The 229,805-nt window shown below is 70.7% G+C and carries 203 protein-coding genes, 14 pseudogenes and 2 riboswitches (2 of these 219 cut by a window edge); of the genes and pseudogenes, 119 read left to right on the top strand and 98 right to left on the bottom strand.

The window, feature by feature from the left end; translation table 11 throughout:
* Together NLX86_RS05020 and NLX86_RS05015 are read left to right on the top strand one after the other, a co-directional pair.
* Positions 1-1,463: the 3' portion of an APC family permease gene (locus NLX86_RS05020; protein ID WP_254370343.1), read on the top strand. It extends 37 nt beyond the left edge of the window; 1,463 of the gene's 1,500 nt are visible here — the last part of the coding sequence; its start codon lies beyond the left edge, outside the window; the stop codon is at positions 1,461-1,463.
* Positions 1,439-3,016: an amidohydrolase gene (locus tag NLX86_RS05015; RefSeq protein WP_254370342.1), complete on the top strand. Its 1,578-nt coding sequence runs from the start codon at positions 1,439-1,441 to the stop codon at positions 3,014-3,016. The genes NLX86_RS05020 and NLX86_RS05015 overlap by 25 nt, the downstream gene beginning before the upstream one ends.
* 18 nt (positions 3,017-3,034) lie before the next feature.
* Here NLX86_RS05015 and NLX86_RS05010 read toward each other — a convergent pair whose 3' ends face one another.
* From NLX86_RS05010 to NLX86_RS05000, 3 genes are all read right to left on the bottom strand, one after another.
* A complete protein-coding gene (locus NLX86_RS05010) occupies positions 3,035-3,928 on the bottom strand; it encodes a phosphatase PAP2 family protein (protein WP_254370341.1) in 894 nt (297 codons plus the stop codon).
* Between the two features lie 95 nt (positions 3,929-4,023).
* Entirely contained in the window at positions 4,024-5,049 is a 1,026-nt protein-coding gene (locus tag NLX86_RS05005) for a LacI family DNA-binding transcriptional regulator (RefSeq protein WP_254370340.1), read from the bottom strand.
* Between the two features lie 25 nt (positions 5,050-5,074).
* Entirely contained in the window at positions 5,075-6,736 is a 1,662-nt protein-coding gene (locus NLX86_RS05000) for a glycoside hydrolase family 13 protein (protein ID WP_254370413.1), read from the bottom strand.
* Between the two features lie 419 nt (positions 6,737-7,155).
* On the opposite strand from NLX86_RS05000, the gene NLX86_RS04995 reads away from it, so the two are divergent.
* From NLX86_RS04995 to NLX86_RS04975, 5 genes are all read left to right on the top strand, one after another.
* Positions 7,156-8,427, top strand: a complete 1,272-nt coding sequence (locus NLX86_RS04995) for an extracellular solute-binding protein (protein ID WP_254370339.1) — start codon at positions 7,156-7,158, stop codon at positions 8,425-8,427.
* Positions 8,428-8,533: 106 nt separating this feature from the next.
* Complete coding sequence (locus tag NLX86_RS04990) at positions 8,534-9,544, top strand: carbohydrate ABC transporter permease (protein WP_254370412.1); 1,011 nt, start codon at positions 8,534-8,536, stop codon at positions 9,542-9,544.
* A 186-nt stretch (positions 9,545-9,730) separates the two neighbouring features.
* Positions 9,731-10,639 carry a sugar ABC transporter permease gene (locus NLX86_RS04985; RefSeq protein WP_254370338.1) on the top strand — a complete coding sequence of 303 codons (909 nt, stop codon included), beginning with the start codon at positions 9,731-9,733 and terminating at the stop codon, positions 10,637-10,639.
* Positions 10,640-10,694: 55 nt separating this feature from the next.
* Positions 10,695-12,377, top strand: a complete 1,683-nt coding sequence (locus tag NLX86_RS04980) for a glycoside hydrolase family 13 protein (RefSeq protein WP_254370337.1) — start codon at positions 10,695-10,697, stop codon at positions 12,375-12,377.
* Positions 12,362-13,435: a LacI family DNA-binding transcriptional regulator gene (locus NLX86_RS04975; protein WP_374213833.1), complete on the top strand. Its 1,074-nt coding sequence runs from the start codon at positions 12,362-12,364 to the stop codon at positions 13,433-13,435. The genes NLX86_RS04980 and NLX86_RS04975 overlap by 16 nt, the downstream gene beginning before the upstream one ends.
* A gap of 289 nt (positions 13,436-13,724) precedes the next feature.
* Here the strand turns inward: NLX86_RS04975 and eis are convergent, their stop codons facing one another.
* The 7 genes from eis to NLX86_RS04940 all read right to left on the bottom strand — a co-directional run bounded on the left by eis (position 13,725) and on the right by NLX86_RS04940 (position 19,475).
* Entirely contained in the window at positions 13,725-14,897 is a 1,173-nt protein-coding gene (eis, locus tag NLX86_RS04970) for an enhanced intracellular survival protein Eis (RefSeq protein WP_254370336.1), read from the bottom strand.
* Positions 14,898-14,907: 10 nt separating this feature from the next.
* Entirely contained in the window at positions 14,908-15,438 is a 531-nt protein-coding gene (locus NLX86_RS04965) for a MaoC/PaaZ C-terminal domain-containing protein (RefSeq protein ID WP_254370335.1), read from the bottom strand.
* A 35-nt stretch (positions 15,439-15,473) separates the two neighbouring features.
* Positions 15,474-16,316, bottom strand: coding sequence for a CoA ester lyase (locus NLX86_RS04960; protein WP_254370334.1), 843 nt, complete (start codon positions 16,314-16,316; stop codon positions 15,474-15,476).
* 7 nt (positions 16,317-16,323) lie between these two features.
* Entirely contained in the window at positions 16,324-16,554 is a 231-nt protein-coding gene (locus tag NLX86_RS04955; RefSeq protein ID WP_254370333.1) for an acyl carrier protein, read from the bottom strand.
* Positions 16,555-16,617: 63 nt separating this feature from the next.
* Entirely contained in the window at positions 16,618-17,640 is a 1,023-nt protein-coding gene (dmpG, locus tag NLX86_RS04950; RefSeq protein ID WP_254370332.1) for a 4-hydroxy-2-oxovalerate aldolase, read from the bottom strand.
* A gap of 8 nt (positions 17,641-17,648) precedes the next feature.
* Positions 17,649-18,515, bottom strand: coding sequence for an acetylating acetaldehyde dehydrogenase (locus tag NLX86_RS04945; protein ID WP_254370331.1), 867 nt, complete (start codon positions 18,513-18,515; stop codon positions 17,649-17,651).
* A gap of 99 nt (positions 18,516-18,614) precedes the next feature.
* A complete protein-coding gene (locus tag NLX86_RS04940; RefSeq protein ID WP_254370330.1) occupies positions 18,615-19,475 on the bottom strand; it encodes a 2-keto-4-pentenoate hydratase in 861 nt (286 codons plus the stop codon).
* Between the two features lie 224 nt (positions 19,476-19,699).
* Between NLX86_RS04940 and NLX86_RS04935 the strand changes: the two genes are divergently transcribed.
* Positions 19,700-21,073 (top strand): hypothetical protein, encoded by a 1,374-nt coding sequence (locus tag NLX86_RS04935; protein ID WP_254370329.1) that lies wholly within the window; start codon positions 19,700-19,702, stop codon positions 21,071-21,073.
* 41 nt (positions 21,074-21,114) lie between these two features.
* Here NLX86_RS04935 and NLX86_RS04930 read toward each other — a convergent pair whose 3' ends face one another.
* Together NLX86_RS04930 and NLX86_RS34970 are read right to left on the bottom strand one after the other, a co-directional pair.
* Positions 21,115-21,771: an NUDIX domain-containing protein gene (locus tag NLX86_RS04930; protein ID WP_308409542.1), complete on the bottom strand. Its 657-nt coding sequence runs from the start codon at positions 21,769-21,771 to the stop codon at positions 21,115-21,117.
* 251 nt (positions 21,772-22,022) lie between these two features.
* The gene (locus NLX86_RS34970) at positions 22,023-22,277 is read right to left on the bottom strand and encodes a Tn3 family transposase (RefSeq protein ID WP_374213832.1); all 255 of its coding nucleotides are present in this window, start codon (positions 22,275-22,277) and stop codon (positions 22,023-22,025) included.
* 334 nt (positions 22,278-22,611) lie between these two features.
* On the opposite strand from NLX86_RS34970, the gene NLX86_RS04920 reads away from it, so the two are divergent.
* Positions 22,612-24,300, top strand: coding sequence for a carbohydrate-binding module family 20 domain-containing protein (locus NLX86_RS04920; protein WP_254370328.1), 1,689 nt, complete (start codon positions 22,612-22,614; stop codon positions 24,298-24,300).
* 225 nt (positions 24,301-24,525) lie between these two features.
* On the top strand, positions 24,526-29,856 hold the full coding sequence (gene pulA / locus NLX86_RS04915; protein ID WP_254370327.1) for a pullulanase-type alpha-1,6-glucosidase: 5,331 nt from the start codon (positions 24,526-24,528) through the stop codon (positions 29,854-29,856).
* A gap of 97 nt (positions 29,857-29,953) precedes the next feature.
* Here the strand turns inward: pulA and NLX86_RS04910 are convergent, their stop codons facing one another.
* From NLX86_RS04910 to NLX86_RS04900, 4 genes and pseudogenes are all read right to left on the bottom strand, one after another.
* Positions 29,954-30,172: a hypothetical protein gene (locus tag NLX86_RS04910; RefSeq protein WP_254370326.1), complete on the bottom strand. Its 219-nt coding sequence runs from the start codon at positions 30,170-30,172 to the stop codon at positions 29,954-29,956.
* Positions 30,173-30,194: 22 nt separating this feature from the next.
* Positions 30,195-31,079 (bottom strand): annotated as a pseudogene (locus NLX86_RS34965) (DegT/DnrJ/EryC1/StrS family aminotransferase); the annotation flags it as partial.
* Positions 31,076-31,303, bottom strand: a complete 228-nt coding sequence (locus NLX86_RS04905) for a hypothetical protein (RefSeq protein ID WP_254370325.1) — start codon at positions 31,301-31,303, stop codon at positions 31,076-31,078. The gene NLX86_RS04905 and the pseudogene NLX86_RS34965, both read right to left, overlap by 4 nt.
* Positions 31,273-32,079, bottom strand: coding sequence for a Gfo/Idh/MocA family protein (locus NLX86_RS04900; protein ID WP_254370324.1), 807 nt, complete (start codon positions 32,077-32,079; stop codon positions 31,273-31,275). Before NLX86_RS04900 ends, NLX86_RS04905 begins: the two co-directional genes overlap by 31 nt.
* 230 nt (positions 32,080-32,309) lie before the next feature.
* Here NLX86_RS04900 and NLX86_RS34960 point away from each other — a divergent pair.
* Both NLX86_RS34960 and NLX86_RS04895 read left to right on the top strand, forming a co-directional pair.
* Positions 32,310-32,456, top strand: a pseudogene (locus NLX86_RS34960) (helix-turn-helix domain-containing protein); the annotation flags it as partial.
* Positions 32,457-32,619: 163 nt separating this feature from the next.
* Positions 32,620-33,090 (top strand): hypothetical protein, encoded by a 471-nt coding sequence (locus NLX86_RS04895; protein ID WP_254370323.1) that lies wholly within the window; start codon positions 32,620-32,622, stop codon positions 33,088-33,090.
* Between the two features lie 36 nt (positions 33,091-33,126).
* Here NLX86_RS04895 and NLX86_RS04890 read toward each other — a convergent pair whose 3' ends face one another.
* On the bottom strand, positions 33,127-33,654 hold the full coding sequence (locus NLX86_RS04890; RefSeq protein ID WP_254370322.1) for a GNAT family N-acetyltransferase: 528 nt from the start codon (positions 33,652-33,654) through the stop codon (positions 33,127-33,129).
* Positions 33,655-33,776: 122 nt separating this feature from the next.
* On the opposite strand from NLX86_RS04890, the gene NLX86_RS04885 reads away from it, so the two are divergent.
* Positions 33,777-34,487 carry a DUF4230 domain-containing protein gene (locus tag NLX86_RS04885; protein WP_254370321.1) on the top strand — a complete coding sequence of 237 codons (711 nt, stop codon included), beginning with the start codon at positions 33,777-33,779 and terminating at the stop codon, positions 34,485-34,487.
* A 7-nt stretch (positions 34,488-34,494) separates the two neighbouring features.
* Here NLX86_RS04885 and NLX86_RS04880 read toward each other — a convergent pair whose 3' ends face one another.
* Positions 34,495-35,217 (bottom strand): TetR/AcrR family transcriptional regulator, encoded by a 723-nt coding sequence (locus NLX86_RS04880; RefSeq protein ID WP_254370320.1) that lies wholly within the window; start codon positions 35,215-35,217, stop codon positions 34,495-34,497.
* Between the two features lie 100 nt (positions 35,218-35,317).
* Here NLX86_RS04880 and NLX86_RS04875 point away from each other — a divergent pair, with 100 nt between their 5' ends.
* A complete protein-coding gene (locus NLX86_RS04875; RefSeq protein WP_254370319.1) occupies positions 35,318-36,094 on the top strand; it encodes a hypothetical protein in 777 nt (258 codons plus the stop codon).
* A 153-nt stretch (positions 36,095-36,247) separates the two neighbouring features.
* On the opposite strand, the gene NLX86_RS04870 is transcribed toward NLX86_RS04875, so the two are convergent.
* The 3 genes from NLX86_RS04870 to NLX86_RS04860 form a co-directional block, all read right to left on the bottom strand.
* Complete coding sequence (locus tag NLX86_RS04870) at positions 36,248-37,321, bottom strand: PDR/VanB family oxidoreductase (RefSeq protein ID WP_254370318.1); 1,074 nt, start codon at positions 37,319-37,321, stop codon at positions 36,248-36,250.
* A gap of 1 nt (position 37,322) precedes the next feature.
* A complete protein-coding gene (locus NLX86_RS04865) occupies positions 37,323-38,207 on the bottom strand; it encodes a metal-dependent hydrolase (protein ID WP_254370317.1) in 885 nt (294 codons plus the stop codon).
* 79 nt (positions 38,208-38,286) lie between these two features.
* Positions 38,287-40,260: a hypothetical protein gene (locus tag NLX86_RS04860; protein ID WP_374213831.1), complete on the bottom strand. Its 1,974-nt coding sequence runs from the start codon at positions 40,258-40,260 to the stop codon at positions 38,287-38,289.
* Between the two features lie 104 nt (positions 40,261-40,364).
* Between NLX86_RS04860 and NLX86_RS04855 the strand changes: the two genes are divergently transcribed.
* Positions 40,365-40,835 carry a hypothetical protein gene (locus NLX86_RS04855; RefSeq protein WP_254370315.1) on the top strand — a complete coding sequence of 157 codons (471 nt, stop codon included), beginning with the start codon at positions 40,365-40,367 and terminating at the stop codon, positions 40,833-40,835.
* Positions 40,836-40,892: 57 nt separating this feature from the next.
* On the opposite strand, the gene NLX86_RS04850 is transcribed toward NLX86_RS04855, so the two are convergent.
* Both NLX86_RS04850 and NLX86_RS04845 read right to left on the bottom strand, forming a co-directional pair.
* Complete coding sequence (locus NLX86_RS04850) at positions 40,893-42,392, bottom strand: DUF1996 domain-containing protein (protein ID WP_254370314.1); 1,500 nt, start codon at positions 42,390-42,392, stop codon at positions 40,893-40,895.
* 161 nt (positions 42,393-42,553) lie between these two features.
* Positions 42,554-42,694: pseudogene (locus NLX86_RS04845) on the bottom strand (DNA-binding response regulator); the annotation flags it as partial.
* Positions 42,695-42,977: 283 nt separating this feature from the next.
* Between NLX86_RS04845 and NLX86_RS04840 the strand changes: the two are divergent.
* The 3 genes from NLX86_RS04840 (at position 42,978) to NLX86_RS04830 (ending at position 45,704) form a co-directional block, all read left to right on the top strand.
* Positions 42,978-43,616: a hypothetical protein gene (locus NLX86_RS04840; RefSeq protein ID WP_254370409.1), complete on the top strand. Its 639-nt coding sequence runs from the start codon at positions 42,978-42,980 to the stop codon at positions 43,614-43,616.
* 59 nt (positions 43,617-43,675) lie between these two features.
* On the top strand, positions 43,676-45,118 hold the full coding sequence (locus tag NLX86_RS04835; RefSeq protein WP_254370313.1) for a PepSY domain-containing protein: 1,443 nt from the start codon (positions 43,676-43,678) through the stop codon (positions 45,116-45,118).
* Positions 45,119-45,281: 163 nt separating this feature from the next.
* Entirely contained in the window at positions 45,282-45,704 is a 423-nt protein-coding gene (locus tag NLX86_RS04830; RefSeq protein WP_254370312.1) for a hypothetical protein, read from the top strand.
* 12 nt (positions 45,705-45,716) lie between these two features.
* On the opposite strand, the gene NLX86_RS04825 is transcribed toward NLX86_RS04830, so the two are convergent.
* Both NLX86_RS04825 and glnII read right to left on the bottom strand, forming a co-directional pair.
* Positions 45,717-46,295: a winged helix-turn-helix domain-containing protein gene (locus NLX86_RS04825; RefSeq protein ID WP_254370311.1), complete on the bottom strand. Its 579-nt coding sequence runs from the start codon at positions 46,293-46,295 to the stop codon at positions 45,717-45,719.
* Between the two features lie 342 nt (positions 46,296-46,637).
* Positions 46,638-47,687 carry a glutamine synthetase gene (glnII, locus tag NLX86_RS04815; RefSeq protein WP_254370309.1) on the bottom strand — a complete coding sequence of 350 codons (1,050 nt, stop codon included), beginning with the start codon at positions 47,685-47,687 and terminating at the stop codon, positions 46,638-46,640.
* A 163-nt stretch (positions 47,688-47,850) separates the two neighbouring features.
* Between glnII and NLX86_RS04810 the strand changes: the two genes are divergently transcribed.
* Positions 47,851-48,756, top strand: coding sequence for a Gfo/Idh/MocA family protein (locus NLX86_RS04810; protein WP_254370308.1), 906 nt, complete (start codon positions 47,851-47,853; stop codon positions 48,754-48,756).
* Between the two features lie 121 nt (positions 48,757-48,877).
* Positions 48,878-49,780, top strand: coding sequence for a DUF1963 domain-containing protein (locus tag NLX86_RS04805; protein ID WP_254370307.1), 903 nt, complete (start codon positions 48,878-48,880; stop codon positions 49,778-49,780).
* A gap of 11 nt (positions 49,781-49,791) precedes the next feature.
* Here the strand turns inward: NLX86_RS04805 and NLX86_RS04800 are convergent, their stop codons facing one another.
* Together NLX86_RS04800 and NLX86_RS04795 are read right to left on the bottom strand one after the other, a co-directional pair.
* Positions 49,792-50,484, bottom strand: a complete 693-nt coding sequence (locus NLX86_RS04800) for a septal ring lytic transglycosylase RlpA family protein (RefSeq protein WP_254370306.1) — start codon at positions 50,482-50,484, stop codon at positions 49,792-49,794.
* 142 nt (positions 50,485-50,626) lie between these two features.
* Positions 50,627-50,983 (bottom strand): annotated as a pseudogene (locus NLX86_RS04795) (arsenate reductase family protein); the annotation flags it as partial.
* 132 nt (positions 50,984-51,115) lie between these two features.
* Between NLX86_RS04795 and NLX86_RS04790 the strand changes: the two are divergent.
* Together NLX86_RS04790 and pstS are read left to right on the top strand one after the other, a co-directional pair.
* A complete protein-coding gene (locus NLX86_RS04790; RefSeq protein ID WP_254370305.1) occupies positions 51,116-51,409 on the top strand; it encodes a hypothetical protein in 294 nt (97 codons plus the stop codon).
* A gap of 236 nt (positions 51,410-51,645) precedes the next feature.
* Complete coding sequence (pstS, locus tag NLX86_RS04785) at positions 51,646-52,761, top strand: phosphate ABC transporter substrate-binding protein PstS (RefSeq protein WP_254370304.1); 1,116 nt, start codon at positions 51,646-51,648, stop codon at positions 52,759-52,761.
* A gap of 9 nt (positions 52,762-52,770) precedes the next feature.
* On the opposite strand, the gene NLX86_RS04780 is transcribed toward pstS, so the two are convergent.
* Positions 52,771-54,141, bottom strand: coding sequence for an NAD(P)-binding domain-containing protein (locus tag NLX86_RS04780; RefSeq protein WP_254370303.1), 1,371 nt, complete (start codon positions 54,139-54,141; stop codon positions 52,771-52,773).
* A 113-nt stretch (positions 54,142-54,254) separates the two neighbouring features.
* Between NLX86_RS04780 and NLX86_RS04775 the strand changes: the two genes are divergently transcribed.
* Entirely contained in the window at positions 54,255-54,623 is a 369-nt protein-coding gene (locus tag NLX86_RS04775; protein WP_254370302.1) for a helix-turn-helix transcriptional regulator, read from the top strand.
* On the opposite strand, the gene arsB is transcribed toward NLX86_RS04775, so the two are convergent.
* Both arsB and NLX86_RS04765 read right to left on the bottom strand, forming a co-directional pair.
* Positions 54,624-55,703, bottom strand: a complete 1,080-nt coding sequence (gene arsB / locus NLX86_RS04770; protein WP_254370301.1) for an ACR3 family arsenite efflux transporter — start codon at positions 55,701-55,703, stop codon at positions 54,624-54,626. It abuts the gene before it with no gap.
* Positions 55,703-56,014, bottom strand: a complete 312-nt coding sequence (locus tag NLX86_RS04765; protein ID WP_254370300.1) for a helix-turn-helix transcriptional regulator — start codon at positions 56,012-56,014, stop codon at positions 55,703-55,705. Before NLX86_RS04765 ends, arsB begins: the two co-directional genes overlap by 1 nt.
* Before the next feature lie 138 nt (positions 56,015-56,152).
* On the opposite strand from NLX86_RS04765, the gene NLX86_RS04760 reads away from it, so the two are divergent.
* A complete protein-coding gene (locus NLX86_RS04760; protein ID WP_254370299.1) occupies positions 56,153-56,566 on the top strand; it encodes an arsenate reductase ArsC in 414 nt (137 codons plus the stop codon).
* Positions 56,563-57,510, top strand: coding sequence for a thioredoxin-disulfide reductase (gene trxB / locus NLX86_RS04755; RefSeq protein ID WP_254370298.1), 948 nt, complete (start codon positions 56,563-56,565; stop codon positions 57,508-57,510). Before NLX86_RS04760 ends, trxB begins: the two co-directional genes overlap by 4 nt.
* Before the next feature lie 68 nt (positions 57,511-57,578).
* Here the strand turns inward: trxB and glnA are convergent, their stop codons facing one another.
* On the bottom strand, positions 57,579-58,988 hold the full coding sequence (gene glnA / locus NLX86_RS04750) for a type I glutamate--ammonia ligase (RefSeq protein ID WP_254370297.1): 1,410 nt from the start codon (positions 58,986-58,988) through the stop codon (positions 57,579-57,581).
* Positions 58,989-59,198: 210 nt separating this feature from the next.
* Between glnA and NLX86_RS04745 the strand changes: the two genes are divergently transcribed.
* Entirely contained in the window at positions 59,199-59,666 is a 468-nt protein-coding gene (locus NLX86_RS04745) for an RDD family protein (RefSeq protein ID WP_254370296.1), read from the top strand.
* Between the two features lie 92 nt (positions 59,667-59,758).
* On the opposite strand, the gene NLX86_RS04740 is transcribed toward NLX86_RS04745, so the two are convergent.
* The 4 genes from NLX86_RS04740 to lipB form a co-directional block, all read right to left on the bottom strand.
* Positions 59,759-60,454: a DUF4191 domain-containing protein gene (locus tag NLX86_RS04740; protein WP_254370295.1), complete on the bottom strand. Its 696-nt coding sequence runs from the start codon at positions 60,452-60,454 to the stop codon at positions 59,759-59,761.
* A 19-nt stretch (positions 60,455-60,473) separates the two neighbouring features.
* The gene (locus tag NLX86_RS04735; RefSeq protein WP_254370294.1) at positions 60,474-60,674 is read right to left on the bottom strand and encodes a hypothetical protein; all 201 of its coding nucleotides are present in this window, start codon (positions 60,672-60,674) and stop codon (positions 60,474-60,476) included.
* Positions 60,675-60,935: 261 nt separating this feature from the next.
* A complete protein-coding gene (gene lipA, locus NLX86_RS04730; RefSeq protein WP_254370293.1) occupies positions 60,936-61,901 on the bottom strand; it encodes a lipoyl synthase in 966 nt (321 codons plus the stop codon).
* A gap of 115 nt (positions 61,902-62,016) precedes the next feature.
* Positions 62,017-62,835 (bottom strand): lipoyl(octanoyl) transferase LipB, encoded by an 819-nt coding sequence (gene lipB / locus NLX86_RS04725; RefSeq protein WP_254370292.1) that lies wholly within the window; start codon positions 62,833-62,835, stop codon positions 62,017-62,019.
* Between the two features lie 206 nt (positions 62,836-63,041).
* Between lipB and NLX86_RS04720 the strand changes: the two genes are divergently transcribed.
* On the top strand, positions 63,042-64,508 hold the full coding sequence (locus NLX86_RS04720; RefSeq protein WP_254370291.1) for a regulator: 1,467 nt from the start codon (positions 63,042-63,044) through the stop codon (positions 64,506-64,508).
* A gap of 274 nt (positions 64,509-64,782) precedes the next feature.
* Here NLX86_RS04720 and NLX86_RS04715 read toward each other — a convergent pair whose 3' ends face one another.
* Both NLX86_RS04715 and NLX86_RS04710 read right to left on the bottom strand, forming a co-directional pair.
* Complete coding sequence (locus NLX86_RS04715) at positions 64,783-66,093, bottom strand: NAD(P)/FAD-dependent oxidoreductase (RefSeq protein WP_254370290.1); 1,311 nt, start codon at positions 66,091-66,093, stop codon at positions 64,783-64,785.
* A gap of 314 nt (positions 66,094-66,407) precedes the next feature.
* Positions 66,408-67,307, bottom strand: a complete 900-nt coding sequence (locus tag NLX86_RS04710; protein ID WP_254370289.1) for a TIGR01777 family oxidoreductase — start codon at positions 67,305-67,307, stop codon at positions 66,408-66,410.
* A 38-nt stretch (positions 67,308-67,345) separates the two neighbouring features.
* Between NLX86_RS04710 and NLX86_RS04705 the strand changes: the two are divergent.
* Positions 67,346-67,841: pseudogene (locus NLX86_RS04705) on the top strand (N-acetyltransferase family protein).
* A 56-nt stretch (positions 67,842-67,897) separates the two neighbouring features.
* Here the strand turns inward: NLX86_RS04705 and NLX86_RS04700 are convergent.
* Entirely contained in the window at positions 67,898-68,569 is a 672-nt protein-coding gene (locus tag NLX86_RS04700; protein WP_254370408.1) for a VIT family protein, read from the bottom strand.
* Between the two features lie 233 nt (positions 68,570-68,802).
* Here NLX86_RS04700 and NLX86_RS04695 point away from each other — a divergent pair, with 233 nt between their 5' ends.
* Positions 68,803-69,930 (top strand): PP2C family protein-serine/threonine phosphatase, encoded by a 1,128-nt coding sequence (locus NLX86_RS04695; RefSeq protein ID WP_254370288.1) that lies wholly within the window; start codon positions 68,803-68,805, stop codon positions 69,928-69,930.
* A gap of 33 nt (positions 69,931-69,963) precedes the next feature.
* Positions 69,964-70,506 (top strand): annotated as a pseudogene (locus NLX86_RS04690) (SDR family NAD(P)-dependent oxidoreductase); the annotation flags it as partial.
* Positions 70,507-70,527: 21 nt separating this feature from the next.
* Here NLX86_RS04690 and NLX86_RS04685 read toward each other — a convergent pair.
* Positions 70,528-71,049 (bottom strand): DUF4240 domain-containing protein, encoded by a 522-nt coding sequence (locus NLX86_RS04685; RefSeq protein ID WP_254370407.1) that lies wholly within the window; start codon positions 71,047-71,049, stop codon positions 70,528-70,530.
* A gap of 134 nt (positions 71,050-71,183) precedes the next feature.
* On the opposite strand from NLX86_RS04685, the gene NLX86_RS04680 reads away from it, so the two are divergent.
* A complete protein-coding gene (locus NLX86_RS04680) occupies positions 71,184-72,101 on the top strand; it encodes an SDR family oxidoreductase (protein WP_254370287.1) in 918 nt (305 codons plus the stop codon).
* A 185-nt stretch (positions 72,102-72,286) separates the two neighbouring features.
* Here the strand turns inward: NLX86_RS04680 and aceE are convergent, their stop codons facing one another.
* The 5 genes from aceE to NLX86_RS04655 form a co-directional block, all read right to left on the bottom strand.
* Complete coding sequence (gene aceE / locus NLX86_RS04675) at positions 72,287-74,956, bottom strand: pyruvate dehydrogenase (acetyl-transferring), homodimeric type (RefSeq protein ID WP_254370286.1); 2,670 nt, start codon at positions 74,954-74,956, stop codon at positions 72,287-72,289.
* Positions 74,957-75,206: 250 nt separating this feature from the next.
* Positions 75,207-75,830, bottom strand: a complete 624-nt coding sequence (locus NLX86_RS04670; RefSeq protein ID WP_254370285.1) for a GntR family transcriptional regulator — start codon at positions 75,828-75,830, stop codon at positions 75,207-75,209.
* Positions 75,831-75,954: 124 nt separating this feature from the next.
* A complete protein-coding gene (gene sucB, locus NLX86_RS04665) occupies positions 75,955-77,712 on the bottom strand; it encodes a 2-oxoglutarate dehydrogenase, E2 component, dihydrolipoamide succinyltransferase (protein ID WP_254370284.1) in 1,758 nt (585 codons plus the stop codon).
* A 53-nt stretch (positions 77,713-77,765) separates the two neighbouring features.
* Positions 77,766-79,154, bottom strand: a complete 1,389-nt coding sequence (gene lpdA / locus NLX86_RS04660; protein WP_254370283.1) for a dihydrolipoyl dehydrogenase — start codon at positions 79,152-79,154, stop codon at positions 77,766-77,768.
* Between the two features lie 313 nt (positions 79,155-79,467).
* Positions 79,468-81,015 (bottom strand): leucyl aminopeptidase, encoded by a 1,548-nt coding sequence (locus NLX86_RS04655; RefSeq protein ID WP_254370282.1) that lies wholly within the window; start codon positions 81,013-81,015, stop codon positions 79,468-79,470.
* Between the two features lie 358 nt (positions 81,016-81,373).
* Here NLX86_RS04655 and NLX86_RS04650 point away from each other — a divergent pair, with 358 nt between their 5' ends.
* The 5 genes from NLX86_RS04650 (at position 81,374) to NLX86_RS04630 (ending at position 88,605) form a co-directional block, all read left to right on the top strand.
* On the top strand, positions 81,374-83,389 hold the full coding sequence (locus tag NLX86_RS04650; protein ID WP_254370281.1) for a hypothetical protein: 2,016 nt from the start codon (positions 81,374-81,376) through the stop codon (positions 83,387-83,389).
* Between the two features lie 86 nt (positions 83,390-83,475).
* On the top strand, positions 83,476-85,032 hold the full coding sequence (gene pelF, locus NLX86_RS04645; protein WP_254370280.1) for a GT4 family glycosyltransferase PelF: 1,557 nt from the start codon (positions 83,476-83,478) through the stop codon (positions 85,030-85,032).
* Complete coding sequence (locus NLX86_RS04640; RefSeq protein ID WP_254370279.1) at positions 85,029-87,149, top strand: hypothetical protein; 2,121 nt, start codon at positions 85,029-85,031, stop codon at positions 87,147-87,149. The genes pelF and NLX86_RS04640 overlap by 4 nt, the downstream gene beginning before the upstream one ends.
* 11 nt (positions 87,150-87,160) lie before the next feature.
* Entirely contained in the window at positions 87,161-87,808 is a 648-nt protein-coding gene (locus tag NLX86_RS04635) for a spherulation-specific family 4 protein (protein WP_254370278.1), read from the top strand.
* Positions 87,805-88,605, top strand: a complete 801-nt coding sequence (locus NLX86_RS04630; protein WP_254370277.1) for an endo alpha-1,4 polygalactosaminidase — start codon at positions 87,805-87,807, stop codon at positions 88,603-88,605. The genes NLX86_RS04635 and NLX86_RS04630 overlap by 4 nt, the downstream gene beginning before the upstream one ends.
* Before the next feature lie 41 nt (positions 88,606-88,646).
* On the opposite strand, the gene NLX86_RS04625 is transcribed toward NLX86_RS04630, so the two are convergent.
* Positions 88,647-89,195: a GNAT family N-acetyltransferase gene (locus tag NLX86_RS04625; protein WP_254370276.1), complete on the bottom strand. Its 549-nt coding sequence runs from the start codon at positions 89,193-89,195 to the stop codon at positions 88,647-88,649.
* A gap of 160 nt (positions 89,196-89,355) precedes the next feature.
* On the opposite strand from NLX86_RS04625, the gene NLX86_RS04620 reads away from it, so the two are divergent.
* Positions 89,356-90,456 carry a transposase gene (locus tag NLX86_RS04620; RefSeq protein ID WP_308409541.1) on the top strand — a complete coding sequence of 367 codons (1,101 nt, stop codon included), beginning with the start codon at positions 89,356-89,358 and terminating at the stop codon, positions 90,454-90,456.
* A gap of 107 nt (positions 90,457-90,563) precedes the next feature.
* Here NLX86_RS04620 and NLX86_RS04615 read toward each other — a convergent pair whose 3' ends face one another.
* Complete coding sequence (locus NLX86_RS04615) at positions 90,564-91,370, bottom strand: adenosylcobinamide-GDP ribazoletransferase (protein ID WP_254370275.1); 807 nt, start codon at positions 91,368-91,370, stop codon at positions 90,564-90,566.
* An 89-nt stretch (positions 91,371-91,459) separates the two neighbouring features.
* On the opposite strand from NLX86_RS04615, the gene NLX86_RS04610 reads away from it, so the two are divergent.
* Positions 91,460-92,224, top strand: a complete 765-nt coding sequence (locus NLX86_RS04610; protein WP_254370274.1) for a hypothetical protein — start codon at positions 91,460-91,462, stop codon at positions 92,222-92,224.
* Here the strand turns inward: NLX86_RS04610 and NLX86_RS04605 are convergent.
* The 4 genes from NLX86_RS04605 to NLX86_RS04590 all read right to left on the bottom strand — a co-directional run bounded on the left by NLX86_RS04605 (position 92,164) and on the right by NLX86_RS04590 (position 97,096).
* Positions 92,164-92,883, bottom strand: a complete 720-nt coding sequence (locus NLX86_RS04605) for a hypothetical protein (protein ID WP_254370273.1) — start codon at positions 92,881-92,883, stop codon at positions 92,164-92,166. The two genes, NLX86_RS04610 and NLX86_RS04605, sit on opposite strands and share 61 nt — an antisense overlap.
* A complete protein-coding gene (locus NLX86_RS04600) occupies positions 92,880-94,646 on the bottom strand; it encodes a phosphatidylglycerol lysyltransferase domain-containing protein (RefSeq protein ID WP_254370272.1) in 1,767 nt (588 codons plus the stop codon). The genes NLX86_RS04605 and NLX86_RS04600 overlap by 4 nt, the downstream gene beginning before the upstream one ends.
* Positions 94,647-94,745: 99 nt before the next feature.
* The gene (cobT, locus tag NLX86_RS04595) at positions 94,746-95,822 is read right to left on the bottom strand and encodes a nicotinate-nucleotide--dimethylbenzimidazole phosphoribosyltransferase (protein WP_254370406.1); all 1,077 of its coding nucleotides are present in this window, start codon (positions 95,820-95,822) and stop codon (positions 94,746-94,748) included.
* Between the two features lie 68 nt (positions 95,823-95,890).
* Positions 95,891-97,096, bottom strand: coding sequence for a bifunctional adenosylcobinamide kinase/adenosylcobinamide-phosphate guanylyltransferase (locus NLX86_RS04590; protein WP_254370271.1), 1,206 nt, complete (start codon positions 97,094-97,096; stop codon positions 95,891-95,893).
* Between the two features lie 92 nt (positions 97,097-97,188).
* On the opposite strand from NLX86_RS04590, the gene NLX86_RS04585 reads away from it, so the two are divergent.
* Complete coding sequence (locus tag NLX86_RS04585) at positions 97,189-97,398, top strand: hypothetical protein (RefSeq protein WP_254370270.1); 210 nt, start codon at positions 97,189-97,191, stop codon at positions 97,396-97,398.
* 108 nt (positions 97,399-97,506) lie between these two features.
* Here the strand turns inward: NLX86_RS04585 and NLX86_RS04580 are convergent.
* The 3 genes and pseudogenes from NLX86_RS04580 to NLX86_RS04570 form a co-directional block, all read right to left on the bottom strand.
* Positions 97,507-97,854 (bottom strand): annotated as a pseudogene (locus NLX86_RS04580) (ATP-binding cassette domain-containing protein); the annotation flags it as partial.
* Between the two features lie 48 nt (positions 97,855-97,902).
* Entirely contained in the window at positions 97,903-98,646 is a 744-nt protein-coding gene (locus tag NLX86_RS04575; RefSeq protein WP_254370269.1) for a methyltransferase domain-containing protein, read from the bottom strand.
* 59 nt (positions 98,647-98,705) lie between these two features.
* Complete coding sequence (locus NLX86_RS04570; protein WP_254370268.1) at positions 98,706-99,305, bottom strand: DUF3043 domain-containing protein; 600 nt, start codon at positions 99,303-99,305, stop codon at positions 98,706-98,708.
* A 271-nt stretch (positions 99,306-99,576) separates the two neighbouring features.
* Between NLX86_RS04570 and NLX86_RS04565 the strand changes: the two genes are divergently transcribed.
* The 6 genes and pseudogenes from NLX86_RS04565 to NLX86_RS04540 form a co-directional block, all read left to right on the top strand.
* Entirely contained in the window at positions 99,577-100,371 is a 795-nt protein-coding gene (locus tag NLX86_RS04565; protein ID WP_254370267.1) for a PspA/IM30 family protein, read from the top strand.
* Between the two features lie 27 nt (positions 100,372-100,398).
* Positions 100,399-100,677, top strand: a complete 279-nt coding sequence (locus NLX86_RS04560; protein ID WP_254370266.1) for a hypothetical protein — start codon at positions 100,399-100,401, stop codon at positions 100,675-100,677.
* Positions 100,678-100,830: 153 nt separating this feature from the next.
* Entirely contained in the window at positions 100,831-102,102 is a 1,272-nt protein-coding gene (locus NLX86_RS04555) for a sensor histidine kinase (protein WP_254370265.1), read from the top strand.
* Positions 102,099-102,806 carry a response regulator transcription factor gene (locus NLX86_RS04550; RefSeq protein WP_254370264.1) on the top strand — a complete coding sequence of 236 codons (708 nt, stop codon included), beginning with the start codon at positions 102,099-102,101 and terminating at the stop codon, positions 102,804-102,806. Before NLX86_RS04555 ends, NLX86_RS04550 begins: the two co-directional genes overlap by 4 nt.
* 150 nt (positions 102,807-102,956) lie before the next feature.
* Positions 102,957-103,169 (top strand): hypothetical protein, encoded by a 213-nt coding sequence (locus NLX86_RS04545; RefSeq protein ID WP_254370263.1) that lies wholly within the window; start codon positions 102,957-102,959, stop codon positions 103,167-103,169.
* A gap of 64 nt (positions 103,170-103,233) precedes the next feature.
* Positions 103,234-103,697 (top strand): annotated as a pseudogene (locus NLX86_RS04540) (efflux RND transporter permease subunit); the annotation flags it as partial.
* 16 nt (positions 103,698-103,713) lie between these two features.
* Here the strand turns inward: NLX86_RS04540 and nadA are convergent.
* Positions 103,714-104,904 (bottom strand): quinolinate synthase NadA, encoded by a 1,191-nt coding sequence (gene nadA, locus NLX86_RS04535; RefSeq protein ID WP_254370262.1) that lies wholly within the window; start codon positions 104,902-104,904, stop codon positions 103,714-103,716.
* A gap of 226 nt (positions 104,905-105,130) precedes the next feature.
* Here nadA and NLX86_RS04530 point away from each other — a divergent pair, with 226 nt between their 5' ends.
* Positions 105,131-105,487 carry an iron-sulfur cluster assembly accessory protein gene (locus NLX86_RS04530; protein ID WP_254370261.1) on the top strand — a complete coding sequence of 119 codons (357 nt, stop codon included), beginning with the start codon at positions 105,131-105,133 and terminating at the stop codon, positions 105,485-105,487.
* A gap of 109 nt (positions 105,488-105,596) precedes the next feature.
* Here the strand turns inward: NLX86_RS04530 and NLX86_RS04525 are convergent, their stop codons facing one another.
* Positions 105,597-107,081, bottom strand: coding sequence for a hypothetical protein (locus NLX86_RS04525; RefSeq protein WP_254370260.1), 1,485 nt, complete (start codon positions 107,079-107,081; stop codon positions 105,597-105,599).
* A 108-nt stretch (positions 107,082-107,189) separates the two neighbouring features.
* Positions 107,190-107,390, bottom strand: coding sequence for a hypothetical protein (locus NLX86_RS04520; protein ID WP_254370259.1), 201 nt, complete (start codon positions 107,388-107,390; stop codon positions 107,190-107,192).
* Between the two features lie 176 nt (positions 107,391-107,566).
* Between NLX86_RS04520 and NLX86_RS04515 the strand changes: the two genes are divergently transcribed.
* Positions 107,567-108,541 carry a carbohydrate kinase family protein gene (locus NLX86_RS04515; protein WP_254370258.1) on the top strand — a complete coding sequence of 325 codons (975 nt, stop codon included), beginning with the start codon at positions 107,567-107,569 and terminating at the stop codon, positions 108,539-108,541.
* 22 nt (positions 108,542-108,563) lie between these two features.
* Here the strand turns inward: NLX86_RS04515 and NLX86_RS04510 are convergent, their stop codons facing one another.
* Positions 108,564-109,946: a cysteine desulfurase/sulfurtransferase TusA family protein gene (locus NLX86_RS04510; RefSeq protein WP_254370257.1), complete on the bottom strand. Its 1,383-nt coding sequence runs from the start codon at positions 109,944-109,946 to the stop codon at positions 108,564-108,566.
* Between the two features lie 283 nt (positions 109,947-110,229).
* Here NLX86_RS04510 and coxB point away from each other — a divergent pair, with 283 nt between their 5' ends.
* From coxB to NLX86_RS04490, 4 genes are all read left to right on the top strand, one after another.
* Entirely contained in the window at positions 110,230-111,189 is a 960-nt protein-coding gene (gene coxB / locus NLX86_RS04505; protein WP_254370256.1) for a cytochrome c oxidase subunit II, read from the top strand.
* Positions 111,186-112,922, top strand: coding sequence for a cytochrome c oxidase subunit I (gene ctaD / locus NLX86_RS04500; RefSeq protein WP_254370255.1), 1,737 nt, complete (start codon positions 111,186-111,188; stop codon positions 112,920-112,922). Before coxB ends, ctaD begins: the two co-directional genes overlap by 4 nt.
* The gene (locus tag NLX86_RS04495) at positions 112,919-113,317 is read left to right on the top strand and encodes a cytochrome c oxidase subunit 4 (RefSeq protein ID WP_254370254.1); all 399 of its coding nucleotides are present in this window, start codon (positions 112,919-112,921) and stop codon (positions 113,315-113,317) included. Before ctaD ends, NLX86_RS04495 begins: the two co-directional genes overlap by 4 nt.
* 140 nt (positions 113,318-113,457) lie before the next feature.
* Positions 113,458-114,708, top strand: a complete 1,251-nt coding sequence (locus NLX86_RS04490) for an Ig-like domain-containing protein (protein ID WP_254370253.1) — start codon at positions 113,458-113,460, stop codon at positions 114,706-114,708.
* Positions 114,709-114,730: 22 nt separating this feature from the next.
* On the opposite strand, the gene NLX86_RS04485 is transcribed toward NLX86_RS04490, so the two are convergent.
* Positions 114,731-115,132: a hypothetical protein gene (locus tag NLX86_RS04485; protein WP_254370252.1), complete on the bottom strand. Its 402-nt coding sequence runs from the start codon at positions 115,130-115,132 to the stop codon at positions 114,731-114,733.
* A 195-nt stretch (positions 115,133-115,327) separates the two neighbouring features.
* On the opposite strand from NLX86_RS04485, the gene NLX86_RS04480 reads away from it, so the two are divergent.
* The 6 genes from NLX86_RS04480 (at position 115,328) to NLX86_RS04455 (ending at position 122,595) form a co-directional block, all read left to right on the top strand.
* On the top strand, positions 115,328-115,948 hold the full coding sequence (locus NLX86_RS04480; RefSeq protein WP_254370251.1) for a heme-copper oxidase subunit III: 621 nt from the start codon (positions 115,328-115,330) through the stop codon (positions 115,946-115,948).
* Positions 115,949-116,014: 66 nt separating this feature from the next.
* Positions 116,015-116,824, top strand: coding sequence for a c-type cytochrome (locus tag NLX86_RS04475; protein ID WP_254370250.1), 810 nt, complete (start codon positions 116,015-116,017; stop codon positions 116,822-116,824).
* Entirely contained in the window at positions 116,821-117,873 is a 1,053-nt protein-coding gene (locus NLX86_RS04470; RefSeq protein WP_254370249.1) for a ubiquinol-cytochrome c reductase iron-sulfur subunit, read from the top strand. The genes NLX86_RS04475 and NLX86_RS04470 overlap by 4 nt, the downstream gene beginning before the upstream one ends.
* Positions 117,870-119,495 (top strand): cytochrome bc complex cytochrome b subunit, encoded by a 1,626-nt coding sequence (locus NLX86_RS04465; RefSeq protein WP_254370248.1) that lies wholly within the window; start codon positions 117,870-117,872, stop codon positions 119,493-119,495. Before NLX86_RS04470 ends, NLX86_RS04465 begins: the two co-directional genes overlap by 4 nt.
* A gap of 130 nt (positions 119,496-119,625) precedes the next feature.
* A complete protein-coding gene (gene trpD, locus NLX86_RS04460) occupies positions 119,626-120,690 on the top strand; it encodes an anthranilate phosphoribosyltransferase (protein ID WP_254370247.1) in 1,065 nt (354 codons plus the stop codon).
* Positions 120,691-120,770: 80 nt separating this feature from the next.
* A riboswitch (SAM riboswitch) is annotated at positions 120,771-120,887 on the top strand.
* Between the two features lie 202 nt (positions 120,888-121,089).
* Positions 121,090-122,595 (top strand): aminotransferase class V-fold PLP-dependent enzyme, encoded by a 1,506-nt coding sequence (locus tag NLX86_RS04455; RefSeq protein WP_254370246.1) that lies wholly within the window; start codon positions 121,090-121,092, stop codon positions 122,593-122,595.
* A 64-nt stretch (positions 122,596-122,659) separates the two neighbouring features.
* Here NLX86_RS04455 and NLX86_RS04450 read toward each other — a convergent pair whose 3' ends face one another.
* Complete coding sequence (locus tag NLX86_RS04450; protein WP_254370245.1) at positions 122,660-122,941, bottom strand: Lrp/AsnC ligand binding domain-containing protein; 282 nt, start codon at positions 122,939-122,941, stop codon at positions 122,660-122,662.
* Entirely contained in the window at positions 122,938-123,648 is a 711-nt protein-coding gene (locus NLX86_RS04445) for a rhomboid family intramembrane serine protease (RefSeq protein ID WP_254370244.1), read from the bottom strand. The genes NLX86_RS04450 and NLX86_RS04445 overlap by 4 nt, the downstream gene beginning before the upstream one ends.
* Positions 123,649-123,792: 144 nt before the next feature.
* On the opposite strand from NLX86_RS04445, the gene NLX86_RS04440 reads away from it, so the two are divergent.
* The 5 genes from NLX86_RS04440 (at position 123,793) to NLX86_RS04420 (ending at position 129,285) form a co-directional block, all read left to right on the top strand.
* On the top strand, positions 123,793-124,032 hold the full coding sequence (locus tag NLX86_RS04440) for a hypothetical protein (RefSeq protein ID WP_254370243.1): 240 nt from the start codon (positions 123,793-123,795) through the stop codon (positions 124,030-124,032).
* 35 nt (positions 124,033-124,067) lie between these two features.
* Complete coding sequence (locus tag NLX86_RS04435) at positions 124,068-125,429, top strand: NYN domain-containing protein (protein ID WP_254370405.1); 1,362 nt, start codon at positions 124,068-124,070, stop codon at positions 125,427-125,429.
* A 247-nt stretch (positions 125,430-125,676) separates the two neighbouring features.
* Positions 125,677-126,699, top strand: coding sequence for a C40 family peptidase (locus NLX86_RS04430; RefSeq protein WP_254370242.1), 1,023 nt, complete (start codon positions 125,677-125,679; stop codon positions 126,697-126,699).
* 268 nt (positions 126,700-126,967) lie between these two features.
* Positions 126,968-127,999 (top strand): C40 family peptidase, encoded by a 1,032-nt coding sequence (locus NLX86_RS04425; RefSeq protein ID WP_254370241.1) that lies wholly within the window; start codon positions 126,968-126,970, stop codon positions 127,997-127,999.
* A 56-nt stretch (positions 128,000-128,055) separates the two neighbouring features.
* Positions 128,056-129,285: a hypothetical protein gene (locus NLX86_RS04420; RefSeq protein ID WP_254370240.1), complete on the top strand. Its 1,230-nt coding sequence runs from the start codon at positions 128,056-128,058 to the stop codon at positions 129,283-129,285.
* 113 nt (positions 129,286-129,398) lie between these two features.
* Here NLX86_RS04420 and NLX86_RS04415 read toward each other — a convergent pair whose 3' ends face one another.
* Positions 129,399-130,646 carry a glycosyltransferase family 87 protein gene (locus NLX86_RS04415; protein ID WP_254370239.1) on the bottom strand — a complete coding sequence of 416 codons (1,248 nt, stop codon included), beginning with the start codon at positions 130,644-130,646 and terminating at the stop codon, positions 129,399-129,401.
* A gap of 108 nt (positions 130,647-130,754) precedes the next feature.
* Between NLX86_RS04415 and NLX86_RS04410 the strand changes: the two genes are divergently transcribed.
* Together NLX86_RS04410 and NLX86_RS04405 are read left to right on the top strand one after the other, a co-directional pair.
* Positions 130,755-131,909, top strand: coding sequence for a glycosyltransferase family 4 protein (locus NLX86_RS04410; RefSeq protein ID WP_254370238.1), 1,155 nt, complete (start codon positions 130,755-130,757; stop codon positions 131,907-131,909).
* 55 nt (positions 131,910-131,964) lie between these two features.
* Complete coding sequence (locus NLX86_RS04405) at positions 131,965-133,650, top strand: GMC oxidoreductase (RefSeq protein ID WP_254370237.1); 1,686 nt, start codon at positions 131,965-131,967, stop codon at positions 133,648-133,650.
* Here NLX86_RS04405 and NLX86_RS04400 read toward each other — a convergent pair.
* Entirely contained in the window at positions 133,638-135,434 is a 1,797-nt protein-coding gene (locus NLX86_RS04400) for a long-chain fatty acid--CoA ligase (protein ID WP_254370236.1), read from the bottom strand. The two genes, NLX86_RS04405 and NLX86_RS04400, sit on opposite strands and share 13 nt — an antisense overlap.
* 238 nt (positions 135,435-135,672) lie before the next feature.
* Between NLX86_RS04400 and NLX86_RS04395 the strand changes: the two genes are divergently transcribed.
* The 7 genes and pseudogenes from NLX86_RS04395 to NLX86_RS04365 all read left to right on the top strand — a co-directional run bounded on the left by NLX86_RS04395 (position 135,673) and on the right by NLX86_RS04365 (position 141,027).
* Entirely contained in the window at positions 135,673-136,422 is a 750-nt protein-coding gene (locus NLX86_RS04395) for a metallophosphoesterase (protein WP_254370404.1), read from the top strand.
* A 114-nt stretch (positions 136,423-136,536) separates the two neighbouring features.
* Positions 136,537-136,986, top strand: coding sequence for an SRPBCC family protein (locus NLX86_RS04390; protein WP_254370235.1), 450 nt, complete (start codon positions 136,537-136,539; stop codon positions 136,984-136,986).
* Positions 136,986-137,324: pseudogene (locus tag NLX86_RS04385) on the top strand (ArsA-related P-loop ATPase); the annotation flags it as partial. The gene NLX86_RS04390 and the pseudogene NLX86_RS04385, both read left to right, overlap by 1 nt.
* 516 nt (positions 137,325-137,840) lie before the next feature.
* Positions 137,841-138,641: pseudogene (locus NLX86_RS04380) on the top strand (ArsA family ATPase); the annotation flags it as partial.
* Positions 138,642-138,704: 63 nt separating this feature from the next.
* Positions 138,705-139,121: a DUF5304 domain-containing protein gene (locus tag NLX86_RS04375; RefSeq protein ID WP_254370234.1), complete on the top strand. Its 417-nt coding sequence runs from the start codon at positions 138,705-138,707 to the stop codon at positions 139,119-139,121.
* A 61-nt stretch (positions 139,122-139,182) separates the two neighbouring features.
* On the top strand, positions 139,183-140,124 hold the full coding sequence (locus tag NLX86_RS04370; protein ID WP_254370233.1) for an ROK family glucokinase: 942 nt from the start codon (positions 139,183-139,185) through the stop codon (positions 140,122-140,124).
* Between the two features lie 150 nt (positions 140,125-140,274).
* On the top strand, positions 140,275-141,027 hold the full coding sequence (locus NLX86_RS04365; protein ID WP_254370232.1) for an endonuclease/exonuclease/phosphatase family protein: 753 nt from the start codon (positions 140,275-140,277) through the stop codon (positions 141,025-141,027).
* 8 nt (positions 141,028-141,035) lie between these two features.
* On the opposite strand, the gene NLX86_RS04360 is transcribed toward NLX86_RS04365, so the two are convergent.
* Together NLX86_RS04360 and NLX86_RS04355 are read right to left on the bottom strand one after the other, a co-directional pair.
* Positions 141,036-141,668 (bottom strand): hypothetical protein, encoded by a 633-nt coding sequence (locus NLX86_RS04360; RefSeq protein WP_254370231.1) that lies wholly within the window; start codon positions 141,666-141,668, stop codon positions 141,036-141,038.
* Positions 141,661-142,467 carry an alpha/beta fold hydrolase gene (locus tag NLX86_RS04355; protein ID WP_254370230.1) on the bottom strand — a complete coding sequence of 269 codons (807 nt, stop codon included), beginning with the start codon at positions 142,465-142,467 and terminating at the stop codon, positions 141,661-141,663. The genes NLX86_RS04360 and NLX86_RS04355 overlap by 8 nt, the downstream gene beginning before the upstream one ends.
* A gap of 209 nt (positions 142,468-142,676) precedes the next feature.
* On the opposite strand from NLX86_RS04355, the gene NLX86_RS04350 reads away from it, so the two are divergent.
* The 4 genes from NLX86_RS04350 (at position 142,677) to NLX86_RS04335 (ending at position 146,502) form a co-directional block, all read left to right on the top strand.
* Entirely contained in the window at positions 142,677-143,417 is a 741-nt protein-coding gene (locus NLX86_RS04350) for a 1-acyl-sn-glycerol-3-phosphate acyltransferase (protein ID WP_254370229.1), read from the top strand.
* A gap of 34 nt (positions 143,418-143,451) precedes the next feature.
* Positions 143,452-144,660, top strand: coding sequence for a MacS family sensor histidine kinase (gene macS / locus NLX86_RS04345; protein ID WP_254370228.1), 1,209 nt, complete (start codon positions 143,452-143,454; stop codon positions 144,658-144,660).
* A complete protein-coding gene (locus tag NLX86_RS04340; protein WP_254370227.1) occupies positions 144,657-145,340 on the top strand; it encodes a response regulator transcription factor in 684 nt (227 codons plus the stop codon). The genes macS and NLX86_RS04340 overlap by 4 nt, the downstream gene beginning before the upstream one ends.
* A 133-nt stretch (positions 145,341-145,473) precedes the next feature.
* Positions 145,474-146,502: a 6-phosphofructokinase gene (locus tag NLX86_RS04335; RefSeq protein WP_254370226.1), complete on the top strand. Its 1,029-nt coding sequence runs from the start codon at positions 145,474-145,476 to the stop codon at positions 146,500-146,502.
* Positions 146,503-147,958: 1,456 nt separating this feature from the next.
* On the opposite strand, the pseudogene NLX86_RS04330 reads toward NLX86_RS04335, so the two are convergent.
* From NLX86_RS04330 to NLX86_RS04305, 7 genes and pseudogenes are all read right to left on the bottom strand, one after another.
* Positions 147,959-148,894 (bottom strand): annotated as a pseudogene (locus NLX86_RS04330) (anthranilate synthase family protein); the annotation flags it as partial.
* Positions 148,895-149,674: 780 nt separating this feature from the next.
* Positions 149,675-150,265 (bottom strand): hypothetical protein, encoded by a 591-nt coding sequence (locus NLX86_RS04325; protein ID WP_254370225.1) that lies wholly within the window; start codon positions 150,263-150,265, stop codon positions 149,675-149,677.
* Positions 150,266-150,584: 319 nt separating this feature from the next.
* A pseudogene (locus NLX86_RS04320) lies at positions 150,585-151,580 on the bottom strand (chorismate-binding protein); the annotation flags it as partial.
* 97 nt (positions 151,581-151,677) lie between these two features.
* Positions 151,678-151,734, bottom strand: a complete 57-nt coding sequence (locus NLX86_RS34955; RefSeq protein ID WP_078513512.1) for a trp operon leader peptide — start codon at positions 151,732-151,734, stop codon at positions 151,678-151,680.
* A 75-nt stretch (positions 151,735-151,809) separates the two neighbouring features.
* A complete protein-coding gene (locus NLX86_RS04315) occupies positions 151,810-152,154 on the bottom strand; it encodes a hypothetical protein (protein ID WP_254370224.1) in 345 nt (114 codons plus the stop codon).
* A gap of 123 nt (positions 152,155-152,277) precedes the next feature.
* A complete protein-coding gene (locus NLX86_RS04310; RefSeq protein WP_254370223.1) occupies positions 152,278-152,481 on the bottom strand; it encodes a DUF397 domain-containing protein in 204 nt (67 codons plus the stop codon).
* On the bottom strand, positions 152,441-153,292 hold the full coding sequence (locus NLX86_RS04305) for a helix-turn-helix transcriptional regulator (RefSeq protein ID WP_254370222.1): 852 nt from the start codon (positions 153,290-153,292) through the stop codon (positions 152,441-152,443). Before NLX86_RS04305 ends, NLX86_RS04310 begins: the two co-directional genes overlap by 41 nt.
* Before the next feature lie 89 nt (positions 153,293-153,381).
* Between NLX86_RS04305 and NLX86_RS04300 the strand changes: the two genes are divergently transcribed.
* From NLX86_RS04300 to NLX86_RS04290, 3 genes are all read left to right on the top strand, one after another.
* On the top strand, positions 153,382-153,792 hold the full coding sequence (locus tag NLX86_RS04300) for an ATP-binding protein (protein ID WP_254370221.1): 411 nt from the start codon (positions 153,382-153,384) through the stop codon (positions 153,790-153,792).
* Positions 153,793-153,867: 75 nt separating this feature from the next.
* Positions 153,868-155,220, top strand: a complete 1,353-nt coding sequence (locus NLX86_RS04295; RefSeq protein ID WP_254370220.1) for a class II 3-deoxy-7-phosphoheptulonate synthase — start codon at positions 153,868-153,870, stop codon at positions 155,218-155,220.
* Positions 155,221-155,368: 148 nt separating this feature from the next.
* Positions 155,369-155,635 (top strand): (2Fe-2S)-binding protein, encoded by a 267-nt coding sequence (locus NLX86_RS04290; RefSeq protein ID WP_254370219.1) that lies wholly within the window; start codon positions 155,369-155,371, stop codon positions 155,633-155,635.
* An 83-nt stretch (positions 155,636-155,718) separates the two neighbouring features.
* On the opposite strand, the gene bfr is transcribed toward NLX86_RS04290, so the two are convergent.
* Positions 155,719-156,198 carry a bacterioferritin gene (gene bfr / locus NLX86_RS04285; protein WP_254370218.1) on the bottom strand — a complete coding sequence of 160 codons (480 nt, stop codon included), beginning with the start codon at positions 156,196-156,198 and terminating at the stop codon, positions 155,719-155,721.
* A gap of 155 nt (positions 156,199-156,353) precedes the next feature.
* Here bfr and NLX86_RS04280 point away from each other — a divergent pair, with 155 nt between their 5' ends.
* Positions 156,354-156,977 carry a sulfite oxidase-like oxidoreductase gene (locus tag NLX86_RS04280; RefSeq protein WP_254370217.1) on the top strand — a complete coding sequence of 208 codons (624 nt, stop codon included), beginning with the start codon at positions 156,354-156,356 and terminating at the stop codon, positions 156,975-156,977.
* 30 nt (positions 156,978-157,007) lie between these two features.
* Here NLX86_RS04280 and NLX86_RS04275 read toward each other — a convergent pair whose 3' ends face one another.
* The 6 genes from NLX86_RS04275 to thiO all read right to left on the bottom strand — a co-directional run bounded on the left by NLX86_RS04275 (position 157,008) and on the right by thiO (position 162,799).
* On the bottom strand, positions 157,008-157,544 hold the full coding sequence (locus tag NLX86_RS04275) for a DUF4396 domain-containing protein (RefSeq protein WP_254370216.1): 537 nt from the start codon (positions 157,542-157,544) through the stop codon (positions 157,008-157,010).
* A gap of 90 nt (positions 157,545-157,634) precedes the next feature.
* Positions 157,635-158,504: a deoxyribonuclease IV gene (locus NLX86_RS04270; protein ID WP_254370215.1), complete on the bottom strand. Its 870-nt coding sequence runs from the start codon at positions 158,502-158,504 to the stop codon at positions 157,635-157,637.
* A gap of 5 nt (positions 158,505-158,509) precedes the next feature.
* A complete protein-coding gene (gene pknB, locus NLX86_RS04265; protein WP_254370214.1) occupies positions 158,510-160,438 on the bottom strand; it encodes a Stk1 family PASTA domain-containing Ser/Thr kinase in 1,929 nt (642 codons plus the stop codon).
* A gap of 103 nt (positions 160,439-160,541) precedes the next feature.
* The gene (locus NLX86_RS04260) at positions 160,542-161,336 is read right to left on the bottom strand and encodes a thiazole synthase (protein ID WP_254370213.1); all 795 of its coding nucleotides are present in this window, start codon (positions 161,334-161,336) and stop codon (positions 160,542-160,544) included.
* 6 nt (positions 161,337-161,342) lie between these two features.
* Positions 161,343-161,591 carry a sulfur carrier protein ThiS gene (gene thiS / locus NLX86_RS04255; RefSeq protein ID WP_254370212.1) on the bottom strand — a complete coding sequence of 83 codons (249 nt, stop codon included), beginning with the start codon at positions 161,589-161,591 and terminating at the stop codon, positions 161,343-161,345.
* Positions 161,588-162,799 carry a glycine oxidase ThiO gene (thiO, locus tag NLX86_RS04250; RefSeq protein WP_254370211.1) on the bottom strand — a complete coding sequence of 404 codons (1,212 nt, stop codon included), beginning with the start codon at positions 162,797-162,799 and terminating at the stop codon, positions 161,588-161,590. The genes thiS and thiO overlap by 4 nt, the downstream gene beginning before the upstream one ends.
* A riboswitch (TPP riboswitch) is annotated at positions 162,797-162,910 on the bottom strand. (Overlaps the previous gene by 3 nt.)
* A 164-nt stretch (positions 162,911-163,074) precedes the next feature.
* On the opposite strand from thiO, the gene NLX86_RS04245 reads away from it, so the two are divergent.
* The 5 genes from NLX86_RS04245 (at position 163,075) to NLX86_RS04225 (ending at position 167,417) form a co-directional block, all read left to right on the top strand.
* Positions 163,075-164,256, top strand: coding sequence for an FAD-dependent oxidoreductase (locus NLX86_RS04245; RefSeq protein WP_302060953.1), 1,182 nt, complete (start codon positions 163,075-163,077; stop codon positions 164,254-164,256).
* Between the two features lie 118 nt (positions 164,257-164,374).
* Positions 164,375-164,740 carry an Rv2175c family DNA-binding protein gene (locus tag NLX86_RS04240; protein WP_254370209.1) on the top strand — a complete coding sequence of 122 codons (366 nt, stop codon included), beginning with the start codon at positions 164,375-164,377 and terminating at the stop codon, positions 164,738-164,740.
* 76 nt (positions 164,741-164,816) lie between these two features.
* Positions 164,817-165,491, top strand: coding sequence for a thiamine phosphate synthase (gene thiE / locus NLX86_RS04235; RefSeq protein ID WP_254370208.1), 675 nt, complete (start codon positions 164,817-164,819; stop codon positions 165,489-165,491).
* Between the two features lie 100 nt (positions 165,492-165,591).
* Positions 165,592-166,509 carry a methylenetetrahydrofolate reductase [NAD(P)H] gene (metF, locus tag NLX86_RS04230; RefSeq protein ID WP_254370207.1) on the top strand — a complete coding sequence of 306 codons (918 nt, stop codon included), beginning with the start codon at positions 165,592-165,594 and terminating at the stop codon, positions 166,507-166,509.
* A gap of 44 nt (positions 166,510-166,553) precedes the next feature.
* Complete coding sequence (locus tag NLX86_RS04225; protein WP_254370206.1) at positions 166,554-167,417, top strand: hypothetical protein; 864 nt, start codon at positions 166,554-166,556, stop codon at positions 167,415-167,417.
* 35 nt (positions 167,418-167,452) lie between these two features.
* Here NLX86_RS04225 and NLX86_RS04220 read toward each other — a convergent pair whose 3' ends face one another.
* The 5 genes from NLX86_RS04220 to NLX86_RS04200 form a co-directional block, all read right to left on the bottom strand.
* Positions 167,453-168,946, bottom strand: a complete 1,494-nt coding sequence (locus NLX86_RS04220; protein WP_254370205.1) for an NAD(P)/FAD-dependent oxidoreductase — start codon at positions 168,944-168,946, stop codon at positions 167,453-167,455.
* Between the two features lie 31 nt (positions 168,947-168,977).
* Entirely contained in the window at positions 168,978-169,592 is a 615-nt protein-coding gene (locus tag NLX86_RS04215) for a DUF4126 domain-containing protein (protein WP_254370204.1), read from the bottom strand.
* Between the two features lie 359 nt (positions 169,593-169,951).
* Positions 169,952-170,563, bottom strand: coding sequence for a TetR/AcrR family transcriptional regulator (locus NLX86_RS04210; protein WP_254370203.1), 612 nt, complete (start codon positions 170,561-170,563; stop codon positions 169,952-169,954).
* 11 nt (positions 170,564-170,574) lie between these two features.
* Entirely contained in the window at positions 170,575-172,659 is a 2,085-nt protein-coding gene (locus tag NLX86_RS04205) for a YhgE/Pip family protein (RefSeq protein WP_254370202.1), read from the bottom strand.
* On the bottom strand, positions 172,631-173,440 hold the full coding sequence (locus tag NLX86_RS04200; RefSeq protein WP_254370201.1) for an ATP-binding cassette domain-containing protein: 810 nt from the start codon (positions 173,438-173,440) through the stop codon (positions 172,631-172,633). The genes NLX86_RS04205 and NLX86_RS04200 overlap by 29 nt, the downstream gene beginning before the upstream one ends.
* Before the next feature lie 158 nt (positions 173,441-173,598).
* On the opposite strand from NLX86_RS04200, the gene NLX86_RS04195 reads away from it, so the two are divergent.
* From NLX86_RS04195 to NLX86_RS04185, 3 genes are all read left to right on the top strand, one after another.
* On the top strand, positions 173,599-174,126 hold the full coding sequence (locus NLX86_RS04195; RefSeq protein ID WP_254370200.1) for an SAV_6107 family HEPN domain-containing protein: 528 nt from the start codon (positions 173,599-173,601) through the stop codon (positions 174,124-174,126).
* A gap of 94 nt (positions 174,127-174,220) precedes the next feature.
* A complete protein-coding gene (locus NLX86_RS04190; protein ID WP_254370199.1) occupies positions 174,221-174,979 on the top strand; it encodes a methyltransferase in 759 nt (252 codons plus the stop codon).
* A gap of 250 nt (positions 174,980-175,229) precedes the next feature.
* Positions 175,230-175,637: a DUF3040 domain-containing protein gene (locus NLX86_RS04185; RefSeq protein WP_254370198.1), complete on the top strand. Its 408-nt coding sequence runs from the start codon at positions 175,230-175,232 to the stop codon at positions 175,635-175,637.
* A 65-nt stretch (positions 175,638-175,702) separates the two neighbouring features.
* Here NLX86_RS04185 and NLX86_RS04180 read toward each other — a convergent pair.
* The 4 genes and pseudogenes from NLX86_RS04180 to NLX86_RS04165 form a co-directional block, all read right to left on the bottom strand.
* A pseudogene (locus tag NLX86_RS04180) lies at positions 175,703-178,136 on the bottom strand (transglutaminaseTgpA domain-containing protein).
* Positions 178,133-179,497 carry a DUF58 domain-containing protein gene (locus NLX86_RS04175; RefSeq protein ID WP_254370197.1) on the bottom strand — a complete coding sequence of 455 codons (1,365 nt, stop codon included), beginning with the start codon at positions 179,495-179,497 and terminating at the stop codon, positions 178,133-178,135. The pseudogene NLX86_RS04180 and the gene NLX86_RS04175 overlap by 4 nt, the downstream one beginning before the upstream one ends.
* Entirely contained in the window at positions 179,497-180,552 is a 1,056-nt protein-coding gene (locus tag NLX86_RS04170; RefSeq protein ID WP_254370196.1) for a MoxR family ATPase, read from the bottom strand. The genes NLX86_RS04175 and NLX86_RS04170 overlap by 1 nt, the downstream gene beginning before the upstream one ends.
* 222 nt (positions 180,553-180,774) lie before the next feature.
* The gene (locus NLX86_RS04165) at positions 180,775-181,335 is read right to left on the bottom strand and encodes a carbonic anhydrase (protein WP_254370195.1); all 561 of its coding nucleotides are present in this window, start codon (positions 181,333-181,335) and stop codon (positions 180,775-180,777) included.
* 442 nt (positions 181,336-181,777) lie between these two features.
* Here NLX86_RS04165 and rsmH point away from each other — a divergent pair, with 442 nt between their 5' ends.
* The 16 genes from rsmH (at position 181,778) to NLX86_RS04085 (ending at position 199,628) form a co-directional block, all read left to right on the top strand.
* Positions 181,778-182,737, top strand: coding sequence for a 16S rRNA (cytosine(1402)-N(4))-methyltransferase RsmH (gene rsmH, locus NLX86_RS04160; RefSeq protein WP_254370194.1), 960 nt, complete (start codon positions 181,778-181,780; stop codon positions 182,735-182,737).
* A gap of 31 nt (positions 182,738-182,768) precedes the next feature.
* A complete protein-coding gene (locus NLX86_RS04155) occupies positions 182,769-183,383 on the top strand; it encodes a septum formation initiator (RefSeq protein WP_254370193.1) in 615 nt (204 codons plus the stop codon).
* Between the two features lie 4 nt (positions 183,384-183,387).
* The gene (locus NLX86_RS04150; RefSeq protein ID WP_254370192.1) at positions 183,388-185,322 is read left to right on the top strand and encodes a penicillin-binding protein 2; all 1,935 of its coding nucleotides are present in this window, start codon (positions 183,388-183,390) and stop codon (positions 185,320-185,322) included.
* Positions 185,323-185,348: 26 nt separating this feature from the next.
* Entirely contained in the window at positions 185,349-187,019 is a 1,671-nt protein-coding gene (locus NLX86_RS04145) for a UDP-N-acetylmuramoyl-L-alanyl-D-glutamate--2,6-diaminopimelate ligase (protein WP_254370191.1), read from the top strand.
* 4 nt (positions 187,020-187,023) lie between these two features.
* On the top strand, positions 187,024-188,445 hold the full coding sequence (gene murF / locus NLX86_RS04140) for a UDP-N-acetylmuramoyl-tripeptide--D-alanyl-D-alanine ligase (protein WP_254370190.1): 1,422 nt from the start codon (positions 187,024-187,026) through the stop codon (positions 188,443-188,445).
* Entirely contained in the window at positions 188,442-189,512 is a 1,071-nt protein-coding gene (gene mraY, locus NLX86_RS04135; RefSeq protein ID WP_254370189.1) for a phospho-N-acetylmuramoyl-pentapeptide-transferase, read from the top strand. Before murF ends, mraY begins: the two co-directional genes overlap by 4 nt.
* Before the next feature lie 20 nt (positions 189,513-189,532).
* Entirely contained in the window at positions 189,533-190,927 is a 1,395-nt protein-coding gene (murD, locus tag NLX86_RS04130; protein WP_302060948.1) for a UDP-N-acetylmuramoyl-L-alanine--D-glutamate ligase, read from the top strand.
* A gap of 83 nt (positions 190,928-191,010) precedes the next feature.
* On the top strand, positions 191,011-192,411 hold the full coding sequence (gene ftsW, locus NLX86_RS04125; protein WP_254370187.1) for a putative lipid II flippase FtsW: 1,401 nt from the start codon (positions 191,011-191,013) through the stop codon (positions 192,409-192,411).
* A 6-nt stretch (positions 192,412-192,417) separates the two neighbouring features.
* Positions 192,418-193,512 carry an undecaprenyldiphospho-muramoylpentapeptide beta-N-acetylglucosaminyltransferase gene (murG, locus tag NLX86_RS04120; RefSeq protein ID WP_254370186.1) on the top strand — a complete coding sequence of 365 codons (1,095 nt, stop codon included), beginning with the start codon at positions 192,418-192,420 and terminating at the stop codon, positions 193,510-193,512.
* A 41-nt stretch (positions 193,513-193,553) separates the two neighbouring features.
* Positions 193,554-194,351, top strand: a complete 798-nt coding sequence (locus NLX86_RS04115) for an FtsQ-type POTRA domain-containing protein (RefSeq protein WP_254370185.1) — start codon at positions 193,554-193,556, stop codon at positions 194,349-194,351.
* A gap of 284 nt (positions 194,352-194,635) precedes the next feature.
* Positions 194,636-195,844 (top strand): cell division protein FtsZ, encoded by a 1,209-nt coding sequence (gene ftsZ / locus NLX86_RS04110; RefSeq protein ID WP_254370184.1) that lies wholly within the window; start codon positions 194,636-194,638, stop codon positions 195,842-195,844.
* 2 nt (positions 195,845-195,846) lie between these two features.
* Positions 195,847-196,581, top strand: a complete 735-nt coding sequence (gene pgeF, locus NLX86_RS04105) for a peptidoglycan editing factor PgeF (protein WP_374213835.1) — start codon at positions 195,847-195,849, stop codon at positions 196,579-196,581.
* Positions 196,581-197,300 (top strand): YggS family pyridoxal phosphate-dependent enzyme, encoded by a 720-nt coding sequence (locus tag NLX86_RS04100; RefSeq protein WP_254370182.1) that lies wholly within the window; start codon positions 196,581-196,583, stop codon positions 197,298-197,300. The genes pgeF and NLX86_RS04100 overlap by 1 nt, the downstream gene beginning before the upstream one ends.
* A gap of 124 nt (positions 197,301-197,424) precedes the next feature.
* On the top strand, positions 197,425-198,030 hold the full coding sequence (locus NLX86_RS04095) for a cell division protein SepF (RefSeq protein WP_254370181.1): 606 nt from the start codon (positions 197,425-197,427) through the stop codon (positions 198,028-198,030).
* Between the two features lie 70 nt (positions 198,031-198,100).
* On the top strand, positions 198,101-198,391 hold the full coding sequence (locus NLX86_RS04090; protein ID WP_254370180.1) for a YggT family protein: 291 nt from the start codon (positions 198,101-198,103) through the stop codon (positions 198,389-198,391).
* A 55-nt stretch (positions 198,392-198,446) separates the two neighbouring features.
* A complete protein-coding gene (locus NLX86_RS04085; RefSeq protein WP_254370179.1) occupies positions 198,447-199,628 on the top strand; it encodes a DivIVA domain-containing protein in 1,182 nt (393 codons plus the stop codon).
* A 414-nt stretch (positions 199,629-200,042) separates the two neighbouring features.
* Here NLX86_RS04085 and ileS read toward each other — a convergent pair whose 3' ends face one another.
* Positions 200,043-203,186 carry an isoleucine--tRNA ligase gene (ileS, locus tag NLX86_RS04080; RefSeq protein ID WP_254370178.1) on the bottom strand — a complete coding sequence of 1,048 codons (3,144 nt, stop codon included), beginning with the start codon at positions 203,184-203,186 and terminating at the stop codon, positions 200,043-200,045.
* Positions 203,187-203,779: 593 nt separating this feature from the next.
* Between ileS and NLX86_RS04075 the strand changes: the two genes are divergently transcribed.
* The 5 genes and pseudogenes from NLX86_RS04075 to NLX86_RS04055 all read left to right on the top strand — a co-directional run.
* Positions 203,780-204,961 carry a TraR/DksA family transcriptional regulator gene (locus tag NLX86_RS04075; protein WP_254370177.1) on the top strand — a complete coding sequence of 394 codons (1,182 nt, stop codon included), beginning with the start codon at positions 203,780-203,782 and terminating at the stop codon, positions 204,959-204,961.
* Positions 204,962-205,053: 92 nt separating this feature from the next.
* A complete protein-coding gene (gene lspA / locus NLX86_RS04070) occupies positions 205,054-205,614 on the top strand; it encodes a signal peptidase II (protein WP_254370176.1) in 561 nt (186 codons plus the stop codon).
* Between the two features lie 17 nt (positions 205,615-205,631).
* Complete coding sequence (locus NLX86_RS04065; RefSeq protein ID WP_254370175.1) at positions 205,632-206,573, top strand: RluA family pseudouridine synthase; 942 nt, start codon at positions 205,632-205,634, stop codon at positions 206,571-206,573.
* The gene (locus tag NLX86_RS04060) at positions 206,570-207,052 is read left to right on the top strand and encodes a GNAT family N-acetyltransferase (protein WP_254370174.1); all 483 of its coding nucleotides are present in this window, start codon (positions 206,570-206,572) and stop codon (positions 207,050-207,052) included. The genes NLX86_RS04065 and NLX86_RS04060 overlap by 4 nt, the downstream gene beginning before the upstream one ends.
* A 317-nt stretch (positions 207,053-207,369) precedes the next feature.
* Positions 207,370-207,705, top strand: a pseudogene (locus tag NLX86_RS04055) (dienelactone hydrolase family protein); the annotation flags it as partial.
* A 1-nt stretch (position 207,706) separates the two neighbouring features.
* Here the strand turns inward: NLX86_RS04055 and NLX86_RS04050 are convergent.
* The 5 genes from NLX86_RS04050 to NLX86_RS04030 form a co-directional block, all read right to left on the bottom strand.
* A complete protein-coding gene (locus tag NLX86_RS04050; protein WP_254370403.1) occupies positions 207,707-208,633 on the bottom strand; it encodes a zinc metalloprotease in 927 nt (308 codons plus the stop codon).
* 344 nt (positions 208,634-208,977) lie between these two features.
* Positions 208,978-210,621, bottom strand: a complete 1,644-nt coding sequence (locus tag NLX86_RS04045) for an alkaline phosphatase D family protein (RefSeq protein ID WP_254370173.1) — start codon at positions 210,619-210,621, stop codon at positions 208,978-208,980.
* A gap of 149 nt (positions 210,622-210,770) precedes the next feature.
* Positions 210,771-211,565, bottom strand: a complete 795-nt coding sequence (locus NLX86_RS04040; protein ID WP_254370172.1) for a DsbA family protein — start codon at positions 211,563-211,565, stop codon at positions 210,771-210,773.
* 51 nt (positions 211,566-211,616) lie between these two features.
* Positions 211,617-212,306 (bottom strand): hypothetical protein, encoded by a 690-nt coding sequence (locus NLX86_RS04035; RefSeq protein ID WP_254370171.1) that lies wholly within the window; start codon positions 212,304-212,306, stop codon positions 211,617-211,619.
* Between the two features lie 58 nt (positions 212,307-212,364).
* Positions 212,365-213,696, bottom strand: a complete 1,332-nt coding sequence (locus tag NLX86_RS04030) for a DUF2252 domain-containing protein (RefSeq protein WP_254370170.1) — start codon at positions 213,694-213,696, stop codon at positions 212,365-212,367.
* A 159-nt stretch (positions 213,697-213,855) separates the two neighbouring features.
* Between NLX86_RS04030 and dnaE the strand changes: the two genes are divergently transcribed.
* Complete coding sequence (gene dnaE / locus NLX86_RS04025) at positions 213,856-217,407, top strand: DNA polymerase III subunit alpha (RefSeq protein ID WP_254370169.1); 3,552 nt, start codon at positions 213,856-213,858, stop codon at positions 217,405-217,407.
* 92 nt (positions 217,408-217,499) lie between these two features.
* On the opposite strand, the gene NLX86_RS04020 is transcribed toward dnaE, so the two are convergent.
* A complete protein-coding gene (locus NLX86_RS04020) occupies positions 217,500-217,673 on the bottom strand; it encodes a hypothetical protein (protein WP_254370168.1) in 174 nt (57 codons plus the stop codon).
* 226 nt (positions 217,674-217,899) lie between these two features.
* Between NLX86_RS04020 and NLX86_RS04015 the strand changes: the two genes are divergently transcribed.
* The 5 genes from NLX86_RS04015 (at position 217,900) to NLX86_RS03995 (ending at position 222,013) form a co-directional block, all read left to right on the top strand.
* Positions 217,900-219,129: an NYN domain-containing protein gene (locus NLX86_RS04015; protein WP_254370402.1), complete on the top strand. Its 1,230-nt coding sequence runs from the start codon at positions 217,900-217,902 to the stop codon at positions 219,127-219,129.
* 65 nt (positions 219,130-219,194) lie between these two features.
* Positions 219,195-220,229: an ABC transporter ATP-binding protein gene (locus tag NLX86_RS04010; protein WP_374213829.1), complete on the top strand. Its 1,035-nt coding sequence runs from the start codon at positions 219,195-219,197 to the stop codon at positions 220,227-220,229.
* Positions 220,226-220,474: a hypothetical protein gene (locus NLX86_RS04005; protein WP_254370167.1), complete on the top strand. Its 249-nt coding sequence runs from the start codon at positions 220,226-220,228 to the stop codon at positions 220,472-220,474. The genes NLX86_RS04010 and NLX86_RS04005 overlap by 4 nt, the downstream gene beginning before the upstream one ends.
* Entirely contained in the window at positions 220,471-221,298 is an 828-nt protein-coding gene (locus tag NLX86_RS04000) for an ABC transporter permease (RefSeq protein WP_374213828.1), read from the top strand. The genes NLX86_RS04005 and NLX86_RS04000 overlap by 4 nt, the downstream gene beginning before the upstream one ends.
* A 55-nt stretch (positions 221,299-221,353) precedes the next feature.
* Positions 221,354-222,013, top strand: a complete 660-nt coding sequence (locus NLX86_RS03995) for an AAA family ATPase (protein ID WP_254370165.1) — start codon at positions 221,354-221,356, stop codon at positions 222,011-222,013.
* Between the two features lie 204 nt (positions 222,014-222,217).
* Here the strand turns inward: NLX86_RS03995 and ybaK are convergent, their stop codons facing one another.
* The 4 genes from ybaK to NLX86_RS03975 all read right to left on the bottom strand — a co-directional run bounded on the left by ybaK (position 222,218) and on the right by NLX86_RS03975 (position 226,196).
* A complete protein-coding gene (gene ybaK, locus NLX86_RS03990) occupies positions 222,218-222,724 on the bottom strand; it encodes a Cys-tRNA(Pro) deacylase (RefSeq protein WP_254370164.1) in 507 nt (168 codons plus the stop codon).
* Positions 222,725-222,741: 17 nt separating this feature from the next.
* Positions 222,742-223,482, bottom strand: a complete 741-nt coding sequence (locus tag NLX86_RS03985) for an LON peptidase substrate-binding domain-containing protein (protein ID WP_254370163.1) — start codon at positions 223,480-223,482, stop codon at positions 222,742-222,744.
* A 5-nt stretch (positions 223,483-223,487) separates the two neighbouring features.
* On the bottom strand, positions 223,488-224,471 hold the full coding sequence (locus NLX86_RS03980) for a hypothetical protein (RefSeq protein WP_254370162.1): 984 nt from the start codon (positions 224,469-224,471) through the stop codon (positions 223,488-223,490).
* A 135-nt stretch (positions 224,472-224,606) separates the two neighbouring features.
* On the bottom strand, positions 224,607-226,196 hold the full coding sequence (locus NLX86_RS03975; RefSeq protein WP_254370161.1) for an oxidoreductase: 1,590 nt from the start codon (positions 226,194-226,196) through the stop codon (positions 224,607-224,609).
* Between the two features lie 219 nt (positions 226,197-226,415).
* Between NLX86_RS03975 and hisD the strand changes: the two genes are divergently transcribed.
* The 5 genes in view from hisD to hisH are tightly spaced (each overlapping or abutting the next) and all read left to right on the top strand, a layout consistent with a single transcriptional unit that may run on beyond the window.
* Positions 226,416-227,747, top strand: coding sequence for a histidinol dehydrogenase (gene hisD / locus NLX86_RS03970; protein WP_254370160.1), 1,332 nt, complete (start codon positions 226,416-226,418; stop codon positions 227,745-227,747).
* On the top strand, positions 227,744-228,862 hold the full coding sequence (locus NLX86_RS03965) for a histidinol-phosphate transaminase (protein WP_254370159.1): 1,119 nt from the start codon (positions 227,744-227,746) through the stop codon (positions 228,860-228,862). Before hisD ends, NLX86_RS03965 begins: the two co-directional genes overlap by 4 nt.
* A complete protein-coding gene (gene hisB / locus NLX86_RS03960; RefSeq protein ID WP_254370158.1) occupies positions 228,859-229,452 on the top strand; it encodes an imidazoleglycerol-phosphate dehydratase HisB in 594 nt (197 codons plus the stop codon). The genes NLX86_RS03965 and hisB overlap by 4 nt, the downstream gene beginning before the upstream one ends.
* On the top strand, positions 229,449-229,616 hold the full coding sequence (locus NLX86_RS03955; protein ID WP_254370157.1) for a hypothetical protein: 168 nt from the start codon (positions 229,449-229,451) through the stop codon (positions 229,614-229,616). The genes hisB and NLX86_RS03955 overlap by 4 nt, the downstream gene beginning before the upstream one ends.
* A protein-coding gene (hisH, locus tag NLX86_RS03950; RefSeq protein WP_254370156.1) for an imidazole glycerol phosphate synthase subunit HisH crosses the window boundary here: on the top strand, positions 229,613-229,805 show its 5' end (the start). Its footprint extends 449 nt past the window's final position; the window shows 193 of its 642 coding nt (coding positions 1-193); the start codon lies at positions 229,613-229,615; the stop codon falls past the right edge of the window. The genes NLX86_RS03955 and hisH overlap by 4 nt, the downstream gene beginning before the upstream one ends.

Below are 229,805 nucleotides of genomic sequence, written 5' to 3'. Positions count from 1 at the left end.
GCCGCGCCACCCTCTCCACCGCCGACATCTCGTTCTTCGTGGTCTCGGCAGCCGCCCCGCTCACCGTGATGGCCGGCGTCGCCCCGATCGCCATCGTGCTCGGCGGCATCGGCGCGCCCGCCGGCTATCTGCTCGCCGGAATCACCCTGGCGATCTTCGCCGTCGGGTTCACCACCATGAGCCGCCACGTCCGCAGCGGCGGCGCCTTCTACGCGTACATCACCCAGGGCCTGGGCAAGCCAGTCGGAATCGCCGCAGCCCTGCTGGCCATGCTCGGCTACAACGGCATGGAGATCGGTGTGTACGGCCTGCTGGGCACCGCCACCGTCGACACCGCCCACGCCCTGTGGGGCATCGACATCCCCTGGCTGCCGGTGTCCCTCGCCGGACTTCTGCTCATCTGGTACGGCGGCTTCCGCTCCATCGACTTCGGCGCCAAGCTCCTCGGCATCCTGCTGCTCGCCGAGACCGGCATTCTCGTCCTGCTCGCGGGCGGAGTGCTGTTCAAGGGCGGCGCGGACGGCCTCTCCCTCGCCTCCTTCACCCCCGGCAATGTCCTGGTCCCGGGCACCGCCGCCGTCCTCGCCTTCGCGTTCACCGCCTTCACCGGCTTCGAGTCCACCGTCATCTACCGGCGGGAGGCCCGCGATCCCGGCCGCACCATTCCCCGCGCCACCTATATCGCCGTCTGCTTCCTCGGCCTCTTCTACGCCTTCGTCGTCTGGACCGTGATCCAGGCGTTCGGGAACGACGCCGTCGTCAAGGCCGCGGCCGACGACCCCGGCGGCCTCTTCTTCGCCGCGATCACCACCTTCGTCGGCGGCTGGGCCGCGGACCTGATGCACATCTTCATCGTCACCAGCGTCCTCGCCTCCCTCCTCGCCTTCCACAACGCCATCAACCGCTACGGACTCGCCCTCGCCGAGGAAGGCGTACTGCCGCCCGTACTCGGCAAGGTCCATGCGCGCCACCGCTCGCCGTACGTCGCGGGCATCGCCCAGACCGTCCTCGGCCTCGCGGTCGTACTCGGCTTCGCGGCGGCCGGCGCCGACCCGTACACGCAGCTGCTGCTCTGGGTGAACACCCCCGGCGGAATCGGCCTGATGGCGCTCCAGCTGCTCGCCGCGATCGCCATACCGATCTACTTCCGCCGGATCAGCCACCAGGAGGGCGTCCTGCGCACCGTGGTCGCCCCGGTCGTCGCGGCCGTGCTGCTGGCTGCCGCGATCGTCCTGGTCGTCTCGAAGGTCGACCTGTTCACGGGTGCCTCCAGCACCGTCAACACCGTCCTCGTCGCACTCGTCCCCGCCGTCTTCCTGCTCGGCATCGCCCTCGCCTTCCGGCTGCGCCGCCGCAGGCCCGAGGTGTACGCGAACTTCGCCGCCGAGCCCCCGCCCCCGACCCACACAGCCGACCCGAACCTGCAAGGAGAGCCGCCGTGCCCGCTGCCGACACCGTCCTGACCGGAGCCCGCGTCCACACCCTCGATCCGGCCCGCCCCAGAGCCGGCGCGGTAGCCGTCCGGGCGGGCGAGATCGTCGCGGTCGGCGACGACGCCGACGTACGCGACTGGCGCGGACCCGGCACCGAGGTCGTCGACCTGGCCGGGGCGACCCTCACCCCCGGCCTGACCGACGGCCACAGCCACCCCGTATGGGGCATCGAGATGGCCACCGGCCTCGACCTGTCCGGCGTCGGCGACCCGGACCAGCTCCGGGCCGCCCTCCGTACGGCTCCCCGCAACGACGGCTGGGTCGTCGGCTGGGGGCTCGACCACAACGCCTTCGGCGGCCGGCCCGTCGACCGGGCGCTCGTCGAGGACGTACTCGCCGGCGCCCCCGCGTTCATCCGCCTCTACGACGGGCACTCCGCCCTGGTCAGCGGCGCCGCCCTGGCCGCCGCCGGAGTCACCGGCCCGCGGGCGTTCGCCCAGCGCGCCACCGTGGTCTGCGACTCCGGCGGCCGCCCGACCGGCCACCTGATCGAGCACGCCGCCATGGACCTGGTCTCCGTCCTGGTACCCAAGCCGGCGCCGGCCGAGCGCCGGGCCCGGCTGCTCGGGCTGCTGGACGGCATGGCGGCAACCGGACTGACCGGCGCCCATGTGATGGACCTCGGCGACGGGGACGTGCCGGAGCTGCTCGCCTCGCTGGAGGCGCAGACCCACCTCCCGGTACGGCTGCGCCTCGCGCCCTGGTGCATGCCCGGCGCGGGCGAGGACGACCTGGAGGAGCTGGTCGACCTCCAGCTGCGCGGCGGCCGGCACTGGGGGGTCGGCGGGGTGAAGTTCTTCATGGACGGCACGGTCGAGGGCGGCACCGCATGGCTGGAGGACGCCGACTGCCACGGCCAGGGCACCGACGCGTTCTGGCCCGACCCGGCCGCGTACACCAAGGCCGTACGCCGGCTCCACGAGGCGGGCGTACGGACTGCCACGCACGCAATCGGCGACGCCGCCGTCCGCCACGTCCTGGACACCGTGGAGTCACTGGGGGCGAGCGGCCGGCTCCGGCACCGGATCGAGCACATCGAGACCGTGCCCGACCAGGAGATCGCACGGTTCGCCGCGCTGGGTGTCATCGCCTCCATGCAGCCGCCGCACACCGCGTACACCCGCGCCGACCGCACCGACGAATGGTCCAAGCGGCTCGGTGACGAGCGGGCCGGCCGCGCCTGGCGCTGCCGGGATCTGCGCGACGCGGGCGCGGTGCTGGCGCTCGGCTCGGACTGGCCGATCGCCCATTACGACGTACGCCAGGTGCTGGCCACGGCGCTGGCGCCGAGGGGCGCCGCCGCGCCCGGCCGTGCGCTGACCGGGCTGATGGCCCTGGAGGGCTGCACCTCGCACGCGGCGCTCGCGGCGGGGGAGCAGGACGTGGCCGGCCGTGTCGCTCCGGGCTACCGGGCCGACCTGACGGCGCTGGGCCTGGACCCGGTCGAGGCCCCCGCGGACGAACTGGCCGAGGCGCCGGTACGGCTGACCATGACCGGCGGGCGCGTCACGTACCGGGGCTGAACGCGGCACATGGCAGGGCTAAACGCGGACGCGCTCCGGCAGCAGGCCGTCTTCGCTCTGCTGCTGCCGGGGCTGGTCCTCGACCAGCTTCGGCAGCAGCTGCGGGAGCGCGCCGTACCAGCCGTACGACAGCAGGTAACCGAACGCCAGGCACAGCAGGCCGCCCACCGCGTCCAGCCAGAAGTGGTTGGCGGTGGCCACGATGACGACCAGGGTCAGCGTCGGGTAGAGGAGGCCCAGGATCTTCGCCCAGGGTGCAGATGCCAGCGCGAAGATGGTGATCCCGCACCACAGCGACCAGCCGATGTGCATGGACGGCATCGCGGCGTACTGGTTCGACATGTTCTTGAAGTTGCCCGAGGCCATCGAACCCCACGTGTGGTGCACCAGCACCGTGTCGATGAAGTTCTGCCCGTTCATCAGCCGTGGCGGCGCGAGCGGATACAGGTAGTAACCGACCAGAGCGACACCCGTGGTCGAGAAGAGCACGGTCCTGGTGGCGGCGTACCGGCCGGGATGCCAGCGGTAGAGCCAGACCAGTACGCCGATGGTCACGATGAAGTGCAGTGTCGCGTAGTAGTAGTTCATGGTGACGATCAGCCATGTCACCGAGTTCACCGCGTGGTTGACCGTCTGCTCGAAGGCGAGACCGAGCGTGTGCTCGGCGCTCCAGATCCAGTCGGCGTTGCGCAGGGCGGCGGCCTTCTGCTCCGGTACCGCATTGCGGATGAGCGAGTACGTCCAGTAACTGACCGCGATCAGCAGGATTTCGAACCAGAGTCGCGGACGACGCGGCGACCGGACCCGGCCGAGGAGGGCGCGTGCACGCTTCGAGGCCGGGCGGTCCTCGTCCACGATGGGTGGCGTGGTGGCCGTCCGGCCTTCCAGTGTCTTCACGGTCGCTTCACCCATGGGGAGAGAGTCTGCCAGATGGGCGTGCCACCATCGATCATCCCCCGGACTGGTCTTCGGTGCATTCCCTCCACCCTGAGAACGAGCCCTCCCTGTCAGGGCCGCTGTACGGGCCCCGAGGCGGTTGAGCCCCGTACCACCAGCTCCGGCATGAACACGAACTCGCTGTGCGGAGCAGGGGTTCCGCTGATCTCTTCGAGCAGCGTGCGGACCGCGGCCTGCCCCATGGCCTGGACCGGCTGCCGGATGGTGGTCAGCGGTGGGTCCGTGAACGCTATGAGCGGGGAGTCGTCGAAGCCCACCACGGAGACGTCGCGCGGCACGCCGAGGCCGCGTCCGCGCGCGGCCCGGATCGCGCCCAGCGCCATCATGTCGCTGGCGCACACGATGGCGGTGCAGCCCAGCTCGATCAGCGAGGACGCGGCGGCCTGGCCGCCCTCGAGGGTATAGAGGGAGTGCTGGATGAGCTGGTCGGACTCCTCGGGCGCGAGGCCGAGTTGTTCCTGCAACGCCTGCTGGAAGCCCTCGATCTTCCGCAGGACGGGGACGAAGCGCTTCGGGCCGACCGCAAGGCCGATCCGGGTGTGGCCGAGCGAGACCAGATGGGTCACCGCCAGCTGCATGGCGGCCCGGTCGTCGGGGGAGACGAACGGCGCTTTGACCTTGGGTGAGAAGCCGCCGAGCAGGACGTATGGGACGCCCTGGCCGCGCAGTTGGTCGTAGCGCTGCATGTCGGCGGTGGTGTCGGCGTGCAGGCCCGAGACGAAGATGATCCCGGAGACCCCGCGATCCACCAGCATCTCGGTGAGCTCGTCCTCGGTGGAACCGCCGGGCGTCTGGGTGGCGAGAACCGGCGTGTAGCCCTGCCGGGTCAGGGCCTGGCCGATGACCTGGGCGAGCGCGGGGAAGATCGGGTTGTCGAGTTCCGGCGTTATCAGGCCGACCAGGCCGGCGCTGCGCTGCCGGAGCCGCACCGGGCGTTCGTAGCCGAGCACGTCGAGAGCGGCGAGGACGGATTCGCGGGTGCCCGCGGCCACGCCGGGCTTGCCGTTGAGCACGCGGCTGACTGTGGCTTCGCTGACCCCCGCCTGGGTTGCGATGTCGGCAAGCCGTGCGGTCACAGTATTGGACTGTACCGGTCGCATCTCAGATTGCCCACCACGCAGCGGAATCGGCCGGGATACGGGCTGTGCCGGCCGCCGTCTCCACGGTGCCGGAGGAGAGCAGCAGCCTTCCGGGCAGCGGAATTTCGACCGCGTGGCCAACGGTGTTGAGGGTGCAGAGCAGGCCCGGGCGGGACAGGGCGAGCAGGCCGTCGGGCGCCGCCAGCCACCGCATTCCGGTGCTCCCGAAAGCTGCCGCGCCCGCGCCGCCCGCGCCGCCCGCGCCGCCTTCGCCGCGTACGCCCGCGGCGTCTCCGAGCCCGGGCAGCCGGCGCCGCAGGGCCAGCGCCGAGCGGTAGAGCTCGAGCGTCGAGCCCGGATCGCCCGTCTGGGCCTCGACGGAGAGTTCCCGCCAGTCGTCGGGCTGCGGCAGCCAGCCGGCTCCGGGCCCGAAGCCGTACGACGGCCCCTCGGTGGTCCACGGGATGGGCACCCGGCAGCCGTCGCGGAAACCGTCCTGGCCTGCCGCGCGGAAGAAGGCGGGGTCCTGGCGCACCTCGTCCGGCAGGTCGACGACCTCGGGCAGGCCCAGCTCCTCGCCCTGGTAGATGTACGCGGAACCGGGCAGCGCCAGCATCAGCAGCGCGACCGCGCGGGCCCGGCGCCGGCCCTGCTCTCCGCCGCCGTAGCGGGTGACGTGGCGGACGACGTCGTGGTTGGACAGGACCCAGGTGGTCGGCGCCCCGACGGAGGCGGTGGCCATCAGCGACTCGTCGATCACGGCCCGCATCGCTTCCGCGTCCCAGGGGCACTTCAGGAACCTGAAATTGAACGCCTGGTGCAGTTCGTCGGGGCGTACGTACAGCGCGAGCCGGTCCGGGCCGGGCGCCCACGCCTCCGCGACGCCGATCCGGTCGCCGGGACAGGAGTCGAGCAGCCTGCGCCAGGAGCGGTGGATCTCGTGCACCCCGTCCTGGTCGAAGAAGGGCAACGTCTGCGCGCCGATCAGCTTGGCCTGTTCCTTGTGGCCGATGTCCGGCAGGCCGGGCGCCTTGACCATGCCGTGCGCGACGTCGATACGGAATCCGTCGACGCCGAGGTCCAGCCAGAAGCGCAGGACGGCATCGAACTCCTCGTGCACCTCCTGGTTCTCCCAGTTGAGGTCGGGCTGCTCGGGTGCGAAGAGATGGAGGTACCACTCCCCGTCCGGCGTGCGGGTCCAGGCGGGACCGCCGAAGACGGACTCCCAGTCGTTGGGCGGCAGCTCGCCCGCCACGCCCTTGCCGGGGTGGAAGTGGTAGCGGCCCCGGGCCGGCCCCTCGGGCTCGCCGGCCAGCGCCTCGGCAAACCAGCGGTGGCGGTCCGAGGTGTGGTTGGGAACGATGTCGACGATCACCCTCAGCCCCAGCTCGTGGGCGGTGCGTACCAGGTCGTCGATGTCGCCGAGGTCCCCGAAGAGCGGGTCGACAGCCCGGTAGTCGGCGACGTCGTAGCCGCCGTCGGCCTGCGGCGAGGCGTAGAAGGGGGTGAGCCAGACGGCGTCGACGCCCAGCTGTGCGAGATGGGGCAGGCGCTCCGTGGCCCCGCGCAGATCGCCGATGCCGTCACCGTCGCTGTCGGCAAAGGAGCGTACGTACACCTGGTAGATGACGGCATCGCGCCACCAGCCGCCACCCTCGTTGGAAGAGCTTGCAGAGTGCTGCATCTCGGCGGCCGGGGCGGGAACGTCGACGGCGGGAGCGAGGTCGTGGGTCACAGGGGGTTCCCTCTCGTACGGTCCTGGGTCGGGGAGTCGTACAACCAACGAGGTCAACGCGGGTTCGGGGCCGATGGTGACGGTGCTCTGACGAGGAAAGTAAACAGCCTTGCAAGGTCTTGCGAAAGGCGCCATGGCTTCTGGCGAGCTGGGTCGGCCGAGTGAAAGTGCCTCTGTCAAGCGATGCAACGGCAACTCTCAGGACACGCGGACGTAACGATCCACTGCTCTTGCAGAAAGTTGCCGCAAGGTCTTTCGGCGGTCTTGCATCCTTGTTACGTTCCTGCCCGAACCCGGCGCCGCGAGGGAGCGGTCGGCAGGGGGCCCTGGCCGCCCCCGCCATCTCGGGCATCTCTGAAGGAGTTCACATGCGGCGTGGCATAGCGGCCACCGCGCTGGTAGCGGCCCTCGCACTGGCGGCGACGGCGTGCGGTGGCGACAGCGACAAGGGCGACAAGGCCGGCGGCCCGGTCACCCTGACCTGGTGGGACACCTCGAACGCGACGAACGAGGCGCCGACCTACAACGCGAGGATCGCGGAGTTCGAGAAGGCGAACCCCACGATCAAGGTCAACTACGTCAACGTGCCGTTCGACCAGGCGCAGAACAAGTTCCAGACCGCGGCCGGCAGCAAGGGTGCTCCCGATGTCATCCGCGCCGACGTCGGCTGGACCGGCTCCTGGGCGAAGTCGCAGTTCCTCAGCCCCCTGGACGGCACCGACGCGCTGAAGAACTCCGAGGACATCACCCCGGCCCTGCTCAAGCAGGCCCAGTACGAGGGCAAGACGTACGGCGCGCCGATCGTCACCGACACCCTCGCGCTGATGTGGAACAAGGACCTCCTGAAGAAGGCCGGCTTCGACAAGGCCCCCACCACCTGGGAAGAGCTGAAGGCCGTCTCCAAGGCCGTCGCGGCGAAGACCGACGCCGAGGGCTTCTTCCTCAACAAGGCCGGCTACTACCAGATGCCGTTCCTCTACGGCGAGGGCGTCGACCTGATCGACTCCGAGGGCAAGAAGATCACCGTCGACTCGGACAAGGCCGCCAAGGCCATCGAGGCCAGCAAGGACCTGCTGGCCTCCGACGGTGTCGCCAAGCTCGACGTCTCCGCCGACTCCTACGCCCACATGCAGGACGCGTTCACCAGCGGCAAGGTCGCGATGATCGTCCAGGGCCCGTGGGAGCTCACCAACATCTACAAGGGCGCCGCCTTCACGGACAAGGCCAACCTGGGCATCTCCACCGTCCCGGCCGGCTCCGCCGACAAGGGGGCCCCGATCGGCGGCCACAACCTCTCCGTGTACGCCGGTGCCGACGCCGCCCACCAGGCTGCCGCCCAGAAGTTCGTCGGCTTCATGACCTCGGGCGAGACCCAGGCCAAGATCGCGCTGAAGAACAGCACCCTGCCGACCCGCACCTCCGCCTACACCGCCGAGGTCAAGGCGCTGCCCGGCTTCGCCGACATGCAGAAGGTGCTTGCAGAGGGCGGCAAGCCGCGTGGCTCCGACCCGAGCTACAGCTCCCTCTACACCGACTTCGAGACCAACGTCACCAAGATCCTCCAGGGCAAGGTGAAGGTGCAGCAGGGTCTGGACGACACCGCCAAGGCCTACAAGAAGCTGCTCCCGGACTACTCCTGAGTCCCACGGCCGGCCCGCCCCTCCTGACGGGGGCGGGCCGGCCGTGCAGCCGCATTTCCGCATGCCCGACCGACCCCCGCAGAGATCTGCCGAGAAGGTGCCGAAGATGACCGTCGCCGTCGAGGGCGCTGCCCCCAAGGCCCCCAAGGGCGGGCGTGGTGACGCCCCGCGCCCCGGGCTCTTCGCCCGTACGAAGCTGTCCTACGAGAAGCACTGGTACGCCTGGGCCATGGTGGCCCCGGTCGTCGTCGTCCTCGGCGCCCTCGTGCTCTACCCGCTCGCCCGCGGCATCTACCTGTCGCTGACCGACGCCAACAGCCAGAACATCGGCCGGACCATCGGCGTCAACGAGATCCCGGACTCCTTCTCCTGGGTGGGCCTGGAGAACTACACGGAGATCCTGTCCGGCGCCGACGGCTCGTTCTGGCCGCACTTCCTCTGGACGATCGTCTGGACGGCCGTCTGCGTCGCCTTCCACTACGGCATCGGACTCGGCCTCGCCCTGCTGCTCAACCGCAAGCTGCGCGGCCGCACCTTCTACCGGCTGGTGCTGATCCTGCCGTGGGCCGTGCCCACCTTCGTCACCGTCTTCTCCTGGCGGCTGATCCTCGCCGACGAGGGCGGCATCCTGAACACCGCGCTGGGCTGGCTGCAATTGCCCCAGCCGGCCTGGCTCAGCGAGGTGCTCTGGCAGCGCACCGCCGCGATCATGGTCAATGTGTGGGTCGGCGTGCCGTTCATGATGGTCTCGCTGCTCGGCGGACTGCAGTCGATCAACGGAGACCTGTACGAGGCGGCCGAGATGGACGGGACGACCCCCTGGCAGCGGTTCCGCCATGTCACCCTGCCGGGCCTGCGCTCGGTCAGCTCCACCGTGATCCTGCTCGGCGTCATCTGGACCTTCAACCAGTTCGTCGTCATCTTCCTGCTGTTCGGCCGCACCGGGGCCCCCGAGGCGCAGATCCTCGTCACCTGGGCGTACCGCCTCGGCTTCGGCCAGGACCCGCGCGACTACGCGGGATCGGCCGCGTACGGCGTGATCATCCTGTCGATGCTCATCGTCTTCGCCTCCTTCTACCGGCGCTGGCTCGCTCGCAACGAGCAGTCCGCCGCCTAGGGGGTGTCCGGTCGATCATGCCGGGCTCCCGACGCCTGGCACGCACATCTGCTGCGTTGGCCGAATCCACCCATAGCTCCGCTATGGCCGAATCCGGCCGCCTTGCAACTGCACGCACCAGCCGCCGCTCGCTGATCCGGCCTGACCGACCGGAGACCCCCTGACGCACGAAAGGACGCCACCGACATGAGCACCACCCTCGAACGCGCAGCGGCCACCGACGCTGCCCGGTCCGCCGACTCAGGCAAGCGCGCCGGTAGCCGCCGCGGCGAGCGCAGCCGCGGCGCCTCGCTCGCCATCCACGCCACGCTGCTCGTGGCGAGCTTCATCGCCTTCTTCCCGGTCGCCTGGATCGCCTGGATCTCGCTCGGCCCGGACAAGACGGACTTCCTCCACCCGGAGAACATCGCCGGGAAGATCAGCTTCGAGAACTACTCGGCGGTCCTGGGCGACACCCAGTTCCTGCAGTGGTTCGCCAACTCGCTGATCGTGGCCCTCGGCACCTGTGTGCTCGGTGTGTTCATCGCCGCCAGCTCCGGCTACGCGGTCTCCCGTATGCGCTTCCCCGGCCACCGCCAGCTGATGTGGACCTTCCTGGTCACCCAGATGTTCCCGGTCGCCATCCTGATGGTGCCGCTCTACAACATCGTGGCGAACTTCGGTCTGCTGGACACCTACGGGGCGCTCATCCTGGTGTACTGCACCACTGCCATCCCGTACTGCGCCTGGCTGTTGAAGGGGTACTTCGACACCATCCCGCAGGAGATCGACGAGGCGGGCCGGGTCGACGGCCTCACCCCGTTCGGCACCTTCTACCGGCTGATCCTGCCGCTCGCGCGGCCCGGCCTCGCCGTCGCCGCCTTCTACACCTTCCTCACCGCCTGGGCCGAGGTCGCCTACGCCTCGGTGTTCATGCTGAGCGAGGACAAGTACACCCTGGCTATCGGCCTGACCACCTTCGTCAGCCAGTACGACACCCAGTGGGACCTGATGGCCGCCACCTCCGTGCTCATCGCTCTGCCCGCCGCGCTCGTCTTCTACCTCGTGCAGCGGCACCTGGTCACCGGCCTCACCGCCGGCGCCTCGAAGTCCTGACGTACGCACCGCCCGAACGCCGCAACCAGCTCCCGAGCATCCAAAGGGACCGAGAATGACCCAGTACCTGGCTGACGCCCACCGCACCGCCGACCGGTCCGCGCCCCGCGCGGACTGGTGGAGAAGCGCCGTCATCTACCAGGTGTACCCGCGCAGCTTCGCCGACGGGAACGGCGACGGCATGGGCGACCTCCCGGGTATCCGCAGCCGGCTGCCGTACCTCCGGGAACTCGGCGTCGATGCCGTGTGGCTCTCCCCCTTCTACGCCTCCCCGCAGGCCGACGCGGGCTACGACGTCGCCGACTACCGCGCCATCGACCCGATGTTCGGCACGCTGCTCGACGCCGACGCGCTGATCCGGGACGCGCACGACCTCGGGCTGCGCATCATCGTCGACCTGGTGCCCAACCACTCCTCCGACGCCCACGAATGGTTCAGGCGCGCCCTCGCCGAGGGGCCTGCGAGCGCGCTGCGGGACCGGTACCACTTCCGCCCCGGCAAGGGCGTGAAGGGTGAACTCCCGCCCAACGACTGGGAGTCCATCTTCGGCGGCCCGGCCTGGACCCGTACGCAGAACCCCGACGGCACCCCCGGCGACTGGTACCTGCACCTCTTCGCGCCGGAGCAGCCCGACTTCAACTGGGACCACCCGGCCGTCGCCGACGAGTTCCGGTCGATCCTTCGCTTCTGGCTCGACATGGGCGTCGACGGCTTCCGTATCGATGTCGCCCATGGGCTGGTCAAGGCCGAGGGCCTGCCCGACCTCGGCGCCGGTGAACAGCTGAAGCTGCTCGGCAATGACGTCATGCCCTTCTTCGACCAGGACGGCGTCCACGAGATCTACCGCGCCTGGCGCAAGATCCTCGACGAGTACCCCGGCGACCGCATCGCCGTGGCCGAGGCATGGACTCCGACCGTCGAGCGCACGGCCAACTACGTACGCCCCGACGAGCTGCACCAGGCATTCAACTTCCAGTACCTGGGCACACATTGGGACGCCGTCGAGCTGCGCGAGGTCATCGACGCCTCACTGGACGCCATGCGGCCCGTCGGCGCCCCGGCCACCTGGGTGCTCTCCAACCACGATGTGACGCGGCACGCCACCCGCTTCGCGGGCCCGCCGGCCGGCACCCAGATCCGTGCCGCCGGCGACCGCGAACTGGGCCTGCGCCGGGCCCGCGCCGCCACGCTGCTGATGCTGGCGCTGCCCGGCTCCGCGTACCTCTACCAGGGCGAGGAACTCGGCCTCCCCGATGTCACCGACCTGCCCGACGAGGTCCGTCAGGACCCGGCCTTCGGCCGCACCGAGGGTCAGGACGGCTTCCGCGACGGCTGCCGGGTGCCGATCCCGTGGACCACCGACGGCTCCTCGTACGGCTTCGGCACCGGCGGCAGCTGGCTGCCGCAGCCCGACAGCTGGGCCGGGCTCAGCGTCCAGGCGCAGACCGGTGACCCCGACTCCACCCTGGAGCTGTACCGCAGCGCCCTCGCGGTGCGCACCGAGCACCCCGGACTCGGCGCGGGCGACGCCGTCCAGTGGCTCGACGCCCCCGAGGGCGTGCTCGCCTTCGGCCGGGCCGGCGGGTTCGTCTGTACGGTCAACACGACGGGCGCGCCGGTACGGATCCCGGCCCCCGGCCGCGTCCTGCTGGCCAGCTCCGCCGTGGACCCGGCCGGGTACGTGGCCAGGGGCGAGGCCGAACTGCCCGCCGACACCGCTGTGTGGTGGACGGTGTGACGATTCCCCCGTCGCGGGACGCCGCCGTCCAGACCGGCGGCGGCGCCCCGCGGCTCGCGGACATCGCCGCACAGGCCTCCGTGAGCGAGGCGACCGCCAGCCGCGTCATGAACGGCAAACCGGGGGTCGCCAGCAGTACCCGTCAGCGGGTGCTGGCGGCCCTCGACGTGCTCGGTTACGAGCGGCCCGTACGGCTGCGGCAGCGCAGCGAGGGCCTCATCGGCCTGCTCACCCCCGAGCTCACCAACCCGATCTTCCCGGCCTTCGCCCAGGCGGTCGAGCAGGTCCTGGCCGGTCACGGCTATACGCCGGTGCTGTGTACCCAGCTGCCGGGCGGAGCGACCGAGGACGAGCTGGTGGAGCAGCTCCAGGAACGCGGCGTCAACGGCATCGTCTTCCTGTCCGGACTGCACGCCGACACCGCCGCCGATCACACGCGGTACGCCCAACTCGTGGACCGCGGAGTCCCGTTCGTACTCATCAACGGGCCCAGCGAGCACATCAGCGCGCCGTGCGTGTCCGCCGACGACCGGGCCGCGATGCGGATGGCCGTGAACCATCTGGCCGAGCTGGGCCACGAGCGGATCGGCCTGGCCATCGGCCCCATCCGCTATGTGCCGGCCCGGCGCAAGAACGAGGGGTTCACGGACGCTCTGGCCAGCATCCTCGGCTACACCCCCGCCGCGGCCGAACAGCTCGTCCAGCGCACCCTGTTCAGCGTCGAGGGCGGCCATGCGGCCGCCGGAACGCTGCTGGACAAGGGATGCACCGGCATCGTCTGCGGCAGCGACATGATGGCCCTCGGCGTCATCCGGGCAGCCCGGGAACGCGGTCTCGACGTGCCGCACGACCTCTCGGTGGTCGGCTTCGACGACTCGCGGCTGGTGGCGTTCACCGATCCGCCGCTGACCACGGTCCGGCAGCCGGTGACCGCGATGGCGACCGCCGCGGTCGGTGCACTGCTGGAAGAACTCCAGGGGAGTCCCGTGGAGAGCACGGAGTACGTGCTCCAGCCGGAGCTGGTGGTCCGCGGCTCCACCGCGCAGGCGCGCCGGTAGCTATCGCGCACCGGTGCCACCCGGACCAGCCCTGCACTCCCGAAGCTGCCGCGAAGTGACAATGCCACGCCTTCGTCTGCTCCCTGGAGCGGCACGCACGTCCCGGCGTGTACGCGGTCGCCAGACGTCGCCGAACGCGCCCCGGTCGCCCCGTCGCAGGGGCTGACCACTTGGGAGGGCCCCGACGCCGGGCGCGGAGTCGGGGCCGTGACGACGCGTGTTCCGCCGTGGGGGCCGGAACACGGGCACGTGTCGCCCAGTTCAGGGAGGGGGATGCCGATGGTGGTCGCTAGAAATGGTCGGGCAGCCATGGTTCGAGTTCTGCCGTACTGCGGATGAGGGTCGCGAGCGCCTGTTCCGATGCGGCGCGGACTCCCGCCATGCGCGCCGACGTGGCGGTCCTGTAGCCGCCGGCGTACCAGACAGCGAGCTGCCTTCTGGTGAAAATCACCTGGCCCTCGATGTGCGTCGGGCTGATCTCGGCCGATCCGGCGGTGATCTGGAGCATGTAGCGGTCCCAGGCGTCGCCGTTCTCGTTCTCGATCTCGATCGGCACGGTGCTGTCGAGGTCGGCGGGCCATCCGCGGAGCCGCACGGCTCCGGGGATGTCGAGGATGCGCAGCATCCACGGGTGCCACGCCTTTGCGGTGGGCCGGTAGCGGTGCAGGTTGTGCAGCAGCGTGGGGTACGGAGGCAGTGCGCCGCGACGGAATTCGATGGTTTCGGCTCGGGTGTTGTGGCAGCCGAGGAAGGCGAGCATGGCGCGGGCCGTGCTCTCGCCGGCTGCCCAGAAGTCGTGGACGACGAGATTCATGCCGTGGCGCTCTCGCCGTTGCATGGCGAGGGACAGCAGACCGGCCGTCGGGTGCCCCGGCCTGTTGAAGCGGTAGGTCGTCAGGGCGCTCTTGTTCTCCTTCCACGACGACCACCAGTCGGGCCGGAGTACGGGCCCGTTCCATTGCCGGGCGAGTTCCCTTTGCAGGTCCTGGGCGTCCGGGGTGAGCCCGTGCTCGATCTCGAAGTCCTCGCCAGTGAAGGACCGCTTCAGGTCGTCCGTGGCGACGGTCCAGGCGAACACGGGTACGGGGGCCTCCCAACCCAGCCTGCGGGCGTAGCCGTTCGACGACGTCGAGATCGCGGAGACCACCGCGCCCTTCTCTCGCAGGGGGCGCAGCCGCTCGGCGGCCATGCGTGTCGCCAGGTGCTCTCCGCGTTCTTCTGGGGCGACGCAGCCGGCGCCGAGGCACGCGCTGGGGACCGGGGAGCCGCCGAAGAGCTGAGGGATCAGTAGGCCGAGGCCCCCAGCGACAACCCTGCCTTTTCGGGTCGCCACCTGGAGGCCGGCGTACTCGCGCAGGTGCGTGATATCGCCGACGGGGTGGCCGTAGCTGCGGGTAGCGAGTTCGTCGTACTGCTGCCACAGGCCGTCATCGGCCGCGACGAAGGAAAGCTGCTCGCTCATGGATGGCCTTCTAGTAGTTGGTCGCAGCCCGGACGGTCTCGGGTTCGGTCGGGACGAGGAAGGTCCGCGTGAACTTCACCGCGCGCTTGCCGTCCTCGTTGAAGCCGGACGTTTGGCACGTCACGATCCCGTGCTCAGGGCGGCTCTTCGAGAGCCTGCGGTCGACGATCTCCGTCTCCGCATACAGGGTGTTGCCCACGAAGACGGGGTTCTCGAATCGGACCTCGTCGAGCCCGAGGTTGGCGATGGTCAGGCCGCTGGTGCTCCGTACGGTCATGCCTGCGACGATGTTCAGCGTGACGCCGCTGCACACCAAGGTCTGACGCCACTCGGTCGTGCTGCTGTAGTGGGCGTCCGTGTGGATCGGCGCGACGTTGCCGGTCAGCGCCGTTCCCAGGAGGTTGTCCGTCTCGGTCACCGTCCGCCCCGGACGGTGCTCAATGATCATGCCGATCGTGAAGTCGCCGTATCCGAGGCCGACGTTCTCACGGATTCGGCCCTCGGCGACTCGGCGGTAGCCCTGCGGGAGATCGCTGCTCACAATGTGACTCCGGTTTGTCTGGCGAGTCGGCTGGATCAGCCGTCTACATCACGGATGAGGGCTTCCGCCGCGGCGAAGAAGGGTGTGCCGACCATCTGCCCTCCGACGGACGTGATGCCCCTTCCGCTCGCCCGGCCGGCAGCGACGATGGCACGCGCCCGGGCGATCTCCCCCTCGGAGGGTGTGAAGACGTCGTTGATGACGGCCGCGTGACGGGGGTGCACGGCTCCCTTGCCGTAGAACCCGAGCTCCCTTCCCCGCTCGGCGTCGCGCCGCAGCGCGTCGACGTCGTTCAGGTCGTAAACCGGCGCGTCGATGGCGGGGATTCCGACGGCGGTCGCGCTGTTTACCAGGGCGGAGCGGGCGTAGAGCAGTGACTCCCATCCCAGCCCGCAGCCGACGGCGGCCGCGTAGTCCGCCGACCCGAAGACGACGCCGCCGAGCCGAGGCGCGGCCAGGATCGAGGGGAGCCGGTCGAAGGCGCGCGGGGTCTCGATCAGGGCCCAGATGTCCGGGGTGTAGCCGTCGGTGTCGAGGACGCCGGCCACGAGCTCGACGTCCCGGGGCGATTCGGTCTTCGGGACGAGGACGAGGTCGGGCTTGCACGCGTACGCGCAGAGGGCGACGAGGTCCCTGGCGCCCTCAAGGGTCGCGGGCGAGTTCATGCGGACTCCCAGGGTGCAGGGCGCGCTCGGCCGGTCGAAGAACTGCTGCGCTGCCACCCGGGCGGCCTGCTTGTCCTGGGGGGCTACGGAGTCTTCGAGGTCCACGAGGGCGACACCGGCGCCGGAGGTCTGAGCCGCCTCGAACCGGTCCGCCCTCAGGGCCGGTGTGATGATCCACGCCCGTCCGTGGCACTTGTTCTTCTTCGGGTCCATGGCCGATTCACCCTTCCTCGCGCTTCTGCTCGATGAGGAGGTCGAGCTGCCCCAGGGTCGCGGCGCCCTCGATCTCGGCTTCGCGGATGCTGATGCCGAGCCGGTCACTCAGCAGTACGGAGAGCTCGACGACCGCGAGGGAGTCGAGACCGGCGTCGTCCAGGCCGGCGTCCGGGCTCATCCGGTCCGCTGGCAGCTTGAGGTCGTCGAGCAGGAAGCTTTCGAGATCACCGTTCACGGCGACTCCTTCGTGTTCTCGGTGTGGTGGTGCGCGTACGCACTCGTCCGTCGTGGGTCTGCATTACGTGCTCTTCAGCTGCCGGGCGACATCACCGATCAGGTCCTCCTGGCCCGCGACGACCTGGCGCTTGCCGAGGGCGAAGAGGAGATCAACGGGGTCGATGCCCTCGCGGCGGGCGGCTTCCAGGACGGGCGTCTTGAAGCCGGAGAAGACGCCGGCCAGGCCGCTGACGAGGCTGACCGAGTCGATCGTCGGCGGGGTATCCATCAGCCGGTCCTGGGCGGTGTCCGCGGCATGGAGGAGCTTGCGGAGGTCGATCCCGGTGGAATACCCCAGGCGCTTCAGTACGGCCACGAGGACTTCCAGCTGGGTGTTCCCCGCTCCGGCGCCGAAGCCGCGCGCGGTCGCGTCGATGATCGAGGCCCCGGCCTCGATGGCGGCGACGGAGTTGGCGACGGCCAGACCGAGGTTGTTGTGGCCGTGGAAGATCACGGGGATGTCGACCGCCGATCTGATGGCAGCGATCCGGTCGATCACGTCGTTCGGGACGTAGTGACCGGCGGAGTCGAAGATCCCCACGGCCTGGGCGCCGAACCCCGCGAGGAGGGCGCACTGCCCGGCCAGCTGCTCCGGGTGGGCCATGTGGCTCATGAGGAGCACACCGTGGGCTTCGGCACCGAGGTCACGGACGACGCCAAGGTGTCGTTCGGTCACGTCGGCCTCGGTGCAGTGCGCCGCGATCCGGACCACGTCCGCACCGCGTGCGACCGCGCCCCGCAGGTCCGCGGAAGTGCCCCAGCCCGGGGCCATGAAGACGCCCATGCGGCTGTGGGCGAGGGCTTCGCGTACCACCGAGAGCATTTCGTCGTCGCTGAGCCTGGCTCGGCCGATCTGGAGGGACGAGGCGCCCAGCCCGTTTCCGTGGCCGATCTCGACCACGGGAACCCGGGCGGCGTCGGCGGCCGCCGCGTAGGCGCGCAGCTGGTTGCGGTCGAGCTGGTGGCGCGCCGCGTGGTGGCCGTCCCTCAGCGTCGGGTCGTGGATCAGCACCCGGGGCGCCTCATCCTGAACGGATTGGTCCATGAGTGTCCTCACTTCGCCCGGGCGGTCGCGTGCTGCTCGGCCACCAGCACGGCGGCCGCGTTGATGATGTCGAGATTTCCCGCGTACCTCGGAATGCGGCCGCCCTCAGCGGTCACCTCCACGGCGACGGAGATCCGGCCCTCGCTCACCGAGGCCGAGGCCACGCGGTATCCGGGAGCGAACGCCCGCACTCCCTCGGCGGCGGCCGCGGCGATCGCGCGGACCGGTAGGGGCCGCAGGCCGGGCGCCAGCACCGTCATGGCCACCCGGAACGGCGGCGCCAGCAGGGCAGGGCTGAGGTTGACCATCACCTTTACGTCCCGCGTGCCAGTGAAGGCCCGAATGGCCTCCTGCGTCGTGGTGATGTACTCGTCGAGGTTGAGCCGTGTTGCCCGGCCCGCGCTGGCGCTCGCCCCGGTGGAGACCACCTCGATGTACTGGGGCGAGCAGTGCTGGGCGAGGGCGTGCAGGACAGGGATCGCCGCCTGGCCGCCGCAGCTGACGAGGTTGATGTGGCGGTGCGCCGCCGCGTCCGCCCCGTTGACGGTGGGCACGACCATCGTGCCGAGCCGTGCGGGCGTGAGGTCGATCAGCGTCGCGCCCGTCGCCTTCAGGCAGGACGAGTGCTCGGCGTGGGCGTCGGCGTTCGAGGCGTCGAAGACGACATCGAAGGGCCCAGAATCGAGCAGGGACACGATTCCGCCGGCTGCGGTCGTGAACCCCAGCTCGGCCGCCCTGCGCAGGCCCAGGGTCCGTGGGCCCCGGCCCACGACGAGGCGGCAGTCCAGGGCCGCGGATCGCTGGATCTTCCCGATCAGGTCGATCCCGATGAGACCGGCTCCGAGAACCGCGACGCTCGTCCGTTCCCTGGTCATGGGCCGCTCCTTGGTCGTGATGAGTGGTTGGTCACGGGCAGCGGGACCACAGGCCGCGCTGGCGGATGCGGCCCTTCGTGCCCTGGGCCGGGCGGTGGGTCAGCCCACCCGGAGGTGCACGGCGGGCAGCGTCGCCGAGGTGACCCGCACCTCGGTCCCCGCTTCGAGGGGGAGGCTCGCGTGTACCGACCCGGCCAGGACCAGATCCCCGGCCTTCAGGCCGGCACCCAGGCCGCTCAGCCGACGGGCCAGCCAGATCAGCGCCTTGACCGGATCGCCCAGGACGGCCCGGCCCTCCCCCGCGGCGACGGCTGTGCCGTCGACGCTCACCACCAGCTCCTCGGCGCCGAGATCCCAGCCGGGATCGAGCGGGAGCATCGCGCCGGTGACGACCCGCGCGCAGGACGCGTTGTCCGCCACGCTGTCCTCCAGAGCGATCCGCCAGTTCGCCGTGAACCGGGTGTCGATCACCTCGAGCGCGAGGAACACGTCGGACACCGCGCGCCTCGCGGCGTCCACGTCGACGTCCGGGCCCTGTAGATCACGGCCGAGCCGGAATGCGATCTCCGCCTCAACCCGCGGATTCATGAGGTCGCCCATCAGCAGCTCACTCCCGCTGGGCAGGATCATGTCGTCGAGGAGGACGCCGGAGTCCGGCTCGTCGACCCCCATCTGCTGCTGCATGGCCTCGGAGGTCACGCCGACCTTGTGCCCCACGACACGAGCCCCGTCGGCAATCTGGCACGCCACGGCGGTGGCCTGGACGCGGTAGGCATCTTCAAGGCTCAGGCCGGGGCGTCGCTCGGTGAGGGGAGCCACCGGGACCCTGGCACGCTCTGCGGCGAGCAGGCCGGCCGCCTCGTCGGCGGTCCACCGACTGTCCCGGTGGCCCTCCGTTCCGCCCTCGCCCCGCGCGTCCGGGGCCGCCGGGGGCTGTTCCACGGGAGCTTCGGTGTTCATGATCCCCTCCGTCTGGTTCAGGAGATGCGGCGCCGGGTCGGAGTCGGGAGGTTCGCGGTCGCGCGCCCAGCACGGCGCCGCGCAGACCGCCGTCAGGCCAAGCCCCAGGCCAGGGATGGTTTCGGGCCCCGGCTTGGCCTGATGAACAGTCAACCTGCGACGGGCAGTTGGCGGTACGGTGACGGGCAGGCCAAGCGGTATATCGGGTATACGGGCAGGTGCTCATGACCACGCGCACGCCAAACCACAAGCTCCGCGACCTCGTCGCCGAATCGGGGCTCACCTACGAGGCCCTGGCCAAGACGGTCCGCTCGGTGGCCGCCGAGTGTGGCGTCGTCTTACGGACCAACAAGTCCGCCGTCGAGCACTGGATCGCCGGCACCACACCCCAAGGCGATACCGGCCGCTACCTAGCCGTGGCCCTCTCCAGACGCCTCCGCCGTCTCCTCACCCCGGCCGAACTCGGCCTGCCAGTCGGTAGCGAGGAGCAGAATGACACCATCGGTCTTGCCCTCGGGGCGGACCCGCTGGACGCCCTGCTGCCGATGTGGAGGTTCGAGTTGGACCGGCGCCGCTTCCTGACGACCTCCGCCTACTCCGTGGCGGCCGCCGCGCTGCCGCTCTCCCACGTACAGGAGATCGCCGCCCGCAGCGCCGCCGCCCGCGCCGGCCACACCGCAGGCATGGCCGAGGTCGCCGCCGTGCGCGACATGATCCGCGCCTTCTCCGACATGGACGAGCGCCACGGCGGACAGCACGGCCGCAGCGCCTTGGTCACCTATCTGCGCGACGACGTCGCCCTGCTGTGCCGGAGCCGCTTCCGCACCGAGGAGGTCCGCCAGCAGATGCTTTCCGCTGCCAGCCGCGGCGTTCATCTCCTGGGCTGGAAGAGCTACGACGCCGGTCAGCAGGGGCTCGCCCAGCGGTACTACCTGCAGTCCTACGCTCTGGCCGCCGAGTCCGGAATCACCGGGCACGACGGGTTCGTGATGCGCACGATGGCCATGCAGGGCCTCAAGCTCCACCGCCCCGAGCACTGTCAGGGTCTTGCCGAGACGGGCCTGAACCGGGCGAAGGGCCGGGTGGACAGCCAGACCGAGGCCCTGTTCCGGGTGGTGCACGCCCACACCCTGGCCAAGGCCGGGCAACGGCAGGCCGCCCTCGCCGAGGCGGAGCAGGCCCGGGTACTGCTGGCCGGCGACCGCGGGGACGAAGTGCCGTTCTGGGCTCTGGCCTGGGGACCCCCGGCGGCATCGGTGTACTCGCGCACCGCGAAGGTCTACGAGACCCTGGGCGACCACCGGGCCGCCGCCGAACAGTACGCCCACGCCGCCGCGACTCGTCCCGCCGGAACCTATGCCCGGATCGTCGCCCTCGACTTGGTCGCCGGCGCCGAGATGCACCTCAAACGCGGCGGCATCGAGCGGGCCTGCGCCACCTGGAACCGGGCCATCGACCACATGGACGGCGTACGGTCCGTCCGCACCCGCAAGGCCGTCACCAGAATGCGCGGCGACCTCGCCCGCTTCCGGACCCGTGGCCTGCGGTGCGCGGCCGAACTCGACGAACGAGCCAGAGACTTCCTCGCCAGCACCTGAGATCCGGTTCGGCAGCTACACGATCGAGTGGCTGACGAAGCTCAGGCATCCCGGTGGAGAAGCGCCTCCGTGTACCGGCGGACGACCGGCTCCAAGTAGTCAACGTGCGGGCCGACCAGGGCCGCAAGCTCGTCCGGGGAGCGCACCAGAGCGATCCGGTCGAGCTCAGGTTCACACCCAAGGGCCCGCTCGCCGGCCATCAAGGCCGCGAAGCGCTGACGCAGCACCGACGTCGGCTGACGCGGGGCAAGGAAGGTGAGACCGATGCTCCGGTGTTCGCCGCGCGTGACGGCCCACAGGGTCAGGTCCTCGGGCGCCGTGTCGAGCCCGGTCTCCTCGGCCAGCTCGCGCGCGGCATGGCGACGCAGCACAGCCTCGTCGAGCACGTCGTGGTCCGTCGGCGGTTCGACTGACCCGCCCGGCAGCTGCCAGCGTCCCGGAGCAGCCGTTGACGCCGACATCCGTGCCGCCAGGAGACACCCGTCGTCCGTCGGCTGCACGACGTTCACGAACAGTGACGGTAACGAGGTGGCTCCCGGTACCAGGCGCAGGGCGTAGTGCTTGTACGTCACCCGCGCCCAGGAGAGGACGAGAGTGTGCGGGCCCTCCCACTCCATCCCCGCACATGCGACGGCCGGTCCGTCGAAGAGGCTCGAGTTGGCCTGGACCGCCTTGTCCCACACGCGGTCCCTGGCCAACTGGTCCTCGGACGATACCGGTGGCGCGTCAACCTCCGCCAGGCGGAGCCGGTGAACATCGAAGAGGTCAACACCCAAAGGGGGCAGTGTCTCGGTCACCGGCTCATATTAGGACCGCACCAGCTTACAACGGGGCTCAACCAGCTGGACGATGTGCGCCTGCTACCGCCCTCAGAGATCCCCGATCACCCGGCTGCTGCCTGCACTGCGGACCGCCGCCCGCAGGGCCCTCCCTCACCGCGGTCCAGTCGTCAGCGGGGACGATGTCGCGCCATGCGGCCCGGGCGTTCCAACGCTCGCCTCCGTGCTCCGCGACTCAGGCGCTGTGCTCGGAGACCTCCCTGGCTCTCGTTGTCGGAGCCGGTCAGGTCGCCGTCCTTGCCGTGGAACAGATCGTGGTTGGCGGAATTCCAGTTCTCCACGACCTGGAGTCCGTCGTTGATCTCGCGGCGCAGGTCGGCGTCGGCGAGGTAGTTACGCAGACGAACGCCGTGCGCACCGCTCAACTTCGCGGCAGCTTCGGGAGTACAGGGCCGGACCGGCCGGCCGGGCGCGTGGGTCCGGGCCTGCCGGACCCTCGGCCGGCCGGCCCGGGTGTGGGTGAACGTAACACCACTGCAAGACTTGCGAAAGGTCTTGCAGCCATGAAACGGCAAGATTTCTGGCATGCAACGCGAGTGTGTCCTAGGGGTTGACCGTGACATCGGTGGCTCGTACGGTCTCGATCGCAAGAACTTTCTGCTCTCTTGCAGCAAGAACTCCCGAAGGCCTGACGGGCACGGCGCGTTGCCGGACAAGGCCGCACCGTCACCCGCACCTCCCCCCATGCCAGGAGGAACCATGGCCGGCAGATCCCTCGCCGCCGCTCTCGCCCTTGTGGTGGGCGCGGCGGTCGCTGTGGTCGCACCGGCGGGCGCCGCGCAGGCGGCCCCGCCCGGAGACAAGGACGTCACGGCCGTCCTTTTCGAGTGGAAGTTCGCCTCGGTCGCCAAGGCGTGCACCGACTCCCTGGGCCCGGCCGGCTACGGCTACGTCCAGGTCTCCCCGCCCCAGGAGCACATCCAGGGCGGCCAGTGGTGGACCTCGTACCAGCCCGTCAGCTACAAGATCGCCGGCCGCCTCGGCGACCGGACCGCATTCAAGAACATGGTCGACACCTGCCACGCCGCCGGGGTCAAGGTGGTCGCCGACTCGGTGATCAACCACATGGCCTCGGCGAACGGCACCGGCACCGGCGGCTCCTCGTACACGAAGTACGACTACCCGGGCATCTACTCCGGCGCCGATATGGACGACTGCCGGTCGAACATCACCAACTACGGCGACCGCGGCAACGTACAGAACTGCGAGCTCGTCTGGCTCGCCGACCTCGACACGGGCGAGGACTACGTCCGCGGCCGGATCGCCGCGTACCTCAATGACCTGCTGTCGCTCGGCGTCGACGGCTTCCGGATCGACGCCGCCAAGCACATGCCCGCGGCCGACCTCGCCAACATCAAGTCGCGGCTGTCGAACCCCGGCGTGTACTGGAAGCAGGAGGCGATCCACGGGGCCGGTGAGGCCGTGTCCCCGAGTGAGTACCTCGGCAACGGCGATGTCCAGGAGTTCCGCTACGCCCGCGGCCTCAAGCAGGTCTTCACCAACGAGAACCTCGCCTACCTGAAGAACTACGGCGAGGGCTGGGGCTTCATGGAGACCGGCAAGTCCGCCGTCTTCGTGGACAACCACGACACCGAGCGCGGCGGCGACACCCTCAGCTACAAGGACGGTGCCACCTACACGCTCGCCAACGTCTTCATGTTGGCCTGGCCGTACGGCGCGCCCGATGTGCACTCCGGGTACGAGTGGACCGACAAGGACGCCGGACCGCCGAACGGCGGTACGGTGAACGCCTGTTACAGCGACGGGTGGAAGTGCCAGCACACCTGGCGCGAGATCGAGTCCATGGTGGCCTTCCGGAACGCGGCGCGCGGTCAGGGCGTCACCAACTGGTGGGACAACGGCGGCGACCAGATCGCCTTCGGGCGGGGCGGCAAGGCGTACGTGGCCATCAACCACGAGGGGTCCGCGCTGACCCGCACGTTCCAGACCTCGCTGCCCGCCGGGGACTACTGCGACGTACAGAGCGGTACGGGCGTCACGGTGAACGGTTCCGGCCAGTTCACGAAGACGCTCGGCGCGCACACTGCTGTCGCGCTGCATGTGAACGCCCGTACCTGCGGCGGGGGTTCCACGGCGGCCGGCGCGTCGTTCGGCGTCAACGCCACCACCGTGCCCGGCGAGAACATCTACGTCACCGGCAACCAGGCCGCCCTCGGCAACTGGAACACCGGAAGCGCGCGGGGGCTCGACCCGGCGAGCTACCCGGTGTGGAAGCTGGATGTCTCGCTGCCCGCCGGAACGGCGTTCGAGTACAAGTACATCCGCAAGGACGCCGGCGGCAACGTCACCTGGGAGAGCGGCGCCAACCGCACCGCCACCGTGCCGGCGACCGGCAAGGTCACGCTGACCGACACCTGGCGCAACTGACGCTGCGCCGGCTCGCCCCTGCGCCTCGCGCCTCGGCGCGGAGCGCCCCCATCCCGGCCCCCGCCCCTGCGCTCCGGCGCGCGGGGGCACCCCGCTGGTCGGCCGCCCTGCGAACCCTCCCCGCGCCGCGGGGGCGGCGACTGCCGCCTCCAGGACCGCCCGCCGCGTTCCCGCGCGTGTCCGGCGGCCCCTGCTCATCAGCCATCTATGAAGGAGATCCAACCGGTGACCGGTTCCTCCCCGCGCCGCAGAGCGTCGGCGTCCGTCGCGGCCGCGCTCTGCGCGGCACTGATACCTGCCGTACCGGCAGCGGCGGCGAAGCCGCCCACGCCCCCGGCGCCGCCCTCGGACGCGAAGCTCGCCGCCGAACCGGCCCGGCACGATCTGACGCGCGAGCAGTTCTACTTCGTCCTGCCGGACCGTTTCGCCAACGGCTCCACCGCCAACGACCGGGGCGGACTGACCGGTTCGCGGCTGGAGACCGGTCACGACCCCGCCGACAAGGGCTTCTACCAGGGCGGTGACCTGGGGGGGCTGACCCAGAAGCTCGACTACATCAAGGGCCTCGGCACCACCGCCATCTGGATGGCCCCGATCTTCAAGAACAAGCCCGTCCAGGGCACCGGCAAAGATGCCTCGGCCGGCTACCACGGCTACTGGATCACCGACTTCACCCAGGTCGACCCGCACTTCGGCACCAATGCCGAGCTCGAGAAGCTGATCGACAAGGCCCACGCCAAGGGCATGAAGGTCTTCTTCGACGTCATCACCAACCACACCGCCGACACCGTGGACTACGCGGAGAAGAAGTACGGCTACCGCCCCAAGGGCGCCTACCCGTACCTCGACCAGGACGGCCGCCCCTTCGACGACCGGCCCTCCGTCACCGCACAGGTGGACGCGGACTCCTTCCCGTACACCCCGCAGCCGCGTGCCGGTGAGACCAAGGTCCCGGCGTGGCTCAACGACCCCACCATGTACCACAACCGCGGTGACTCGACCTTCGCGGGCGAGAGCAGTGAGTACGGCGACTTCTTCGGCCTCGACGACCTGTGGACCGAGCGCCCCGAGGTCGTCAAGGGCATGCAGCGGATCTACGAGAAGTGGGTCCGCGACTTCGATATCGACGGTTTCCGCATCGACACCGTCAAGCACGTCGACCTGGACTTCTGGACCCAGTGGGCGACGGCCCTCGACGCGTACGCCGCCAAGCGCGGCCGCGACGACTTCTTCATGTTCGGCGAGGTCTATTCGGCGGACACCGCCATCACCTCGCCGTACGTGACGCGCGGCCGTCTCGACTCGACCCTCGACTTCCCCTTCCAGGACGCGGCCCGGGCGTACGCCTCCCAGGGCGCGTCGGCGGACCGGCTCGCCAGGGTCTTCGCCGACGACTACCGCTACGCCACCGTCCGGGCCAACGCCTATGAGCAGGTCACCTTCCTCGGCAACCACGACATGGGCCGCATCGGCACCTTCCTGCGGCAGGACAACCCGGAGGCCGACGACGCCGAGCTGGTGCAGCGGGCCCGGCTCGCGAACGAGCTGATGTTCCTCAGTCGGGGCAACCCGGTCGTCTACTACGGCGACGAGCAGGGCTTCACCGGCGCAGGCGGCGACAAGGACGCCCGCCAGACGCTCTTCGCGTCGAAGACGGCCGACTACCTGGACGACGACCAGCTCGGCACGGACCGGACGCACGCTGCGGACGCGTACGACCCGGCCCACCCGCTGTACCGCTCGATCGCCGCGCTGTCGAAGCTCACCAAGGACCACCCGGCGCTGCGCGACGGCGTCCAGACCCCGCGGTACGCGAACGATTCCGTGTACGCGTTCTCGCGGACGGACGCCAAGCGGCAGACCGAGTACCTGGTCGCCGTGAACAACGCGGCCATGCCGAAGACGATGGAGCTGGCCACCGGCTCCCCGAGGACCGACTTCCGTACGCTGTACGGCGGTTCGGGCACCGCGCGCAGCGGCGCCGACGGCAAGCTGGCCGTCACCGTGCCCGCGCTCTCCTCCGTCGTACTCCAGGCGGCGAAGCCCCTCGCCCCGCCCGCCACCAAGCCCTCCCTCACCCTGAAGGCCCCGGCCCCCGGTGCCACCGGCACCGTCGAGATCGCGGCGGACGTGGACGGCGGACAGCTGAACCGGGTCGTCTTCGCGGCCCAGACCGGCAACGGCAAGTGGAAGACCCTCGGCTCGGCCGACCACGCCCCATACAAGATCACGCAGTACGTCGACAGCACGGTGGCCGCCGGAATCACCGTGCGGTACAAGGCGGTTGTGGTGGACAGCGCGGGCCGCACCGCGAGCGCCCCCGCCTCGACGACCACCGGACAGGCGCCGTCGCCCGAGAAGCCGACGGCCGTCGAGCGCGAGTACGCGATCGTGCACTACCGGCGCGCCGACGGCGACTACGACGGCCGGCAGATCCGGTCCGGTGAGCTGACCGGGAGTTTCACCGGCCGCGACGCGTACGGCGCGTTCGCCTGGATCAAGGTCCCCGACGGCGCCTCGACCGTCTCGTACACCGTAGAGAAGGGCGGGAGCGCGGACGGCCCCGAGCGCACGATCGCCCTCGGCCGGACCGGTGAGGTCTGGGTCGAGCAGGGCAAGGACGGGCAGTCGGAGAAGGCCCCCGACGGCACGTATCCGCCGCAGGACAAGACCAAGGCGGTACTCCACTACCAGCGGGCCGGCGGCGACTACGACGGCTGGGGTCTGCACACCTGGACCGGCGCCGCGAACCCGACCGACTGGTCCAAGCCGCTGCTGCCGGTGAAGAAGGACGCCTACGGCGTGACCTTCGAGGTGCCGCTCGCCGCGGGAGCCACCTCCCTCAGCTACATCCTCCACAAGGGGGACGAGAAGGACCTCCCCAGCGACCAGTCACTCGATCTCGCCACCTTCGGGCAGGAGGTGTGGCTGCTGGCCGGCAAGCCGAAGTACCTGCTGCCGACCGTCGGCGGCGCGCCCGCCCTCGACCTCACCAAGGCCGAGGCCCAGTGGATCGACCGCACCACCGTCGCCTGGAAGGTGAAGGCCACCGACGCGACCAGCCAGCAGCTGGTGTACGCGCCGGGCGGCGGCATCACGGTCAAGGACGGCGCCCTCTCCGACGAGGGGCAGTGGCTCCGGCTCACCCCGGCCGCCCTGACCGACGCGCAGAAGGCCAAGTACCCGCACCTGAAGGACTATCCGGCGTTCACCGTCGACCCGCGCGACCGGGACCGGGTGCGTGACGCCCTCAAGGGGCAGCTGATCGCGACCCAGCGGGCGGCCAATGGTGCTCTGCTCGCCGCCACCGGCGTCCAGACGCCCGGCATCCTCGACGACCTGTACTCCGGCGCCGCGAGCAAGGCGTCCCTGGGCCCGGTGTTCGCCAAGGGCCGGCCCACCCTGTCCGTCTGGGCGCCGACGGCCCAGCGGGTCGCCCTGGAACTCGACGGGAAGACCGTCCCGATGAAGCGGGACGCCGGCAGCGGTGTCTGGTCCGTCACCGGCCCCAAGAGCTGGACCGGAAAGCAGTACCGGTACGCCGTCACGGTCTGGGCGCCCAGCGTCCAGAAGGTCGTCACGAACCAGGTCACCGACCCGTACTCGACCGCCCTGACCACCGACTCGAAGCACAGCCTGGTCGTCGACCTGGCCGACCCGAAGCTCGCACCCAAGGGGTGGGCGGGGCTGAAGAAGCCGGCGGCCGCCGAGCTGCGCGACGCGCAGATCCAGGAGCTGCACATCCGCGACTTCTCCGTCGCCGACCGCACCTCCAAGCACCCCGGCCAGTACCTGGCCTTCACCGACCAGGACTCGGACGGCGTCAAGCACCTCGAGAAGCTCGCCGCGGCCGGGACCTCGTACGTACACCTCCTGCCGGCCTTCGACATCGGCACCATCCCCGAGAGGAAGTCCGACCGGGCCGAGCCCGGCTGCGACCTCGCCTCCTACGCCCCCGACTCCGACCAGCAGCAGGAGTGCGTCGCGAAGACGGCGGCGAAGGACGCCTACAACTGGGGCTACGACCCGCTGCACTACACCGTCCCGGAGGGCTCGTACGCGAGTGACCCCGAGGGCACCATGCGCACGGTCGAGTTCCGGCGGATGGTCCAGGGGCTGAACGCAAGCGGTCTGCGGACCGTCATGGACGTCGTCTACAACCACACGGTCGCGAGCGGCCAGGCCGACAAGTCCGTACTCGACAAGATCGTGCCCGGCTACTACCAGCGGCTGCTGGCCGACGGTACGGTCGCGACCTCCACCTGCTGCGCCAACACCGCGCCCGAGAACGCCATGATGGGCAAGCTCGTCGTCGACTCCGTCGTCACCTGGGCGCGGGAGTACAAGGTCGACGGCTTCCGCTTCGACCTCATGGGCCACCACCCGAAGGCCAACATCCTGGCGGTGCGGAAGGCTCTCGACTCCCTGACACCGGCCAAGGACGGTGTGGACGGGAAGAAGACCATCCTCTACGGCGAGGGCTGGAACTTCGGCGAGATCGCCGACGACGCCCGCTTCGTCCAGGCCACCCAGAAGAACATGGCCGGTACCGGTATCGCGACCTTCTCCGACCGGGCACGGGACGCGGTCCGCGGCGGCGGCCCCTTCGACGAGGACCCCGGCGTCCAGGGCTTCGCCTCCGGCCTCTTCACCGAGCCCAACTCCTCCTCCGCCAACGGCACTCCGGCCGCCCAGAAGGCCCGGCTCCTGCACTACCAGGACCTGATCAAGGTCGGCCTGAGCGGCAACCTGGCCGCGTACACCTTCACCGACACCGCCGGCCGTACGGTAAAGGGCTCCGAGGTGGACTACAACGGCTCCCCGGCCGGCTACGCGGCCGCCCCCGGCGACGCCCTCGCGTACGCGGACGCCCACGACAACGAGAGCCTGTACGACGCGCTCGCCTTCAAGCTGCCGCACTCGGTGAAGGCCGCCGACCGGGCCCGTATGCAGGTCCTGGCGATGGCGACCGCCGCGCTCTCGCAGGGCCCGGCGCTCTTCCAGGCCGGGACGGACCTACTGCGCTCCAAGTCCCTGGACCGCAACTCGTACGACAGCGGGGACTGGTTCAACGCGATCCACTGGGACTGCCGCGACGGCAACGGCTTCGGCCGGGGCCTGCCGCCCGCCGCCGACAACAAGTCCAAGTGGCCCTTCGCCAAGCCCCTGCTGACCGCTCCCTCGGTCTCCGCCGGCTGCCCGGAGATCACCGGCGCCTCGGCCGCGTACCGGGACCTGCTGAAGATCCGCACCACCGAGCCCGTCTTCAGCCTGTCTTCCGCGTCCGACGTGCAGTCCGCGCTGTCCTTCCCGCTCTCCGGCAAGGACGAGACGCCCGGCGTGATCACCATGGCCCTCGGCGACCTGGTCGTCGTCTTCAACGCGACGCCGGACACGCAGACCCAGCGGGCCGACTCGCCGGCGGGCCGGTCGTACGCGCTGCACCCGGTGCAGGCGGCGGGCGCGGACGCGACCGTCAAGAAGGCCGTGTACGAAGGGAGTTCCGCCACCTTCACGGTCCCCGGCCGCACGGTCGCCGTCTTCAAGCGGGGCTGAGCCCCGGCCGCCCCCGTGGCGCAGCAGTCGGCCCCGGCGCTGCCCACGGGGGCGCGGCAGCGCCGGGGCCGCTGTCTGTGCGGGCCTGCCCGGAGGATCAGGCGGCTCGCTCGCTCCAGATGGCCAGTACGGTCCGCACCGCGCTGCTGGCGATCTCCTGCCCGGTGTGGTCGGCCCACAGATGCGCGTCGTGCTCGCTGAGCCTGATCGTCCCACCGGTGGCCGTAGCGGCGCAGCGCGTCCAGAAACCGCCGGACGGGAAGCCCGCCGAGTTCAGTCGGTTCGTACCGCAGCGGCAACGCGTACCAGGAGGCACGGGCCCGGCCGTTGACCTGTGGCACATGGATGCCGGCCACCCCCTCCAGGGCCGTGCACATCCGTGCTGCGACGTCCGTCCGCCCGGCCAGGTGGCCCGCCAGTCGGGGCAGCTGAGCGCGGGCGAGGGCGGCGGCGAGCGGGTGGATACGCAACTTGAGGCCCATGCCGGTGACCGCGTACGGGGCGAGGGCGTGGTCGGCGGGGATCTCGCGACGGCACCGTTTGTTGTACTGGCCGTGCAGGAGCACCCGGTAGTACAACTCGGAGTCGTCAGTGGCAACGAAGCCACCCTCCCCGGCAGACAACGGTTTGGGCCCGTTCAGGCTGAACGCTGCGGCGCGGCCGAAGGAGCCGACCGGCTGCCCGTTCCAGGCGGCGCCGTGTGCGTGCGAGCCGTCTTCCAGCAGCATCAGGCCACGGCTGATCGCGAAGGCGGCCAGAGCGTCCATGTCCTCCGGGATGCCCCAGAGGTGGACGGCGACCATCGCCTTTGTCCTCGGCGTGATCCGGCGCTCGGCGTCATGAAGGTCGAGCTGCCCCGACTCGTCAACGTCGGCGATGACGGGACGGGCTCCGAGGTGGAACAGCGGTGTCGCCGTGGCATGGAAGGTGAGCGCCGGGACGATCACCTCATCGCCCGGTCCAATCCCGGCCGCGACGTACATCGAGTGCAGTGCCGCCGTGCCGGTGCAGGTGGTGACCACGTGACGTACGCCGAGCCAGGACGCCAGCGCGTCCTCCAGGTTTGCGACGATCCCGGAACGGTCCGGGATGGACACAGCCTCGATCAGCTGACCGGTCACCGCCGAGGTGTCCGTCTCGGTGATCGGCGGCCAGGTGAAGTGCGGGCCGGGCGTGGAGATCAGCGGCGGCCCGCCCAGCAGCGCGAGTGGGGAGTCGGTCATGCCAGGAACTCCTTCGGATGGCAGGTGCGGGCCGCGGCCTGAGAGCCGTACGCGGCGGCCAGGAAAGCGGTGTGCGGCAGATGCGCAGCGGGGCCGGACGGGTTGGGGCGCTGTCCGTCCAGGACGCGGCAGAAGCAGTCGATCTGGCTGGCTGCCGCGCACGGCCAGGCCGGCTCACGGGTCAGGGACTCGATCAGATGCCCGGCCGGGTCCAGGCGGCGCACACTGCCCCGCTCGACCACGACCGCCCCCCACGCGGCCCGGTCACCGTCAGCTGTTCAGTCTTGGGACCCGCTGAACGGGAGACGAGCAGCGAGCCGTACAGGCCGCTGTCGTAAGCGAGATGGACCAGGGCAGTGTCTTCGGCGTCGTAGTCGGAGCCCGGTGCCGCGGCGGCGGAGATGTCGGCCAGCACCCGGTCGGGCAGGCCGAGATACCAGATCACCAGGTCGATCAGGTGGTAGCCCATGTCCGCCAGGGCCCCGCCGCCCGCGAGTTGTGCCTGGCCTCGCCAGCCGGCGGCCGGGTCGGGGCAGTGAAAGGTGTATCGGCCCTCCACCAGGTAGGGCTGGCCGATCTGCTCCAGGAGCTGGAATGCGGCGGTGTAGATCGGGTGGAAACGCCGCTGCACGGTGACCATCAGCTCGATGCCCGCGTTGGCGCACAGCGCGGCCAGCTCAGCCGCTTCAGCAGGGTTGATGGCGAACGGCTTCTCCTTCATGACATGCACCCCGGCCGCGGCGCAGGTCGCGATGACCTCCCGGCCGGCGTGGTGCGGCACCGCGGCGATGACGAAGTCCGGCTTCACCTGGTCAAGTAGCGCCGTCAGGTCGGTGTAGCCGGGCACGGCATGGATCTCGGCCTGGGCGGCGACTTGGTCCGGGTCGGTGTCGCAGACCGCCGCGAGCTCGGCGAACTGGCAGTCGGCCAGCCCCGGCAGGTGGTCGTTCTGGGCCTGGGCTCCGAGCCCGACCACACCGGCCCTCTTGAGTACGTTCATCTGCTCACCCCTCGTCTACGGGGCGGGCAGCCCACTGTCCGGGCTGCCCCGCTCCTGAAGGGCACCGCATTCCTCCCCGTGGCGGCAGGGGTGGCCTCGCAGGACGCACACGGTTTGCACACAGCGTAAACAACGTGCAACTACTCGTGATCACAGGCGGGTTGACGGGACAATCGGCCCGACAGGAGGTGAGGCCCGTGCACGCACACCCGATCTGGCGCTCGGCCCCTATGCAAGAGGCCATCGCCCACAGCGACGCGGGAGCGATCGTCCGGCTGAGCCGCCGCGCGGCCAACCTCACTCAGACCGAGCTCGGCGGGGCCGTCGGCTACACCGCCGCCTCCATTTCCCGCATGGAGCGCGGCAAACAGCCGATGCGCGACGTCGTCCTCCTTGGGCGGCTGGCCACCGCACTGGACATCCCACCTCACCTGCTCGGACTCGCCTCCCAACACGACCGGGCAATACCGCGTCCGAACGCTCCTCACCGACTGCCCGGCGCTACTAGGGTGGGCACAGAGCCGCCGTTGGGTGAAGAGGGTGAGGACCCGTTGCGACGCCGCAAACTCCTGGCGCGGTCTGACCGGTGCCACCACCGGCGCGATCCTCGGCCCCGCCCCAGCTGCCTCCGCGCGGCCCAGTCTGTCCGGTCTCGAAGACCTCCTGCTGTACCGACAGCAGGCCGGTACCGCCCTCGGACCGGACCCCACCGTGGCCACGGTGACCGCTGCAGTGGACGCCGCCCGCCGGGACTTCGGCGCCTGCCGCTACGACCCCCTCGCTCGCACCCTGCCTTCCCGGATCGCTCTCGCCCAAGCCCTCGGCGCCGAGGGGTATCCCGAGCAGGCGGCAACGTCGGTCGCCGAGCTCGCGCTGTTGGCCGCTGAGCAGGCGGCACCGCAGGAAGTCCGACGGGGCTCGGTACGGAACATGGCCGCCGACCTGCTGCGCCACGACCGCAGCCTCCCCGGGGTACGGACGTTCGCCACCCGGATCGGCGCCCTCACCTGAACCAGGCCTGATGGCGGTGCGGCGCGGAACTGGGTGTCAGGGGCGTCTGGGCAGCCGCTTCTCCAGCAGCACCACCGCGTACGTACTGCCGTCGGCTGCCTCCTTGGACGGGTGCTCGCCCGCCACCCGGTAGCCGGCGGCCTCGTAGTACGTACGCAGCCGGGGGTTGGAGGAGAGGCAGTCCAGCCGGGCGAACTCCCGGCCGGTTTGCCCGATCCGCAGTTCGGCGTGGCCGAGCACCCGGCGGCCGAGACCGCGCGGCGCGGTCGTACGGTCGATCATCAGCCGGTGCACATAGCCGGCGACGGGCGGCTGCACCCCCCAGGCGGCCTCGTCCGACCACCACAGTTCGTACGCCGCACAGGGCCGCCCGTCGGCTTCCGCGAGCCAGACCTCGCCGGTTCTCATCCGCTCGCGGAAGTGCTCGGAGTCCTTCTCGCCGGGCTTCCACTGGTCGATGGAGTTGTCCCGCATCCAGCGGGCGGCCCGGTCGTACAGGGCAACCAGAGTGCCCGCATCGGAATCCGCCGTGTGGCGGAGCGTTATCTTCGGCGAATCGATCATGGAAAGAGATTATTGCGGCGGGATCCGGAGGGTACGCGTAGGGAGGGAAGTCACCTCCGTAGTCCGTAGTCCGTAGTCCGTAGCCCGTAGTCCGTAGTCCGTAGCCCGGAAGGACCGCCGCGATGCCGACGCCGAGCCCCACCGGAACGGACCGCCCCGACCAGACCCCCGAGCCCCGGCCGAGCCCGGCACGGCGCCGCGGCCGGCTGCCTTGGTGGGTGAAGCTGCCCGGCGCGCTGGCCGTGGTCGCGGTGCTGCTCCTGCTGGGCACCAGGCTCAGCCTGCTGCCCGGCCTCGACGACGTGTTCGGCGAGGAGACCCACGACCGCTCCGGCCCGGCGCTCCTGAAGTCCATCCAGGACATGAGCCGTTACGAGGCGGCCTCCGGCAACTTCCAGGTCGTCGTCGACCTGGAGAAGGACGCCAAGTTCCTGCCGGACGCGATCCGCGGCAGCAGGACGTTGTACGTGGGCGCCGGCACCGTCGGCGCGTACGTCGATCTCGGCCGCGCCGACGGCAACAGCGTCACCGTCAACAAGGACCGGACCGCGGCCACCATCCGTCTGCCGCACGCCCAGCTCGGCAAACCGGCCCTGGACGCCGACCGTTCGTACGCCGTGTCCAAGCAGCGGGGGCTCCTGGACCGGCTCGGTGACTTCTTCTCCGACAACCCGGCCGACGAACGGGCCGTCCACCGCCTCGCCGCACAGCACATCGGTGAGGCGGCAGAGGAGAGCGAACTCGCCGCCCGCGCCGAGAAGAACACCACCAGCATGCTCCAGGGCCTGCTGCACTCGCTCGGCTTCGAACGAGTGACGGTCACCTACGGGTGAAGGTCACCTACGGCACGCGCTGAACCGGCACCGCGGGCAACGACGGCGCCAGCGCCACCAGCCGTCCGACAAGGTCGCCGAACGGCCCGTCGGCCGGCTCCTCCGCGAGAATGCCCAGCAGTACGCCCGCCATCTCCGCGTCGTACGCCGCACTCACCGCGGCCAGCGCCGCGAAGTCGTGCACGAGCTGCAACTCCAGCTCGGCGCGCGGTATCCGGCGCCCGTCCAGCCAGATCAGGGCGGTCGACTCGGCGAGCGAGACCCAGGACCGTACGACCAGTTCGAGGCGGGCGGGCGGGTCCGTCACCCCCAGGTGGGCCAGGATCTGCTCGTACGCGGCCTGCCGCACCTCGTCGATCATCGCGTTCGTCGTGGACGACCCCACGGCCGGCCCGCCGCGCATCAGCGCGGAGAAGCCGGGCCCGTGGTCGTCGACGAAGTCGAAGAACCGCCCCATGACCCGCAGCAACCTCGCCCCGAGCGGACCTTCGCGCGGCTCCACGAACCGGCTCGCCAGCTCGTCGGCGGCCCGCCGCAGCGCGGCCTCGTACAGGCTGAGCTTGCCGGGGAAGTAGTGGTACACGAGGGGCCGGGAGATACCGGCGGCAGCCGCGATCTCATCGATGGACACCTCGTCGGGGGAGCGGTGGCTGAACAGCTCCAGCGCCACACCGATCAGCTGCTGCCGTCGCTCCTCCACGCCCATCCTGCGGCGCAACCCGGTTGTCATACCGGCCAGCCTACCGACCGACTGATCAGTAGTACCCCGTGGGGCGATACCGGCTGCCGTCCGCACGTCGATGTCAGTGCCGTCCGCTTCAATCGCTGTCATGAGCGAACAGGAACTCCTCTCGGCCGTTCACCGCTTGGCCCATCCGGGCACGGGCGATCTGGAGTGCGAGGAGGCAGGGCACCCGGCGGGGCACGTGTGCCTGACGCCTTCGGACGGGAACAGCCTCGCCGGGCTCCAGGAGGCGCTCAGCGGAAGGTACGGGAAGCCGCGCAACCTCGCCATGGGCGGGTACGCCGATCCGACCGTGACAGCGCGGACCGGGCTGCCGCTCCTGGCCCCGTTCGGTGAGCGGCTCGTCGAGATGCGCGCATGGGCGTACGGGGGCCGGTTGATCGGCTGCGGTACCGCCCGTTTCGACGACGGCATACGGCTCGTGGTGCTGGTGACGGAACGGGAGGACCTGATGGCGGACATGCCGGAGGGCGCCTCCTGGGTGGACGGGATCGTCGCCGTCACGGGATGGGACGCGACCCGGGTGGGTACGGTCGACTGGGCGCCGGTCGAGGCCCGGCTCGGGACCGCGCTGCCCGGTGACTGCAGGCGGCTTGTCGAGCTGTTCGGGCACGGCGCGTTCGACGGCTACCTCGAACTCCTCATACCCGATGCCCCCTTCGAGAGCGGGGACATCGTGCGGCACACGGAGTGGCTGGCCGAGTGGGCCAGGAGGCGCGGCAGCGACATGTGGGAGCCGTACGGGGTGCACCGGTGCACCCGGCCCCCGGCGGGCTGCTGGAGTGGGCGGGCACCGAGCAGGCCGACCAGTTCTACCGGCTCACCGAGGGCCCCGACCCCGACACCTGGCCCATCCTCGTGACGGAGGACATCCCCGACTCGTGGGTGCGGTTCGACGGCACGACCTCCGAGTTCATCTACCGCATGCTCACCGAGCGGCAGCACCCCTTCTCGACGGCCCGCTACTTCGACACCCACTGGTTCCAGAGTTACGAGAGCGAGGACTGGAGGAGGACTAGAGGTCGAGCACCAGGCGGCCGCCCCGCGCTCGCGAGACACAGATCAGCATCGAGTCGTCGCGTTCCCCGTCCGTGAGGAGCTCGTCGCGGTGGTCGATCTCGCCCTCCAGGACGCGCTGCCGGCAGGTACCGCAGAAGCCCTGCTCGCAGGAGTACGGGGTGTTGGGCAGCTCCTTGCGTACGGCAGCCAGCACTGTGGAGTCCGCCGGCACTGTGAGCGTGCGGCCGGTGCGGTGGAGTTCCAGCTCGAACTCGCCCGACCCGTCGGTGAGTGCGCGGGGTGCGAAGCGCTCCAGGTGCAGGGTGCGGCCGGTGGGGAGTTCCCGGGCGGCGGCTTCCATCAGGCCTTCCGGGCCGCAGCAGTAGACCGCCGCGTCCGCCGGGATCGCGGCGAGCGCCGACGTGAGATCGGGCAGGCCCGCCTCGTCCTCGGGCGCGACCGTGATCCGCTCCGGGCCGGCGAGCTTCTCGACCTCGTCGAGGAACGGCATCGAGGCGCGCGTACGGCCGCAGTACAGCAGCCGCCAGTCCGCCCCCGCCGCCTCGGCCGCGCGCAGCATCGGCAGCACCGGGGTGATCCCGATGCCTCCGGCCACGAAGACGTACGCGGGGGCGTCGACGAGGGCGAAGCGGTTGCGCGGGCCGCGGATCTCCACCTCGCTGCCTTCGTGGAGCTGCTCGTGGACCTCGCGGGAGCCGCCGCGGCCGTCCTCGATCAGGCGGGTGGCGATGGTGTAGCTGTCCGGTTCGGCGGGGTCGCCGCAGAGCGAGAACTGCCGGACCAGGCCCGAGGGGAGGACCAGGTCCAGATGGGCACCCGGCTGCCAGGGAGGGAGATCCGTACCTCCGAGGCGGAGTTGGACGACTCCGGAGGCGGGGGACGTCCGCTCGGTCACGGTGACGCGCAGCCCCCGCGTGCTGCCGTGGCCATGGTCCTGGGCCTGGCCCGAGACCGGGTTCTCCAGGGCCGGCAGCGGCCACAGGGGTGAGCGCCGGACGCGCCGGCGCAGCGCGCCCCGGGTGAGTACGAGGGCTCCCGCTGCCAGCAGCACGGTACGGATACGGGGCATGTCAGGCACCGCCGTTCGCTGCGGGGGAGGAGGCGAGGTAGGCCACGGCCTGCTCCGTGCTGCCCTCCTGCGAGGGGTGGTAACTGCGGCTCAGATAGCGGGGTATGGACCGGATCATCGCGCCGGTGGTGGGCAGGACGCCCTGGCGGCCGCTGCGGATGAACGCCGTCATGGTCGCCTTGCCGGCCGGCAGCGTCGGGTCGTTCTCCATGAAGAACCGCGCGCCCCGCTGCCACAGGAAGACGAGGGCCGAGAAGGCCGTGGCCCAGGTGCGGGCCCGCCGCCGGTAGCCGCCGTCCACATGCATGAAGAGGTCGAAGGCAACGGACCGGTGCTCGACCTCCTCGGCGCCGTGCCAGCGCAGCAGGTCCAGCATCACCGGGTCCGCCCCGCGCCGGTCCAGCTCGCGCGCGTTGAGCACCCAGTCGCCGAGGAACGCGGTGTAGTGCTCGATCGCGGCGATCATCGCGACCCGCTCCATCAGCCACCACTCGCGCGCCCGCCCCGGCGGGAGGGTCCTGTCCCCGAGGAGCTTCTCGAAGAGCCAGTCGACCTGCGCGGTGTACGGCGTCGGGTCGAGGCCCAGCCGCTTGAGGTGGGGGAGTACGTCGTTGTGGGCCTGGGAGTGCATCGCCTCCTGCCCGATGAAGCCGATCACGTCCTCGCGCAGCTGCTCGTCGTGGATGTACGGCAGGACCTGCTTGTACACGTGGACGAACCAGCGCTCACCGGCGGGCAGCAGCAGATGCAGCACGTTGATGGTGTGCGCGGTGAACGGGTCGCCTGGGACCCAGTGGAGCGGGGTGGCATCCCATGCGAAGGAGACCTTGCGGGCTTTGAGCGGGACGCGCTCCGACGCCACCGGTGCGGGTTGCGTATTAGACATGACGTCAATGTACTGACGAGTAAGGCGGTGGCAACAGGCCCGTGCACGGAGTTCTTCACCGGGTCCGCGAAGAACACACCTAGCGCAACGCGTCGACCTCCGTGCCGTCCGCCAGCCGGCCGTTCAGCTCCGCCCGCGCGCCCTCCGCCGCCGGTACGGCGAGCCGGCTGCCCACGCCGCTGCCGTTCACCCCGCCCGAGGTGGTGATCGACGCGAACTGTGCGCTGCCCGCCGCCAGCACGTACCACTGCCCGCCCCGCGACTTCCACAGCACGCCCGCAAGGACCCGCGGCTCGCGCGCCCCGCACGCCGGTGAGTCCTCGGCGCGGGCGGCGATCGCTCCGGGCGCCGACTCCTGGGTCGACGGGGCGTGGAACTGTGCCAGCACCCGGCTGCCCGCGCCCCGCCAGGTCTCGGCGCGGGTGCAGAGCCAGGTGGCGGTGCCGTTGGACTCGGGCAGCCGCTGTTTCGCGTACTGCCAGGCGTTCACGCTGCGTACGCCGTGCGAGCGCACCGCGGGCAGCAGGCAGGCGGTGCGTGCCCAGCCGGCGAGCGCGGTGCGGCCCGACACGTCGCGCGGGGCGGACGGCGGGCCCGAGGTCAGCCGCGCCGGGGTGAGTTCGCCGAGGTCGGTCATCAGGCGGGTGTCCCGGTCCGCAGTCAGTTCGAGGGCGTTCCAGCCGGCGCAGCCGCGGGCCTGGGCCGGGCCGGCGACGGGTACGGTCACCCCGTCCGCCGTCCGCTTCAGCGCGGTGGGGGTGTCGGCGGGCCGCAGTAGATCCCGTACCGCCGCTCCGGTCACCCAGGGAGCGGTGAGATAGCGGACGTTGCCATCGGTACGGCCCACTACCAGGGCGTTGGCCGTGGCGGCGTCCGCCCCGTCGGCGCGGGCGAAGTCGAGCGCCGCGCCGCCCCCGCCGCCCGCGCCGTCCTTGGGCTCCGCGTACCGCACCACGCGCAGTCCGTCGTACAGCAGGACCACCACGGCCTGGTCGACCGCCCCGGCGAACAGCAGCTGCGGCGGGCCGGGCGGGGGCCCGGCCGGGGTGCCGGGGGTGGCCGACACCTGCACGGAGGCGCCGGGCCGGGCCCAGACGGCGAGCGCGCGGCGCAGCAGGGAACGGTCGCTGGTGCGGTCGCCGCGGGCCGGCCAGACGGAGAAGTCGGTACGCGTCGAGGAGCGCCACGCGGTCGGAGCGACGAGGGTCAGCCGGCCGGGGTCCAGGGCCTGTTCGGAAGCCGGATTGCGGGCGTACGGCGGCGCGGCCGCTCCGTCCGGCCCCCACCCGTCCCCGGGCAGCCCCAGCAGCGCGCCGCACACCAGCACCGCGGCCGTGGCCGCCAGCGCCGCCTTCGCGTGCTGCCTGCGCCGCATCAGGTCGGTGGGGCGCGCCTGCAGAGAACAGGGGTCGAACTCGGGGGAGTCCAGCAGCGCGGCCGGGGACCGGCCCGCCGGGGTCCGGCCCGCGTCGGCGTCCATGCGGTCGGCCTCGGACAGGGCCGCCTGCGGGTCGGCCACCCCGGCGGCGGCGAGTACCCGCCCGGCGGCCGCGTCCCCCAGGTGCTCAAGACCCCGCAGGGCGAACGCGGCGCGGCCCGGCCCGGACAGCGTGGACAGCCGCTGGTCCAGGGCGAGTTCGTCGGCGCCGCCCGAGCGCGGGAACAACCGCAGGCCCCACACCTGGGGCAGCAGCGGAGGCAGCTGTGCCCGCTTGGGCCACGCCCGCCGCCGGAGCGGAAGCCCGGCTTCCAGCGCGGTCCGCAGCACGCGCCCGCGTACGTACGCATAGCCGGGGTCGGCGGCGGTCCCGTCCGCCGCCTCCGGGCGCGGTACGGGGATGTCGGCCGCGGTGCCCGCCGAGCGGTTGCGGGGCAGCGCGCGCTGGACGAGGGAGTGCGCGGTCAGTACCCGCCGGTTGCGGCCGAGGGTGGGGGGCAGCACCAGATAGGCGAGCCGCACCAGCCGCGGGTAGTGCTCGACGAGTGCGGCCTCGGCCTGCTCGACGTCGATGGGGGCGGGTGCGGTGCGGGTAACGGCATCCTGTGGGGGCACGTTCAGCAAAACGAGCGAATCGTCGGATGGTCACCTCGGCGCCGGGGGCGCGCGATCCGTCCATTCGCGCCCCACGGGAGTGGCGCACGGGGCACGATGGCCAGATGCGCAAGTACCCCCACATAGCAGCTGCCGCGGCGGTGCTGGCCCTCACGTTGGTGACGGGCTGCAGCTCGGACGGCACATCGGACGGCAAGAGCGGCGACAACGCCAAGAAGGAAGCGCCGGAGACCGCGACCGGCAGCCTGGAACAGCTGGCGGCGAAGACGGACTGCAAGCCGAACATCCAGACGGAGGCGGCGGAACTGCGGCAGGCCAACTGCAAGACGGAAGACGGCAGTTGGGTGCTCGCCACATTCACCACGGACCGGGGTCAGCGGGAGTGGCTGAACAGCGCCAAGGACTACGGCGGTGAGTACCTGGTCGGGCGCAAGTGGGTCGCCGTCGGCGAGCCGGAGGTGGTCAAGACGCTGCGCGGCCGGCTCGGCGGGACAGTGGAGTCGGGCTCGGACCACTCGGGGAGCAGTGGCAGTGGGGGGAACGAGTCCGGGCACTCCGGTCACCACGGGAGCTGACCGCGCAGGCCAAAAGCGGAGGACGGCGGCCACCGCCGCCCTCCGCTGGTCAGAGGCTCAGGTGCACTTGCGGCCACCGTTGATGCAGGAGACCACCTTCTTCATCACGTTCTGGTCGAAGACGTTGATGAAGTCGCCGTGGTCGGTGGCGGGCTTGTGCAGCTGCTCCGGGAAGGAGTCGACCGCGAATCCCGGACCGGGCGGTACGTCGTAGACGATCCGCTGCTGAAGCTGCGGAATCGCCTTGAACCCATTCTGGCACCGGCCGTTTGCGTCCGCGAATGCCACATGCGTACGGTGATTGGCGCTGTCGGTGTTCTGGCCGTCCCAGCAGCTCTGGAACTTGAAAGTCCGTACCACCTTGCTGCCCTCGGGGCAGATCGGGTACTTGTCCTTCAGCTGCCGGTTCTCGAACCCGGTGCAACTCCATGACGCATTCGCGTTCGCGTCACCGTTGGTGAATGCCTTGGCGTCCCCGGTGATGATCCGGAGAAAGCGCGGCATGGCGACGACCTTCGACGCCGGGCTGCCGACGAACTTCAGAGTGACTTGGTCCGGCGTCTGGATCTCGCCGATATTCTGGTCCTTGCCGCCACCGTCGTCGTTGACGTCGGCCTCGTCCTGGCCATTCTGCAGTCGCAGGACGGGCCAGTAGTACGTGGACCTGTCGCCCTGGTTCCGGCAGGTCGTGTCGCCGTTCGCCAGGTCGTCGTCGCTCGCGAAGGCGTCATTGGCCTGGTTGCCGACGTAATCGTGCATATGGTGCGCGCCATTGCTCACACCGGGGGCGACGATGACGTTGTCCGGATTGAACTTTCCGTTCTCATTCACGCCGCAATCGGTGGTGAATGTGCCCCTGGAGGCGTTGCGCTTCTTCCGGGGGGCCTTGACATTGGGCTGAACGGTCGTGATGTCGACAAAGTCGTCCGGGCTGGGCCCGTTGCCCTGTTGCTCCTGCTCACCGCCTTGATCGCCGTCGCCGTTGCCGTCCTGACCGTCGCCCTGACCCTGGTCCTGGCCGTCGCCCTGACCTTGATTCTGGCCCTGGTTCTGGCCGTTCTCCTGGCCCTGTCCGTTCTGGTTCTCCTCGGCGCGCAGCGTGCAGGGGGCCATTCCCTCGAGGTTGCCCGGCTGCTGACCGGAACGGCCGATCGCGACGGCTATGCGATCGATGGAGGCGCGACGCCTGTCCTCCAGAGGATCGAGAATGGCGTTCTTTCCGAGGTTCGGATCTCTTTCGATCTGCTCCTTCTGGTCCGCGAACTGCTTGTAGGCGTCAGTGATCTGAGTGTCGATCGCCGCCAGTTCACGGTCGACTTCACCGCGAGACTGCTGCGGCACATCAGGCAGCCCATTCGCGACCTCCGGGCAGTCGATGGTGGAAACCTGCTGCCCCGCGTTCTCGCCCTGGAGGGGGCGGTTGCCGCCCCATTTGCCCTCTCCTGCGGAGGCGTAGACATTGGCCGCGACCAGCCCACCTCCGCCCAGAATCAATGCAGCTGAGGCGGCTATTGCCCGGTTTGCCAGTGTTGATCGTTTGCGCGATGCGTGTCCCATGGAACTCCTCTGCTTCGATGCCGGGGTAGGGGGACGCCCGGCAGGGGAGAAGCGCGACGTTCCATACGGATCCGCGTCACGCCCTGTTCAAAGCAATTCCGAGTTCGTACTAATCTCCATCCGCAAACCGGGCGTATGTACCGCGTATCGGTGGCCTGATCTCAATCCCGGTCCAGATACGCCAGTACCGCCAGCACCCGCCGGTTGTCGTCGTCCGAGACCGGCAGGGCCGGCTTCGCGAGGATGTCGGAGGTGTGCTTCGCGATCGCCCGCTCCGTGATGAACAGCTGCGTCGCGATCGCGGGCAGCGCACCGGCGGCCGCCGTCGGCGGGCGGCCCTTGCGGGGGCCAGTGGGGCGTGCGGCGGTGCCAGCGCACCCGCACCCGCCGACGGAGGGGCTGCCCCGGCGAGGGGCCTGAAGCTCCTCGCCGCCGTCGAACGGGCGGGCGGGTGGGAGACCCCGCCGCGCAGCGGCGGGCTGCCCCACGCACGCGCGGGCGTCGGCGGGCGTCGGCGGGCGGCTCCCGCCTACTTCCGCCCCGGCCTCCGCACCGCCCCCGCGAGGATGGCACCATGTGCCCACCATGACGGATGCCCGGTCGCCGATGCGCGCCACGCGGGCCGCGGTATTCGCGGCAGTGTGCGTGGCTTTGGCCGCGGTGGGGCATTCGTACATGTCCGCGCACGACATACCGATCGGTGCGCTTTTCGCTGCATTCGCCGTCACCGGCACCGCCGCCTGGCTGGCCGGCGGCCGGCGCCGCGGCATCCCCTCCATCGGTGCCGGACTGCTCGCAGTCCAAGGCGCCCTGCACCTGATCTTCGGCACGGCGCAGCCGCACCAGGACGCGCACGCGCCGCACGCCCACACCGGCATGGCGAGCGAGACGCTCACCACGGGCGCCGCGAGCCACAGCTCCGCCGGGATGCTCGTCGCCCACCTCCTCGCCGCCCTCGTCTGCGCGCTGTGGCTCGCCGGCGGCGAGGCCGCCGCGTTCCGGCTGGCCCGCACCCTCGGCACACTCGCGTTCGCCCCGCTGCGCCTGCTGCTGCTCTCGTCCGTCCGCATCCGCGTGCCGGAGGCCCCGCACCTGGTCCGCGCGGAGGCCCGGCCGACGCCCCGCATCCACGGCGTACTGCTCGCGCACACGCTCTCCCGCCGAGGACCGCCCGCCCGGGTGTTCACCCGCGCCACGGCCCCCGGCCGTACCACCGCCGCCTAGTACACGCGGCGTGACCTGGGGGCCGATTCCCCATGTCTACGCCGACTCCTAGGACAACCATGGCCATTGACGACCCCGTCAAGGGGACAGAAGAAACCACCGAACCCGCCCCAACCCCCGCCGACCGGCAAGCGCGCCCGTCGACGTGGAGCACCCTGCGTCCCCTCGTACTGCGCATACATTTCTACGCGGGCATCCTCATCGCCCCGCTCCTCCTCCTCGCCGCCGTGAGCGGGCTGCTGTACGCCCTCTCCTTCCAGGCGGAGAAGATCATCTACAGCCATGAGCTGGAGGTGCCCGTCGGCGACGCGGCCAAGCCGCTCGACGCCCAGGTCGCGGCCGCCCGCGCCGCCCACCCCGAGGGCACGGTGACGGCCGTCTGGCCGTCGGCCGAGGACGGCGCGACCAGCCGCGTCCTGATGACCACCCCCGAGGTCGACGAGGACAAGTCCCTCGCCGTCTTCGTCAATCCGTACACCGCGGAGGTACGGGGTGAGCTCACCAGCTTCGGCAGTTCGGGGGCCCTCCCGCTGCGCACCTGGCTCGACGAGCTGCACCGTGATCTGCGGCTCGGCGAAACGGGCCGCTACTACAGCGAACTGGCCGCCAGCTGGCTGTGGGTGGTCGCCCTCGGCGGGCTGCTGCTCCGGGCCGGCCGTAAGCGGTCCAGGAAGCGGGCCCTGATCGTGCCCGAGCGCGGCGTCACCGGCCGCCGCAGGACGCTGTCCTGGCACGGCTCGGTCGGCCTGTGGGCGGTCATCGGCCTGGTGCTGCTCTCCGCCACCGGTCTGACCTGGTCCCGGTACGCCGGCGAGAACATCGGCAAGGTCCAGGACCAGCTCGGCGGCGCCAGCCCGGTGGTCTCCGCGGCCCTCGACGGGGGCGCCGGCGGCGGTGGCCACGAAGGCCACGGCGGCGGCTCCGGCGGAGGAGCCCACCAGGGCAAGGACGTCGGCGTCGACAAGGCCCTCGAAGCCGCCCGCGCGAGCGGTATCGACGGCCGCCAGGTCTCGGTGATCCTGCCGAGCGAGGGCAACGGATATGTCGTCAAGGAGACCGACAAGCAGTTCCCCGTCCACCTGGACTCGGTGGCGGTCGACCCGGCCGACGGCAAGGTGCTGGACGAACTGCGCTTCGCCGACTACCCCGTGCTCGCCAAGCTGACCCGTTTCGGGATCGACGCCCACATGGGCGTCTTCCTGGGCCTGGCGAACCAGCTGGCGCTGGCGGTCCTCATGCTCGCGCTGATCATGCTGATCATCTGGGGCTACCGGATGTGGTGGCTGCGCCGGCCGACGAAGGAGCGCAGGCTGAGCGTGGGCCGGCCGATGCCGCGTGGCGCGTGGCGCCGGGTGCCGGTCCCCGTCCTGCTGCCGCTGGCGGCGGCGACCGCGCTGACCGGCTGGTTCGTCCCGCTGCTCGGAATCAGCCTGCTGGCCTTCCTGGTACTGGACGTGGTGCTGGGGCTCGTCGCCCGCATCCGCGCCCGCGAAGCGGCCTGATCGCGGTCGTACCGCGGTACGACCGCGGTACGACGTGGGCCCCCGGGACACATGGACGCAGTCCACATGCCTCGGGGGCCCCGTGGCCGGGTGACGCGAAACGTGGTGGGATCCGCGGCATGGAAGGTCTTCTCGCGAGTCTGATCGCCGTCACCGGAACCCTGTGGGTTCGATCAGCACCTTTGTCTTCCAGCGCCGCAGCGCCCAGCGCGCCGAGGTCTTCGCCCGGCAGGAACGACTGCGCCAGGAGCGCCTGACGGCCTACAGCGCCTGCGCCGGGGCCATCACGGAGCTCAAGCGAGCGGTGGTCGGTCTCTGGCTCCGTCGCCGCTCCGATCCCCACGGCGCCGAATACGCGACGGCCCTGGCTGAATGTGACCGCTTGGGCGCAGCAGCGGAACATGCCAGGTTCCGGGTGCAGTTGGTTGCGGAAGACCCCGCTCTCACGGTGCTCGCCGATGCGGCGTTCGCCACCATCGGCGCCGTCCGCGACGCGGCGGGCCGGACCGAACTGCTGGACCACGAAGCCCGCTGTCTCGACGCGCTCGGCGCCTTCATGGCGAGCGCCGCCGCCCAGGTCCGCTGACGGACGGCCCGGTCAGGGCGTGTACTTGTAGCCGACGCGCCGCACGGTCTGGATCGTCCCACGGTGCTCGGCGCCCAGCTTGCGGCGCAGCCGGGCGATGTGGACGTCGACGGTGCGGCCGTCGCCCACGTGCCCGTAACCCCACACCGTCGTCACCAACTGGTCGCGGGTGTGCACCCGGTGAGGGTGCGCCACCAGATGGGCGAGCAGCTCGAATTCGAGGTACGTCAGGTCCAGCACCTGCCCGTCAACCTCGGCTGTGCGCTGGGCGGAGTCGATCCGTACCCGCTCGTCCCCGCCCGTGACCGCTTCGGCGACGCCGGCGGCGACGGCGGGGGACTCACCGGCCGGTACGAGCACCAGGTACCCGATCATCGGCGGCCGGCCCGGGCGGCTGGGCAGGGAGTGCTGGGGCGCGGGCAGCCAAGTCGCGCCGGGCGGCAGGAAGTCCGCGACATGAGCCACCTCGTCGCGGTCCACGGCACGCAGGTGGCGGTTCTGGTCGACGGGCAGCGCGGTTGCGGTGGGCGTGGCGGTGGCGGTCGCGGTGGCGGTAGCGGTCGCAGCGGAGAAGGAACGGGTGTTCGCCATGAGAAGTCAGCTCTTTCACGCGGAGAGTCGTCGACAGGAGACGTACGTCGTGCGCGCTGGCCGAAGACCGGTGCGGTGTTAGAGGGCCGGCGCAATCGTCGCGCCGCAACACACCCGGTCGAAGTCGTGATGCTGACGGGAAGGCCAGAACGGCTCGAGGTCGCTGCGACCCGTCGCGATGTACTGGTAGCCGACCATGGCCCCATTGAAGCAGATGTAACGCCACCGGAGCAGAGCCCTCTCGTACCGTGATACGCAACCACTGACAGCGGGGCGGGCGCCCACCATGACCGGTGGGCGCCCGCCCCGAGCTGTCGGAGGATCCGGATCAAGAGATCCGGGTCAGACCTGGCCGGCCTTCTCCAGGCCGGTGCAGCAGGTGTCGACGATCAGTCGCGTCACGACGTACGGGTCGACGTTCGCGTTCGGGCGGCGGTCCTCGATGTAGCCCTTCTGGTCCACCTCGACCTGCCACGGGATACGGACCGAGGCGCCACGGTCCGAGACGCCGTACTTGTACTCGTCCCACGGGGCGGTCTCGTGCAGACCGGTCAGCCGGTCGTCGATACCCGCGCCGTAGTTCTTGACGTGGTCCATCGGCTTCGAGCCCTCGCCCAGCGACTCGCACGCGGTGATGATCGCGTCGTAACCCTCGCGCATCGCCTTCGTGGAGAAGTTGGTGTGCGCGCCCGCGCCGTTCCAGTCGCCCTTCACCGGCTTCGGGTCCAGCGTCGCCGACACGTTGAAGTCCTCGGCGATGCGGTAGAGCAGCCAGCGCGCGATCCACAGCTGGTCCGCGACCTCCAGCGGCGCCAGCGGGCCGACCTGGAACTCCCACTGGCCGGGCATGACCTCGGCGTTGATACCGGAGATGCCCAGACCCGCCGCGAGGCAGTGGTCGAGGTGCTTCTCGACGATCTCGCGGCCGAAGATCTCGTCCGAGCCGACACCGCAGTAGTAGCCGCCCTGCGCGGCGGGGAAGCCGCCCACCGGGAAGCCGAGCGGGCGGGTGCCGTCGAAGAACGTGTACTCCTGCTCGATCCCGAAGATCGGCTCCTGCGCCGCGAACTGCTCGGCCACCGGACGCAGCAGCGCACGCGTGTTGGACTCGTGCGGCGTCATGTCGATGTTCAGGACCTCGCACAGCACGAGGACGTTGTCGCCGCCGCGGATCGGGTCCGGACAGGTGAAGACCGGCTTCAGTACGCGGTCGGAGGCGTGGCCCTCGGCCTGGTTCGTGCTGGACCCGTCGAAGCCCCAGATGGGCAGCTCGGCGCCTCCCCCAGAGCCTTCGGCCTGGGAGGGACCCCCAACCAGTATCTTCGTCTTCGAGCGAAGCTTGGCCGTCGGCTCGGTGCCGTCGATCCAGATGTACTCAGCCTTGAAGGTCACGGGCTTCATCCTTTGTGCGTCGCTACGGCGCAGTCATTGCGGGTGCTGCGGTGATGCCATACAGCGTGCCAACACGCGATTTCCCGTCCGTTGCCCGGATGTGAACCCCGTGTTACCGAGGTTTCGGAGGAGGCAGACTGGGTGGGTGATGACTTCGTACGGTATGAACCCCCTGCGTGTCGGGCTCCTCGGCACCGGGCCCTGGGCAGCCCGCACCCACGCACCCGCCCTCGCCGCCCATCCGGCGGTCGAGTTCGCGGGGGTGTGGGGGCGCCGCCCCGAGGCGGCGGGCGCGCTCGCCCGGACGTACGGCGTGAAGGTGTACGAAACCACCAGCGCGCTCTTCGCCGACTGCGACGCCGTGGCGTTCGCGCTGCCGCCGGACGTACAGGCGGCCTTGGCCGTACCGGCGGCCGCCGCCGGATGCCATCTGCTGCTGGACAAGCCGGTCGCGACCACGGTGGCGGGCGCCCGCGAGGCCGCCGACGCGGCGGAACGGGCCGGCGTCGCGTCCGTCGTCTTCTTCACGCTGCGCTTCGCCACGCCCTCGGCGGACTGGATCGCGGAACAGGCGGCGGCGGACGGCTGGTTCACGGCCCGGGCGCAATGGCTCGGCGCGCTCTTCGCGCCCGGCGCCGGGGCGAGCAGCCCGTACGCCGGCTCGCCCTGGCGCCGGGAGAAGGGCGGGCTGTGGGACGTGGGTCCGCACGTGCTGTCCGTACTCATGCCGGTGCTGGGCGACGTGACGAGTGTGACGGCCGCGGGCGGCCCCGCCGGCACCACCCATCTCGTCCTGCGGCATGCCTCGGGTGCGTCCAGTACGGCGACGATGGGGCTGGGCGCGCCGGTGGCGGCGGCGGGGGTCGGGATCGAGTTCCGGGGCGAGCGGGGCGTTGCGGTGCTACCGGAGTGGAGCGACGTGCCCGGAGCCTTCGGCCGGGCGGTCGACGCCCTGCTGGAATCCGCCCGCGGTGGCGTGCCGCACGCCTGCGACCTCCGGTTCGGACTGAGGGTCACGGAGGTCCTGGCGGAGGCGGAGGAGCAGTCGCAGGCGCGAGCGCGTACGTAGCGTCAGGCCGAGGCAGGCCGGCAGCAGCCGGTCGACGGGGCCAGGGTCGACGGGGCCAGGAGCGTTGTCAGCGCCCGCGGTTACTCTTCGATCACAGCCGCGAGACCCGCCGGAGGCCCCGATGACGCGCACCACACCACCACGTCCGGTCGACGTGGAAGCGCTCTTCCCCGAGGTCGTTCCCTACCGCCACGAGGCGATACGGCTGCATCCGCGCGCCGGTTCCCCCGGCGTGCGGGACAGTTCCGTGGGCGGACCGCTGCTGTGGCCGGCCGCGGAGCCCTGGCCGTACTGCGCGGCGGAGCATCTGCCGGTCGCCTTCGACGTCCCGGCGGACGGGCCCGCCCCGCTGGTCCCGGTACTGCAGTTGTACGCGGCCGACATACCGGGTGTACCGGACCTGCCTTTTCCGGCGGGCAGCGACATGGTGCACGTGTTGTGGTGCCCCTTCGAGCACGAGCCGCACCGCGCGCCAGAGCCCCGGCTCTACTGGCGCGCCTCGTCGTACGACGGGCCGGTCCTGGGCGATCCGCCGCGCCCCGCCGGGGCGCCCGACGACCATGTGCCCGACCCGTGCGTACTGCACCCCGAGCGGGTCGTTGAGTACCCGAGCTGGGATCTGCCGCAGCAGCTGTGCGAGGCACTGCGTGAGCGGTTCGACGAGCTGGAGCGGCAGACGGGCCTGGAGTACCACTCCCACCTCGCCGTGGCCGACGGCATCAAGGCCGGCGGCTATCCGAACTGGACCCAGGGCCCCGACTGGCCGGACTGCGCGGAGTGCGGCCGGCGGATGGACCATCTGCTGACGGTCGGCAGCGTCGAGTTCGACGGCGCCGGCTGGCGGACCTGGCTGCCGGAGGAGGACCGCCCCGCGTCCGGGACGGTCCTCGATCTGCCGTACGAGGAGCGGATGAGCCTGCAGTGCGCGCCCGGTCTGATGCTCGGGGACATGGGCGGGATCTACATATTCGTATGCCCGCACTGTCCCGGAACGCCGAGTGCGTACCGCTTCGACTGCTCCTGACCCGTGCCGGGTTACTGACCGACCCGCTCGATCCGGGCCTTGCGGATCAGGAACTTGCCGGGCTCGCGGACCTGCTCGAAGGCCGCGTCGTTCAGCAGGGCGCAGCTTCCGGAGACCGAGGTGACCTCCACGGTCGTGGACTTGCTGTTGTCCAGGTTGGTGACCTTCAGCTGGGTGCCCACGGGGAACTGGTTGCTGGACGCGGCCGGCGCGCCGCCCTCGCCGGAGAGCGTGACGGTCGATCCCGCGCAGACGACCTCACCGGCGGCACCGCCCTGGTTCCCGCCTTCGTTCCCGCCCTCGTTCCCGCCTGCCGGCGGCGCGGCCTCGGTCGGCTCCCCGGTGGGCTCGGCGGGGGGTGCCGCCTCGCCCGGATCCGCGGGCTGCTGCTGCTCCGGGGGCTGCTCCGGGGCCGCCTCGCCGCCGCCCTCGCCGACTTCACAGCCGGACGCGGCCTGCTTTCGCTTGATCTCCTCGATCACGGCCTGCCGGTTGGCGATCCTGGCGTCCGACTGGGCATCCGGGTTGGCCCGCTGGCCGGCGATGAACTTCTCGTTGTTGCTGAGTGCCGTGGCCAGTCCGTCACAGGCCACCGAAGCCTGACTTGTCCCGGTCATGACAATCGCTGTGCCGCCGGCCAGCGCTGCGGCGCTGATCAGCAGGACGACCTTCTTCTTGCGGCTGAGGGTCTTCTTACGCGACACGCGTGACTCCCTGTCCCCGGCCAGTGAACCTCGGCCGGCTTCGATCCGTGTGCCGTTACGTACGAGTAGGAATCCGGTTCGTCTCAACCGTCACTGAAATAACTTCGTTACCACCGGCCGTGGTTGAGCGGAGCAACGGCTGCCGGCCCAGCGCGTCCCGTACCGACTCCTCCGTGCGTGCCACCACCGCGCTGCCGTCGTCCGCCGTGATGATCGGGCGCTGGATCAGCTTCGGGTGCGCCGAGAGTGCCGCGATCCAGCGGCCGCGCGCGGCGGCCTCGCGGGGCCAGTCCCTCAGGCCGAGTTCCTTCGCGGCCGGCTCCTGGGTGCGGGTGATGTCCCAAGGTTCGAGTCCGAGCCGGTCGAGCACCGCTCGGATCTCGTCCTCGGACGGTACGTCCTCCAAATAGCGGCGGACGGTGTACTCGGCCCCCTCCGCATCGAGCAGCTGAACCGCGCTGCGGCACTTGGAACATGCGGGATTGATCCAGATCTCCATCCGCTCACGATACCGCCGAAGCCCGCTTCCCCAGGCCGTGAAGTGGCCCCTGGCCAGCGGCTTTTGTCAGTGCCCGGCAGTAGAATTGAGGCAGTTCGACAGAGTCCGACACCGCTCCCCAGGAGGCTGCCGATGGCCGCTGCCGCACTCGCGACGAAACCCAAGCACCAGCCCAGGCACCAGCCCAAGCACCAGCCCCTGCAGAAGAAGCCACTGCCGGCCGGACGGCCGCGCGAGTGGTACGAAACCCACAACCGCCGCCTCAAGGCCATGCGGCTGGCGATAGCCCTGCTCGACACCGGCGTCTACCACCCGGACATGGCCCCGAACCGCAAGATCCGCACCACGGCGGCCCGGATCGGGATCCACCCGCCGTCCGACCTCACCTGCGCGATGGTCCGTGCCCTGATCCGGTACGGCCGCTGAGCACGGCTGTGGCCCGCCACCCCGTACGCGGGAGTGGCGGGCCACAGCGAGCGGTGAGTCACCCGGCCACCCACCCCGCAGCAGTGCGACGCCTGTTGTTCGCCTGCAGTTTGCCGAGACCGCGCCAGGCATCGGCAAGTATCTGTGCGCAGGTCGGGAGTTGTGACCGGCTGAATTCCGCATGCGCTCAGAAGGAAGACTCGACGGTGCAGTTTCGACGCAGTGACAGGTCCCGTGTGCCGGCCTCACGTCTGTCGGGTGTGATCGCGACGGCAGGCATGCTGCTGCTCCTCACCTCGTGCGGGCTGGTGGACGACGAGAGTCCGGCCGCCGACAGGGCCTCCGGCCGGCAGCCCGTCGCCTCCACCATTGAGTGCGCCACCCAGGGCAAGGTGCTCGGATCGGGTTCCACCGCTCAGCAGAACGCGATGAAGCAGTGGATCAAGAACTACGAGCGGGCCTGCAAGGGCGTGCGGATCGCGTACTGGGGCCAGGGCTCCGGCGCGGGCGTGGCCCAGTTCCTGCTGGGCGAAACGGCGTTCGGCGGTTCCGACAGCGCGTTGAAGCCGGGCCAGGCCGACCAGTCCAAGCGGGTCTGCCCCGGCGGCCGCGCCATCGACCTGCCGATGGTCGGGGGCACCATCGCCATCGGTTACCACCTCTCCGGTGTGCACGACCTGGTACTCGACGCTCCGACGCTCGCCAGGATCTTCGACTCGGAGATCACCCGGTGGGACGACCCGGCGATCAAGAAGCTCAACCCGGGCGCCTCGCTGCCCGCCCTGCCCATCCATGCCGTGCACCGGTCGGACGACTCCGGGACCACGCAGAACCTCAACGCCTATCTGGCGGGCGCGGCGCCCGAGCAGTGGCCGTACCCGAAGGAGAAGACCTGGCAGGGCAAGGGCGGCCAGGCCGCCAGCGGTTCGGACGGAGTCGCGTCGGAGGTGGAGGGCAACGACGGCGCGATCGGCTACTTCGAGCTGTCCTTCGCCGCCGCACGCGACATCAGTACGGTCAGGATCGACACGGGCGCCGCCGAACCGGTCGCCGCCACTGTGCAGACCGCGTCGGCCGGCATCGGCTCGGCCAAGGTGGTGGGCACCGATGGGGACCTGGCACTGAAGCTCGACTACGCGACCAAGGCCGAGGGGGCCTACCCGATCGTCCTGGTCACGTACGAAATCGTCTGCAACCGGGGCAACAAGGCCGAAACCCTGCCCGCCCTGAAGTCCTTCCTGACCTACACGGCGAGCGAGGAGGGCCAGCAGGCCCTGTCCGGGTTCCACTACGCGCCGCTGCCCGTCGGCATCGCCGCCAAGGTCCGCGAGGTCATCCCGACGCTGACCTGATGCCTCGCCTCAGCTGCCGCCCGAAGCGGCCGGCGCACCGATCTGGAGGGTGGCCGGAGCGGCGCAGCAGCCGCCGCTGTCGGCCTTGGCGGCGTCCGGCTCGTCGAACAGGCCCGCGCCGCCGCAGACACCGGTCTCCGGCAGGGTCAACTCGACCCGCTCGGCGGCCTCCTGGTCACCGGCGAGCGCGGCGGCGATGGACCGGACCTGCTCGTAGCCGGTCATGGCCAGGAAGGTGGGCGCGCGGCCGTAGCTCTTCATCCCGACCAGGTAGACGTCCTTCTCCGGGTGAGACAGCTCGCGCACCCCGTGCGGGTAGACGGTGCCGCAGGAGTGCACGTTCGGGTCGATCAGCGGGGCCAGTTCCACCGGGGCCTGCAAGCGCTCGTCGAGCACGAGACGCAGCTCGGAGAGGAAGGAGAGGTCGGGCCGCAAGCCGGTCAGCACGATGACCTCGTCTACCGGGTCGAGCCGGCGGCCGTCGTCGGCGACCAGCACGAGCTGCTCACCGGCCTTCTCGACTGCCGCCGTACGGAATCCCGTGGCCGCGGTGGCGTGGCCCGCCTCGACCGCGGCCTTGGCTCGCAGACCCAGCGCCCCGCGGGCCGGGAGCTGGTCCGCCTCGCCGCCGCCGAAGGTGTTGCCGCCGATGCCGCGCCGCAGGACCCACACCGCGTGCGTGCCGGGGGTGTCCGCGGCCAGGTCGGCGAGGGAGGCCAGCGCGGTGAAGGCGGAGGCGCCGGTTCCGACAACGGCGGTGCGCCTGCCGGCGTAACGGGCGCGTGTGACCTGGTCCTTGAGGTCGGGGACGCGGTACGTGATCCGGTCCGCGGCCACGCGCTCGCCGAGAGCGCGCAGGCCGTCGCCGCCCAGCGGGTTGGGGGTGGACCAGGTGCCGGAGGCGTCGATCACCGCGCGGGCGAGAACGCGCTCCTCGGTCCCGTCCGGGCCGAGGAGGTGGACGGTGAAGGGCTGCTCGTCGCGGCCGGAGTCGACGACCCGGTCCCGTCCGGCGCGGGAGATCCCGGTCACCGTCGCTTCGAAGCGGACGCGGTCGCCGAGTGCGTCCGCCAGCGGCTGGAGGTACTGCTCGGCCCAGTCGGCGCCGGTGGGGTAGGCCGTACCGTCCGGGCGGACCCAGCCGGTGGGCGCCAGCAGCTTCTCGGCGGCGGGGTCCATGAGCTCTTCCCAGGTGGAGAACAGGCGCACGTGCGACCACTCCAGGACGGCGCTGCCCGCGCGCGGGCCCGCCTCCAGAACCTGCGGGGTGATGCCGCGTGCGATGAGGTGGGCGGCAGCGGCGAGACCGATCGGGCCGGCTCCGACGACGACGACCGGCAGGCCGGCGGCGCTCGGGCCCTCGGTAACGAGCGGAGTCACGTTGTTTCCCCTTTGTTTCGACGTTTGTCGATGTTCTGGTTTTTCCAGCCTGCCATCCACTTCGACAGACGTCAACATAGACGGAAGTCGAATTAATATGTCAGCATGGACGTATGTCGAACACGCAGGTGCTTCCGGTCCTTCCACTGGTCGAACCCGAGGTGGCCCCGTGCTGCCCGCCGCTGACCGAGCGCCCGCTGACGGCCGACGAGGCCGGGCGGACCGCCGCCATGTTCAAGGCGCTCGGCGATCCCGTGCGGCTGCGCCTGTTCTCCGCGGTCGCCTCCCACGAGGGCGGCGAGGCCTGTGTCTGCGACATCTCGGACGTCGGCGTCTCCCAGCCGACCGTCTCGCATCACCTGAAGAAGCTCCGCGAGGCGGGCCTGCTCAGCTCCGAGAGGCGCGGCACCTGGGTGTACTACCGGGTCGAGCCGTCCGTACTGTCCGCCATGGGCCACATCCTGGGCCGGTACGTCGACTGATCAGCCGATCGCGGCGGCGAACTTCCTGCGCCACGCCAGGGACACGTACACCAGCCCGACCAGCACGGGAACCTCGATGAGCGGGCCGACGACACCGGACAGGGCCTGGCCGGAGGTGACGCCGAAGGTCGCGATGGCGACCGCGATGGCCAGCTCGAAGTTGTTGCCGGCCGCGGTGAACGCGAGGGTCGCGGTGCGGTCGTACGCCAGGCCGATGGCCTTGCCGAGCAGGAACGTCCCGAACCACATGACGGCGAAGTAGACCAGCAGCGGCAGCGCGATGCGGGCCACGTCCAGCGGCTGCGAGGTGATCGTCTTCCCCTGGAGGGCGAAGAGGATGACGATCGTGAACAGCAGCCCGTACAGGGCCCAGGGCCCGATCTTCGGCAGGAAGGTGCTCTGGTACCGCTCCTGGCCGAGCTTCCTCTCGCCGATCCGCCGGGTCAGGAAGCCGGCAAGCAGCGGAACGCCCAGGAAGATGACGACGTTGAGCGCGATCTTCCACATGGAGATGTCGAGCTGCTCGCCGTGGCCGAGGCCGAGCCGGCCGGGCAGCAGGTCGAGGTAGAACCAGCCGAGCACGCCGAAGGCGATGACCTGGAAGACGGAGTTGAGCGCGACCAGCACGGCTGCGGCTTCGCGGTCGCCGCAGGCGAGGTCGTTCCAGATGATCACCATGGCGATGCAGCGGGCGAGCCCGACGATGATCAGCCCGGTGCGGTACTCCGGCAGGTCGGGCAGGAAGATCCAGGCCAGCGCGAACATCACGGCGGGACCGACGATCCAGTTGATGACCAGCGACGAGACCATCAGCTTCCGGTCGCCGGTGACCGCGTCGAGCCTGTCGTAGCGGACCTTGGCCAGGACCGGATACATCATGACCAGCAGCCCGACGGCGATGGGCAGCGAGATACCGCCGATCTCGACCTTGGCGAGTGCGTCGTTCAGTCCGGGCACCAGGCGGCCCAGCCCGAGCCCGAGACCCATGGCGAGCAGAATCCACACGGCCAGAAAACGGTCCAGGGTCGACAACTTCGCGACGACCCCGGACTCGGGTTCAGTGGTCAGAGTGGCGGTCATCAACAGGCTCTCTTCCGGCCGGTCTCGGCGGTCGTACGGGCGGTCTCGGCCAGGCCGGTGAACTGGCCGGCGAGCTGGGTGATGACATCGGGCCTGAGCCGGTAGTACGTGAACCGGCCGCACGGCTCGGTCTCGACGATTCCCGCCTCGCGCAGCACTCTCAGATGGTTCGAGAGGTTGGTCTGCCGGGCGCCCGTTTCCTCGACCAGGTGGGTCGTGCAGAGCGTCTCGTGGGCGAGCAGGGTCACGATCCGGAGCCTGAGCGGGTCGGCGAGGACGCGGATCAGGTCAGTGTCGACTGACGTCATCATGGGCTGATACTCTCACATCAGTGGTGGCTGACACCACCGGGTGCTGATGCGAATCCCGCCGAATGCCCGGCGCCCGCCGCCCCGCCGCTCGCCCGCCCGCTCGAGATCCGTTTCCACAGCGAGACAAGAGAGACCCCGATGGCCGAGAAGCCCTCCGTACTGTTCGTCTGCGTCCACAACGCCGGCCGTTCCCAGATGGCCGCCGCGTGGCTGACCCACCTGGGCGGGGACCGTGTCGAGGTCCGCTCCGCCGGTTCCGCACCGGCGGACCAGGTGAACCCGGCCGCCGTCGAGGCCATGCGCGAGGTCGGCATCGACATCACCGCCGAGACCCCCAAGATCCTCACCGTCGACGCGGTCAAGGCATCGGACGTCTGCATCACCATGGGCTGTGGCGACACATGCCCGGTCTTCCCGGGCAAGCGCTACCTGGACTGGACGCTGGAGGACCCGGCCGGCCAGGGCGTCGAGGCCGTGCGCCCGATCCGTGACGAGATCCGGAAGCTCGTCGAGGGCCTGATCGAGGAGATCGCCCCGGGGGTCGCCAAGTGACCACCGAGAACGGGATCCGCAGCGTCATCGTCATCGGCTCCGGTCCCGCCGGTTACACCGCCGCCCTCTACACCGCGCGCGCGTCGCTCAAGCCGATGGTGTTCGAGGGCTCGGTGACCGCGGGCGGCGCACTGGTCCAGACGACCGAGGTGGAGAACTTCCCCGGTTTCCGGGACGGGATCATGGGCCCGGACCTCATGGACGACATGCGCGCCCAGGCCGAGCGCTTCGGCGCCGAGCTGGTGCCTGACGACATCATCTCGGCGGACCTCTCCGGTGACATCAAGACCGTCACGGACACCGCCGGCACGGTCCACCGCGCCAAGACCGTGATCGTCGCCACCGGCTCCCAGCACCGCAAGCTGAACCTGGCGGGCGAGGACGCGCTCTCCGGCCGCGGCGTCTCGTACTGCGCGACCTGCGACGGCTTCTTCTTCAAGGACCAGGACATCGCCGTCGTCGGCGGCGGTGACACCGCCATGGAGGAGGCCACCTTCCTCACCCGGTTCGCCAGGTCCGTCACGATCGTCCACCGCCGGGACAGCCTGCGTGCCTCCAAGGCCATGCAGGAGCGCGCCTTCGCCGACCCGAAGATCAAGTTCGCCTGGGACAGCGAGGTGGCCGAGATCCACGGCGAGCAGAAGCTCTCCGGCCTCACCCTGCGCAACACCAGGACGGGCCAGGCCTCCGTGCTCCCGGCCACCGGCCTGTTCGTCGCCATCGGCCACGACCCGCGCACCGAACTGGTCAAGGGCCAGCTGGAACTGGACGACGAGGGTTACCTACAGGTCCACGCACCCTCGACGCGCACCAACCTCCCCGGCGTCTTCGCCGCGGGCGACGTGGTGGACCACACCTACCGACAGGCCATCACGGCCGCGGGCACCGGCTGTGCGGCAGCCTTGGACGCGGAACGCTACCTGGCAGCCCTGGCCGACGCGTAGCCGCCACCAGGCGAAACACCCGGCCCCCCGGTCCGAGAACGGACCGGGGCCGGGTGTTTCGTTGATCTTTAGATGTCGAAGTACAGCTCGAACTCGTGCGGGTGCGGGCGGAGTTGGATCGGGGCGATCTCGTTCGTCCGCTTGTAGTCGATCCACGTCTCGATCAGGTCGGAGGTGAAGACGCCGCCGGCCTGCAGGTACTCGTTGTCCGCCTCCAGCGCCTCGAGCACCGCCGGGAGCGAGGTCGGGACCTGCGGGACGCCCGCGTGCTCCTCCGGGGCCAGCTCGTAGAGGTCCTTGTCGATCGGCTCGGCCGGCTCGATCTTGTTCTTCACGCCGTCCAGGCCCGCGAGCAGCAGGGCGGAGAAGGCCAGGTACGGGTTGGAGGACGGGTCCGGGGCGCGGAACTCGACTCGCTTCGCCTTCGGGTTCGAGCCCGTGATCGGGATGCGCATCGCGGCGGAGCGGTTGCGCTGCGAGTAGACCATGTTGACCGGGGCCTCGAAGCCGGGGACCAGGCGGTGGTAGGAGTTCACCGTCGGGTTGGTGAAGGCCAGCAGCGACGGGGCGTGCTTGAGGATGCCGCCGATGTAGTAGCGCGCGGTGTCCGACAGGCCCGCGTAACCCTGCTCGTCGTAGAAGAGCGGGTCGCCGTTCTGCCACAGCGACTGGTGGACGTGCATGCCCGAGCCGTTGTCGCCGAAGATCGGCTTCGGCATGAAGGTCGCGGTCTTGCCGTTGCGCCAGGCGACGTTCTTCACGATGTACTTGAAGAGCATCAGGTCGTCGGCCGCGGCGAGCAGCGTGTTGAACTTGTAGTTGATCTCCGCCTGGCCGGCGGTGCCGACCTCGTGGTGCTGGCGCTCGACCTGGAGGCCGACGTTCTCCAGCTCCAGGGAGATCTCGGCGCGCAGGTCGGCGAAGTGGTCGACCGGCGGGGCCGGGAAGTAGCCGCCCTTGTAGCGGACCTTGTAGCCGCGGTTGTCCTCGACCGCACCGGTGTTCCAGGCGCCGGCCTCGGAGTCGATGTGGTAGAAGCCCTCGTTGGCGCTGGTCTGGAAGCGCACGCTGTCGAAGACGTAGAACTCGGCCTCGGGGCCGAAGTAGGCCGTGTCCGCGATGCCGGTGGAGGCGAGGTAGGCCTCGGCCTTCTTGGCGATGTTGCGCGGGTCACGGCTGTACTGCTCGCCCGTGATCGGGTCGTGGATGAAGAAGTTGATGTTGAGCGTCTTGTCCTTGCGGAACGGGTCCAGCCGCGCCGTGGACAGGTCCGCCCGCAGCGCCATGTCGGACTCGTGGATCGCCTGGAAACCGCGGATCGACGAGCCGTCGAAGGCAAGCTCCTCGGCCGGGTCGAACGCCGTTGCCGGGATCGTGAAGTGCTGCATCACGCCCGGAAGATCACAGAACCGGACGTCGACCATTTTGACGTCGTTGTCCTTGATGAACTTCTTGGCGTCGTCGGCGTTCTGGAACATCCAACTCCTCCTACTCCCGACCCGGGACGGGCGGGGTTGTAGCTCGTTGTGCGGCCAGTGCGGTGGCACACGCTGCACATGACGATAGGCAGGCGTGATTTCTCAAGCGTGACCCATTTGTTTCGTCCAAGTTAACCGGACCGGGGATGAAGCCGGCGTGAGGCCGCCCCGCCAGGTGGGGACCGAAAGCGCGCACAGTACCGTGGACGGGTGGACAACAGGCAAGTAATCGGATCGTGGCTCTCCGGGCCCCGCGCGGCGGCCGAGGAGATGGGTGCCGACTACGGCTACCGGGGCGAGAAGCTCGGTCTGCCCAAGGAGGGGCCGGGATCGATGGCACCGCTCGGCCGGCGCGTCGGCGCTCTCGTCATCGACTGGGGGCTCTGCCTGCTGATCGCATACGGGCTGCTCGCCGCCGGTGACCAGCGGGCGGCCGGCAACTGGGCGCTCGGCGTCTTCCTGGTCCTGGGCGTGCTCACCGTCGGAACGGTCGGATTCACGCCCGGCAAGCGCCTGCTCGGCCTGCGGATCGCCGCCGAGGGCGGCGGCCGGCTCACGGTCCCACGGGTGCTGGTGCGCAGCGTGCTGCTCTGCCTCGCGATCCCGGCGATCGTCTGGGACCGCGACGGCCGCGGCCTGCACGACCGGCTGTCCCGCGCCGTCCAGGTCAGGATCTAACCCAGAGATTCGTACGCAAGAGACGTACGAGGAGGGCGGCCCCGGAACCGATCGGTTCCGGGGCCGCCCTCCTCGTACGTACGAAGTGCGCGTCAGCGCATCTTTCCGCCGCGCGGCATCCGCATGCCCTTGGGCATCGGGCCCTTCGGCAGCGGCATGTTGCTCATCAGGTCGCCCATCGCGCGCAGCCGGTCGTTCGTCGCGGTGACCTGCGGGCCCGACAGCGTGCGGGGCAGCTTCAGCAGGGTGGTGCGCACCTTCTTCAGCGGCACCTCGCCCTCGCCCTTGCCGACGATGATGTCGTGCACCGGGACGTCCGGCATGATGCGCGCCATCTTCTTCTTCTCGGCCGCCAGCAGGTTCTTGAGCCGGTTCGCGTTGCCCTCGGCCACCAGGACGATGCCGGCCTTGCCGACAGCGCGGTGGACGACGTCCTGGCTGCGGTTCATCGCGACCGCCGGAGTGGTCGACCAGCCCCGGCCGACGTTCTCCAGTACCGCCGCGGCCGCACCCGGCTGGCCCTCCATCTGCCCGAAGGCCGCCCGCTCGGCGCGCCGTCCGAAGACGATCGCCATCGCGAGGAAGGCCAGCAGGAAGCCGAGGATGCCCGCATAGACGGGGTGGTCGATCAGGAAGCCGATCGCGAGGAGGACACCGAAGGTGACGATTCCCACAGCCGCGACGACAAGACCGACCCTGGGATCGGCCTTTCGGGTCATCTTGTACGTCAGGGCGATCTGCTTGAGCCGCCCGGTGTTCGCAGTGTCTGCGTTTGCCTTCCTCGCCATGAACTGAAGTTTACGTGGCTCACGAAGTGCGGCTAGCCACGGCCTCCAGTACGTGCTGCGCCTCGACCCGGTCCTTGGCGCGACGCCGGTCCTCGAGCACGGCAGTCCACGCATTCCGGCGGGCGGTGCGCTGGCCGCTGCCCATGAGCAGTGACTCGACTGCGCGGAGGGCGTCGGTGAACGTCGGGATGGCGGTGGCGCGAACGGGCGCGGCCTGCATGGTGGAGGTCCCCCCTCGGGACGAGCGTCGGCGATGAGTGGGAGCGGTGCGTGAACCTACTGTCACTGATTGGTGTTACCAGGGCGTGACCGGGTGGTCAAACGCCGATGAAACCTTTACGCCGGGGGCGTGAGGGGGCACAGAACACTGACGCGGTCCATACGCGCCCCCGACCAGCGGGGACGGCATGAACCGCGTCGATGTGGCATTACTGGCCGGTAACTGCTTGTGCGCAGCTTCACATAAGCGGCCGTGCGTCGGTCACACGGCCTGGGAGGCGATCACCGCTCCACGCCGCTCGATCGCCTGCAGGTACAGGCGTCCCGCGCGGTACGAAGAACGCACCAGCGGACCGGACATCACACCGGAGTAGCCGATCTCCTCGGCCTCCTCCTTCAGCTCCACGAACTCCGCCGGCTTCACCCAGCGCTCGACCGGGTGGTGCCGCGGCGAGGGCCGCAGGTACTGGGTGATGGTGATGAGCTCGCAGCCCGCGTCGTACAGGTCCTGGAGCGCCTGGCTGACCTCTTCACGCTCCTCGCCCATGCCCAGGATGAGGTTCGACTTGGTGACCAGGCCGGCCTCGCGCGCCTTGGTGATGACCTCGAGCGAGCGCTCGTACCGGAAGCCCGGCCGGATGCGCTTGAAGATCCGCGGCACTGTCTCGACGTTGTGGGCGAGCACCTCGGGGCGCGAGGAGAAGACCTCGGCGAGCTGCTCGGGCACGGCGTTGAAGTCGGGGATCAGCAGCTCGACCTTGGTACGGCCGTCGGCGCGCTCCGCGGTCATCGCATGGATCTGGCGCACGGTCTCCGCGTACAGCCAGGCGCCGCCGTCCTCCAGGTCGTCGCGCGCGACGCCGGTGATGGTGGCGTAGTTCAGGTCCATCGTGACGACGGACTCGCCCACGCGGCGCGGCTCGTCACGGTCCAGAGCCTGCGGCTTGCCCGTGTCGATCTGGCAGAAGTCACAGCGCCGGGTGCACTGGTCACCTCCGATGAGGAAGGTGGCCTCGCGGTCCTCCCAGCATTCGTAGATGTTCGGACAGCCGGCTTCCTGGCACACGGTGTGCAGGCCTTCGCTTTTGACGAGGCTCTGCATCTTCGTGTACTCGGGACCCATCTTGGCCCGGGTCTTGATCCACTCGGGCTTGCGCTCGATGGGGGTCTGGCTGTTCCGGACCTCCAGGCGCAGCATCTTGCGTCCGTCGGGTGCGACAGCGGACACGTCCGGCGCCCCTTTCTGCTAACGCGGCATTGAATCTTCGGCGGACACCAGGGTACGCCCTTAATTTTCTAGGCCCGGAGGCCCGTGGCGGGCGCCCTGGGCAGGCGCCCTGGGGTCAGGCGGTGCGGACCGCGGCTTCCACTTCCCGCGGCCGCAGGTCCGCGGTCTCCAGGACCTCCCGCAGGTGCTTCTCGGCCACCGGAACCACCTCGGCGATGGTGATCTCGCGGCCCAGCTCGTTCGAGAGCGAGGTGACGCCCGCGTCGCGGATGCCACACGGCACGATCCGGTCGAACCAGGTGTTGTCCGGGTTCACGTTCAGCGCGAAGCCGTGCATCGTGACGCCCTTGGCGACCCGGATGCCGATCGCGGCCAGCTTGCGGTCCTCGCGGCGCTGGCCGGCGTTGGACGGGGCGTACTCCGGCCCGTTCAGCCGCGGGTCGAACTCCTCGTCCGCCAGGCGCGGGTCCAGAACCGACGCGGTGAAGTCGAGGGAGAGGCCGCCGAACGCGGGACGCTCCTCGACCGGGTCGCCCAGCACCCACACACCGCTGCGGCCCTCGAGCCGGGTGGTCTCCAGGCCGAAGTCCGCGGCCGTACGGATGAGGGCTTCCTCGAGCCGGCGCACATGGGCGACCACGTCCACCGGTCGCGGCAGCTTCATGATCGGGTAGCCCACCAGCTGGCCGGGTCCGTGCCAGGTGATCTTGCCGCCGCGGTCGACGTCGACGACCGGGGTGCCGTCCAAGGGGCGCTCGTTCTCGGCCGTGCGCCGGCCGGCCGTGTATACCGGCGGGTGCTCCAGCAGCAGGCAGGTGTCCTCGATGTCGTCCGCGAACCGGGCGGCGTGCACCCGGCGCTGCTCATTCCAGGCTGCCTGGTACTCGACGGCGTCCGCGCCGAATCCCAGATGGACAAACCGCAGCTCAGTCACTGCAGCGCCTCCTTAGAAGGTTCACCGTGCACTCATCCGCCTTCAAGCCACTGTACGGGCACGCCATTCCCGTCAGCCTGAGGGGCAATCCTCACACGATCGGATGAATGTGGGGCGAAGGTGGCAGCGCGGGCGCGGAGGGCCGCTAAATTCGCGCCGATCAAAGGGCTGTTCCCGGCCCAGAAGGCAGGAGACCGGTACAGCTGATGACGGAACGACCTCCGCAGCGCATCCCCAACCGACAGCTCGCCGCGCTCATCGCAGAAGCGGGGTTCTCCAATGCAGGGCTTGCCCGCCGGGTCGACCAGCTCGGTCTCGAGCACGGCCTCGACCTGCGGTACGACAAGACGTCGGTGACCCGCTGGCTGCGCGGCCAGCAGCCGCGCGGAACCACGCCCGCCCTGATCGCCGAGGTCTTCACCCGCCGGCTCGGGTGGCGGCTGTCGGCGCAGGACCTGGGGCTGGACGCGTGCGCTCCGGTCTACGCGGGGCTGGAGTTCGCGGCCACCCCCGAGGAGGCCGTCGACATCGCCAGCGGACTGTGGCGCAAGGACTCCGGCAGCCATGCGGAACTGCGCAAGATCGCCTTCACCCCGGCGGGTCTGGTGGTGCCCAGCCGGGACTGGCTGATCGGCCGCGCCGATGAGCGGGTGGGGCGCGGCGAGGTCCCGGTGCCCGGAGGGCTCATCCCCACGCAGGGACGGCCCTCGGTGGCTCCCTCCGTGCCTCCCTCCGTGCCCCGGCAGCGGCAGATCGACCGCGGGCCCGGCCAGCGGGTCACAGGTGGCGACATCGCCGCCCTGCGCTCGGTCGGCGAACTCTTCCGCACACTCGACGACGCGTACGGCGGCGGCCATGCCCGGCAGGCGCTGGTGCGCTATCTGGAGCACGAGGCCGAGCCGATGCTGCGCGGGACGTACGGGGAGGCGACCGGGCGGCGCCTCTTCGCCGCCGCCGCCGATCTGACCCGGCTGGCCGGCTGGACGTCGTACGACATCGCCGCGCACGGCCTCGCCCAGCGCTACTTCGTCCAGGCGCTGCGGCTCGCGCAGGCGGCCGGTGACCGGGCATACGGGTCGTATGTGCTGGTCACGATGAGCCGCCAGGCCGTGTATCTGGGCCACGGGCGGGAGGCCGTACAGCTGGCCCGGGTCGCCCAGCAGGGCGTCGGCACGGGCGCCCCGCCGGTGGTGCAGGCGCTGCTGCACGCGGTGGAGGCGCGGGGGCACGGCGTGCTGGGGGAGGTGCGGGCATGCACGGCCTCGCTCGTACGGGCGGAACGGGCGCTGGAGGCGGCGCGGCCAGGCGACGACGTACCGCACTGGGCGCGCTTCTTCGACGAGGCGCAGCTCGCGGACGAGTTCGCCCACAGCTACCGGGATCTGCAGCAGTACCGGGCCGCCGCGCAGTACGCGGAGCGCTCGCTGCAACTGCGCGGGCCCGCGTTCGCGCGCAGTCGGCTCTTCTGCCGGGTGGTACTGGCCACGGCCCGGCTCGGCCTGGGGGAGCTCGAGCAGGCGTGCGCGCTGGGGGCGGAGGCGGCGCAGCAGTCGATGGAGATGCGGTCGGTGCGGGCGCTGGAGTACGTACGGGACTTTGAGCGCCGCCTGGAGCCGTACCGGGACGTGGCGGCGGTCCGGGGCTATCGCGACCGCGTGGCGGCGATGGGCTGACGCGGGCCGGCCGTGCCGGGTGCGTTTCCGGCTGCGGGTCGGTGGGTGGTGTGCCCGCCTTGCGGCGGGCGGGGTCTCCCGCCCGCCCGTTCGGGAGCGTCGGGAGGTGCGGGCTCCTGCCGGGCTGCCGTGGCAGCGGCGCTTGGCTTCCGTACCGTGAGGCCTCCGCGCCGAGGGGCGGGGACACGGGGCCGGGCCGGGTTCCGTCCCCCCGAGGGCCCGCGTTGCGGAGCGGGCGGGGTGGGGCTGGGGGCTTGCCCCCGGTGGGGCACCGCTACGCCGCCGCTGGGAGGGGGACCGGGCCGTACTCGGGGCGGATTCCCAGGTCCGCCAGGAGGGATTGCGCGGCGCGGCGGCCCGAGAACAGGGCTCCCTGGACCGTGCTGGTGTCCCGGTGGTCGCCGCAGACGTACAGGCCGGCCAGTACGCGCACCGGGCGGCGCAGGTCGTGGGCCGGGGGCATGGCCGGGACCGCCTCCGGGGTGTGGTGGACCGCGAGGAGTTCCCAGTCGTCCGTCCCGGTGCCGTACAGCGCGGTCAGATGGGCGCGGACCGTGGGGTCCAGGTCCCCCGCCGGGGGCGGGGTGCCGAGCACCGTGGAGGAGACCAGCGCGCGCCCGTGCGGGGCGCGCGTCGGGTCGACCTCGCTCATGACGGCGGTGTGCGCCACCGGCCCGCGCCGGTCGGCGTCCAGCAGCAGCGCGGGCTCGGCCAGCGGCGGCACGGGTGCGGCATGGTGCAGCACCGTCACCGGGTGGAAGCCGGGCACCCGCAGCCCCGGCAGCAGCCCGGCCGCGGCCCGTGCCCCCGTCGCCAACAGCACGGAACGGCAGCCGAATTCGCCGTGGTCCTCGGTGACGACAGAGCTGATGGAGACGGACCGGACGCGTACGCCCGTCCGGACGGTTCCCGGCGGAAGTGCCGCCGCCAGGCGCTCCGGGAGAGCCGCCGCGCCGCCCTCCGGCACGCAGAGCCGGCCGCGCGCGAACCCGCGCAGCGCGAGGTCGGCACACCGACTGGAGGTGGTGAGTTCCGGGTCGCAGAGCAGGGCCGAGAGCAGCGGCCGCAGGAAGCCGTTGACCGTGCGCTGCGGCAGGCCACGGCCGGCGAGCGCTTCGAGCGCGCGCCGTTCGGGGCGGGCCAGTAGCCGCTCGGTGGGCATCGAGGCGATGCGGCCGAGTGCCGCACCGAGCCTGGCCTGGTCGAGCGCGCCGCCCAAGGGCGGGCGCGGGGCGCTCGCAAGGGCGCGCGCGGCAGTAAGTGCGCCCCGCGCGCTCCCCGCTTCGCCTGCCCGGAGGTGACGGCCCTCGCTGTGGACGAGGACGCCGGGGGAGAAGGGGCGCAGGGCCAGGCCGTCGAGCCCCGGCGTGCGGCGCAGCTCGGGGTACGACGTACTGAGCAACTGGCCGATCCGGTCGAGCCGGAACCCGTCGATCCGCTCGGTGGCCATACGGCCGCCCGGACAGGCGGCGGCCTCCAGCACGGTGACGGTTACTCCGGCGTTGATGAGCTGGTGTGCCGCCGACAGTCCTGCGACTCCGGCTCCCACAATGACGACATCCGCGTGGTGTGCGCTGCTGAGCACGTGCCCCTCCCCGAGGTCGGCGCGGCTGGTGGGGTCGTCCTTCCCCCAACAGGCCCCGGGAATACCCGAGTCCGGACGAGAGTAGAAGTGGTTCCGGTCGGACACAGTCGCGCACCGACCGGGCATCGGCGCACACCGGTCGCACAGGGAGAGTGATTCGGTCAGTGGCGGTCGGCTCTGGTCGGCTGCATTCGCGGTCGGCTGCATTCACGGTCGGCTGCATCTGCGCGCTCGCGGCCTTCGCGCTCGCGGCCTTCGCGCTCGGTTGCGCGCTCGCCTTCGCGCTCGGTTGCGCAGCCGCTCACCCCCCTGCCTCAGCGCAGCGCCGCCCGCACCGCCTCGTCGATCTCCGGGAAGGCGAAGGAGAACCCGGATTCCAGCAGCCGCGTGGGCAGTACGCGCTGGCTGCCCAGCACGTCATCGGCGAACTCGCCGAGCACGAGGCGCATCGCCGGCGCGGGAGCGGCGAACAGCGTGGGCCGGTGCAGTACCCGCCCCATCGCCCGCGTCACCTCCCGGTTGGTGAGCGGCTGAGGCCCCGTCAGGTTCACCGGGCCGGCCAGTGACTCGGTGTCGATGATGTGGCGCAGCGCCGCGATCTCGTCGTGCATGGAGATATAGCTCCAGAACTGGCGGCCGTTCCCGAGCCGCCCGCCGAGCCCCGCCCTGAACAGCGGGAAGAGCCTGCCCCAGGCGCCGCCCTCGCTCGCCACCACCAGTCCGGTGCGGGCGAAGACCGTGCGTACGCCGGCCTCCTCGGCCGCCGCCGCGGCCCCTTCCCACTCCACACACACGTCGGCCATGAAACCGTCTCCGGGAGGCGCGTCCTCGTCCACCGCGCGGTCGCCCGTATCGCCGTAGTAGCCGATGGCCGAGCCGCTGACCAGCACCTTCGGCGGGACGTCCAGGGAGGCCAGGGCCTCGGCCACCGCTGCCGTCCCGAGCACCCTGCTGTCCCGGATCTCCTTCTTCCACTCCTCGTTCCAGCGGTGCTCGCCCACCCCGGCCCCGGCCAGGTGCACCACGGCCTCGCAGCTCATGAGCCCTCGCGTGTCGACGTACTGGCGCCGGGGGTCCCACTCGACCTCGTCCGGCGCCCCGGCGGCGTGTCGCACCAGGCGGACCACCTCGTGTCCATCCGCGCGCAGCGAGCGTACGAGTGCCTTGCCGATGAGCCCGGTCGAGCCGGTGACTGCGATGCGCATGAGCCCCATCCTGCCCGGCCCGGCCCCCGTCTGGCACTGTGGCCGGCGTGTCCGAGCCGCACATACGTCCCGCCCGCGCCGGAGACGACGACGCACTCGCCGAACTCGACCGTGCCACCTGGTCCCCGCTGCACCGCGGTAATGCCCGAGCCGCAGCCGCCGTACGACCCGTTCTTCGACGAGCGGCACCCTCCCACCGACTACCTGGTCGCCGAGTACGACGGGCTGGTCGCCGGCTACATCCGGCTCGGCCCGCCCACCCCGCTCGCCGCCAACGCGCATGTGCTCCAGATCCAGGGCCTCGCCGTCGCCGACCGGGCGCGTGGCCGCGGTCTGGGCCGGTCACTGCTGCGGGCCGCCTGCGCCGAGGCCCGCCGCCGCGGCGCGAGCCGGATCACCCTTCGGGTCCTCGGCCCCAACACCCCGGCGCGACGGCTGTACGCGTCCGAGGGGTTCGGGGTGGAGGGCGTGCTGCCGGGGGAGTTCCTGCTCGACGGCCACTACGTGGACGACGTCCTGATGGGCCGCCTTCTCGCCGGATGATCAGCACCGGATGATCAGCACCGGATGATCGACACCGGGTGGGCACGACCGGGTGATCACACGCCACCGGCGTCCAGCAGCGTCCCCACCGCATAGGTCGCCGTCATCGCCAGCGCTCCGCCCGCCGCGTTCCTGAGCACCGCCCGGCCCACCGGCGCCGCGCCCAGCCGGGCGCTGACCCAGCCGCACAGGGCCAGCGCGCAGAGCACCGCGACCACCGTCACGGACAGCCGCAGATCCGCCGGTGGCAGCACGATCGCGAGCAGCGGCAGCAGCGCGCCCACCGTGAAGGAGGCGAAGCTGGCGACCGCCGCATGCCAGGGGTTGGCCAACTGGTCCGGTTCGAGCCCCAGCTCCACGCGCGCGTGGGCGCGCAGCGCGTCACGTTCCGTGAGCTGTACGGCGGCGTCCCTGGCCAGCTCAGGGCTCAGCCCGCGCCCCTCCAACAGCTGCGCCAGTTCGTCGAGTTCGGCCTCCGGGTCCTCGGCCAGCTCCTGGCGCTCGGTGTCCAGGGCGGCCCGCTCGGAGTCCCGCTGGGAGCTGACGGAGACGTACTCGCCGGCCGCCATGGACAGCGAACCGGCCAGCATCCCGGCGACCCCGGCCGCCAGGATGGTCGCCCGCGACCCTGCGGCTCCCGCGACACCGACGACGAGTCCCGCGGTCGACGTCACGCCGTCGTTGGCGCCGAGCACCGCGGCCCGCAGCCAGTTCAACCGCGTGCTCATGCCCTCGGCGTGCGGCTCGTGCGGCTGCGGTTCGCGGGGCTGCGGTTCGCGGGGCTGAGGCTCGTGCGGCTGCGGCCCGTCGTTGCTCACCGGACCACTGTCGGCCTCCGGCGCGGTCCCGGCCACCCGACGGGCAGCCCGACGGGCCCCCGGCCGCCCACCCGACCGACCGCCCGGCCGCCCGGCCGCCCGCCCGGGGTGCGGCGCCGACCGGTGCGTACAAGGCTGGAGAGATGGACCGGATGGACGAGGAACCGGGCTGGCGGCGCGGAGCCCCGCCGCCGCGCTGGGTACGTGTGCTGCCCATCGTCCTGCTGATCGGTCTGTCGGCCGCCCGGATCGCCACCCCCCGGACCGTGGAACTGGGGTACTTCCTCGCCGCGCTGCCGCCGGTGGCCGCGTTCGCGTACGGAGCGGTGGGCACCGCTCTCTTCGGCGGCGTGACGCTCATCCTGCTGGCCGTGCCGGCCATCGAGGTCGGCCGCGCGGGCAGCGGCGACCTGGTCACCGTGGCCTTCGTCGCGCTGCTCAGCGTGGTCATCGCCTGGGTACGGCAGCACCGGGACGCCCAGTTGGTGAGCGTACGGACCATGGCGGAGGCGGCCCAGCTGGCGGTGCTGCCGCCACTGCCTGAGCAGGTCGGCCCGGTGCGCTGTGCCGGGCTCTACCGGGCCGCCCAGCGCGGCACCCTCGTCGGCGGTGACCTCTACGACGTACGCGAGGGCCCGTACGGGGTCCGGGCACTGGTCGGCGACGTCCAGGGGCACGGCCTGGCGGCCGTCGGGACGGTCGCCGCGCTGCTCGGCGCCTTCCGCGAAGCCGTACTCGACGACCCGGGACTGGGCGCGGTCGCGGCCCGGCTGGACCGCCGGCTGGTGGCCGACTCGGCGGGCGTGGAGCATGCCGAACTCTTCGCGACCGCCGTGCTGCTGGAGTTCCCGCCGGACGCCCCGGTGGTACGGATCGTCTCCTGCGGGCACCCCGCGCCGCTGCTGCTCCGCGGCGCCTCGGCGACCGAGCTGGACGCGGAACCTGGCGCGCCGCTGGGCCTCGGGCTGGCCGGCCTGGCGGGTCCGGCCGGGCCGCGGGTGGCGAGCGTACGGCTGGAGCCGGGGGACCGGGTGCTGGTCCACACCGACGGGGTGACGGAGGCCCGGGACGCAGCGGGCGCCTTCTACCCGCTGGAGGAACGGCTGCCGGTCCTGTCGGCGGAATTCGAGACGGACCCGGCCGCCCTGGCGACCGCGCTCTGGCGGGACCTGTCCCGGTTTGCGGGCGCCGTGGCGGACGACGTGGCTCTGCTGGTGCTGTCCCCGGGAGTCACGTCGGCCGCCGCCGCACCCGCCACCGCAGCTCAGTGACCGCGCGGAGCTGTCCAGCAGGCGCAGTCCACCCGTCAGTTCGTACAGACGCTCGGCGGTCTGGACGTGCTGGTCAACGCGGCCGGCATCCTGCGCTCCGAGCACACCCACCGGACGACCCTGGACTTCTGGAACCAGATCATCTCGGTCAACCTGACCGGTACCTTCCTGATGATCCGCGAGTCGGTCCCGGCGCTGCTGGCGGGCGACCGGCCGGTCGTCGTCAATTTCAGCTCGACCTCCGCGAGCTTCGCGCACCCCTACATGTCGGCGTACGCGGCGAGCAAGGGCGGCATCCAGTCCATGACCCATGCCATCGCCGCCGAGTACAGCAAGCAGGGCCTGCGCGCCGTCTGCGTCGCGCCCGGCTCCATCGCCAGCGACATGACCAGCGGCAAGGGGCCCGGCCTGCCCGAGGACACCGACTGGAGCCTGTTCGCCAAGCTCGCCCCGGCGATCGGGGCCGGTTTCGCGGGACCCGAGACGGTGGCGGGTGTCGTCGCCATGCTCGGGTCGCAGGACGGCGCGTTCATCACCGGCACCGAGATCCGGATCGACGGCGGCACGCACTTCTGAACCGCCCGGTTCCCCTCCTCTTTATGGCCGGAACCGGTCCCAGAGTCGGGGGAATCGTTCGGCCAGAACCGCTTCGTTCTCGAAGTCGATCGCCGTACCCTCCGGCTCCGCGGCCTGCCCCGGGATTCCCAGGTCGGGTGCGACCACTCCGGTGAGCTGCTCGTACGCCTCGTCCGCCGCGTAACCGAGTTCCTCACCGTCCCCGTCGATCTCCTCGTCGAACTCGCCGAGGAGATCGGCGAGGCTGTCCGGGTCGTGCAGCGCACCCTCGAAGACCTCCCGGCCCTGCCCGATGAGCCAGCAGCGGAAGTAGTCGAAGGCGTCGTCGCTGGCTCCGTCGAGCATCACCCAGGCCGCGCCCCACAGGTCCCAGCGGTACGCGCGGTTGTAGCGCGCCTCGAAGTGCCGGGCGAAGTCCAGCACGGAGTCGGGGTCCAGCTGGATCAGGCGCTCGACCAACAGGTCGGCCTGTTCCTCGGGGTCGCCCCCGGCGGCCGCCCGGGTGCCGTCGACGATCTCCCAGAACTCCGTCTCGTCCATCATCACGGGTCAAGCATCGTGGTTGGCGGGGGCCGACGCCACCTCATGCACCTCCGGGTAATGCGGACAGAGGATGTCGGCATTACGTGCGAACGTCGGTGGAGACAGCGCCGCCGCCGCACTTCAGGAGGACAGCCATGGGACCCACACCGCTGAACGGAAAGATCGCATTGGTGGCCGGAGCCACCCGAGGAGCCGGCCGGGCGATCGCCGTCCAGCTCGGCGCGGCGGGCGCGACGGTGTATGCGACCGGCCGCACCACCAGGGAGAAGGTCAGCGAGATGGGCCGCTCGACGGAGACGATCGAGCAGACGGCGGAACTGATCACCGCGGCCGGCGGGACGGGCATCGCAGTGCCCGCCGACCACCTCGACCGCGACCAGGTACGGGACGTCGTCGCGCGGATCGAACGCGACCACGGGCGGCTGGACATCCTGGTCAACAACCTCTGGGGCGGGAACCAGCTCCTCGACTTCGGCACGAAGATGTGGGATGTCGACCTCGACCGGGGCCTGCGGATGCTGGAGCTCGGGGTGAAGAGCCATGTCATCACCAGCAGCGTCGCGCTGCCGCTGCTGGTACGGAACCCGGGCGGACTGGTCGTCGAGGTCACCGACGGCACGGCGGAGTCGAACCAGGGCTTCCGCGAGAACTTCTACTACGACCTCGCCAAGAACGGCCCGATCCGGATGGCCTTCATCCTCGGCGAGGAGCTCAAGAGCGAGGGCTGCACGGCGGTCTCGGTCACCCCCGGCTTCATCCGGTCGGAGGAGATGCTGGACATCTTCGGCGTCACCGAGGAGACCTGGCGGGACGGGACGAAGAAGGACCCGCACTTCGCGATCTCCGAGTCGCCTGTCTTCGTCGGCCGCGCGGTCGCCGCGCTGGCGGCGGACCCGGACCGGGCGCGCTGGAACGGCCAGTCGCTGTCCAGCGGACAGCTGGCGAAGGTGTACGGCTTCACGGACGCGGACGGCAGCCGGCCGGACGCGTGGACATACATCGCGGAGGTGGCGGTGGGCGGCGCTGACCGCTCCGCGGAGGAGTACCGCTGACCCCGGCCCCGGCCCCAGGAGGCTGCTGGCCCGGGACCGCCTCTCGCCGGGTCCGGTCACTGCTGCGGCGAGCGGCGGCGGCCGGCCCCGGCCGACGCCGGGCGGGTGTCGGCCGGCACGGGCCCTCGGCCCCGGCTTCGCTCGCCGGCCCCGGCTCAGGGATGGCCTGTGGGACGACGGTGCGGTCAGAGCCCGTACCGCTTCCGGGCTTCCTTCACGGCCGAGGCCGGGACCTCACCGCGCCGGGCGAGCTGGGCCAGCGAGGCGGCCACGATCGACTGGGCGTCGACGCCGAAGTGGCGGCGGGCCGCGTCACGCGTGTCCGACAGACCGAAGCCGTCCGTGCCGAGCGAGGAGTAGTCCTGCTCGACCCACTGGCTGATCTGGTCCGGCACCTGCCGCATCCAGTCGCTGACCGCGAGCACCGGGCCGGGCGCGCCCTCCAGCGCCTGGGTGACGTACGGAGTCCGCTGCTCCCCCCGGAGCAGGGCCTCGTCGCACTCCAGCGCGTCGCGGCGCAGCTCGCCCCACGAGGTCGCGGACCAGACGTCGGCCGCGACTCCCCAGTCCGCGGCGAGGAGTTCCTGCGCCTCAAGAGCCCAGTGGATCGCCGTACCGGAGGCGAGGAGCTGGAGCCGGGGGATGTCCGCGGTGGTGGCCACCGCTTCCTTGAAGCGGTAGAGACCGCGCACGATGCCCTCTTCGACGCCTTCCGGCATCGCGGGCTGCTGCTTCGGCTCGTTGTAGACCGTCAGGTAGTAGAAGACGTTCTCGGCCTCGGGGCCGTACATCCGGCGCAGACCGTCCTTGACGATGACCGCGATCTCGTACGCGAAGGCCGGGTCGTAGTTCAGCGACGCCGGGTTCGTGGACGCGATCAGGTGCGAGTGGCCGTCCGCGTGCTGCAGGCCCTCGCCGGTCAGGGTCGTACGGCCGGCGGTAGCGCCGACGATGAAGCCCTTGCCGAGCTGGTCGGCGAGCTGCCACATCTGGTCGGCCGTGCGCTGCCAGCCGAACATCGAATAGAAGATGTAGAACGGGATCATCGTCTCGCCGTGCGTCGCGTACGACGTCGCGGCGGCGATGAAGTCGGCCATCGCGCCGGCCTCGGTGATCCCCTCGTTGAGGATCTGGCCGTCCTTGGCCTCCTTGTAGTACATCAGCTGGTCGCGGTCGACCGGCTCGTACGTCTGGCCCAGCGGCGAGTAGATGCCGGCCGACGGGAACAGCGACTCCATACCGAAGGTGCGGGCCTCGTCCGGGACGATCGGCACCCAGCGCCTGCCGGTCTCCTTGTCCCGCATCAGGTCCTTGGCCAGGCGGACGAAGGCCATCGTGGTGGCCATCTCCTGCTTCCCGGAGCCCTTGTAGAGGGCCTTGAAGGCGCGCTCCTCCGGCTCGGGCAGGGCCACGGCATGGACGCGACGGGCCGGGGCCGGGCCGCCGAGGGCCGCGCGGCGCTCCTGGAGGTAGCGGACCTCGGGGGAGTTCTCGCCCGGGTGGCCGTAGGGCACCAGGTCCTCGTCCAGCCTGGCGTCCGGGATCGGAAGGTCGAGCAGGTCGCGCATCGCGCGGAACTCCTTGCCCGACAGCTTCTTCATCTGGTGGTTCGCGTTCTTGGACTCGAAGCCGGGACCGAGGGTGTAGCCCTTCACCGTCTGGGCCAGGATCACGGTCGGCGCGCCCTTGAACTCGACGGCGGCGCGGTACGCGGCGTACACCTTGCGGGGCTCGTGGCCGCCGCGCGAGGTGTGGAAGCACTCGGCGATCTTCGCGTCGGTCAGGACACCGGCCAGCTGCACGAGCGCCGGGTCGGCGCCGAAGAAGTGCTCGCGGATGTACGCGACATCGCGGGTGGCGTACGTCTGGAACTGCGCGTCCGGCACCTCACGCAGGCGGCGCACCAGCCCGCCCGTGGTGTCGAGCTGGAACAACTCGTCCCAGGCGGAGCCCCAGAGCGACTTCACGACGTTCCAGCCGGCGCCGCGGAACTGTGCCTCCAGCTCCTGCACGATCTTGAAGTTGGCGCGGACCGGGCCGTCGAGACGCTGCAGGTTGCAGTTGATGACGAAGGTCAGGTTGTCGAGCTGCTCGCGCGCCGCGAGGGCGAGGGCTGCGGTCGACTCGGGCTCGTCCATCTCGCCGTCGCCGAGGAAGGCCCAGACGTGCGAGTTCGCCGTGTCCTTGATCCCGCGGTTCTGCAGGTAGCGGTTGAACCGCGCCTGGTAGATCGCGGAGAGCGGGCCGAGGCCCATGGAGACGGTGGGGAACTCCCACAGCCAGGGCAGCCGGCGCGGGTGCGGGTAGGAGGGCAGGCCGTTGCCGCCGGACTCCTGCCGGAAGAGGTCGAGCTGCTGCTCGCTGATGCGGCCGTCCAGGAAGGCGCGCGCGTAGATGCCGGGGGAGGCGTGGCCCTGGATGTAGAGCTGGTCGCCCGACCCGTCGGTCTCCTTGCCGCGGAAGAAGTGCTGGAAGCCGGTCTCGTACAGCCAGGCCGCGGAGGCGAAGGTGGCGATGTGGCCGCCCACGCCGAAGCGGGAGCCGCGGGTCACCATGGCGGCCGCGTTCCAGCGGTTCCAGGCGGTGATCCGGCGCTCCATCTCCTCGTCACCGGGGAACTCGGGCTCCGCGGCGGTGGGGATGGTGTTGACGTAGTCCGTCTCCAGCAGCTTGGGCAGGGCGAGGCCCGCGCCCTCGGCGTGCTGGAGCGTGCGGCGCATGAGGTACGAGGCTCGGTACGGGCCGGCGGCCTTGGTGACGGCATCGAGGGAGGCCGCCCATTCGGCGGTCTCCTCGGTGTCACGGTCCGGGAGCTGGTCGAGCTCACTCGGAAGTTTTCCTACGGGGTCGGTCATGGTGCGCCGCCTTCCGGACTGGGAGGGGGTTCTGTGTTTCCCGGGGGGCAACCCCCGGACCCCCGGCCGGGGGAGCCTTGTCTGGCAGGACAGGGCGAAGGGCAGGTAAGCCCGTCGAAGACTGTAAGCAACTGATCGATGATCGATCAAAGGGTTGAGGGGAAAAACTTCTCCGTACACCGAAATTGGCATTCCGTGCCGCGAAATGGGGCACGCGGTGCCGCCTCAGATATGGCGCATACGCCGCAAGTCAGGCGCGCGGTGCACATCCGAGCACGTGGTCCTTCACCAGTACACCGATCTGCGGATCGCGCCGCCGGAAGGCGTCGACGAGCGCCTCGTGCTCCTCCGCGTACGACTTCTGGACGGTTCCGAGCCAGCGGATGGAGAGCGCGGTGAACACCTCGATACCCAGGCTCTCCCAGGTGTGCAGCAGCACGCTGTTCCCGGCCGCCCGCACCAGCTCGCGGTGGAAGCCGACCGTGTGCAGCACCTGGGCCGTCCCATCGGCCCTGCGGTCGGCCTCGTGGAGGGCGGCGACATGCGGTTCCAGCAGCGAGACGTCCTCGGCGAGCCAGGGGGCGGCCAGCTCCGCCGCGATCTGTTCGAGGCCGGCCCGTACCGGATAGATCTCCTCCAGATCGGCCGCCGACAGATTCCGTACCCGGACGCCCTTGTTCGGCGCCGACTCGATCAGCCGCAGCGTCTCCAGCTCGCGCAGCGCCTCCCGTACGGGCGTCTGGCTCACCTGGAGCTCCACCGCGATCCGCCGCTCGACGATCCGCTCGCCCGGCTTCCAGCGCCCGCTCACGATCCCCTCCACGATGTGCTCGCGGATCTGCTCGCGCAGCGAGTGGACGACGGGCGGGGTCATGGAGCACTCCTCGGGTCAGCGACGACGCCCATTATCGCGGTACGCGCCCACACGGCGAGGCGCCCCCCGGCCGGAGATCCGGCCGGGGGGCGCCTCGCTGGTGCCGTTTACGTACTGATGAGCCTCAGAGGCCGAGCTCGACCTCGAACTCGCCGGCCTCCAGGATCCCCTTGACGGCCGTCAGGTAGCGGGCGGCGTCCGCGCCGTCCACCAGACGGTGGTCGTAGGAGAGGGCCAGGTACGTCATGTCGCGCACGGCGATGGTCTCGCCGAGCTCCGGGTGGTTGATGACCACCGGGCGCTTGACGGTGGCGCCGATGCCCAGGATCGCGACCTGGTTCGGCGGCACGATGACCGTGTCGAAGAGCGCACCGCGCGAGCCGGTGTTGCTGATCGTGAAGGTCGCACCGGACAGCTCGTCCGGGGTGATCTTGTTGCCGCGGACCTTGCCCGCCAGCTCCGCGGTCTTCTTCGAGATACCGGCGAGGTTGAGGTCGCCCGCACTCTTGATGACCGGGGTCATCAGACCCTTCTCGGAGTCCACCGCGATACCGATGTTCTCGGTGTCGAAGTAAGTGATGGTGCCCTCGTCCTCGTTGATCCGGGCGTTGACGACCGGGTAGGCCTTCAGCGCCTGGGCCGCCGCCTTCACGAAGAACGGCATCGGGGAGAGCTTGACACCCTCGCGGGCGGCGAAGGCGTCCTTGGCCCGGGCGCGCAGGCGCATCAGCTTGGTGATGTCCACCTCGACCACGGAGGTCAGCTGGGCCTGCGTGTGCAGCGCCTTCATCATGTTGTCGCCGATGACCTTGCGCATGCGGGTCATCTTGACGGTCTGGCCGCGCAGCGGAGACGCCTCGAGAGCCGGAGCCTTGGCGGCGGCTGCCGGGGCAGCGGCGGCGGGAGCCGGAGCGGCGGCCTTGGCGGCCTCCGCGGCGGCGATGACGTCCTGCTTGCGGATACGGCCACCGACGCCGGTGCCCTTGACCGTGGCCAGGCTGACGCCGCTCTCGGCGGCGAGCTTGCGCACCAGGGGGGTCACGTACGCACCCTCGTCCTCGGCGGCGGCCGGAGCCGGGGCAGCCGGGGCGACGGGCGCGGCCTGGGCAGGCGCGGGCGCGGGCGCCGGGGCGGCGGCCGGAGCCGGAGCGGCGGGGGCAGCAGGCGCCGGCGCGGGGGCCGGAGCCGGGGCAGCGGCCGCGGGGGCCTCGGCGGCCGGAGCCGGAGCAGCAGGCGCGGGAACGGCAGCCGGGGCCGAACCCGCGGCACCGATCACGGCGAGCTTGGCGCCGACCTCGGCGGTCTCGTCCTCGCCGACCACGATCTCCAGCAGCACACCGGAAGCCGGGGCCGGGATCTCGGTGTCGACCTTGTCGGTGGAGACCTCGAGCAGCGGCTCGTCGGCCTCGACGCTCTCGCCGACCTCCTTGAGCCAGCGGGTGACGGTGCCCTCGGTCACGCTCTCACCAAGCGCGGGAAGGAGCACGTCCGTGCCCTCGGCGGCGCCGCCGGCCTGAGCCGGGGCGGCAGCCGGGGCCGGAGCCTCGGCCGCGGGTGCCTCAGCGGCCGGAGCGGCCGGAGCCTCGGCCTGAACGGTCTCGGCCTCGGCAGCGGCCGGGGCGGGGGCAGCGGCTGCGCCGCCGGTGCCGTCGTCGATGACGGCCAGCTCGGCGCCGACCTCAACGGTCTCGTCCTCGGCGACCTTGATGGACGCGAGGATGCCCGCGGCGGGGGCCGGGATCTCGGTGTCGACCTTGTCGGTCGACACCTCGAGCAGCGGCTCGTCGGCCTCGACGCGCTCGCCCTCGGCCTTCAGCCAGCGGGTGACAGTGCCCTCGGTGACGCTCTCACCGAGCGCCGGAAGGGTTACGGAAACCGCCATGGTTTCAGTTGCTCCTTACAAATGTGCGGAAGTGGTCGTCGCGCCCGGGCTTACTAGTCATGGGAGTGCAGGGGCTTGCCGGCCAGGGCCAGGTGGGCCTCGCCGAGCGCCTCGCTCTGGGTCGGGTGCGCGTGGATGAGCTGCGCGACCTCGGCCGGCAGAGCCTCCCAGTTGTAGATGAGCTGAGCCTCGCCGACCTGCTCGCCCATCCGGTCACCGACCATGTGGACGCCGACCACGGCACCGTCCTTGACCTGGACGAGCTTGATCTCGCCCGCGGTCTTGAGGATCTTGCTCTTGCCGTTGCCCGCGAGGTTGTACTTCAGAGCGACGACCTTGTCCGCACCGTAGACCTCCTTGGCCTTGGCCTCGGTGATACCGACGGAGGCGACCTCGGGGTGGCAGTACGTCACGCGCGGCACACCGTCGTAGTCGATCGGCACGGCCTTGAGGCCGGCCAGCCGCTCCGCCACCAGGATCCCCTCGGCGAAGCCGACGTGCGCCAGCTGGAGGGTCGGGACGAGATCACCGACGGCCGAGATGGTCGGCACGTTGGTACGCATGTACTCGTCGACGAGGACGTAGCCGCGGTCCATCGCGACACCCTGCTCCTCGTAACCGAGGCCCTGCGAGACCGGGCCGCGGCCGACGGCGACGAGCAGCACCTCGGCCTCGAAGGTCTTGCCGTCGGCCAGGGTGACCCGCACACCGTTCTCGGTGTACTCGGCCTTCTCGAAGAAGGTGCCGAGGTTGAACTTGATGCCGCGCTTGCGGAACGCGCGCTCCAGGAGCTTGGAGCTGTTCTCGTCCTCGACCGGGACGAGGTGCTTCAGGGCCTCGACGACCGTGACGTCGGTGCCGAAGGACTTCCACGCGGAGGCGAACTCGACGCCGATGACGCCGCCGCCCAGCACGATCGCGGACTGCGGGACGCGGTCCAGGACCAGCGCGTGGTCCGAGGAGATGATGCGGTTGCCGTCGATCTCCAGGCCCGGCAGCGACTTCGGCACGGAGCCGGTCGCCAGCAGGACATGGCGGCCCTGGATGCGCTGGCCGTTCACGTCGACGGAAGTCGGGGAGGAGAGGCGGCCCTCACCCTCGAAGTAGTTCACCTTGCGGGAGGCGACCAGACCCTGCAGGCCCTTGTACAGGCCGGCGATGACGTCGTCCTTGTACTTGTGGACGCCCGCCATGTCGATGCCGTCGAAGCTGGCCTTCACACCGAACTGCTCCGACTCGCGCGCCTGGTCGGCGATCTCGCCGGCGTGCAGCAGAGCCTTGGTGGGGATGCATCCGTTGTGCAGGCAGGTGCCGCCGAGCTTGTTCTTCTCGATCAGGGCGACGTCCAGACCCAGCTGCGCAGCGCGCAGGGCCGCGGCGTAACCGCCGCTACCGCCGCCGAGGATCACTAGGTCGAAAACGGTGCTGGCGTCGTTCGCCACGTCACGTCCTCCATGCATGTGCGCCGGGCGCCGGTCCTCTGTGACCGGGCGGCGGCTGGTGTTCGGCCGCTTTTTCTTCGGCCCTGTGGTGGGGGCCCTGTCCTGCCGAGAACCCATCTTCGCACTTGTTGACGGGAGGCGGGACGCCGGGCCGGGGTGTGAGACGTTGCTTCTGCCGTCTCGGGGTTACCGCTGCGTACGAACGTGCGGATTTCGTCGCCGTGAAGACAGCCGGTGAAGACAGCCCTACGGCCCCGGGCTGCGCGCAGTCCGGGGCCGTAGCGGGAAGAGCGCCGTAGCGGGAAGAGCGGTCTCAGCCCAGGTCACCGGCGGCGGTGCGCTCGGCCAGCCGGACCAGCGTGCGGACCGCGGAGCCGGTGCCGCCCTTGGGGGTGTAGCCGTACGGCGCGCCCTCGTGGAAGGCCGGGCCCGCGATGTCGACGTGCGCCCAGGTGATGCCCTCGCCGACGAACTCCTGCAGGAACAGACCGGCGACCAGGCCGCCGCCCATCCGCTCGCCCATGTTGGCGATGTCGGCGGTCGGGGAGTCCATGCCCTTGCGCAGGTCGGCGGGGAGCGGCATCGGCCAGGATGCCTCGCCGACCTCCTCGGCGATCTCGTGGATCGAGGTACGGAAGGCGTCGTCGTTCGCCATGATGCCGAAGGTGCGGTTGCCCAGCGCCATCACCATCGCGCCGGTCAGGGTCGCCACGTCGACGATCGCGTCCGGCTTCTCCTCCGAGGCCCGGGTCAGCGCGTCGGCCAGCACCAGCCGGCCCTCGGCGTCGGTGTTCAGCACCTCGACGGTCTTGCCGCTGTACATGCGCAGCACGTCACCGGGGCGGGTGGCCGAGCCGGACGGCATGTTCTCGGCGAGCGCGAGCCAGCCGGTGATGTTGACCTCGAGGCCCAGCTTCGCGGCCGAGACGACGGCGGAGAACACCGCGGCCGCGCCGCTCATGTCGCACTTCATCGTCTCGTTGTGGCCGGCCGGCTTCAGCGAGATGCCGCCCGAGTCGTAGGTGATGCCCTTGCCGACGAAGGCGAGCGTCTTGGTCGCCTTGGGGTGGGTGTAGGCGAGCTTCACCAGGCGCGGCGGCGCCTCGGAGCCCTTGCCGACGCCCAGGATGCCGCCGTAGCCGCCCTTGGCGAGCGCCTTCTCGTCCAGCACCTGGACCTTGATGCCGTTCTCCTTGCCGGCCGCGGTGGCGACGGCGGCGAAGGACTCGGGGTTCAGGTCGTTCGGCGGGGTGTTGATCAGGTCACGGGCGATGTTGACCTCGGTGGCGACGACCTGCGCGCGCTCGGCGGCGGCCTTGTGCGCCTTGTCGCGGGGCTTGGCGCCGAGCACGGCGATCTCGCCGAGCGGCAGCTTCGCGCCGCCGTTGTCGTTCTTGCCCTTGCCGGTCTTCTCGCCGCCCTGGTACGCGGTGAAGGCGTACGCGCCGAGCAGCGCACCCTCGGCGATCGCCGTCACGTCGGAGGCGTCCTCGACGGGCAGCGCGAAGCCGGCCTTCTTGGAGCCGGACAGTGCGCGGGCCGCGGAACCCGCGGCGCGGCGCAGCGCGTCCGGGTCGAACGATTCGCCCTTCTCGGGCGCCGAACCGAGCCCGACCGCCAGCACGACCGGGACCTTCAGTCCGGCCGGCGCGGGGAGCTTGGTCACCTCGCCCTCGGCACCGGTGGCGCCGAGGGACTCCAGAACGGCGCCGAGCTTGCCGCCGAACGCCGAGTCCACGGCCTCCGCGCCGGGGGCGACGACAGGGCCCTTCCCGCCCTTCGGGCTCTTGGCGACACCGACGACGAGGGCGTCGGCGCGCAGCGTCGCCGCGCCGGCAGTGCTGAGAGTCAGAGCAGTCACGGTAGTGAGGTCTCGCTTCCGTTTGTGGTGTTGGGGCACCCTCGGCCGAGGGGGTTGGGTCAGCCGTTCCCGGCGCATCGTATTCCGGCCCCGCGCACGCCGGAAATGAGCCTACGCGCCCGGACTCGAGCGTACGACTCTCGGAGGTTTGGCAAGTTGTTCGAGCGCGACGGGATGTGGTTCACCCGTCTGTGGTCTCTGTTCCAGGTTTGCCGCCTACACAATGAGAGGTCCGCCACACTCGAGCCACTCTCGCAAGGGAACGCGGTGTTCCTTTGCATGATTTCCACAGATCCTTCCTGGGGCGTCCATGGAGGTCTGGCAGGGGGGAAGACCACAGATGGTTCAGAGCATCCGTATGAGCAGAGCTGCCGTCGCGTGCGTGGCGGCAGCGTTGGTGTCGGCGGCCCTGCCGGCATCGGCGGCCGCGGCACCACCCGCGCCGCGCATCGACCTCAAGGTACTCGTCGTCGACGACGGCGGCAGCGCGGTCGAGGCCGTGACCGACGAGCTGAAGAACACCGGAGTCCCGTACACCGAGATCGAGTTGGGCGAGTACGGTCGGCCGGTCATCGACAGCGCCTTCCTCAGCGACACCGTGGACGGCCGGCCGCGCGCCAAGTACCAGGGCGTGGTCCTGCCCAACGAGGATCCGTTCGGCGCGGGCTCCGCCGAGATGGCCGCCCTGGTGGCGTACGAGAAGACGTACGGCATCCGCCAGGTCGACGCGTACACCTGGGCGCACCCGGGCGTCGGGCTCGACTACACCGACAGCGGCGGCTACTCCGGGGTCCTGGACGGCGCGGACGCCGCGCTCACCCCGGCCGGCAAGGCCGGGCCGTTCGGCTACCTCGACGGCGGGGTGACCTTCGAGGACAACTCCGGGCTCGTCCCCGAGAGCTACGGTTACATCGCGCGGCCGAGGGAAGGTTTCACCAGCTACCTCGACGCCCCCGTCACCGGCGGCACCGGGCGGGGCAGCCTGCTCGGCGAGTACGCCCACGACGGCCGCCGCGAGCTCGTCGTGACCTTCGGCTACAACCAGCACCAGCGGCAGTTCCGGCTGCTGGCCCGCGGCATCGTCGAATGGCTCACCCAGGGCGTCCACCTCGGACAGAGCCGCAACTACTTCTCCGTACACGTCGACGACGTCTTCGCACCGGACGCTCGCTGGGACAAGCAGCTCAACTGCACGCCCGGCGACTTCGACTGCGGTGACGGCGAGGGTGCGGGTACCACGCCGATCCGGATGACCGCCGCCGACGCGCAGTACGCCGCCCAATGGCAGCGGTCCAGCGGGTTCACCCTCGACATGGTCTACAACGCGGGCTCCGGCGAGGAGTGGAAGGCCGAGCACGGCGGCACCGACGCGCTGACCGCGCAGCTCCTGGCCGACCGGGCGCAGTACCGCTGGATCAACCACACCTACACCCACCCCTTCCTCGGCTGCGTCCAGGACACCTCGACCGTGCCGTGGCAGTGCGCGAAGGACGCGGCGGGCAACACCCGGTGGATGAGCCGCGCCGAGATCTCCGCGCAGATCAAGGACAACCACGACTGGGCCGTCGGCAAGGGCCTCCCGGTCGACCGGACCGAGCTGGTCACCGGCGAGCACTCCGGGCTCAAGACCCTCCCGCAGCAGCCCGTGGACAACCCCAACCTCGGACCGGCGCTGGGCGACAGCAGGGTCAAGTGGACGGCGAGCGACAACTCCCGCGAGCCGCAGCAGCGCGCCGCCGGCAGCGCGCTCACCGTGCCCCGCCACCCCATGAACGTGTACTACAACGTGGGCACCGCCGCCGAGATGACCGACGAGTACAACTGGATCTACGCGAGCAAGGAGGACGGCGGCAGCGGTGTGTGCTCGACCAACCCCGCCTCCACCTGTCTGGACGAACCGCTCGACGAGGCCACCGGCTACGCCACGTACATCGTCCCGCAGGAGGCCCGGATCGCCCTCGGCCACGTCATCGGCAACGACCCGCGCCCGCACTACGTCCACCAGTCCAACCTGGCGGAGGAGCGGATCCTCTACCCCGTCCTTGACAAGGTGCTGGCCGACTACCGCGGGCTGTTCGCCGACAGCGCGCCGGTCGTCAATCCGCGCCAGCGCGAGGCCGGCGCCGAGCTGAACCGCCGCACGGCGTGGAACAAGGCGCTCGCCGACGGCAAGGTGACCGCCTACCGCATCGGCACCACGGTCACCGTCAAGGCGCCGTCCGGGGTCACCGCACCTGTCACCGCGCCCGAGGGGACGAAGAAGCAACTGTTCCTGGGCACCAGCGCGTTCGGCACCGCGTACGCCGGGCAGCGCTCCGCATGGGCCGCGCCCGAACTGTTCCAGTCGGCGGTCACGCTGAAACTGCCCGCCTGACCGCCCGGCCGCCCGACCCGCAAGCCCGGCCGGCCTGACCAGCACAGCCGACCAGCAGAGCCGATCACGTCCTGGGGGGACACCGAATGAGCCATGGGCGTCACGTGACCATGCTCACTGAAGGAACGTATCCGCACGTCCACGGGGGCGTCAGCACCTGGTGCGACCAGCTCGTGCGCGGCATGCCCGAGGTCGACTTCAATGTCGTCGCCCTCACCGGCAGCGGCCGCGAGCCGGTCACCTGGGAACTGCCGCGCAATGTCTACCGGCACACGGCGGTCCCCCTCTGGGGGCCGCCGCCGGCCCGGTCGGCGCGGCGTCCGATGTTCGGGCGCGAACGCCGCCGCTTCATCGATACGTACGAAAGGTTTCTGCTCGCCCTGCTCGACCCGGAGTCGGGCTGCGACTTCTCCTCCGCCCTGTACGCGCTCGCCGAACTGGCCCGCGAGGGGCGGCTGTCGGCGGCGCTGCGCTCGGAGGCCGTACTGCGCTCGCTGATGTGGATCTGGACCATGCCGCATCTGGAGATATCCGCGGCCCGGCCCACCGTCCACGACGCACTCACCGCCACCGACCTGCTGGAACACGCGCTGCGCCCGCTGTCCGTCCGGATCCCCGAGGACAGCGTCGCGCACGCCGTCAGCAGCGGGCTCGCGACCCTGCCGGCGCTCGCCGCGCAACAGCTGGACGGCGTCCCCTTCCTCCTCACCGAGCACGGCATCTACCTGCGCGAGCGCTACCTCGGCTACCGCAGCGAGGCGCAGCGCTGGCCGGTCAAGGCCCTGATGCTGAGCTTCTACCGGGAGCTGAACTCGGAGGGCTACCGGCGGGCCGACCTCATCACCCCCTGCAACCAGTACAACCGGCGCTGGGAGGAGCGGGGCGGCGCCCCCGCGCACAAGATCCGGACCGTCTACAACGGCGTCGACCCGCTCGCGTTCCCGGAGGCGGGCGCCGAGCCGAGTGTCCCGACCCTCAGCTGGGCCGGGCGGATCGACCCGATCAAGGACCTGGAGACGCTCATACGGGCGTACGCGCTGATGCGCGCCGAACTTCCCGAACTGCGGCTGCGCCTGTTCGGCGGGGTCCCGGCGGGCGGCGAGGACTACAGGACCAGGCTGGAGAAACTCGCCGCCGATCTCGGCGTCACCGACGGCATCACGTACGAGGGCCGGGTCTCCGATGTCGCCCGCGCGTACGCGGCGGGGAGCGTGGTGATGCTCTCCAGCATCAGCGAGGGCTTCCCGTTCAGCATCATCGAGGCCATGTCCTGCGGGCGGACCACCGTGTCGACCGACGTGGGAGGCGTACGCGAAGCCGTCGGCGACACCGGACTCGTCGTCCCCCCGAGGGAACCCTCCCTCATGGCACAGGCCACGCTCGCGCTGCTGACCGACGACGAACGACGGGCCAGGCTGGGCCGGCTGTCCCGGCAGCGGGTCGTCGAGCAGTTCACGCTGCGCCGCTCGGTGGACGGCTTCCGGCGGATCTACCGCGAGCTCGCGGGCTATCCGGAGCCCGCGTACGAGCCGGGACTCGAGCCCGCCTACGCCGGCCCGGGCCACGAAGACAGCTCGGAGTGGACCCTGCGGCTCACCGACCCCTGGCACCGCGAACTCGCGTCGGAGGGATCCTCCTGGTGAGCGGCCCGCTCTGGCTCACGCCCGGCGACGAACGGGCCGACACCCTGCCGCGTATCCCCAGGCAACGCCCCAGCTGGGCGGCCGCCGACCCGCTGGAGGAACTCGCCGAGCGCCTCGACGACTTGATCGCCGCCGCCGTGCACCCGGACGAGATCGCCGCGATCCTCGAGTCCGACGGAATGACGGACGACCACATCAGGCTCACCTACGGCCGGGAGGACTCCTTCGCCCTCGCCGAGGAGCTGTACACCCGGGTGCCGCGCCGCTTCCCCGAGCCGCCCGGCCCCGCCCTGGACCCCTGGCACACCAGCTTCCTCGGCTGCCTCCTCCGCGGACTCGTCTTCGCGCTGCCGGGACTGGCGTACGTCCTGGGCGCCCCGCTGCTGGCCGGCCCCCCGGACCGGCTCGGGCTGCCTGCCGGAACGGTCACGCTGCTGGCCGGTGCGCTCGTCGGGTGGGTGTGGAACCAGTCGCTCTCCCACCGGGCGTACTCCTGGCTGGGCCTCGGCGACCGTGAGGCGGCGGGCCGCGCGCTGCTCGCCGGTGCGCCGGCGGGGGCGCTGCTGGGAGCGGCCGTCGCGTTCTCGGTGTCCGGACCCGGCCCGGCGGCGGCGTTCGCGGCGGGCCAGTCGCTGTACCTCGGCGCGGCGACCGTCCTGCTGGTACTGGGCCGGGAACGCGCCCTGCTGTACGCCCTGTTGCCGATGGCGGCGGGCGCCGCCCTCACCACGACCCTCGCCCTCCCCACCGGGGTACGCATCGCGCTCCTGGCGACGTCACTACTGACCACGCTGGCCCTGGCGGCCCACGAACTCCCAGTGCGCGACCTGCTCGCCCGGCTCCGCCGCCGAAGGCAGGCGCCGGCCGCACCGCCCCCGTACAGCCGCGAAGCGGCGGCCCCGCAGTGGGGCCCGCCGGCCCCGGCAGCCCGGGAGCCCTGCGTGCCGCGCCGGGCACGGCCGACGGGCAGCGGAGGGCGCGACGGTTCGCCGGCCGTGCCGGGGCGTTGGGCACGGCACGGCGGTCTGCCCGGAGGGCCCGCGCAGCGGGCTGCGGCCGCCGAAGCCGGAGCCGTGCCCGCGTCCCGGGGCCCCGCCGGGCGGGAGCGCCGCGTACCGCGCTGGGCCCGGCCGGCCGGCGAAACCGGGCTGTGGGCGTGGTGGCGGTCGCGCCAAGGGCGTGGGGCCGGGGCCTGGGCCGGGCCCGGGCGAAGGGCGTGGTTCCGGGGGCGGGTTCTGCGTGGTGGTGTTCGCGCGAGCGGGGCAGCTTCGGCCGCGCGGGTCCGGCCGCCGCGAGAACTCCGGGTGCCGCATTGGGCGCGGCCGGCCGACGGGCCCGTGCGACGACCGGCGGCGCGCGGAGCCGGACCATGGGCGTGGTGGCGTCGGGGCGGCGGTGCGCGCGGAGCCGGAGCCGGGCACTCGGCGTGGTGGCGTGGGGGTGGCGGTGCGCGCGGAGCCGGAGCCGGGCACTCGGCGTGGTGGCGTGGGGGTGGCGGTGCGCGTGGGGTCGCTTCGGCGGTGCGGCCCGCGCCTCGGGTTGCCGCTTCGCTTCCGTACGGGCTCTTCGGACTCGGCACCGGCGTGCTCGTCCTCCACGCCGCGCTCGGCGACGTGCTCGCCGGCGGGCCCGGCGCGGTGGTGGCCGCGCCCTCCGCCGTCGCGCTCACCCTGAGCATGGGCCCCGCCGAGTGGCTGCTGCACCGCTTCCGCAGCGACAGCCTCGCCGGGCTGCGCGCCTCCACCACCCCCGGCGCCTTCTGGCGGGCCACGGCCGGCACTCTCGCCGAGTGCCTGACCGGCTACCTGGTCGTCCTGCTGGCCCTCGGCCTCGCCGGCACCGCGCTCTGGCCGGGCGCGCCCGGCCTCGGCGGGGTGCGGCTCGCCACGCTCCTGCTGCTCGGCGCGGTCATGTGGACCGGGCTGCTCCTGCAGTCCTTCGGCGCGGTGCTCGCCGCGGCCTCGGTCTGCGGAGCAGCCGCCCTCGCCCAGACCGTGGCCCTGCTGACCGGCGCGGGCAGTCCGCAGTCGGTCCAGCTCACCGTGGCGGGATCGGCGGCCGCGATCCTCGCGGTGCTGGTCTGTGTTCTGCTGGGCAGGGCGACCGCCCACCGATAGCGAGGAAGTCCATGCTGCTGGTGCCCCTCTACGAGCACCCCGCCGACCGGCCGGACGCCTGGGAGGCCGTGATCCGGTCCGCCGCCCGGCTGTACGGCGTCGTGCTCAACCCGGCCAACGGCCCCGGCAGCGCGCCCGACCCCGCGTTCGCCACGGTCGCGCAGCGGCTCCGGTCGGCCGGCGTCCGGCTCCTGGGGTACGCCGACACCGACTACGCCCGGCGGCCGCACCCGGCCGTGGTCCAGGACCTGTTGCGCCACCGTGACTGGTACGGCACCGACGGTGTCTTCTTCGACCAGGTCTCCGCGGGACCCGAACTGCTGCCGCACTACGGCCGGCTGTCGGTCGCCGCGCGAGCCGCGGGCGCGGCGACGGTCGTGCTCAACCACGGCGTCCACCCGCACCCCGGCTACCTGGACCTGGCCGACGTACTGGTCACGTTCGAAGGCCCCTGGGACGCGTACGAGCCCGACGTCGTCCCGGAGTGGACGGCCGAGCACCCCTCCGAGCGCTTCTGCCACCTCGTCTACGCGGTGCCGCCGGGCATGCCCGCCGCCGAACTCGCCGCAGAACGCGGCGCCGCCGTGCACTGCGCCGTCCCTGGTGGCGGCGCGCACCCCTGGGGGACCCTCCCGTACGCCCTGGAGGCCGCCGGATGAGACGCGTATGCCTGCTGGTCCTGCTCCTCCTGCTGGCCGGCGCCGGCTGCACGTCCCCCTCCCCGTCCCCGGCGGACGACGCGGCTCCGCCCGCGCGGACCCGCTGGCAGCCGAAGCCCGGTGTCGCCTGGCAGTGGCAGCTCAGCGGGAAGCTGGACACCTCGGTCGACGTCCCCGTCTACAACATCGACGGTTTCGACCACCCCGCCTCCGCCGTCGCCGCCCTGCACCGCAAGGGCCGCAAGGTCATCTGCTATCTCTCCACCGGCGCCTGGGAGGAATTCCGCCCGGACGCCGACGACTTCCCCAAGGACGTGCTGGGGCGGGGCAACGGCTGGGACGGCGAGCGCTGGCTCGACATCCGCCGTACGGACGTCCTCGCGCCCCTGATGGCCGAGCGGATCGAGATGTGCCGCAAGAAGGGCTTCGACGCGGTCGAGCCGGACAACATGGACGGCTACCGCAACCGCACCGGCTTCCCGCTGACCGCCGCCGACCAGCTCCGCTACAACCGGCTGATCGCCCGGCTGGCGCACGAGCGCGGTCTCGCCGTCGGCCTCAAGAACGACCTGGACCAGATCCCGCAGCTCGTACGCTACTTCGACTTCGCGGTCAACGAGCAGTGCGCGCAGTACGGCGAGTGCGCCGAGCTGGCGCCCTTCACCGCCGCTGGGAAGGCGGTCTTCCACGCGGAGTACGAACTCCCGACGGCCCGGTTCTGCCGCGAGGCACGCGGCCTGAAGCTCAGCTCGATCCAGAAGAAGTACGAACTGGGCGCCTGGCGCCGCGCCTGCTGACGTGCTGCGCCCGCCCGTATCTGCCACGGGGTTTAGGCGGATTACCGCCGGGAGCGCATCATGGCGGCGAAGACGGGGGAGTCGGCGAACGGCCGCTGCTCGCCGATCTTCTCGTAGCCCCATCGCTCGTAGAGGGCCTGGACCTTGCCGTCACCGGCCTTCGGGTTCACCAGGAGAGTGACGCGCTCCTCGCTGCGGTCGACGAGCAACTCCTCATGAATCCGGTGGGCGGCGCCGGTGCCGCGCCAGGACTTGCGGACGACGATCTCGTTGAGAGCGAGGGTCCGGCTGCCGGTCTCGTCGGTGTAGCCCTCGGGCAGCGGGGTCGTCATAGCGGTCCACCAGCGGGTGTTGGGGCCGAGTGGCGTGCAGTACGCGAACCCGACCGGTTCGCCCTGGTCGTACCCGACGACGGCCTCCCACCCTGGGGCCGAGCTGTGGACGGTGAGGCGCTCGTCGAACCGCTCGGCCGTGTAGAAGGGGCCGGTGAGCCCGAAGTCCCGGGCACGCACTTCCACGTGGATACCGAGGATCTCCAGACGGACTTCCTCGAAGTCGCGGACGTGCCTGAACTTGATGTCACTAGTCACGCTGCGGTGTGCTCCCTGTCTGTCGAATGTGGTCGGCCCAGTCCTGGGTCTCAGATGCGTCTGGAGCTCTGGTGCTCAGTCGATCGCCGAACGCGTTCAGCAGGCGTCCGGCGCGGCCTTGTCGTGCATCGGCCGGGATGGCCTGCCCGGTGGCCACCGCGTGCCCCAACGCATCCTGACTGAGCTGGGCGTGGGCGAGATACACCAGTGCCAGGGCGCGATTGCGCTTCAGATCAGGGCGGAGGAGAGCGAGGTTGCGGTGAGCGTGTGCTTCAGCTTCCGCCCACCGGCCGAGCGTGAAATTCGAGATCAGCGCGAGGAGTTCCAGTTCTGCCTGGTCGTAGAAGCGCATCCAGGGCGGGCGCGGACCGGACTGATCGGCTCGGTCGAGGGCGTCCTGTGCGCGGCCAATGGAGCGGAGGGCAGCGGTGCGGTCGCGGAGATCAGCCTGGTGGACGGCCGTAGGAAGCACGTGGCCTTCACGGCGGCTCCCGGGCAGCTGGCTACCCTGGCCCTGTACCGCAAGGGCGAGTCCGACCTGGTGCAGCGGGACGGCATGTGGTTCCTGCTCGCCACCTGCGACGTCTCCGAAGCCGCGCTGAACACCGACCCGTCCGACTTCCTCGGCATAGATCTCGGGATCGTGAATATCGCCACCACCTCGGACGGTCAGATCATGGCCGGACGTGACCTCAACCTCATCCGGGTGCGCGAGCGCGGCCTGCGGACCAAGCTGCAGAAGAAGAACACCCCGTCGGCCAAGCGCCGCCTGAAGAAGCGCCGCCGCAAGGAGGCCCGACGGGCCAAGGACATCAACCACAAGATCGCGAAACATGTGGTGGCTGAGGCAGAACGCACCGGTCGCGGCATCGCCCTGGAAGACCTGACGGGCATCCGCGAGCGGGTACGGCTTCGCAAGCCCCAACGGGCCACCCACTCCAGCTGGGCCTTCGCCCAGCTCGGAGCATTCATCGCGTACAAGGCCCGCCGCGCGGGGGTGCCGGTGGTGCACGTAGATCCGGCGTACACCTCCCGCACCTGCGCCGAATGCGGGCACATCGACAGGGCGAATCGGGTCTCACAGGCCCGGTTCGCGTGCCGGAACTGCGGATTCTTTGATCACGCGGACCGGAACGGCTCCCGCAACATCCGCGCGAGAGCGTGGGAGTTGTGGCGACGCGGGGCCCCGTCAACGGCCCCCGCCCCACCCCCGAAACCCGGGGGGCCGGGCTGGACGCAAGCGGCACGTCACCGCCAGTGACGCCCGCTGTGCAAGCCCCGGGACTCTAGTCCCGGGTAGTTGACCAACCGTGTTCCCCGCCTTGAACCAGTCATTCGTACGGAGCCCCGAGCGCCGCGCCAGGTTCGTCAGCCCAGCGTCAGCACGACCAGCGCCGTCGTCGCCGCCGTTTCCGCGAGCGCTCCGAAGACGTCCCCCGTCACCCCGCCGAACCGGCGCACGCAGTGCCGCAGCAGGAGTTGGGCCACACCCAGCGCCGCCAGGGCCGCCAGCGCATGGTGCAGTGCGCCGTACCTGCCGAACAGCGCGCCCGCGCCCGCGCATCCGGCGGCCACGAGCACGGCCGCCAGTAGCGCCGCCCGTACGGACACCACGCCCGCGACCGCCGCGCCCAGGCCCTCCGGGCGGGCCGGCGGGACACCCGCGCGGGAGGCCAGGGTCAGGGCCAGCCGGGCGGCGACGGCCGCGACGACAACGGCCACGGCGCCGCGGGCCCAGCCCCCGGCGTCGTACAGCTGGTACACCGCCGCCACCTGCGCGAGCAGGACGAACAGCAGGACAAGCACGCCGAACGGACCGATGTCGGACTGCTTCATGATGCGCAGCGCGTCGGCCGCCGGCTTCGCGCTGCCCAGGCCGTCCGCGGTGTCGGCCAGCCCGTCCAGATGCAGCCCGCGGGTGAGCGCCGCCGGTACGGCCGCCGTGGCGACCGCGGCGAGGAGGGGGCCCGAGCCGAGCAGCAGCAGTACGCCGCCGAGCCCGGCCGCGCAGAGCCCCACGACGAGCCCCGCGAGCGGGGCGGCCAGCATGCCCGCGCGCGCGGCGGGCCGGTCCCACCGGCCCACCCGGACGGGCAGGGCGGTGAGGGTGCCGAAGGCGAACCGTATGCCGTCGCCGAGCGAGGGCGGCACGGGCGGGGGACTGGTCTCGGTCATCGGGCGCAGGCTATCCCGGCCCGCGCGCCACAGGCACAGGCACCGAGGCGGGTAAGTTACCCATAACGCGCAAACCGGGAGCAAGTCGCATGGGTGACTGGTGGTACCGCAACATCATCGAGCCGGGGAAGCTCCCGCTCCTCCTCGCCCTGCTCTCGTTCGTCCTGTCGTTCCTGGTGACCCGTACCATCACCCGGCTGATCCGGGCCGGGAAGGGGCCGTTCAGGAACATCTCGCCGGGCGGGCTGCACGTCCACCATGTCGTGCCCGGCGTCATCCTGACGGTCATCGGCGGGTTCGGGGCGGTCGGCAGCGGCCGGAACAGTCTCGGGGCCATGCTGTCCGCCGTGCTCTTCGGGCTCGGCGCGGGGCTGGTGCTGGACGAGTTCGCGCTCATCCTCCATCTCGACGACGTCTACTGGAGCGAACAGGGCCGTAAGAGCGTCGAAGTCGTGGTGCTCACCGTCGCCCTGGTGACCCTGATCCTCGCCGGCTTCCTGCCCTTCGGCGTCAACGAACTGACCGCCCAGGAGCGGCAGAGCCGCGGCGCGGTCATGATGAACATCGCGCTCAACTTCTTCTTCGCCCTGCTCGCGCTGGGCAAGGGCAAACCGCGTACCGCAATTCTCGGCACGGTCATCCCGTTCGTGGCCCTGATCGGGGCGGTCCGGCTCGCCCGGCCCGGCTCCCCGTGGGCGAAGCGGTTCTACCGCAACCGCCCCCAGGCCCGCGCCAGGGCCGGGCTGCGCGCGTTCCATCACGACCGGCGCTGGGCGGTCCCGCGCCGCAGGTTTCAGGACCTCATCGGTGGCGCGCCCGACTCGGAGACGACGGCGGCCGAGGAGCGTCGCTGACGCTGTCTGGCGCGGCGCGCCGCGGAGATCCCGCACAGCACCAGCACCGCGGCGATCGCCGCCAGGTGCTCCTTGCCGGCGAGGTTGTTCTTGACCAGCACCTCCACGATCATGAGCACGATCACCAGGGCGCCGGTGACGTACGCTCGGTAGCGCCAGCTCACGAAGACGGCGAGGCCGACGACGGCCGCGGACGGGCCGGTGTCGACCACCTGTGCGTCGGAGGCGGGCAGGCCGAGGAAGCCGTCGGGTCCCAGCGCGATGCCGACGCGCGCGTACAGGGTCCCGGCCAGCGTCGCCAGGTAACCGATCGCCAGCGTGCGCCACCAGCCGATGCAGATCTCCGCGATGCCGAACACCAGCAGTACCTGCGCGAGCGCGCCCCACACCGGCAGATCGAGGGCGGGTACGAACAGCGAGAGCGGGGTGCGCAGCAGCGCGAGCCACAGCGGGTCGTCCGCCCTGACCGAGCCGATGTTCTGAACCGGCTGATAGCCCCAGGACTGGTTCTGTACGACCTGGAAGGACGCCGTCAGGCAGACGGCGACCAGGGTGATGGGAATGGCCCGCCACTTCTGCGCGGCGAGCGCGTTGCGGACGGTCCAGTAGAGCCGTCCCCACTCCCGGCGGGTGGCCCGGCGCAGGCCGGAGCGGTTCATCGCTTTGTCTCCAGGTGCTTGCGGTGCAGCCACTTGGGCAGTCCCGGCGCTTCGAGGAAGCCCTCGGCGCGGCCCGCGGCGAGTCCGATGCGCAGCAGGTCGCTGCTCTTCTCGAAGAGCATGAAACGGGGCTCCCAGATCGGCCGGTATTTGGCATTGGCGCGGTACAGCGACTCGATCTGCCACCAGCGGGAGAAGAAGCTGAGCAGCGAGTGCCACAGCCTCAGCACGGGGCCCGCGCCGAGCTTGGAGCCACGTTCGAAGACCGACCTGAACATCGCGAAGTTGAGCGAGACCTGAGTGATCCCGATCTCTCCGGCGCGCTGGAGGAGTTCGATCACCATGAACTCCATCAGGCCGTTCTCGGAGTCCCGGTCACGCCGCATCAGATCGAGGGACAGGCCCTCGGGGCCCCATGGCACAAAGCTCAGCACCGCACGCAGCTCGCCCTGGGCATCGGTGCATTCGAGCATCACGCACCGCCCGTCGGCCGGATCGCCGAGCCGCCCCAGCGCCATCGAGAAGCCGCGCTCGGTCGCGCCGTCGCGCCAGTCGTCCGCGCGCCGCAGCAGCTCCGCCATCTCGTCGGCGGGGATGTCCTCGTGGCGGCGGATACGGACCTCGTAGCCGGCCCGCTTGACCCGGTTGTACGCCTGCCGGACGGTCCGCATCGCCCGCCCGTCCAGGGTGAAGTCCGCGGTCTCCACGATCGCCTCGTCGCCGAGCTCCAGCGCGTCCATGCCGTGCCGCGCGTAGATCACGCCGGCCTCCTCGCTCGCGCCCATCACGGCCGGGATCCAGCCGTGCTCGCGGGCCTCGGCCAGCCAGGGCTCGATGGCGCCGGGCCATGCCTCGGGGTCGCCGATGGGGTCGCCGGAGGCGAGCGAGACGCCGCCGACGACGCGGTACGTGACGGCGGCCTTGCCGGTGGGCGACCAGAGGGCGCTCTTCTCGCGGCGCAGCGCGAAGTAGCCGAGCGAGTCGCGCTCGCCCTGCTTGTCGAGGAGCGCGCGCAGTTTCGCCTCGTCGTCCTCGGTGATCGGATCGACGGCCCGGCGGGAGCGGAAGGCGGCGTACAGCACGGCGAGGAGCAGCAGGGTGGACAGGACGTTGATGGTGACGTCGACCCAGCCGGGGGAGGTGATCCCGGGGTAGGCGGAGTCGTCGGTGGCCAGCGAGACCAGCCGCATCACGCCGTACCGCCAGCGGTCCATGAAGGACGCCCGGTAGTCGTCCTCGGCGGTGTTGGTGATGCCGACCAGCAGCGCGGCGGCGAGCGAGGTGACGAGCAGGCCGAAGAACGCGACGGCGGCGGCGAGTCTGGGGTTGGAGCGGTCACCCTTCGCATAGAACTCCCGGCGGCCGAGCAGCAGGGAGGCGACGAAGGCCGCGGTCAGGGCCAGCGAGATCCAGTTCTGCGGGTACTGGCGGATCTCCGGGAAGAACATGGCGAAGACGAAGAGCAGCACGAAGAGCCCGCCGAGCACGAGATTGAGGATCCAGGCGGCGCGCTTGCGGCGGCGCATGGTGATCGCCAGGAAGAGTGTGAAGGCGCCGGAGGCGAAGCCCGCGGTCAGCAGGTACGGGGTGAAGTAGTTCTCGGTGTTGTGCCGTCGGAGGTCCTGGCCGAAGGAGACCCAGACGGCACTGAGGAAGTTGATGAACGCCACGACGCGCAGGTACCAGACGGCGAACGCCGCGCTACGCCGCGACCGGGCGGTGCTCCGGCCGGTCTCTTCGGTAGCCAAACGGACTTCTCCCATGAAAAGCGATGATATGGGGCATCGCATGCCATGGAGGGTGAGCGAGGGCGCGGCCGGGTCAGGGCCGCACCCCGGGAAACTCAGTCCGTACGCAGGAACTCAGTCCGTACGCTCAGGCAGCTCAGGCAGCTCAGGCAGCTCAGGCAGCTCAGGCAGCTCGGCCGCGAGTGCGGCGGCCGCCTGGACGAGGGGAAGTGCCAGCAACGCCCCGGTTCCTTCGCCCACCGTGACGCCGTGGTCGAGCAGCGGGTTGAGTGCCATCCGGTCCAGGGCCTTCGCCTGCCCCGGCTCGCCGCTCGTCTGGCCCGCCAGCCACCAGTCCGGCGCCCGGAACGCCGCCCGCTGCGCCACCAGCGCACACGCCGCGGAGACGACGCCGTCGAGGATCACCGGGGTACGGCGCACCGCGCACTGCAGCAGGAAACCGGTGGTCGCCGCCAGATCCGCGCCGCCCACTGCGGCCAGCAGCTCCAGCTGGTCGCCGAGGACCGGCCGGGCCCGGCGCAGCGAGTCGCGCACGGCCGCGCACTTGCGCATCCAGGCCAGGTCGTCGATGGGCGAGCCGCCGCGGCCGGTGACCACGGACGCGTCCGTGCCGCACAGTGCGGCGATCAGGGTGGCCGCGGGGGTGGTACCGCCGACGCTCAGATCGCCGAGGACGACCAGGTCGGTGCCGGAGTCCGCCTCCTCGTCCGCGATGGCCATGCCGAGCCGTACGGCCTCCTCGGCCTCCTCCACCGTCAGCGCGTCCTCGACATCGATCCGCCCCGAGCCGCGCCGCACCCGGTGGCGTACCACCTCGTCGGGCAGCAGATCAGGGTCGCAGTCCAGGCCGGCGTCCACGATCCGTACCGGAACGCCGAGCCGCCGGGCCAGTACGGAGACGGCGCTCGCGCCGTCGAGCACGCCACGAACCAGCTCGTGCGCGCCCCCGGCGGGACGGGCCGAGACGCCCAGTTCCGCCACCCCGTGATCGCCCGCGAACAGCACCACGCGGGGCCGCTCGATGGCCCGGACCGGTACGGACGCCTGCGCGGCCGACAGCCACTCGCCCAGCTCGTCGAGCCGGCCGAGCGAGCCGGGCGGCACGGCCAGCCGCTCCCGGCGTTCCTCGGCGTCACGCCGTACACCACCGTCGGGGCGTTCGATCAGATCGGAGAAGTCGTCGAGATTCAGCCTGCTCATCTCCCGAACAGTACCGGCACCCCAACCACCCGCCGGGGCCCGCCCGTCCCCTTGTCCGGTCAGCCGCGCAGCAGCAGCGCCTGACCCGCGACGACCAGCAGCACCTGCTCGCACTCGCCGGCCACTTTCGCGTTGAGGCGGCCCAGTTCGTCGCGGAAGCGGCGGCCCGAAGCGGTCGCGGGCACCACGCCGGAGCCGACCTCGTTGCTCACCGCGACGACGGTACGACGGGTCGCGCGCACCGCCGCGACCAGCGCGCCCATCCGCTCCTGCAGCTCCCGTTCGCCGCCCCTCGCCCACCTGGCGTCGTCCCAGGCCCCGGCCCGGTCCATCGCGTCGGTGAGCCACAGCGCGAGGCAGTCGATGAGCAGCGGCGGCCCGTCCCCGGCCAGCAGCGGTACGAGATCGCACGTCTCGACGGTCCGCCAGGAGCCCGGCCGGCGCTCGCGGTGCGTGCTGACCCGGGCGGCCCACTCGGCGTCGCCGTCCCGGCTGCCGCCGGTCGCCACGTACACCACCTCCGGGAACGCGGCGAGCCGCCGCTCCGCCTCGAACGACTTGCCCGAGCGCGCCCCGCCCAGCACCAGCGTGCGGCGCGGCAGATCGGGCACCGCGTGGTACTCGCCGACCACGACGGTCGTCCCGTCGGGCACCGCCCGCGCACCCGAGGCCGCCAGTTGGCGCTGAAGTTCCGCGCCCGGCGGCACGTCGTGGTCGAGATGCACGGCGATCACATCGGTCGTCGGGCCGACGGCACCGTTGGCGCGCAGCCGGGCGAGCGCGTCCGGGCGCCCGGTGACATCGCCGAGCACCATGTCGTACGGCGTGGGCGGACCGTTGCCCTCCGCCCCGGCGGGCGCGCTGCCCGGCGGGAGGTACAGCAGCCGCTCCCCGTCGGGCCCGGTCACCTCGTACCCGGTGCCCGGCGAGTCCATCGCCACCGCCCGCACCCGGTGTCCGCTGATCAGCGCCAGCTCCCGCCCGTCGGGCACCCGCCCGGCGGCCGGCAGCCCCACCGGCAGCTCGAGGGCCGGCCCGCCGTGCGGGTGGCTGAGCAGTACATGCCGTACACCGGCGAGAGAGTGCCCGGCCCGGGCGGCGGCGAGGGCGGCCCCCGGGGTGAGGTCGAGGAGCAGCGCGCCGTCCACGAGAAGTGCGGTGGCGGCGCGCGCCCGGCTGCCCAGCGACACCGCACAGGCGGCGCAGGGGCAGTCGGGACGCGGCAGCCCGTTGGGGGCCCCGGTGCCGAGGAGAGTCAGTTCCACGCGACGATCCTCCCGCGTCACCGCGGCTGGTGCGCGCCCGGCTACTCTGCGGGCAGGCTGTGATGACGAAGTGGCCGGACCCAGGAGGCGACATGGCGTGGACGTGGCGGTTCGAGAAGTCCGACGGGACGGAGACGGAACCGGCGGTACAGCCGGAGGAGTTCACCACCCAGGGAGACGCGGAGTCCTGGATCGGTGAGGTCTGGAAGGACCTCGTCGAGGGCGGTGCGGACCAGGTGTCCCTGTTCGAGGACGGCGCGAAGGTCTACGGCCCGATGAGCCTGCACGCCGAGAACGCCTGACGAACCCCCGACGTACCCGACGTAAGAGAGCCACGCCCGTCGCTCCCGCCAGGGGACGGCGGGCGTGGCCGTGCGCCGGGGGCCGGGGGCGTGCGTGCCGGGGGCCGATCACGGGGTGGCGGCGAGGAACTGAGTGGCCGCCAGCTCGCCGTACAGCGGATCGCCCGCCACCAGCTCGGCGTGGGTGCCCACCGCCCGCACCTTTCCCGCCTCCATCACCACGATCCGGTCCGCCGGCGTCACCGTGGACAGCCGGTGCGCCACCACCAGCACCGTCGTGTCCCGCGCGGCCTCCGCCACCACATCGCGCAGCGCCATCTCGTTGACCGCGTCGAGCTGGGAGGTCGCCTCGTCGAGCAACAGCAGCCGGGGCCGGCGCAGCAGCGCCCGCGCGATCGCCACCCGCTGGCGCTCACCGCCGGACAGCTTCGAGCCGCGGTGGCCGACGACCGTCTCGCTGTGGTCACGCCGGACAGGACGCACGCAGCGCCCCTTACGCCTGACTCAGCCGCGCACTCCGCAGAGATGGATCAGTGCGGCGACCCGGCGGTACGGATCGGTGCGCCCGGCCCGGTCCTCCGCGGCCAGCAGTTGCTCCAGCTCCTCGGCCGCCGGAAGCTCGGCGTCGCCGGCCGCGGTGTCACTGAACACCCGCACCCCGTACCAGGCATGCAGCGGGGCGCCGATACCGGCGAGCGTCTTGGTCAGCGCGTCCAGCCGGTCCGCGCGGACCTCCAGGCCCAGGCGGTTGGTGTACGCGTCGGTGTCGAACGCGGCGAGCGCCGTCGGCCAGTCCCCGGACAGGCCCGGCCGCATCGCGAGCGCGTCGGCGTTCCGTACCAGCAGGGACAGCAGACCGCCGGGGGCCAGCATCCGGGCCAGGCCCGCGAGCATCGCGTCCGGCTCCTGTACGTACATCAGAACGCCGTGGCAGAGCACGACGTCGAAGCTGCCCGGCAGGAAGTGCACCCCGGTGTCCCGGCCGTCGCCCTCGATCAGCCGCACGCGCTCGCGGATGCCCGCCGGCTCACCGGCCAGCGCGTCACGCGCCGCGTTCAGCATGTCCGGGTCCGACTCCAGCCCGGTCACCTTGTGTCCGGCCCGGGCCAGCCGCAGCGCCTGAGTGCCCTGCCCCATACCGACGTCGAGGACCCGCAGCCGCTGCCCGACCGGGAAGCGTGCCGCGAGCTGCTCGTCGACCTGGCGGGCGACGAGCTCCTGACGGACGGTGTTGCGCAGTCCGCCCACGCCCTTGAGCCATGCGGAGGAAGCGCCTTCGAAGCCGGCGCCCCCGGAGAAGGCTGTACTCAGGGCCGCTCTCCGCGCTTGACCTGCGGCTTCGGCAGACGCAGCCGGCGCATCTGGAGCGTACGCATCAGGCCGTAGGCGACGGCGCCGCGCTTGGGCTCGTTCGGGAAGCGCTCGGCGAGCTGCTTCTTGAGCCGGAGCCAGATGCCGATCGAGTCGATGACGATCATGATGATGACGCCGAGCCAGAGCAGCAGCGCGATGTTCTGGATGTTGGACATCCGGATCATGCTGAGGACCAGGATCACCACCGCGAGCGGCAGGAAGAACTCGGCGATGCAGAAGCGCGAGTCGACGAAGTCACGCACGAAACGGCGCACCGGGCCCTTGTCGCGGGCCGGCAGATAGCGCTCGTCACCGCTCGCGAGTGCTTCGCGCTGCCGGGCGAGGTCGGCACGGCGGCGCTCCCGCGCACGCTTCGCGTCCTCCTTGCGGTTGCCTGTAGAGGCCACCACGGAACGGCGCTGCGTCTGGGCGACGCTGCGCTTCGGCGTGGGGCGGCCCTTGGGGGCCTGCGGGTCACGGGGCTGCTTGGAGAGGTCCGGCGCCACCTTGGCGGTGGGGGCGGGCCTCTCTTCCTTGGAACGGCTACGGAACACAGAACCAAGGGTACGGGGTGGCGGGCATGGACCCCACCCCCGCGGGGAACGATCGGGCAACGTCACGCGTCGTAATGGGGGCAGAGCGGACGTGGCCGGGAGTTTCCCTGAGCGACACCTACTCCGTACGCCTGAGGACGCCCGTCAACAGTCGTCCTGGAGGAGGAGCGCATCCGCGCTCGAACAGTGCGGTAATGGAGGCAGGGCCCGTACTGTGGGTTCTGTTGGAGTGCTGGAGCCGGAGTCCGTCAGAAGGGGGCGCGCGAAGCCCATGAGCGGTGTCATGAAGCGTATGGGGATGATCTTCCGCGCGAAGGCAAACAAGGCCCTTGACCGGGCCGAGGATCCGCGCGAGACCCTCGATTACTCGTACCAGAAGCAGCTGGAGCTGCTTCAGAAGGTACGCCGTGGAGTCGCCGACGTGGCGACCTCCCGCAAGCGCCTCGAACTGCAGCTCAACCAGCTGCAGGGCCAGTCGACCAAGCTGGAGGACCAGGGCCGCAAGGCGCTGGCCCTGGGCCGCGAGGACCTGGCGCGCGAGGCGCTGTCCCGCCGGGCCGCGCTGCAGCAGCAGGTCACGGACCTGGAGACGCAGCACCAGACGCTGCAGGGCGAGGAGGAGAAGCTCACCCTGGCCGCTCAGCGCCTCCAGGCCAAGGTCGACGCCTTCCGTACCAAGAAGGAGACCATCAAGGCCACGTACACCGCCGCGCAGGCGCAGACCCGGATCGGCGAGGCGTTCTCCGGTATCTCCGAGGAGATGGGCGACGTCGGCCTGGCGATCCAGCGGGCCGAGGACAAGACCGCCCAGCTCCAGGCACGGGCCGGCGCGATCGACGAGCTGATGGCCTCCGGCGCCCTGGACGACCCGTCCGGGATGGCGAAGGACGACATCGCCGCCGAGCTGGACCGCATCTCCGGTGGTACTGATGTAGAGCTGGAGCTGCAGCGGATGAAGGCCGAGCTCGCGGGCGGCTCCGCGCCGAAGCAGGCCATCGAAGGCGGCGCCGACCCGCAGGACGCCGCGCAGCAGTCGCCGACCCAGCACAAGTTCGACAAGCAGTAGTCCCCGCGCCTCACGAAGGAGAGCGTCGTGATCGTACGGATCATGGGGGAGGGGCAGGTGAGCCTGGCCGACAGCCACCTCACCGAACTCAACAAGCTGGACGACGAGCTGCTCGCCGAGATGGAGAGCGGTGACCAGCCCGGCTTCCGGCGCACCCTGAACGCACTGCTCGACAAGGTGCGCGAACTGGGCGAACCCCTGCCGGACGCGGCCCTGGAGCCGTCCGATCTGATCCTGCCCGCGCCTGAGGCGACGCTCGAAGAGGTCCGCGAGATGCTGAGCGACGACGGCCTCATCCCCGGCTGACCACAACCCACCCTCCAACACCCACTGCCCCGCCCCCACGCACCATAGGGAGCGGGGCAGCGCGCTGCGGGGCCCCCGGGGCGGGGAGGGGAAATCCTGCCGGGCCCCGTCCCGTCGCAGGCTGGTTCTGGGGTGGCGGGGTACGCCGTACCGTTGCTTGACGTGACGACCACCTTCGGACCGGGCCTGGCCCGCACGCGGCACCGGCTGCGCGACTATCCGCTCGCGCTCGACGCCGCCCTCGCGCTCGCCGTGCTTGTCGCGATGACCGTCGGATCGTTCGCCGACCCGCACGGACCGCACGGCCCGACCTTCGGCACCCGCACCCCCGACGCCCTCAGCCTCGCGCTGATGGTCCTGGGCGCGGTCGCGCTGATCTTCCGCCGCCGCCGTCCCATGGCCGTGCTCGCGGCCACCGGCGCCGTCTCCCTCGTCGAGCTGATCACCGGTGAGCCGCGCGCCCCGGTCGCGATGTGCGCCGTCGTCGCCCTCTACACCGTGGCCTCCCGCACCGACCGCCCCACCACCTGGCGGGTCGGCCTGCTGACCATGACCGGCCTGACCGGGGCGGCGATGCTCGCCGGCCCACTGCCCTGGTACGCCCAGGAAAACCTCGGCATCTTCGCGTGGACCGGCATGGCCGCCGCCGCGGGCGACGCCGTCCGCAGCCGGCGCGCCTTCATCGACGCCATCCGCGAACGAGCCGAACGCGCCGAGCGGACCCGCGAGGAGGAGGCCCGCCGCCGCGTCGCCGAGGAGCGGCTGCGCATCGCCCGCGACCTGCACGACGTCGTCGCCCACCACATCGCCCTGGTCAACGTCCAGGCCGGGGTGGCCGCCCATGTCATGGACAAGCGCCCGGACCAGGCCAAGGAGGCGCTCGCCCATGTGCGCGAGGCCAGCCGCTCGGCCCTGAACGAACTCCGCGCCACCGTCGGCCTGCTGCGCCAGTCCGGCGACCCGGAGGCGCCGACCGAACCGGCGCCGGGACTCGCCGTCCTCGACGCGCTGGTGGACACCTTCCGGCACGCGGGCCTCCCGGTGGAGGTGGCCCGCAGCGAGGACGGCCCGCTCCCCGCGGCCGTCGACCTGGCCGCGTACCGGGTGATCCAGGAGGCGCTGACCAACGTGCAGAAGCACGCCGGAGCCGGAGCGAAGGCGGAGGTCAGCGTCGTACGGGTCGGCTCCTGCGTCGAGGTCACCGTCCTGGACAACGGCAATGGCAACGGCAACGGCGACCGCACGGGCACGGGTACGGACGCCCGGCCCCCGGAGGACGGCGGCGGCCACGGGCTGATGGGCATGCGCGAACGGGCCACCGCCCTCGGCGGCAGCTGCTCGGCCGGTCCCCGCTACGGCGGCGGCTTTCGCGTACAGGCGATACTGCCGGTCAAGGCCCGCACGGGGTCGGGGGAGGAACAATGACGATCAGGGTGCTGCTCGCCGACGACCAGGCGCTGCTGCGCAGTGCGTTCAAGGTGCTGGTGAACTCCGAACCCGACATGGAGGTCGTCGGCGAGGCGTCCGACGGCGCCGAGGCCGTACTGCTCGCACGCTCCGAGCGGGCGGACGTCGTCCTGATGGACATCCGGATGCCGGGTACGGACGGCCTCGCCGCCACCCGGCTGATCAGCGCCGATCCGGCCCTCGCGGAAGTACGCGTCGTGATGCTGACGACCTTCGAGGTCGACGAGTACGTGGTGCAGTCGCTGCGCGCGGGCGCCTCCGGCTTTCTCGGCAAGGGCGCGGAGCCGGAGGAGCTGCTGGGCGCCATCCGCATCGCCGCGGCGGGCGAGGCGCTGCTCTCCCCGGTGGCGACCAAGGGCCTGATCGCGACGTTTTTGAAGCAAGGAGGGGGCCTGGCGCAGGGCGGCGGTTCGGACGGCGACGGCGACCAGGGCCGCGCGCACTCCGAGCGGCTGGCCGCGCTGACCGTCCGCGAGCGCGAGGTCCTCGTCCTGGTCGCGGGCGGGCACTCCAACGACGAGATCGCGCGGCGCCTGGAGGTCAGCCCGCTCACCGTCAAGACGCATGTGAACCGGGCGATGGCGAAGCTCGGCGCCCGGGACCGGGCCCAGCTGGTGGTCGTCGCCTACGAATCGGGCCTGGTACGTCCAAGGGTGGAGTGAGCGCCCACCCCCGTACTCCAGCCGCGGTATACGCCGCATAAGGAAAGAGACCTGGGAGCGAGGAATCCCCCTTCCCGGTGGCCGAAGGTAGAGACGGGCGCTTACTGCGCGCCCCTCCTGCCTCGTAAGCCACAGAAGAGAGACCCTCCCATGTCCTGGCTGTCCAGATTCAGCCTCGCGCAACGGGCCTTGATCGGGCTGATCTCGATCGTCGCGCTCGTCTTCGGTGCCATCCCTGATCTTCGAAGGAATCTCGGCCTTCAGGCGGGGCGTTTCTGGTTCTCGATGTCGTCCTTCACGACACCGAGGGGCGCGCCGCCGCAGGACCCGGCGAGTAGCTGGATCAGAACCGGCCGTGCATGATCGCCCGGTCACCCCGGCTGTGTACTGACGCACCCCCCGGATTCATCCGGGGGGAGGAGTCACCGCGATCGTCTTCATGCTGCTGGTGGCGACGTTCCGTTCGCTCATCCAGCCGCTGATCCTGCTGGTCTCGATCCCGTTCGCTGCGACGGGAGCCATCGGCCTCCTCGTCGTCACGGGCACCCCGATGGGCGTCCCGGCGATGATCGGCATGCTGATGCTCATCGGCATCGTGGTCACCAACGCGATCGTGCTGATCGACCTGATCAACCAGTACCGGGTGCAGGGGTGGTGGTGATCGGCGGCCTGATCACGTCGACCCTGCTCACGCTCCTGCTGGTCCCGACGCTGTACGCGATGGTGGAACTCCGCAAGGACCGCCGCCGCACCAAGCGCGAGGCCAGGCGACGCACAGCGTGCCGGACGCCAAGCCGGACCTGGCCAAGGTCTGACCACGCCGGTCCGACCCGCCGCATGACGAAGGGGCGCCCCTCCAAGAGGAGCATGAGGGGCGCCCCTTTCGCGTAAACCGAGCGAAGAAGCGTTACGGCAGCGCCAGCATCCGTTCCAGGGCCAGCTTCGCGAAGCTCTCGGTTTCCGTGTCGACCTGGATCTGGTTGACCAGGTTCCCCTCGGCCAGCGATTCCAGCGCCCACACCAGGTGCGGCAGGTCGATCCGGTTCATCGTCGAGCAGAAGCAGACCGTCTTGTCGAGGAAGACGACCTCCTTGTCGGGATGGGCGGCCGCCACCCGCCGCACCAGGTTCAGCTCCGTGCCGATCGCCCACTTCGAGCCGGCCGGAGCCGCCTCCAGCGTCTTGATGATGTACTCCGTGGAGCCGACGAAGTCCGCCGCCCGCACGACCTCGTGCTTGCACTCGGGGTGGACCAGGACGTTGACGTCCGGGATCCGCTTCCGTACGTCGTTGACCGAGTCCAGCGAGAAGCGGCCGTGCACCGAGCAGTGCCCGCGCCACAGGATCATCTTCGCGTCGCGCAGCTGCTCGACGGTCAGGCCGCCGTTCGGCTTGTGCGGGTTGTACAGGACGCAGTCGTCCAGCGACATGCCCATGTCCCGCACCGCGGTGTTGCGGCCCAGGTGCTGGTCCGGCAGGAACAGCACCTTCTCGCCCTGCTCGAAGGCCCAGTCCAGCGCCCGCTTGGCGTTCGACGAGGTGCAGATCGTGCCGCCGTGCTTGCCGGTGAACGCCTTGATGTCGGCGGAGGAGTTCATGTACGAGACGGGCACGGTGGCCTCGGCCACCCCTGCCTCGGTCAGCACGTCCCAGCACTCCGCGACCTGCTCGGCGGTGGCCATGTCGGCCATCGAGCACCCGGCGGCCAGGTCCGGCAGGACGACCTTCTGGTCATCGGATGTCAGGATGTCCGCGGACTCCGCCATGAAGTGCACACCGCAGAAGACGATGTACTCGGCCTCCGGCTTGGCGGCCGCGTCCTTGGCCAGCTTGAAGGAGTCACCGGTGACGTCGGCGAACTGGATGACCTCGTCACGCTGGTAGTGGTGGCCGAGGACGAAGACCTTGTCCCCGAGCTTCTCCTTGGCGGCGCGGGCGCGTTCCACCAGGTCCGGGTCGGACGGCGAGGGCAGGTCGCCGGGACACTCCACACCGCGCTCGCTCCTGGGGTCGGCCTCACGGCCGAGCAGCAGCAGGGCGAGTGGCGTCGGCTGGACGTCGAGCTCCGGGCGGGTTTGGGCGGTGGTCACGACACGCACCCCTTCTTCATCTGCAGCGGGACCTTCTCGTCTATTTGACGTTATCTATCATAACCGCTTCATGTCAGTTTGACGATGTCCATAGTGTCGATGTGACGCATTCCCCCTGCCAGTCAGGTGTGCGAGCATGAAGAACGGAAAACCAAGCGCTAGGCCCGGAATGAATCCGCGGCCCCGTCGGTTGCAGCCGACGGCAAGCAGTCCGAACAACCCGGGAGTGAAGCAGATGTCCGTTCAGGACGAGAAGACCACTGTGAGCGACGGCATCCTCCTGTCCGACGCCGCCGCGGCCAAGGTCAAGGCCCTGCTGGACCAGGAAGGCCGCGAAGACCTGGCGCTGCGCGTCGCCGTTCAGCCCGGTGGCTGCTCCGGTCTGCGTTACCAGCTCTTCTTCGACGAGCGCTCGCTCGACGGCGATGTCGTGAAGGACTTCGACGGTGTGCAGGTCGTCACCGACCGCATGAGCGCGCCCTACCTCGGCGGCGCCTCCATCGACTTCGTCGACACCATCGAGAAGCAGGGCTTCACCATCGACAACCCGAACGCCACGGGCTCCTGCGCCTGCGGCGACTCGTTCAGCTGAGTCGACTCGTCCGAGCAACAGACAGAGGCGGCGCCCCCGGTTACTGGGAGCGCCGCCTCAGTCGTACGGACGCACCTCCACGTACGCACCTACAGCCAGGCGCCGCGCGCTACTTCCGCGTCGGCGGCACCGGCTCCCCGGTCGCCCCGTTCACGACCTTCCGGTCGCCCAGCGGCTTGTCCAGGGTCACCGTCTCGGTCAGCTCCTTGGCCAGCATGATGCAGACCCGGTCCTTGCCCTTCTCCGCTTCCAGGATCTTCACGGTCACTGCCGAGGCGCTCTCGGTGGCCTGCGCCGAGTAGTCGCTGCACACCGATCCCCAGAAGGTCAGGGTCAGAGTCCGGCCGTCGACGCTGTACGACTCGATGGGCGAGCTGCGCGTCACCGGCGGGGGCGTCGAGTCCTCCGGCGCCGGGGCCGGCAGCGTGGTGGCCGGCGGGTCCGCAGTGGGGCTTGTGAGGTACTTCGGGTCCACGGCGGGATGGGTGATGGTGAACTCCGCCGCGCCGTTGTTGCCCCGGACCTCGAAGAGCCACGACGGTACGAGCGCCTGCTGCCCGTCGACCAGCTGCGCCGCGAGCCCGAAGACCGCCTTCTCGACGATCACCGTCTCCGGCTTGCCGGCACCGCCCGAGGGTTCGCACGGAGCGGCGATCTCACCCTGCGGCGTCGGCTCGTCCAGCGGTACGGGCGTCGCGCAGCCGCCGATCCCGATCGGCCCCGCGCCCTCGCCGGCCTTGTTCAGCCGGTCCAGCGCCTCGTCCGCGTCAACCACCGGGTACGTGTCACCCTTCACGGGCGTCTCCAGCTGTCCGCTGCCGCCCACCACCTGGCCGTCCGGGCCGATCTGCACCCCGGTCGTCCAGCCGTACGTCGGCAGCCCGCCGACGACCGGACTGGCGTTGACCACGCGCACCGCGCCCATCAGCTGCCGTGCGTCCAGCTTGGCGTCGTCCTGGCCCACTGCCTTCAGCACCGGAGCGGCAGCCGCCTTCGCGGCCTTCTCGCTCACCGCCGAACCCGCGTCGCCCGGCGGGACCGTCGTCGCGCCGCAGGTGTCCTTCCCCGTCACACAGTTGTCGCTGCCGCCCGCCGCGTACTTCAGGAACGTCCACGTTCCGGGCGCCTGCCGGTTCACCTGGAGCACCGGCCCCGACGAGTCCCTGACCACGCCGGCCTTCCAGACGTCGCCCTCCAGGCGCGGCTTGCCCGTCACCCCGAGCGCGGCCGCGAGCCGGGTCACCTCCGCCGCCGTGACCTCGCCCTTGGTGCGGTAGACCGATGCCGAGGCGGGCCCGTCCGGCAGCTTGCCCTCGGCGCGGTAGACGACGCCGTTCGGGTCGGGCTCGCCCGGAGCGATGTCGCCCTTCCCCGAGCCGTCCGTATGACCGCCGAGGGCGAGCGGAGGCGGGTTGCCTGCCGCGCCGGGCGCGCCGTTCCTGCCGTCATCGCCGCCGTTGCCGGCCGCGGTCGAGGCGAAGTACGCGCCACCGCCGCCGGCCAGCAGCACGGCTGCCGCGACCGAGGCGACGGCAAACGGAGAACGCCGTCGGCGGGGACCGTCGGTGGGTGTGTCGGACCGCTCGCTGCTCACCGTGTTACTCCTTCGACAGGGGACACGGCTGAGACGGAACGGGGGAGCGAGCGGTTCCCGTCCGGCGGGTCAGTCCCCCGTCCGGCCGGTCAGTCCCCCCCCGGCGGATCAGTCCCCGTACTCCGACATGGAGTCGAGCAGCCGGGCGGACGCCGGCGGCACGGTGATCCCGTGGATCTGCGACGGCCGCACCGGTGCGGGCGCGGGCTCGGCCGGGACCGCCCAGTGCGGTGCCATACGGGCGCAGTCGCCGCGCAGTTGGGCCAGGCTGAACTCAGGGGCGGGGTCCGTGACGATGTACTTCGGCATGCGGGCTGCTCCCGTATCTCGGAGATCCGCTCGCGGACCCCGTATACAGGCACCGTATGCACGACGGTCGTCACGAAAAAGACCTACTATCGGGTAGTTTTGCCAGGTCGGCGCGGGGCCCCGGACCCGGTAGCGTGAACTGTCACCTCCCCTCGACGCCACAGGAGCGCTTCGCCGTGCGAATCGCAGTCACCGGCTCCATCGCCACCGACCACCTCATGACCTTCCCCGGCCGCTTCGCCGACCAGCTGGTCGCGGACCAGCTGCACACGGTCTCCCTCTCCTTCCTCGTCGACAACCTCGACGTACGCAGGGGCGGCGTCGGCGCCAACATCTGCTTCGGCATGGGGCAGCTCGGCACCCGGCCGATCCTGGTCGGCGCCGCGGGCTCCGACTTCGACGAGTACCGCGCGTGGCTCGACCGGCACGGCGTCGACACCGCCTCGGTCCGCATCTCCGAGGTGCTGCACACCGCCCGCTTCGTGTGCACGACGGACGCCGACCACAACCAGATCGGCTCCTTCTACACCGGCGCGATGAGCGAGGCCCGGCAGATCGAGCTCCAGTCGGTCGCCGACCGGGTCGGCGGCCTCGACCTGGTACTGATCGGCGCGGACGACCCGGAGGCGATGCTCCGCCACACGGAGGAGTGCCGTACCCGCGTGATCCCCTTCGCCGCGGACTTCTCCCAGCAGATCGCCCGGATGAACGGTGACGAGATCCGCACCCTGCTGGACGGCGCGACGTACCTCTTCTCCAACGAGTACGAGAAGGGGCTCATCGAGTCCAAGACCGGCTGGACCGACGAGGAGATCCTGGCCCGCGTCGGCCACCGGGTCACCACGCTCGGCTCGCGGGGTGTGCGCATCGAGCGCGTCGGCGAGGAGCCCATCGTCGTGGGCTGCCCCGAGGAGGACGCGAAGGTCGACCCGACCGGCGTCGGCGACGCGTTCCGCGCGGGCTTCCTGTCCGGCCTCTCCTGGGGCGTCGGCCTGGAGCGCGCCGCCCAGGTCGGATGCATGCTCGCGACCCTGGTGATCGAAACGCTGGGCACCCAGGAGTACACCCTGCGCCGCGCCCACTTCATGGACCGCTTCACCAAGGCGTACGGCCACGACTCGGCCACCGAGGTACGGGCCCACCTGGCCTGAGCCCGTACCGGTCGCGTACGGGTTACGAGCGGCGGCGGACCACATAGGCAGAACCGCGGTCCGCCGGCTGCTCGCCCACGTACTCCTGACCGGTCATCTCGCACCACGCCGGAATGTCGAGCCGCGCCGCCTCGTCGTCCGACAGGACCGACACCGTCCCGCCGACCGGCACGTCGCCGATGACCTTGGCCAGTTCGATCACCGGGACCGGGCACCGCCGGCCGAGCGCGTCCACGACGAGCGAGTCCTCGGTACGTACCGAGGGCGCGGGGCCGGTGGGTGCGCCCAGCCGCTCGCGGACCCCGGCCACCGCGCCCGGCAGCACCTCCAGAAAGCGGTCGACCTCCTCGCCGGTCGTCCCGAGCGGCAGCGAGACCCGGACATTGCCCTCCGAGAGCACACCCATGGCCCGCAGCACATGGCTCGGCACCAGCGTGCTGCTGGTGCACGACGAGCCGGAGGAAACCGAGAAGCCCGCCCGGTCCAGCTCGTGCAGCAGGGTCTCCCCGTCGACATAGAGACAGGAGAAGGTGACCAGGTGCGGCAGCCGCCGCACCGGATCGCCCACCACCTCGACGTCCGGCACCAGCGCCGGCACCCGCTCCCGGATCCGGTCCACCAGCTCGCGCAGCCGCCCCGCCTCCGCCGCGGCTTCGGCTCGTACAGCACGCAGCGAGGCGGCCGCCGCCACCACCGCCGGGATGTTCTCGAAGCCGGCCGCCCGCCCCGACTCCCGTTCATCGGCCGGGTCTTGCGGTGCGAACCGCACTCCCTTGCGTACGGCCAGCAGCCCGACGCCGGCCGGTCCGCCCCATTTGTGCGCACTCGCGGCGAGCAGCGACCAGTCACCCTCCACCGGCCCCCAGGCCAGCGACTGGGCCGCGTCCACCAGCAACGGCACCCCGGCGGCCCGGCACGCTTCGGCCACGGCGGCGACCGGCTGCTCGGTGCCCACCTCGTGGTTGGCGGACTGCAGGCACGCCAGCGCGGTGTCCGCGCGCAGGGCCGCCGCGTACGCCTCGGGCGCCACCGATCCGCCCCGGTCCACCTGCACCTCGGTCAGCGTCCCGCCCGCCGCCTCGTGCGTGGCGGCCGCATGGAGTACGGAGGAGTGCTCCACGGCCGATACGACCAGATGGCCGCCCACCCGACGGCGTCCGGCCAGGGCGCCCGCGACTGCCGTATGTACGGCGCGCGTACCGGAGGACGTGAACACCAGCTCGTCGGGCCGGCACCCCACCGCCTCCGCGGCGGCCTCGCGCGCCGCGTCCAGCAGCATCCTGGCCCGCCGCCCCTCGCGATAGAGGCGGGCGGGGTCGGCCCACCCCTCGTCGAGCGAGGCCTGCAGGGCCTGCCGGGCGACCGGATGCAGCGGAGCGGAGGACGCGGTATCAAAATAAGGCACGTTGCCACGCTAACCCCGCGCGCGCCCATTGCGCCCGTGGCCTGCGGGGACGGTCAGCGGACCGTCAGGGGAGGGGGCGTCAGATGCCCCCCGGAGGCCGGTATTCCACCCCTTCGGGGTCAGTGGCGGCGCGTTGGGCACCCTCCCCGCGCGACCCCAAATAGCGTCCAGTAGGGTTTGGTCCGCATAAACATCCAAACCCCTGCCCGTGGTCAGGGCCGGCGACCGACCAAGCGAGACGGCCGCGCCGGCCGCGCGGGCGAGACTCTCGGGAAGGCGCTACGTGAGTCCCTACGGCTCCGACCGCTCGCCGCGGCGCCCGATGCGGCGGAAGCTGCTGCAGGCGCTGACTGCGGGCCTGGTCCTGGCGACCGCCACCGGTTGCACATACAAGGACTTCCCCCGCCTCGGAATGCCCACTCCGGTCACGGAGGAGGCGCCGATCATCCTCTCCCTGTGGCAGGGTTCGTGGGCGGCAGCACTCGCCACCGGCGTGCTGGTATGGGGCCTGATCCTGTGGAGTGTCTTCTTCCACCGGCGCAGCCGCACCAAGGTGGAGGTACCTCCGCAGACCCGGTACAACATGCCCATCGAGGCGCTGTACACCGTGGTCCCGCTCATCATCGTGTCGGTGCTCTTCTACTTCACCGCGCGTGACGAGTCCAAGCTCCTGAAGCTCGACAAGCCGCAGCACACCATCAACGTGGTCGGCTACCAGTGGAGCTGGGGCTTCAACTACATCGAGGACGTGGACGGCAAGGCCGACACGCCCGGGAAGCTCCCCAAGGAGCTGGCCTCCCTCCCGGACAAGTACACCAAGGACTTCCCGGCCGGCGCCGAAGGTGTCTACGCCAAGGGTGTCCCGGGCGACCGGAACCCGCAGAACGGCAACCCGGGTCCGACGCTGTGGCTGCCCAAGGGCGAGAAGGTGCGCTTCATCCTCTCGTCCAATGACGTCATCCACTCCTTCTGGGTGGTTCCCTTCCTGTTCAAGCAGGACGTCATCCCGGGCCACACCAACGTCTTCGAGGTGACTCCCAACCAGGAGGGCACCTTCATGGGCAAGTGCGCCGAGCTCTGCGGCGTCGACCACTCCCGGATGCTCTTCAACGTCAAGGTCGTCTCTCCGGAGCGCTACCAGCAGCACCTGAAGGAACTGGCCGAGAAGGGGCAGACCGGCTTCCTCCCGGCCGGCATCAAGCAGACGGACCCGGCCAGGAATGCGGAGACGAACCAACTGTGAGCATCCTCAACGAACCTCAGGGTGCCGCGGCAGCAGACGACTCGTACGAGGACGAGCTGCCGGTACGGCGCAAGCAGCCGGGAAATGTCGTCGTGAAGTGGATGACCACCACTGACCACAAGACGATCGGCACGCTCTATCTGGTCACGTCGTTCTTCTTCTTCTGCATCGGCGGCGTCATGGCTCTGGTCATGCGCGCCGAACTGGCCCGTCCCGGCACGCAGATCATGTCGAACGAGCAGTTCAACCAGGCGTTCACGATGCACGGCACGATCATGCTGCTGATGTTCGCGACGCCGCTGTTCGCCGGATTCGCGAACTGGATCATGCCGCTGCAGATCGGCGCGCCCGACGTGGCGTTCCCGCGGCTGAACATGTTCGCGTACTGGCTGTACCTCTTCGGCTCGCTCATCGCGGTGGCCGGCTTCCTCACCCCGCAGGGTGCGGCCGACTTCGGCTGGTTCGCCTACTCCCCGCTGTCGGACGCGGTCCGCTCGCCGGGCGTCGGTGCCGACATGTGGATCATGGGTCTGGCCTTCTCCGGCTTCGGCACGATCCTCGGCTCGGTCAACTTCATCACCACGATCATCTGCATGCGCGCCCCCGGCATGACGATGTTCCGGATGCCGATCTTCTGCTGGAACGTGCTGCTGACCGGTGTGCTGGTCCTGCTCGCGTTCCCGGTGCTGGCCGCCGCGCTCCTCGCGCTGGAGTCGGACCGCAAGTTCGGGTCGCACATCTTCGACGCCGGCAATGGCGGCGCGTTGCTGTGGCAGCACCTGTTCTGGTTCTTCGGCCATCCAGAGGTGTACATCATCGCGCTGCCGTTCTTCGGCATCGTCTCCGAGATCATTCCGGTCTTCTCCCGTAAGCCGATGTTCGGTTACATCGGCCTGATCGGCGCGACGATCGCGATCGCGGGCCTGTCGGTGACGGTGTGGGCGCATCACATGTACGTCACCGGTGGTGTGCTGCTGCCGTTCTTCTCCTTCATGACCTTCCTGATCGCGGTACCGACCGGTGTGAAGTTCTTCAACTGGATCGGCACCATGTGGAAGGGGTCGTTGTCCTTCGAGACACCGATGCTGTGGACGGTCGGCTTCCTGGTCACCTTCGCCTTCGGTGGGCTGACCGGCGTCATCCTGGCCTCGCCCCCGATGGACTTCCACGTGTCGGACTCGTACTTCGTGGTGGCGCACTTCCACTACGTGGTCTTCGGCACCGTCGTGTTCGCGATGTTCGCGGGCTTCCACTTCTGGTGGCCGAAGTTCACCGGCAAGATGCTCGACGAGCGCCTGGGCAAGATCACCTTCTGGACGCTGTTCATCGGCTTCCACGGGACGTTCCTGGTGCAGCACTGGCTGGGCGCCGAGGGCATGCCGCGCCGGTACGCGGACTACCTCGCGGCCGACGGCTTCACCGCGCTGAACACCATCTCCACGATCAGCTCGTTCCTGCTGGGCATGTCGGTCCTGCCCTTCATGTACAACGTCTGGAAGACGGCGAAGTACGGCAAGAAGATCGAGGTCGACGACCCGTGGGGTTATGGCCGTTCGCTCGAGTGGGCGACCTCCTGCCCGCCCCCGCGGCACAACTTCCTCACCCTGCCGCGGATCCGTTCCGAATCCCCGGCGTTCGACCTGCACTACCCGGAGATCGCTGCCCTCGACCCGCTCGAGCATGCCGGTCACGGTGCCAGCGCCATCGCTGGTGACAAGGAGGAGGGCAAGTGAAGGTCCAGGGCAAGATGTTCCTCTGGCTCGCCATCTTCATCCTCGCCATGGCGATCGTCTATGGCGTGTGGTCGAAGGAGCCGGCCGGCACCACCGCGCTCTTCCTGGCCTTCGGCCTGAGCGTCATGATCGGCTACTACCTGGCCTTCACGGCCCGGCGAGTGGACGCTCTGGCCCAGGACAACAAGGAGGCCGACGTCGCGGACGAGGCCGGTGAGCTGGGATTCTTCTCCCCGCACAGCTGGCAGCCGCTCTCGCTGGCCATCGGTGGCGCGTTCGCCTTCCTGGGCGTCGTCTTCGGCTGGTGGCTGCTGTACTTCTCGATGCCGCTCGTCTTCATCGGACTGTTCGGCTGGGTCTTCGAGTACTACCGCGGCGAGAACCAGAACCAGTAGCCGGTAAGCGGTCGCGAGTAAGCAGTAGCACCTGAGATTCACCCACGTCGGGCCCGGACACCTCGTCAAACAGGTGGCCGGGCCCCTCGTTTGCAGTCACCTGGCGCGCCGTTCCACACATGTCTTCCTAATGTGTGCTTATGAACCACTCACCGCGAATACGGACGGTTTTGAGCTGCAGCACGCTGGTCCTGTCCCTCGGGGCCGGCGCCACCGCCTGCATTGGCTCAACCGGTCATCCGCTCTCCGCCCCGCCCTACGACGCGGCCGGGCAGGTCGCCTTCAACCAGGCCGCGGGCAGCCGCCCGGTCGACCCGGACAGGCCCCTGGAGGTGACGGCCAAGGGCAAGGACGGCCGAATAACCGACGTGACCGCGATAGACAGCGCCGGCCGCCATGTGGCCGGCGAACTCTCCGCGGACGGCAGCCGCTGGCACAGCACCGCCCCGCTGGCCGCCGGGGCGCACTACACCCTCAGGGTGAGCACCGAGGACGAGGAAGGCTCCCCAGGGGTGCGGACGCTGTCGTTCGACACGACCCCGGCCAAGAAGCTCCTGAAGGTCGAATTCGGCCCCAAGGCGGGCAAGTACGGCGTCGGCCAGCCCGTCACGGCGAAACTGAGCGCGCCGGTCAAGGACAAGGCGGCCCGGGCGGTCGTCGAACGGGCCATGAGCGTCCGTTCGACACCCTCGGTCGAAGGCGCCTGGCACTGGGTGGACGACAAGACAGTGCACTTCCGCCCGAAGGAATACTGGCCCGCGAACGCCTCCATAGACGTGCGGAGCAATCTCGAGGGCATCAAGGTGGGCAAGCTCCACGGAGCCGCGGTCAAGCCGCTTCAGCTCACCACGGGTGACAGGTTCGAGGCCATCACGGACGCCGCGTCGCACCAGATGACGGTCAAGCGCAACGGCGAAGTGATCAAGACCATTCCGGTGACCACCGGCAAACCCGGCTTTTCCACCCGCAACGGCGTCAAGGTCGTACTGGGCAGGGAGTACTTCGTACGGATGCGCGGCACCAGTGTCGGCATTCCGGAAGGCAGCTCGGAGTCGTACGACCTGCCGGTCTACTACGCGACCCGGGTCACCTGGAGCGGCGAGTACGTACACGCTGCGCCCTGGTCCGTCGGCTCACAGGGGTACGCCAACGTCAGCCACGGCTGCACCGGCATGAGCACCGGCAACGCCCAGTGGTTCTTCAACACCGTGCGCGAAGGCGACATCGTCAAGGTGATCAACAGCGGCGGCGCGGAGATGGCCCCGTTCGGCAACGGCTTCGGCGACTGGAACCTGCCCTGGGGCCAGTGGCGCGAGGGCAGTTCCCTGCTGGCCGGCACACCGGAGGGGCGGACATCCGTTGACGCCGCCCGGCTCCGGCCTGCCGTCTGACAGGACCTGCCGCGCCGGGGCCTCAGGCCTCCACGGACAGCCGGCGGCGCAGCAGCGCCGCCAGCGAGTCCGCGAACTCCACCGGGTCCACCGGAAGGGTCACCGCCGCGTCCGCGCGGCTCCAGGTGGCCAGCCAGGCGTCCTGCGGGCGGCCGATGAGCAGCAGAACGGGCGGGCAATGGAAGATCTCGTCCTTGATCTGCCGGCACACGCCCATACCGCCCGCGGGAACCGCCTCCCCGTCCAGCACGCAGACGTCGACACCGCCCCGCTCCAGGGCCTTCAGTACGGCCGGCATGGTGGCGCACTCGAGGAACTCGACCGGCGGCACATCGGCGGCCGGCCTGCGTCCCGCTGCCAGCCGCACCTGTTCGCGCGTACTGGAGTCGTCGCTGTAGACCAGCACCGTGGCAGTCGCCCGCATTGTTCCTCCACGCTTCTCAATGACACAGCTTCGGGTCAGGAACCGATGCGCGGATGCTACTCCGTCCGACACCCAGTCAGCACCGGTTCGGACCGTGCTTCGATGGGCCGTTCGGGTCCGGCCGAAGCCCGCTGGCAGAGGCAGACACACCGAACGGCACCCCCCGGAGTGAGGGCGGGATAAGCGACCGACATAATGTCGGTCGTGGCGACAGCAACGACAGTAGAAACCGGGCACGCGCACCCGTCGGTCAATCGGCCGAACCTCACCAGCGTCGGAACCATCATCTGGTTGAGTTCCGAGCTGATGTTCTTCGCGGCCCTCTTCGCGATGTACTTCACCCTGCGATCGGTGACGGGTGCCGACTTCTGGAAGGCTCAGGCGGACAGCCTGAACTTCCCGTTCTCGGCGACGAACACCACGATCCTGGTGCTCTCCTCCCTCACGTGCCAGCTCGGCGTCTTCGCCGCGGAGCGCGGCGACGTGAAGAAGCTCCGCGCCTGGTTCGTGATCACCTTCGTGATGGGTGCGATCTTCATCGGCGGCCAGGTGTTCGAGTACACCGAGCTGGTCAAGCACGAGGGCCTCTCGCTCTCGTCCAACCCGTACGGCTCGGTGTTCTACCTGACCACCGGCTTCCACGGTCTGCATGTGACGGGCGGCCTGATCGCCTTCCTGCTGGTCCTCGGCCGGACGTACGCGGCCAGGAGATTCACCCACGAACAGGCCACCGCGGCCATCGTCGTGTCCTACTACTGGCACTTCGTCGATGTCGTCTGGATCGGCCTCTTCGCCACGATCTACATGATCAAGTAATCGGGCTCGCACCCGACACACATCCAGCAAGCACCGACGCAGAAGATCCTGACACCGGGGTAATCCGTGAAAAAGCTCTCCGCACGACGACGCCATCCGCTGGCGGCGGTCGTCGTTCTACTCTTCGCGCTGGCGGCCACCGGGGGGCTGTACGCCGCGTTCGCGCCCGCGGGCAAGGCGCAGGCCGACGAGACCTCCCAGTCCCTCGCCATCGAGGAGGGCAAGAAGCTGTACGCCGTCGGCTGCGCAAGCTGCCACGGCACCGGGGGTCAGGGTTCATCTGACGGCCCGCCCCTGGTGGGAGTCGGCTCCGCAGCCGTGGACTTCCAGGTCAGCACGGGCCGCATGCCGGCCCAGCAGCCCGGCGCCCAGGTGCCGAAGAAGAAGAACATCTACACCCAGGCGCAGATCGACCAGCTCGCCGCGTACATCGCTTCCCTCGGCGCGGGCCCCATCACGCCGACCGAGAAGCAGTACAACCCCGCAGGGGCGGACATCGCCCGGGGTGGCGACCTCTTCCGCAACAACTGCGCCCAGTGCCACAACTTCACCGGCGAGGGCGGCGCGCTGACGGACGGCAAGTACGCCCCCAACCTGCATGACGTGTCGCCGAAGCACATGTACGAGGCCATGCTGACCGGCCCGCAGAACATGCCCTCCTTCCCCGACTCGACGCTGCCGGAGCAGGAGAAGCAGGACATCATCGCGTACCTCCAGACCGTCAACAGCGAGAAGTCCGAGAGCCCCGGTGGTCTCAAGCTGGGCGGCCTCGGTCCGGTCAGTGAGGGTCTGTTCGGCTGGATCTTCGGTCTCGGTTCGCTCATCGCAGTCGCCGTCTGGGTCGCGGCCCACACCGCTAAGGCCAAGAAGTCATGAGTAGCCAAGAGATTCCAGAAGAGACCCTGCCCACCGAGCAGGGCACCGCGCACGGCGCGGTAGAGGTCGCGGACAACCCGTTCGCCGACCCCGGCCTGCCGGCCCACAAGCCGCGCATCCAGGACATCGACGAGCGGGCCGCCAAGCGCTCCGAGCGCACGGTCGCGTTCCTGTTCACCGTGTCCATGCTGGCCACGATCGGCTTTATCGCGTCCTACGTGATCTTCCCGGTCGACCTGATCACCTACATCTTCCCGTTCGGGCACGTGAGCGCGCTCAACTTCTCTCTGGGTATGACCCTGGGCGTGGCGCTCTTCGGCATCGGCGCGGGCGCGGTCCACTGGGCCCGCACCCTGATGTCCGACGTGGAGAGCGCTGCCGAGCGCCACCCGATCGCGGCCGAGCCCGAGGTCCGGGCCCAGGTCATGGCGGACTTCGCGGCCGGCGCCAAGGAGTCCGACCTCGGCCGGCGCAAGCTCATCCGCAACACGATGTTCGGTGCGCTGGCGATGCTGCCGCTCTCCGCCGTGGTGCTGATGCGCGACCTGGGCCCGCTGCCCGAGGACAAGCTCCGCCACACGCTCTGGGCCAGGGGCAAGCTGCTCATCAACCAGAACACGATGGAGCCGCTGCGTCCCGAGGACGTGGCCGTCGGCTCGCTGACCTTCGCCATGCCCGAGGGCCTGGAGGAGGACGCGCACGACTTCCAGACGCAGATCGCCAAGGCCGCCCTGATGATCGTCCGTATCCAGCCGGAGGACATCAAGGACAGGCAGGAGCTCGAGTGGTCCCACGAGGGAATCGTGGCCTACTCGAAGATCTGTACCCACGTCGGCTGCCCTGTCAGCCTGTACGAGCAGCAGACCCATCACGTGCTCTGCCCGTGCCACCAGTCCACCTTCGACCTCTCCGACGGCGCCCGCGTCATCTTCGGCCCGGCCGGTCACGCCCTCCCGCAGCTGCGGATCGGCGTGAATGACGAAGGCTTCCTCGAAGCGCTCGGCGACTTCGAAGAGCCCGTCGGTCCTTCCTTCTGGGAGCGCGGATGAGCACTGCGACAGACACCAAGCGCAAAGCGCCCGCGGGCGAGCGGGTTGCCGACTGGGCGGACGGCCGACTCGGCATTTACGGCCTGGCCAAGGCCAACATGCGCAAGATCTTCCCGGACCACTGGTCCTTCATGCTCGGTGAGATCGCGCTCTACAGCTTCATCATCGTCATCCTCACGGGTGTGTACCTGACGCTGTTCTTCCACCCGAGCATGAACGAGGTCGAGTACCACGGCTCGTACGTGCCGATGCAGGGCATCCGGATGTCCGAGGCGTACGCCTCGACGCTGGACATCAGCTTCGACGTCCGCGGTGGTCTGCTGATCCGGCAGCTCCACCACTGGGGCGCGCTGATCTTCATCGCGGCGATGATGGTGCACATGATGCGCGTCTTCTTCACGGGCGCGTTCCGCAAACCGCGCGAGGTCAACTGGGTCTTCGGCTTCCTGCTGCTGGTGCTCGGCATGTTCACCGGCTTCACCGGCTACTCGCTCCCGGACGACCTGCTCTCCGGTACGGGTGTCCGCTTCATGGAGGGCGCGATCCTGTCGGTGCCGGTCGTCGGCACGTACCTGTCGATGTTCCTCTTCGGCGGCGAGTTCCCCGGCGGCGACTTCGTCGCCCGGTTCTACTCGATCCACATCCTGCTGCTGCCCGGCATCATGATGGGCCTGCTGGTGGCCCACCTGATCCTGGTCTTCTACCACAAGCACACGCAGTTCGCGGGTCCCGGCCGGACCAACAAGAACGTCGTCGGCATGCCGCTGCTGCCTGTCTACATGGCCAAGGCCGGAGGCTTCTTCTTCCTGGTCTTCGGTGTCACCGCGGTCATCTCGGCGATCGCCACGATCAACCCGATCTGGGCGCTCGGACCGTACCGTCCGGACCATGTGTCCACCGGCGCCCAGCCCGACTGGTACATGGGCTTCTCCGAGGGCCTGATCCGTGCCATGCCCGGCTGGGAGATCAACTTCTGGGGCCACACGCTCGCCCTGGGTGTGTTCATCCCGCTGATGGTCTTCCCGCTGGTCCTGGTCGCGATCGCGGTGTGGCCGTTCTTCGAGTCCTGGGTCACCGGGGACAAGCGCGAGCACCACATCCTGGACCGCCCGCGCAACGCCCCGACCCGTACGGCCTTCGGTGTCGCATGGCTGACCTGGTACGTCGTCCTGTTGATCGCCGGCGGAAACGACATGTTCGCCCTCTTCCTGAACCTGTCGATCAACAACATCACCTGGTTCGCCCGGATCGGCTTCTTCGTCGGCCCGGTCATCGCCTTCGTCATCACCAAGCGGATCTGCCTGGGTCTGCAGCGGCGTGACAAGGAGAAGGTGCTGCACGGCCGCGAGACCGGCGTCATCAAGCGCCTGCCGCACGGTGAGTTCGTCGAGGTCCACGAGCCGCTCTCGCCCGGCCAGCTGCACACGCTGACCGCGCACGAGCAGTACAAGCCGGCCGAGATCGGCCCGACGGTCGACGAGAACGGTGTCGTGCGCAAGGTCAAGCGCACCGAGAAGCTGCGTGCCAAGCTCAGCAAGGGCTTCTACGGCGAGGACAGCCAGATCGAGAAGGCCACCGTCGAGGAGTACAAGGAGATCACCAGCGGCCACGGCCACCACTGATCCCCGCTGACCGCCCGGAGCGGTCGCCACGGCAGAAGCCCCGTCCAATCGCCGGACGGGGCTCTTTGCCGTAACCGGCGCTGGATAGGGTGGAGCCATCTCTATTGGCTGTGGACCCCAGGAGCGGACCATGAACGTTGTGACCCCGGCAGGCGGCGACAGCGTGGCGGCCCGCAGCTGGCCGGGCGTACTGGACGCGCTGCTCAGCAACACCGATGTGACCGCCGACGACACCGCCTGGGCGATGGACCGCATCATGCGCGGGGAGGCCACCGACGCGCAGATCGCCGGCTTCGCGGTCGCCCTGCGGGCCAAGGGCGAGACGGTCGCGGAGATCAACGGACTCGTACGGTCGATGTACGAGCACGCCAATCTGATCGAGGTACCCGGCCGGACCGTCGACATCGTCGGGACCGGCGGCGACGGTGCCAAGACCGTCAACATCTCCACCATGTCGGCCGTCGTGGTCGCCGGCACCGGGGCGAAGGTCGTCAAGCACGGCAACCGCGCGGCGTCCTCGGCCAGTGGTGCGTCGGACGTGCTGGAGAAGCTCGGCGTCAATCTGGAGCTGACACCGCAGCGGGTGGTCGAGGTCGCCGACGAGGCGGGGATCACCTTCTGCTTCGCGGTGAAGTTCCATCCGGCGCTGCGTCATGTGGCGGCCGCGCGCCGGGAATTGGGGATCCGGACCACCTTCAACTTCCTCGGCCCGCTCACCAACCCGGCCCGGGTGCGGGCGCAGGCGACCGGGGTCGCGGACGCGAGGATGGCGCCGATCGTCGCGGGTGTACTGGCGGAGCGCGGGTCCTCCGCGCTCGTCTTCCGCGGCGACGACGGCCTCGACGAGCTGACCACCACCGCCACCTCCCGGGTATGGGTGGTACGGGACGGCGAGGTCCGCGAGCAGGCCTTCGACCCGCGTGACGTGGGGATCGAACTGGTGCCGGTGGAGGCGCTGCGGGGCGCCGACGCCTCGTACAACGCGGATGTCGCCCGCAGGCTGCTGGGCGGCGAGACCGGCCCGGTACGGGACGCGGTGCTGCTGAACGCGGCGGCGGCGCTGGTGGCGCTCGATCCGGGTGAGGGCACGTTGAACGACCGGATCGCGGCCGGTATCGCCAAGGCCGCCGAGTCCATCGACTCGGGCGAGGCACTGCGCACGCTGGAGCGCTGGGTGGCGGCCAGCAACGCGTAGCCGTTTGGGTGACGCAAGGCGGAGTCCGACATGCGGACTCCGCCTTGCGCGTGGAAGATCATGTGGCAAGATGCTGCGCAGGTCATGAGTGACAGCGTTCAGGCCCCGGCTTGCTGTCCGGCAACCCTCCGTCCGTGGCGGGGTGCCCCGGGTGAAGACCAGGCCGTAGGCAGTGAGGTCTACGGCAAGCGCGGACCCCTCGAACCGCCAGGGGTCCTGGTCCTTTGAGGGAGCTGTCTCGTGAGCAAGCGAATGCGATAGGGCCTACGGCCCGTTCTTCATGTCCTCCGCGCGGTGACTGCCGTGCGTTGAGGCAATCCCCGTGAGCGGTACGGCAGTTGTCCTTCCGCCGTCGGGTCTTTCGAAGCCATTCCGCCTGTCCTGCCGGGAGAAACCGCCATGTCCGTGTACCCGAACGCTCTCGAGACCGCCGCCTCCGCCGAGTCGGGCGACTGCGCCGCCGAACCCGCCTGCCCGGCGCCGCTGCCGGTGCTCGGCCGGGACGTCACCGTTCCGCTCGTCACCGGGGGCGAGGTCACCTACGCGGCCCTCGACTACGCCGCGAGCGCCCCGGCGCTCCAGCGCGTGTGGGACGACGTGGCCGCGTACGCCCCGTACTACGGCAGCGTGCACCGGGGCGCCGGCTACCTATCGCAGCTGTCGACCGACCTCTTCGAGAACAGCCGCGCCACCGTGGCGGAGTTCCTCGGCTGCCGCCCGGGAGACCAGGTCGTCTTCACCCGCTCGACCACCGACTCGCTCAGTCTGCTCGCCGCGGCGCTCCCGGCGGGCTGCCAGGTCTTCGTCTTCGAGACCGAGCACCACGCCTCCCTCCTGCCGTGGCGTTCCCCCAGCCTTCGGCCAGGGGGACCCCCATCTCGCTTCGCTCGCCAGGTGACCTACCTGAACGCGCCCCGCACCCCCGCCCAGGCCGTCGAGACGCTGGAGCGGGCCCTCGCCGACCGCGACCCCCACGGCCCCGCCCTGGTGTGTGTCACGGGCGCCTCGAACGTCACCGGTGAGCTGTGGCCGGTGCGGGAGCTCGCCGCCGCGGCCCACGCCCACGGAGCCCGCATCGTGCTGGACGCCGCCCAGCTCGCGCCCCACCACCCGGTGGACATCGCCGAGCTGGACGTCGACTGGGCCGCCTTCTCCGGGCACAAGCTGTACGCGCCGTTCGGCTCCGGCGTGCTCGCCGGCCGCGCCGACTGGCTGCGGGACGCCGAGCCGTACCTCGCGGGCGGCGGCGCGAGCCGCAAGGTGGCCCGCCGCGCGGACGGCGGGGTGGACGTCGAGTGGCACACCACGGCGGCCCGCCACGAGGCCGGCTCGCCCAATGTCATCGGCGTGTACGCGATCGCCTCGGCCTGCAAGGCGCTCACCGAGGCCGGCTTCGACTCCCTGGTCGCCCGTGAGCAGCAGCTCGTCGCCCGGGTCCGCGAGGGCCTGGCCGAGGTGCCCGAGGTGCGGGTGCTCTCGCTGTTCGGCGACGACGCCCCGAGGGTCGGCGTCATCTCGTTCGTGGTCGACGGCTGGAACAGCTCGCACCTCGCCGCCGCGCTCTCCGCCGAGTACGGCATCGGCGTACGGGACGGCCTGTTCTGCGCCCACCCGCTGGTACGGACGCTGCTGGGCAGCGAGCCCCAGGAGCCGGGCGAGTGCGGCGCCCCCGAGGCAGCCCCCGGGGAGCGGTCGCTGAACGCGATCCGCGTCAGCTTCGGCGCGGGCACCCCCGACGAGCACGTGGAGCGCTTCGTCGGGGCCGTGAAGGAGCTGGTCGCCGACGGCGCGCAGTGGAACTACCGCACCGAGGACGGCCGCTGCGTCCCCGCCGTCCAGGTCCTGTCCGGTCGATCAGGCCGGATGCCGCGACGGGCGACGCGGTGGGGGCACCCCCAGGGGTAGCTGGGGCGACCGACGACAACGCGGCCGGACAGGGCCTGGGGCGCCGGTCGCCCCGCCGGAGGCGCTACGCGTCGAGGCCGATCGCGAACGCCGCTTCCAGGTCGTGCTGGGAGTACGTACGGAACGCCACGTGGGTGTCCGTGGCCTCCACGCCGGGGATCTTGCTGATCCGGCCCGGGATGATGTCCGCCAGGTCGTCGTGCCGGGCCACCCGCACCATGGCGATGAGGTCGTACGTACCGGTGACGGAGTAGACCTCGCTGACGCTGTCCAGGGCGGCGATCGACTCCGCGATCTCAGGAATCCGGTCCACGCTGGTCTTGATGAGCACGATCGCGGTGATCACGGCTTGCTGTCTCCCTCGGTGGCCGGCGCTGGTCGCCTCACTCTATCCGTACGCCTGTAGCGCCCCCAGGCATAGAGGAAGCCGATCGAGAAGCCGACCAGATGGGCCAGATAGGCGACCCCCGGCCCGCTGTCGGCACTGCGCGCCGCCAGCCACTGGATGGCGAACCAGAACAGCAGCACGAGCCAGGCGGGGAGCCGCAGCGGCAGGAAGAGGAGGAACGGGAACAGGCTGGTGACCCGGGCCCTGGGGAAGAGGTGGAGGAAGCCGCCGAGCACCCCGGAGATCGCGCCGGACGCCCCCACCAGGGTCTGCTGCGAGCCCGCGTTCGCCGCCGCGTACCCGACCAGCGCGAGGTAGCCGCAGGCGAGGGAGAAGAGAGCGAACTCCAGGCGCCCCATCCGCTCCTCGGCCATCGCCCCGAAGACGTACAGAAACAGCATGTTGCCCAGCAGATGCAGCCAGCTGCCGTGGACGAACAGGGCGGTCAGCGGGGTGAGGGCGGCGCGGCCGGAGCCGCTGAACAGCTCGTCCGGGATGACGCCCCAGCGCTCGAAGTAGGCGCTCTGCGCGGCCGTCAGCTGCTCACCCGTGCCGTACACCGGATTGAGCCCGGAGACCGGGCTGAGGACGAAGACCAGGCAGCAGGCGCCGATCACCCCGTAGGTCACCAGGGGCCCGCCGGCCGCTCCCCACCGTACGATCATGAACAGAGCATGTCGTAAGGGGACAGACTGGAACAGGGTGCCTCGCCGCGTCTCGCATGCAGGACTGTGCGCCACCTGGGGTACCCGCCAGGCAATAGGGTTACGGGCAGTCCACCCGCACAGCCAAGAAAGAGGGACGGGACGATGACGGTTCCCCTGCCCAGCACCACGACCCGGTGGCGCTGTGCGCTCTGTGGCAACCTCACCCGGTTCGACGTCACCAGATCCTCCAAGGTCGTCGAGTACGTACATCTCGACCTGGCCGGAGAGCCGAAGGTCGAAGAACGCGAGGTGGTCAGTGAGACCATCGAGTCGGTGCGCTGCCGGTGGTGCAACGCGGTGGACCAGATCGAACTCGTGGACAGGCCGGGCGCCGGCTCCTGAGGGGAGCCGCCCCGTAGTGACGGTAGGGGTGACAGATTGTGGAGCCTGCAAGCGGCGCTGAGCCGGCCCCGGAGGCCGGCGACGCCGCCGAGGTGCTCGACCGCCCGCTGCCGGAAGGCGTGAGGCGCCGGGTCGTCTCGCTGGTCTCGGACGCGTTCGGTGGGCTCACGGTCGCCGAACTCCCGGCGCAGCTGCGCCAGTACGCCCGGTTCACCCCGACCAGGCGGGCGAAGTTCGCGGGCAACGCGATGGCGTCGGCCCTGGAGGGCGACGCGCTGTTCCGCCAGCGCATCGGCGAGCGGCTGCGGGAGGCCCAGCCGGAGTTGACCGGAGCCCTCGAGTCCGGTGCACCCCCGGCCGCCGCCGATCCCGTCGATGTGGCCGCGGCCGCCTACGTGCTGCGGCCCGCCGGCTGGGTCAAGCTGGTGGCCGCCGCCGGCGAGGAGGCGCAGCGCGCGGACGCCGAGCGGGTGGGCGAGGAGACCCAGCGCGAGCTGGAGCGGCTGCGCGAGGAGCTCGAGCGGGCCCGCGCCCAGACGAAGAACGACACCGAGCGGCTGCGTACGGAGCTGGAGACGGCCCGCAGGGAAGCCGAATCGCTTCAGCGCAAGCTGCGCAGCGCCCAGAGCGACCTCAAGCGCGGCGAAGCGGCGCTGCGCAAGACGGCCGCCGAGATCGACGGCATCCGGAACGAGGCCACCGGCCAGGTCGCCGCGGCCGAGAGCGAGACCCGGCGGCTGAAGTCGCGCCTCGCCGAGGCGGAATCGGCCCTCGAGGCGAGCCGCCGGGCCGCCCGCGAGGGCCGCAGCGTCGAGGACATGCGGCTGCGGCTGCTGCTCGACACGGTGCTGGAGTCGGCGCAGGGGCTGCGGCGCGAACTGGCCCTGCCGCCCGCGTCCGTACGTCCGGCGGACACGGTGGACGCGGTCGAGCCGGGGCGGATGTCGCCCAAGGACGTCGCGGCCAGGGCGCTGTCGGAGACCGATCCGGCGCTGCTGGACCAGCTGCTGGCGCTGCCGCAGGCCCATCTGGTCGTGGACGGGTACAACGTGACCAAGACCGGCTATCCGACGATGCCGCTGGAGAAGCAGCGGCTGCGGCTGCTGGGCGGTCTTTCGATGCTCGCCGCGCAGACGGGCGCCGAGATGACGTGTGTCTTCGACGGGGCGGAGCTGGCCGCGCCGGTGCTGCTCGCGCCACCGCGCGGGGTGCGTGTGCTGTTCTCCAAGCCCGGGGTGACGGCGGACGAGCTGATCCGCCAGCTCGTCCGGGCGGAGCCGCCGGGCCGGCCCGTCGTGGTGGTCTCGACCGACCGGGAAGTGGCCGACGGAGTGGCCAAGGCAGGGGCGCGTCCGGTTGCGTCCGCCTTGTTGCTGAAGCGGCTTTCGCGCGTCTAGTAACTCCTGGGCGCAATGCCCGAATTCATGGAACGTACCGTCAAGTGACCATTACTGGCTGTGCGATGTCTGCAAATTATGCGCTCCGTGACCGAGATTTTTCCTGCGAGGATTTGAAGTGATCACAGGTAGGTCACTAGTGTCAGGCTTCAAACCTTCGTGCGGTTGATCACCCATCCGGGGTGACGGCGAAGGGACCGCCGAGTCAGCGTTGTTCGGCGGCTCGAGGAAGAAGGAGCTCGCCTTCGTGGCGTCCCACCGTCGACCCAAGCAGCCGAGCCGCACACGTGTGACCGTGCTCACCGCAACCGCAGCCGCCGCCGTGGCCCTCACCTCCCAGACCGCCCAGGCCGACCCGAAGCCGAGCAAGAGCGAGGTCAAGGCCAAGGTCGACAAGCTGTACCACGAGTCGGAGATTGCCACCGACAAGTACAACGGGGCGAAGGAGCAGCAGGACAAGCTCCAGAAGCAGATCAGCCAGCTCCAGGACAAGGTGGCCCGCGGCCAGGACGAGCTCAACGCCCTGCGGGACGGCCTCGGTTCGATGGCCACCGCGCAGTACCGCTCCGGCGGTATCGACCCGTCCGTGCAGCTCTTCCTCTCGGCGGATCCGGACGACTACCTCTCCAAGGCATCCTCGCTCGACCAGTTGAGCTCGAAGCAGGCCGAGTCGGTGGAGAAGATCCAGGCGAAGCAGCGCGCTCTCGCACAGCAGCGCGCGGAAGCGTCCGGCAAGCTCAAGGACCTCGCCGAGACGCGTAAGGAACTCGCCTCGAAGAAGAAGGTGGTCCAGAGCAAGCTGAGCGAGGCCCAGCGGCTGCTGAACTCCCTCACCGCCGAGGAACGTGCGGCGATCAACGAGGAAGAGAACCGCGCCAACCGCGCCAGCGCTCGGGCCGACCTCGGCAACGAGAAGCCGTCCTCGGGCCGCGCCGCCGCCGCCCTGGCCGCCGCCCAGACCCAGCTCGGCAAGCCGTACGTCTCCGGCGCCGAGGGCCCCAACTCCTACGACTGCTCGGGCCTGACCCAGTGGTCGTACGCCCAGGCCGGCGTGAGCATCACCCGCACCACCTACACCCAGGCCAACGACGGCACCCGGATCGGCCGGAGCCAGCTGCAGCCGGGCGACCTCGTCTTCTTCAGCGGACTGAGCCACGTGGGTCTCTACGCCGGTAACAACCAGGTGCTGCACGCCCCCAAGCCGGGCACCGTGGTGCGCTACGAGGCCATGGAGTGGGCCGGAAGCTTCCAGTTCGGCGTACGCATATGACGGGTCGTCTCTGACGTCGCCGAGGAGGCGCCATTGACGCCACCCACGGTGTCCGCACCGCCCATTCGGGCGATTTCCGGCACCCTTCGCTGACTGTCCGCCCCGCCGGTGACCTGCGTCTCCGGCGGGGCGTCACTGTGTGTATGCGCCGAGGTCTTTGGCCGTCACAGGTGCGCGCGGCTACTGTCTGGCCGCGCGGTTCCCGGCAATTCGTCCGCCCACCAGGGCGGCAGGGGACCGCCTGCAGCGGAAGGGAGTGCGGCTTCCTGTGGCGTCCCATCGCCGGCCCACCCAGTCGGGCCTTGACCGGAGCACCCGTGTCACCGTCCTGTCCGCCGCCGCGGCCACCGCGGCGGCAGCCTTCACGGCCGCACCGGCGGACGCGGAACCGCACGACACCACCACCGCCGTCCAGACGAAGGTGGACCACCTCTTCGAGCAGGCGGAGAAGGCCACCGAGCAGTTCAACAAGGCGGACGAGCACGCCGATCAGCTGCGCGAGCAGGTACGGCAGACCCAGGACGCCGTCGCCCGCGGCCAGGACCGCGTCAACCGTATGAGGGGCGTGCTCGGTTCGTTCGCGGGCGCCCAGTACCGGGCGGGCGGGATCGACCCGTCGGTCGCCCTGCTGCTGTCCGAGGACCCGGACAGCTATCTCGACAAGGCCGCCACCCTGGACCGCATCGGCGCTCGCCAGGCGGGCAAGCTGCTGGAATTCGAGGCGGCACAGCGGGGGCTCGGGCAACAACGCGCGGAAGCCACCCGCAAGCTCGCCGAACTGGAGCGCCTGCGTGCCGACGTGGCCCGCCACAAGCGCTCGGTCACCGCCAAGCTCGCCCAGGCGCAGCGGCTGCTGAACTCGCTGCCCTCCGATCAGCGCGCCGCGTACGACAGGGCCTCGCGATCCGGGCGGGGCGAGGCACTGCCCGAGCTCTCCGGCCTCGGAGCGTCCTCCGCGCGGGCGGCCGCCGCGGTGGCGGCCGCACGCCAGGCGGTCGGCCGGCCGTATGTGTGGGGCGCGATCGGGCCGTCCGGCTTCGACTGCTCCGGGCTCATGGTGTGGTCCTACCGGCAGGCCGGAGTCTCACTGCCCCGCACCTCACAGGCCCAGCGGAACGCCGGGCGGCACGTGTCCCTCGCCGAGGCGCGGCCGGGCGACCTGGTGACGTACCGCAGCGACGCCAGCCATGTCGGGATGTACGTGGGCAACGGGCAGGTCGTGCACGCCCCGTACCCCGGCGCACCGGTGCGCTACGACCCGGTCGGCATGATGCCGGTCTCGGCCGTTACCAGGGTCTGACCCGCGAGGTTCTCCCCGGGCCCCGCATTCTCGGCAGGCCCCGTATTCTCGGCAGAGTGGCAGGTCGCGGGCGTGCAGGGCGTGGGACGAGGCGATGGGCGGGGCCGGTACTGGCGCTGCTCCTCCTGCTGACGGCCGCGTGCGGGGCGCCGGCCGTACCCGACACCGCCGCACGGGAGGTCCAGCGGACGCTGGACCTCCGCGCTGCCGCCGTACTCGACCGCGACGAGGACGCCTACCTCGCGGCGCTCGACCCGGCGGCGTCCGCCCTGCGGGCCGCCGCGCGCAGGGAGTTCGCGAACCTCGCGGACGTACCGCTGCAGTCCTGGGCGTACGAACTGACCAGCCTGCGGCGCAACGGCTCCACGGCCACCGCCCGCGTCGAACTGCGCTACCGGCTTCAGGGGTACGACCGCGCGCCCGTGACGGCCGGCCGTGAGCTCGAACTGGCCGAGGACGACGGCCGTTGGTACGTCGCCGCCGACCGGCCCGTCAAGGGCGGCACGCAGCAGCTCTGGCAGCAGGGCCGGGTCACCGCCGTCCGCGGCACGCACAGCCTGGTCCTCGGCGTCGGCCGCCCGGCCGGGATGCTGCGCGCGGTCGCGGAAGCCGCCGACCGCGCGGTGCCCGCCGTCGACGCGGCCTGGACGGGCGACTGGGCCGGGCGCGTGGTCGTCCTGGTGCCCGGATCGCTGGACGGGATGGCCTCGCTGCTGGGCGCGCCGGCGGCCGGCTACCGGGGTATCGCGGCCGTCACCACGGGGGAGTCCGGCGGCTCCTCGTCGGCGCCCGCGGACCGGGTGATCGTCAACCCCGAGGCGTACGCCGTACTGGGGGAGCATGGCCGTCGGACAGTGCTGACCCATGAGACGGCCCATGTCGCCACCCGGGCGCACACCTCCGCGGCCACGCCGCTGTGGCTCTCGGAGGGGTTCGCCGACTGGGTGGCGTACCGCGGTACGGACCGCACCGCCGCCCAGGCCGCGCCCGAGCTGCGGCGGGCCGTACGCGGCGGTGGGCTGCCCGGGCGGCTGCCCGCGGACGGGGAGTTCGGCTTCAGCGGGGACGCGGACCGGCTGGCGCGGGCGTACGAGGGCGGCTGGCTGGCGTGCAGGCTGATCGCGGACCGCTGGGGCGAGGAGAAGCTGACGGCCTTCTACCGGGCCGTCGGCGCGCACAAGAAGCGCGAGGGCGCGGTGGAACGGGCGATGGACGAGGTGCTCTCGACCACGCCGGAGGACTTCACCGCCCAGTGGCGCGCGTATCTGCGTGCGCAGCTGGCATGACCGGCCGCCGGGCGGCTGGGCCGCCGGGCCGTCACGACGCCGGGCCGTCACGACGCCGGGCCGTCACGCCGGCGTGCTGCCGGGCCGCCAGGCCGCCGGGTGGCCGGCCGGCGTCACGAGGTGAGGAGTTCGGACTCCTCGTCTCGCGTGGGCCGACCGGCCGTGGCCGGTCCTCGCACGGTGTCCCGCCACAGCCGGCGGCACGCCGTGAGCGCCGCCGCGACCAGCAGCCCGTTGCGTACGGTCAGCAGCAGGATGCCCGGCCAGTCGCTGGCCACGACGTGGGAGAACCAGAGCGGGAACTCCAGCAGCGTGACGCCGGTCGCGGCCAGCACCAGCCGGGCCGGTACGTCCATCCGGCTCGCACGCAGGCTGAGGCAGGCGGCGGCCAGGCCGACCAGCCACAGCAGATACTGCGGACTGATCACCCGGCTGGTGGTGGTGAACAGCAGGACGGCGGCGAAGGCCGCGTCACACGCGGTGCTCGCCCCGAACGTCCGCGCGCTCAGCCGCCACACCAGCAGCCAGCCGAACGCGATCGCCGTGAGCGCCAGCGCCAGGGTGCTGACCAGGGGGACGTACGGCCCGAGGAATTCCACCGAGCCGTAGTTCAGCAGTACCTGCCCCTCCCAGCCGAAGTGCCGCGCGACGTGGAAGACCAGCGAGCCGAGCGACTCGATCTCGGTACCGCGGTCGCGCTGGAAGGTGAGGAACGCGAGCGCCCCCGGCATCGCCGCGGCGAAGAGCAGGGCGAGCCCGCCGCCGGTCAGGGCCGCCGAGCCCCACGCGGCGCGCGTGGCGCGGCCGGGGCGGGTGCCCGCGAGGAGCAGCGCGGGCCACACCTTCAGGAGCGCACCCAGCCCGGCGAGCGTCCCCATCGCGCGCGGGTGGCGTGCCCCGGCGAGCAGGGCGGCGACGGCCACGGCGGTCACCATCAGGTCGTACCGGGCGTACGCGGTCGGGCCGAGCAGCGGCACCCCCGCCACCCAGACCCAGGCGCCCGCGAGCCGCCGGGCGGGTCGGCGCCCCGCGTACAGCAGCAGGCCCATGACCAGCGCGTCCGCGAGGCAGACCAGCACGAAGAAGGCCGGGGCGTACTCGAGGAAGGGCAGCAGGGCGGGGGAGAGGATGGCGAGCGCGGCGGCCTGCGGGTACTGCCAGGTGACGTCGTCGAGCGGGAAGGTGCCGGTCTTCAGCACCTCGTACCAGCCCTGGTAGATGACGGAGACATCGCTGGTGACATCCGGCCCGGGGAACGTGAACACCTTGAACACGCAGAGCAGCAGGAGGGCCCGCGTGACGCCCCACAGCACGAGCGGCCGCCCGGTCCCGGGGGGTGTTCTGCCGCCGCTGCCTGCCATGGCCACCTCGTGCTCGTCTTCGGCGCTCTGCCGTCACTGAGCAGCCATAATGCCTTCCGCCCCGGCCGGGGAGCCACAGAGCACCGCCGTTGGGTACTGTCGGCGGCGATGGACAAGACCCTGATCGTGACCAACGACTTCCCGCCCCGCCCCGGTGGCATCCAGGCCTTCCTGCACAACATGGCGCTGCGCCTGGACCCCGAGCAGCTCGTTGTCTACGCCTCCACCTGGAAGCGCGGCCACGAGGGGGCGGAGGCCACCGCCGCCTTCGACGCCGAGCAGCCCTTCACGGTCGTACGCGACCGTACGACCATGCTGCTGCCGAGCCCGCGCGTCACCCGGCAGGCCGTGCAGCTGCTGCGCGAACACGGCTGCGAGTCGGTGTGGTTCGGGGCGGCCGCCCCGCTCGGGCTGATGGCTCCGGCCCTGCGCCGGGCGGGCGCGAAGCGGCTGGTCGCCACCACGCACGGCCACGAGGCGGGCTGGGCGCAGCTGCCCGCGTCCCGGCAGCTGCTGCGCCGGATCGGCGAGGGCACCGACACGATCACCTACCTCGGCGAGTACACACGCTCGCGGATAGCCGGCGCGCTCACCCCGGGGGCCGCCGCGCGTATGGTCCAACTGCCGCCCGGGGTCGACGAGAAGACCTTCCACCCCGGCTCGGGCGGCGACGCGGTCCGCGAGCGCCTCGGTCTGGCCGCCCGGCCCGTCGTGGTGTGCGTGTCCCGGCTGGTGCCCCGCAAGGGCCAGGACACCCTGATCCGCGCGATGCCGCGCATCCTCGCGCAGGTGCCGGACGCCGTGCTGCTCGTCGTCGGTGGCGGACCGTACGCCAAGGACCTGAGGAAGCTCGCCGCCGAGACGGGTGTCGCGGACTCCGTGCACTTCACCGGACCCGTCCCGTGGGAGGAACTGCCCGCCCACTTCGGCGCGGGTGACGTCTTCGCCATGCCCTGCCGTACACGGCGCGGCGGGCTCGATGTCGAGGGGCTCGGCATCGTCTACCTGGAGGCGTCGGCGACCGGGCTGCCGGTGGTGGCGGGCGACTCGGGCGGCGCGCCCGACGCCGTACTCGACGGGGAGACCGGCTGGGTGGTGCCCGGTGGGCCCCCGGCGGTCGCGGCGCGGGAGTCGGCCGACCGGATCGTCACCCTGCTCCAGGACCCGGAGCTGCGGCGCCGGATGGGTGAGCGCGGCCGGGAGTGGGTCGAGGAGAAGTGGCGCTGGGACCTGCTGGCCGAAAACCTCAAGGCGCTCTTGTAAAAGCGCCACTGCGCGGGATATAGGCGGAATCGGATATTCCGCTCATGATGCGCCCATGACATCAAATCTGACGCGTCGTCATCTTCTGGGCCTGGGCGCCCTGCAGACGGCGGCCGCGCTCGGTCTCACCCGTATCGGTCTCTCCCCGGCAGCCGCCGCGGAGCCCGCGGCGACAGCCGCTGCTCAGGCGGCCGCCGCCGACTACGCCCCCGCCGTCGTGGTCGGGTCCGGCTACGGCGCCGCCGTCGCCGCGCTCCGCCTCGGCGAAGCCGGCATCCGTACGCTCGTCCTCGAGATGGGCCGACTCTGGGACACCCCGGCCGCCGACGGAAAGATCTTCTGCGGCACCTCGGCACCCGACGGGCGCTCCATGTGGTTCCGCACCCGCACCGAGGCCCCGCTCGCCACCTTCCTCTGGCTGGACGTCGTCAACAAGGACGTCAGTCCCTACCCCGGTGTCCTGGACCGGGTCCGGTACAGCGGCATGTCCGTGTTCGTCGGCCGGGGCGTCGGCGGCGGATCGCTGGTCAACGGCGGTATGGCGGTGACCCCGCCGCGTACGCACTTCTCCGAGGTACTCCCGCAGGTCGACGCCGCCGAGATGTACGACACGTACTTCCCACGCGCCCACCGGATGCTCGGTGTCAACACCGTCGATCCGGCCTGGTTCGAGTCCACCGAGTGGTACCGCTTCTCCCGGATCTCCCGGAAACACGCCCAGAAGGCGGGTCTGAAGACGGTCTTCGTACCCAACGTCTACGACTTCGGGTACATGCAACGGGAAGCCGCCGGCCAGGCCACCAGGTCCGCCCTCGCGGGCGAGGTCATCTACGGCAACAACCACGGCAAGCGCAGCCTCGACAAGACCTACCTCGCGGCCGCGCTCGGCACCGGCAACGTCACCATCGAGACCATGCACCGGGCCAGAGCAGTCCGCAGACAGCCGGACGGTACGTACGTCCTCACCGTCGACCGCACCGATGTCACCGGGCGGGTCGTCGAGACCAGGGAGATCGGCTGCCGGCAGCTCTTCCTCGGAGCCGGGAGCCTCGGCACCACCGAACTCCTGCTGCGCGCCCGCGAGACCGGCACCCTGCCGGACATCAGTACGCGGGTCGGCACCGGCTGGGGCCACAACGGCAACGTGATGACCGCCCGGGCCAACCACCTCTGGGACACCGTCGGCGCGAACCAGTCGACCATGCCCGCCCTCGGCATCGACGACTGGGCCAACCCCACGAACCCGGTCTTCGCGGAGATCGCGCCGCTGCCGACCGGGCTCGAACACTGGATCAGCCTCTACCTGGCGATCACCAAGAACCCGGAGCGCGGCACCTTCTCGTACGACGCCGCCACCGACTCCGTGCGGCTCAACTGGACCCGGGACCAGAACCAGCCCTCGGTCGCCGCCGCCAAGTGCCTCTTCGACCGCATCAACAAGGCCAACGTGACGATCTACCGCTCCGACCTGTTCGGCGGCAACAAGAGCTTCGCCGACGACTTCACGTACCACCCGCTGGGTGGCTGCGTGCTCGGTGACGCGACCGACAACTACGGCCGGGCGAAGGGGTATTCCGGCCTCTATGTCACCGACGGCTCACTGATCCCCGGCTCGGTCGGGGTCAATCCGTTCGTCACGATCACCGCTCTCGCGGAACGGAACATGGCCCGGATCCTGTCGGAGGATCACGCGGTGCAGACCACGCGGTGTAGATCACGCGGTGCAGGTCACGCGGTGTAGATCGCCTCGATCTCGTTCGCGAAGTCCTTCGCCACCACATTGCGCTTGAGCTTCAGCGACGGCGTGAGGTGACCCGACTCCTCCGTGAACTGGGAGGGCAGAATGCGGAATTTCCGCACCGATTCCGCCTTGGAGACGGCGGCGTTGCCGTCCTCAATGGCCGACTGCACGGCGGCCAGCAGATCCGCGTCGTCGCGCAGCGAAGCCGCCGACGAACCGGCCGGCTTGCCGTGCTCCGCGGCCCACCGGCCCAGGAACTCCTCGTCGATGGTGACCAGCGCGCCGACGAACGGCCGCCCGTCGCCCACCACCATGCACTCCGCGACCAGCGCATGCGCGCGGATGCGGTCCTCGATCACCGCGGGGGCGACGTTCTTGCCGCCCGCGGTGACGATGATCTCCTTCTTGCGGCCGGTGATCGCGAGGTAGCCGTCCTCGTCGAGCGTGCCGATGTCACCGGTGTGGAACCAGCCGTCGGCCAGCGCCTCGGCGGTGGCCGCCTCGTTGTTCCAGTAGCCCTGGAAGACGTGCTCGCCGTGCACCAGCACCTCGCCGTCGTCCGCGATCCGCACCACGGAACCGGGCAGCGGCTGGCCGACCGTACCGATCTTCTGCCGGTCCCAGGGGTTGAACGCGGTGGCCGCGCAGGTCTCCGTCAGGCCGTACCCCTCCAGCACCGTGAGGCCGATGCCGCTGAAGAAGTGGCCCAGCCGCTCGCCCATCGGGGCGCCACCGGAGATCGCGTACTCGCAGCGGCCGCCGAGCACCGCGCGGAGCTTGCCGTAGACCAGCTTGTCGAAGGCCTTGTGCTTGATCCTGAGCCCGAAGGACGGGCCGCCCGGGGTGGCGCGCGCCCGGCTGTACGCGATGGCCGTGTCGGCCGCCTTGTCGAAGATCTTGCCCTTGCCGTCGGCCTGCGCTTTGGCGCGCGCCGAGTTGTAGACCTTCTCGAAGACGCGGGGTACGCCGAGGATCAGCGTCGGCCGGAAGGAGGCCAGCTCGTCGGTGAGGTTCTTGATGTCCGAGACCGTGCCCAGCCTGACCGGCGCCAGCACGGAACCGACCTCGACCAGCCGCCCGAAGACGTGTGCGGCCGGGAGGAAGAGCAGGACGGAGCTTTCGCCGGTGTTGAAGAGCGGCCTCAGCCGCTCCACCACGTTGCCGCACTCCGCGAAGAAGTTGCGGTGGGTGAGCACACAGCCCTTGGGCTTACCGGTGGTGCCCGAGGTGTAGACGATGGTGGCGATGTCGTCGGCCTTGGCGGCCGAACTGCGCTCGTCCACCGTCTCTTCCGAGACCTCCGCGCCCGCGGTACGGAGCTCGTCGACGGCGTCCTTGTCGATCTGCCAGACCTGCTTGAGGGCGGGCAGGTGGTCGCGTACGGACTCGACGGCCGCGGAGTGCGCGCCGGCCTCGACCATGACGCCGACCGCGCCCGAGTCGCCCAGGATCCACTGGACCTGCTCGGGCGAACTCGTCTCGTACACCGGGACGGTGACCGCGCCCGCGCTCCAGATCGCGAAGTCGGTCAGCACCCATTCGTAGCTGGTACGGGAGATGAGACCGACCCGGTCGCCCGGCTGCACGCCGGAGGCGATCAGCCCCTTGGCCACGGCCCGCACCTCGGCGAGGAACTCGGTCGCGGTGAGATCGGTCCACACGCCTTCGACCTTGCGGCTCATGACCGCCACGTCGGGATGCTGAGCGGCATTGCGGCGGATCAGATCCGTCAGGTTGCCGTCCGAAGGGACCTCGTACAGGGCCGGAAGGCTGAACTCGCGCAAGACTGCTGCTCCTCTGGGCGCCATCGCCACGATTGGACTGCCCGGACGTTACCCATCGGTAGTGGGTTCCGGATAGGGGGTTCCGGCCAGATGTTCCATGCGTCACACGACATGGCGGTACCTGGCGCAGAGTAGTCCACCCTTCACACAACCCGGAAGTAACCGCAGGTCCGGCAGCGTCTACCATGCGCGCGCGGGTCGTCCTAGGGTGATCGTCATGCCAGGCACACGAGTCCATGTGGTGAGCGACGTACACGGGAACGCGGCGGATCTCGCCAGAGCGGGGGAGGGCGCCGACGCCCTCATCTGCCTCGGTGACCTCGTGCTCTTCCTCGACTACGCGGACCACTCACGCGGCATCTTCCCCGACCTGTTCGGCGTCGAGAACGCCGATCTCATCGTGGAACTGCGCACCGCCCAGCGCTACGAGGAGGCCCGCGCGTTCGGCGCCCGCCTCTGGGCGGGCCTGGACCGGAACGCCGCGATCGAGGCGGCCGTGCGCAAGCAGTACGCCGAGCTGTTCGCAGCGTTCCCCACGCCGACGTACGCGACCTACGGCAACGTCGACATCCCCACCCTCTGGCCGGAGTACGCCGGCCCGGGCACCACCGTGCTCGACGGCGAGCGCGTCGAGATCGGCGGCCGGGTCTTCGGCTTCGTCGGCGGCGGACTGCGCACCCCGATGCGGACCCCGTACGAGGTCGGCGACGAGGAGTACGCGGCCAAGATCGAGGCGCTCGGGGAGGTGGACGTGCTGTGCTCGCACATCCCGCCGGACGTTCCCGAGCTCTGCTACGACACGGTGGCGCGGCGGTTCGAGCGCGGCAGCCGGGCGTTGCTGGCCGCCATCCACCGGGTGCGGCCGCGGTACGCCCTCTTCGGGCACGTGCACCAGCCGCTGGCGCAGCGGCTGCGGATCGGCGCCACCGAGTGCGTGAACGTTGGTCACTTCGCGTCCACCGGGCGGCCCTGGGCCATGGAGTGGTGACCTGACGTGTGACCCGGAGTGGTGAACAGTGCAGCTCGCGATAGCCTTCACGCGGCAGGCGGCACGTACGCCTGGCCCACTCCCTCACCGGACCGCACTGGAGGAGCCACAGCGATGGCGGAGCACACCAGCTCGAGCATCACGATCGAGGCGGCACCGGCCGACGTCATGGGCGTGATCGCCGACTTCGCCCGTTACCCGGAGTGGACGGGCGAGGTGAAGGAGGCCGAGGTCCTCTCCACCGACCCCAAGGGCCGCGCCGAGCAGGTCCGGCTGCTGCTGGACGCCGGTGCGATCAAGGACGACCACACGCTCGCGTACACCTGGACCGGCGAGAACGAGGTCAGCTGGACGCTGGTCAAGTCGCAGATGCTGCGGGCGCTCGACGGTTCGTACAGCCTCGTACCGGCGGGCGGCGGCGACCGCACCGAGGTCACCTACCAGCTGACCGTCGACGTCAAGATCCCGATGCTCGGCATGATCAAGCGCAAGGCGGAGAAGGTCATCATCGACCGCGCGCTGGCCGGCCTGAAGAAGCGCGTCGAGAGCGGCCCGGCCGCCTGATGCGTACGGTCCTCGTCACCGGCCCCGGCGGCGCGGGTCGCACCACCGTCGCGGCGGCGACCGCGGTCACCGCCGCGCGCGCCGGCCGGCGGGTGCTGCTCCTGTCCACGGACCGGGGCGACACCCTCGGGGCCCTGCTCGGCACGCCGCTCGGTGACGAACCGACCGAGGCGGCCCCCGGCCTCTGGGCCGCGCGGATCGACTCGGCCACGGACTGCCGTACGGAACTGCTGGCCCTGCAGGAGCGCAGCTCGGCCGCACTGAACCTCCTCGGCGCGAACCGCCTCGACGCGGAGGAGCTGACAGAACTCCCGGGCGCGGAACAGTTCGCACTGCTACGCACCTTGCGCGCCCTGCACGAGGGCACTGACGGCCGATGGTCCGCCCCCGCGGCCCCGCACGCGGGAACCGACGCCCCGGACCTGCCGTCCGGCTCCGGCGTAGCACGCGAGGGAGCCGACGGTCCGGACCCGTGGCCCGGCTCCGCCGCCCTGCGCGGGGGAACCGACGCCCCGGACCTGCCGTCCGGCTCCGGCGTAGCACGCGAGGGAGCCGACGGTCAGGAGTCCGGCCCGGCCGCCCCGCATGGGGGCGCCGACGGCGGGGAGCGATCCCGCACCGCTGCTCTGCACGGGGGCGCTGACAGCCAGGACCAGCGGTCCGGCTCGGCTGCCCTGGACGAGGCCATCGACGGTCCCAGCCAGGGGTCCCGCGCCGGCGCCCCGCGCGGGGGCGCCGACGGGGCGGGGCCCGGGCCCGGCTCGTCTTCGCCGCGTGGATGGCGCTCGGCAAACGGGGCCGCCGCGCCGCAACCCGGTGGCGGTGCCTCAGCGGACCCGCAGGCCCGGGCCGGGTGGGATCTCGTCGTGGTGGACATGCCTCCGACTCCGCAGGCCATCGCCGCCCTCGCGCTGCCCGAGCAGCTGCGCCGCTACCTCCGGCGGCTCGTGCCCGCCGAGCGGCAGGCCGCGCGGGCGCTGCGGCCCGTGCTGGCCCAGCTCGCCGGCGTACCCATGCCCGCGCAGTGGCTGTACGCGACCGCCGCCCGCTGGGAGGCCGAGCTCGCCGGCGCCCAGGCCGCGGTCGAGTCGCCGGACACGACGGTCCGGCTGGTCCTCGAACCGGGGCCGGCCGCGGCGGAGACCCTGCGTACCGCGAGGACCGGGCTCGCCCTCTACGGCCGCACCGCCGACGTGGTCGTTGCCAACCGGCTGCTGCCCACCGGGTCCACCGACCCGTGGCTCGCGGCCGCCTCCGCCGGGCAGCAGGAGCATCTCAAGCAGCTGACCGACGAGTTCCCCGCCGTACGGGAGCTGCCGCACCTCGGCCGTGCGCCGCGCTCCCTCGACGACCTCGCCGGCCTGGACCTGCCCGTCGGCGCCGGCCGCGACGCAGGGCCGGGCTGGACCATCGAAGACCGCCTTGCCGAGGACAACGTCCTCGTCTGGCACCTGCCGCTGCCCGGCGCCACCCGCGACGAGCTCGATCTCGTCCGCCGCGGCGACGAACTCGTCCTCACCGTCGGCGCGTTCCGCCGCATCGTCACCCTGCCGTCCGCGCTGCGCCGCTGCACCGTCTCCGGGGCCGGCCTGCGCGACAGCGAGCTGCGCATCCGCTTCACGCCCGACCCGGCGCTGTGGCCGCGGACACGATGAACGCCGTACCTCCGTTCAGGTACCTTCGGTTGTAACCCGTTTGTTCTCCCGCAGGAGCCCGCCATGAGCGAAGCCACCGATCGCCCCGTCGACGCCGATGCCGACGCGTGGGCCAAGGCATGCGCCGAGGATCTCGCCGCGGAGAAGGCCCGTCGCCGCGGCCGGCAGGGCCCGCCGCCCGGCACGGCCGCCGAGGAGCTGCGCAAGCTCGTCGACGCGGTCGCCGACAAGGTCGCCTCGCTCCAGTCGCCGCTGCTGGGCTCGGCCGCGCAGGGCGCCGTACAGCAGCTGATCAGCCAGGCGAAGTCCGCCGTCGAGCCGGTCATCGAGCGGAACCCCGACGTCTTCGACCACCTCGCCGCGGCCGGTTCCGAGCTTCTCGCCGCGTACCGGTCCGCCGTCGAGTCGCAGGAGCGCCGCTGGTCGCAGGGCCCGAAGGGCGAGGGTCCCGGGCCGGCCGAGCACATCGACCTCGACTGACGTGCCGTCCCCCTCGGGTACGGTTGGCCATAGCGGGGCTCGACCGAATACTGAGGGACACATGGGACTCACCATCGGCGTCGATATCGGCGGCACGAAGATCGCGGCGGGCGTGGTCGACGAAGAGGGCACCATCCTGGACACGTACAAGGTGCCCACCCCGCCGACCGCCGACGGCGTCATCGACGCGATCTGCACGGCGGTGTCCGAGGTCAGCGGCGGATACGACATCGAAGCCGTCGGCATCGGCGCGGCCGGATACGTCGACGACAAGCGCGCCACCGTGCTCTTCGCCCCGAACGTCAACTGGCGTCACGAGCCGCTCAAGGACAAGGTCGAGCAGCGCGTCGGCCTGCCCGTCGTCGTCGAGAACGACGCGAACGCGGCCGCCTGGGGCGAGTACCGCTTCGGCGCAGGCCAGGGCCACGAGGACGTCATCTGCATCACCCTCGGCACCGGCCTCGGCGGCGGCATCATCATCGGCAACAAGCTGCGCCGGGGACGCTTCGGTGTGGCCGCGGAATTCGGCCACATCCGGGTCGTGCCAGACGGCCTGCTGTGCGGCTGCGGCAACCAGGGCTGCTGGGAGCAGTACGCGTCGGGGCGCGCTCTCGTCCGGTACGCGAAGCAGCGCGCCAACGCGACCCCCGAGAACGCCACGATCCTGCTCTCCCTCGGCGACGGCACGGTCGAGGGCATCGAGGGCAAGCACGTCAGCGCGGCCGCCCGCCAGGGCTGCCCGGTGGCCGTCGACTCGTTCCGTGAGCTGGCGCGCTGGGCGGGCGCGGGCCTGGCCGACCTGGCCTCGCTCTTCGACCCCTCGGCGTTCATCGTCGGCGGCGGCGTCTCGGACGAGGGCGAGCTGGTCCTCGACCCGATCCGCAAGTCGTTCCGGCGCTGGCTGATCGGCGGCCAGTGGCGCCCGCACGCACAGGTTCTGGCCGCCCAACTGGGCGGCAGGGCAGGCTTGGTGGGCGCGGCGGACCTGGCCCGCCAGGGCTGACGCCAAGGCGGACGCCAAGGCGGACGCCAAGGCGGACGCCAAGGCCGGCGCCAAGGCCGGCGCGGGCTCACGCCGGGGCCGATACGTACGTACGACCGTGCCCGCCGCGCCCTCTGGGGCCGCGGCGGGCACTGGCATATCTTGAGCCGCATGGCGACGAACGCGCTGCCCGACTCCCGTACCGAGCCCGACGGTTCGTCCGTGATCCGGGTCCTCAGCTACAACATCCGCTCAATGCGCGACGACCGGGAAGCCCTGGCCCGGGTGATCAGCGCGTGCGCGCCCGACCTGGTCTTCGTACAGGAGGCACCGCGGTTCTTCCGGTGGCGCAAGCACGCGGCCTGGCTGGCGGCCCACACCGATCTGGTGGTGCTGTCCGGCGGTGCCACCGCTGCCGGGCCGCTGCTGCTGTGCTCGCTGCGGGCCACGGTGGAACGCACCGAGGACGTGCTGCTGCCCCGGACCCCCGGCCTGCACCAGCGGGGCTTCGCCACCGCGGTGGTACGGATCGGGGGCACCCGGCTCGGGCTGGTCAGCTGCCATCTGAGCCTGCAGACCGATGAGCGCTTCGCGCAGGCCGGGCTGCTGCTGGACCGCCTCAAGGCGATGGACGTCCCGCACGCGATCGCGGCCGGCGACCTGAACGAGCGCCCCGGCGGCCGGTCGTTCCGCCGGGTGGCGGCGGAACTCCAGGACTGCTGGACGGCCAAGCCGTGGGGCGGCGAGTACACCTCGACACCCGGCGACCCGCACCAGCGCATTGACGCGATCTTCGCGACCAGGGGGATCGAAGTGCTGGGCTGCGGCGTGCCGTTGGACCTACCGGGGATCAGCATGGCCGACCTGGCGGCGGCCACCGACCACCTCCCGGTCCTGGCCGCCCTCCGCGTACCCGCCGCCTGAGCGAAGGATCAGACGACCGCTCCGCGACCCGGGTCGTCGTCCTCCTCGTCGTCGTGCTGCATACGGGCGACGAGCGTCGCGAAGCCGCCCAGGAAGCCGCCGATGCCGAGCGTGGTCAGCCACCACGTCATGTTCCAGCCCAGCAGAACCGCCAGGAGCAGCAGCAGCGGACCGCCCACCACCGCGAGCCAGGCGAACTTGGCCGTCGTGTCGGCGGGCGGCAGCGGCGGCGGCTCCGGCGGTACGAAGTGGCCCTCGTCGCTCTCGTCGAGGTCGTCGTCCTCGGGCTCGGCCAGCTCGTGGTCGCGCGGGCCGGGGCCGACCCCGGGCGCGAACACGACCGAACTGCCCAGCGGCTTGTCGGCGGCCGGCTCGGGGGACTTCCTGCCCGGCTCGGTGCTGTCGGTGCTGTTGAGGTCGCCCTCCGGGAGGGCGAGGTCCTCGATCGACTTGAACGGCTTCGCACCCGGCGGATCCGGCGGCTCCTGGCCGTAACCGGCGACGATCGCCGCCCAGGCCGCGTCCTCGTCGATCGGCGCACCGCCTTCGGCGGCCCCGGCGCCGGCCTCCCCGGCGGGGGTCACCTGCGGTTCCCGGTCGTCCTCACGGCTGTCGCCGCGGTCCGCGTCCTGTTCAGCCACCGGTGGCCGTCCCTCCTCTTACCTCCGGCAGGGGCGACCCCACCTCGCCGGCGCTCGGAGCGAGCCGGCCGATGAATGCGAAACTGTCCTCGAAGATGCGCTCCGCATCATGGTCCAACGTCGCGACGTGGTAGCTCTGTTCCAGGATCGTCTCGGTGACGTCGGTCGAGGAGACGCGGCTCAGGATCCGGGCGGAGTCGGCGGCCGGGACCACATGGTCCTGGGGACTGTGCAGCAGCAGCATCGGCTGCGTGACCTGGGGCAGTTCGGTGTCGACGATGCGGAAGAAGTTGCGTACGGAGTGGGCGGCGTGCAGCGGCACCCGGTCGTAGCCGACCTCCTCGATGCCGTCCTTCGCGATGTCGCTCCGCAGGCCCTTCGTCGTCCGTACGAGATGACGGGCGACCGGCAGCGCGTACGCCGAGAGGCCGTGCACCTTGTTCGCCGGGTTGACGACGACGATGCCGCTGATCGCGTCGCCGTGCTTCGCGGCGAGCCGCAGCGTGAGCGCCCCGCCCATCGACAGGCCGAAGACGAAGACCCGGCGGCACCGCTCCAGCAGGGCGCGCAACTCGCGGTCCACCTCCGCGTACCAGTCCTGCCAGCCCGTGACCTGCATGTCTTCCCAGCGGGTGCCGTGCCCGGGCAGCAGCGGCAGGGATACCGTCATCCCCCGCGCGGCCAGATGGTCGGCCCAGGGACGCAGCGACTGCGGGGAACCGGTGAAGCCGTGGCAGAGGAGGACACCGACCTCACCGCCCTCGTGACGGAACGGCTCAGCTCCAGGGAGGACCGGCACCGGGGACTCCTGTTCGTAAGGGTCGGACGAGGGGTCGTTCGAAGGGGTCGAACGAGGGTCGGGCGATGCGTCGTACGAGGGGTGCGCCATGTGTACTTCACCGTACGCGACCGGACTGACACCGACCAGGGCCGACGGCCCGCTGTGAGCGAGAGCGCAGCCGTGGCACGGGTTAAGGTCTGTTCGACAGACACAGGAAGGCACTCGAGTTGATCTACGGCGCAATGAAGTTCTCCATCGGAGGGTCACTGAAGCTCGCCTTCAGGCCGTGGGTGGAGGGCCTCGAGAACATCCCCGCCGAGGGGCCGGCGATCCTCGCGAGCAACCATCTGTCCTTCTCGGACTCCTTCTTCCTGCCCGCGGTCCTCGACCGCAAGGTCACTTTCATCGCCAAGGCCGAATACTTCACCTCGCCCGGCGTGAAGGGGAAGCTCACGGCCGCGTTCTTCAAGGGCGTCGGCCAGCTGCCCGTGGACCGCTCCGGTGCGCGCGGCGCGGGCGAGGCGGCGATCAAGGCCGGTATAGACGTCATCGAGGGCGGCGGGCTCTTCGGCATCTACCCGGAGGGCACCCGCTCGCCCGACGGCCGCCTGTACCGCGGCAAGCCGGGCGGCCTGGCGCGCGTGGCGCTGGCCACCGGCGCGCCCGTGATCCCGGTCGCGATGATCGACACCGAGAAGATCCAGCCGCCCGGCAAGGTGGTCCCCAAACTGATGCGCCCGGGGATCCGGATCGGCAAGCCGCTGGACTTCAGCCGCTATCACGGCATGGACGGCGACCGGTTCATCCTGCGTTCGGTGACCGACGAGGTCATGTACGAGATCATGAAGCTTTCCGGCCAGGAGTACGTCGACATCTACGCGACGGCGGCCAAGCGGCAGATCGCCGAGGCGGCGAAGCGGCGGGCCGAGGACGAGAAGGCGGAGAAGGCGGAACGGGCCGGCAGTTAGCCGCGTGCGTCCAGGGGGTCCAGGGGTGGGGAACATGGCGAAGCGCGAGCGCGTGGTGCGTATGTCGGTGGAGCAGCCGCTGTGGCGCGCCCTGACCGGGTACCGCCTGCTGACGATGGTTTACGCGGTGCTGCTCTTCGTGTTCGCCCGCGACAATTTCGAGCGCCCCTGGGTGGCCATCGGCTTCCTCGGCTTCCTCGTGGTCTGGACGCTGGCGACGCTGCCCAAGGTGGCGAACGCCAGGAGCTGCACCAGGCGCTTCCTCGTCGTCGACCTCACGGTCGCGCTCACCGGCATCCTGCTCACGCCGCTCGCCGACGCGCACGCGCAGCAGTTCGACGGCCCCACCCTGCCGACGATATGGACGGCGGGCTCGGTCCTCGCGTACGCGATCAAGGGCGGCTGGCGCTGGGCGGGCTTCGCGTCCTCCATCGTCGCCGTCGCCAACATCGTCGAGCGCGGCCGGCCCAGCGCGGACACCTTCCACAACGTCCTGCTGGTCTGGGTCGCGTCCATCGCCATCGGTTACGTCGTCGAGGTCGCCCGCGCCAGTGAGGCCACCCTCGCCCGCGCGCTTGAGATCGAGGCCACGACGCGTGAACGGGAGCGGCTGGCCCGCGACATCCACGACAGCGTGCTCCAGGTGCTGGCCATGGTGCAGCGGCGCGGTACCGCGCTGGGCGGCGAGGCCGCGGAGCTGGGACGGATGGCGGGGGAGCAGGAGGTCGCCCTGCGCACGCTGGTCTCCAGCGGCCTGGTGCCGACCACGTACGCGTCGGAGGACGCCTCCCGGGGTGCGGTGGTCCGTGCCGTCGACGCGGACGACGAGGAGGCCGGCGACCGGGCCTGCGATCTGCGCGTGCTCCTCGCTCCGCACGCCGGATCCCGGGTGTGCTTCTCGGAGCCGGGGGCTCCGGTACTGCTGACGCCCGCCGCCGCGAAGGAGCTGGCCGCGGCTGTCAGTGCCGCCCTGGACAATGTCCGCAGACATGCCGGCGAGGGCGCCCAGGCCTGGATCCTGGTCGAGGACGAGCCGGACGTGGTGATCGTGACCGTACGGGACGACGGGCCCGGCATCCCGGCGGGCCGGCTCGCGCAGGCCGAGGGGGAGGGGCGCCTCGGCGTCGCCCAGTCGATCCGCGGGCGGTTGCGGGACCTGGGCGGGACCGCCGAGCTGGTGTCGGTCCCGGGTCAGGGCACAGAAGTCGAGTTGAAGGTTCCACGGGGGAAGGCAGCAGGATGAGCGAGCAGCAGACGACGCAGACGACGATCAAGGTGATGGTGGTCGACGACCACCCGATGTGGCGGGACGCGGTGGCCCGCGACCTGGCCGCCGCCGGGTGCGATGTGGTCGCCACGGCGGGCGACGGCCCGCAGGCGGTCCGCCGGGCCAGGGCCGCGGCCCCCGATGTGCTGGTGCTGGACCTGAATCTGCCCGGGATGCCGGGCGTGCAGGTGTGCAAGGAGCTGGTCGGCGCCAACCCGGCGTTGCGCGTCCTCGTCCTCTCCGCCAGCGGTGAGCACGCGGACGTGCTGGAGGCGGTGAAGTCCGGCGCCACCGGCTATCTGCTGAAGTCCGCCAGCACGGAGGAACTCATCGACGCGGTCCGGCGCACGGCTGTCGGCGACCCGGTGTTCACCCCCGGCCTCGCGGGCCTGGTGCTCGGCGAGTACCGCCGGCTCGCCTCCGACCCCGCGCCCGTCGCCCCGGACGAGCCGAAGGCCCCGCAGCTCACCGAGCGCGAGACGGAGGTGCTGCGGCTGGTGGCCAAGGGGCTGTCGTACAAGCAGGTCGCCGAGCGCCTGTTCATCTCGCACCGCACCGTGCAGAACCACGTGCAGAACACCCTCGGCAAGCTGCAGTTGCACAACCGCGTGGAGCTGGTGCGGTACGCGATAGAGCGCGGGCTGGACGACGCGTAGTCCCCGTAAGGGTGAACGCAGATTTCCAACTCCCGGTACATCCATGGGAATTGTCTCTCCTCCCATCCCGGAGTGACCTGGCTCACCATTAGCGTGGCCGTCACAAGGGCCAATGCGGCGAAGGGAGAATTCCATGCGGGTCGGAGTGCTGACCGGGGGCGGCGACTGCCCCGGGCTGAACGCGGTGATCCGAGGCGTCGTCCGCAAGGGCGTCCAGGAGTACGGGTACGACTTCGTCGGCTTTCGGGACGGCTGGCGCGGGCCCCTCGAAGGCGACATGATTCCGCTCGACATCCCTGCGGTGCGCGGCATTCTGCCGCGCGGCGGAACCATCCTCGGCTCCTCGCGCACCAACCCCCTGAAGCAGGAGAACGGCGTCCGCCTGATCAGGGAGAACCTCGCCAAGCAGGAGGTCGACGCGCTGATCGCGGTCGGCGGCGAGGACACCCTCGGGGTGGCGGCGCGGCTCTCCGACGAGTACGGCGTCAACTGCGTCGGCGTGCCGAAGACCATTGACAACGACCTGTCGGCCACGGACTACACTTTCGGCTTCGACACGGCCGTGGGCATCGCCACCGAGGCCATCGACCGCCTGCACACCACGGCTGAGTCGCACATGCGGGTGCTCGTGGTGGAGGTGATGGGCCGTCATGCCGGCTGGATCGCCCTGCACTCGGGGCTGGCCGGCGGAGCCAACGTCATCCTCATCCCGGAGCAGCGCTTCGACGTCGACCAGGTGTGTGCGTGGGTCACCTCCCGGTTCAAGGCGAGTTACGCGCCGATCGTCGTGGTCGCGGAGGGCGCGATGCCGAAGGACGGGGAGATGGTCCTCAAGGACGGCACGCTCGACTCGTTCGGCCACGTCCGGCTGTCGGGTGTGGGCGAGTGGCTGGCCAAGGAGATCGAGAAGCGGACGGGCAAGGAGGCCCGCACCACGGTCCTGGGCCACGTCCAGCGCGGCGGAACCCCAAGCGCGTTCGACCGCTGGCTGGCCACGCGCTTCGGTCTGCACGCGATCGAGGCGGTACGGGACGGAGACTTCGGCAAGATGGTCGCCCTGCGAGGCACGGACATCGTGCGAGTCCCGATCGCGGAGGCAACAGCAAAGCTGAAGACGGTGGACCCGGAGCTGTACACGGAAGTGGGCGTGTTCTTCGGCTGACGGGACGCGGTCGCCCGGGAGGGCCGGCCCCGGCTCGGCGGCCGCAGGCCGGTGGGTGTTGGCCGGGTCGGACGTGTCCGGGGGTGGGTGGTTCGGGGATGGGGGCCGCCCGGTTGTCGATGATGGCGGCTGCGGGCCGGGCGTCAAGGGCGCTCCTGCGTCGCGTCGCTGCGCGATGGCCTTCGGCCCCCCTTGACCCCCGACCCTCCGCCGCTGACTGATGAGTGGGGGGCGGCCCCCGGGGCGGGGCCCGGGGACAGCTGGAGCCCCTCTTGCGGTCCGCGCCCGGCCGCAGGCCGGTGGGTGCTTGCGGGCGCGGCAGGTCCGGGACGGGCCCGGCCTCGGCTCAACGGCCGCAGGCCGGTGGGCGGTTACGGGCGCGGTCGGCCCGAGACGGGCCCGGCTCGGTATAGCGGCCGCAGCCCGGTGGGCGGGGCGCGATCCGTCCGGGACGGGGGCCCGTCACGGTATAGCGGCCGCAGGCCGGTGAGGGTCCAGGCACGCGACAGCTCCGGGGATGAGCCCGTCACGGTATAGCGGCCGCAGGCCGGTGGGCGGCGGGCCGCGCGGCAGCTTCGGGGGTGCTCCGTTCCCGGATCAGCGGCCGACGGCGGTCTGTTCGTCTGCCACTACGGCCAATCCGAGGTGAGACGCCACCAAGCGACCGGAGGAGCCCCGAGCAGCCTCATAAACCCCGGCAAATCGGACGGCATTGTGGTCCTGAAGACACCCGACCACGACTAACGTCGCCATACCTCGGCTCCACCGGCCTGACGGCCGCCAAGCCGGGGCCGGCCCATATCGGGGTGACCGCGCCCTGTAACCACCCACCGGCCTGCGGCCGCTGAGCCAAGTTGGGCCCCCTCCCAAGTGACGGCGCAAACACCCACCGGCCTGCGGCCGCTGAGCCGGGGCCGGGCCCATCCCGGACCTGCCGCGCCCGTAACCGCCCACCGGCCTGCGGCCGCTATACCGTGACGGGCCCCATGCCGGACCGTCCGCGCCCGTAACCGCCCACCGGCCTGCGGGCGGCAGCGGACCGGGACCAACGGCCGGTCTGCCCCGGGCCCCGCCCCGGGGGCCGCCCCCCACTCATCAGTCAGCGGCGGAGGGTCGGGGGTCAAGGGGGGCCGAAGGCCATCGCGCAGCGACGCGACGCAGGAGCGCCCTTGACGCCCGGCCCGCAGCCGCCATCATCGACAACCGGGCGGCCCCCATCCCCGAACCACCCACCCCCGGACACGTCCGACCCGGCCAACACCCACCGGCCTGGCGGTCGCCGAGCCCGGCCCAAGCCATCCCGGGCCGACCGCGTCCCCGCAGCCATCCACCGGCCTGCGGCCGGGCGCCGGCCTTGGGGGCCCACCGGCCTCACCGCGCAACACCCACCCACCGGCCTGCGGCCGGCGGCGGACCGTGACCAACAACCGGGCCGCCCCCATCCCCGAACGACTCGCTACTGGCCCCGGCCAACCATCCCCTGCCCGGCGACCCCTCGCGCCGGCGGCTGCGCAGCGGCCGGGCTTGTGACCGATGCCAGCAGCTCGGCCACGAGCGCCGCGCCGCGCAACGTCAGTACCGACTCCGGGTGGAACTGCACGCCCGCGAAGCCGTGCGCCCCGCGCAGCGCATGCACCTCGCCCGTCACGGCGTCGCAGCTGACCTCGACGCCGTGCCGGGCCAGCTCGGCCGCGCTCTCCGCGTCGCAGTTCGCCGCGAACGTGTTGTAGAAGCCGACGACTTCCTCGCGTCCGAAGAGGTCGATCACCATCTGCGCCCCCTGCGCGGGCTGGGCCTTCCGCAGGATGGGAAGGCCCAGCTCCGCCGCCATCAGCTCGTGCCCCAGGCACACATCCAGCAACCCGTGCCGGTGATCGCGCAGCAGTTCCGCCGCCAGCCCGCGCAGCAACCGCATCTTGGGGTCCGACGCGTCACCCGGATCGCCCGGGCCGGGCCCGAGTACCACCGGGCCGACGTGGCGCAGCGCGACCTCCCACAGCCCCGGCTCGTCGTACCGCCGTACCGTCACCTCCAGCCCGGTCGAGCGCAGCACATGCGCCAGCATCGCGGTGAACGTGTCCTCCCCGTCGATCACCAGCGCGTGCCCGCTCAGCTCGGCGGCCCGCGACTGCATCCGCAGCCAGAACGGGCGCCAGATCCGCCCGCCGGGCGTCCAGCGCGGCCCGCACCCGCGGGTCGTCGGCGAGCCGCGGGCGTACCGCCTCGCCCTCCGGCCGCCCGGCCCGTACGCCGAGGGCGGCCAGCACGCCCGCCGCCTTGGCGTGCGTCTCCGCGACCTCGCTCGCCGGGTCGGAGTGGCGTACGAGCGTCGCCCCGACCGGCCCGCCGGGTCGATGTTCGCAGTACGGATCAGGATCGGTGAGTCCAGGGTCAACAGTCGTCCGTTGGACCGCGACGTGTACCAATCTTGATGGCAAAGTTTCGGGCGAGTCTACTCTCCCAGTGCATGAAACAGACAAGAATTTGATGAGGCTCCTTAGCCCCCAATCAACTGGAAGTAATCTCGATTGGCTGGGGGAGCCGCTGCTGGTATTTGTTAATCGCCGTTCAATACTGCGTCTCTCCCGGCCTTCGACCCGACTGCTATCAGCAGGCTAGACTTTCCCGCCCTGAGCTCGGCCGAGATGGACCCCTTACTGACAGGAGTGGAAAGCGCTTCCCCAGGTGAATATTCGACTACCATCGAATTTTTTCCACAATGCAATGCTATCCATGACGTTGGAGTGCTGGATCCCGAAGCGGTAGAAGTGTAGTACGGGCCGCCCGGGAATGGTGAAGTCCCGTCAGACGAGCTGGCTGGCCATTTGTTAGAGAAGGCTTCAGGCGCATCCTCATCATTCGGCCCAGCGACAACAACTCCACATTTCCCCTGGCCAATGAAAACGGCCACCCGCTGCGCGCCAACCCGAACCTCACCCACTGCCTTTCCCGGTAGAGGGAAGTGGGGGTCCCCCTCTGGGAACGAGATTCCATCCAGTTGGGTCTCAGGTAGCTCATTTAGGGAGGCAGTGCGGTTCCCAGTGGGGGAGGCGGGGCGCCCTTCTCCCCCACTGGTGCATCCAGTCAGAACAAACGAAAGGGAGACCGCGATAGTCAGTGCCCTTGTAGAACGCCCCATCGGTGATCCCCTTCAGTTCAACATGCCTTGTGCTTAGTACCCTTGATTGAAGCATACCCCGATAGGCTTCAGGGTGGAGCCGCTCTTAATCTTGCGGTCAACCATGTATGCGTCCCAAGTGTAGTAGTTGTAGAGAGGGTACGCCTTTATGTAACCGAATTTCCCCTTCGGTACCTCCAGACGGCTCTGATTTTCGACGGTGTATTTCTTTGTAACGTCGAATCCCATGGTGGCGCTAACCGCTCCTGCAGTGACGCCCCCGCCCTTGGTCCACGTCACCTCGACGGCCTTCGAAATCGTCAATACCAGCGTGGCCTTCCCCTGACCGCTTGTCGCCTGAATCACGCTGGTACCGCAGACCTCCCCCAGGTCCCTCTTGTTTTTTACCTTCATGATCGCCTTGGGTGTCACGAAAGAACTGGGAGCAGGTGTCGGGCTGGTTTCGGCGTTGCGCTTTACGATCATGTCCGCACCGGGCTTAATGAAGCCTTCCGGTGTCCCCTGATCGTCCTGTACCTGCTTTTGATTGGATGCTGTAATTGATGTCGCCGAGGCGACCCCCGAACCGAGGATTGCGCATGCCAATGTGCCGGCGAGCAGGCTAAGCGTGGTGGTCTGATTCACGATTCCCCATCCCGTTTTCTGCTCCTGCTTCTGCAGAGAGGAGCAAGTGACATCACGTTATCTATGCTCACTGCGCGCATGCAAGGAAGCGGTGATTCTTTGAGCGTAATTTGAGGTAGGAACTCCATGAAGACGGAGTCGAGAATGCTGTCGCTTCTGGGTGCGTCGCTCGCGGCGTACGGCACAAAGAGCTGGTGCGACAACGGTTCGCCGATCGATGGCGTACCTACGTGCCCGGACCCTTGGCGGTTTAGTTGCCTATTGAATTGAAAGACCAGCGTCCCCTACTGGCTCAGGCGTATGGCAAAGGCCGCGGGTGCGGTCCCCTGACCCTCTGCGCCCCACTCGCGTCCCGCCCGATCAGGGCGAGCGCCCCCGCGTAGTAGCCGCGACCGCCGACCTCGTGCCGCTCGATCACCCGGCACGCGTTCTGCACAGGTGACCCGGTGACGGTTGCCGCAAACATCGTCTCCCTCAGCACCTCCCGTACGTCCAGGGACGAACGCCCCCGCAACTCGTACTCCGTATGCGCGAGATGGGACATCTCCTTCAGCCGCGGCCCGACCACGACCCCGCCCATGTCCCCGACCGTGCACATCATCTTGAGTTCCTCGTCGACGACCATGGAGAGCTCCTCGGTCTCCTTGCGGTCCCCGAGAAACTCCAGCAGCGAGTCGGCGGTCGGCCCGCCGTCCGGATATCTGTACGTCCCGCTGATCGGGTTCATCACGACCGTCCCGCCGGACATCCGCACATGCACCTCGGGGCTCGCCCCGACCAGCGTGCGGTCCCCGGTGTGTACGACATACGTCCAGTACGCGCCCCGCTCCCCGGCCAGCAGTCGCCGGAAGAGCGCCAGCGCGTCGGCCCGTCCGAAGCCCGGGATCTGACCCTCGAACGTTCTTCGGATGACGAAGTTCGCGCCCTCGCCCTGCCCGATCTCGTCCCGGATCACCCGCTCGACGATCCCGGCGTACTCGTCGTCGGCCACGTCGAACGCCCCGCCCTCGACTCGTACGTCGTGCGCCGGCAGGGCGTCCAGCACGTCTGCGAGCGGCAGCTCGTACGACTCCTCCGCGACGAGCACGCTCAGCGGCGTCCCGTCGTCGCGCACGTCGAACCCGCGCTCCCTGATCTGCCGGAAGGGTACGAGGGCGAGTGTTCCGAGGCCGCCGACGGGGATGTCCGCGAGCCGCGCCACCTCGCGCACCCCGCCGACCAGCACCTCCACGGTGTCGTGGTCCCGCCCGGGCGTCCGGCGGCGGAGCAGCGCGAAGGGCGGGCAGTCGTCGTTCAGCAGTCTGCTGATGAGCATCTGTGGTGTTCCTTCGAGAGTGGGAGGAACGGCCCGTGACATGCAGAAAGGCCGCCCCTCGGGGCGGCCTTCGCGTCAGTTCAGCGTGTACGCGCGATCAGTGGGCCGCCGGATGAGCGGTCCACCACCAGTTCTGGGTCGTCTGCGCGAACATGCGACGACCTTAGCCGATCCCGCCGGGATCATGTGTGCCCGTCCGCGATGACCGCCCTGCGCGGTCCTTGCATCACTAACCGTTGAGCAGGTCCGCGAGCATGACGCCAGACATTGCCACCACGAAGACGATCCTCACCAGGATCAGCCCGTTGGCGGCGCCCCTCACGATGCTGTTACGCCTAAGTCTCAGCAACCACGAGACCGCCAGCGAGCCGAGCACGGCGAAGGCCATGACCGCGATTTGGTCGTATCCCTCTGGTTGCTCCGGAGCGCTGTGGTCCAAGTCGTACGACTCCATGTACATGGCCACAGCGAGGAGGAGCCAGCACATCATCGCCACGGCTGTTACGGCCGTCTCGAGCCAGGCAACGAGGAGGAGTGCTCGCGCACGACGCTCGGGCCGTGCGGTGGAACTCATCGACCCGCAGGACATGCGTACGAACCTCGCTCAAGAGACGTGCGGAATGCTGGATCCCGGCAGCCGGACACATGATGGACGCGCAGAGTGCCCCGGCCCTCATCGACGCCGTGCTCGCCTTCCTCAGCGGAGCTGCGATGCGGCGCCCGTGACGAAGGTGGCGAATGCGGAGGGAGAGACGGTGAGGACGGGCCCGTCGGGCCGCTTGGAGTCGCGGATCGCGACGGCGTCGTCGAGCGGCGCGACCTCGACGCACTCGCCGCCCTTGTCGTCGCTGTAGCTGGACTTACGCCACTGGACGTCGACCGGGCTCTGGCTGCTGCTCATAGCGTTCCTCCATCACGCGGTGGATCAGTTCTGCCGAGTCCTCGGGGGAGAGAGCGGCAGCTCGCAGGAGATCGTAACGGAGCCAACGCGCCTTGACTTCCTTGCTGTTGACAACCGCCCAGCCGCCGTCCTCGTACCCTTCCGAGTACGCCACATCCGCCTGGTCGTCGAACGAGAAAATGGTGAATGAGCCTGTCATTCCCGCATGCGCCCCGGCCGTGAAGGGCAGCACCTGGATTTGCACGTTCTCGCAGCTCCGAAAACTCAACAGATGCTCCAGTTGCGTCCGCATCACGGCCTTGCCGCCGATCTCCTGATGCAGCACCGCCTCGGCCAGTACAACCCACAGCATCGGTGGGTCCACCCGCTTGAGGATCTCCTGCCGCGCTAGCCGGGCCTCGACCTTGGTGTCCAAGCCCTCCGGACGCATCACGCCGAGCACGGCCCGTGCGTAACCGTCGGTCTGCAACAGTCCGTGCACCACGGTTGCCTGGAACACGAGGATCTTGTCGACCGTCGCCTCCAGCTGCGCGATCCTCTGGTACCACCCCGGCAACCGGCTCCGGCGTGCCAGCTCCCACACCCGCACCACCCCCCCATCCGCCCCCAGCGCCCCGTCCAACCGTGGGATGTGCTCGTCCTTGGGCGTCTTCGTGGCCGTCTCGATCTGGCCGATCATCGAGCCCGTCAGGAAGACGATCTTCCCCAGCTGGTCCAGCGTGAGCCCCGCCGCGTCCCGCAGGCGCCGTAACTCGGCTCCGAAGTAGTGGAGCGGCGACGCCCCGGGGTCGAGTGGCTTGATGTTGGCCATGGGAGCCCCCTCGTTCAAGGAACGTCACTCCGGCGGGAGTTGGTTTCACGCCATAGCTCAGCGTAGTCGTCGCACTACAGGCTTGTGATGTGAATCTCATTTACGGGCCCACCGAGTACCCACCCCGCCAGTACCGCATCACCCTCACCGTCGGCGACCACTCGCCCACCCACCTCCGCCGCGTCGTCCGCGCGTACCTGCGGCTCTGGAACATGGCGGAGCTCACGGACGCCGCCGAGCTCGCGCTCACCGAGCTGCTCACGAACGTGATCCGGCACGTCCCGGACCGGCGGTGCACCACGTATGTGCTGCGGCGCGACTCAGGGGTCCGGGTCGAGGTCCACGACGGTGACCCCGCCCTCCCCACCGCGCGCAGCGCAGACGCGTGGGACGAGGGCGGCCGGGGGCTGGCGCTGCTGGCGGCCGTGACCGACGTCTGGGACGTCGAGCCGGACCCGGTGGGCGGCGGGAAGTGCGTGTGGTTCGAGCTCAAGCAGTAGTCACGAAGTGATCCGTTTGTCTCATTCTTTGGGCGAAGGGGTGGACACGCCGAGCGACCCCGTAATGTTGACCAGGTGACCGTGAACGCTAAGACCACCCCTACCGGTGGCAACACCTGGCGAGACCTTCCCGCGGCGCAGCAGCCTGAGTACCCCGATGCCGAGGCTCTGCGCGATGTGATCGCGGACCTCGAGTCGTATCCGCCGCTCGTCTTCGCGGGCGAATGCGACCAGCTGCGCGCCCGACTGGGAGCCGTCGCCAAGGGCGAGGCGTTCCTGCTCCAGGGTGGCGACTGCGCCGAGGCCTTCGACGGCGTGTCGGCCGACCACATCCGTAACAAGCTCAAGACCCTGCTCCAGATGGGCGCGGTCCTCACGTACGCGGCATCCGTGCCCGTCGTGAAGGTGGGGCGGATCGCCGGCCAGTACAGCAAGCCGCGCTCCAAGCCCACCGAGACCCGTGACGGGGTCACTCTGCCCACCTACCGGGGCGACTCCGTCAACGGCTTCGACTTCACCGAGAAGGCCCGGATCCCGGACCCCGAGCGGCTGAAGCGGATGTACAACGCGTCCGCCGCGACGCTCAACCTGGTCCGCGCCTTCACCACCGGCGGTTACGCCGACCTGCGCCAGGTGCATGCCTGGAACCAGGACTTCGTGAAGTCGTCCCCGTCCGGGCAGCGCTACGAGCAGCTCGCGCGCGAGATCGACAACGCGCTGAACTTCATGAAGGCCGCGGGCACCGACCCGGCGGAGTTCCGTACCGTCGAGTTCTACTCCTCCCACGAGGCTCTGCTCCTCGACTACGAGTCGGCGCTCACCCGCGTCGACTCGCGGACCGGCAGCCTGTACGACGTGTCAGGCCACATGGTCTGGATCGGTGAGCGCACCCGCCAGCTGGACGGGGCGCACATCGAGTTCGCGTCGAAGATCCGGAACCCGATCGGGATCAAGCTCGGCCCGACGACCACGGTCGACGAGGCGCTGCAGTACATCGACAAGCTCGACCCGGAGCGCGAGCCCGGCCGGCTGACCTTCATCGTCCGCATGGGCGCCGACAAGGTCCGGGACAAGCTTCCGGAGCTGGTCGAGAAGGTCACGGCGTCCGGCGCCCAGGTGGCGTGGGTGACCGACCCGATGCACGGCAACACCTTTGAGGCGGCTTCGGGCCACAAGACCCGCCGATTCGACGACGTGCTCGACGAGGTCAAGGGCTTCTTCGAGGTCCACAAGGGCCTCGGCACCCACCCCGGTGGCATCCACGTTGAGCTGACCGGCGACGACGTCACGGAGTGCGTGGGCGGCGGCGACGAGATCTTCGTCGACGACCTGCACCAGCGCTACGAGACGGCCTGCGACCCGCGGCTCAACCGCAGCCAGTCGCTGGACCTGGCGTTCCTGGTGGCGGAGATGTACCGCGACCAGTAGTGACGGATCAATGACGGTGGGGCGCGGATCGATGTGATCCGCGCCCCACCGTCGTTTCCCGGACTTTTGTGCGGCGGACTCGGCGGGTAAGGTTAGGTTAGCCTCACCGATTATCGGGAAAGGCGCCAGCAATCGATCCCGCCGGGAGGTGAACCGCGTGTACGTCTGCTCGTGCTTCGGCATCACCGAGAAGCAGGTCAAGGAACACGCGGAAGCCGGTGCGTGCACCCCCCGTCAGATCGCGTCGGTCTCCAAGGCCGGCACGGACTGTGGATCGTGCGTACGCCGCATTCAGGGCATTCTCGGCCGCGGTGTATGCCCCCGTCGGGAGCTGCTCGACCAGGGCGACCCCGTCGGCGTACTGGCCGCGGACGCTGCGCTCGCCCCCGAGGCCGCGCTGAACGAGGCCGCCTAGCCCGTCACGCCTGGCCCGTCACGCCTGGCCCGTCACGCCTGGCCCGTCACGCCTGGCCCGTCACGCCTGGCCCCCGCCACGCCTCAGCCCTCCGGCTGCTCGATCAGCTGGGCGAGGTAGAGCGCCTCTCCAAGCTTCTCGACCAGCTCCAGCTGGGTGTCGAGATAGTCGATGTGGTGCTCCTCGTCCGCGAGGATGCTCTCGAAGATGTTCGCGGACGTGATGTCGCCTTTGGCGCGCATGACCTCGATGCCGCGCCGCAGCCGGTCGATCGCCTCGACCTCGACCTGGCGGTCCGCCTCGAACATCTCCTTGACGGTCTGCCCGATACGCACATGGAAGAGCCGCTGGTAGTTCGGCAGGCCCTCGAGGAAGAGGATGCGGTCGGTCAGCACCTCCGCGTGCTTCATCTCGTCGAACGACTCGGCCCGCGTGTACTTCGCGAGCTTCGTCCAGCCGAAGTTCTCCTGCATCTTCGCGTGTAGGAAGTACTGGTTGATCGCAGTCAGCTCGGCGGTCAGCTGCTCATTGAGAAACTCGATGACCTCGGGGTCGCCCTGCATCGCAGCGGCTCCTTCCAGACGTGTAACTGGGCAGGTTGCCGCGAATCCTTGCACCGCGACCCTGGGTAGTCCAGTAAGTGCATGCTTAGTAGGAGTTGCCCGAATCGGCCCAGACCTGGTCAGGACCACCCTGTCCGGTCTGTCACCATGGAGTCATGGGTCAGCCGGAAAGCCGCGAATCGGAGCAGCAGGAGCTTCCGCCGGGGCAGCGGTTGCAGCGTGGCTGGCCGGTCACCCACTACGGGCCCGTCCCCAAGTTCAAGCCGGACCGCTGGGAGTTCAGGGTTTTCGGCGCCACGGCCGACGGCGAGAAACACTGCTGGAACCACGAGGAGTTCTCGGCCCTGCCGTTCTCCTCGGTCGTCGCCGATCTGCACTGCGTGACGAAATTCAGCATGCTCGGAGCCGAATGGGGTGGTGTCCTCGCCCGTACGGTCCTGGAGCTCGCGCCGCCCGCCGACAACGTCACCCACGTCATGGTCTGGGCCGAGTACGGCTTCAGCTCGAATCTCCGGCTTGCGGACTTCAGCGCCGAGCGGACCGTCTTCGCCACCCACAAGGGCGGTGAGGTGCTGACCGCGGAGCACGGTTTTCCGCTGCGGCTCGTCGTTCCGCATCTGTATGCCTGGAAGGGGCCCAAGTGGGTCCGCGGCATCGAGTACATGACGGCGGACCGCCGCGGCTTCTGGGAGGAGCGCGGCTATCACAACGTCGGCGACCCCTGGCGCGAGCAGCGCTACTCGTACCAGGAGGAGCCGGGGGACGGCCCCGAGCTCTGACGCTCGGGACCGGGAGCCGCCCGACCGCCCTCAGTGGTGGTACTGGTGGACCACCGCGTGGCCCTTGCCGCGGCCGATCATCCACTTGTTGACGGGTGTCGTGATCAGGAAGGCGGCGAACAGGGCGAAGGCGAGCACGCCCCAGAACATCGCGTCGGAGAGATGGGCGTCCATGGCGCCCGGCCACAGGGCGAGCACCCCGTTGTCGATCAGCTCCATGACGGCGATGGAGAGGGTGTCGGCGGCGAGGGCCACGCGGATGGCCGTCCTGAAGTCGACGCCGGCCTTGAGGATGCCGCGCAGGGTGAGCGCGTAACCGAAGAAGAAGGCCAGGACGATCGCGAGGATCATCGTCTGCATGTTGCCCCAGCCGAGGGCTGTGCCGATCACCATGCCGAGCACCTCGCCGATGGCGCAGCCGGTGAGGCAGTGCAGCGTGGCCTTCGTCGCCATGGACCAGCTGACCTTGGAGTGGCCGCCCGCGTGGCCGCCCGCATGGCCGGCGTGGTCGTGGTGAGCGTGGCGGTGCTCGTCGTGCACGTGCTGCGTATGGGCGTCGCGCTGCATCAGAAGGCCCCCAAAGCCAGGTAGCGGTTCCTGTCCACAGACAGAACCGTATACCCCCCTAGGGTATTCCTCAATGGCATTGGCCGATCTTCAGAACGCGCGCAGCTCCTTCAGTCGGGCCACATCGGCCGCGTGGCCCTCCTTGCCGCCCGGGGTCTCGATGATCAGCGGCACGCCCTCGGTCGCCGGGTGCGAGAACAGCTCCCGGAACGGCTCCTCGCCTATGTGACCTGCGCCGATGTTCTCGTGCCTGTCCTTGTGCGCGCCGGTCACGTCTTTGGAGTCATTGGCGTGGATCAGCCCCAGCCGCCCTTCGCCGACCGTGTCGACCAGCAGGTCGAGCGTCTGCTTCATCCCGCCCGGCTCCGCCAGATCGTGTCCCGCGGCGAAGACGTGGCAGGTGTCGAGGCAGACGCCCAGCTTGGGGTGGGAGTCCAGTGCCTCGAAGTACGGCCCGAAGTCCCAGGTGCGCGAGCAGAGGGAGAAGCCCTGGCCCGCCGTCGACTCCAGCAGCAGCTGGGGGTCATGGTCGTGTGTCAGTTCGTCGAGCAGCGGCAGCAGGTGCCTGCGTACCTGCGCGAGCGCCTCGGCGCGGGGGCGGCCTCCGGTCGCCGACCCGGTGTGGACGACGACACCGAGCGCACCGATCTCCCGGCCGCGGCGCAGCGAATGGCGCAGCGATTCCACGGACTTCTCCACCGTGGCCTCGGTGTGCGAGCCGAAGTTGATGAGATACGGCGCGTGGACGTACGCCGGTATGCCCTCGGTGGCGCATACCGCCCGGAACTGCGCGTCCTGAGCGGGGTTTCCGGTCGGTGTCGCCCAGCCGCGCGGGTTGGCGACGAAGACCTGCACGGTCTCCGCGCCCATCTCACGGGCGTACGCGAGACCGGTCGAGGCGAGGCCCCCGGCCACCGGAACATGCCCGCCGACGGGATTGCGCACGTCGGGATTGAACATGTGTTCTAGAGCCCCTTGGTCCTGATCGTGATCGTGCTGCCCTCGGGGGCCTGGGAGCCGCCCTCCACGGACTGGCTCTCGATGGTGTCGCTGAAGGAGAGGAACGGGCGGTCCACCTTGACCTCGAACCCGGCCGACTCCAGCCTGTTCCTCGCGTCGTCGACGTTCTCGCCGGTGACGTCCGGGACCGGCAGCATCCGTGGGCCCTTCGAGACGGTCAGGGTGATGGTGTCGCCCCGCGCGGCCTCGCTGCCCTCGGCGGCGGACTGCTTGGCGACCGCGCCCTGCTCCTCCGGGGAGTTGATCTGCTCGGCGGCGATCTTCACCTTGAAGCCTGCGTCCTCCAGCTCGGCCTTCGCGCCTTCGACCGGCTCGCCCACGACCCCCGGGACCTCCACCGGAGAGCCCTTGCTCACGACCAGCGCCACCGCCGAGTCGGGCTTGCGTTTGGTCTCGGCGGCCGGATCCGTACGGATCACCGCGCCCTGCGGGACCTCGTCGCTGAACTCCCGGCTGACGATGCCCGGGGCCAGCCCGGTGTCCTTCAGCTGACGTTTGGCCTGGGCCAGCGGTATGGCCGTGACGTCCGGGACCTTCACGATCTCCGGGCCCCGGGAGACGGCCAGCGTCACCGACCCGTTGCCGCGGATGCGTGCACCGGATGCCGGATCGCTGTTCATCACCGTGCCGCGCGCGAAGGAGTCGCTGAAGCCGCGCTCGACCGCCTTCACGTCCAGCCCGGCGTCGCCGAGCCGCTTCCTGGCCTCCTGCTCGGTCTGGCCGAGGAGGCTCGGGACGCGGGTGAACTGGCCGGAGTTGATGTACCAGACGCCTGCGCCCAGGCCGAGGGCGAGCAGGACGGCGGTGACTACGGCGATCATCGCGCGCCGGGGACGGCGGCCTGCCGGGGCCGCCGGCGCGGGAGGCCCCACGGGCGGCATCTCCAGCCGGCTGGTGTGGTTGACCTCGCGGTTCTGGGCGAATGCGGCCCCCTGGATACGGACGGCCCGGGGGATCACGCTCGTCCGGTCGTCCGAGGTGCCGTGCTCCTCGCCACGGGCCTGCGGCGGCACCGCGTCGAGCTGCGCGTCGGTCAGAGCCGCACGCGCCTCGCGGGCCCGGCCGAGCAGCGTCACCGCGTCGTGCGGACGGATGCCGGGATTGCGGGCGGTCGCGCTCGCGACCAGTTCGTCCAGCTCCCAGGCCAGCCCGGGGACGGCGGCCGAGGGCGCGGGCACGTCGTCGTGCAGATGCCGGTAGAGCACCTGGGCGGGGCTGCCGCCGGTGTGGGGCTTGGCGCCGGTCAGCATCTCGTACAGGACGACACCGCAGGCGTACACGTCGACGCGGGTGTCGGTGGCGCCGTTCTCGATCTGCTCGGGGGCGAGATACGACACGGTGCCGAGGACTGAGCCGGTGGTGCTCGTCACCGTGTCCACGGCCCGTACCAGGCCGAAGTCGGCGACCTTGACCCGGCCGTCGTCCCCTATCAGGACGTTCTCCGGCTTCATGTCGCGATGCACGAACCCGGCCCGGTGGGCGGCGCCGAGGGCCGCCAGGACCGGCTCCAGGATGTCGAGAGCCGCGCGGGGCTGGAGCGCGCCGCGCTCGCGCAGTACGTCACGCAGGGTGCAGCCGGCGACGTACTCCATGGCCAGATAGACGTACGGCCCATCCGTGCCCTGGTCGTAGACCCCCACCACATTCGGGTGGGAGAGCCGGGCCACGGACTTGGCCTCGCGGATGAACCGGTCCACGAACGACGTGTCGGCGGCCAGCGCCGGGTGCATCACCTTCAGCGCGAGGATGCGGTCGAGCCGGGTGTCCAGGGCCCGGTAGACCGTGGCCATGCCGCCGACGGCGATGCGCGCGTCGATGCGGTAGCGGCCGTCGAGCACGCGCCCGACGAGCGGGTCCTGAAGGGTCGTATCCACGCAGGAGAGTCTACGAGCGGCCGCCGACAGCGCTCACCGGGTGCACAGGCCCGCCGCAGGACTGAAGCCGACCTGTGACACCGGTGGTGGGAAACACCCTGGCTCAGAAGGCGGGCCGCTCCGGGTCCAGCGCCGCCATGCCCGCTGCCGGTGACGACGCCTGCGCGAAGTGCCGGCGCGGAATCCGGCCGGCCCGGTACGCCAGGCGGCCCGCCTCCACCGCGTGCCGCATCGCCTCCGCCATCAGGACCGGCTCCTGCGCGCGGGTGACCGCCGAGGCCAGCATCACCGCCGCGCAACCCAGCTCCATGGCGAGCGCCGCGTCGGACGCGGTGCCGGCGCCCGCGTCGAGGATCACCGGTACCTTCGCGCGCTCCGTGATCAGCTGGAAGTTGTGCGGGTTGCGGATGCCGAGGCCGGAGCCGATGGGGGAGCCGAGCGGCATGATCGCCGCGCAGCCCACGTCCTCCAGCTTGCGGGCGAGGACCGGGTCGTCGTTCGTGTATGGCAGGACGGTGAAGCCGTCGTCGACCAGGATCTCCGCCGCGTCGAGCAGCTCGACCGGGTCGGGGAGGAGCGTGCGCTCGTCGGCGACGACCTCCAGTTTGATCCAGTCGGTGCCGAGCGCCTCCCGGGCCAGCCGGGCGGTGAGTACGGCCTCACCTGCGGTGAAGCAGCCCGCGGTGTTCGGCAGGACGCGGATGGAGAGCTTGTCGAGGACGGAGAGGACCGATCCCTGGACCGTGGGGTCGAGGCGGCGCATCGCGACGGTCGTCAGTTCGGTGCCCGAGGCGACGAGGGAGCGTTCGAGCACATCGAGGCTGGGCGCGCCGCCCGTCCCCATGATCAGCCGGGACGAGAACGTGGTGTCGCCGAGGGTGAGAAGGTCGTCGGCCATGGCGGTTCAGCCTCCCTGGACTGCGGTGAGGACCTCGACGCGGTCGCCGTCGCCGAGTGGGGTGGCGGACCACTGGCCGCGCGGGACGACCGTCTCGTTGACGGCGGCGGCGACTCCGGAGTGGGCCTGGGTGAGGGTCGAGACGAGAGCGTCGAGGGTGGTTCCGCCGGGGATCTCGCGGGGCTCTCCGTTCACGGACACGGACACGGACACGGACACGGACACGGACACGTGCGCGGACGCGGTCGTGGTCATGCGGGCTGCTCCTCACGCGCGAGAGAGGACACGGGAGAGGGGACGGGCGAGGGGACGGGCGAGAATCGCCGGGGGCTGAACGGGCGGGCCACCTCAGGGAGTTCGCCGGTGGTCAGGACGGCGGCCATCGCATCGCCGGTGACGGGCGTCAGCAGCACGCCGTTGCGGTAGTGCCCGGTGGCGAGGTGCAGGCCGGGCAGGGCGGTGGGGCCGAGCAGCGGCGCGTTGTCGGGGGAGCCGGGGCGCAGGCCGGCCCGGGTCTCCGTCAGCGGCAGCTCGGTGATGCCGGGCACCAGCTCGTGCGCGTCGCGCAGCAGCTCGTACACGCCGCCGGCCGTCACGGTCGTGTCCCAGCCGAGCTCCTCGCTGGTCGCGCCGACGACCAGCTCGCCGTTCGTGCGCGGGACCAGATAGACGTGGCTGCCGCGTACGACGGCCCGTACGGTCCGGGTGAGGAACGGGGCGTACGGGCGGGGCACGGTCAGCCGCAGGACCTGGCCCTTGACGGGACGCACGGGCGGCAGCACCTCGGCCGGTACCCCGTCCAGCCGGCCACTGAAGCTGCCCGCCGCCAACACCACCTGGTCGGCGGGGAGCGCGGCGCCGTCGTCCAGTACGGCCCCGCAGGCCCGGTCGCGTACGACCGTCAGGTGCGCGACCGTGGCGCGGTGGAAGACCACCCCGGCCCGCTCGCACGCGGTCAGCAGGGCGGCGGCGAGCCGGCGCGGGTCGACCTGGTGGTCGCCGTCCACGCGCAGGCCCCCGCGCACGCCGGGCGCGAGCATCGGCTCCAGACGGCGGCACTCGCGCCCGGTGAGCCACTCGGACTCGAGGCCGCAGCGGTGCTGGAGGGCATGGAGTTCGCGGAGGTGGGCCCGGTCGTCCGCGTCGAGCGCCACGGCGAGCGTGCCGCAGGCGCGAAAGCCGATGTCCTGGCTGCTCTCCTCGGCGAGTTCGGCCGCGAAGGCCGGATAGCGCTGCGCGGAGGCGAGATTGAGCCCGAGGAGGGTTTCCTCGCCGTAGTGGAGTTCGGTGACGGCGGCGAGCATGCCGGCCGCCACCTGGGCGGCTCCGCCGCCCGGATCGGGGTCGGCGACGGCGGTGCGCAGTCCTCGCCGGGCCGCCCGCCAGGCCGTGACCAGGCCGATGATTCCGCCCCCGATGACCAGGACGTCGGATCCGTCGGATCCCTTTCGAGATGCGTGCATGGGCGTCCAGCCCCTCCCTTCGCCGGCATGACCCGGATCAGGTTCGTACGGTCGGAGGCCGCCCCAGCCTCCCTCTCAGCCCGGTGCGTCCGGACTCCCGCGAGTGGTTTTCGTTGGCCAGAGTAACCTCCGGAGTCGGCGCGCAGTAAGGGAGCAGGGCAGCCGCCGGCAGCTGGTCGGTCGCCTCTCTTCCTGACGTTTTGTCAAATGCGTAAGGTGATCGGGTGACCGAGCAGAGGCAGGCAGAGCAGCGCATCGTCGTCGTCGGCGCCGGGATGGCCGGTGTGCAGACCGCCGTGGCGCTGCGCGAACTGGGTTTCACCGGGCCGGTCACGTTGCTGGGGGCCGAGCCGCACCAGCCGTACGACCGGCCGCCGCTGTCCAAGGCGGTTCTGCTGGGCAAGGCCGAGGGGTCCGCGTTCGACGTGGACTTCGAGGAGCTGTCGATCGGCCTTCAGCTCGGCCGCGAGGTGACCGGCCTGCGCCCGGAGGCGCACGAGATCGACACCCCGGATGGTTCCGTCCCGTACGAAGTCCTGGTCATCGCCACCGGCGCGGAACCGATCACGCTGCCCGGCGGCGAGGGCGTCCCGGGGGTCCATCTGCTGCGCACCCTCGACGACGCGGAGCGGCTGCGGCCGGTGCTCGCCGAGCAGCACGAGATCGTGGTCGTCGGGGCGGGCTGGATCGGTGCGGAGTTCGCGACGGCTGCCCGGGAGGCCGGCTGCGAGGTGACCGTCGTGGAGGCAGCCGACCGGCCGCTCGCCGGTGCGCTGCCCGCAGAGGTCGCGGCCCCCATGGCCGGCTGGTACGCGGACAGCGGCGCGCGCCTGCTCACCGGGGCGCGGGTGGCGGGGATCGAGCCGGGCGCGGTGGTCCTAGCCGACGCCGAAGGGACCCGGCTCGCCGCCGGAGCGGTGGTCGTCGGGATCGGCGCCCGGCCGGCGACCGGCTGGCTGGCGGGATCGGGCATCGCGCTCGGGGCGGACGGTTCCGTCACCGCCGACGAGCGGCTGCGCACCTCGCTGCCCGACGTGTACGCGGTGGGGGACTGCGCCTCCTTCCCGTCCGGGCGCTACGGCGAGCGGCTGCTCGTCCACCACTGGGACAACGCCCTGCAGGGGCCGCGGACGGTCGCCGCCAACATCATCGCGGGGGCGGCCGGCGGGGTGCCGGAGGTCTACGACCCGGTCCCGTACTTCTGGTCGGAGCAGTTCGGCAGGTTCGTCCAGTACGCCGGCCACCACGGCGCCGCCGACACGATGGTGTGGCGCGGGGATCCCGCCGGGGCCGCCTGGTCGGTCTGCTGGCTGAAGGAGGGCGCGCTCGTCGCCCTGCTCGCCGTGGGCCGGCCGCGCGACCTCGCCCAGGGGCGCAGGCTCATCGAGGCCGGGATGCATCTGGATCCGGTGCGGGCCGCCGACCCTTCCGTACCGCTGAAGACCGCCGTCCGCTGACGGCTGCGGCTTGCAGGTGGATGGGGGCTTGCCGGTGGATGGGGGCGACACGCCCGGGCGACGCCCCTTCCGCCCTACCCGGCTACCCACTGTCAGTCCGGGATGGCAGGCTTGTCCCGTGACCGAGATTGACGCAAAGATCGATGCTCTCGTCCCCGCCTGGCTCAACCTTCCCGACATCGCGGAACTGCTCGATGTCGAGGTGACGCGCATCCGGCAGCTGGTCAAGGAGGGCCAGCTGATCGCGGTGCGCCGTGGTGAGAACCGGGTGCTCCAGGTGCCCGCCGCCTTCATCAGCGACGGGAAGGTGGTCAAGGGCCTTTCGGGGACCCTGACCCTCCTGAGGGACGACGGCTTCAGCGACGAAGAGATGCTGGAGTGGCTCTTCACTCCCGACCCGACCCTGCCGGGCACACCGGCGCAGGCCCTGAGCGAGAATCGCGGCACGGAGGTGAAGCGCCGCGCCCAGGCGCTCGCCGTCTGACCCGATCCGACACTCTTGCGGTGTACGGGCCGGCCTGCCCGGCCCGTACACCGCCCACCACGGGGGGAACGTCTCCATGTCATCCGCACGCTCCGCCGCGCGGTCCACCGCACGCGCCCTGCTGTCCGACGCCCGGCTGTACCTGTGCACGGACGCGCGCAAGCGCCAGGGGGACCTTTCCGAGTTCCTGGACGCCGTGCTGTCCTCCGGCGTGGACATCGTGCAGCTGCGCGACAAGGGGATGGAGGCGGGTGAGGAGCTGGAGCACCTCCAGGTCTTCGCCGACGCGTGCCGCAGGCACGGCAAGCTGCTCTCCGTCAACGACCGCGCCGACGTCGCGCACGCCATCGGCTGCGAGGTGCTGCACCTGGGGCAGGGCGACCTTCCGGTCCCGGCCGCGCGGGCGATCCTCGGCCCGGATGCGCTGATCGGCCGTTCCACGCATGCCGAGTCCGAGGTGGACGCGGCAGTCGGGGAGGCGGGCGTGGACTACTTCTGCACCGGCCCCTGCTGGCCCACCCCGACCAAGCCGGGGCGGTACGCGCCGGGACTCGGCCTCGTGCGGTACGCGGCCTCGCTCGGCCAGGAGCGGCCCTGGTTCGCGATAGGCGGGATCGACGCGGGCAACCTGGACGAGGTGCTGGACGCGGGTGCCCGCCGGGTCGTCGTCGTACGGGCGATCACCGAGGCGGACGATCCGGGTGCGGCGGCGGCGGAGCTGGCCAAGCGGGTCGCGGCGCGGAGCGCGTAGCCGTCTCAAGTGTGTCCAATGGGTGGACGGAAACCAGACAAAGCGTGCGTATCAGCTGGAATTCTTGGGGCTGCGCGCGAGCCCTGGCTAACCTTCCCGTATGGCCCTAGGCACCGCTTCCACCAGGACGGACCGAGCGCGCACGGTCCGTGATCTGCTTGCTTCCGGCAAGCAGTCCTACTCCTTCGAGTTCGCCGCCCCGAAAACCGAGAAGGGCGAGCGGACGCTGTGGAATGCCATCCGCCGCATCGAGGCCGTCTCACCGACCTTCGTCTCCGTGACGTACGGCGCGGGCGGTACGTCCCGTGAGGGCACGGTCCGCGCCACCGAGCGCATCGCGACCGACACCACCCTCACCCCGGTCGCCCACCTCACCGCCGTCAACCACTCGCTCGCCGAACTCCGCAATGTCATCGGGCAGTACGCGGACGCCGGGATCAGGAACATGCTGGCGCTGCGCGGCGACCCGCCCGGCGACCCGCTGGGCGACTGGGTGCCCCACCCGGAGGGCGTGACGTACGCCGCGGAACTGGTTGGGCTCATCAAGGAGTCGGGCGACTTCTGTGTGGGCGTCGCCGCATACCCGGAGATGCACCCGCGGTCCACGGACTGGGACACAGATGTCCGCCACTTCGTGGACAAGTGCCGCGCCGGGGCCGATTTCGCCATCACACAAATGTTCTTCTACGCCGAGGACTACCTGCAGCTGCGTGACCGGGTGGCCGCGGCCGGCTGCTCGACGCCGATCATCCCGGAGATCATGCCGGTCACCAACGTCCGCCAGATCGAGCGGTTTGCCCAGCTCAGCAACGCCGCGTTCCCGCCCGAGCTCGCGGAAAGGATCCTCGCTGTAAAGGACGACCCGGCCGCTGTACGCTCGGTCGGGATCGAGTACGCGACGGAGTTGTGCGCGCGGTTGATGGCGGAGGGCATCCCCGGGCTTCACTTCATTACGCTCAACCACTCCACGGCGACGCTCGAAATCTACGAGAATCTGGGCCTGCACCAGCGGGCCTGACCGGTCGTGTCCCAGGGGGCGGCGGCCGTACGAGAGGGGCGTACATGGGCTGGACGGTCCTCTACATCGCGTTCGGATTCGTCGCGCTGTGGCTGCTGGGCGAGGTACTGCTGCAGTACAAGGCGCGGCTGCGCTGGCGGCTGCTCGCCTTCTTCGGCTTCCTGGGTGTGGTCGTCGGGGTACTGCTGGCCTCGGTGATCGTCATCGGGGTCGGCGCCATCGCCTTCGCGATCGGCCAGACGTACGTCACCCTCTCCTTCCGCCGCGGCTTCTCGACGGGCTGGGCGATCGGCGGCAACCCCGGCGCGAGCCGGCGGCGAAGGTCCGGCGGTGACCCTGCCGCACGCCCCGAGCCCACGCTCGAGGTCTCGGACCTCGCGTACGAGCCGGTGCCCGAGGCGGAGGCGGAGGCGGAGCGCGTGCCCGGCCGGGAGACCGCCGAGGCGGCGGACGTGTATGAACCGCAGCCGCTGCCGGACGAGACGGGGCAGTACGGCGTCTACCGCGACTCGGCGTTCGCGACGGCCGCGCAGAACGAGCAGAACGGCGGCTACGACGCCAACGCGTCGGCCTACGCCGGCTACTACGACCCGCAGGGCCAGAATCAGGACGCCTACTCCGGGCAGTACGACTACGGGACCGGCCAGCAGCAGTACGCCGCGTACTCCGACCCGTACATCGGCACCCAGCAGTACAGCCCGTACGACTACGGCACGGGCCAGCAGCAGTACGCCGAGCCGTACGCCCAGCCCCAGTACAGCGAGACCCCGCCGGGCGGCGTGTGGGTCCCGCAGCAGCGCGACGGCGAGCAGCCGTACGCCGCGGGCGACGAGCAGGGCTACCCGTACCAGAACGGGCAGAACGACGGCCAGGACACCGGCGACTACAACGAGCAGTACCGGTACTAGGCCCAGCGGTATGTACTAGCCAGGCCCTGTCCGGCTCACTGCGAGCCGCGGAAGCCGGCCCCCTCCACGATCAGGCCGGCGACGAGCGCCCCCGACATCCCGGCATGTGCCAGCCCGCCGCCTGGGTGGGCGAAGCCGCCCGCGAAGAGCAGCCCCGGCAGGGGTGACCGGTTGTCCGCCGGCAGGTAGTCACCCCCCGCCCCCGCCAGCGCGGGCGCGGGCACCTGGCGCAGGCCGGTCTCGCGCAGGGTGTCGTCCGGGGTGCGCACCTCACGCCACAGCAGCCGCTCGCTCAGGCCGGGTACGGCGGCGGCCGCCGCCGCAAGGACCCGGTCCGCGAAGCGCTCGGTGGCACCCGGCTCGCTCCACAGGCTGTCCGCCGACCACAGGTCCCCGGCCGGGACGACGGTCGTCAGTGTGACCGACTCGTGCTCCTCGGGGTGGAGGGTGGGATCGTCCGGGCGCAGCACGGTCACGGTCGGCCGCTCGGGCAGGCGGCCGTCGAAGACCGCGCCCAGTTCGGCGGACCGGTCGGCCGCGTGCACCACGGTGCGGTGCACCGCGTCGCCGGGCCGGGCTCCGCTCAGCGCCACGCACACCACGAACCGCCCGGTCGCGGGGACCGCCGGTACATGGTGCTTGTAGAGGGCCGGGACAGGGGCGCCGGGGACAGGGGCGCCCGAGACGACGAAGTCCGCCTCGGCGACCGCGTCCGTACCCCCAGCCAGTTCCACGCCCGCAGCGCGGCCGTCCTTCTCCCGTACGCCCGTCACCTCGGTGCCGAACGCGAACTCGACCCCGCGGGCCAGGCAGCGTTCGTACAGCGCCTGCGCGAGCGCCCGGATCCCGCCGCGTACGTACCAACTGCCGAAGGTCTGCTCCATGTACGGGAGCACCGCCGCCGCGGCCGGCGCGCTGCGGGGATCGAGGCCGTACGCCAGCACGCCGCTCTCCAGCACGGCCACCAGCCGGGGATCACCCAACTCGCGCTGCGCCACCTCGGCGAGCGTCGGCGGCCGGCGCCGCAGCAGCCCGCTCCCGCGCACCGCCGGATACGGATCGCGGCCCAGCGCCTTCCGGTCCGCCCGCAGCGGCTCCTCCAGCAGCGGTCTGCGGGTCGCGTCCCAGGCAGTCCGGGCGCGGCCCAGGTAGGCGCTCCAGCGCTCGCCGGCGCCCGCGCCCAGCACCTCGTCCAGCGCGGAAGCGACGCCTCCGCGCGAGGCGTTGGGCAGCGAGACCTCCGTGCCGTCGGGGAAGACGTGCCGCACGGCCGGGTCCACCTGGGTCAGCTCGACACACCGCTCCAGCGGCTCCTTGCCCGTCTTGACGAACAAGTCGCGGTAGACGGCAGGCAGATGGAGCAGCCCCGGCCCGGTGTCGAAGGCGAAGCCCTCGCGCTCGAACCGGCCGACCGAGCCGCCGTACGTGCCGGAGCGCTCGTACACCGTCACCCGGTTGCCTGCCACGGCCAGCCGGGCGGCCGCCGCCATCGCGCCCATCCCGGCGCCGATCACCGCAATACGTGCCATGTCAGCGACCTTATCGGCCACCTCCGACAGTTCAGCCAGGTGGCCAGGAGCTGCCGGCCGCCAGCCGTTTCTCCTCGCGTCGCTGCGCCCTGCGGCGCAGGAAGCGGCGGATCCGCGAGGCGAGGAAGACCAGTATCACGATGCCGAGCACGAGCAGAACGCCCGCGATGATCGCCGCCGCCTCCGGATTGAATATCGCGAAGGTGATGATCCCGGCGACCCCGAGGTCCTCGGCCGTGCTCATCAGGAAGTTGCTCGTGGGCTCGGGCGAGGTGTTGATCGCCATCCGCGTGCCGGCCTTGACGAAGTGGCTCGCCAGCGCGGTCGAGCCGCCCACCGCGCCGGCCGCCAGGTCGGACAGGGACCCGCTCTGGCCGGCCAGGAGCGCGCCGACGACCGCACCCGACACCGGCCGGATCACGGTGTGCACCGAGTCCCAGGCCGAGTCCACGTACGGGATCTTGTCGGCGACGGCCTCGCAGAGGAAGAGCACGCCCGCGACGATCAGGACGTCGGTGCGCTGCAGCGACTCGGGCACCTCGTCGGTGAGACCGGTCGCGCCGAAGACGCCGAGGAGCAGGACCACCGCGTAGGCGTTGATCCCGCTGGCCCAGCCGCTGGTGAAGACCAGGGGGAGTACGGACACGGACGTGATCGTAACCAGTTGGCGGTCACCGGTCCTGAGGTTGAGCACGTAGGACTGAGTATCCGTACCCAGCGGTGGAGATGAGTAGCTGTGCGGATGGGCCCGGCCTGCGGGGGACGGAAGAGTGGAGGCCACGGAAGGGGAGCGACGCCGGCACCGCCGACACGGGGCGGCGGAAACGGCGTGGCACCCCTGACGGCCACGGGGGGACACGGGGAAAGCGCCAGGTCGGCGGGGCTCGGGGGGATCGAGCCTCGCCGGCCCGGTGCCGTTTCGCTTCCGTATGCGTTCCGTATGCGTTCCGTATGCGTGGCGTGGCGTGCCGTGGACCGACCGCGCCGACGCCGTCGCCCGGAGGACTACCCCCGCCCGCTCACCCGGCCGTGCAGCAGCCGCGACAGCGCCGCGTGGACATCGTCGATCGACCGCTCCCGCTGGAACGCCTGCCAGTCGAGCGCCGCCACCAGCACCATCCCCACCAGCGCGGCGGCCGTGAGCGGAATGTCGATCTCCGCGCTGAGTTCGCCGTTGTCGATGGCCTCCCGCAGCACGGTCTCGACCACGGCCACCGCCTGCTGCCGCACCACGAGGAGCGTGGACTGCCAGGCGCGGTTGGTGCGCCAGAGTTCGGCCACGTACAGCTGGGTGAAGGCCGGATAGCGGTCGATGAAGACCAGCCCGGCCCGGATCATCGCGTCCAGCGCCTCGACCTTGGTGCCGCCGCGCTTCTCCGTGTCGTCGGCCGAGGCCTGGAGCGAGGCGGTGAGCAGCCCGACGCCGTGCCGCAGCAACTCCTCGAACAGGACGGTCTTGCTCGCGAAGTTGTAGTAGACCGTGCCCTTCGCGACCCCGGCCCGCTCGGCGATCTCGTCCACCGTCGTCGCGGAGAAACCCTGCTCGGCGATGAGCGTGACGGCCGCCTCGTAGAGCTTCTGCCGGGTGGCCTGCCGTCTGGTGCTGCTGCTGTCCATGACGTCGATTCTCACAGGCTCAGCTCCGGGTGCAGGCGGTCGAGGGTCCATACCTGCCTGCGCCGGGCCGACCACGCGGTGAGTGCGAGCGCCCCGGCGGTGAAGGCGAGCAGCACCACCGAGCCCTGCCAGACCGGGCCGAGACCGCCGCCGGTGATGAGCCTGCGGAGCCCCTCGACCACGTACGTCATGGGCAGGAAGGGGTGGATGGCATTGAAGAAGCCCGGACTGGTCTGTACGGGGTAGGTGCCGCCGGCCGAAGTCAGCTGGAGCATCAGCACCGCCAGGACGAGGATCCGGCCGGCCGCGCCGAAGCGGGCGTTGAGCCACTGGACGATGGCGGCGAAACAGCCGGTCACCAGGACCAGGAAGCCGACCGTTCCGGCGGCCCGTTCCATCTGCAGGCCCAGCCCCCAGTGCAGTACGGACATCAGGGCCCCGACCTGGAGGACGCCGAGCGCGGCGACGGGCAGCCAGCCGGCGAGCGCGATCCGCCAGGCGGAGGCGCCGGCGGCGAGCGCGCGCCGGTTGAGCGGCTGGATCAGCATGTACGCCACCATGGCGCCCACCCAGAGCGAGAGCGGGATGAAGTACGGGGCGAAACCGGTGCCGTAGTTGGGCGCCTTGTGCAGCGACTGGGAGGCGAGCCGCACGGGATCGGCCATGACCTCGGTGCGCCGGTCGCGCTCGCCCTCGTCGTAGTCGGGGATCTTGGCGGCTCCGTCGTGGAGCCCGCCGGCCAGGTCGCCCGAGCCGCCGACGAGTTTGAACAGCCCGCCGTCGAGGCTGTTGGCACCCGTGGTGAGCTTGCCGATGCCGGCGTCGAGGTCGCTGGCTCCGGTCTTGGCGGACGTCAGCCCGGTGTGGAGCTTGTCCGCGCCCTTGGCGACCTCCTTGGCGCCGGTGTTGAGCGCGTTGATCTTGGCGACGGCCGCGTCCAGGTCCTCGCCCAGGGTCGGTGCGCGGTCGGCGAGCGCCTGGGCCTGCTTCTGCAGCTTTTCCAGGTGGTCGTCGAGCTTCTCCATGTCGCCCTCGTAGCCCTGGACCACCTTGTTCACGTCCTTGGCTACCTTGGCCGAGTCGGCGGCGGCGTCCTTGGCCCGCTTCAGCTGGGGGCAGGCCGGGTTGGGCACGAGCGCGTCCACGCAGAGATCCTTGTGGACGGCCGCCAGGTCGTCGGCGGCCTTGCGGGAGGCGGTCTCCGCGATCGGGGCGGCCGTCACGAGGGCGCCGAGGTTCTTCCGTACCGCCTGCGAGGAGTCCGCCACCATCTGGGCGGTGTCGCCGATGGTCTTGTCGTTGTCCTTCAGGAACGGGCCCACCTTCGCCGCGGTCCCGTTGACCTTGTCCGCGAGCTTCTGGGTGCCGGCGGCCACCTTCTTCGCGCCCGTCTCCAGATCGCCCGCGCCGGTGTCGAGCTTTTTGACGCCGCGCGACAGCTTGCCGCTGCCCTCCTTGGCGTCCGCCAGGCCGGTCGCCAGGTCCTGCGAGCCCTTCTTGGCCTTCCCGATACCGCTCTTGAGGGTGTCGGCACCCTTGGCCGCCTTCTCGGTCGCGCCGTGGATGTCGGAGAAGTTGATGAAGATCTTGTCAAGGAACGAGCGGGAGGCGTCGGTCGAGGCGGCGGTCCGCACCTCGGAGAACACCGTCCGGGAGATCTGGCCGACGATGTAGTTGTTGGCGTCGTTCGTACGCACCTGGAGGGCGCCGGTCTCGGGGGAGTCGCCCGAGCTGGAGGCGATACGGCTGCTGAAGTCGGACGGCATGGTGAGGGAGAGGTAGTACGCGCCCTCCTCGACGCCCTCGCGGGCCTCGGCGGCGCTCACTTCGTGCCACTCGAAGACCTTGCTGTCGTGCAGCCCCTCGGTGATCTCGTCACCGGCCCTGATCTTCTTCCCGGCGGCGACGGCGCCCTTGTCGTCGTTGACGAGGGCGACGGGTATCCGGTCCAGGCGCCCGTACGGGTCCCAGAACGACCACAGATAGAGCGCGCCGTACAGCAGCGGCAGCAGCAGGAGCGCGGCGAGTGCGGCTCGTGGCAGCTTGCCCCTGCCGAAACGCTTCAGCTCAAGCGCGGCCAGTTTCGGCGATCGCATCCGCCGCCCCCTTCTCGTCGGTGTCGGTGACTTCGGTGACTTCGGTGACTTCGGTGTCGGCGTCGCGCGCCGGCTCTTCAGTGGCGCTCCCGCCCGTCGAGACCCGCACCGCGCCCTCGGGTGCTTCGCTGCACACGGCCACGACCGTCGTCCCGTTCGCGGCGACGGACCTCAACAACGCCCAGGCCTCCTCGCGTTCCGCGTCGGAGAGCTTCATGTCGGCGTCGTCGACGGCGAGCAGCCGCGGGCCGCCGATCAGCGCGAGAGCCACCGACAGTCGCAGCGCTTCGAGCCGCTCCAGATCGCGCACGGAGGTGCGGGGCCCCTTGGGCAGCGCCTCAAGTTCCAGGCCGGCGGCCGCCAGTGCCGCGTCCACACGCTTGCGGGCCTCGGCGGTGCGCTCGGCGCGCGGCCGCAGCAGCGTACGTACCGAACTCCCGAAGCGGCGCTGCAGCAGGGCGCGTTCGCGAAGGTGCTCGCCGACGGTCAGGGCCGGGTCCAGATCGGTGACCCCGGACACCGGTCCCAGCGCGCTGATCCGCCGTACGGCGGCCATCCGCTTCGGCAGGTGATGGCCCGCGATCTCGGCCCCGCCCTCGCCTGGCCGCATCCGGCCGGTGAGCGCGAGCAGCAGGCAGGTGCGGCCGGAGCCCGAGGGGCCCTCGATGGCGATGAGCGACCCGGGTTGCGCGTCGAGACACACACCGCGGAAGGCCCAGCCGCGTGGGCCCTTCAGTCCGAAGTCCTCGGCCGTGACGGCTGCGCCGTGCGGACTGTCCACGAACCCTCCCCCAATATTTGAACTGACCAGTCAGTGCAGAAACTACCACCGAACTTGCGATCGAAGAAAAAGTCCTGGTCAGGGCGGATTGTCAGTGGTGGCCTCCACGATGGACACATACGGCCACAGAGCCGTCACACGACGACAGGAGGTTCGTCATGGCCAGTTCGTCCGCAGCCGCCGCCCGTCGGCGCCGCGCCACCGGCCCTGCACCCTCACTGACCGGTCCCGCGAGCGATGTCCATCCCGTGCTGCGCCGTGCCACCGCCCCGCCCGCAGCCCTCGACCTGCTCGCCCAGGCACGTACCGGACTCGAAGAGGCCGCCGTCCTGGACTTCCCGAACGAGCGCTACGCCACCGCCCACCTCGCGGCTCTGCGCACCGCCGCCGCCGTACTCGCCGCGCGCGGCCGCCCCGAGACCAGCCCGCGCCGGCGCCAACGCATCCGAAGCGCGTGGGAGGTCCTCCCCGAGATCGCACCGGAACTGACCGAGTGGAGTGCCCTGTTCGCCTCGGGAGCCCAGCGCAGGGCCCGGGCGGAGGCAGGCATACGGGACGCGGCGAGCAGCCGCGACGCCGACGATCTGCTGCGCGACGCGGCCATGTTCCTTCGCCTGGTGGAAAGGATGCTGGTACTTCAGCCGGTACTGCCACAACCACGTGCGGAGCGGCCCGACGCGGGGTGACTTGGCGGGCGGCGGGAGGCAATAGGGTGGACTGCGCAGTTCACCGTTCGAGCCCCGCCGCCCGCGGCGGCACCGCGCCGAGGAGTCATCTGTCGTGTCGGACCGTCCCCGCCCCCGCTCCTCCCTCCGTACCGCCGTGGTGTGGGAGGTGCTCAAGGACGCCCTCGAGCGCCGGGTCAAGGCGACCGGGCGAGATGTCCTGGACGTTCTCGACACCGGCGGCGGTACGGGCAACTTCGCGGTGCCCGTCGCCAGGCTGGGCCACCGGGTCACGGTGGTCGACCCGAGCCCCAACGCGCTCTTCGGGCTGGAGCGCCGGGTCGCCGAGGCCGGGGTCGCCGACCGGGTCCGCGGGGTCCAGGGCGATGTCCAGGGGCTGCTCGACGTGGTCGAGCGCGAGGCGTACGACGCGGTGCTGTGCCACGGCGTCCTGGAGTACGTGGACGATCCGGCCGAGGGCGTGCGCAACGCTGTCTCGGCCCTCCGCCCCTCCGGCACCCTCAGCCTGCTCGCCGCGGGTCTGGGCGGCGCCGTACTCGCCCGGGCACTGGCCGGTCACTTCACCGACGCGCGGCAGGCGCTCACCGACCCGGCCGGCCGCTGGGGCGAGGGCGACCCGGTGCCCCGGCGCTTCACCCCGGAGCAGCTCACCGCACTGGTCGGCGACGCAGGGCTGGAGATCGGCGCGGTGCACGGCGTACGGGTCTTCGCCGACCTCGTCCCCGGTGTTCTGGTGGACACCGAGCCGGGCGCGGTGGATGCCCTGCTGAAGCTGGAGATGGCCGCGGCGGAGCTGCCGGCCTTCCATTCCGTCGCCACCCAGCTGCACGTTCTCGGTGAGAAGCGCGGCTGATCAGCGGCGCAGTCGCAGATGGAGTACGCCACAGGCCCCCCGATCAGCCGCCTCGCGCCGTATGATCGGGGGACACGGTCCGGCATGACGGATCGGAGGTTGGGGAATCAACGCCTCAGCACCCGAATCGCTGTGACGTCCGGTTTGGCGAATTGGCGTAGAGGGGCGGGTTTCACGGGGGCGATTCCCTGCCTATCCTGAAGGGGACCCCCCGGTCGTTACCCGCGACCGACGGATGAGGAGGACTCCCGTGCCGCTCTCGGAGCACGAGCAGCGAATGCTCGAGCAGATGGAGCGAGCGCTGTACGCCGAAGATCCCAAGTTCGCGACAGCGCTTGAGGGAAGCGGGCTGCGTACGTACACCCGGCGACGGGTCTACCAGGCGGTCGCAGGCTTCCTGGTGGGTATCGCGCTCCTCATGGCCGGAATGGTCGCACAGCAGATCTGGGTCAGCGTGGTGGGGTTCCTCGTCATGCTCGGCTGCGCAGTGCTTGCGGTCACGGGCTGGCGCAAAGCGCCCAAGCCCGGGGAGCAGCCTCAGGCCGGCGCAGGGACGCCGCCGGGCGGCACGGCCACGCGCCGGCAGGCCAGGCAGCGCCGCTCGATGATGAACCGCATCGAGGAGCGGTGGCAGCGCCGCCGCGAGGAGGGCCACTGAGCAGCCCGATCAGATGTGAGTGAGGGGAGACCGCCTGAAGGCGGTCTCCCCTCACTCGTATCCCCCTAGCCCCGCTGCCGCAGCGGCCGTCGGAGGTCCGCCGTCCACCGCTCGACGCGCTGCCCGGCATCGGCCAGACGGCCGGTGACGCCGGCCCACTGCTCGGAGAGTACCCAGAACCACCCGGGCAGCCGAGCGGGGCGCCAGCAGGGCCCGCAGGCGGGTCCCCAGGCTCAGTCCCGCCCAGAGGCCGGCGCGTACCCGCCGCACATCGTCGGCCAGTCCCATGACCGGCCGCGGCGCGGGCGCGTAGAGCGCCTGTTCGACGGCGGCGGCCACCCGGTGGACCGCCTCGGCGGCCTCGGTGTCCAGCCGTCCGATCCTGACGATCCGCGCCGCCGCCTTCCGCGGCGACTGCGCCTCATCGGGCAGGATCCCGAGGTCCCAGGCCGAATCGTTGACCTCCTGCCAGGCCGCCAGCGTCCGGGCGGCCGCGTCCGCCGGGGCGCGCCCGTCGGAGCCGCCCAGCCGCCGCGACCGCAGCTGGATCCGCCACAGCATGGGCAGCAGCGGGATCAGCAGCGCCACCAGCACCAGAGGGACGACCCACAGCAGGGTCAGGAACAGCCCCGCCCACCCGGAGTCGGTCGGACCGCCACCGCCCACGGCCTGGTCCGGGCCGCACTCCAGCTGCCGCTGCAACTGCGGGCTGCAGCTGCTCGACCCCGAGGGCGCGGCCGACGGCGCGGCCGACTCGCGAGGCGTGTCCGTGGCCGGGCTGGAGGGCTGTCCGGACGGAGTCTGGGGACGCGTGTAGTCCGGCGTGCTGCCACGCGACGGGGTCGGCTCGAAGCGGGTCCAGCCCACTCCCTCGAAGTACAGCTCTGGCCACGCGTGCGCGTCCCGCAGGCCGATGGACATACTGCCGTCCGACTCCGGGGTGCCGGCCGTGAAGCCCACCGAAACCCGGGCGGGGATCCCCAGCGTCCTGGCCATCGCCGCCATCGAGAAGGAGAAGTGGACGCAGAACCCTTCCTTCTGCTTCAGGAAGTTGACGATCGCGGTCGATCCCGTGCCCGACCGCACCTTGGTGTTGTACGTGAAGCCGCCGCTGGACGCGAACCAGTCCTGGAGCTTCACCGCCTTGCCGTAGTCGTCCGTGGCGCCGTCGGTGACCTTGAGGGCAGTGCTCTTGACGATCGCCGGCAGTGAGTCCGGCACCTTGGTGAACTGCCGCTCCAACTCGGCCGGTGGCCGGGCGGCCCCCGCCAGCTGCTGCGCGCTGGGCCGCACGACCAGGTTCTTGACCGTGTACTGCACGCCACGCGTGGACTGGCCCCGGTCGCCCACCAGCGTCCGGCCGGTCGGCTCGAACCGCCAGCGCCCCTTGATGTCCACGTCCGAGGCGGGATAGGGCATCGGCAAGTACGTCTGCCCGTACCAGCCGGCCGCCGAGATGCTGCTCGTGACCTCGGTGGTGGCGACCGAGCGGCTCAGCCCAGGCGGATCCGGCAGCTTGTCCGGCACGTCGGTCAGCCGACGCGTCGACGTCTTCCACTCGGTGCCGTCGAACTGGTCGAGCGCCACGATCCGGATGTACTGGTCCTGCACCCGCTCGGCGTTCGTCCGGTAACGCAGCACCTCGCGGTCCTCGGGGGTGTTGAGGCTGTTCTGCAGCGAGACCAGCGGGTTCACCGCCGAAATGGTGCCGCCGCCGGACCCCGACCCGGGCCCGTCGCCCGTTCCGTCCAGCAGCCCGCCGTCCAGCGCGGGCAGCGCGGCGGGCACCACCAGCGCGATGCCGAGGGCGACCGCGCCGATACGCCGGCCCGTACGCACCGGGGCCAACGCGGCGCCGCCGCCCGACTCGAGCCCGGCCGCGACCCGGCCCGGTGCGCGGGCCGCGCCGCCGAAGACCCGGCCCCACGCCGAGAGCCGGTCCCGGCCCTCGGCCAGGAGCAGCAGCAGATAGCCGGCGGCCGCCAGCACGAACCACAGCCAGCTCGCGCCGCCCTGCGTCAGCCCGGCCGCGACCGAGTAAAGCGCCAGCAGCGGCAGCCCGGCCGGGGCCGCGCTGCGGAACGTCACCGCGATCGCGTCGACCAGCAGGCCGATGAGCAGCACCCCGCCGACGAGCATCAGCCGGATGCCGTCCGTCACCGGCGCCGGTATCGCGTACCGCCCGACGTCATCGGCGCCCGAGGACAGCAGGTTCCCGAAGGCCTGGAAGGCGTCCGGGCCGGGCAGCACACCGATGACGGCCTGGTCCCCGACGAAGATCACGGTGAGCAGCAGCAGAGTCACCAGGCCCTGGGCTGCGACCGTCAGGAACCGGGCCAGCGGCACCCGCCGGGCCAGAGCGCCCACGCCGCTCTGCACGGCCACCAGGAACCCGGCCTGGATGATCCAGGTCGCCGGATGCACCAGCGGCAGCAGGGCGCACGCCGCCAGCACCGTGGCGGCAAAGGCGCACAGCGCCAGCCTCGCGCGACCGCTCATGACCATCCCCCCGACGTACCCGTGAGTCCGCCCGCCACGGCACTGGACAGCGAGGCGGAACCCGCCTGCCGCCACACGTCGGCGAACGACGCCCCCGGCGGCACCGAGACGGCCGTCCAGCCCACTTCCCGCAGCAGCCGCAGCCGCTTCTCGACCGGTCCGGACACCGCCGCGGCGGAGCCGTGCATCCAGCTTTCGCTGTCCAGTACGAAGGCGACCGCGCCGCCGCTGCGCTGCCGCATCCTGGCCGCCATGGCCGCCTGCTCCTCGTCCAGATCGCCGAAGAAGGCGACCAGCAGTCCTTCGTTCCCGCTCCGTATGACGTCGTACGCCCGGGAGAGCCCGGCGCCGTCGGAGTGGTCGATCACCGCGAGGGTGTCCATCATCAGACCGGCCGCGTCGGCCGACTCCTGGGTGGCACCGGCGAAGCCGCCGGCCCCCTCGCTCGGCACGGCATTGCCGGTGTCGGTCAACAGCCGTACCGAAAAGCCTCGTTCGAGCATGTGAACCAGGACGGAAGCCGCCCCCGACACCGCCCACTCGAAGGCCGAGTCCGGTCCCGCGCCCTGGTGCGCGATCTCCCGGGTGTCGAGCAGAACCGTGCAGCGCGAGCGCTGCGGCTGCTCCTCGCGGCGCACCATCAACTCGCCGTAGCGCGCGGTGGAACGCCAGTGGACCCTGCGCAGATCGTCGCCGTGCCGGTACCCGCGCGGGATCACGTCGTCCTCGCCGGCCAGCGCCAGCGAGCGCTGTCGCCCCTCGCCGTACCCCGATGACTCGCCCGTGAGTTTCACGGGCGGCAGCGGCTCGGTCCGCGGGATCACCGTCAGGGTGTCGTACGCGCTGAACGCCCGGGTCAGCTCGCACATGCCGAACGGGTCCGTGAGCCGCAGCTGAAGCGGCCCCAGGGGATAGCGCCCGCGCAGGTCGGACCGCACCCGGTACGACACCTCGCGCCGGCCGCCCGCCTCCACCCGGTCCAGTACGAACCGGGGCCGCGGCCCGAGCACGTACGGCACCCGGTCCTGGAGCATGAGCAGCCCGGTGGGCAGCCGGGAGACGTTGTCCATCCGCAGGTGCACCCGCGCCTCGGAGCCCGCGGGCACCCGGCTCGGCGCGAGCCGCCTGCTGCCGGAGACTCGGTGGCGGGTGCGGTGCAGGACGTACGCGCAGACCAGCGGCAGCACCGCCAGGAACAGCCCGACCCGGAGCAGGTCGCTCTGGCCCAGGACGTACGCGCAGATCGCCGCGGCGACACCTGCGGCGAGGAAGGAGCGCCCTCGCGTGGTCAGGCCGGTGAGCGCCGCACGCAGACCGCCCTTGTCCTCGTCGGCCCGGGCCGCGGGCCCGCCGGCCGCCATCAGAAGCCCCGGGTGCCCGGCGGCTGCTGGCCGTACGCCGGAGCGACGGCCCGCGGCGCGACCGCCGCCGGCTGCTGAACTCCCCGGGCGGAAGCAGTCGGAACGGGCGTGCGCTGGAGGATCTCGGCGACGACCTGTTCTGCGGTACGGCGGTTCAGCTGGGCCTGCGCGGTCGGCAGCAGCCGGTGGGCGAGCACCGGCGCGGCCAGCGCCTGCACATCGTCGGGCAGGACGTACTCCCGCCCGCTCAGCGCCGCGGAGGCCTTGGTCGCACGCAGCAGATGCAGGGTCGCGCGCGGCGAGGCCCCGAGTCTGAGGTCCGGGTGGGTGCGCGTCGCGGAGACGAGATCCACCACGTACCGCCGGATCGGCTCGGCGACGTAGACCTCGCGCACCGCCTCGATCAGCTTGACTATGTCGTGCGCGTGCGCGACGGCCTGCAGGTCGTCGAGCGGTGAGACCCCGCCGTGCACGTCGAGCATCTGCAGCTCGGCCTCGGCGCTGGGATAGCCGACGGAGACGCGGGCCATGAAGCGGTCGCGCTGCGCCTCGGGGAGCGGGTACGTGCCCTCCATCTCGACCGGGTTCTGCGTGGCGACCACCATGAACGGGCTCGGCAGCTCGTACGTCTGCCCGTCGATGGTGACCTGGCGCTCCTCCATCGACTCCAGCAGCGCGGACTGCGTCTTCGGCGAAGCGCGGTTGATCTCGTCGCCGATCACGATCTGGGCGAAGATCGCGCCCGGCTTGAACTCGAAGTCGCGCCGCTGCTGGTCGTAGATGCTCACACCGGTGATGTCCGAAGGCAGCAGGTCGGGTGTGAACTGGATGCGCTGAGCGGAGCAGTCGATGGACCGCGCCAGCGCCTTGGCGAGCATGGTCTTGCCCACGCCCGGGACATCTTCGATGAGCAGATGGCCTTCGGCCAGCAGCACAGTCAGCGAAAGCCGTACGACCTCCGGCTTGCCTTCGATCACACCCTCCACCGACCTGCGGACACGCTCCGCTGTGGTGGTCAGATCAGTGAGGCTCGCTCGATCGTCATAGGTCGTCACCCGGCCCTCCTCGGCCCGTTCCAGGGCCGACGCCATTACGAGCGACCGGCCCACCGCGAAACACGGACACCACCCCCGGACGGTTCCGGAGGGATGTCACACCCCGCATTCTTGTTGCCGTTACCGCTTCGTGTCACTCGCCTGTGGATAAGTGAGTGGGTTATGTCGGGGGTTGCGCTCTTTTCGGCTGCTCAGCTGTTGCCGAGATGTTGCTCAACCGGCTCAGCTGATGGGGTCGATCTCCCGCAGCAGCCCTGTCGTCACGTTGAAGACGAAGCCGCGGACGTCGTCGGTGTGCGGCAGAAACGGTGAGGTCCGTACGCGCTGCATCGACTGGCGGACATCCTGCTCCACATTGCGGAAGGCCTCCACTGCCCAGGCCGGCCGCTGCCCGACCTCGTCCTCCAGCTCGTGCCGGAAGTCCTCCGTCAGGCTCTCCAGACCGCAGTTCGTGTGGTGGATCAGGATCACGCTGCGGGTGCCGAGCGCCCGCTGGCTGATGGTGAGCGACCGGATGGTGTCGTCGGTGACCACGCCGCCCGCGTTGCGGATGGTGTGGCAGTCGCCGAGTTCCAGGCCGAGGGCGGCGTGCAGGTCGAGGCGCGCGTCCATGCACGCGACGACGGCGACCTTCAGTACGGGTCGCGCGTCCATTCCCGGGTCGCGGAACGCGGATGCGTAGCGCCGGTTCGCCTCGACGAGCCGGTCGGTGACGGTGCCGCCGGTGGGGGCCGGATCGGCGGCACCGGCGGGCTCGGCGGGGAGGGATGCGGAAGTCGACATGAGTATGACGTTAGTGCTCACAAAGGGTCCGAGCCTGCTGTGAAGAGGGACAAAGAACGTCAACAAGGCTTGTTGTGAGGTAACCCACAGGGGTGGAGTCACCCCACCCGTACGGGTGATCTGTTCCGTTTGCGGATCCGCCGGAGGCATGCTTCCCGACGCGCAGGTCGGTTGGTTGACCGGGAGGTCGCGTGGACTAAAGTGGCGCGAAGTGGGAGGCGAGACGCGCTCCTTTCCGCTTCACACCGACCCCGCAGTCCCGAACACCCCCCCGCGTGCGCGGCGCGTACGTACGGCTCGGCCTCCTCCCGCTCGCGGCCGGCCGGCGCCCCTTCCCCGGTGCCGGCGGACCGTTCCCCTTCCGGGGGCATCTCCCAGCGTTGGCTGGGGGAGGGCGGGGACCCGGCGGTGCGTACGGCCGTGCCGTTACCTGAGAGGGCGCATGAGCAGCCAGAGCCGACACGTCCCGGTGATGCTCCAGCGGTGCCTGGACCTGTTGGCACCGGCTCTGGACCGGCCCGGGGCGGTCGTCGTCGACTGCACCCTCGGCCTCGGCGGGCACAGCGAGGCCCTGCTCAGCGCCTTCCCCGAGGCCAGGCTGATCGCCCTCGACCGGGACAAGGAGGCGCTGCGCCTCTCCGGCGAGCGGCTCGCGCCCTTCGGCGACCGGGCCACCCTGGTGCACGCCGTCTACGACGAGGTGCCCGAGGTCCTCGACCGGCTCGGCGTCCCCCGCGTGGACGGCATCCTCTTCGACCTCGGTGTCTCCTCGATGCAGCTCGACGAGGCCGACCGCGGCTTCGCGTACGCCCAGGACGCCCCGCTCGACATGCGCATGGACCAGACGACCGGGGTCAGCGCGGCCGAGGTGCTGAACACGTACCCGCCGGGCGAACTGGTCCGGATCCTGCGTGCGTACGGCGAGGAGAAGCAGGCCAAGCGGATCGTCAGCGCGATCGTCCGGGAGCGCGAGAAGGAGCCGTTCAGCAACAGCGCCCGGCTGGTCGAGCTGATCCGCGACGCGCTGCCGCAGGCCGCCAAGCGCACCGGCGGCAACCCCGCCAAGCGCACCTTCCAGGCCCTGCGGATCGAGGTCAACGGGGAGCTGACCGTCCTGGAGCGGGCGATCCCGGCCGCGGTGCAGGCGCTCGCCCTCGGCGGCCGCATCGCCGTCCTCTCGTACCACTCTCTCGAGGACCGGCTGGTCAAGCAGGTCTTCGCGGCCGGCGCCGCCAACACGGCGCCGCCCGGTCTGCCGGTGGTACCCGAGCGCTACCAGCCGAAGCTCAAGCTCCTCACCCGTGGCGCGGAACTGCCCACCGAGGAGGAGGTCGCGGAGAACCGCCGCGCCGCCCCGGCTCGGCTGCGCGGCGCGCAGCGCATTCGCGAGGAGGCTCTGTGAGCGATCCGTCCGCATCGCACCGGGGGGCTGTGTGAGGAAACCGGCGAAGCAACTGCGGGGACGGGCAGCGAGGCTGGCCCGGCTGATGCCCTCGGGTCCCGCCACGGCCGCGCGCACGCCGTTCGTGCTGCTGGTCGTGGTGCTGCTGGGCGGCGGACTCATCACCCTGCTGCTGCTGAATTCGGCGCTCAATGAGGGATCGTTCCAGCTGAGCCGGCTGAAGAAGCAGACCACCGAACTCACCGACGAGCAGCAGGCACTGCAACGGGACGTCGACGCGTACTCCGCGCCCGACGCCCTCGCGCGGCGGGCCCGCGAACTGGGTCTGGTGCCCGGCGGCAGCCCGGTCTTCCTCAACCCGGACGGGACCGTCCGCGGGCTGGTCGAGAAGGCGACGGCCCTCCCGTCCCCGCTGTCCGCCCCCGAGCCGGCGACCCCGCCGACGCCCTCCCCGTCGCTCTCGGCCACGCCGTCCGCGTCCCCGTCCTCCTCCGTCGCGGCGACAGCGACCCCGGCCACGTCCGGCGTCCCCTCCGCGCCCCCGTCCGCGTCGGCGCCCCCGTCCGCGTCCGCCGCCCCCCGCCGGGCGCCGTCCTCCGCCCCGCCGAGCACATCCGCGCAGCCCACCCCGACCCCCGGCAGGTGACGTCGTGACCGCCAAGGAACCCCCGCGCCGCCGGGTGCCCGGCCCCTCCGCGCGCCCGGCGGCCCGCCGGCCGCGCCCGGCAGCCGCCTCCCGGCCGCCGCACTCGATCAAGCTCGGCAGCCCCCGGCCACGCCTGCGGCTGGTCAGTCTCGGGCTGACCATGGTGATGCTGGCCTTCGTCGTACGGCTGCTGCAGGTGCAGGCCGTCGACGCCTCCGTGTACGCCGCCAAGGCCGAGAAGAACCGGTACGCCAGCTACAAGCTGACCGCCGAACGCGGCGAGATCACCGACCGCCGCGGAGTCGCGCTCGCCATCAGCGTGGACGCGTACGACATCACGGCCGACCCCACGATGTTCACGCCGCAGGAGAGCAAGGCGCCCGACGCGCCCGAGCAGGCCGCCGCGCTCCTCGCGCCGATCCTCGGCAAGGACGCCAAGGAACTGGCCGCGAAGCTGCGGACGCCGAAGACGAAGTACGTCGTCCTCGCGCGCCGCCAGACCCCGCAGACGTGGAACCAGATCAAGGACCTCAGGACCGTCTTCGCGGACAAGGCCAGGGCCGACCGGGCCAAGGGCGGCCCCGGCGCCAACGCCATGGCGGGCATCTTCCAGGAGCCGAGCAGCAAACGCGTCTACCCCAACGGAGAGCTGGCCGCCGGGATACTCGGTTACGTCAACGCCGAGGGGAAGGGCTCCGGCGGCCTGGAGTCCAAGCTGGACAAGGAACTGGCGGGCAAGGACGGCGAGATCACCTACGCGCAGTCCGGCGGCCGCCGGGTCCCCACGGTGAGCGCCAGGGAAGAGCCCGCGGTCCCCGGCTCGGACATCGAGCTGACCATCGACCGCGACATCCAGTGGGCCGCCCAGAACGCCATCTCCGAGCAGGTCGCCGAGTCAGCGGCCGACCGCGGCTACGTCATCGTCCAGGACACCCGCACCGGCGAAGTCCTCGCCATGGCCAACGCTCCCGGCTTCGACCCCAACGACCTCTCGCAGGCCAACGCGGCGGCCATGGGCAATGCCGCGCTCCAGGACGTGTACGAACCCGGCTCCACCAGCAAGGTCATGTCCATGGCCGCCGTGCTGGAGGAGGAGGCCGCCACGCCCGGCACCCATGTCACCGTGCCCAACCGGCTGCACCGCGGCGACCGGCTGTTCAAGGACGACATCGACCACCCCACCTGGTACCTGACGCTCAACGGCGTACTCGCCAAGTCGAGCAACATCGGCACTATCCTGGCCACCGGGCAGCTGGGCAAGACGCAGCCGGAAGCCAACAAGGTCCTGCACTCCTACCTGCACAAGTTCGGGATCGGATCGCCCACCGGCCTCGGCTACCCGGGCGAGTCGCGGGGCATCCTCGCCAAACCCGAGGACTGGTCCACCTCGCAGCAGTACACGATCCCCTTCGGCCAGGGGCTCTCGCTCAACGCGATGCAGGCGGCTTCCGTGTACTCGGCCATCGCCAACGGCGGGGTACGCATCGAGCCCACGCTGGTACGCGGCACCAAGGGACCCGACGGCACGTTCACGCCGGCCGCCGCGCCTCAGAAGACCCGCGTGGTCAGCGAGAAGACGGCCAAGACTCTGGCCGCCATGCTCGAATCGGTCGTCGACGACCGGGAGGGCACCGGCACCAAGGCGAAGATCCCCGGCTACCGGGTCGGCGGAAAGACCGGAACATCCAACCGGGTGGATCCGGCCACCGGCCGCTACAAGGGCTACACCGCCTCGTTCGCCGGCTTCGCCCCGGCCGACGCCCCGCGTATCACCGTCTACTGCGCCATCCAGAACCCCACCAAGGGCAGCTACTTCGGCGGACAGATCTGCGGACCCATCTACCAGCAGGTCATGGAGTTCGCGTTGAAGACCCTCCAGATCGCACCGACCGGCACCGCCCCCGCCGGGCTGCCGGTGACCTTCGCAGCCGGCGAGTGACGCACGAGTGACGCAAGGGACCACCAGTGACGACCATCAGCCAGGACCCCGGGAACGACGGCACCCAGGGCCCCTCACTTCGCGACCGGCCGGGTACGCCCGGTACGCTCACCGCCGTGCCCCACGCTGATCAGTCCCCAACGCCCCAGAAGGAAGCCCCCGTGAACCACCCGGGAGCGCCTCGGCCCGAACAGGTCCGCCCGATCCCGCTCGGTGAGCTGGCCGGCCTGCTGGGCGTCGGGAACCCTGGCCCCGGGGAGGCCACCGGCATCACGCACGACTCGCGCGCGGTCCGCCCCGGCGACGTCTACGCGGCCCTGTCCGGGGCCCGCCTGCACGGCGCCGACTTCGCGGCCCAGGCCGCCGGCCTCGGAGCCGCCGCGATCCTCACCGACCCGGCCGGCGCCGACCGCGCCGCCGCCACCGGCCTGCCGGTGTTCGTCGTCGAGGACCCGCGGGGCCGGATGGGCGAACTCGCCGCCGAGATCTACGGACGGCCCGGACGCGACCTGCTCCAGATCGGCATCACCGGCACCTCCGGCAAGACCACCACCGCGTATCTCGTGGAGGGCGGCCTCAAGGCGGCCGGCGGGCTCACCGGCCTCATCGGTACGGTCGAGATGCGCATCGGCGACGAGCGCATCAAGTCCGAGCGCACCACCCCCGAGGCCACCGACCTCCAGGCCCTGTTCGCCGTCATGCGCGAGCGCGGTGTCCAGTCGGTCGCCATGGAGGTCTCCAGCCACGCCCTGGTGCTCGGCCGGGTCGACGGCTGCGTCTTCGACGTCGCGGTCTTCAACAACCTGAGCCCGGAGCACATGGAGTTCCACTCCGACATGGAGGACTACTTCCGGGCCAAGGCGCAGCTCTTCACCCCGCAGCGCAGCCGCGTCGCGGTGGTGAACCTCGACGACGAGTACGGCCGCAGGCTGGTCAAGGAGGCGACCGTGCCGGTCACCACCTTCTCCGCCGAAGGCCACCCGGACGCCGACTGGCGGGCCGAGGACGTCGAAGTCGGCCCGCGGGGCAGCACGTTCACCGCCGTCGGCCCCAAGGGCCGGCGGATCGACGCCTCGGCGCCCCTGCCGGGCCCGTTCAACGTGGCCAACACGCTCTCCGCGATCGTCACGCTCGCGGTCGCCGGGACCGACCCGCAGACCGCCGCCGACGGCGTCGCCGCCGTCTCCGGTGTGCCGGGCCGCCTGGAGCGCGTGGACGCCGGCCAGCCGTATCTCGCGGTCGTCGACTACGCGCACAAGACGGACGCCGTCGAATCGGTCCTGCGCTCGCTGCGCAAGGTCACCGAGGGCAAGCTGCACATCGTGCTCGGCTGCGGCGGCGACCGGGACAAGACCAAACGCGGCCCGATGGGCGCCGCCGCCGCGCGGCTCGCCGACACCGCCGTACTGACCTCGGACAACCCCCGCTCCGAGGACCCCCTCGCGATCCTCGCCGCGATGCTCGCCGGCGCCGCCGAGGTGCCGGTCCACGAACGCGGCGACGTCCTGGTGCTCGCCGACCGTGCCGCCGCCATCGCCGCCGCCGTGGCCCGAGCCGAGGCCGGCGACACCGTGCTCGTCGCGGGCAAGGGACATGAGCAGGGCCAGGACATCCACGGTGTAGTACGCCCCTTCGACGACCGCCAGGTGCTGCGCGCCGCGATCCTCGCCCATCGTCACGAGAACAGTCAGGGATGAAGCAGTGATCGCCCTCTCCCTCGCCGAGATCGCCGAAATCGTCGGCGGGCAGTCGTACGACATACCGGACCCGCAGGTCCGGATCACCGGGCCGGTCGTCATCGACTCCCGCCAGGTGGAGGCCGGCAGCCTCTTCGCCGCCTTCGTGGGTGAGCAGGTCGACGGCCACGACTACGCGCGGCGCGCCGTCGAGTCGGGCGCGGCAGCCGTACTGGCCGCCCGTCCCGTCGGCGTCCCCGCCATCGTGGTCGAGGACGTCGAGGTCGCGCTCGGCGCCCTCGCGCGCGCCGTCGTCGAACGCCTCGGCGCCACCGTCGTCGGGCTCACCGGCTCCGCCGGCAAGACCAGCACCAAGGACCTCATCGCGCAGCTGCTGCAGCGCCACGGCCCGACCGTATGGACGCCCGGCTCCCTCAACAACGAGATCGGCCTGCCGATCACCGCGCTGCGCGCCACCGAGGACACCCGGCATCTCGTCCTGGAGATGGGCGCCCGCGGCGTCGGCCACATCCGCTATCTCACCGGCCTGACCCCGCCGAGGATCGGCCTGGTGCTGAACGTCGGCACCGCGCACATCGGCGAGTTCGGCGGCCGGGAGCAGATCGCCGAGGCCAAGGGAGAGCTGGTCGAGACGCTGCCGGAGGACGGCGTCGCCGTACTCAACGCCGACGACCAGCTGGTCCGCGCCATGGCGTCCCGTACCAAGGCCCGTACGGTCCTCTTCGGAGAGGCCGAGGACGCCGACGTACGTGCCTCGAATGTCCGGCTGACGGCGACGGGACAGCCGTCCTTCACGCTGCACACACCCACCGGGTGCAGCGACGTGACCTTGCGGCTGTACGGTGAGCACCACGTGTCGAACGCGCTCGCCGCGGCCGCCGTCGCCCATGAGCTGGGCATGCCCACCGACGAGATCGCACTGGCGCTCTCCGAGGCGGGCACGCTGTCCCGCTGGCGTATGGAGGTCACCGAGCGTCCGGACGGCGTGACGGTCGTCAACGACGCCTACAACGCGAACCCGGAATCCATGCGAGCAGCGCTCCGCGCGCTGGCCGCCATGGGGGAGGCCGCCAAGGCTGAGGGGGGCCGTACGTGGGCGGTGCTCGGCCCGATGGCCGAGCTCGGTGACGAGGCGCTCGCCGAGCACGACGCGGTCGGGCGGCTGGCCGTGCGGCTCAACGTGAGCAAGCTAGTGGCAGTCGGGGGCAGGGAAGCGTCATGGCTGCAGCTGGGCGCATATAACGAGGGTTCGTGGGGTGAGGAGTCGGTGCACGTGTCCGACGCGCAGGCGGCGATCGACCTGTTGCGCAGTGAACTGCGCACGGGAGACGTCGTGCTGGTGAAGGCTTCCAGGTCGATCGGTCTGGAGCAGGTCGCACTGGCGCTGCTCGACAGCGGTACCGAGGGCGAGGTCGCCGTCCGATGAGGCAGATCCTCTTCGCGGGAGTCATCGGGCTCTTCCTGACCCTGGTCGGTACCCCGCTGCTCATCAAGCTCCTCGCCCGCAAGGGCTACGGCCAGTTCATCCGGGACGACGGCCCGCGCAGCCACGGCAGCAAGAAGGGCACGCCCACCATGGGCGGTATCTCCTTCATCCTGGCCACGCTCATCGCGTACGCGCTGACGAAGGTGATCACCTCCAGTCAGCCGACGTACTCCGGACTGCTCGTCCTCTTCCTGATGGCGGGCATGGGCCTGGTCGGCTTCCTCGACGACTACATCAAGATCGTCAAACAGCGGTCGCTCGGCCTGCGGGCCAAGGCGAAGATGGCCGGCCAGCTGATCGTCGGTATCGCCTTCGCCGTGCTGGCGCTGCAGTTCTCGGACGCCCGGGGCAACACCCCGGCCTCCACCAAGCTGTCGTTCGTCACGGACTTCGGCTGGTCGATCGGCCCGGTGCTCTTCGTCGTCTGGGCGCTGTTCATGATCCTCGCGATGTCGAACGGCGTGAACCTCACCGACGGCCTCGACGGTCTAGCCACCGGCGCCTCCGTCATGGTCTTCGGCGCGTACACGTTCATCGGCGTCTGGCAGTTCCAGGAGTCCTGCGCCAACGCGCAGACCCTCACCAACCCCGACGCGTGCTTCGAGGTCCGCGATCCGCTCGACCTGGCGATCGTCGCCTCCGCCCTGATGGGCGCCTGCTTCGGCTTCCTGTGGTGGAACACCTCGCCGGCCAAGATCTTCATGGGTGACACCGGCTCGCTCGCCCTCGGCGGCGCGCTCGCGGGTCTGGCCATCTGTTCGCGCACGGAGCTGCTGCTCGCCCTCCTCGGCGGCCTGTTCGTGATGATCACCATGTCGGTGGTCATCCAGGTCGGCTCGTTCAAGCTGACCGGGAAGCGCGTCTTCCGGATGGCGCCACTGCAGCACCACTTCGAACTCAAGGGGTGGTCCGAAGTCCTTGTGGTGGTCCGCTTCTGGATCATCCAGGGCATGTGCGTGATCGTCGGACTCGGACTCTTCTACGCGGGCTGGGCGGCCGACAAGTGACCAGCACGGCCTGGGAAGGCATGCACATCACCGTCGCCGGTCTCGGCGTGAGCGGCGTCAGCGCCGCCCGCGCCCTGGCGGGCCTCGGCGCTGTCGTGACGGTCGTGGACGGTGGCGACAGCGATACGCACCGCACGCGCGCCGCCGAACTGGCTGCGGAGGGGATCTCCGTACGCCTCGGTGACGCGGAGACACTGCCGCCCGGCACCGAGCTCGTCGTCACCTCGCCCGGCTGGAAGCCGGCCAGCCCGCTCTTCGCGGCCGCCGCCGAGGCGGGCGTCGACGTGGTCGGCGATGTCGAGATCGCCTGGCGGCTGCGCGGCCCGGACGCCGCCCCCTGGCTGGCGATCACCGGCACCAACGGCAAGACGACCACGACCCAGATGCTGGCCTCGATCCTGTCGGCGGCCGGCCTGCGGACCGTGGCCGTCGGCAACATCGGCACCCCGATCATCGATGTGGTCCTGGGCGACGAGAAGTACGACGTCCTGGCCGTCGAGCTCTCCAGCTACCAGCTGCACTGGGCGCCCTCGCTGCGCGCCCACTCCGCGGTCGTGCTCAACCTCGCCCCCGACCACCTCGACTGGCACGGCTCGATGGCCGCGTACGCCGCGGACAAGGGCCGGATCTACGAGGGCAACACGGTCGCCTGCGTCTACAACGTGGCCGACCCGGCCACCGAGGAACTGGTCCGGGCAGCGGACGTCGAGGAGGGCTGCCGCGCGATCGGCTTCACCCTCGGCGCCCCCGGCCCGTCCCAACTCGGCGTCGTCGAGGGCATCCTCGTCGACCGGGCGTTCGCCCGGAACCGCCACCAGCAGGCGCAGGAGCTGGCCGAGGTCACGGACGTCAATCCGCCGGCCCCGCACAACATCGCCAACGCGCTGGCCGCCGCGGCCCTCGCACGCGCCTTCGGCGTCGCGCCCGCGGCTGTACGCGACGGCCTGCGAAACTTCCGCCCCGACGCCCACCGCATCGAGCACGTCGCGGACGTCGGCGGGGTGGCCTACATCGACGACTCCAAGGCGACCAACACGCATGCCGCGGAGGCATCCCTCGCCGCGTACGAGCCGATCGTCTGGATCGCCGGCGGCCTCGCCAAGGGCGCGACCTTCGACGAACTCGTGGCCAGGTCGGCCAAGCGGCTGCGCGGAGTCGTCCTGATCGGCGCCGACCGTGCCCTGATCGGCGAAGCCCTCGCGCGACACGCCCCCCAGGTCCCGGTGGTCGACCTCGACCGGACCGACACTGGGGCGATGTCGGCGGCGGTCCGGGAGGCGGCACGGCTCGCCCGGCCCGGAGACACCGTACTGATGGCTCCGGCGTGTGCCTCGATGGACATGTTCGCCAACTACAACAAGCGCGGCGAGGCGTTCGCGGAAGCGGTACGCGAGCTGGCCGCCGAGAGCGCCTAGCCGGCCCGGCCGCACGCCGTACTGCGGCTCCGCAAGTCGACTTACGGAGGGCCGCGCCGGGCACGAGTGGAGGGGAAGCCCTGATGCCGGCCGACGAAACCGCCCATTCCCTCGGGTTCGCGCTGCGCCAGCGCACCACCGCCGGGTCCGGACGCCCCTCCGCGCCGCCCAGGGTCCAGGGACGGCGGCGCCCCGCGCCGCAGTCGCGCCCGCCGCGCCGCGGCCCCCTGGCGAGCGCCCTGCGGCTGTACCAGCAGGCGCAGCGGGCCTGGGACCGGCCGCTGACCGCGTACTACCTGATCCTCGGCAGCGCCATGCTGATCACCGTGCTCGGCCTGGTGATGGTGTACTCCGCCTCGATGATCAAGGCGCTGCAGCTCTCGCTGCCCGCCTCGTACTTCTTCGGCAAGCAGTTCGTGGCGGCGCTGCTCGGCTCCGGCCTGCTGCTGATCGCCTCGCGGATGCCGTCGAAGCTGCACCGCGCCCTGTCGTACCCGCTGCTCGCGGGGACCGTCTTCCTGATGATCCTGGTCCAGGTGCCGGGGATAGGGCATGCCGTCAACGGAAACCAGAACTGGATCTACCTCGGCGGCCCGTTCCAGCTCCAGCCCAGCGAATTCGGCAAGCTGGCGCTGATCCTGTGGGGCGCGGACCTGCTGGCCCGCAAGCACGACAGGCGGCTGCTGGCCCAGTGGAAGCACATGCTGGTGCCGCTCGTCCCGGTCGCCTTCCTGCTGCTCGGGCTGATCATGCTCGGCGGGGACATGGGTACGGCGATCATCCTCACCGCGATCCTGTTCGGGCTGCTGTGGATGGCCGGCGCCCCCACCCGGCTGTTCGCCGGGGTGCTCGGCGTGTCCGCCGTGATCGGGCTGCTGCTCATCAAGACCAGCCCGCACCGGATGGACCGGCTCGCCTGCATCGGTGCCACCGAGCCGGGGAAGGGGGACGTGTGCTGGCAGGCGGTGCACGGAATCTATGCTCTTGCCTCGGGCGGATGGTTCGGATCCGGCCTGGGTGCAAGTGTCGAAAAATGGGGCCAACTACCCGAAGCGCACACCGACTTCATCTTCGCCATCACCGGGGAGGAACTGGGTCTGGCGGGGACGCTGTCGGTACTCGCCCTGTTCGCGGCTCTAGGCTATGCGGGTATCCGCGTGGCCGGACGCACGGAGGACCCCTTCGTGAGGTACGCCGCGGGAGGTGTGACCACCTGGATCACGGCCCAGGCCGTGGTCAACATGGGTGCGGTGCTCGGCCTGCTGCCGATCGCCGGTGTCCCTCTCCCGCTGTTCTCCTACGGAGGCTCCGCCCTGCTGCCGACCATGTTCGCCATCGGGCTGCTGATCGCGTTCGCGCGTGAGGAGCCCGCGGCGCGTGCGGCGCTTGCCATGCGACAGCCCGTCTTCGGCAAGAAGCGGGCTGGGGTGAGATGGAAGTCGATGAGACGGCGCGTGAAGAAGCGTCCGTCCGGAGAGCGGTGAATTTCGGTGCATGTCGTACTCGCCGGTGGGGGGACCGCCGGCCACATCGAGCCGGCGCTCGCCCTCGCGGACGCCCTGCGGAGGCAGGACCCGACCGTGGGCATCACAGCCCTCGGCACGGAGCGCGGACTCGAGACCCGTCTCGTGCCCGAGCGTGGTTACGAGCTGGGGCTGATCCCCGCCGTGCCGCTGCCCCGTAAGCCCACGCCGGAGCTGATCACCGTCCCCGGGCGGCTGCGCGGCACCATCAAGGCGGCGGAGCAGATCCTGGAGCGTACGAAGGCCGACTGCGTGGTCGGCTTCGGCGGCTATGTGGCGCTGCCCGGCTACCTCGCGGCCAAACGCCTCGGGGTGCCGATCATCGTCCACGAGGCCAATGCCCGCCCCGGACTGGCCAACAAGATCGGCTCGCGCTACGCGGCCGGCGTGGCCGTCTCCACCCCGGACAGCAAGCTGCGCGGCGCCCGCTACATCGGCATCCCGCTGCGCCGCACCATCGCCACCCTCGACCGGGCCCGGGTCCGCCCCGAGGCGCGTGCGGCCTTCGGGCTCGACCCCAACCTGCCGACGCTGCTGGTCTCCGGCGGCTCGCAGGGCGCCCGCCGCCTCAACGAGGTGGTCCAGCAGATCGCGCCGGTGCTCCAGCGCTCGGGAATCCAGATCCTGCACGCGGTCGGCCCCAAGAACGAACTGCCGCGCGTGGACAACATGCCCGGGATGCCGCCGTACATCCCGGTACCGTACGTGGACCGGATGGATCTCGCGTACGCCGCGGCCGACATGATGCTCTGCCGCGCGGGCGCGATGACCGTCGCCGAACTCTCCGCCGTCGGGCTCCCCGCCGCGTACGTCCCGCTGCCGATCGGCAACGGCGAACAGCGGCTCAACGCCCAGCCGGTCGTCAAGGCCGGCGGTGGTCTGCTCGTCGACGACGCGGAGCTCACTCCCGAGTGGGTCCAGGGCAATGTGCTTCCGGTGCTGGCCGATCCGCACCGGCTGTACGAGATGTCCCGCGCCGCCGCCGAGTTCGGCCGCCGGGATGCCGATGATCTGCTTGTCGGAATGGTGTACGAGGCGATTGCCGCACGAAGGAACCGCTGAGCGCCCGGCACGGGCCTCATACGCAGGAGGCGACAGGGAGCGTGGCCGGAGCGACGACCGCACAGCGCGGTGAGCGAGAGGCGTTGAAGGCCGGCCCGCCCCGCCGCCCGGGCCGGCCCCGCCGCCGGCTCGGGTTCCGCGGCCGGCGGCTGCTGGTCCTGGCCGTCATCGCCGCGATTTTCGGCGGGACCTTCGGAACCTGGGTGCTCTACGGCTCGACCTGGCTGCGCGTCGAGCGGGTGAGCGCGTCGGGCACCGAAGTTCTCTCGCCCGGCGAGGTGCGCGAGGCGGCTGACGTCCCCCTCGGCGCCCCGCTCATTTCCGTCGACACCGACGCGATCGAGAGCCGGTTGCGTAGCCGGCTGCCCCGGATCGATTCCGTCGACGTGGTCCGTGCCTGGCCGCACGGAATCGGTCTGAAAGTGGTCGAACGAAAGCCTGCGCTGCTCATCGAAAAGGGCGCAAAGTTCATCGAAGTGGACGCGGAAGGTGTGCGTTTCGCCACGGTCCCGAATGCGCCGAAGGGTGTCCCGCTGCTCGAATTGACGGCGGATCAGTCGCCGAGCCTGCGCCGCTTCGACACCGACCGGCTGGTCATCGAAGCGGTACTGGTCACAGGCGGACTCCCCGGCGAGTTCGCCGAGGACCTCCGGGTCATCAAGGTGCGTTCGTACGACTCCATCTCGCTGGAGCTGAGCGGCGACCGCACGGTCGTGTGGGGGAGCGGCGAGCGGACCGAGGCCAAAGTGCGGGCCATCACCGCACTCATGAAAGCAGCGCCCAAGGCCCGGCACTTCGATGTGAGCACTCCCACCGCCCCGGCAGTATCGAGGAGTTGACGCACATTCGAGCTGGCCAGCACCCTGGTTGGCCACCGATAAGGGTGATCACATAGGGTGAAAAGAAAAACGGGAGGTTCGGCGTGTTCGTTGAACGTGCGCCACTTGTCGACTTAGTGTCCTGTTCGGAAGAGTCCAGAGAACAGACACACTGGTAACCCTAAACTTCAGCGTTAGGGTTCGGGTCGGCAGTCAGGTTGGTCGGGCCGTCCCATTTCGGCATCAGTCGTCGCAGCGCGGCCCGCGAAGCGGCGACACGTAACTCGAGGCGAGAGGCCTTCGACGTGGCAGCACCGCAGAACTACCTCGCAGTCATCAAGGTCATCGGTGTCGGCGGCGGTGGTGTCAATGCCATCAACCGAATGATCGAGGTCGGTCTCAAGGGCGTCGAGTTCATCGCGATCAACACTGATGCGCAAGCCCTGTTGATGAGCGACGCCGACGTCAAGCTCGACGTCGGCCGTGAACTCACCCGGGGCCTCGGCGCCGGAGCGAACCCGGCAGTCGGTCGCAAGGCGGCAGAGGACCACCGCGAGGAGATCGAGGAGGTCCTCAAGGGGGCCGACATGGTCTTCGTCACCGCCGGCGAGGGTGGCGGCACCGGCACCGGGGGCGCACCCGTCGTCGCCAACATCGCACGCTCGCTGGGCGCACTGACCATCGGTGTGGTCACCCGGCCGTTCACCTTCGAGGGCCGCCGCCGCGCCAACCAGGCGGAAGACGGCATCGCCGAGCTGCGCGAAGAGGTCGACACCCTCATCGTCATCCCCAACGACCGGCTGCTGTCCATCTCGGACCGCCAGGTCAGCGTGCTGGACGCGTTCAAGTCCGCGGACCAGGTGCTGCTCTCCGGTGTCCAGGGGATCACCGACCTCATCACCACGCCGGGCCTGATCAACCTCGACTTCGCCGACGTCAAGTCCGTGATGTCGGAGGCCGGCTCGGCACTCATGGGCATCGGCTCGGCCCGCGGCGACGACCGCGCGGTGGCCGCCGCCGAGATGGCGATCTCCTCCCCGCTGCTCGAGGCGTCCATCGACGGCGCCCGTGGCGTACTGCTCTCCATCTCCGGCGGGTCGGACCTCGGTCTCTTCGAGATCAACGAGGCCGCCCAGCTGGTGAGCGAGGCCGCCCACCCCGAGGCCAACATCATCTTCGGCGCGGTCATCGACGACGCGCTCGGCGACGAGGTGCGGGTCACCGTCATCGCGGCCGGTTTCGACGGCGGTCAGCCGCCGGCCCGCCGGGAGAACGTCATCGGCTCCACCTCCGCCAAGCGCGAGGAGCCCGCGCCGCCGGTCCGCGCGGCCGAGCCCCGCTCGTCGTTCGGCGGCCTCGGCAGTGTCACCCCGCGTGAGGACGTGCAGGCCCCGGTCGAGCCGGCCCCGGTGAACGAGGCCCCGTCCGCACCGGCCGCCCCGCCGCACGTCCCGACGGCCCGTCCGTACGACAGCCAGGCCGAAGAGCTGGATGTCCCGGACTTCCTGAAGTGACCGTGCAGCACGACGCGGTGATACCTGTGGGCGGCGCTCACTTCGCCTTCACCGACAGGTGGGGCGGGGTGAGCGCCGCTCCGTACGAGGAGCTCAACCTCGGCGGAGCGGTCGGCGACGCCCCGGAGGCCGTACTGACCAACCGGGCGCTGGCGGCGAAGTCCCTCGGACTCGACCCTGGCGCCGTGGTCTGGATGAACCAGGTTCACGGCAACGATGTCGCCGAGGTCGACGGCCCCTGGCCCACGGGGCCGACCCCGCCGGTGGACGGACTGGTCACCGCGCGGCGCGGGCTCGCCCTCGCCGTACTGACCGCGGACTGCACGCCGGTCCTGCTGGCCGATCCGGTCGCCGGGGTGGCCGCGGCGGCGCACGCCGGACGTCCCGGCCTGGTCGCCGGAATCGTGCCGGCGACCGTCGACGCCATGCTCACGCTCGGGGCCGAGCCGGAGCGGATCATCGCCCGGACGGGGCCGGCGGTCTGCGGACGCTGCTACGAGGTCCCCGAAGCGATGCGGGCCGAAGTCGCCGACGCCGTACCGGAGGCCTGGTCCGAGACGAGCTGGGGGACGCCGGCTGTCGATGTCACCGCTGGAGTGCACGCCCAGCTCGAAGCGAGGGGGGTACGGGACCGGCAACGGTTCCCGGTCTGCACCCTGGAATCGGGCGACCACTTCTCGTACCGCCGCGACCGCACGACCGGGCGGCTCGCCGGATATGTCTGGTTGGACAGGTAATGACGGACCGCAAGACTCAACTCACTTCAAATCTGGTGAAGGTGGAGGAACGTATCGCCTCCGCCTGTGCGGCCGCCGGTCGGAAGCGGACGGAAGTGACCTTGATCGTGGTCACCAAGACCTATCCCGCGAGCGATGTACGGCTGCTCGCGGAGCTGGGCGTCCGCCATGTCGCCGAGAACCGCGACCAGGACGCGGCCCCCAAGGCCGCCGCCTGCGCGGGTCTGCCTCTCGACTGGCACTTCGTCGGACAACTTCAGACGAACAAGGTTCGTTCCGTGGCGAGTTATGCCGATGTGGTGCAGTCCATCGACCGCGCGAAGCTCGTTTCCGCTCTGTCTGTTGCGGCGGTACGGGCGGAGCGCGAGATCGGCTGCCTGATCCAGGTCGCACTCGACGCCGAGTCGGGCGAGCGGGGTGCCCGAGGCGGTGTCGGGCCGGACGGAATCGGGGAGTTGGCGGCTCTTGTGGCGGAATCGCCCGGACTGCGGCTGGACGGCCTGATGACCGTCGCGCCGCTCGCCGGCCCGTACGCGGGGCGGCAGCAGGCGGCATTCGAGCGGCTGATGGGATTCTCATCCCGCCTGCGCGCGGACCATCCGGCTGCGAACATGGTGTCAGCTGGGATGAGTGCGGACCTCGAAGAGGCCGTGGCCGCCGGGGCGACACATGTACGCGTCGGCACTGCGGTACTCGGAGTCCGACCCCGGCTCGGGTAACGTCGCCAAGCAAGTCGGACCACAGCAGAAAATATGGTCATTTCCGCCAATAGGCGGTCAGACTCAGTGGATCTCGGACGCTTGGCGGCGAGGCGGATCCACCACAGAGCGGAGGACTCAGAGAATGGCCGGCGCGATGCGCAAGATGGCGGTCTACCTCGGCCTCGTGGAGGACGATGGGTACGACGGCCCGGGGTTCGACCCCGATGACGAGTTCGAGCCCGAGCCGGAACCGGAGCGGGACCGTCGGCGGCACCAGCCTTCGCATCAGCAGGTGCAGGACGAACCAGTACGAGTAGTGCATCCGCCCGCGCAGCGCGAGCCCGTTCCGCTCCCCGCTGAAAGTGGACGTCCGGCACGAATCGCCCCCGTGGCATCCATCACACCTGAACGCTCGAACTTGGAGAAGAACGCACCGGTGATCATGCCCAAGGTCGTGTCCGAGAGGGAGCCGTACCGCATCACCACACTGCACCCGCGGACCTACAACGAGGCCCGTACCATCGGGGAACACTTCCGCGAGGGGACCCCGGTGATCATGAATCTCACCGAGATGGACGACACCGACGCGAAGCGACTTGTCGACTTTGCCGCGGGTCTCGTCTTTGGTCTGCATGGCAGCATTGAGCGGGTGACGCAGAAGGTGTTCCTGTTGTCGCCTGCTAACGTCGATGTCACGGCGGAGGACAAGGCCCGCATCGCTGAGGGCGGATTCTTCAACCAGAGCTGAGACACGACACCGGGAACGAACCCGGCCGGAAGGCCGGAAACGCGAGAGCCAGGGGAGAGGGAAGCGCAAGATGGGCGTGGCACTACAGGTGGTCTACATCGTGCTGGTGTGCTTCCTCATCGTGCTGATCTTCCGGCTGGTCATGGACTACGTCTTCCAGTTCGCCCGTGCATGGGAACCCGGCAAGGCGATGGTGGTCGTTCTGGAGGCCACCTACACTGTCACCGATCCACCGCTCAAGCTTTTGCGGCGGTTCATTCCGCCGCTGCGTCTCGGGGGCGTGGCACTCGACCTGTCCTTCTTCGTTCTGATGATCATCGTCTACATCTTGATCTCCTTCGTGAGCAGCTTCGCGAGGTGAATGTGGACGATACGGTCTTGCCGACTGCCGACGACTACGTAGAGGTGAAGAAGAGATGCCGCTGACCCCCGAGGACGTGCGGAACAAGCAGTTCACGACCGTCCGCCTCCGAGAAGGCTATGACGAGGACGAGGTCGATGCCTTCCTCGACGAGGTCGAAGCCGAACTGACCCGTCTGCTCCGCGAGAACGAGGACCTGCGCGCCAAGCTGGCCGCGGCGACGCGTGCCGCCGCCCAGAACCAGCAGCAGCAGGGCATGCGCAAGCCGCCGGAGCCGCACGACGGCCGCGGCCCCGGTGCGCCCGTTCCCGCCGCCATATCCGGCCCGCCGGTCCAGCAGCAGCCCCCGCAGATGGGTCCCCCCCAGCTGCCCGGTGGCGCTCCCCAGCTTCCCGCCGGCCCCGGCGGACACGGCCCCCAGGGCCAGCACGGTCCCGGCCCCATGGGCCAGGGCCCGATGGGCGGCCCCATGGGCCAGCCGATGGGCGGCCCGATGGGCGGCCCGATGGGCCAGCAGATGGGCCAGCAGATGGGTCAGCAGATGGGCGGCCCCATGGGCGGCCCCATGGGCGGCCACGGCCCGCAGCTGTCGCAGCCCGGCCAGGCCCCCGGCGGCGACAGCGCCGCGCGTGTCCTCTCGCTGGCGCAGCAGACCGCCGACCAGGCGATCGCGGAGGCCCGTTCCGAGGCCAACAAGATCGTCGGCGAGGCACGCAGCCGTGCCGAGGGCCTGGAGCGGGATGCCCGCGCCAAGGCCGACGCACTGGAGCGGGACGCCCAGGAGAAGCACCGCGTCGCGATGGGCTCGCTCGAGTCCGCCCGCGCCACGCTCGAGCGTAAGGTCGAGGACCTGCGCGGCTTCGAGCGCGAGTACCGGACCCGCCTGAAGTCCTACCTGGAGAGCCAGCTGCGTCAGCTGGAGACCCAGGCGGACGACTCGCTGGCCCCGCCGCGTCAGCCGGCGACCGCGTCGCTGCCGCCGTCCCCCTCGATGAGCGGCTCCATGGCTCCGGCCGGTGCCGGTGCGATGGGGCACACGATGGGTGGCAACCCGTCGATGGGCAACCCCTCCATGGGCCACGGGCCGTCCTCGGGTGCTCAGTCGTACGGCGCCCAGCAGCAGATGTCGCCCGCGATGACCCAGCCGATGGCGCCGGTGCGGCCGCAGGCGCCGCAGCCGATGCAGCAGGCTCCGTCGCCGATGCGTGGCTTTCTGATCGACGAGGACGACAACTGACGGGCCGCGCGCTGAGCGCGTAGCCGTCGGCAGGCTGAGGGCCGGGCCCCGGGGTTTCCCCGGGGCCCGGCCCTTTGCCGTGCCGGTGCGTGGGCCGCGGGCCAGTGGGTGGCTCCCCGCGCTGCGCGCCCGTTCGGCGGTAGCGAGGGACTGACTGTTTCCGGTGCGCGGTCCCCCGCTGCGCGCGGGCGCCGCCTCCCGGCACCGTGCCTCATCGCCGCGGGCCGGTGGGTGGTTCCCCGCGCTGCGGGCGGGCTTGGTCTCCCACCCTGCCCGCCCGTTCGGCGGTAGCGAGGCGCTGGCCGTTTCCGGTGCGCGGTGCCCGCCGCTGCGCGGGGGCGCTGCCTCTCGGCCCCGCGCCCCATCGCCGGCGGCCCGGCGCCATCGGTGCCGGGCCGCCCATCCCTGGAACGGTTATGCCTTGCGGAGGCGGAAGGTGAGGGCCAGGCCCTCGTCCTTGAACGGGGGGCCGTACGTGGCATCCGGGGCGCCCTGCGCGTAGTCCGTCGCCAGGACCTCGTCCGAGATCAGCTCCGCGTGCTCGGTCAGGGCCTCGGTCGTCGACGCGTCGGTCGAGGACCAGCGCACCGCGATACGGTCCGCGACGTCCAGGCCGCTGTTCTTACGGGCCTCCTGGATCAGGCGGATCGCGTCACGGGCCAGGCCCGCCAGGCGGAGCTCCGGGGTGATCTCCAGGTCCAGCGCGACCGTCGCGCCCGAGTCCGAGGCCACCGACCAGCCCTCGCGCGGGGTCTCCGTGATCATGACCTCCTCCGGGGAGAGGGGCACCGGCGCACCGTCGACCTCGACGCTCGCGCTGCCCTCGCGCAGGGCCAGCGACAGCGCAGCCGCGTCCGTCTCCGCGATCGCCCTCGCCACCGCCTGGACGCCCTTGCCGAAGCGCTTGCCCAGCGCGCGGAAGTTCGCCTTGGCCGTGGTGTCGACCAGCGAGCCGCCCACCTCCGAGAGGGAGGCCAGGGAGGAGACGTTCAGCTCCTCCGTGATCTGGGTGTGCAGCTCGGGGGAGAGCGACTCGAAGCCGCCCGCCGCGACCAGCGCGCGGGACAGCGGCTGCCGGGTCTTCACGCCCGACTCGGCCCGTGTCGCGCGGCCCAGCTCGACCAGCCGCCGGACCAGCAGCATCTGCTGCGACAGCGTCGGGTCGATGGCGGACAGGTCCGCCTCCGGCCAGCGGGAGAGGTGGACGGACTCCGGGGCGCCGGGCGTGACGGGGACGACCATGTCCTGCCAGACCCGCTCGGTGATGAACGGGGTCAGCGGGGCCATGAGGCGCGTGACCGTCTCGACCACGTCGTGCAGCGTGCGCAGCGCCGCCTTGTCGCCCTGCCAGAAGCGGCGGCGCGAGCGGCGTACGTACCAGTTGGACAGGTCGTCGACGAACGCCGAGAGCAGCTTGCCGGCGCGCTGGGTGTCGTACGCCTCCATGGCCTGGGTGACCTGGTCCGTCAGCGCGTGGAGTTCGGACAGCAGCCAGCGGTCGAGGACGGGACGGTCCGCCGGAGCGGGGTCCGCCGCCGACGGGGCCCAGCCCGACGTACGCGCGTACAGGGCCTGGAAGGCGACCGTGTTCCAGTACGTGAGGAGGGTCTTCCGCACGACCTCCTGGATCGTGCCGTGCCCCACGCGGCGCGCCGCCCACGGCGAGCCGCCGGCCGCCATGAACCAGCGCACCGCGTCCGCGCCGTGCTGGTCCATCAGCGGGATGGGCTGGAGGATGTTGCCCAGGTGCTTGGACATCTTCCGGCCGTCCTCGGCGAGGATGTGGCCCAGGCAGACGACGTTCTCGTACGAGGACTTGTCGAAGACCAGCGTGCCGACGGCCATCAGCGTGTAGAACCACCCGCGCGTCTGGTCGATGGCCTCCGAGATGAACTGCGCCGGATAGCGCTTCTCGAAGATCTCCTTGTTCTTGTACGGGTAGCCCCACTGCGCGAACGGCATCGAACCCGAGTCGTACCAGGCGTCGATGACCTCGGGGACGCGCGTCGCGGTCTGCCCGCAGCCCTCGTGGGTGCACGGGAACGTGACCTCGTCGATGTACGGGCGGTGCGGGTCCAGCGCGGACTGGTCGGTGCCGGTCAGCTGGGACAGCTCGGCGCGCGAGCCGACGCAGGTGAGGTGGTTCTCCTCGCAGCGCCAGATGGGCAGCGGGGTGCCCCAGTAGCGGTTGCGGGAGAGTGCCCAGTCGATGTTGTTGTTCAGCCAGTCGCCGAAGCGGCCGTACTTGACCGACTCCGGGAACCAGTTGGTCTTCTCGTTCTCCTGGAGCAGCCGGTCCTTGACCGCGGTGGTGCGGATGTACCACGACGGCTGCGCGTAGTAGAGCAGCGCGGTGTGGCAGCGCCAGCAGTGCGGATAGCTGTGCTCGTACGGGATGTGCCGGAACAGCAGAGCCCGGTCGGCCAGGTCCTTGGTCAGGGCCTCGTCGGCCTTCTTGAAGAAGACGCCGCCCACCAGCGGGACGTCCTCCTCGAAGGTGCCGTCGGGGCGGACCGGGTTCACTACCGGCAGGCCGTACGCACGGCAGACCTTGAGGTCGTCCTCACCGAAGGCGGGGGACTGGTGGACGAGACCGGTGCCGTCCTCGGTGGTGACATAGTCCGCGTTGACGACATAGTGGGCCTCGGACGGGAACTCCACCAGGGCGAAGGGGCGGTCGTACGTCCAGCGCTCCATCTCGGCACCCGTGAAGGTCGGGCCGGTGGGCTCCCAGCCTTCGCCCAGCGCCTTTTCGAGCAGGGGCCGGGCGACCACCAGCTTCTCCTCGCCGTTCGTCGCCACGACGTACGTGACGTCGGGGTGCGTGGCGACGGCGGTGTTGGACACCAGGGTCCACGGGGTGGTCGTCCAGACCAGCAGCGCCGCCTCGCCCGCCAGCGGGCCGGAGGTCAGCGGGAAGCGGACGAAGACCGAGGGGTCGACGACCGTCTCGTACCCCTGGGCCAGCTCGTGGTCGGACAGGCCGGTGCCGCAGCGCGGGCACCAGGGGGCGACGCGGTGGTCCTGGACCAGCAGGTCCTTGTTGAAGATCTCCTTCAGCGACCACCACACCGACTCGACGTACTCGGGGTCCATCGTCCGGTACGCGTCGTCGAGGTCGACCCAGTAGCCCATGCGGGTCGTCAGCTCGGCGAAGGCGTCGGTGTGCCGGGTCACGGACTCGCGGCACTTGGCGTTGAACTCGGCGATGCCGAACGCCTCGATGTCCTGCTTGCCGTTGAAGCCGAGCTCCTTCTCGACCGCCAGCTCCACCGGCAGGCCGTGGCAGTCCCAGCCGGCCTTCCGGGCGACGTGGTAGCCCCGCATGGTCCGAAAGCGCGGGAACACGTCCTTGAAGACGCGGGCCTCGATGTGGTGCGCGCCCGGCATGCCGTTGGCGGTCGGCGGGCCCTCGTAGAAGACCCACTCGGGGCGGCCCTCGGACTGTTCGAGGCTCTTGGCGAAGACCTTGCTCTCGCGCCAGAAGTCGAGCACGGCGTGCTCGAGCGCGGGCAGGTCGACCTGGGCGGGCACCTGGCGGTACTGCGGCGATGTCATCGGCGGCTTCCTCCAACGGACGTGTCGTCTCCGTCGGAGGGACGAGAGCCGTTGAGCGCTCCCGCGGTACCACCCTCCTTGGCCGCCGACGGTGCCGGTGGCCCCCTCATTGGGGTTGCGATGCCGGTTCTACTTGCCCCCGGTGGTTCCGTGGGCTTTCTTCCGGCGGCTCCGGGGTGATGCTTCACCTCGCGCTCGCCCCCCGGGCTCACACCGTCCCCGGGTCGCTCTTGGCTGCGTACGACGCTACTGGTCCCCATCCATGCCTTTCGCTTGGCCCAGTGTACGGGCCGCCGGGCGACGCGGCAGACAGGTTTTCCGGCCGCCGGGTGGCTTCGGGGCTCCCCTGCGACTGCCCTGCGACTCCACTGCGCACATGACCCGAATGGGTATACGAGGTCCTGCGGACTCCGGCTGCGCCCGTGTGGCGGATTACGGGGCGGGGAGCTGGGCACAACGGATGCAGGCTCGCCTTGCCGGATGTGCGGGGCGGGCCGATCGGGCGGCGTGGCCCGTTGCCGTGGGGCTGGAGTCGATTTATCGTCCCAGCACGATTCGCGCGCAAGATCACAATATGTGAAGGGGCCGCGGCCATGGTGGCGAAGAAGACCGCCGTACAGAAGAAGACGGCGTCCGCAGGGTCCACCGGTGCGGCGGCCAAGCAAGCGAACGGGAAGAAGACCACCGTCGCGAACAAGGCCACAGCCGGGAAAACCGTCGCGAAGAAGGCCACGGCGGCGCGGACGGCCGCGGTGAAGACGGCCGCAGCGGTCAAGAACGCCGCGGTGAAGAAGGCAACGGTGAACAAGACGCAGGCGAAGAAGGTCGCGGCGAAGAAGGTGTCGGCAAAGCCCGCCAAGAAGGCGCAGGCCGAGCAGGCGCCGGCTACCGCGGCTGAGGACACCACGGCCGAGAGCACGAAGGGCCGGGCCACCCAGGGCCAGGCCACCAAGGCTCCGGCCACCACGGCACAGGCCACCACGGCTCCTGCCACCACGGCTTCGGCCACCAAGGCTTCGGCCACCAAGGCACAGGCCACCACGGCACAGGCCACCACGGCACAGGCCAAGAAGGCGCCGGTCACAAAGGCGCCGGCCACAAAGGCTCCGGCCACAAAGGCTCCGGCCAAGAAGGCCCAGGCCACCAAGGCACCGGCGAAGGCCGCGGCCAAGAAGGCGGCACCCGCTGCGGCATCTGCCAAGGCGACCGCGAGGAAGGCCGCCACCGCGGCCAAGGGGGCGGCGCAGGCCGCGGATGAGACGGGAGCCAAGACGGTGGTTGCGAAGAAGACTCCGGCCCGGACAACGGCCGCCAGGAAGCGGGCCTCGGCGGCGGCGACCGCCCTGCCCAAGGCGCGTACGGCAGCCCCGGCGGAACCGGGCGAGCTGGCGGTCCGGCCCGGTGAGGACCCCTGGACGCCCGAAGAGGTCGCGGACGCGCGCGCCGAGCTGGAGGGCGAGGTGCTGCGGCTGCGTAACGAGATCCTGCACTCCGAGCAGGCCGTCACCGGCCTGATGCGGGACTCCGGGGACGGCGCGGGCGACGACCAGGCCGACACCGGCACCAAGAACATCACCCGCGAGCACGAGCTGGCGCTCGCCGCCAATGCGCGGGAGATGCTGGAACAGACCGAGCGGGCCGTGGAGCGGCTCGACTCCGGCACGTACGGGCTCTGCGAGAACTGCGGCAACCCGATCGGCAAGGCCCGGATGCTCGCCTTCCCGCGGGCCACGCTGTGCGTGGAGTGCAAGCAGAAGCAGGAGCGGCGCTCCTGAGACCGCGGTGCGGGCGCCCGGGGGCCTCGGGGGTCCGCACCCCTGTGCCGTACCCTCGTCTTCTGGTCAGGCACCTAGGTTGAGGGACTCACGTGGCAGAGGCGGAGCGCATCATCGGTACGCCGGATGTGGAAGGAGCCGAGTCGGCTCCGGTCGACCGGCCCAAGGGCAGGCGGCGGATCCTGGCGCTGTTCACCGTGGCCGCGTTCGCCTACGCGCTGGACCTGGTCAGCAAGATGATCGTGGTCGCCAAGCTGGAGCACCACGCGCCGATCGAGATCATCGGCGATCTGCTGAAGTTCGAGGCGGTACGCAATCCCGGCGCGGCGTTCGGCGTCGGTGAAGCCTTCACCGTGGTCTTCACCATCATCGCGGCGGCCGTGATCGTGGTGATCGCCCGGCTGGCGCGCAAGCTGTACAGCCTGCCCTGGGCGATCGCGCTGGGCCTGCTGCTGGGCGGCGCGCTCGGCAATCTCACCGACCGGGTCTTCCGCTCGCCGGGCGTCTTCGAGGGCGCGGTCGTCGACTTCATCGCGCCCGCCCACTTCGCTGTCTTCAACCTCGCCGACTCCGCGATCGTGTGCGGAGGCATCCTGATCGTGATCCTGTCGTTCCGCGGGCTGGACCCCGACGGCACGGTCCACAAGGACTGACAAGGCATACTCGACGGGTGAGTACGATTCCCGAGATTCGAACCCTGCCCGTACCCGATGGCCTGGAAGGCGAGCGTGTCGACGCCGCCATTGCCCGTATGTTCGGTTTCTCCCGGACGAAGGCGGCCGAGCTCGCGGCTGCGGGGAAGGTCTCGGTCGACGGCAGCGTCGTCGGGAAATCCGAGCGCGTGAGCGGTGGTGCCTGGCTCGAGGTGGAGATGCCCGCGCCCCCCGCGCCCGTGCAGATCGTCGCCGAGCACGTCGAGGGCATGGAGATCGTCCACGATGACGACGACATCGTCGTCATCGTGAAGCCGGTCGGCGTCGCCGCGCATCCCAGCCCAGGCTGGACCGGCACCACCGTCATCGGCGGCCTCGCGGCCGCCGGCTACCGGATCTCGACCTCCGGTGCGGCGGAGCGGCAGGGCATCGTGCACCGGCTGGACGTGGGTACCTCCGGGCTGATGGCCGTCGCCAAGTCGGAGCGCGCGTACACCTCGCTCAAGCAGCAGTTCCGGGAGCGTACGGTCGACAAGCGCTACCACGCGCTGGTCCAGGGCCACCCGGACCCGATGAGCGGCACCATCGACGCGCCGATCGGCCGGCATCCGAGCCTGGACTACAAGTGGGCCGTGACCGCCGAGGGCAAGCCGTCCGTCACGCACTACGACCTCATCGAGGCGTTCCGGGCCGCGTCGCTGCTGGACATCAAGCTGGAGACGGGCCGTACGCATCAGATCCGCGTGCACATGGCCGCCCACCGGCACCCCTGCGTGGGCGACCTGACGTACGGCGCCGACCCGACGATCGCCAAGCGGCTCGGGCTGACCCGGCAGTGGCTGCACGCCATGCGCCTCGGCTTCGAGCACCCCTCGGACGGCCAGTGGGTCGAGTTCGAGAGCGCCTACCCGGCCGACCTCCAGCAGGCGCTGGACGTGATCCGGGCGGAGAGCGAGTGAGTACGACCGCCTCGTACACCGTCCGCGTCGCGACCGGTCCGGCCGACCGCGAGGCGTGCTTCGCGGTCCGCAGGGAAGTCTTCGTCGTCGAGCAGGAAGTCCCCGCGGACATCGAGTACGACGCGTTCGACGCGGACAGCGCCGACACCGCGCATGCGCTGGCTCTCGGGCCGGCAGGCCCGCTGGGGACCGGGCGGCTGCTGTACGGTCCGGCCGCGGCGGCGAAGACCGGGGGCGCCGATGTGTCGGTCGGCTCGCTCGGCCGGCTGGCCGTCAGCCGGGCGGCCCGTGGGCTGGGCGTCGGAGTCGCCCTGGTGCGGGCCATCGAGGCGGAAGCGGCGCGGCTCGGGCTGACGGCCGTCGATCTGCACGCGCAGACGCATGCGCTCGGGTTCTACGAGCGGCTGGGATACGTGAGTTACGGCCCGGAGTTCGCCGACGCGGGGATCGCGCACCGCGCGATGCGCAAGGTGCTCTGACCGGGCTGCGCGCCGTGCGCGGACCCGGAGATCATGGACCGCGTACTCCGGCACCCGGACGTCCGCAGCCTGCGGTGAGCGGGCGGCGATGGGCGGTCAGCCGCGGCCGGTGCGGGGGTGGCTGCCGTCCGGGCTTTCCGCGTCCGCATCCGCCGTGTACGCCGCGGAGTTGTTGCTGTGGATCTCCTCCGCGGGCGGCGGAATGCGGTCCGATTTGCCGCGCTCCGGCCACTGCCCGTCCGGTGGCAGTTCGGCCGGTGACGTCGCCGGGCGTAGGTGGACTCCACGACCGCGGCGGCGATCCGGAATACCAGCCAGGCCCCGGCTTCGGCGGTTCCGTCGCGCAGCATCTGGCGTTCGCCGACGAGAAGGCCCGCGGCGTGCTGTTGCTGCACGGTACGTCCGACATCGCGGACGATGCGTCGGTGGACGAGCTGCCCGTACAGCTGCACATCGCGGACCCTGACCCCCTCGAGCCGCACGACTGGCTGAACGCCTGGTACTTGCGCGCGCGGCGCGCCGGGGCAGAGGTGGAGATCCACCACTACCCCGGCGCCGGACACCTCTACACGGACCCCGAACTGCCGGACTACGACGCCGAGGCCGCAGAGCGGACCTGGCGGGTCGCCCTCGCCTTCCTGGACACGCTGTAGGTCAGCCTGCCCGGTAGGCCGTCCAGCTGTTGGTCATACGCGTCACCTGGCCCGCGGTGAACTGGTACATGCAGGAGTCGTACGTGTAGTCCATGAAGTTGTGGATCGGATCGACGCCGGTCTTGCTGGCGCAGGAGTCGCGGCCGGTCGGGCACTCGTACGCGGCGCTCTTCTCGGCCGGGGTGTCGGAGACGTAGTCGCCGTTGCCGTTACAGCCGCCCTGGAAGGTGTGGTAGAGCCCCATCCAGTGGCCGACCTCGTGGGTGGCGGTGTCGCCCTCGTTGTAGTTGGCGGCGGATCCGCCGGGCAGCGACTTGTCGAGTACGACGACGCCGTCGCCCTGCGGGTTGGAGGCGTACGAGCTCGGGAACGTCGCCCAGCCCAGCAGCCCGCCACTGAGGTTGGCGGTGTAGAAGTTGAGCGCGCCGGCGCCGCCCTTGCGCAGTGCGGACTTCATCGCCGTCTCCTGGCTCGAGCCGTAGGCCAGGTTGTACCAGGAGGCGTTGTCGGTGTAGTCCGTGGCCGCCAGCGTGAACTGGAAGTTGGTGTTCGCGTTGCCGGTGCCCTGGCCGCCGAAGGCCGAGTTGAGGACCGCCATCTGGTTGTTGATGTCGGTCGCGGTGAGCTTGCCGGTGGTTCCGCTGTGGATGACGTGGAAGTAGACCGGGATGGACGTCACGGCGGCGGCCGAGAGACTTCTGCCGTTCGCGCGGGCCTTGGAGAGTCTCTTCTGCAGGTCGGCGTCCATGGCCTTGGCCTGCGCCGCGGTCACCTCGTTGGGCTCGTCGTGGTGTGCCGCGCCGCCCGGGCGTGCTTCGCGGGCGGTGGCGGAGGCGCTCGCGGTGTCGGCGCAGTCCTCCGCGGGGGCCTTGGCGGCGGCGATTCCGGTGGGTGCGGAGAGCGGGGAGAGGACCAGGGTTCCGGCCATCACTGCGGTAGCGATGAACCTGCTGCGCAGACGGGGGGATATCCGGGCAAGAGCGCGCACATTGACTCCTCGTGGGGGCGGGCGGAGGTGACTTCCTCGCCGCTGCCGGGAGATTACGTGCGCATGCCAGATCTTGATGAGGATTGAACAAGCCCAATCAATCGTCTGATCAATTGGGGCATCGAGGAGAAAACTTTCGGTCTGGTCCGGACTTTGAGATGAGTCGGTAACGCGGACGGTTACCGAGGCGGGTGGTGTGTCCGGTTTCGGATGGCGGATTTACACCACCCGCCTGCTGGCGTGATCTGTGTGTAACAAGCCGGGATGTGGCTGGAAATCGGCTGTCAGCGGACCGGCTGGTTCACCCGCTCGACCTTCTGCGTTCCGTTGAGCGTGCGGTAGGAGCGCGCCCACTTCGCGCTCGCGTTCTGCGCGGTCTTGTCGGAGATGACGTAGTAGTCCATCTGCGAGCGCTCGGCGGTCACGTCGAGGACCCCGTAGCCGTGGGAGTCCATGTCCAGCCACTTCACATGGCGGTTGGCGGCCCTGACGGCGGTGGAGGCGGCCAGCGAGACGGTCCCCGGCGCCACATGGAGGATGTCGTCGAGGTTGTCCGATGTCACCGAGGTGACCACGAACTCCGTGGCGGCGGACTGCGAGAGCGGATAAGTCGCAGCCTTGACCGGCACGTCGTTGGCCCACGCCATATGGATGTCGCCGGTGAGGAAGACGGTGTTCTTGATGCCCCGCTGGGTCAGATGCGCGAGCAGTTCCCTGCGGTCGTCGGTGTAGCCGTCCCACTGGTCGACGTTGACGGCCAGGCCCTGCTTGGGCAGCCCGAGCAACCCGGCCAGCGGCCCCAGCAGATGCGCGGGTACGGAACCGAAGGACACCGGCGAGATCATCACCGACGTGCCGACCAGCTTCCAGGAGGCGTCGGAGGCGGCCAGGCCCGACTTGAGCCAGTCCAGCTGGGCACGGCCGGTGACCGTACGCTCCGGGTCGTCGACCTTGCCGCTGCCCACGGTCACCTGCTGCGACCGGAAGGAGCGCAGGTCCAGGAGGTGGAGGTCGGCCAGCTTGCCGAAGCGCAGCCGGCGGTAGACCGTGCCCTCGGTGGAGGTGCGTACGGGCATCCACTCGAAGTACGCCTGCTTGGCGGCGGCCGCGCGCTGCGCCCATTCGCCCTCGGCGCCCGGGGTGTGGTTCTCGGCGCCCCCCGACCAGGCGTTGTTGGCGATCTCGTGGTCGTCCCAGATCGCTATGACCGGGTGCGCGGCGTGCAGCGCCTGGAGGTCGGCGTCGGTCTTGTAGGTGGCGTGCCGGGTGCGGTAGTCGGCGAGGTTCAGGATCTCGTGCTCGGGCTCGTGCTGCCGTACGGCGTACTCCGGCGCCGGGTAGCCGCCCGTCGGGTACTCGTAGATGTAGTCGCCGAGATGGAGGACCGCGTCGAGGTCGGTGCGGGTGGCCAGGTGTCTGTACGCCGAGAACCAGCCCGACTCCCAGTTGGCGCAGGAGACCACCCCGAACCGGACGCCCGGCGTCGCCGCGTCAGCGGCCGGCGTGGTGCGGGTCCGGCCGACGGGGGACACGGTGCCGCCCGCGGTAAACCGGAAGTAGTAGGCGGTGGCCTGGCGCAGGCCCCTGACGTCGACCTTGACCGTGTGATCGGAGGCGGCGGTCGCGGTGGTCGAGCCGCGGGTGACCGGCTGGGTGAAGCCCCTGTCCTCCGCCACCTCCCAACTCACGGTGGTGTCAGGCCCCTTGCCGGAGCCGGGAACGGCATCCGGGGCGGGGGTGACGCGGGTCCACAGCAGGACCCCGTCGGGCAGCGGGTCGCCGGAGGCGACGCCGTGGAGGAAGGCGGGTGCCGCGATGACGGCGGCGGAGGCGGGGGTCCCGAAGGCGATCGGGGCGACAGCGGCGGTGGCGGCGGCTTTGACGACCGTGCGGCGACGCGGGGAAGAAGAGGGGAGAAGACTGGTCACGGCCGATCACATTACTGACCGGTATGCGAGACGGGCAGGCAAACTTCGAAAGTTTGCCCGCCCGTCGACGGTCAGTTGACTGAGCGTCAGCCCTTCGGGACGTCACCCGCGCACCGCGTCACCCCGCGGGCCGCGTCACCCTCAGACCGTCAGCCCTTCAGCGCCTTGTCGATCGCCTCGGTGTACTGCGCGGGGGTCTGCGGCGTCTCGATCTTCTTGCCGTCCATCTTCAGCGTGGGAGTGCCCTCCACGCCGCTCTTGTCGAAGGTCTTCGACATCTCCAGCGCCCACTTGTCGTAGGTGCCGTCCTGCACGGCCTTCTGGAACGCCGCGTTGCTCTTCAGGGCTGCGACGCCGTCCGCGATCTTCAGCAGATAGCTGTCGTCGGCGAACTTGTCCTTGCTCTCCTCAGGGTGGTTCTCCTTGGAGTAGAGCGCGGCCTTGTACTCCAAGAACGCCTCGGGGCTCACGTCGAGCGCCGCACCCAGCGCGCTCAGCGCGTTCTTCGAGCCCTCGCCGTTGTCGGAGTTGTCGATGAAGGTGGCGCCTATGAACTGGAGCCGGTACTTGCCGGCGTCGACGTCCTTCTTGACCTGCTCGCCGACGGCCTGCTCGAAGGTCGCGCAGATCGGGCAGCGCGCGTCCTCGTACAGCTCCAGCGTCTTCTTCGCGTCCTTCTTGCCGATGACGACGGTGGTGCCGTCCTTGCCCTCGGTGTTCTTCGGCGCGACGAGATTCTTGTCGGCGGCCGCCTCCCATGCGCTGGGCTTGTTCATCTGCATGACGGCGTAGCCGATGCCGCCGGCCAGCGCGAGGACGCCGACGACGGAACCGGCCACGACCAGCTGGCGGCGGGTCTTTTCCTTCCTGGCCTGGCGCTCGCGCTCCTGACGCAGCCGCTCGCGGGCGGCAGCCTTGTTGGACTGGCTGTTGCGTACACTCATGATCGTTTCTCCGTGTGGTCTCGTGGGGCGCAGCTCGGGGGACTGCTCTGCTCAGGCGGGGGTGAGCGCCGAGCAGGGCGGTCCGCGCCGTCCGACGGAGTGCACGAGGACGCGGGCGTGCGTGGTACGCGTGGTGGCTCCGGGCCGGGCCCCGCGCCGCACCGGAGCCACCACGGAACCGGCCGCGGCCACCGCGATCAGCAGCGGCCGGAAGGCGAGGGCGGCCGCCGCGCGCAGCAGCTGGGCGAGCGCGCTCTCACCGTGCCGCAGCCAGCCGGCGGCCAGCAGCCCGACCGTGACATGCGCGGCGAGGAGCAGCCAGGGGGTGGCGGGGCCGGGGGAGTCCAGCAGCAGGGCCGCCGGGTTCTGCCCCGGGCCGGTGACGCGGGCGAGCGGGGCCCCGACCTCGGAGCCCCCGCACAGCACGTCCACACCGAACGAGCGCAGCGGGCCCGCGACCGGGCCGCCGGCCTGCCCGTAACAGACGTGCTGTCCGGTGGTGAAGACCGTGTCGGCCGCCAGCTCCAGCGGGACCAGCAGCCCGGCGATCCGCCAGTAGCCGCGCTCCCGGCCGGCCAGTGCGTACGCGATGACGAACACGGCGCCGGACAGCGCGGCGACCACAGTCAGCGGCAGCGGCACCCCGGAGAGCAGGACGTGCGAGGCAGCCGAGAGCGTCACGACGAGCGCTGTGAAAAGCGCCGCGCGAAATGCCCTGAGCCGGTTCGCCGATATGTCCACCGGGTGAGTGTGCCATGCCGTCCTGTAGGGGGTTCCTAAGGCCGGACGTTGGGCGCCCTTACAGGCCCAGGCCCGGAATCCTGCCGTTGCGGAAGAGGTCGACGAAGATCTGGTGGTCGGCCCGCGCCCTCGCCCCGTAGGAGTGCGCGAAGTCCACCAGCAGGTCCCCGAAGCCGTCCTCGTCGGCCGCGATCGCCGCGTCGATGGCCCGCTCCGTCGAGAACGGCACCAGCGAATGGCCGCTCTCGTCGTCCGCCGCCGCGTGCATCGTGGCCGTGGCCCGGCCGAGATCGGCGACGACCTCCGCGATCTCCTCCAGGTCGTCGATGTCCGACCAGTCCAGGTCCACCGCGTACGGCGAGACCTCGGCCACCAGCTGCCCGGCGCCGTCCAGCTCCGTCCAGCCCAGCCAAGGGTCGGCGTGGGCCTGGAGCGCCCGCTGCGAGATCACCGTGCGGTGGCCCTCGTGCTGGAAGTAGTCGCGGACGGCCGGGTCGGTGATGTGCCGGGAGACGGCCGGGGTCTGCGCCTGCTTCAGATAGATCACGACGTCGTTCTCCAGGGCGTCGCTGTTGCCCTCCAGCAGGATGTTGTACGACGGAAGCCCGGCCGAGCCGATGCCTATACCGCGGCGGCCGACGACATCCTTCACCCGGTACGAGTCGGGGCGGGCCAGGCTCGATTCGGGCAGGGTCTCCAGATAGCCGTCGAACGCGTCGAGCACCTTGTAGCGGGTGGCGGCGTCCAGCTCGATCGAACCGCCGCCGGGTGCGAAGCGGCGCTCGAAGTCGCGGATCTCGGTCATCGAGTCGAGCAGCCCGAAACGGGTGAGTGAGCGGGCGACGCGCAGCGCGTCCAGCAGCGGCCCGTCCGCCGTGTCCAGGGTGAAGGGCGGGACCTCGTCGTTCTTGGCGCCGGTCGCCAGGGCGTGGATGCGCTCGCGGTAGGCGGCAGCGTACGTCCGTACCAGCGCCGTGATCTGCTCGTCGCTGAGCGCCTTGGTGTAGCCGATCAGCGCGACGGAGGCGGCGAAGCGCTTGAGGTCCCAGGTGAAGGGGCCCACGTACGCCTCGTCGAAGTCGTTGACGTTGAAGATCAGCCGGCCGTTGGAGTCCATGTACGTGCCGAAGTTCTCGGCGTGCAGATCGCCGTGGATCCACACCCGGCCGGTGCGGTCGTCCAGGTACGGGCCGCTGCGCTGATCATGCTCCAGGTCCCGGTAGAAGAGGCATGCCGTGCCGCGGTAGAACGCGAACGCCGAGCCGGCCATCTTCCGGAACTTGACCCGGAAGGCGGCCGGGTCGGCGGCCAGGAGTTCACCGAAGGCGGTGTCGAAAACGGCGAGAATCTCTTCGCCGCGCTGCTCGGCGCTGGGCTGCGGGACCGACATCGCGAGGGGCCTCCTGGTGCATGACACATAGGACTGGTGTTTCCGTCCTGACAACGCACGAAGGTACCCGCGAGTGCCCTCACGCTGTCAGTCCGGAGACGTAGACTTCCACGCTGTCCACCCAACCCGTCATCCACCGTTTCGCTGGAGGCCCCCGCCGTGGCAGCAACGTCCGAAAAGCCCCCTTTTACGCACCTCCACGTCCACACCCAGTACTCGCTGCTGGACGGTGCCGCGCGGCTCAAGGACATGTTCAACGCCTGCAACGAGATGGGCATGACCCACATCGCCATGACCGACCATGGCAACCTGCACGGGGCGTACGACTTCTTCCATCAGGCCAAGAAGGCCGGGGTCACCCCCATCATCGGCATCGAGGCGTACGTCGCGCCCGAGTCCCGGCGGAACAAGCGGCGCATCCAGTGGGGCCAGCCGCACCAGAAGCGGGACGACGTCTCCGGTTCCGGCGGTTACACCCACAAGACGATCTGGGCGGCCGACAAGACCGGCCTGCACAACCTCTTCCGGCTCTCCTCCGACGCGTACGCCGAGGGCTGGCTGACCAAGTGGCCGCGGATGGACAAGGAGACCATCGCCCAGTGGTCGCAGGGGCTCATCGCCTCCACCGGCTGCCCCTCCGGGGAGGTCCAGACGCGGCTGCGCCTCGGCCACTTCGACGAGGCGCTGAAGGCCGCCTCGGAGTACCAGGACATCTTCGGCAAGGACCGCTACTTCCTGGAGTTGATGGACCACGGCATCGAGATCGAGCGCCGGGTCCGCGACGGGCTGCTGGAGATCGGCAAGAAGCTCGGCATCCCGCCGATCGTCACCAACGACTCGCACTACACGTATGCCAACGAGGCGTCCGCGCACGACGCCCTGCTCTGCATCCAGACCGGCAAGAACCTCTCCGACCCGGACCGCTTCCGGTTCGACGGCACGGGCTACTACCTGAAGACGACGGACGAGATGTACGCCGTCGACTCCTCGGACGCCTGGCAGGAGGGGTGTGCGAACACCCTGCTGGTCGCCCAGCAGATCGACACCGAGGGCTGGTTCCAGGAGCGGAACCTGATGCCGAGGTTCGACGTGCCCGAGGGCTTCACCGAGGTCACCTGGTTCCGCGAGGAAACCATGCGCGGCATGGCCCGGCGGTACCCGGGCGGCATCCCGGAGGACCGCCTCAAGCAGGTCGAGTACGAGATGGGCATCATCATCGAGATGGGCTTCCCGGGGTACTTCCTCGTGGTCGCCGACTTCATCATGTGGGCCAAGAACAACGGCATCGCGGTGGGCCCCGGCCGAGGCTCCGCGGCCGGCTCGATCGTCGCGTACGCGATGGGCATCACCGACCTCGACCCGATCGAGCACGGCCTGATCTTCGAGCGGTTCCTCAACCCAGAGCGCATCTCCATGCCCGATGTCGACATCGACTTCGACGAGCGCAGGCGCGGTGAGGTGATCCGGTACGTCACCGAGAAGTACGGGGCCGACAAGGTCGCCATGATCGGGACGTACGGCAAGATCAAGGCGAAGAACGCGATCAAGGACTCGGCGCGGGTGCTCGGCTACCCGTACGCGATGGGCGACCGGCTCACCAAGGCGATGCCCGCCGACGTACTGGGCAAGGGCATCGACCTCAACGGCATCACCGACCCCAGCCACCCGCGCTACGGCGAGGCGGGCGAGATCCGGGGGATGTACGAGAACGAGCCGGACGTGAAGAAGGTCATCGACACCGCGAAGGGCGTCGAGGGCCTGGTCCGGCAGATGGGCGTGCACGCGGCCGGCGTGATCATGTCCAGCGAGACGATCACCGACCACGTCCCGGTCTGGGTGCGGCCTTCGGACGGCGTGACCATCACGCAGTGGGACTACCCGAGTTGTGAGTCCCTCGGCCTGCTGAAGATGGACTTCCTGGGGCTGCGCAACCTCACGATCATGGACGACGCCGTCAAGATGGTGAAGGCCAACCGGGGAATCGATCTCGAGCTGCTCGCACTCCCGCTGGACGACCCCACGACGTACGAACTCCTCCAGCGCGGCGACACGCTCGGTGTCTTCCAGTTCGACGGCGGCCCGATGCGGTCCCTGCTGCGGCTGATGAAGCCCGACAACTTCGAGGACATTTCCGCCGTCTCGGCCCTCTACCGGCCGGGCCCGATGGGCATGAACTCGCACACGAACTACGCGCTCCGCAAGAACGGCCAGCAGGAGATCACGCCGATCCACCCGGAGCTGGAGGAGCCGCTCAAGGAGGTCCTCGGCCTCACCCACGGCCTCATCGTGTACCAGGAGCAGGTGCAGAAGGCCGCCCAGATCATCGCGGGCTACTCACTCGGCGAGGCCGACATCCTGCGCCGCGTGATGGGCAAGAAGAAGGCCGAGGAGCTGGAGAAGAACTTCGTTCTCTTCCAGGCCGGCGCCAAGAAGAAGGGCTTCTCGGACGCGGCCATCAAGGCGCTGTGGGACGTGCTGGTGCCGTTCGCCGGATACGCCTTCAACAAGGCGCACTCCTCCGCGTACGGACTGGTCACCTACTGGACCGCGTATCTCAAGGCGAACTACCCCGCCGAGTACATGGCCGCGCTGCTGACTTCCGTCAAGGACGACAAGGACAAGTCCGCGATCTACCTCAACGAGTGTCGGCGTATGGGCATCAAGGTGCTCCCGCCCAATGTGAACGAGTCGGAGTCGAACTTCGCCGCCCAGGGCGACGACGTGATCCTCTTCGGTCTGACCGCAGTCCGCAACGTCGGGCAGAACGTGGTCGACTCGATCATCCGCAGCCGCAAGGCCAAGGGGAAGTACACCTCCTTCCCCGACTTCCTCGACAAGGTCGAGGCCGTCGTCTGCAACAAGCGGACCGTCGAGTCGCTGATCAAGGCGGGCGCCTTCGACGAGATGGGCCACACCCGCAAGGGCCTGGTCGCGCACCACGAGCCGATGATCGACAACGTGGTCCAGGTCAAGCGCAAGGAGGCCGAGGGGCAGTTCGACCTCTTCGGCGGCATGGGCGAGGAGGACAGCGACGAGCCGGGCTTCGGTCTCGACGTCGAGTTCTCCGACGTCGAGTGGGAGAAGGCGTACCTGCTGGCGCAGGAGCGCGAGATGCTCGGGCTGTACGTGTCCGACCACCCGCTGTTCGGTATCGAGCACGTCCTGAACGACAAGGCGGACGCGTCCATCTCCCAGCTGACCGGCGGTGAGCACGCCGACGGCGCGATCGTCACCATCGGCGGCATCATCTCCGGCCTGCAGCGCAAGATGACCAAGCAGGGCAACGCCTGGGCGATCGCCACCGTCGAGGACCTGGCCGGATCCATCGAGTGCATGTTCTTCCCGGCGACGTACCAGCTGGTCTCGACCCAACTCGTCGAGGACGCCGTGGTCTTCGTCAAGGGACGGCTCGACAAGCGCGAGGACGTGCCGCGGCTGGTCGCGATGGAGCTGATGGTTCCCGACCTGTCGGCGGCGGGCACCAACGCGCCGGTGGTGATCACCATCCCGACGGTCAAGGTCACCCCGCCGATGGTCAGCCGGCTCGGCGAGATCCTCGGCCACCACCGCGGCAACACCGAAGTACGCATCAAGCTCCAGGGCGCGCGCAAGACCACGGTGCTCCGGCTCGACCGGCACCGGGTCCAGCCCGATCCGGCGCTGTTCGGTGACCTGAAGGTGCTGCTCGGTGCCTCCTGCCTGGCCGGCTGAGAGCCGTCCGCGGACATTTTGCGGACATGACGAAGGGCGCGCCCCGGCGGGCGCGCCCTTCGTCATATGTCGTATGCCGGGAGTACCGGCCGTCAGTTGTGGCCGAAGCGCCGCTGGTGCTTACGGGCCACGTCCGCGGGGCTGCCCTGTGCCTTCGACTGGATCTGCTGCGCTGCGTCCATCGAAGAGGACTTGGCGTGCTCGCTGCCGCGCTCCGCGGCGGACTTCTCCTGTTGGCTGCCCTTGCGGTTCTTGTTCTTGGCCATGGTGTGCCTCCTGTGGGGGATCTAGGGGCCAGGGCCGGGACCAGACTCACACATACCGACAAACAGCGCATATTGGATCATTGCTGTGCGTAATTGAGGGCCGTCCTGGAACAAGTTCGAGATAACTTCGCCATCCGCCACGCCGATGATCGAGTTCCGGCCGTTAACCCCCGTACGGTCGGGCAGACTCGAGGGAAACCCGATGCAAAACCGTTCCCGAAAGAGGGTGGAACGCGTGGACCGCTGCGTCGTCCTTGTTGACGCCGGCTATCTGCTGGGCGCCGCCGCGAGTCTTCTCGCCGGAGAACCTTCCCGCTCCCGCATCACGGTCGACCACGCCGCCCTCATCCAGGGGCTGCGTGAGCGGGCCGAGGCGGACACGGAACAGCCACTGCTGCGCATCTACTGGTTCGACGGCGCCCCCGACCGGGTTCCGCAGCCCGAGCACCGGCGGCTGCGCGTCATGCCCCGCGTCACGGTCCGGCTGGGCGCACTGACCCGCAGTGACGGGCGCTGGGCGCAGAAGGGCGTCGACGCGGCGATGCACGCCGAACTCACCGAACTGGCCAGAAACCGCGCCTGCTCCGATGTGGTCCTGGTGACCGGCGACGGCGATCTGCTCCCCGGCCTGATGTCCGCCAAGGAGCACGGCGTTGCCGTACACCTGTGGGCGGTCCAGGCCGCCGACGGCGACTACAACCAGTCCGAGGACCTGGTCGCCGAGGCCGACGAGCGGCGGGTGCTCGACCGCGCCTGGATCACCGGAGCCGTACGCGCCAAAGAGCTCACCGGGGTCTGCGCGCCGCCGCCCGTACCGCGCCCCGAGATCGCGGCGATCCTCTCCGCCCCACTGCCCGAGTCGGCGCTCGCGGAGGCGACCCGTAACGGCACCGCCCCGACGCCCAACGGGAACGGCGCCGCGGCCGCGCACACCCAGGCGGCGCCCGGCGGCAAGGGCGTCCCCACCCCCAAGGACCTGGCGAGCCTGCGCGGCCCCGGTACGCAGCCGGCACAGCAGCCGGCCAACGCGACCCTGCGCTGGTCCTCCGACCGGGGCTGGGTCGAGCGCGGCGGCCCGCTCGGCGAGCCGGCCGAAACTGCCTCGCTGCCCACCCTTGCCCTGCTCACCAGCGCCGAGCAGCGCTGGGCGGACCGGGAGGAGGACATCACCACGGTCGGCGGCGACCCCTTCGAGGTCGGCCAGGTCTTCGCGCGGCGGTGGATGGAGCGGCTGCCGGAGACGGTCCATCTGCAGAAGCTGTCGACGATGTACCCGCGGATTCCGCACCGCATCGACGGCGAACTGCTGAGGTACGCGGCCAGGTTCGGACTCCTCGCCCACAAGGACGACCAGATCGACGAGCACGACCGCTATGCGATCCGGGCCGGGTTCTGGCGCGAAATCGACGTCCGGGCGGCGGCCGAGCATGCGCCGACGGGGCCGGCTGGGGAGTAGCTCCCCACCCCGTTCGTGCAACCCGGGCGCGTTCCGCAGGGCGGAACCACGTAGGCTCATCCCTCGTGAGTACGGGCACAGCACAGGCGGGACACGGCAGCGCGGCCGCGACGGCGCAGGCCCCGGTCGTGTGCGCGGTGCGTGACCTGGTCAGGACGTACCCCGCCGTCCGCGGCCGCCGCGGCGCCCCCGCCACACCGGAAGTACGGGCCACGGACGGCATCTCCCTGGACGTACGCCGAGGCGAGCTCTTCGGCCTGCTCGGGCCCAACGGCGCCGGCAAGTCCACCCTCGTACGCCAGCTGACCGGACTCATGCGGCCCGACTCCGGCACGGTCCAGATGCTCGGCCACGATCTGGTGCGGCACCCCGAGCGGGCGTCCCGGCTCATCGGCTACCTCGGCCAGGAATCGACCGCGCTCGACGAACTCACCGTCTCCCTCGCCGCCGAGACCACCGGCCGGCTGCGCGGGCTCGACGTACGGACGGCACGGGCCGAGCGGGACGCCGTACTGGACGAACTCGGGCTCACCGACATCGCCGGGCGCCCGCTGAAGAAACTGTCGGGCGGACAGCGCCGGCTGGCCTGCCTGGCGGCGGCGCTCGTCGGCGAGCGGCCGGTACTGGTACTGGACGAACCGACCACCGGCATGGACCCGGTGGCGCGGCGCGCGGTGTGGGCCGCGGTCGACCGGCGCCGGGCGGAGCGCGGCGCGACGGTGCTCCTCGTCACCCACAACGTCATCGAGGCCGAGACCGTGCTCGACCGGGTCGCCGTCCTCGAACGCGGCAAGGTCATCGCCTGCGACACCCCGGCCGGGCTCAAGGCGGAGGTCGCCGGTGAGGTACGGCTGGAGCTGGTCTGGCGGGAGCGGCCACCGCTCGACGTACCCGAGGTCGCCGCGCTGCGCGGCTCCGCCCAGGAATCAGGCCGCAGCTGGGTGCTGCGGCTGACCCCCGACGAGGCGAGGGCGGCGGTCGCCGCGGTGACCGGGGGAGCGGCCTTCGCGGCGCTGGACGACTTCACCCTCGCGACGCCGAGCCTGGAGGACGTCTACCTGGCGCTGGGCGGGCGTACGAAGGGTCTGGTGAAGGCATGAACCCGAGGTCGCGGCGCAGGCATGCGGCGGACGTGGCCCGCGGGGACATGGCGGACTCGGTCCGCGGGGACGTGGCGGACTTGGTCCGTTGGAACGCGGCGGGCGCAGGGCGCGGGAACATGGCGGGCGTGGTCCGCACGGACGTGGCGGGCGTGGTCCGCAAGGACGCGGCAGACGTCGTCCGCGGGAACGTGGCGGGCGTACGCGTCCGTAGGGGCGTATGGGACAGGAGCACCGCAGCGTGAGTGTTGTGCCCGCCGAGGCGGTGACCGGGCGGCAGGCCCGGGTGCAGAGTGCGGTGTCCGCCCAGGACGCCGCCCCGCTCGCGCCGCGCGCACGGCTGCTGCCGTCGCTCGTGGCCGTGTACCGCGCGCAGCTCTCGCGGGCCCGCGTGGCCCGCATCCCGCTGCTCTTCGTGGCCACGTTCCAGTCCGTCGGGATCATGGTCCTGATGCGCGGGGTCGTCGACGGCGGCCCCGAGGCGCGGGCCGTGGTCGCCGGATCCAGCGTGCTCGTCGTCGCCTTCGTCGCGCTCAATCTGCTGGCCCAGTACTTCGGGCAGCTCCGGGCTGGCGGCGGCCTCGACCACTACGCCACGCTGCCCGTGCCGCCCGCCGCGGTGGTGCTGGGGGCGGCGGGCGCGTATGCCTCCTTCACCGTGCCCGGGACGGTCGTCACGGCCGTCGTGGGCTCCACGCTGTTCCAGCTGCCGCTGACCCATCTGTGGGTCCTGGCCGCCGTCATCCCCCTCTCCGGGGCCGCCCTGGCCGGGCTGGGCGCGGCGCTGGGGCTGCTCGCCCCGCGCCAGGAACTCGCCACGCTGCTCGGCCAGCTCGGCATGTCCGCCGCCCTGCTTCTGGGCGTACTGCCGCCCGACCGGCTGCCCGGCCCGCTCGGGTACGCGCGGGATCTGCTGCCCTCGACGTACGGGGTGGAGGCGCTCGCCCGTACCTTCGGCCCCGACCCGGACTGGTCGGCGGTCGCGCTGGATCTCACGGTGTGCGCGGGCGTGGGCATCGTCTCCCTGGCCGTCGCGACCTGGGCGTACCGGCGGGCGGCCGTCCGCTGACCCGATCGGACGTCCCGCCTCCGGGTGAGTGGCGACCGCCTGGCACGATGGCAGGGTGACCGCACCTCTGACGCCGCCTCACGAGCAGCCCCCCAACCATCCCTGGCAGCAGCCCTCCGCCGGGGGCTCGCCCCACCACGCGCCGACCGGGCCCGACGTCCCGGACGACGGGCCCGGGACGGCGGTGGAAGTGCGGCAGGCAGCCGTGCTGACGGTGATCCTCGCCGCCGCCGGTGTGCTTCTCGGGCTGCTGTGGCTGTGGCTGGCGCCGCGGGTGCAGCTCGTCTCGAACGGCGAGGCGGTCTTCCTCAAGGACACCGAGGGTGAGGGAGCGGTCGGCTCGGACGGCACGTTCATGCTGCTGGCGCTCGGCTTCGGCGCGCTGAGCGCGGCCGCGGTCTTCCTGTTCCGCCGGCGCGGCGGTATCCCGCTGGTGGTGGGCCTGGCCGTGGGCGGGCTGCTGGGCTCGGTACTGGCCTGGCAGCTGGGCGTACGGCTCGGTCCCACGCAGGATCTGGTCGCGCAGGCGAAGGCGGTCGGCAAGGGAGTCCCGTTCGAATCGCCGCTGGAGCTGGTGGCGAAGGGGGCGCTGCTGGCGTGGCCCATGGCGGCGCTGGCGGTGCACCTCGGTCTGACGGCGGTTTTCGGCCCCCGCGACCCGGAGCCGCAGCTCGACTGGGGCCCGCCCCCGCCCCCGCCCGCGGCCCGACAGTAGATCCCCCACCCCGCCCCTTCCCGAAACCGGGGGACCCACCGGACCCCCGCGCGTCCGCTGCGCGGCGCGGAAGCCGGGCGGCGGCCCGGGTCCGGCGCGCGCCTGCGGCGTGGCGCGAAAGGCGGGGCAGCCTCCAGCCCCCCGCGCGTCCGCTTCGCGGCGCGGGAAGCGGGGCCGGTGTTCGGCATGCCGTGGGTGCGGGTGTCAGTGGGGGCGGGCGATGGGGGCCAGGGTTGCGTTGGTCAGGGCTGCCAGGGCTGATGGGGGGAGTTCGATCTCCAGGCCGCGGCGGCCTGCCGAGACGCAGACCGTGGCGTGGGTGGTCGCCGACGTGTCCAGGACCGTGCGCAGCTTTTTGCGCTGGCCCAGGGGGGAGATGCCGCCCCTTACGTACCCCGTCGTGCGCTCCGCGGCCGCCGGGTCCGCCATCGCCGCCCGCTTGCCGCCCACCGCCGCTGCCAGGGCCTTGAGGTCCAGGGAGCCGGACACCGGGACAACGGCGACGGTGAGTTCGCCGTCCACGTCCGCGATCAGGGTCTTGAAGACCTGGTCCGGACAGACGCCCAGGGCCTCAGCCGCCTCCTCGCCGTAGGAGGCCGCTGCGGGGTCGTGTTCGTATGCGTGGACGGTGAAGTCCGTGCCCGCGGTGGTGAGGGCGACCGTCGCGGGGGTGCCGGCGGACTGTTGCTTCTTCTTCTGTTTCGCGGCCAAGGAGCGTCTGCCTCAGGTCAGTTGGGGCTCGTCGGGGTCCGGGTCAGGTCGACGGCCGGCAGCGACGGGAGATGACGGATCACCGCGGTCTCGGAGCGCAGCAGCTTCAGTTCCTCCGCGAGCCGGCTCGCGGTGTCCGGTGCCTGGAGCAGCCGCTGCTTGGCCGGGGTGTCCAGTACCGCCGCGGCCGCGATGAGGTACGAGACCACCGACGGCTCGTCCGGCAGCTCCGCACCGGTGGACAGCGAGCGCTCGCGCGCGCCGGCCAGGCGCTTCTGGTAGTTGCGGAAGGCGCGCAGCACCCCTTCGGCCAGTGCGCCCGCGCCCTCGCCGGAGTCCTCGGGGAGCTCCTCGAGTTCGGCGACGAGGTACGGGCCGGTCGCGTCGACCGACAGCAGGCGGACCCGCGTGGTGCCGGTGGCCAGTACCTCGAAGCCGCCGTCCTCGCGCTCGCGGATGGTCGCGGCGTCCGCGACGCAGCCCACCGGGTGGAAAGCCTGGATCGGGTCGTCGCCGAAGCCCGCCGCGGGGCCGCGCTCGGGCACCGCGGTCTGGTCCGGCAGGCCGGGCGCGGTCGGCGCGACCTCGCGGCCGTCCTTGATCGCGACGACGGCGAACCGGCGAGGCTCGTCCTCATCGGTCTTCAACAGGTCGCGCATCATGGCGCGATAACGCTCCTCGAAGATGTTCAAGGGCAGCACGAGGCCCGGGAACAGTACCGAGTTCAGCGGGAAGAGCGGGAGGCGAGCGGTGGTCACAACGCTCAAGCGTAATGGCCGCGGGAGCGGATCCGTCCGGCCCGTCCACCCTGCGGGACCTGCGGGGCCGTGCGGGACCGGACGGCGTCGCGTGCGGCGAGGAACCGGTCGAGCGGATCGTCGGTGAACACGTCCCACGGGAACGAGGTCGCGTACGGGCCGATGAGCCGGAACTGCTTGGACGCTTCGGCCCACCGCTGCCGCGCGAGGAGTACGTACGCCAGGACGTTGCGCACCTCCGCCGGCCAGGGGTCGCCGGCCGCGTACTGCGCGGAGAGTGCGATCGCGAGGTCGGCCGCCCTGTCGATGCGGGCGACCGGCACGGGCGCCGCGCCACCGCCGGTGAGACACGCGAGCGCGGCCCGCACGGGCAGGGCCTGGACCAGGGAGCCGGGCCGGGTGTCCTCCGCGGCCCGCTCGGCGAAGTCGAAGCAGTCGTTCACGGAGCCGCGGACGGAGAGGTAGAGGAGGGCCGAGACGTGCGAGCCGTAGTGGTGCGGGGCGCGACGTACCGCTTCCGCCCACAGTGGCTCGAACACGTCCGGCGGGGCGTCGACGCCGCACGCCTGGTCGAGGGCTATGCGCCACGGCACCGGGTCCCGCGGGTCCCCCTCGGCGACGGCGGTACGGATCAGCGGCGCCGTGTCCCGCAGGAGTTCGGCGCGGGCCGGCGACTCCCAGAACCGGCGGACCGCGAGCTCCGCCGAGACGAGCAGCGCGTCAGGGTCGCCGGGGGAGGCGGCCAGCCAGCCGGCGAACCACTCGGGGCGGCGGTGGGCGAAGGCGGCGAGCCGGACGGCGTACCGGTCGCGGTTCTCCCACTCGGCGTTCTCGCGGGTCAGCGCGAGCAGCTTGGCGGCCGGCCCGTGGTCCCCCTGCCCGGCCGCGACCAGCGCCGGACCGAGCCGCGTGTCGGGTGCGTCGAGGAGCACCTCATCGACAGGCGACGGCCGGGTGGCGGCCGGACGGTGGCCGCGGTGGAAAAGCATGCTGCGGACCATTGAAAACCGCAGGTCGGGCGCGTGTCACCAGTTTTCTGTGAAGCTTTGGTAGGGGCGAATTGGTTGTAATCGACGGAGTCAAGAACAAGTAAAGAACGCGGGGTCGGTGAAGGCCACCGTGCGTCAGCCGCGGCGCAGGAGGCGTGAGGCGCCTGCTGCGACAGTTGTGGCCAGGATCCAGCCGAGCAGGATCAGCGCCGCCGCAGCCCACTGCCAGCGGCCTTCGACCCGCCAGTAGCCGTCCTGGCCGAGATTGATCACCGGAAGCAGCAGATCCAGCGCGTACAGGGAGGCGTTCCACTTGGGATGCTCGTCGGACTTGATCGCCGCCGGGTCGTAGCGGGAGAAGGCCACTGCCCCAGCCGCCCACAGCACCGCCATCCAGAGCGCGGCCCGGCCGGGCCGGTACCCGTACGCCACGGTCCAGTCCTGCAGGAACCCCCACAGCTTCGCGGCCAGCGGCAGCGTCTCGCGGCGTCGGCGCTGCTTGGCCAGGAGCACCTCGCGGGCATCGGCGTCCTCGCCGCTGTTGCGCAGCACGGTGGCCAGCCGTTCGTACGGCTCCGGGGCGTACTCGGGCGTCGCCGCCTCCACCCACTCCAGGCGCCGCGCGAGCGGGAAGTGCCCGCGCGGGACGAGGTTCTCGTAACTGAACCCGCCCATCGCGAAGCCGCCGGGCCCCGGCCAACTGGTCGACTTGTCGACCAGGTTGACGACCCTCGCGCCGGACAGGACCACTCGCCCCCGCTCCGGCCGCTCGCCGAGGAACCGCAGCTCGGGTGTCTGGATCCGGCGCAGCGACACCTCCTGGTCGTTCTCCAGGGTGAAGCGCGCCCGGTCGAAGTCCACGGCGTCACCGAACCGGCCGTCGTCCAGCCGTATCCCGCCCTGGCACTCGAACCGCTGCACCCGGGTACCGCGCAGCGGGGTGTTGCTGGTGCCGTACGGGGGAGTGCCGCCGTTGTCGGCACCGCTGAGGGCGATGGCCGTCATGTAGAGCGTGCGCTCGACCGTCAGCTGCGGGGCATTGAGCGCCCGGCGGCCGTACGGATTGCGCAGCCGGCTGCCGCGCAGGCTCAGCGAGACCCCGACTTTCGCACCGCGCAGGCTCAGCTCGCCGTACGACTCGATCATCTCCGCCTGGAGATCCTGGGCGACGGACAGTCCGTCCGCCGCGATCGAGCGCCCCTTGCGGTCCCGGTGGACCACGATCTGGCTGATCAGTAGATCGGTGCCGATCTGCGCGTCGGTCAGCCGGATGCCGTTCGCCACCCGGCAGCGCGGCATGTGCAGATCGCCCTCGGTGTGCAGCCGGGCTGCCTCGATCCGAGGGATCGCGCAGCCCACCATGCGCAGCGTGGTGAAGTGGGCCTCCGGCACCAGCAGCTCGTTGTCGAACCGGCAGCCGTTCAGCTCGACGTACGGGTCCACCGAGCCGCCCGAGAGATCCAGCGTGCCGGTGATCTGCACACCCCGGAGCTTGAGGGACGCGACTCGCCCGGGCTGCGCCGGCGGCCCGCTGAGCAGCAGCAGGGCGACGATGTCGGCACGCACACTGCGCTCCGGCCCCCAGGGGAGGTTCGACATCGGATCGTCGTCCTCCGCGACACGGGTACTGAGATCGCAGGTGCTTCCGGTGCGGAACGCCTGCCACATGCGCCGTTCTTCCGGGCTGAGATCGTCGGGCATGTCGTCGCCCCGCGGCTCGGTCAAGGCCGCCCCTTTCCCCGATTTCGTACAGCCGTTCTTCCCGCTGTGTGACGGGCTGAACGCTAGTGGTCATGAGCGACTTCTGAAACCAGAGGGGTGGCGCGAAGCGCCTCGCTGAGGGGTGGCGGTCGGGCGACGGGTGGGCAGCTATCAGCCAGTGATGCGTATCAGCCAGTGATACAGGCGTCCGGTGGTCTGGGGCGGTCTGAGAGAATTGGCCACGTGATCTCACGTATCGACCTGCGCGGCGACGCCCTCCCCGAGGGTGCCGCCCTGCGCGACCTGCTGCCCCGTGCCGAGTTCGACGTGGAAGCCGCCCTGGAGAAGGTGCGGCCCATCTGCGAGGACGTACGCCATCGTGGCACGGCGGCGCTGATCGAGTACGCGGAGAAGTTCGACGGCGTGCGGCTGGAGCGCGTACGCGTTCCGGCCGAGGCGCTCGCCGAGGCGCTGGAGCGGCTGGATCCCGCCGTACGGGCCGCCCTGGAGGAGTCCATCCGGCGCGCCCGCATCGTGCACCGCGCGCAGCGCCGCAGCGAGCACACCACGCAGGTCGTGCCGGGCGGCACGGTCACCGAGAAGTGGGTGCCGGTCGAGCGCGTCGGGCTGTACGCGCCCGGCGGGCGTTCCGTCTACCCGTCGTCCGTGATCATGAACGTGGTCCCGGCGCAGGAAGCGGGCGTCGAGTCCATCGCCCTGGCCTCCCCGCCTCAGGCAGACTTCGACGGCCTCCCGCACCCGACGATCCTCGCCGCCTGCGCGCTGCTCGGGGTCGACGAGGTGTACGCGGCCGGCGGCGCCCAGGCCGTCGCGATGTTCGCGTACGGCACCGACGGGCCCGACGGCTGCGCCCCCGCGAACATGGTCACCGGCCCCGGCAACGTCTGGGTCGCCGCCGCCAAGCGCTACTTCACCGGCCGCATCGGCATCGACACCGAGGCCGGCCCCACCGAGATCGCGGTCCTCGCGGACTCCACCGCCGACCCGGTACACGTCGCGGCCGACCTGATCAGCCAGGCCGAGCACGACCCGCTCGCCGCCGCCGTCCTGGTCACCGACTCGGTGGAGCTGGCCGACGCGGTCGAGGAGGAGCTGGAGCCGCAGGTCGCCGCGACCAAGCACATCGAGGACCGGATCCTCCCGGCCCTGTCCGGCAAGCAGTCCGCGATCGTCCTGGTCGACGGGATCGAGGAGGGCCTGCGGGTCGTCGACGCGTACGGCGCCGAGCACCTGGAGATCCAGACCGCCGACGCCGCCGCCGTGGCCGCGCGAGTCCGCAATGCGGGCGCGATCTTCGTCGGGCCCTACGCGCCGGTCTCGCTCGGCGACTACTGCGCGGGCTCCAACCACGTACTGCCGACCGGCGGTTGTGCCTGCCACTCCTCCGGCCTGTCCGTCCAGTCCTTCCTGCGCGGCATCCACATCGTGGACTACACGCGCGACGCACTCGCCGAAGTCACCCACCACGTGGTGACGCTGGCCGAGGCCGAGGACCTGCCGGCGCACGGTGCTGCGCTGAAGGCGCGCTTCGCGTGGAAGGTGCCTCAGCGATGACCGGGATCGACGACCTCCCCATCCGCGACGAGCTGCGCGGCAAGTCCCCGTACGGCGCGCCCCAGCTCGACGTGCCCGTACGGCTGAACACCAACGAGAACCCGTACCCGCTGCCCGAGCCGCTGGTCGAGCGGATCGCCGAGCGTGTCCGCGAGGCCGCCCGCACCCTCAACCGCTACCCCGACCGGGACGCGGTCGAGCTGCGAACCGAACTGGCCAAGTACCTGACGCGTACGGCGGGCCACGAGGTGGGCCCGGCCAACGTATGGGCGGCGAACGGCTCCAACGAGGTCATCCAGCAGCTGCTGCAGACCTTCGGCGGCCCCGGCCGTACGGCCATCGGCTTCGAGCCCTCGTACTCCATGCACGCGCTCATCTCGCGCGGCACCGGCACCGGCTGGATCTCCGGCCCGCGCCGCGAGGACTTCAGCCTGGACGTCCCGGAGGCCGCGCGGGCCATCGCCGAACAGCGGCCCGACGTCGTCTTCATCACCTCGCCCAACAACCCCACGGGCACGGCGGTCGACGCCGAGACCGTGCTCGCCCTGTACGAGGCGGCGCAGGCGGCCAAGGCGAACCCTGCCGGGGCGCTGGTGGTGGTCGACGAGGCGTACGGCGAATTCAGCCACCACCCCTCGCTGCTGCCCCTCATCGAGGGCCGGCCGAATCTGGTCCTGTCCCGCACCATGTCCAAGGCATTCGGCGCGGCCGGCCTGCGCCTCGGCTACCTCGCCGCGCACCCCGCCGTGGTCGACGCCGTACAGCTGGTCCGCCTGCCGTACCACCTGTCCGCCGTCACCCAGGCCACCGCGCTCGCCGCGCTGGAGCACACCGATACCCTGCTCGGGTACGTCGAGCAGCTCAAGGCCGAGCGGGACCGCCTGGTCAGCGAGCTGCGGGCGCTCGACTTCGAGGTCACCGACTCGGACGCGAACTTCATCCAGTTCGGCCGCTTCGCGGACGCCCACGTGGCGTGGCAGGAGATCCTCGACCACGGCGTCCTGGTCCGTGACAACGGCGTACCGGGCCGGCTGCGGGTCACCGCGGGCACCCCGGCCGAGAACGACGCGTTCCTGGAAGCGGTTCGCGCAGTCAAGAAGGAGCAGAACGCATGAACCGCGTAGGTCGCGTGGAGCGGACCACCAAGGAGACCTCGGTCGTCGTCGAGATCAACCTCGACGGCACCGGCAAGGTCGATGTGGCGACGGGGGTCGGGTTCTACGACCACATGCTCGACCAGCTCGGCCGCCACGGCCTCTTCGACCTCACGGTCAAGACCGACGGCGACCTGCACATCGACTCCCACCACACCATCGAGGACACCGCCCTCGCCCTGGGCGCCGCCTTCAAGCAGGCGCTCGGCGACAAGGTCGGCATCTACCGCTTCGGAAACTGCACCGTGCCGCTGGACGAGTCGCTCGCCCAGGTCACCGTGGACCTCTCCGGCCGCCCGTACCTCGTGCACACCGAGCCGGAGAACATGGCGCCGATGATCGGCGAGTACGACACGACGATGACCCGGCACATCCTGGAGTCGTTCGTCGCGCAGGCCCAGATCGCGCTGCACGTCCACGTCCCGTACGGGCGCAACGCCCACCACATCGTTGAATGCCAGTTCAAGGCGCTGGCCCGCGCGCTGCGTTACGCCAGCGAGCACGACCCGCGCGCCGCCGGAATCCTGCCCTCCACGAAGGGCGCCCTGTGACCGGCCTCTCCACCGTCCTGATCGTCGTCGGACTCTTCCTCGCCGGAGGTGTCTACTCCTTCTCCAAGCAGCAGATGCCCAAGGGCATCGTCGTGGTGCTCGCGATCGGCTCGGTGATGTGTCTGGTCGCCGGCGTCCTGCGGATCCAAGGAATCTGGGAATGAGCGCAGCCAGGAAAGTCGTCGTCTTCGACTACGGATTCGGCAACGTCCGCTCCGCCGAGCGGGCGCTCGCCCGCGTCGGCGCGGACGTGGAGATCACCCGCGACTACGACAAGGCCATGACCGCCGACGGGCTGCTCGTGCCCGGCGTGGGCGCCTTCTCGGCCTGTATGAAGGGCCTCACCGAGGCGC

This window comes from Streptomyces sp. A3M-1-3 (genome assembly GCF_024213665.1).
GTDB lineage: Bacteria > Actinomycetota > Actinomycetes > Streptomycetales > Streptomycetaceae > Streptomyces.
This window is presented reverse-complemented; position numbering and strand designations above follow the sequence as displayed.

Excerpts from the sequence above, each read along its gene's own strand:
- NLX86_RS04670 (WP_254370285.1), bottom strand. The coding sequence starts at position 75,830 with ATGACCCCGCCCGTCGTCCACTCGCTGCGCGAGCAGATCCGCGAGCAC.
- NLX86_RS04765 (WP_254370300.1), bottom strand. The coding sequence starts at position 56,014 with ATGATGACGTCAGTCGACACTGACCTGATCCGCGTCCTCGCCGACCCG.
- NLX86_RS04600 (WP_254370272.1), bottom strand. The coding sequence starts at position 94,646 with ATGGGAGAAGTCCGTTTGGCTACCGAAGAGACCGGCCGGAGCACCGCC.
- arsB (WP_254370301.1), bottom strand. The coding sequence starts at position 55,703 with ATGACCGCCACTCTGACCACTGAACCCGAGTCCGGGGTCGTCGCGAAG.
- metF (WP_254370207.1), top strand. The coding sequence starts at position 165,592 with ATGGCCCTAGGCACCGCTTCCACCAGGACGGACCGAGCGCGCACGGTC.
- NLX86_RS04440 (WP_254370243.1), top strand. The coding sequence starts at position 123,793 with ATGACGGTTCCCCTGCCCAGCACCACGACCCGGTGGCGCTGTGCGCTC.
- NLX86_RS04940 (WP_254370330.1), bottom strand. The coding sequence starts at position 19,475 with ATGAACACCGAAGCTCCCGTGGAACAGCCCCCGGCGGCCCCGGACGCG.
- NLX86_RS04335 (WP_254370226.1), top strand. The coding sequence starts at position 145,474 with ATGCGGGTCGGAGTGCTGACCGGGGGCGGCGACTGCCCCGGGCTGAAC.
- NLX86_RS04790 (WP_254370305.1), top strand. The coding sequence starts at position 51,116 with ATGGCCGCTGCCGCACTCGCGACGAAACCCAAGCACCAGCCCAGGCAC.
- NLX86_RS04805 (WP_254370307.1), top strand. The coding sequence starts at position 48,878 with ATGACGCGCACCACACCACCACGTCCGGTCGACGTGGAAGCGCTCTTC.
- NLX86_RS04980 (WP_254370337.1), top strand. The coding sequence starts at position 10,695 with ATGACCCAGTACCTGGCTGACGCCCACCGCACCGCCGACCGGTCCGCG.
- NLX86_RS03965 (WP_254370159.1), top strand. The coding sequence starts at position 227,744 with ATGACCGGGATCGACGACCTCCCCATCCGCGACGAGCTGCGCGGCAAG.
- bfr (WP_254370218.1), bottom strand. The coding sequence starts at position 156,198 with ATGCAGGGCGACCCCGAGGTCATCGAGTTTCTCAATGAGCAGCTGACC.
- NLX86_RS04405 (WP_254370237.1), top strand. The coding sequence starts at position 131,965 with ATGACATCAAATCTGACGCGTCGTCATCTTCTGGGCCTGGGCGCCCTG.
- NLX86_RS04210 (WP_254370203.1), bottom strand. The coding sequence starts at position 170,563 with ATGGACAGCAGCAGCACCAGACGGCAGGCCACCCGGCAGAAGCTCTAC.
- NLX86_RS04480 (WP_254370251.1), top strand. The coding sequence starts at position 115,328 with ATGTCGGTCGTGGCGACAGCAACGACAGTAGAAACCGGGCACGCGCAC.
- NLX86_RS04390 (WP_254370235.1), top strand. The coding sequence starts at position 136,537 with ATGGCGGAGCACACCAGCTCGAGCATCACGATCGAGGCGGCACCGGCC.
- NLX86_RS04890 (WP_254370322.1), bottom strand. The coding sequence starts at position 33,654 with ATGATCGATTCGCCGAAGATAACGCTCCGCCACACGGCGGATTCCGAT.
- thiO (WP_254370211.1), bottom strand. The coding sequence starts at position 162,799 with ATGCACGCATCTCGAAAGGGATCCGACGGATCCGACGTCCTGGTCATC.
- hisB (WP_254370158.1), top strand. The coding sequence starts at position 228,859 with ATGAACCGCGTAGGTCGCGTGGAGCGGACCACCAAGGAGACCTCGGTC.
- NLX86_RS04470 (WP_254370249.1), top strand. The coding sequence starts at position 116,821 with ATGAGTAGCCAAGAGATTCCAGAAGAGACCCTGCCCACCGAGCAGGGC.
- dmpG (WP_254370332.1), bottom strand. The coding sequence starts at position 17,640 with ATGGACCAATCCGTTCAGGATGAGGCGCCCCGGGTGCTGATCCACGAC.
- NLX86_RS04340 (WP_254370227.1), top strand. The coding sequence starts at position 144,657 with ATGAGCGAGCAGCAGACGACGCAGACGACGATCAAGGTGATGGTGGTC.
- NLX86_RS04095 (WP_254370181.1), top strand. The coding sequence starts at position 197,425 with ATGGCCGGCGCGATGCGCAAGATGGCGGTCTACCTCGGCCTCGTGGAG.
- NLX86_RS04920 (WP_254370328.1), top strand. The coding sequence starts at position 22,612 with ATGGCCGGCAGATCCCTCGCCGCCGCTCTCGCCCTTGTGGTGGGCGCG.
- NLX86_RS04685 (WP_254370407.1), bottom strand. The coding sequence starts at position 71,049 with ATGATGGACGAGACGGAGTTCTGGGAGATCGTCGACGGCACCCGGGCG.
- NLX86_RS04935 (WP_254370329.1), top strand. The coding sequence starts at position 19,700 with ATGACCACGCGCACGCCAAACCACAAGCTCCGCGACCTCGTCGCCGAA.
- NLX86_RS04310 (WP_254370223.1), bottom strand. The coding sequence starts at position 152,481 with ATGAGCAGCAGCCAGAGCCCGGTCGACGTCCAGTGGCGTAAGTCCAGC.
- NLX86_RS04605 (WP_254370273.1), bottom strand. The coding sequence starts at position 92,883 with ATGAACCGCTCCGGCCTGCGCCGGGCCACCCGCCGGGAGTGGGGACGG.
- rsmH (WP_254370194.1), top strand. The coding sequence starts at position 181,778 with ATGAGCAGCCAGAGCCGACACGTCCCGGTGATGCTCCAGCGGTGCCTG.
- NLX86_RS04870 (WP_254370318.1), bottom strand. The coding sequence starts at position 37,321 with ATGCCCCGTATCCGTACCGTGCTGCTGGCAGCGGGAGCCCTCGTACTC.
- NLX86_RS04260 (WP_254370213.1), bottom strand. The coding sequence starts at position 161,336 with ATGGCCGACGACCTTCTCACCCTCGGCGACACCACGTTCTCGTCCCGG.
- NLX86_RS04585 (WP_254370270.1), top strand. The coding sequence starts at position 97,189 with ATGGCGTGGACGTGGCGGTTCGAGAAGTCCGACGGGACGGAGACGGAA.
- ileS (WP_254370178.1), bottom strand. The coding sequence starts at position 203,186 with ATGACATCGCCGCAGTACCGCCAGGTGCCCGCCCAGGTCGACCTGCCC.
- NLX86_RS04085 (WP_254370179.1), top strand. The coding sequence starts at position 198,447 with ATGCCGCTGACCCCCGAGGACGTGCGGAACAAGCAGTTCACGACCGTC.
- NLX86_RS04040 (WP_254370172.1), bottom strand. The coding sequence starts at position 211,565 with ATGAGTGTACGCAACAGCCAGTCCAACAAGGCTGCCGCCCGCGAGCGG.
- mraY (WP_254370189.1), top strand. The coding sequence starts at position 188,442 with ATGAGGCAGATCCTCTTCGCGGGAGTCATCGGGCTCTTCCTGACCCTG.
- NLX86_RS05010 (WP_254370341.1), bottom strand. The coding sequence starts at position 3,928 with ATGGGTGAAGCGACCGTGAAGACACTGGAAGGCCGGACGGCCACCACG.
- NLX86_RS04270 (WP_254370215.1), bottom strand. The coding sequence starts at position 158,504 with ATGTTCAATCCCGACGTGCGCAATCCCGTCGGCGGGCATGTTCCGGTG.
- aceE (WP_254370286.1), bottom strand. The coding sequence starts at position 74,956 with ATGACCGACCCCGTAGGAAAACTTCCGAGTGAGCTCGACCAGCTCCCG.
- NLX86_RS04005 (WP_254370167.1), top strand. The coding sequence starts at position 220,226 with ATGAACCCGAGGTCGCGGCGCAGGCATGCGGCGGACGTGGCCCGCGGG.
- NLX86_RS04615 (WP_254370275.1), bottom strand. The coding sequence starts at position 91,370 with ATGACCGAGACCAGTCCCCCGCCCGTGCCGCCCTCGCTCGGCGACGGC.
- sucB (WP_254370284.1), bottom strand. The coding sequence starts at position 77,712 with ATGGCGGTTTCCGTAACCCTTCCGGCGCTCGGTGAGAGCGTCACCGAG.
- NLX86_RS04985 (WP_254370338.1), top strand. The coding sequence starts at position 9,731 with ATGAGCACCACCCTCGAACGCGCAGCGGCCACCGACGCTGCCCGGTCC.
- NLX86_RS04100 (WP_254370182.1), top strand. The coding sequence starts at position 196,581 with ATGACGGACCGCAAGACTCAACTCACTTCAAATCTGGTGAAGGTGGAG.
- NLX86_RS04885 (WP_254370321.1), top strand. The coding sequence starts at position 33,777 with ATGCCGACGCCGAGCCCCACCGGAACGGACCGCCCCGACCAGACCCCC.
- NLX86_RS04850 (WP_254370314.1), bottom strand. The coding sequence starts at position 42,392 with ATGGGACACGCATCGCGCAAACGATCAACACTGGCAAACCGGGCAATA.
- NLX86_RS04205 (WP_254370202.1), bottom strand. The coding sequence starts at position 172,659 with ATGCGATCGCCGAAACTGGCCGCGCTTGAGCTGAAGCGTTTCGGCAGG.
- NLX86_RS04175 (WP_254370197.1), bottom strand. The coding sequence starts at position 179,497 with ATGGCGGCCGGCGGGCCCGCGGCCCGGGCCGACGAGGACAAGGGCGGT.
- NLX86_RS04375 (WP_254370234.1), top strand. The coding sequence starts at position 138,705 with ATGAGCGAAGCCACCGATCGCCCCGTCGACGCCGATGCCGACGCGTGG.
- NLX86_RS04530 (WP_254370261.1), top strand. The coding sequence starts at position 105,131 with ATGTCCGTTCAGGACGAGAAGACCACTGTGAGCGACGGCATCCTCCTG.
- murD (WP_302060948.1), top strand. The coding sequence starts at position 189,533 with ATGCACATCACCGTCGCCGGTCTCGGCGTGAGCGGCGTCAGCGCCGCC.
- NLX86_RS04195 (WP_254370200.1), top strand. The coding sequence starts at position 173,599 with ATGGCCAGTTCGTCCGCAGCCGCCGCCCGTCGGCGCCGCGCCACCGGC.
- NLX86_RS03980 (WP_254370162.1), bottom strand. The coding sequence starts at position 224,471 with ATGCTTTTCCACCGCGGCCACCGTCCGGCCGCCACCCGGCCGTCGCCT.
- ftsW (WP_254370187.1), top strand. The coding sequence starts at position 191,011 with ATGCCGGCCGACGAAACCGCCCATTCCCTCGGGTTCGCGCTGCGCCAG.
- NLX86_RS04220 (WP_254370205.1), bottom strand. The coding sequence starts at position 168,946 with ATGGCACGTATTGCGGTGATCGGCGCCGGGATGGGCGCGATGGCGGCG.
- NLX86_RS04875 (WP_254370319.1), top strand. The coding sequence starts at position 35,318 with ATGAGCGAACAGGAACTCCTCTCGGCCGTTCACCGCTTGGCCCATCCG.
- NLX86_RS04635 (WP_254370278.1), top strand. The coding sequence starts at position 87,161 with ATGCTGCTGGTGCCCCTCTACGAGCACCCCGCCGACCGGCCGGACGCC.
- NLX86_RS04760 (WP_254370299.1), top strand. The coding sequence starts at position 56,153 with ATGGCCGAGAAGCCCTCCGTACTGTTCGTCTGCGTCCACAACGCCGGC.
- NLX86_RS04855 (WP_254370315.1), top strand. The coding sequence starts at position 40,365 with ATGCGCAAGTACCCCCACATAGCAGCTGCCGCGGCGGTGCTGGCCCTC.
- NLX86_RS04650 (WP_254370281.1), top strand. The coding sequence starts at position 81,374 with ATGAGCAGAGCTGCCGTCGCGTGCGTGGCGGCAGCGTTGGTGTCGGCG.
- macS (WP_254370228.1), top strand. The coding sequence starts at position 143,452 with ATGGCGAAGCGCGAGCGCGTGGTGCGTATGTCGGTGGAGCAGCCGCTG.
- NLX86_RS04865 (WP_254370317.1), bottom strand. The coding sequence starts at position 38,207 with ATGTCTAATACGCAACCCGCACCGGTGGCGTCGGAGCGCGTCCCGCTC.
- NLX86_RS04990 (WP_254370412.1), top strand. The coding sequence starts at position 8,534 with ATGACCGTCGCCGTCGAGGGCGCTGCCCCCAAGGCCCCCAAGGGCGGG.
- NLX86_RS04415 (WP_254370239.1), bottom strand. The coding sequence starts at position 130,646 with ATGGCAGGCAGCGGCGGCAGAACACCCCCCGGGACCGGGCGGCCGCTC.
- NLX86_RS04960 (WP_254370334.1), bottom strand. The coding sequence starts at position 16,316 with ATGGACCCGAAGAAGAACAAGTGCCACGGACGGGCGTGGATCATCACA.
- NLX86_RS04700 (WP_254370408.1), bottom strand. The coding sequence starts at position 68,569 with ATGAGCACGCGGTTGAACTGGCTGCGGGCCGCGGTGCTCGGCGCCAAC.
- NLX86_RS04775 (WP_254370302.1), top strand. The coding sequence starts at position 54,255 with ATGTCGAACACGCAGGTGCTTCCGGTCCTTCCACTGGTCGAACCCGAG.
- pelF (WP_254370280.1), top strand. The coding sequence starts at position 83,476 with ATGAGCCATGGGCGTCACGTGACCATGCTCACTGAAGGAACGTATCCG.
- NLX86_RS04075 (WP_254370177.1), top strand. The coding sequence starts at position 203,780 with ATGGTGGCGAAGAAGACCGCCGTACAGAAGAAGACGGCGTCCGCAGGG.
- NLX86_RS04455 (WP_254370246.1), top strand. The coding sequence starts at position 121,090 with ATGTCCGTGTACCCGAACGCTCTCGAGACCGCCGCCTCCGCCGAGTCG.
- eis (WP_254370336.1), bottom strand. The coding sequence starts at position 14,897 with ATGAGCGAGCAGCTTTCCTTCGTCGCGGCCGATGACGGCCTGTGGCAG.
- NLX86_RS04305 (WP_254370222.1), bottom strand. The coding sequence starts at position 153,292 with ATGGCCAACATCAAGCCACTCGACCCCGGGGCGTCGCCGCTCCACTAC.
- NLX86_RS04050 (WP_254370403.1), bottom strand. The coding sequence starts at position 208,633 with ATGGCCGGAACCCTGGTCCTCTCCCCGCTCTCCGCACCCACCGGAATC.
- thiS (WP_254370212.1), bottom strand. The coding sequence starts at position 161,591 with ATGACCACGACCGCGTCCGCGCACGTGTCCGTGTCCGTGTCCGTGTCC.
- NLX86_RS04840 (WP_254370409.1), top strand. The coding sequence starts at position 42,978 with ATGACGGATGCCCGGTCGCCGATGCGCGCCACGCGGGCCGCGGTATTC.
- NLX86_RS04370 (WP_254370233.1), top strand. The coding sequence starts at position 139,183 with ATGGGACTCACCATCGGCGTCGATATCGGCGGCACGAAGATCGCGGCG.
- glnA (WP_254370297.1), bottom strand. The coding sequence starts at position 58,988 with ATGTTCCAGAACGCCGACGACGCCAAGAAGTTCATCAAGGACAACGAC.
- NLX86_RS04550 (WP_254370264.1), top strand. The coding sequence starts at position 102,099 with ATGACGATCAGGGTGCTGCTCGCCGACGACCAGGCGCTGCTGCGCAGT.
- NLX86_RS04275 (WP_254370216.1), bottom strand. The coding sequence starts at position 157,544 with ATGCAGCGCGACGCCCATACGCAGCACGTGCACGACGAGCACCGCCAC.
- NLX86_RS04315 (WP_254370224.1), bottom strand. The coding sequence starts at position 152,154 with ATGAGTTCCACCGCACGGCCCGAGCGTCGTGCGCGAGCACTCCTCCTC.
- NLX86_RS04680 (WP_254370287.1), top strand. The coding sequence starts at position 71,184 with ATGGGACCCACACCGCTGAACGGAAAGATCGCATTGGTGGCCGGAGCC.
- NLX86_RS04565 (WP_254370267.1), top strand. The coding sequence starts at position 99,577 with ATGAGCGGTGTCATGAAGCGTATGGGGATGATCTTCCGCGCGAAGGCA.
- NLX86_RS04245 (WP_302060953.1), top strand. The coding sequence starts at position 163,075 with ATGGCCGGTGTGCAGACCGCCGTGGCGCTGCGCGAACTGGGTTTCACC.
- NLX86_RS04090 (WP_254370180.1), top strand. The coding sequence starts at position 198,101 with ATGGGCGTGGCACTACAGGTGGTCTACATCGTGCTGGTGTGCTTCCTC.
- NLX86_RS04740 (WP_254370295.1), bottom strand. The coding sequence starts at position 60,454 with ATGGCGAGGAAGGCAAACGCAGACACTGCGAACACCGGGCGGCTCAAG.
- NLX86_RS04520 (WP_254370259.1), bottom strand. The coding sequence starts at position 107,390 with ATGCCGAAGTACATCGTCACGGACCCCGCCCCTGAGTTCAGCCTGGCC.
- NLX86_RS04165 (WP_254370195.1), bottom strand. The coding sequence starts at position 181,335 with ATGTCGACTTCCGCATCCCTCCCCGCCGAGCCCGCCGGTGCCGCCGAT.
- NLX86_RS04835 (WP_254370313.1), top strand. The coding sequence starts at position 43,676 with ATGGCCATTGACGACCCCGTCAAGGGGACAGAAGAAACCACCGAACCC.
- NLX86_RS04280 (WP_254370217.1), top strand. The coding sequence starts at position 156,354 with ATGGGTCAGCCGGAAAGCCGCGAATCGGAGCAGCAGGAGCTTCCGCCG.
- NLX86_RS04490 (WP_254370253.1), top strand. The coding sequence starts at position 113,458 with ATGAACCACTCACCGCGAATACGGACGGTTTTGAGCTGCAGCACGCTG.
- NLX86_RS04030 (WP_254370170.1), bottom strand. The coding sequence starts at position 213,696 with ATGTCGGTCCCGCAGCCCAGCGCCGAGCAGCGCGGCGAAGAGATTCTC.
- NLX86_RS04995 (WP_254370339.1), top strand. The coding sequence starts at position 7,156 with ATGCGGCGTGGCATAGCGGCCACCGCGCTGGTAGCGGCCCTCGCACTG.
- NLX86_RS04720 (WP_254370291.1), top strand. The coding sequence starts at position 63,042 with ATGACGGAACGACCTCCGCAGCGCATCCCCAACCGACAGCTCGCCGCG.
- NLX86_RS04880 (WP_254370320.1), bottom strand. The coding sequence starts at position 35,217 with ATGACAACCGGGTTGCGCCGCAGGATGGGCGTGGAGGAGCGACGGCAG.
- thiE (WP_254370208.1), top strand. The coding sequence starts at position 164,817 with ATGTCATCCGCACGCTCCGCCGCGCGGTCCACCGCACGCGCCCTGCTG.
- NLX86_RS05000 (WP_254370413.1), bottom strand. The coding sequence starts at position 6,736 with ATGCAGCACTCTGCAAGCTCTTCCAACGAGGGTGGCGGCTGGTGGCGC.
- NLX86_RS04630 (WP_254370277.1), top strand. The coding sequence starts at position 87,805 with ATGAGACGCGTATGCCTGCTGGTCCTGCTCCTCCTGCTGGCCGGCGCC.
- NLX86_RS04410 (WP_254370238.1), top strand. The coding sequence starts at position 130,755 with ATGGACAAGACCCTGATCGTGACCAACGACTTCCCGCCCCGCCCCGGT.
- NLX86_RS04735 (WP_254370294.1), bottom strand. The coding sequence starts at position 60,674 with ATGCAGGCCGCGCCCGTTCGCGCCACCGCCATCCCGACGTTCACCGAC.
- NLX86_RS04695 (WP_254370288.1), top strand. The coding sequence starts at position 68,803 with ATGGACCGGATGGACGAGGAACCGGGCTGGCGGCGCGGAGCCCCGCCG.
- NLX86_RS04445 (WP_254370244.1), bottom strand. The coding sequence starts at position 123,648 with ATGATCGTACGGTGGGGAGCGGCCGGCGGGCCCCTGGTGACCTACGGG.
- NLX86_RS04485 (WP_254370252.1), bottom strand. The coding sequence starts at position 115,132 with ATGCGGGCGACTGCCACGGTGCTGGTCTACAGCGACGACTCCAGTACG.
- NLX86_RS04945 (WP_254370331.1), bottom strand. The coding sequence starts at position 18,515 with ATGACCAGGGAACGGACGAGCGTCGCGGTTCTCGGAGCCGGTCTCATC.
- NLX86_RS04825 (WP_254370311.1), bottom strand. The coding sequence starts at position 46,295 with ATGGCGAACACCCGTTCCTTCTCCGCTGCGACCGCTACCGCCACCGCG.
- NLX86_RS04365 (WP_254370232.1), top strand. The coding sequence starts at position 140,275 with ATGGCGACGAACGCGCTGCCCGACTCCCGTACCGAGCCCGACGGTTCG.
- NLX86_RS04225 (WP_254370206.1), top strand. The coding sequence starts at position 166,554 with ATGGGCTGGACGGTCCTCTACATCGCGTTCGGATTCGTCGCGCTGTGG.
- NLX86_RS04610 (WP_254370274.1), top strand. The coding sequence starts at position 91,460 with ATGGGTGACTGGTGGTACCGCAACATCATCGAGCCGGGGAAGCTCCCG.
- trpD (WP_254370247.1), top strand. The coding sequence starts at position 119,626 with ATGAACGTTGTGACCCCGGCAGGCGGCGACAGCGTGGCGGCCCGCAGC.
- NLX86_RS04020 (WP_254370168.1), bottom strand. The coding sequence starts at position 217,673 with ATGGCCAAGAACAAGAACCGCAAGGGCAGCCAACAGGAGAAGTCCGCC.
- NLX86_RS04545 (WP_254370263.1), top strand. The coding sequence starts at position 102,957 with ATGTCCTGGCTGTCCAGATTCAGCCTCGCGCAACGGGCCTTGATCGGG.
- NLX86_RS04900 (WP_254370324.1), bottom strand. The coding sequence starts at position 32,079 with ATGAACGTACTCAAGAGGGCCGGTGTGGTCGGGCTCGGAGCCCAGGCC.
- NLX86_RS04810 (WP_254370308.1), top strand. The coding sequence starts at position 47,851 with ATGAACCCCCTGCGTGTCGGGCTCCTCGGCACCGGGCCCTGGGCAGCC.
- NLX86_RS04465 (WP_254370248.1), top strand. The coding sequence starts at position 117,870 with ATGAGCACTGCGACAGACACCAAGCGCAAAGCGCCCGCGGGCGAGCGG.
- NLX86_RS04710 (WP_254370289.1), bottom strand. The coding sequence starts at position 67,307 with ATGGGGCTCATGCGCATCGCAGTCACCGGCTCGACCGGGCTCATCGGC.